Source organism: Paenibacillus motobuensis (assembly GCF_039521865.1).
GTDB lineage: Bacteria > Bacillota > Bacilli > Paenibacillales > Paenibacillaceae > Fontibacillus > Fontibacillus motobuensis.
This window is the reverse complement of the sequence record NZ_BAAACX010000009.1, coordinates 397301-627986: the sequence shown is the minus strand read 5'-3', so window position 1 is coordinate 627986 and position 230686 is coordinate 397301. Positions and strand designations below refer to the sequence as shown.

193 protein-coding genes, 2 pseudogenes, 1 CRISPR repeat array and 5 riboswitches (2 of these 201 cut by a window edge) are annotated in these 230686 nt (G+C 46.3%); of the genes and pseudogenes, 146 read left to right on the top strand and 49 right to left on the bottom strand.

Translation table 11 applies throughout. The features are described from left to right. The 5 genes from ABD014_RS13465 to ABD014_RS13445 form a co-directional block, all read left to right on the top strand. A protein-coding gene (locus ABD014_RS13465) for a CobW family GTP-binding protein (RefSeq protein ID WP_343861812.1) crosses the window boundary here: on the top strand, window positions 1-773 show its 3' portion. It extends 301 nt beyond the left edge of the window; the window shows 773 of its 1074 coding nt (coding positions 302-1074); its start codon lies beyond the left edge, outside the window; its stop codon occupies window positions 771-773. A 129-nt stretch (window positions 774-902) separates the two neighbouring features. Continuing rightward, complete coding sequence (locus ABD014_RS13460; RefSeq protein WP_343861809.1) at window positions 903-1355, top strand: hypothetical protein; 453 nt, start codon at window positions 903-905, stop codon at window positions 1353-1355. Between the two features lie 122 nt (window positions 1356-1477). Continuing rightward, complete coding sequence (locus ABD014_RS13455) at window positions 1478-1816, top strand: BC1872 family protein (protein WP_343861807.1); 339 nt, start codon at window positions 1478-1480, stop codon at window positions 1814-1816. A gap of 204 nt (window positions 1817-2020) precedes the next feature. After that, complete coding sequence (locus ABD014_RS13450) at window positions 2021-2179, top strand: hypothetical protein (RefSeq protein WP_343861805.1); 159 nt, start codon at window positions 2021-2023, stop codon at window positions 2177-2179. Between the two features lie 272 nt (window positions 2180-2451). After that, entirely contained in the window at window positions 2452-3366 is a 915-nt protein-coding gene (locus ABD014_RS13445) for a protease complex subunit PrcB family protein (protein WP_343861803.1), read from the top strand. 78 nt (window positions 3367-3444) lie between these two features. Here the strand turns inward: ABD014_RS13445 and ABD014_RS13440 are convergent, their stop codons facing one another. Next, on the bottom strand, window positions 3445-5517 hold the full coding sequence (locus ABD014_RS13440) for an ABC transporter ATP-binding protein (RefSeq protein ID WP_343862128.1): 2073 nt from the start codon (window positions 5515-5517) through the stop codon (window positions 3445-3447). Window positions 5518-5533: 16 nt separating this feature from the next. Further along, entirely contained in the window at window positions 5534-7279 is a 1746-nt protein-coding gene (locus tag ABD014_RS13435; protein WP_343861801.1) for an ABC transporter ATP-binding protein, read from the bottom strand. A 505-nt stretch (window positions 7280-7784) separates the two neighbouring features. On the opposite strand from ABD014_RS13435, the gene ABD014_RS13430 reads away from it, so the two are divergent. Beyond that, complete coding sequence (locus tag ABD014_RS13430) at window positions 7785-8084, top strand: HesB/YadR/YfhF family protein (RefSeq protein WP_343861799.1); 300 nt, start codon at window positions 7785-7787, stop codon at window positions 8082-8084. A gap of 86 nt (window positions 8085-8170) precedes the next feature. Here ABD014_RS13430 and ABD014_RS13425 read toward each other — a convergent pair whose 3' ends face one another. Further along, window positions 8171-8689, bottom strand: coding sequence for an ADP-heptose synthase (locus ABD014_RS13425; RefSeq protein WP_343861797.1), 519 nt, complete (start codon window positions 8687-8689; stop codon window positions 8171-8173). Between the two features lie 189 nt (window positions 8690-8878). Between ABD014_RS13425 and ABD014_RS13420 the strand changes: the two genes are divergently transcribed. From ABD014_RS13420 to ABD014_RS13410, 3 genes are all read left to right on the top strand, one after another. Beyond that, window positions 8879-9817, top strand: a complete 939-nt coding sequence (locus ABD014_RS13420) for a phosphotransferase family protein (RefSeq protein ID WP_343861795.1) — start codon at window positions 8879-8881, stop codon at window positions 9815-9817. A 73-nt stretch (window positions 9818-9890) separates the two neighbouring features. Further along, the gene (locus tag ABD014_RS13415) at window positions 9891-11639 is read left to right on the top strand and encodes an ABC transporter ATP-binding protein (protein ID WP_343861793.1); all 1749 of its coding nucleotides are present in this window, start codon (window positions 9891-9893) and stop codon (window positions 11637-11639) included. A gap of 62 nt (window positions 11640-11701) precedes the next feature. Then, the gene (locus ABD014_RS13410; RefSeq protein ID WP_343861791.1) at window positions 11702-12370 is read left to right on the top strand and encodes an HD domain-containing protein; all 669 of its coding nucleotides are present in this window, start codon (window positions 11702-11704) and stop codon (window positions 12368-12370) included. Between the two features lie 45 nt (window positions 12371-12415). Here ABD014_RS13410 and ABD014_RS13405 read toward each other — a convergent pair whose 3' ends face one another. Beyond that, window positions 12416-12868: a DUF441 domain-containing protein gene (locus ABD014_RS13405; RefSeq protein ID WP_343861789.1), complete on the bottom strand. Its 453-nt coding sequence runs from the start codon at window positions 12866-12868 to the stop codon at window positions 12416-12418. Window positions 12869-12958: 90 nt separating this feature from the next. Then, a complete protein-coding gene (locus ABD014_RS13400) occupies window positions 12959-13981 on the bottom strand; it encodes a YpdA family putative bacillithiol disulfide reductase (protein ID WP_343862126.1) in 1023 nt (340 codons plus the stop codon). A 212-nt stretch (window positions 13982-14193) separates the two neighbouring features. On the opposite strand from ABD014_RS13400, the gene ABD014_RS13395 reads away from it, so the two are divergent. Together ABD014_RS13395 and ABD014_RS13390 are read left to right on the top strand one after the other, a co-directional pair. Further along, window positions 14194-14670: a DUF3939 domain-containing protein gene (locus ABD014_RS13395; protein WP_343861787.1), complete on the top strand. Its 477-nt coding sequence runs from the start codon at window positions 14194-14196 to the stop codon at window positions 14668-14670. A 215-nt stretch (window positions 14671-14885) separates the two neighbouring features. After that, window positions 14886-15563, top strand: a complete 678-nt coding sequence (locus tag ABD014_RS13390) for an HAD family hydrolase (protein WP_343861785.1) — start codon at window positions 14886-14888, stop codon at window positions 15561-15563. Between the two features lie 84 nt (window positions 15564-15647). Here the strand turns inward: ABD014_RS13390 and ABD014_RS13385 are convergent, their stop codons facing one another. Further along, window positions 15648-15887: a hypothetical protein gene (locus ABD014_RS13385; protein WP_251407044.1), complete on the bottom strand. Its 240-nt coding sequence runs from the start codon at window positions 15885-15887 to the stop codon at window positions 15648-15650. A gap of 336 nt (window positions 15888-16223) precedes the next feature. Here ABD014_RS13385 and ABD014_RS13380 point away from each other — a divergent pair, with 336 nt between their 5' ends. The 6 genes from ABD014_RS13380 to ABD014_RS13355 all read left to right on the top strand — a co-directional run bounded on the left by ABD014_RS13380 (window position 16224) and on the right by ABD014_RS13355 (window position 20337). Further along, on the top strand, window positions 16224-17048 hold the full coding sequence (locus ABD014_RS13380) for a hypothetical protein (protein ID WP_343861777.1): 825 nt from the start codon (window positions 16224-16226) through the stop codon (window positions 17046-17048). A gap of 60 nt (window positions 17049-17108) precedes the next feature. Beyond that, window positions 17109-17297, top strand: a complete 189-nt coding sequence (locus tag ABD014_RS13375; RefSeq protein ID WP_343861775.1) for a hypothetical protein — start codon at window positions 17109-17111, stop codon at window positions 17295-17297. A gap of 244 nt (window positions 17298-17541) precedes the next feature. Then, window positions 17542-17928 (top strand): GntR family transcriptional regulator, encoded by a 387-nt coding sequence (locus tag ABD014_RS13370; RefSeq protein ID WP_343861773.1) that lies wholly within the window; start codon window positions 17542-17544, stop codon window positions 17926-17928. Continuing rightward, entirely contained in the window at window positions 17925-18791 is an 867-nt protein-coding gene (locus ABD014_RS13365) for an ABC transporter ATP-binding protein (protein WP_343861771.1), read from the top strand. The genes ABD014_RS13370 and ABD014_RS13365 overlap by 4 nt, the downstream gene beginning before the upstream one ends. Further along, window positions 18784-19425, top strand: a complete 642-nt coding sequence (locus ABD014_RS13360) for an ABC-2 transporter permease (RefSeq protein WP_343861769.1) — start codon at window positions 18784-18786, stop codon at window positions 19423-19425. The genes ABD014_RS13365 and ABD014_RS13360 overlap by 8 nt, the downstream gene beginning before the upstream one ends. A gap of 105 nt (window positions 19426-19530) precedes the next feature. Next, window positions 19531-20337 carry an SDR family oxidoreductase gene (locus ABD014_RS13355; RefSeq protein WP_343861767.1) on the top strand — a complete coding sequence of 269 codons (807 nt, stop codon included), beginning with the start codon at window positions 19531-19533 and terminating at the stop codon, window positions 20335-20337. A 113-nt stretch (window positions 20338-20450) separates the two neighbouring features. Here the strand turns inward: ABD014_RS13355 and gluQRS are convergent, their stop codons facing one another. Continuing rightward, window positions 20451-21413, bottom strand: coding sequence for a tRNA glutamyl-Q(34) synthetase GluQRS (gene gluQRS / locus ABD014_RS13350; RefSeq protein ID WP_343861764.1), 963 nt, complete (start codon window positions 21411-21413; stop codon window positions 20451-20453). Window positions 21414-21918: 505 nt separating this feature from the next. Here gluQRS and hrpB point away from each other — a divergent pair. Continuing rightward, window positions 21919-24483, top strand: a complete 2565-nt coding sequence (hrpB, locus tag ABD014_RS13345; protein ID WP_343861762.1) for an ATP-dependent helicase HrpB — start codon at window positions 21919-21921, stop codon at window positions 24481-24483. Window positions 24484-24941: 458 nt separating this feature from the next. Here hrpB and ABD014_RS13340 read toward each other — a convergent pair whose 3' ends face one another. Further along, on the bottom strand, window positions 24942-27107 hold the full coding sequence (locus tag ABD014_RS13340; RefSeq protein WP_343861760.1) for a YhgE/Pip family protein: 2166 nt from the start codon (window positions 27105-27107) through the stop codon (window positions 24942-24944). A gap of 468 nt (window positions 27108-27575) precedes the next feature. On the opposite strand from ABD014_RS13340, the gene ABD014_RS13335 reads away from it, so the two are divergent. The 6 genes from ABD014_RS13335 to ABD014_RS13310 all read left to right on the top strand — a co-directional run bounded on the left by ABD014_RS13335 (window position 27576) and on the right by ABD014_RS13310 (window position 33501). Beyond that, window positions 27576-28076: a PTS sugar transporter subunit IIA gene (locus ABD014_RS13335; protein WP_343861758.1), complete on the top strand. Its 501-nt coding sequence runs from the start codon at window positions 27576-27578 to the stop codon at window positions 28074-28076. Between the two features lie 28 nt (window positions 28077-28104). Next, window positions 28105-29568 carry an N-acetylglucosamine-specific PTS transporter subunit IIBC gene (gene nagE / locus ABD014_RS13330; protein ID WP_343861756.1) on the top strand — a complete coding sequence of 488 codons (1464 nt, stop codon included), beginning with the start codon at window positions 28105-28107 and terminating at the stop codon, window positions 29566-29568. Between the two features lie 195 nt (window positions 29569-29763). Continuing rightward, entirely contained in the window at window positions 29764-30933 is a 1170-nt protein-coding gene (locus ABD014_RS13325) for an FtsW/RodA/SpoVE family cell cycle protein (RefSeq protein WP_343862124.1), read from the top strand. Window positions 30934-31066: 133 nt separating this feature from the next. Beyond that, window positions 31067-31921, top strand: a complete 855-nt coding sequence (locus tag ABD014_RS13320; protein ID WP_343861754.1) for a sensor histidine kinase — start codon at window positions 31067-31069, stop codon at window positions 31919-31921. Beyond that, window positions 31896-32531, top strand: a complete 636-nt coding sequence (locus ABD014_RS13315; RefSeq protein ID WP_343861752.1) for a response regulator — start codon at window positions 31896-31898, stop codon at window positions 32529-32531. Before ABD014_RS13320 ends, ABD014_RS13315 begins: the two co-directional genes overlap by 26 nt. A gap of 412 nt (window positions 32532-32943) precedes the next feature. After that, complete coding sequence (locus tag ABD014_RS13310; RefSeq protein ID WP_343861751.1) at window positions 32944-33501, top strand: 2'-5' RNA ligase family protein; 558 nt, start codon at window positions 32944-32946, stop codon at window positions 33499-33501. A gap of 69 nt (window positions 33502-33570) precedes the next feature. On the opposite strand, the gene ABD014_RS13305 is transcribed toward ABD014_RS13310, so the two are convergent. Continuing rightward, on the bottom strand, window positions 33571-34443 hold the full coding sequence (locus tag ABD014_RS13305) for an enhanced serine sensitivity protein SseB C-terminal domain-containing protein (RefSeq protein WP_343861750.1): 873 nt from the start codon (window positions 34441-34443) through the stop codon (window positions 33571-33573). Window positions 34444-34758: 315 nt separating this feature from the next. On the opposite strand from ABD014_RS13305, the gene ABD014_RS13300 reads away from it, so the two are divergent. The 3 genes from ABD014_RS13300 (at window position 34759) to ABD014_RS13290 (ending at window position 38651) form a co-directional block, all read left to right on the top strand. After that, entirely contained in the window at window positions 34759-35121 is a 363-nt protein-coding gene (locus ABD014_RS13300; RefSeq protein WP_120461562.1) for a replication termination protein, read from the top strand. Window positions 35122-35223: 102 nt separating this feature from the next. Next, window positions 35224-35421, top strand: a riboswitch (cobalamin riboswitch). Window positions 35422-35579: 158 nt separating this feature from the next. Then, entirely contained in the window at window positions 35580-37877 is a 2298-nt protein-coding gene (gene metE, locus ABD014_RS13295; RefSeq protein WP_343861749.1) for a 5-methyltetrahydropteroyltriglutamate--homocysteine S-methyltransferase, read from the top strand. 147 nt (window positions 37878-38024) lie between these two features. After that, a complete protein-coding gene (locus ABD014_RS13290) occupies window positions 38025-38651 on the top strand; it encodes an FMN-dependent NADH-azoreductase (RefSeq protein WP_343861748.1) in 627 nt (208 codons plus the stop codon). A 153-nt stretch (window positions 38652-38804) separates the two neighbouring features. Here ABD014_RS13290 and ABD014_RS13285 read toward each other — a convergent pair whose 3' ends face one another. Then, the gene (locus tag ABD014_RS13285; protein WP_343862122.1) at window positions 38805-38939 is read right to left on the bottom strand and encodes an aspartyl-phosphate phosphatase Spo0E family protein; all 135 of its coding nucleotides are present in this window, start codon (window positions 38937-38939) and stop codon (window positions 38805-38807) included. Between the two features lie 267 nt (window positions 38940-39206). On the opposite strand from ABD014_RS13285, the gene ABD014_RS13280 reads away from it, so the two are divergent. The 13 genes from ABD014_RS13280 (at window position 39207) to ABD014_RS13220 (ending at window position 51640) form a co-directional block, all read left to right on the top strand. Further along, complete coding sequence (locus tag ABD014_RS13280) at window positions 39207-39704, top strand: metal-dependent hydrolase (RefSeq protein WP_343861747.1); 498 nt, start codon at window positions 39207-39209, stop codon at window positions 39702-39704. Between the two features lie 123 nt (window positions 39705-39827). Then, complete coding sequence (locus tag ABD014_RS13275) at window positions 39828-40541, top strand: MgtC/SapB family protein (protein ID WP_343861746.1); 714 nt, start codon at window positions 39828-39830, stop codon at window positions 40539-40541. Window positions 40542-40895: 354 nt separating this feature from the next. After that, window positions 40896-42668 (top strand): ABC transporter ATP-binding protein, encoded by a 1773-nt coding sequence (locus ABD014_RS13270; protein ID WP_343861745.1) that lies wholly within the window; start codon window positions 40896-40898, stop codon window positions 42666-42668. Between the two features lie 25 nt (window positions 42669-42693). Further along, window positions 42694-43380 (top strand): response regulator transcription factor, encoded by a 687-nt coding sequence (locus ABD014_RS13265; protein ID WP_343861744.1) that lies wholly within the window; start codon window positions 42694-42696, stop codon window positions 43378-43380. Continuing rightward, window positions 43377-44438, top strand: coding sequence for a HAMP domain-containing sensor histidine kinase (locus ABD014_RS13260; RefSeq protein ID WP_343861743.1), 1062 nt, complete (start codon window positions 43377-43379; stop codon window positions 44436-44438). The genes ABD014_RS13265 and ABD014_RS13260 overlap by 4 nt, the downstream gene beginning before the upstream one ends. 106 nt (window positions 44439-44544) lie before the next feature. Further along, entirely contained in the window at window positions 44545-45240 is a 696-nt protein-coding gene (locus tag ABD014_RS13255; RefSeq protein ID WP_343861742.1) for a response regulator transcription factor, read from the top strand. After that, entirely contained in the window at window positions 45230-46324 is a 1095-nt protein-coding gene (locus ABD014_RS13250; protein ID WP_343861741.1) for a sensor histidine kinase, read from the top strand. Before ABD014_RS13255 ends, ABD014_RS13250 begins: the two co-directional genes overlap by 11 nt. A gap of 319 nt (window positions 46325-46643) precedes the next feature. Further along, window positions 46644-47138, top strand: a complete 495-nt coding sequence (locus ABD014_RS13245; protein WP_343861740.1) for an RNA polymerase sigma factor — start codon at window positions 46644-46646, stop codon at window positions 47136-47138. 148 nt (window positions 47139-47286) lie between these two features. Beyond that, window positions 47287-48087, top strand: coding sequence for a DUF817 domain-containing protein (locus ABD014_RS13240; protein ID WP_343861738.1), 801 nt, complete (start codon window positions 47287-47289; stop codon window positions 48085-48087). A 22-nt stretch (window positions 48088-48109) separates the two neighbouring features. Further along, entirely contained in the window at window positions 48110-48508 is a 399-nt protein-coding gene (locus tag ABD014_RS13235; RefSeq protein ID WP_343861736.1) for a hypothetical protein, read from the top strand. A 31-nt stretch (window positions 48509-48539) separates the two neighbouring features. Continuing rightward, the gene (locus tag ABD014_RS13230) at window positions 48540-49430 is read left to right on the top strand and encodes a Rossmann-fold NAD(P)-binding domain-containing protein (protein WP_343861734.1); all 891 of its coding nucleotides are present in this window, start codon (window positions 48540-48542) and stop codon (window positions 49428-49430) included. Window positions 49431-49462: 32 nt separating this feature from the next. Continuing rightward, the gene (locus ABD014_RS13225) at window positions 49463-50212 is read left to right on the top strand and encodes an SDR family NAD(P)-dependent oxidoreductase (RefSeq protein WP_343861732.1); all 750 of its coding nucleotides are present in this window, start codon (window positions 49463-49465) and stop codon (window positions 50210-50212) included. Between the two features lie 153 nt (window positions 50213-50365). Next, a complete protein-coding gene (locus tag ABD014_RS13220; RefSeq protein WP_343861730.1) occupies window positions 50366-51640 on the top strand; it encodes an MFS transporter in 1275 nt (424 codons plus the stop codon). Between the two features lie 265 nt (window positions 51641-51905). On the opposite strand, the gene ABD014_RS13215 is transcribed toward ABD014_RS13220, so the two are convergent. Next, entirely contained in the window at window positions 51906-53123 is a 1218-nt protein-coding gene (locus tag ABD014_RS13215; RefSeq protein WP_343861729.1) for an MFS transporter, read from the bottom strand. A 155-nt stretch (window positions 53124-53278) separates the two neighbouring features. After that, window positions 53279-53878 (bottom strand): TetR/AcrR family transcriptional regulator, encoded by a 600-nt coding sequence (locus ABD014_RS13210; protein ID WP_343862120.1) that lies wholly within the window; start codon window positions 53876-53878, stop codon window positions 53279-53281. Between the two features lie 220 nt (window positions 53879-54098). On the opposite strand from ABD014_RS13210, the gene greA reads away from it, so the two are divergent. The 21 genes from greA (at window position 54099) to ABD014_RS13105 (ending at window position 86253) form a co-directional block, all read left to right on the top strand. Further along, the gene (gene greA / locus ABD014_RS13205; protein WP_343861727.1) at window positions 54099-54575 is read left to right on the top strand and encodes a transcription elongation factor GreA; all 477 of its coding nucleotides are present in this window, start codon (window positions 54099-54101) and stop codon (window positions 54573-54575) included. A gap of 620 nt (window positions 54576-55195) precedes the next feature. Further along, the gene (gene rsgA / locus ABD014_RS13200; RefSeq protein ID WP_343861725.1) at window positions 55196-56269 is read left to right on the top strand and encodes a ribosome small subunit-dependent GTPase A; all 1074 of its coding nucleotides are present in this window, start codon (window positions 55196-55198) and stop codon (window positions 56267-56269) included. Continuing rightward, complete coding sequence (locus ABD014_RS13195; RefSeq protein WP_343861723.1) at window positions 56266-57393, top strand: phosphotransferase family protein; 1128 nt, start codon at window positions 56266-56268, stop codon at window positions 57391-57393. The genes rsgA and ABD014_RS13195 overlap by 4 nt, the downstream gene beginning before the upstream one ends. A gap of 176 nt (window positions 57394-57569) precedes the next feature. Beyond that, window positions 57570-57833: a GreA/GreB family elongation factor gene (locus ABD014_RS13190; RefSeq protein ID WP_343861721.1), complete on the top strand. Its 264-nt coding sequence runs from the start codon at window positions 57570-57572 to the stop codon at window positions 57831-57833. 777 nt (window positions 57834-58610) lie between these two features. Beyond that, entirely contained in the window at window positions 58611-59990 is a 1380-nt protein-coding gene (locus ABD014_RS13185; protein ID WP_343861719.1) for an Ig-like domain-containing protein, read from the top strand. A 9-nt stretch (window positions 59991-59999) separates the two neighbouring features. Beyond that, window positions 60000-61808, top strand: coding sequence for an Ig-like domain-containing domain (locus ABD014_RS13180; RefSeq protein WP_343861717.1), 1809 nt, complete (start codon window positions 60000-60002; stop codon window positions 61806-61808). A 34-nt stretch (window positions 61809-61842) separates the two neighbouring features. Next, on the top strand, window positions 61843-68013 hold the full coding sequence (locus ABD014_RS13175) for an RHS repeat-associated core domain-containing protein (protein ID WP_343861715.1): 6171 nt from the start codon (window positions 61843-61845) through the stop codon (window positions 68011-68013). A 1-nt stretch (window position 68014) separates the two neighbouring features. Then, entirely contained in the window at window positions 68015-68272 is a 258-nt protein-coding gene (locus ABD014_RS13170) for an Imm32 family immunity protein (RefSeq protein WP_087434370.1), read from the top strand. Window positions 68273-68936: 664 nt separating this feature from the next. Then, window positions 68937-70061 carry a glycoside hydrolase family 88 protein gene (locus tag ABD014_RS13165; protein WP_343861709.1) on the top strand — a complete coding sequence of 375 codons (1125 nt, stop codon included), beginning with the start codon at window positions 68937-68939 and terminating at the stop codon, window positions 70059-70061. Continuing rightward, window positions 70051-72225: an alginate lyase family protein gene (locus tag ABD014_RS13160; RefSeq protein WP_343861707.1), complete on the top strand. Its 2175-nt coding sequence runs from the start codon at window positions 70051-70053 to the stop codon at window positions 72223-72225. Before ABD014_RS13165 ends, ABD014_RS13160 begins: the two co-directional genes overlap by 11 nt. 97 nt (window positions 72226-72322) lie before the next feature. Beyond that, window positions 72323-74035: a cache domain-containing sensor histidine kinase gene (locus ABD014_RS13155; RefSeq protein WP_343861705.1), complete on the top strand. Its 1713-nt coding sequence runs from the start codon at window positions 72323-72325 to the stop codon at window positions 74033-74035. After that, complete coding sequence (locus tag ABD014_RS13150) at window positions 74035-75621, top strand: response regulator transcription factor (RefSeq protein ID WP_343861703.1); 1587 nt, start codon at window positions 74035-74037, stop codon at window positions 75619-75621. The genes ABD014_RS13155 and ABD014_RS13150 overlap by 1 nt, the downstream gene beginning before the upstream one ends. A 200-nt stretch (window positions 75622-75821) precedes the next feature. Further along, entirely contained in the window at window positions 75822-76754 is a 933-nt protein-coding gene (locus tag ABD014_RS13145; RefSeq protein ID WP_343861701.1) for a carbohydrate ABC transporter permease, read from the top strand. Between the two features lie 12 nt (window positions 76755-76766). Continuing rightward, on the top strand, window positions 76767-77603 hold the full coding sequence (locus tag ABD014_RS13140) for a carbohydrate ABC transporter permease (protein ID WP_343861699.1): 837 nt from the start codon (window positions 76767-76769) through the stop codon (window positions 77601-77603). 154 nt (window positions 77604-77757) lie between these two features. After that, the gene (locus ABD014_RS13135; protein WP_343861697.1) at window positions 77758-79146 is read left to right on the top strand and encodes an ABC transporter substrate-binding protein; all 1389 of its coding nucleotides are present in this window, start codon (window positions 77758-77760) and stop codon (window positions 79144-79146) included. 160 nt (window positions 79147-79306) lie between these two features. Continuing rightward, entirely contained in the window at window positions 79307-81655 is a 2349-nt protein-coding gene (locus ABD014_RS13130) for a glycoside hydrolase family 95 protein (protein WP_343861695.1), read from the top strand. Window positions 81656-81677: 22 nt separating this feature from the next. Then, window positions 81678-82937 carry an alpha-L-fucosidase gene (locus tag ABD014_RS13125; protein ID WP_343861693.1) on the top strand — a complete coding sequence of 420 codons (1260 nt, stop codon included), beginning with the start codon at window positions 81678-81680 and terminating at the stop codon, window positions 82935-82937. Window positions 82938-83305: 368 nt separating this feature from the next. Continuing rightward, the gene (locus ABD014_RS13120; protein ID WP_343862118.1) at window positions 83306-84334 is read left to right on the top strand and encodes an InlB B-repeat-containing protein; all 1029 of its coding nucleotides are present in this window, start codon (window positions 83306-83308) and stop codon (window positions 84332-84334) included. An 88-nt stretch (window positions 84335-84422) separates the two neighbouring features. Continuing rightward, window positions 84423-84770, top strand: coding sequence for a thioredoxin family protein (locus tag ABD014_RS13115; RefSeq protein WP_343861691.1), 348 nt, complete (start codon window positions 84423-84425; stop codon window positions 84768-84770). 299 nt (window positions 84771-85069) lie between these two features. Further along, complete coding sequence (locus ABD014_RS13110; protein WP_343861689.1) at window positions 85070-85594, top strand: zinc metalloprotease; 525 nt, start codon at window positions 85070-85072, stop codon at window positions 85592-85594. Window positions 85595-85620: 26 nt separating this feature from the next. Continuing rightward, window positions 85621-86253: a hypothetical protein gene (locus tag ABD014_RS13105; protein WP_343861687.1), complete on the top strand. Its 633-nt coding sequence runs from the start codon at window positions 85621-85623 to the stop codon at window positions 86251-86253. 88 nt (window positions 86254-86341) lie between these two features. Here the strand turns inward: ABD014_RS13105 and ABD014_RS13100 are convergent, their stop codons facing one another. Continuing rightward, window positions 86342-87226 (bottom strand): M23 family metallopeptidase, encoded by an 885-nt coding sequence (locus ABD014_RS13100; RefSeq protein ID WP_343861685.1) that lies wholly within the window; start codon window positions 87224-87226, stop codon window positions 86342-86344. 160 nt (window positions 87227-87386) lie between these two features. Here ABD014_RS13100 and ABD014_RS13095 point away from each other — a divergent pair, with 160 nt between their 5' ends. Then, window positions 87387-88499, top strand: coding sequence for a GIY-YIG nuclease family protein (locus ABD014_RS13095; RefSeq protein WP_343861683.1), 1113 nt, complete (start codon window positions 87387-87389; stop codon window positions 88497-88499). On the opposite strand, the gene ABD014_RS13090 is transcribed toward ABD014_RS13095, so the two are convergent. Beyond that, window positions 88477-89304 carry an AraC family ligand binding domain-containing protein gene (locus ABD014_RS13090; protein WP_343861681.1) on the bottom strand — a complete coding sequence of 276 codons (828 nt, stop codon included), beginning with the start codon at window positions 89302-89304 and terminating at the stop codon, window positions 88477-88479. The genes ABD014_RS13095 and ABD014_RS13090 overlap by 23 nt on opposite strands. 191 nt (window positions 89305-89495) lie before the next feature. Between ABD014_RS13090 and melA the strand changes: the two genes are divergently transcribed. The 4 genes from melA to ABD014_RS13070 all read left to right on the top strand — a co-directional run bounded on the left by melA (window position 89496) and on the right by ABD014_RS13070 (window position 94515). Beyond that, a complete protein-coding gene (melA, locus tag ABD014_RS13085; protein ID WP_343861679.1) occupies window positions 89496-90794 on the top strand; it encodes an alpha-glucosidase/alpha-galactosidase in 1299 nt (432 codons plus the stop codon). A gap of 158 nt (window positions 90795-90952) precedes the next feature. After that, window positions 90953-92428 (top strand): stalk domain-containing protein, encoded by a 1476-nt coding sequence (locus tag ABD014_RS13080; protein WP_343861677.1) that lies wholly within the window; start codon window positions 90953-90955, stop codon window positions 92426-92428. Between the two features lie 152 nt (window positions 92429-92580). Then, window positions 92581-93168, top strand: coding sequence for a TetR/AcrR family transcriptional regulator (locus ABD014_RS13075; RefSeq protein WP_343861675.1), 588 nt, complete (start codon window positions 92581-92583; stop codon window positions 93166-93168). A gap of 168 nt (window positions 93169-93336) precedes the next feature. Next, window positions 93337-94515 (top strand): MFS transporter, encoded by a 1179-nt coding sequence (locus ABD014_RS13070; RefSeq protein ID WP_343861673.1) that lies wholly within the window; start codon window positions 93337-93339, stop codon window positions 94513-94515. Between the two features lie 32 nt (window positions 94516-94547). Here the strand turns inward: ABD014_RS13070 and ABD014_RS13065 are convergent, their stop codons facing one another. Further along, the gene (locus ABD014_RS13065) at window positions 94548-95333 is read right to left on the bottom strand and encodes a hypothetical protein (protein WP_343861671.1); all 786 of its coding nucleotides are present in this window, start codon (window positions 95331-95333) and stop codon (window positions 94548-94550) included. Window positions 95334-95517: 184 nt separating this feature from the next. On the opposite strand from ABD014_RS13065, the gene ABD014_RS13060 reads away from it, so the two are divergent. From ABD014_RS13060 to ABD014_RS13030, 7 genes are all read left to right on the top strand, one after another. After that, window positions 95518-96477: an AAA family ATPase gene (locus ABD014_RS13060; protein ID WP_343861669.1), complete on the top strand. Its 960-nt coding sequence runs from the start codon at window positions 95518-95520 to the stop codon at window positions 96475-96477. A gap of 41 nt (window positions 96478-96518) precedes the next feature. Then, complete coding sequence (locus ABD014_RS13055) at window positions 96519-97163, top strand: RNA ligase family protein (protein ID WP_343861667.1); 645 nt, start codon at window positions 96519-96521, stop codon at window positions 97161-97163. 357 nt (window positions 97164-97520) lie between these two features. After that, window positions 97521-98588 (top strand): suppressor of fused domain protein, encoded by a 1068-nt coding sequence (locus ABD014_RS13050; RefSeq protein ID WP_343861665.1) that lies wholly within the window; start codon window positions 97521-97523, stop codon window positions 98586-98588. Window positions 98589-98654: 66 nt separating this feature from the next. Then, window positions 98655-100331 carry a DUF6138 family protein gene (locus ABD014_RS13045; protein ID WP_343861663.1) on the top strand — a complete coding sequence of 559 codons (1677 nt, stop codon included), beginning with the start codon at window positions 98655-98657 and terminating at the stop codon, window positions 100329-100331. Between the two features lie 52 nt (window positions 100332-100383). Continuing rightward, the gene (locus tag ABD014_RS13040; RefSeq protein WP_486189884.1) at window positions 100384-100725 is read left to right on the top strand and encodes a DUF2625 family protein; all 342 of its coding nucleotides are present in this window, start codon (window positions 100384-100386) and stop codon (window positions 100723-100725) included. 119 nt (window positions 100726-100844) lie between these two features. Then, on the top strand, window positions 100845-102056 hold the full coding sequence (locus ABD014_RS13035) for a YwqG family protein (RefSeq protein ID WP_343861661.1): 1212 nt from the start codon (window positions 100845-100847) through the stop codon (window positions 102054-102056). 109 nt (window positions 102057-102165) lie between these two features. After that, a complete protein-coding gene (locus ABD014_RS13030) occupies window positions 102166-102531 on the top strand; it encodes a hypothetical protein (RefSeq protein ID WP_343861659.1) in 366 nt (121 codons plus the stop codon). Between the two features lie 77 nt (window positions 102532-102608). On the opposite strand, the gene ABD014_RS13025 is transcribed toward ABD014_RS13030, so the two are convergent. Beyond that, window positions 102609-103337, bottom strand: coding sequence for an MORN repeat-containing protein (locus tag ABD014_RS13025; protein WP_343861657.1), 729 nt, complete (start codon window positions 103335-103337; stop codon window positions 102609-102611). A gap of 440 nt (window positions 103338-103777) precedes the next feature. Between ABD014_RS13025 and ABD014_RS13020 the strand changes: the two genes are divergently transcribed. The 8 genes from ABD014_RS13020 (at window position 103778) to ABD014_RS12985 (ending at window position 116085) form a co-directional block, all read left to right on the top strand. Beyond that, entirely contained in the window at window positions 103778-104194 is a 417-nt protein-coding gene (locus ABD014_RS13020) for a hypothetical protein (RefSeq protein WP_343861655.1), read from the top strand. 15 nt (window positions 104195-104209) lie between these two features. Next, window positions 104210-109198, top strand: a complete 4989-nt coding sequence (locus ABD014_RS13015) for a DUF4132 domain-containing protein (protein WP_343861653.1) — start codon at window positions 104210-104212, stop codon at window positions 109196-109198. Between the two features lie 534 nt (window positions 109199-109732). Beyond that, complete coding sequence (locus ABD014_RS13010; RefSeq protein ID WP_343861651.1) at window positions 109733-110938, top strand: MFS transporter; 1206 nt, start codon at window positions 109733-109735, stop codon at window positions 110936-110938. 505 nt (window positions 110939-111443) lie between these two features. After that, window positions 111444-112778, top strand: a complete 1335-nt coding sequence (locus ABD014_RS13005) for an SPFH domain-containing protein (RefSeq protein WP_343861648.1) — start codon at window positions 111444-111446, stop codon at window positions 112776-112778. After that, the gene (locus ABD014_RS13000; RefSeq protein WP_343861646.1) at window positions 112778-113524 is read left to right on the top strand and encodes a hypothetical protein; all 747 of its coding nucleotides are present in this window, start codon (window positions 112778-112780) and stop codon (window positions 113522-113524) included. Before ABD014_RS13005 ends, ABD014_RS13000 begins: the two co-directional genes overlap by 1 nt. A gap of 33 nt (window positions 113525-113557) precedes the next feature. Further along, complete coding sequence (locus tag ABD014_RS12995) at window positions 113558-114184, top strand: hypothetical protein (protein ID WP_343861644.1); 627 nt, start codon at window positions 113558-113560, stop codon at window positions 114182-114184. Window positions 114185-114352: 168 nt separating this feature from the next. Continuing rightward, window positions 114353-115450 (top strand): glycosyltransferase family 2 protein, encoded by a 1098-nt coding sequence (locus tag ABD014_RS12990; protein WP_379340291.1) that lies wholly within the window; start codon window positions 114353-114355, stop codon window positions 115448-115450. A 2-nt stretch (window positions 115451-115452) separates the two neighbouring features. After that, on the top strand, window positions 115453-116085 hold the full coding sequence (locus ABD014_RS12985) for a glycerol-3-phosphate acyltransferase (protein ID WP_343861642.1): 633 nt from the start codon (window positions 115453-115455) through the stop codon (window positions 116083-116085). Window positions 116086-116104: 19 nt separating this feature from the next. On the opposite strand, the gene ABD014_RS12980 is transcribed toward ABD014_RS12985, so the two are convergent. From ABD014_RS12980 to ABD014_RS12960, 5 genes are all read right to left on the bottom strand, one after another. Further along, the gene (locus ABD014_RS12980) at window positions 116105-117067 is read right to left on the bottom strand and encodes a serine hydrolase domain-containing protein (protein WP_343861640.1); all 963 of its coding nucleotides are present in this window, start codon (window positions 117065-117067) and stop codon (window positions 116105-116107) included. Between the two features lie 123 nt (window positions 117068-117190). After that, a complete protein-coding gene (locus ABD014_RS12975; protein ID WP_343861638.1) occupies window positions 117191-118456 on the bottom strand; it encodes an alkaline phosphatase in 1266 nt (421 codons plus the stop codon). 138 nt (window positions 118457-118594) lie between these two features. Then, on the bottom strand, window positions 118595-119632 hold the full coding sequence (locus ABD014_RS12970) for an asparaginase (RefSeq protein ID WP_343861636.1): 1038 nt from the start codon (window positions 119630-119632) through the stop codon (window positions 118595-118597). A gap of 73 nt (window positions 119633-119705) precedes the next feature. Further along, window positions 119706-120611, bottom strand: a complete 906-nt coding sequence (locus ABD014_RS12965; protein WP_343861634.1) for a polysaccharide deacetylase family protein — start codon at window positions 120609-120611, stop codon at window positions 119706-119708. A 128-nt stretch (window positions 120612-120739) separates the two neighbouring features. Further along, entirely contained in the window at window positions 120740-121435 is a 696-nt protein-coding gene (locus ABD014_RS12960; protein WP_425542089.1) for a YetF domain-containing protein, read from the bottom strand. A gap of 229 nt (window positions 121436-121664) precedes the next feature. Between ABD014_RS12960 and ABD014_RS12955 the strand changes: the two genes are divergently transcribed. The 6 genes from ABD014_RS12955 (at window position 121665) to ABD014_RS12930 (ending at window position 128415) form a co-directional block, all read left to right on the top strand. Further along, window positions 121665-122900 carry an RICIN domain-containing protein gene (locus tag ABD014_RS12955; RefSeq protein WP_343861630.1) on the top strand — a complete coding sequence of 412 codons (1236 nt, stop codon included), beginning with the start codon at window positions 121665-121667 and terminating at the stop codon, window positions 122898-122900. A gap of 185 nt (window positions 122901-123085) precedes the next feature. Further along, on the top strand, window positions 123086-125413 hold the full coding sequence (locus ABD014_RS12950) for a xanthine dehydrogenase family protein molybdopterin-binding subunit (RefSeq protein WP_343861628.1): 2328 nt from the start codon (window positions 123086-123088) through the stop codon (window positions 125411-125413). Continuing rightward, window positions 125400-126230: an FAD binding domain-containing protein gene (locus ABD014_RS12945; RefSeq protein ID WP_343861626.1), complete on the top strand. Its 831-nt coding sequence runs from the start codon at window positions 125400-125402 to the stop codon at window positions 126228-126230. Before ABD014_RS12950 ends, ABD014_RS12945 begins: the two co-directional genes overlap by 14 nt. A 12-nt stretch (window positions 126231-126242) precedes the next feature. Continuing rightward, window positions 126243-126731, top strand: coding sequence for a (2Fe-2S)-binding protein (locus ABD014_RS12940; protein ID WP_343862114.1), 489 nt, complete (start codon window positions 126243-126245; stop codon window positions 126729-126731). Between the two features lie 51 nt (window positions 126732-126782). Beyond that, the gene (locus ABD014_RS12935) at window positions 126783-127784 is read left to right on the top strand and encodes an XdhC family protein (RefSeq protein WP_343861624.1); all 1002 of its coding nucleotides are present in this window, start codon (window positions 126783-126785) and stop codon (window positions 127782-127784) included. Beyond that, window positions 127774-128415: a nucleotidyltransferase family protein gene (locus ABD014_RS12930; RefSeq protein WP_343861622.1), complete on the top strand. Its 642-nt coding sequence runs from the start codon at window positions 127774-127776 to the stop codon at window positions 128413-128415. Before ABD014_RS12935 ends, ABD014_RS12930 begins: the two co-directional genes overlap by 11 nt. On the opposite strand, the gene ABD014_RS12925 is transcribed toward ABD014_RS12930, so the two are convergent. From ABD014_RS12925 to ABD014_RS12915, 3 genes are all read right to left on the bottom strand, one after another. Then, entirely contained in the window at window positions 128373-129401 is a 1029-nt protein-coding gene (locus ABD014_RS12925) for an aromatic acid exporter family protein (RefSeq protein ID WP_343861620.1), read from the bottom strand. The genes ABD014_RS12930 and ABD014_RS12925 overlap by 43 nt on opposite strands. 204 nt (window positions 129402-129605) lie before the next feature. Continuing rightward, window positions 129606-133112 (bottom strand): glycoside hydrolase family 2 TIM barrel-domain containing protein, encoded by a 3507-nt coding sequence (locus ABD014_RS12920; protein WP_343861618.1) that lies wholly within the window; start codon window positions 133110-133112, stop codon window positions 129606-129608. 41 nt (window positions 133113-133153) lie between these two features. Then, the gene (locus ABD014_RS12915) at window positions 133154-134026 is read right to left on the bottom strand and encodes an AraC family transcriptional regulator (protein ID WP_343861616.1); all 873 of its coding nucleotides are present in this window, start codon (window positions 134024-134026) and stop codon (window positions 133154-133156) included. A 300-nt stretch (window positions 134027-134326) separates the two neighbouring features. Here ABD014_RS12915 and ABD014_RS12910 point away from each other — a divergent pair, with 300 nt between their 5' ends. From ABD014_RS12910 to ABD014_RS12895, 4 genes are all read left to right on the top strand, one after another. After that, entirely contained in the window at window positions 134327-136483 is a 2157-nt protein-coding gene (locus tag ABD014_RS12910; RefSeq protein ID WP_343861614.1) for a glycoside hydrolase family 3 C-terminal domain-containing protein, read from the top strand. Window positions 136484-136566: 83 nt separating this feature from the next. Continuing rightward, window positions 136567-137520, top strand: a complete 954-nt coding sequence (locus tag ABD014_RS12905; RefSeq protein WP_343862112.1) for an ABC transporter permease — start codon at window positions 136567-136569, stop codon at window positions 137518-137520. A gap of 66 nt (window positions 137521-137586) precedes the next feature. Then, on the top strand, window positions 137587-138411 hold the full coding sequence (locus ABD014_RS12900) for a carbohydrate ABC transporter permease (protein WP_343862110.1): 825 nt from the start codon (window positions 137587-137589) through the stop codon (window positions 138409-138411). A gap of 134 nt (window positions 138412-138545) precedes the next feature. Continuing rightward, the gene (locus ABD014_RS12895) at window positions 138546-140228 is read left to right on the top strand and encodes an ABC transporter substrate-binding protein (protein WP_343861612.1); all 1683 of its coding nucleotides are present in this window, start codon (window positions 138546-138548) and stop codon (window positions 140226-140228) included. 99 nt (window positions 140229-140327) lie between these two features. On the opposite strand, the gene ABD014_RS12890 is transcribed toward ABD014_RS12895, so the two are convergent. Further along, entirely contained in the window at window positions 140328-141215 is an 888-nt protein-coding gene (locus ABD014_RS12890) for a fructose bisphosphate aldolase (RefSeq protein WP_343861610.1), read from the bottom strand. A gap of 102 nt (window positions 141216-141317) precedes the next feature. Next, window positions 141318-141914, bottom strand: coding sequence for a YjgB family protein (locus tag ABD014_RS12885; protein WP_343861608.1), 597 nt, complete (start codon window positions 141912-141914; stop codon window positions 141318-141320). Window positions 141915-142173: 259 nt separating this feature from the next. On the opposite strand from ABD014_RS12885, the gene ABD014_RS12880 reads away from it, so the two are divergent. The 4 genes from ABD014_RS12880 (at window position 142174) to ABD014_RS12865 (ending at window position 144011) form a co-directional block, all read left to right on the top strand. Further along, entirely contained in the window at window positions 142174-142716 is a 543-nt protein-coding gene (locus ABD014_RS12880; RefSeq protein WP_343861606.1) for a hypothetical protein, read from the top strand. Between the two features lie 13 nt (window positions 142717-142729). Continuing rightward, window positions 142730-142939, top strand: coding sequence for a helix-turn-helix domain-containing protein (locus ABD014_RS12875; RefSeq protein ID WP_251411356.1), 210 nt, complete (start codon window positions 142730-142732; stop codon window positions 142937-142939). A gap of 3 nt (window positions 142940-142942) precedes the next feature. Then, window positions 142943-143551, top strand: a complete 609-nt coding sequence (locus tag ABD014_RS12870; protein ID WP_343861602.1) for a CPBP family intramembrane glutamic endopeptidase — start codon at window positions 142943-142945, stop codon at window positions 143549-143551. 304 nt (window positions 143552-143855) lie between these two features. Next, window positions 143856-144011, top strand: a complete 156-nt coding sequence (locus tag ABD014_RS12865) for a hypothetical protein (RefSeq protein WP_343861600.1) — start codon at window positions 143856-143858, stop codon at window positions 144009-144011. 203 nt (window positions 144012-144214) lie between these two features. On the opposite strand, the gene ABD014_RS12860 is transcribed toward ABD014_RS12865, so the two are convergent. Continuing rightward, window positions 144215-144808: a restriction endonuclease gene (locus tag ABD014_RS12860; protein ID WP_343861597.1), complete on the bottom strand. Its 594-nt coding sequence runs from the start codon at window positions 144806-144808 to the stop codon at window positions 144215-144217. A 227-nt stretch (window positions 144809-145035) separates the two neighbouring features. Here ABD014_RS12860 and ABD014_RS12855 point away from each other — a divergent pair, with 227 nt between their 5' ends. Next, window positions 145036-145929, top strand: a complete 894-nt coding sequence (locus ABD014_RS12855; RefSeq protein WP_343861595.1) for a methyltransferase domain-containing protein — start codon at window positions 145036-145038, stop codon at window positions 145927-145929. A gap of 206 nt (window positions 145930-146135) precedes the next feature. Here ABD014_RS12855 and ABD014_RS12850 read toward each other — a convergent pair whose 3' ends face one another. Beyond that, a complete protein-coding gene (locus tag ABD014_RS12850; protein ID WP_343861593.1) occupies window positions 146136-147074 on the bottom strand; it encodes an aldo/keto reductase family protein in 939 nt (312 codons plus the stop codon). 164 nt (window positions 147075-147238) lie between these two features. Between ABD014_RS12850 and ABD014_RS12845 the strand changes: the two genes are divergently transcribed. From ABD014_RS12845 to ABD014_RS12820, 6 genes are all read left to right on the top strand, one after another. Next, window positions 147239-147595: a winged helix-turn-helix transcriptional regulator gene (locus ABD014_RS12845; RefSeq protein WP_343861590.1), complete on the top strand. Its 357-nt coding sequence runs from the start codon at window positions 147239-147241 to the stop codon at window positions 147593-147595. 53 nt (window positions 147596-147648) lie between these two features. Beyond that, on the top strand, window positions 147649-149307 hold the full coding sequence (locus ABD014_RS12840; protein WP_343861588.1) for a helix-turn-helix domain-containing protein: 1659 nt from the start codon (window positions 147649-147651) through the stop codon (window positions 149305-149307). A gap of 141 nt (window positions 149308-149448) precedes the next feature. Continuing rightward, window positions 149449-150420 carry an iron-hydroxamate ABC transporter substrate-binding protein gene (locus ABD014_RS12835; RefSeq protein ID WP_343861586.1) on the top strand — a complete coding sequence of 324 codons (972 nt, stop codon included), beginning with the start codon at window positions 149449-149451 and terminating at the stop codon, window positions 150418-150420. Window positions 150421-151012: 592 nt separating this feature from the next. Continuing rightward, window positions 151013-151843: a CRISPR direct-repeat array (repeat unit 32 nt; unit sequence GTCACTCCTTGCACAGGAGTGTGGATTGAAAG). Between the two features lie 707 nt (window positions 151844-152550). After that, window positions 152551-153072, top strand: coding sequence for a DUF6773 family protein (locus tag ABD014_RS12830; protein WP_343861584.1), 522 nt, complete (start codon window positions 152551-152553; stop codon window positions 153070-153072). Window positions 153073-153092: 20 nt separating this feature from the next. Next, window positions 153093-153287 (top strand): helix-turn-helix transcriptional regulator, encoded by a 195-nt coding sequence (locus tag ABD014_RS12825; protein ID WP_343861582.1) that lies wholly within the window; start codon window positions 153093-153095, stop codon window positions 153285-153287. A gap of 195 nt (window positions 153288-153482) precedes the next feature. Then, a complete protein-coding gene (locus ABD014_RS12820; protein ID WP_343861580.1) occupies window positions 153483-154913 on the top strand; it encodes an erythromycin esterase family protein in 1431 nt (476 codons plus the stop codon). Between the two features lie 76 nt (window positions 154914-154989). On the opposite strand, the gene ABD014_RS12815 is transcribed toward ABD014_RS12820, so the two are convergent. Continuing rightward, window positions 154990-155841, bottom strand: coding sequence for a helix-turn-helix domain-containing protein (locus ABD014_RS12815; RefSeq protein ID WP_343861578.1), 852 nt, complete (start codon window positions 155839-155841; stop codon window positions 154990-154992). Between the two features lie 402 nt (window positions 155842-156243). On the opposite strand from ABD014_RS12815, the gene ABD014_RS12810 reads away from it, so the two are divergent. From ABD014_RS12810 to ABD014_RS12790, 5 genes are all read left to right on the top strand, one after another. Beyond that, window positions 156244-161532 carry a glycosyl hydrolase family 8 gene (locus ABD014_RS12810; RefSeq protein ID WP_343861576.1) on the top strand — a complete coding sequence of 1763 codons (5289 nt, stop codon included), beginning with the start codon at window positions 156244-156246 and terminating at the stop codon, window positions 161530-161532. A 187-nt stretch (window positions 161533-161719) separates the two neighbouring features. Continuing rightward, window positions 161720-162304, top strand: coding sequence for a class I SAM-dependent methyltransferase (locus tag ABD014_RS12805; RefSeq protein ID WP_343861574.1), 585 nt, complete (start codon window positions 161720-161722; stop codon window positions 162302-162304). Further along, on the top strand, window positions 162304-162963 hold the full coding sequence (locus tag ABD014_RS12800; protein ID WP_343861572.1) for a phosphatase PAP2 family protein: 660 nt from the start codon (window positions 162304-162306) through the stop codon (window positions 162961-162963). Before ABD014_RS12805 ends, ABD014_RS12800 begins: the two co-directional genes overlap by 1 nt. A gap of 88 nt (window positions 162964-163051) precedes the next feature. Further along, the gene (locus ABD014_RS12795) at window positions 163052-163753 is read left to right on the top strand and encodes a response regulator (protein ID WP_379340312.1); all 702 of its coding nucleotides are present in this window, start codon (window positions 163052-163054) and stop codon (window positions 163751-163753) included. After that, complete coding sequence (locus ABD014_RS12790; protein WP_343861570.1) at window positions 163743-164810, top strand: HAMP domain-containing sensor histidine kinase; 1068 nt, start codon at window positions 163743-163745, stop codon at window positions 164808-164810. The genes ABD014_RS12795 and ABD014_RS12790 overlap by 11 nt, the downstream gene beginning before the upstream one ends. Before the next feature lie 371 nt (window positions 164811-165181). Here the strand turns inward: ABD014_RS12790 and ABD014_RS12785 are convergent, their stop codons facing one another. Then, window positions 165182-165982, bottom strand: a complete 801-nt coding sequence (locus tag ABD014_RS12785) for a CAP domain-containing protein (RefSeq protein ID WP_343861568.1) — start codon at window positions 165980-165982, stop codon at window positions 165182-165184. A gap of 187 nt (window positions 165983-166169) precedes the next feature. Here ABD014_RS12785 and ABD014_RS12780 point away from each other — a divergent pair, with 187 nt between their 5' ends. Next, a complete protein-coding gene (locus tag ABD014_RS12780) occupies window positions 166170-166862 on the top strand; it encodes a YjjG family noncanonical pyrimidine nucleotidase (protein WP_343861566.1) in 693 nt (230 codons plus the stop codon). Between the two features lie 156 nt (window positions 166863-167018). Here the strand turns inward: ABD014_RS12780 and ABD014_RS12775 are convergent, their stop codons facing one another. Beyond that, entirely contained in the window at window positions 167019-168524 is a 1506-nt protein-coding gene (locus ABD014_RS12775; protein WP_343861564.1) for a DEAD/DEAH box helicase, read from the bottom strand. A 249-nt stretch (window positions 168525-168773) separates the two neighbouring features. Then, window positions 168774-169964: an enoyl-ACP reductase FabV gene (fabV, locus tag ABD014_RS12770; RefSeq protein ID WP_343861562.1), complete on the bottom strand. Its 1191-nt coding sequence runs from the start codon at window positions 169962-169964 to the stop codon at window positions 168774-168776. A gap of 204 nt (window positions 169965-170168) precedes the next feature. Between fabV and ABD014_RS12765 the strand changes: the two genes are divergently transcribed. The 8 genes from ABD014_RS12765 (at window position 170169) to ABD014_RS12730 (ending at window position 182623) form a co-directional block, all read left to right on the top strand. Further along, a complete protein-coding gene (locus ABD014_RS12765; protein ID WP_343861560.1) occupies window positions 170169-171098 on the top strand; it encodes a Gfo/Idh/MocA family protein in 930 nt (309 codons plus the stop codon). Between the two features lie 346 nt (window positions 171099-171444). Then, window positions 171445-172374, top strand: a complete 930-nt coding sequence (locus ABD014_RS12760) for a hypothetical protein (RefSeq protein WP_343861558.1) — start codon at window positions 171445-171447, stop codon at window positions 172372-172374. 179 nt (window positions 172375-172553) lie between these two features. Continuing rightward, entirely contained in the window at window positions 172554-174401 is a 1848-nt protein-coding gene (locus ABD014_RS12755; protein WP_343861556.1) for a sensor histidine kinase, read from the top strand. Then, a complete protein-coding gene (locus tag ABD014_RS12750) occupies window positions 174401-175951 on the top strand; it encodes a response regulator transcription factor (RefSeq protein WP_343861554.1) in 1551 nt (516 codons plus the stop codon). Before ABD014_RS12755 ends, ABD014_RS12750 begins: the two co-directional genes overlap by 1 nt. A gap of 222 nt (window positions 175952-176173) precedes the next feature. Then, window positions 176174-177103, top strand: coding sequence for an ABC transporter permease (locus ABD014_RS12745; RefSeq protein WP_126999856.1), 930 nt, complete (start codon window positions 176174-176176; stop codon window positions 177101-177103). An 18-nt stretch (window positions 177104-177121) separates the two neighbouring features. Next, complete coding sequence (locus ABD014_RS12740; protein ID WP_343861551.1) at window positions 177122-178078, top strand: carbohydrate ABC transporter permease; 957 nt, start codon at window positions 177122-177124, stop codon at window positions 178076-178078. Window positions 178079-178216: 138 nt separating this feature from the next. Next, window positions 178217-179734 (top strand): ABC transporter substrate-binding protein, encoded by a 1518-nt coding sequence (locus ABD014_RS12735; protein WP_343861549.1) that lies wholly within the window; start codon window positions 178217-178219, stop codon window positions 179732-179734. A 108-nt stretch (window positions 179735-179842) separates the two neighbouring features. Further along, window positions 179843-182623 carry an endo-beta-N-acetylglucosaminidase gene (locus ABD014_RS12730; RefSeq protein ID WP_343861547.1) on the top strand — a complete coding sequence of 927 codons (2781 nt, stop codon included), beginning with the start codon at window positions 179843-179845 and terminating at the stop codon, window positions 182621-182623. 109 nt (window positions 182624-182732) lie between these two features. On the opposite strand, the gene ABD014_RS12725 is transcribed toward ABD014_RS12730, so the two are convergent. After that, entirely contained in the window at window positions 182733-183971 is a 1239-nt protein-coding gene (locus ABD014_RS12725; protein WP_343861545.1) for a multidrug effflux MFS transporter, read from the bottom strand. A gap of 240 nt (window positions 183972-184211) precedes the next feature. On the opposite strand from ABD014_RS12725, the gene ABD014_RS12720 reads away from it, so the two are divergent. From ABD014_RS12720 to ABD014_RS12670, 11 genes and pseudogenes are all read left to right on the top strand, one after another. Continuing rightward, window positions 184212-185141: a DUF7916 family protein gene (locus ABD014_RS12720; protein WP_343861543.1), complete on the top strand. Its 930-nt coding sequence runs from the start codon at window positions 184212-184214 to the stop codon at window positions 185139-185141. Further along, entirely contained in the window at window positions 185141-185650 is a 510-nt protein-coding gene (locus tag ABD014_RS12715) for a metallophosphoesterase family protein (RefSeq protein WP_343861541.1), read from the top strand. Before ABD014_RS12720 ends, ABD014_RS12715 begins: the two co-directional genes overlap by 1 nt. A gap of 302 nt (window positions 185651-185952) precedes the next feature. After that, entirely contained in the window at window positions 185953-186948 is a 996-nt protein-coding gene (locus ABD014_RS12710) for an ABC transporter substrate-binding protein (RefSeq protein WP_343861539.1), read from the top strand. Window positions 186949-186977: 29 nt separating this feature from the next. Beyond that, window positions 186978-187892: an ABC transporter permease gene (locus ABD014_RS12705; protein WP_343861537.1), complete on the top strand. Its 915-nt coding sequence runs from the start codon at window positions 186978-186980 to the stop codon at window positions 187890-187892. Then, window positions 187892-188689, top strand: a complete 798-nt coding sequence (locus ABD014_RS12700) for an ABC transporter ATP-binding protein (protein ID WP_343861535.1) — start codon at window positions 187892-187894, stop codon at window positions 188687-188689. The genes ABD014_RS12705 and ABD014_RS12700 overlap by 1 nt, the downstream gene beginning before the upstream one ends. A gap of 241 nt (window positions 188690-188930) precedes the next feature. Beyond that, window positions 188931-189230: an antibiotic biosynthesis monooxygenase family protein gene (locus ABD014_RS12695; protein WP_126999837.1), complete on the top strand. Its 300-nt coding sequence runs from the start codon at window positions 188931-188933 to the stop codon at window positions 189228-189230. 23 nt (window positions 189231-189253) lie between these two features. Further along, the gene (locus tag ABD014_RS12690) at window positions 189254-189730 is read left to right on the top strand and encodes a DinB family protein (protein ID WP_343861531.1); all 477 of its coding nucleotides are present in this window, start codon (window positions 189254-189256) and stop codon (window positions 189728-189730) included. A gap of 37 nt (window positions 189731-189767) precedes the next feature. Continuing rightward, window positions 189768-190274: a GNAT family N-acetyltransferase gene (locus ABD014_RS12685; protein WP_343861529.1), complete on the top strand. Its 507-nt coding sequence runs from the start codon at window positions 189768-189770 to the stop codon at window positions 190272-190274. Window positions 190275-190363: 89 nt separating this feature from the next. Continuing rightward, window positions 190364-190972 (top strand): TVP38/TMEM64 family protein, encoded by a 609-nt coding sequence (locus ABD014_RS12680; RefSeq protein ID WP_343861527.1) that lies wholly within the window; start codon window positions 190364-190366, stop codon window positions 190970-190972. Between the two features lie 56 nt (window positions 190973-191028). Further along, window positions 191029-192252 carry an MFS transporter gene (locus tag ABD014_RS12675; RefSeq protein ID WP_343861525.1) on the top strand — a complete coding sequence of 408 codons (1224 nt, stop codon included), beginning with the start codon at window positions 191029-191031 and terminating at the stop codon, window positions 192250-192252. A gap of 70 nt (window positions 192253-192322) precedes the next feature. Then, window positions 192323-192462, top strand: a pseudogene (locus ABD014_RS12670) (sigma factor); the annotation flags it as partial. Window positions 192463-192823: 361 nt separating this feature from the next. On the opposite strand, the gene ABD014_RS12665 reads toward ABD014_RS12670, so the two are convergent. Next, a complete protein-coding gene (locus tag ABD014_RS12665) occupies window positions 192824-193522 on the bottom strand; it encodes a metal-dependent hydrolase (RefSeq protein WP_343861523.1) in 699 nt (232 codons plus the stop codon). Window positions 193523-193815: 293 nt separating this feature from the next. Next, window positions 193816-194056, top strand: a riboswitch (cyclic di-AMP (ydaO/yuaA leader). Window positions 194057-194160: 104 nt separating this feature from the next. After that, window positions 194161-194358, top strand: a riboswitch (cyclic di-AMP (ydaO/yuaA leader). A 115-nt stretch (window positions 194359-194473) separates the two neighbouring features. Here ABD014_RS12665 and ABD014_RS12660 point away from each other — a divergent pair. From ABD014_RS12660 to rpoD, 6 genes and pseudogenes are all read left to right on the top strand, one after another. Continuing rightward, window positions 194474-194881 carry a hypothetical protein gene (locus ABD014_RS12660; protein ID WP_343861521.1) on the top strand — a complete coding sequence of 136 codons (408 nt, stop codon included), beginning with the start codon at window positions 194474-194476 and terminating at the stop codon, window positions 194879-194881. 49 nt (window positions 194882-194930) lie between these two features. Beyond that, window positions 194931-196610, top strand: a complete 1680-nt coding sequence (kdpA, locus tag ABD014_RS12655) for a potassium-transporting ATPase subunit KdpA (RefSeq protein WP_343861519.1) — start codon at window positions 194931-194933, stop codon at window positions 196608-196610. Between the two features lie 20 nt (window positions 196611-196630). Beyond that, entirely contained in the window at window positions 196631-198661 is a 2031-nt protein-coding gene (kdpB, locus tag ABD014_RS12650; RefSeq protein WP_343861517.1) for a potassium-transporting ATPase subunit KdpB, read from the top strand. Between the two features lie 30 nt (window positions 198662-198691). Continuing rightward, window positions 198692-199318 carry a potassium-transporting ATPase subunit KdpC gene (gene kdpC, locus ABD014_RS12645; RefSeq protein WP_343861515.1) on the top strand — a complete coding sequence of 209 codons (627 nt, stop codon included), beginning with the start codon at window positions 198692-198694 and terminating at the stop codon, window positions 199316-199318. Window positions 199319-199377: 59 nt separating this feature from the next. Next, a complete protein-coding gene (locus ABD014_RS12640) occupies window positions 199378-201687 on the top strand; it encodes a histidine kinase (protein WP_343861513.1) in 2310 nt (769 codons plus the stop codon). A 270-nt stretch (window positions 201688-201957) separates the two neighbouring features. Then, window positions 201958-202818, top strand: a pseudogene (gene rpoD, locus ABD014_RS12635) (RNA polymerase sigma factor RpoD); the annotation flags it as partial. A 111-nt stretch (window positions 202819-202929) separates the two neighbouring features. On the opposite strand, the gene ABD014_RS12630 reads toward rpoD, so the two are convergent. Continuing rightward, on the bottom strand, window positions 202930-204021 hold the full coding sequence (locus tag ABD014_RS12630; protein ID WP_343861508.1) for a chymotrypsin family serine protease: 1092 nt from the start codon (window positions 204019-204021) through the stop codon (window positions 202930-202932). A 155-nt stretch (window positions 204022-204176) separates the two neighbouring features. Further along, window positions 204177-204237, top strand: a riboswitch (Fluoride riboswitch). Between the two features lie 103 nt (window positions 204238-204340). Between ABD014_RS12630 and ABD014_RS12625 the strand changes: the two genes are divergently transcribed. Beyond that, window positions 204341-205675 (top strand): voltage-gated chloride channel family protein, encoded by a 1335-nt coding sequence (locus tag ABD014_RS12625; protein ID WP_343861506.1) that lies wholly within the window; start codon window positions 204341-204343, stop codon window positions 205673-205675. A 72-nt stretch (window positions 205676-205747) separates the two neighbouring features. On the opposite strand, the gene ABD014_RS12620 is transcribed toward ABD014_RS12625, so the two are convergent. After that, window positions 205748-206167, bottom strand: a complete 420-nt coding sequence (locus ABD014_RS12620; protein ID WP_343861504.1) for a DUF4183 domain-containing protein — start codon at window positions 206165-206167, stop codon at window positions 205748-205750. A 206-nt stretch (window positions 206168-206373) separates the two neighbouring features. Here ABD014_RS12620 and ABD014_RS12615 point away from each other — a divergent pair, with 206 nt between their 5' ends. The 5 genes from ABD014_RS12615 to ABD014_RS12595 all read left to right on the top strand — a co-directional run bounded on the left by ABD014_RS12615 (window position 206374) and on the right by ABD014_RS12595 (window position 210176). Beyond that, window positions 206374-207252 carry a DUF4183 domain-containing protein gene (locus ABD014_RS12615; RefSeq protein WP_343861502.1) on the top strand — a complete coding sequence of 293 codons (879 nt, stop codon included), beginning with the start codon at window positions 206374-206376 and terminating at the stop codon, window positions 207250-207252. Between the two features lie 222 nt (window positions 207253-207474). Then, window positions 207475-208353, top strand: a complete 879-nt coding sequence (locus ABD014_RS12610) for a radical SAM/SPASM domain-containing protein (protein WP_343861500.1) — start codon at window positions 207475-207477, stop codon at window positions 208351-208353. 45 nt (window positions 208354-208398) lie between these two features. After that, entirely contained in the window at window positions 208399-209310 is a 912-nt protein-coding gene (locus tag ABD014_RS12605; RefSeq protein ID WP_343861498.1) for a helix-turn-helix transcriptional regulator, read from the top strand. Between the two features lie 89 nt (window positions 209311-209399). Then, window positions 209400-209876: a DinB family protein gene (locus ABD014_RS12600; protein ID WP_343861496.1), complete on the top strand. Its 477-nt coding sequence runs from the start codon at window positions 209400-209402 to the stop codon at window positions 209874-209876. Window positions 209877-209909: 33 nt separating this feature from the next. Beyond that, window positions 209910-210176: a zinc ribbon domain-containing protein gene (locus tag ABD014_RS12595; protein WP_343861494.1), complete on the top strand. Its 267-nt coding sequence runs from the start codon at window positions 209910-209912 to the stop codon at window positions 210174-210176. Window positions 210177-210240: 64 nt separating this feature from the next. Here ABD014_RS12595 and ABD014_RS12590 read toward each other — a convergent pair whose 3' ends face one another. The 5 genes from ABD014_RS12590 to namA form a co-directional block, all read right to left on the bottom strand. Beyond that, window positions 210241-210891, bottom strand: a complete 651-nt coding sequence (locus tag ABD014_RS12590; RefSeq protein ID WP_343861492.1) for a type 1 glutamine amidotransferase family protein — start codon at window positions 210889-210891, stop codon at window positions 210241-210243. Window positions 210892-210965: 74 nt separating this feature from the next. Further along, window positions 210966-211928, bottom strand: a complete 963-nt coding sequence (locus tag ABD014_RS12585; protein ID WP_343861490.1) for a helix-turn-helix transcriptional regulator — start codon at window positions 211926-211928, stop codon at window positions 210966-210968. Window positions 211929-212027: 99 nt separating this feature from the next. Further along, window positions 212028-212870: a 1,4-dihydroxy-6-naphtoate synthase gene (locus ABD014_RS12580; protein ID WP_343861488.1), complete on the bottom strand. Its 843-nt coding sequence runs from the start codon at window positions 212868-212870 to the stop codon at window positions 212028-212030. Next, window positions 212867-213571: a futalosine hydrolase gene (locus tag ABD014_RS12575; RefSeq protein WP_343861486.1), complete on the bottom strand. Its 705-nt coding sequence runs from the start codon at window positions 213569-213571 to the stop codon at window positions 212867-212869. Before ABD014_RS12575 ends, ABD014_RS12580 begins: the two co-directional genes overlap by 4 nt. Window positions 213572-213582: 11 nt before the next feature. After that, complete coding sequence (gene namA, locus ABD014_RS12570; RefSeq protein ID WP_343861484.1) at window positions 213583-214596, bottom strand: NADPH dehydrogenase NamA; 1014 nt, start codon at window positions 214594-214596, stop codon at window positions 213583-213585. A 179-nt stretch (window positions 214597-214775) separates the two neighbouring features. Beyond that, window positions 214776-214883: riboswitch (guanidine-I (ykkC/yxkD leader) on the top strand. A 124-nt stretch (window positions 214884-215007) separates the two neighbouring features. On the opposite strand from namA, the gene ABD014_RS12565 reads away from it, so the two are divergent. After that, window positions 215008-215346 carry a DMT family transporter gene (locus ABD014_RS12565; protein ID WP_343861482.1) on the top strand — a complete coding sequence of 113 codons (339 nt, stop codon included), beginning with the start codon at window positions 215008-215010 and terminating at the stop codon, window positions 215344-215346. A 2-nt stretch (window positions 215347-215348) separates the two neighbouring features. Continuing rightward, window positions 215349-215663, top strand: coding sequence for a DMT family transporter (locus ABD014_RS12560; protein ID WP_343861480.1), 315 nt, complete (start codon window positions 215349-215351; stop codon window positions 215661-215663). A gap of 95 nt (window positions 215664-215758) precedes the next feature. On the opposite strand, the gene ABD014_RS12555 is transcribed toward ABD014_RS12560, so the two are convergent. From ABD014_RS12555 to ABD014_RS12545, 3 genes are read right to left on the bottom strand one after another with little or no spacing between them, the layout of a single operon-like run. Further along, window positions 215759-216487 carry a hypothetical protein gene (locus ABD014_RS12555; protein WP_343861478.1) on the bottom strand — a complete coding sequence of 243 codons (729 nt, stop codon included), beginning with the start codon at window positions 216485-216487 and terminating at the stop codon, window positions 215759-215761. Beyond that, window positions 216484-217191, bottom strand: coding sequence for a fluoroquinolone export ABC transporter permease subunit (locus ABD014_RS12550; RefSeq protein WP_343861476.1), 708 nt, complete (start codon window positions 217189-217191; stop codon window positions 216484-216486). Before ABD014_RS12550 ends, ABD014_RS12555 begins: the two co-directional genes overlap by 4 nt. Continuing rightward, on the bottom strand, window positions 217188-218042 hold the full coding sequence (locus ABD014_RS12545; RefSeq protein WP_343861474.1) for an ABC transporter ATP-binding protein: 855 nt from the start codon (window positions 218040-218042) through the stop codon (window positions 217188-217190). The genes ABD014_RS12550 and ABD014_RS12545 overlap by 4 nt, the downstream gene beginning before the upstream one ends. Window positions 218043-218249: 207 nt before the next feature. Between ABD014_RS12545 and ABD014_RS12540 the strand changes: the two genes are divergently transcribed. Then, window positions 218250-218837, top strand: coding sequence for a TetR/AcrR family transcriptional regulator (locus ABD014_RS12540; RefSeq protein ID WP_343861472.1), 588 nt, complete (start codon window positions 218250-218252; stop codon window positions 218835-218837). 84 nt (window positions 218838-218921) lie between these two features. On the opposite strand, the gene ABD014_RS12535 is transcribed toward ABD014_RS12540, so the two are convergent. Then, window positions 218922-219113, bottom strand: a complete 192-nt coding sequence (locus ABD014_RS12535; protein WP_126999782.1) for a hypothetical protein — start codon at window positions 219111-219113, stop codon at window positions 218922-218924. Next, window positions 219106-220263: a DUF4062 domain-containing protein gene (locus ABD014_RS12530; protein WP_343861467.1), complete on the bottom strand. Its 1158-nt coding sequence runs from the start codon at window positions 220261-220263 to the stop codon at window positions 219106-219108. Before ABD014_RS12530 ends, ABD014_RS12535 begins: the two co-directional genes overlap by 8 nt. Window positions 220264-220603: 340 nt before the next feature. Here ABD014_RS12530 and ABD014_RS12525 point away from each other — a divergent pair, with 340 nt between their 5' ends. Together ABD014_RS12525 and ptsG are read left to right on the top strand one after the other, a co-directional pair. Then, window positions 220604-221200, top strand: coding sequence for a nitroreductase family protein (locus ABD014_RS12525; RefSeq protein ID WP_343861465.1), 597 nt, complete (start codon window positions 220604-220606; stop codon window positions 221198-221200). A 177-nt stretch (window positions 221201-221377) separates the two neighbouring features. Beyond that, a complete protein-coding gene (gene ptsG, locus ABD014_RS12520; RefSeq protein WP_343861463.1) occupies window positions 221378-223438 on the top strand; it encodes a glucose-specific PTS transporter subunit IIBC in 2061 nt (686 codons plus the stop codon). An 83-nt stretch (window positions 223439-223521) separates the two neighbouring features. Here ptsG and ABD014_RS12515 read toward each other — a convergent pair whose 3' ends face one another. The 3 genes from ABD014_RS12515 to fadR all read right to left on the bottom strand — a co-directional run bounded on the left by ABD014_RS12515 (window position 223522) and on the right by fadR (window position 225974). Beyond that, window positions 223522-224499 carry an electron transfer flavoprotein subunit alpha/FixB family protein gene (locus ABD014_RS12515; RefSeq protein WP_343861461.1) on the bottom strand — a complete coding sequence of 326 codons (978 nt, stop codon included), beginning with the start codon at window positions 224497-224499 and terminating at the stop codon, window positions 223522-223524. 22 nt (window positions 224500-224521) lie between these two features. Next, on the bottom strand, window positions 224522-225289 hold the full coding sequence (locus ABD014_RS12510; RefSeq protein WP_343861459.1) for an electron transfer flavoprotein subunit beta/FixA family protein: 768 nt from the start codon (window positions 225287-225289) through the stop codon (window positions 224522-224524). 103 nt (window positions 225290-225392) lie between these two features. Next, window positions 225393-225974 carry a fatty acid metabolism transcriptional regulator FadR gene (fadR, locus tag ABD014_RS12505; protein ID WP_343861457.1) on the bottom strand — a complete coding sequence of 194 codons (582 nt, stop codon included), beginning with the start codon at window positions 225972-225974 and terminating at the stop codon, window positions 225393-225395. Window positions 225975-226171: 197 nt separating this feature from the next. Between fadR and ABD014_RS12500 the strand changes: the two genes are divergently transcribed. Both ABD014_RS12500 and ABD014_RS12495 read left to right on the top strand, forming a co-directional pair. Then, on the top strand, window positions 226172-228442 hold the full coding sequence (locus ABD014_RS12500) for a (Fe-S)-binding protein (protein ID WP_343862105.1): 2271 nt from the start codon (window positions 226172-226174) through the stop codon (window positions 228440-228442). Between the two features lie 86 nt (window positions 228443-228528). Beyond that, a protein-coding gene (locus tag ABD014_RS12495; protein ID WP_343861455.1) for a 3-hydroxyacyl-CoA dehydrogenase/enoyl-CoA hydratase family protein crosses the window boundary here: on the top strand, window positions 228529-230686 show its 5' portion. 242 nt of this gene lie beyond the right edge of the window; 2158 of the gene's 2400 nt are visible here — the first part of the coding sequence; its start codon is at window positions 228529-228531; its stop codon lies beyond the right edge, outside the window.

Below are 230686 nucleotides of genomic sequence, written 5' to 3'. Positions count from 1 at the left end.
CGATGGAGATTTTCGATGCGGTCTCGGAATCGTCCTTACTGTTGAAGCTGGATATCCGACCAATGATCACTGTAGTGGACGCGGCCCACTTAGCAGCATTGTATGAAGCACAGCAAGGGAAAACTTATCGTCTGATGATTGAACAAATTCGCTGTGGATCATGGCTGATTCTGAATAAAGCCGATCTTGTCTCTGCGGATGAGCTTCGTGAACTACAAGCTTTGCTACAGCGGCTCAATCCCTATGCCCAAATTGTTACAGCTGAGAAATGCGAGGTGGATATCGAGCTGCTGTTGAGCAGAAGCGAAGCTGATGCAGGCGGAGATACTCATGCTCATAGTCGTAGAGATCATAGCCAAGCAATTGAACATAGCCATAAGCAAGACGAACACGGAGACCATAGTGATCATGTCCATACACAAGATGATGAACATGATCACGAACACCATGATCACGGGTCCCATTCGGCCCACCACTCGCACGAGCATGTTACGGTCTATACGCATTATTTTACAGGTCCAGTGAACAGTGTTGATTTTGAAAAGTTTATTAAGGAGCTTCCAAGAGAGGTATATCGCGGGAAAGGTATATTGCATTTCTCTGACACTTCTAGCCGATTCATGTTCCAATACGCTTATCGGGAAGCAGACTTTATGAAGATTAATCCGCAGGGAGATGTGCCGGATGTAGCTGTTTTTATTGGCGAGCATTTTGATAAGACAGCACTTGCAGAGGGGCTTAGGAGTCTGGAGGAGCAAGCAGCCCAATCCTAAGTGGAAGTCCAGGCAGGGTGTTGAACAGATTGGCGGATCATGCATTTCCCCATTTCAGTGGCTCTGGTATAGCAGTTATAGGTGCGATACAATAAGACAATAACAGGAAATATGTGGGGGAAGGTCGCTATGAAAGAGAATTTTGTACCGGGGGATGAGAATTCCAAGGAGTTGTTCACCTACTTTGGGCTTGCGGTATATTATTCACAGGCACTGGAGCAGCAGCTGGCCAATTTGATCATGGTGATGAAGGTGTCGCAGGGAGATATGCAGAGCGCGGAGCAGTTTAACGAGAACTTTCGCAAGAAGCTAAGCAGTTCGCTCGGCCAATTGGTGAACGAAATTCAACATCATTTTTCCTTTACAGACGAAGAGTCGGCGAAGCTGAAAGCCATCTGGAAGCAGCGCAATTACATTGTGCACGATTACTTTAAGCTGAGGATTCATGAAGCGTTTGATAAGCTGGGTAGAGAGGCGATGATCACGGAGCTGCGAACATTTTGCGATGAAGCCAGGATGATGGAGATAAGACTGCAGCAATATACAGAGCAATTGTTCAACCAGATTGATCTGGAAAAATAGTTGCAACAACTTTTCGATTTCTTTGTCTGTAAAGCGCTTCTCGAGGGACATCTTTTGCGTATTATCCGCTGGTCAAACGCATAGTAGAAAGTAATAAAGGACGAGTTTGGGGAAGGAGAAGTATGGCACCTGAAGACATACTAGACTTTGAACTTGAAAAATTAAATTATGCCGTGGCCTTAGAGGTTTTTGAGTATCAGCCTGATAGGCATAGACCCGGGAGATTCTTGCGAGGCAATACGTCTTTCTGCCCGAGAGATTACAGTAGAGACGTCCATGCGGCATTCGATGTTGTAAAGGAAATGAAGAAGAAAGGTTGGCTTTTCATTTTAAATAATGAAGGGGAACGGTGGGAGGCAACATTTTATAGGGACGAAAAAAAGAGTATTAACGTTGTAGATGTTACTGCTGAAAGTGCTATATGTAAAGCTGCTCTATTAGCTGTATTAGGGGAGGAGTAGACATGAACAAAGTGGTGAGATGGACAGAGTAGGCGCTGGAGATCGAACCTAAAAGGCATAGAGCTGGGGGGATAATAAGAGTATAAGAAGCTGAAAACAGCATAGGGTGAAGCTGTTCATCACATAATACTAATGGAGTAAACCGTGGTTATCTCAATCCGTTCAGATAATGCCGATTCATACGACTTGAGGAGGTGTAATGTGATGAACAACCAGAATAATGCGAAGCATAGGTCCAAGCAAGTAAAAAAGAAATTGGGTGTTCCAAATCTTAATACGGAATTTGCGGCAGAAACAGGCGCTTCTGTAGCTGGTGCTGATGCAAAAGCCTCTAAAGGTGCATCCCAAAAGTCGAAGCAATAGACTGTTGAACTTACACTTGCCTTGATGCGACGAGAGATGGGAACCTCCCGTCTGGACTGGTGAGATTTCGGAAAACCTTGAACAATCCCATTTACCTTGATCGGTAGGTGGGATTGTTGTATATACAGGCAACTTCAGATATTTTGCGATGAGCCAGGATGATGGAGATTAGAATGCAGCAATATACAGAGCATTGTTCAACCAGCTTGATCTGGGAAAATAGTGCAACATTTGGCGACTGTGTACGTCTATTGGAGCAGAGGTGATCTATCGTGAAAAGAAAAAAATTGAATCTGGCCTTTACGATGCTTCTATCTGGATCGCTCTTGTTTGTTCCTGCAGCATCGGCATTTAATGATGTCCAGGGGGACGATGCGCGAATGATTGAATCCCTACAGGACAGAGGAGTTATCCATGGGATGGCGAAGGATAGGTTCGTTCCGCTGGGTAAGGTGACGGGGGCTCAAGGCGTTCATATGATCGTACAGGCATTGGAATTGAAGGCCAAGCCTGATAATCCGGCAAGTTCCAAAAATACGGTTAAAAGGGGACATTGGTACGATGAGTCGCTGGCGATCGCGGCGGACAATGGAATCGAATTGCCACAAGGCTTCTCGGTCAGTAAGGAGCTTACACGGGAACAATTCGCCTTCCTGCTGCAGCAAGGTATCCATGCGACCGGTGATTATCCACTCATAGCCATGCTTATTCAGATCGCGGATGCTGATGAAGTGGCGAAGAGTTATTTTAACAGTGTTCAAGCTTTGCTGCTTATGAAGATTACAGAGCTGGATGATGCGGGCAAGTTCCACCCCAAACAGTCTCTCACCCGAATAGAAGCAGCAAAATGGGTCTACAATAGTCGCGAGTTTGTAGATAATCACGGGAAAGCGGATGATCCGATGCAGGACGAAGTCACGTATAGTGTTGAAAAAGTGAATGACCAGATCAACAAAGTAATTCTACAGCGTGAGAACCAGCCGAACCCAGGATATGGGATTGCCGTTACTAAGGTGGAGTTTGGCAAGGATCAGGTAGCAACTATCTATTATGAGCTGCTCTCTCCCAAGCCGGGGCAAATGTATCCGCAGGTCATTACAACGACGAAAACGGAAACCTATATTGCAAGTTCTTACAAGATAAAGTTGGTCCCAGATCAGACGATTGAGATTAAAAGGCTAAAATAAAGAAGAGCGGGTATCGAGGGGTGAAATGTCCTCGGTACCCGCTTGTTTTCTGGTTGAACCGCCAGCAGAGCCCGGCAATTATACAGGCGCTGAGACTGATGAGGCAGTGTTCGCAGGTGCTGGTGAAGCCGGAGTATCAGCCGCCCCGTGCTGCAAGCGGTACATCTGATAATAGCGTCCGCCCTTGGCCAAAAGTTCGTCGTGAGTGCCACGTTCGACGATTTCGCCGCGATGCAGCAGCAGAATCTGGTCGGCACTGCGAATGGTCGACAGGCGGTGCGCGATAATGAAGGTCGTACGCCCGCGCTTCAGTACTTCCAGCGCCTCTTGAATGAGAGCTTCGGTCTCGGTGTCGATGTTAGCTGTAGCTTCATCGAGAATCAGAATCGCTGGATCGAAGGCTAGCGCTCGCGCGAAGGAGATTAACTGCCGTTCGCCTGCGGATAACGTACTGCCTTTCTCCACGACGGGCTCATCCAGCCCTTTAGGAAGATGGGCTAGAATGCGCGTGGCTCCGACATCTTCCAGCGCTTTCTCAATCCGCTCACGGGGGATATGCTCGTCACCGAGACTGACGTTGGAAGCAATCGTGCCGGTGAACAGATAAGGATCCTGCAGTACGATACCCATATGCTGTCTAATCCACTGCTTTGGCAGTTCCTTGATTGGCTGCCCATCGATCGTGATCGTTCCTTTCTGCGGATCGTAGAAACGGAACAGAAGGTTGATGATCGAGCTCTTGCCGGAGCCGGTATGACCAACGAGGGCAACCGTCTGTCCCTGCTTGGCCTCGAAGGATATATTTTTCAAGACATAATCACGCTTATAAGCGAAGGATACATCCTTAAATTCCACATTTCCTTTGTAACGCGGCATCGAACCGTCTGTTACCTCTTCGCCCGGTTCATCCATAAGCGCGAATACTCTTCCGGCAGATACCATGGAGGAATCCAGCGCAGCAAGCTGGTTGACCATACCTGTAATCGGCTGGAACAGCCGACCCAGGACGTCAACGAAGGCGTATAGGACACCAAGCGAGATGATGCCGGCTCCGCTAAGCTGCTCCGAACCGAAGAACCATAATACAACGGCGAAGGAGAGACTGCGAATCACGTTAACCAGGTTATGGGAGGTCAGGGCATTAAGATTAAGCATTTTGTTCTGATGCTTCATATAATCATTGTTCAGATTCTCGAACTCTTCCCTCGTCTGCTCTTCGCGGCGGAAGATACGGATGATTGACATCCCCTGGATCGATTCGTTGATGATTGCGTTGATCTCACTCAGACGAGAGCGGATGATCGTATTATATTTGGTCGCGAACTTGCGGTACAGTACAACCCAGGCCCAAATGACAGGCACGACGAACAAGCAGATCAGTCCCAGGCGGAAATCAAGCAGGAACAAAGCGACATAGACCCCAATCATATTAATGACACCAGAGAAGAAGTTGGATAATACCGCGATGAACAAGTCCTTGACCGCTTCGGTATCATTTGTAACCCGTGATACGACTTTACCAGCCGGTAAGTTATCAAAGAAGTGTACCGGAAGGCGCTGGATATGAGCATATACGTCCATGCGCAGCTTCCGGATGACTTTGTTGGCCGAAGATTGCAGCCAATAGGTCTTGCCGAATTCCATGATGATCGAGATCGCCAGGAAGACGAAATACCAGCCGATCAATTGAATAATCCCGGGAACCTCAGGCTTATAAAAGGTAAATAGCTCGGAGGAGCTTAGCTTCTGTCCCGGGTATTGCTGAATTTCTCCATTCTTATCGAGCGTCAGCATGCCGTTTTGATAGCTCCGTTTGCCCGACACATCCGTGATCGATTGCTCGACGAGGATGAAGGAGGTGCCTACTTGGAGCAAGCGTGCTTCATTTCCTTTAGCTTCTCCATCCGAGAAACGGTCGCCGCGCTTAAAGTACCGGCCATCGAATTTAACGGTCTCCGAGCCTCCTGGATTGTTCGTCTCGAAGAATGGTCGTTCAATAGCAAGCATATGATCGTCGATCATAGAGCGGGCGATGAACGGGCCGGCCAAATCGGCAGCTACACCGATCGCCAGCATAACAAGTGCAAGTATAAACGTATTTTTAGCCGTTAAGGCGTATTTAAAAAGTGATTTAGCAACATTGGTGCGCAATTCTATGGATACCTCCTTAGTCGTCCAGGCTTGATTCGACCTGTTGACGTTCGTATTGCTCAAGGTACCAGCCGCCCTCTCGCAGCAGTGTCTCATGGGTACCTTGCTCTACGATTCGTCCTTTCTCCAGCACGACGATCCAGTCAGCATGTTCAATAGCAGACAGGCGGTGGGTGGAAATGAGTGTCGTCTTGCTGGAGCGTTTGCTTCGTATGTTCTCGATGATGCGGGCTTCGGTTCGGGCATCTACCGCGGACAAGGCATCGTCCAGGATCAGGATGTCCGGGTCGGCAATAAATGCTCTGGCCAATGATACGCGCTGTTTCTGTCCGCCGGAGAGGGCCACGCCTTTCTCGCCGACCAGAGTATCCAGTCCATCGGACAAGGTTCCCAAATCCTGATCGAAAGCAGCGGTGCGTATGGCCTCCATAATCTGCTCATCCGGTGCATTCGGCAAGCCAAATTGGATGTTTTGCCGCACCGTCTTGGAGAACAGAATCTGTTCCTGAGGAACATAGCCGATCCAGCCGTGCAACTGGTTCAGGGCTATATTCTGCAGCGGTTCATCGGAAATCGTAATCTGCCCATCTCCGAGCGGATATTCATGTAGAATTTGCTTCAGCAAAGTTGATTTTCCGCTGCCTGTTCTACCGACGATCCCCAGCGTCTCGCCGCGGCGAATCGTCAGGTCAATCTGCTCAAGATTATTTACCGTAGAGGTAGGGTAGCGAAAGGTGACATTTTTAAATTGTATACGGTCAGGCGACTCCACATGCACTGGATTATCGATGTCCTGTACGTCAGGCTTGACATTCAGCGTCTCATTCACCCGATCGAGCGAAGCTCCGCCACGCTGCATAATGTTGATTAGTTCGCCGATCGCGAACATCGGCCAGATCATCATCCCTAGGTACATATTGAAGGAGACAAGATCGCCGAGGGTCAGTTCATTCTGGAACACAAGGTAGATCCCGTAGGTTAGGCCGATCGCATAACTAAGTCCAACGAACAGGCGGATAGTTGGTTCAAAATAAGCATCGACCTTAGCAACCGCCAAGTTCTTCCTGTAGACATCATTCGTAATATCTTCGAATCTTTGCTCGTCATTACGTTCCTGGACATAAGCGCGGATGACGCGTATGCCGGCAACCGACTCCAGGACCTGGTCGTTCATGTCGCCGAATGCGTCCTGGGCTAGTGTGTAACGTTCGTGAATGATCTTCCCATATATTTTCATCGCTAGCGCGATGAATGGCAGCGGGAGGATGGCTGCAAGTGTGAGCTTCCAGCTAATGAGCGTTCCCATGGCGACCAATATAGTAGTTAAATAAGCCGTGGAATCCGTCAAGGTCAACATTCCGAAGCCAACGGTCGTTGATACTGCACGCAGGTCGTTCGTCGCCCGAGCCATCAGATCGCCCGTACGACTGCGCTCAAAGAACGGAGGCGTCATCCGCAGCAGATGGTTCATGAACCGGGTACGCAACAGCCGTTCAACCAGATTGGAGCCGCCGAACAATTTGTGCATCCACACATAAGTAATCATATAGATAAATGCCAGTACACCGAGGATAAGCAATATATACTTGGTTAGCGAGCCCCAGGTAATGGAGCCAGTGACGATTTCATCAATGGCGTTGCCAAGCAGGCGCGGTGGAGCAAGCTCCACAATGCCGACGAGAATCAGGAAGGTCACTCCAATCAGGTAGCGCCTTTTTTCCCGCCCGAAGAACCAGCCTAAATTTTTTAATACAGAAAACATGTTCAGGTTTCCTCCTTACGTTCGTAATCTCATAGTTCGTGATCAAGATAGCCTTTTTAGTTTGCATCATGAAGCATCTGCAGCTGAGGAAACCATACAAAAAGGCATACCGTCAGTAGACGATATGCCTTAAGGATCTCCGCATATACCGCTAACGCTGCTTATAGATGAAGCAGCATACGGTATGACCGAATTCGATTATATCCATTGATAATGAGACAATGGGGTCCAGTTAATCTATTCGAACCTGCAGGGCTGCTTCGGTATTCAGTTGATGTTGTCCTGTATGGAACAATACAGGATTAGCATTAAAGATAGTCACCGACATTCACCCTTTCTGGTTTGGTAATAATTTCAATCGATTACTCTGACGATTTTATCACTGGTTTTACAAAGATGTCAATTTAAATTTTTTACGACTTGAGCTTGGAGTGGTTTATCAAATCTTCATTTGGCTTTGTGGACAGATTCATCTACAATAAACTTGATAGGAGGGAAAAAAGCTATGCTAAATATTACAAATGAAGCTGCTGAGTGGTTTAAACAAGAACTGGACTTACAAGAAGGACAAGCTATTCGATTTTTTCCTCGTTATAGTTCTGGCGGAGGGGTGCATCCAGGCTTCTCACTAGGGATTGAAGTCAATGTCCCGACAGTTCCCGGATTGCAGACTGAAGCTGGGGGTATCAAGTTCTACATGGAAGAGCGGGATTTATGGTATTTGGAAGGATATCATTTCAATGTAACTTATAATGCGAACGCCGGCGATATTGAGTACGAATATGAGGCAACTGATTCCAAATAACCTCTCGCTGATTGGGAATACGGATGCGAAAATACATACAAGGCCCGCTATAGGCGGGCCTTGTTAGGTCGTACTTATCGTTATGCTTACCGAAGCTTGTTAAAGAATATATTGTCTTCCATGGCAAAGTCAAAATCTCCAATATCGAACACTTGTACAGGGATCTCCGCTTCAATAATGCGGCGAATGAGCTCAAGCTGGTCTGATAGAATCGGGGCCTGTTCCCGCTCGGCGGTAAGAATAATCTCAGTCTCTATCGGATCGAGAAAGTCGCCGAATCGTTCGTTATCGACCGCGTTGACGATGGTCCATACAATATTGTCACCGAATAGGATGGACGGACTTTTGGACCAGGGATTACTTAGGGCGCGTTCGATTTTTTTGCGATTGAGCGGTTCTTCGAGATAAGTGATAAGCTCATTGATTTTATGTTTGACATGGAGATCGTCAGCAGGATCATGCATTAATGGTTCCTGACTGTTCTGGAATTCATACAGTTCCATGACGGTACTATAAGGAACGATATACTCCACAGGTGCAGACGGTATTAACAATTCACCGTAAATCGCCACCATCACGGCTTCAATGACAAATCTACGTGACATGATTCTCCTCCTAATGCGGCAACTTGTCTCCATAAGCAGTAAAGGGCTTGTTCATATGCCTGCTTATCTGTATCGCCTCTATAAGTGGGGCGCGAAGACAAGAACTTGATAATAATTAGGAGTATATCACTATTATCTGGGCAAATACAGTCTTCACATAAAAAACTCGGAAACAAAGGGGAGGATGTAATGAGTTCAACAAGTAATAACTCCGCTCTTCCGCTGTCAGAGGCCACGATGCAATGGCTGCTGCAGCAGGCGGGAACGGGTTCTGCGATCGAGCAGGTCAACGCCTTGAAGGGCGGTGTTTCATCGGCAGTGTATGGAATACAGGGCATGAAGCAAGGGAAGACATTCGAATACGTACTTCGACAATTCACGGATCGTGAATGGCTGGCACACGAGCCAGATCTTGCTGAGCATGAGGCCGAGGCCTTAATCCGGGCTTATGAAGCAAATGTTCCTTCACCGCAGTGGATTGCTGGTGATTTTGCAGGTCAGTCCTGCGAATTCCCTTCTGTACTGATGACACGGCTGGAGGGAGAGGCTATTCTGCAGCCTCAGGAGTTGCAAGGTTGGATAGAGGGACTAGCGGGGTCTTTGGCTGGACTGCATCAAGCAGATACACCTCCGATGAGATGGAACTACTTCACGTACAATAATATCACTGCGCTACAGATTCCAGATTGGACCAGTTCTCCAGAAGCCTGGGGGAAAATCATAAAGCGGGTTCAAGGGGATACCCCTATATATACACCGCGCTTCATCCATCGTGATTATCATCCGACCAACGTCCTATGGAAGAACGGAAAAGTGAGCGGAATCGTGGATTGGGTCAATTCTTGCTATGGCCCGGCAGGCATCGACACGGGGCATTGCCGTGTAAACCTCGTGCAGCTGCACGGGGTTGAGATCGCGGATGCTTTTCTCGAGGCGTATTTGAACAGTCCAGGGAGTGCGGAGGAGGTTGCAGATTGCTATTGGGATATGCTGAGTCTAACCGACTTCCTGTGTGGGCCGCCGGAGGTGTATCAGGGCTGGATTGACCTCGGCTTCACCGGTTTGAGTACACAAATCATCAAAGAGCGGATCGACGAATATGCGGAGAGCCTGGCCGCAAAGCTATAATTGCGAAGTTATAAAGGATTGATAGAGTTATAGATTTAAAGCTAGAAAGAACGACATGAGGGATGTGCACAATTTGAAGTATTGGAAGGCCTATTTTAAGTTTGTAAAGCCGTATACAAAGTGGATTATATTAACGCTGCTCATCGGGATACTGAAATTCGGGATTCCATCGTTGCTGCCTTTGGTGCAAAAATACGTAGTAGACGACATTTTGATGAACGGGGCCATGGATATCGAGCATAAAGTGTCGCAGCTGATGATTGTGCTGGCGATTACCTTCGTGCTGTTCGTCATTGTCCGCGGCCCGGTGGAATATGCCCGGCAATATTTCGCGCAATTCATCACGGCAAAAATACTATTTGACCTACGCAATAAGCTGTACGGTCATTTGCAGCGTTTATCGCTTAAATACTATCAGAATACGAAGGTGGGAGAGATTATCTCCCGCTTCATTAACGACGCAGAGCAGACGAAGAATATCGTCGAGGTCGGGATGATGAATGTCTGGCTGGATACGTTCACGCTGGTGTTTGTGCTCGGCTTTATGTTCTATTTGAATCCACTGTTGACCCTGGTCTCAATCTCCATTTTTCCACTCTATGCGATTGCGGTTAAAGTTCTCTATAAACGTCTCAAGAAATTGACCAAAGACCGTTCTGCCGCCCTGGCCGGAATTCAGGCATATCTTCATGAGCGAATTCAAGGGATCTCGGTCATTCGCAGCTTTGCGCTGGAGAAGCATGATCGTAAGCAATTCGAGGCGATCAACGGCAAATATCTGAACAAGGCCATGGCTCATAGCCGTTGGAATGCCTGGACGTTCGCTGTGATTAATACGTTGACGGATATCGCTCCGCTGCTCGTTATTGGTTACGGGGGATATCAGGTCATCCAAGGTCATTTGACGCTGGGGACCTTTGTCGCTTTCTTCGGCTATCTGGATCGTCTGTATGCGCCTCTGAAGCGGCTGATCAACTCCTCGACCATTCTGACTCAGGCTTCGGCATCCTGGGAGCGTGTGTTGGAATTGCTGGACGAGCCTTATGATATGACCGATGATCAGCATGCTATGCAATTGCCGGCGGGCAGCCATTCAGTCGCTTTTCGGAATGTATGGTTCAAATATCAAGAGCAGGGCAGTTGGGTGCTGAAAAATATTTCGCTGCAGGTGAATCCGGGACAAACGGTCGCTTTCGTCGGGATGAGCGGCGGCGGTAAATCTTCATTAGTTGGCTTGATTCCGCGTTTCTATGATATTCAGAAGGGCTCTGTAATCGTCGGCGGCAAAGATGTTCGCCAGTGGACGATGGAGAGCCTGCGAAGCAAGGTCGGCATGGTGCTGCAGGATAATTTCCTGTTCAGCGGTACAGTCCGAGATAATATTATGCTTGGGAACCCGGAGGCAGATGAGGAGGCCGTCATTTCGGCGGCGAAGGCGGCTAACGCCCATGATTTCATTATGAACCTGTCTCAGGGCTACGATACAGAAGTTGGGGAACGAGGCGTGAAGCTGTCGGGCGGCCAGAAGCAACGGATTGCCATCGCCCGCGTATTCCTGAAGGACCCGTCAATACTTATTCTGGATGAAGCGACCTCGGCGCTTGACCTGGAGTCCGAGCATTTGATTCAGCAAGCGTTGCAGCAATTGTCCAAGAGCAGAACAACCCTGATCGTGGCCCATCGCTTGTCGACGATTACTCATGCAGATCAGATTATCGTTATGAAGAACGGTACAGTCGCTGAACGGGGAACCCATGAAGAGTTGATGCAAAGAGATGGCGTCTACTCGCAACTGTACAATATACAGAATTTGAACGCTTAATTGGACTCATTGGAACTTATTCATAGCAAGGCGATTCTTCACAGTGAGAGGGGCTTGAATATATGGGAATTAAAGAGTTGACCGATCTTCAGGAACACTTGATCCAGGAAGCCGAGCAATTTGCCCATGCGGAATTGGAGCATGACCAGACCGGGCATGATTGGTGGCATATCCAGAGGGTTGTTCAAATGGCCAAGCGGCTAGCCCGGGCCGAGAAAGCGGATGAATTCATCTGCACGGTTGCAGCGTTACTCCATGATGTGGCGGACGAGAAGCTCAATGTCTCGAAGCAGGCTGGACTAGATAAGGTCAGCGACTGGCTCTCAAAGCATGACTTTAAGGGAGCCGACCAGGAGCATATTATAGAGATCATCTCGAATCTATCCTACAATGCCGGCAAGAACCCGCCGATGCATACACTGGAAGGACAAGTTGTACAGGATGCCGATCGGATCGATGCTATTGGGGCGATTGCTATTGCGAGAGCCTTCCTGTATGCAGGGGTAAAGGGTAATCCCATTCATGATCCGCAAATTCCGCCGCGAAGCGAGATGACCGCGGAGCAGTACAGGCAAGAGAAAAGCACGGGAATTAACCATTTTCATGAGAAGTTACTTAAATTGAATAGCCTGATTAATACCGAATCCGCGAAGCAAATTGCGGCAGAGAGACATTCCTACATGGAACAATATGTGGAGCGTTTCTACCGGGAATGGTCAGGGGAAGAATGATAGAACAGGCCTCTGCACTGATATGCAGAGGCCTGTTTTGCTGATTTACATTTTGCCGATCAGAAGTGAGAGAATACCCGCCGCGATGAGGGGGCCGACAGGAACGCCGCGGAAGAAGGCGACACCGAGCACGGTACCGATCAATAGTCCGGCAACAATCGTCGGCTGATTCCCCATCAGGGCGGCTCCGCGTCCGCCTAACCAGGCCACGAGCATTCCAATGCCGATCGCAAGTATCGACTTCCAATTGAAGAAGGATGACCAGAGCGTCTGCAGCGAGAGTTTACCGCTGGCGACCGGAGTCATGACACCGATCGTCAATACGATAATCCCGATCGTAAGTCCGTACTTCTCCAGCCAAGGGAACATGAACTGCATGTGCAGCACGCGAAGTAGAAGAAGTACGATCATTGCGACGGTAATCGGCATATTGCTGCTGAAAATTCCGAGTGCTGCCATCAATAGCAGTAGCAATGAAGTCATATCAATCTGATTCATAGCGAGCTCTCCTTAATAAAATGCGTGTGAATTCAAGATTAGATGTCGAGTAGCTTCATGACTTACTTCGTGATCAAAAGTGGAATGAGGCTATTCTCGCCCAAGGGAGGACAGAATATGTTCGGCGATAACCCGCCCATGTCCGCGTCCTGTCTCGATAAATACTTCATTGGCATTTTGTCCTGAAGCAATAACACCTGCGACATAGATCCCCGGGACATTCGACTCCATCGTCTCCGCATCAAACTTCGGTTTTTCCATCTCATCGGTTAGCTCCACACCGGCCTCATGAAGCAGTTTGCGGTCAGGGCGGAAGCCTGTCAGGGCAAGCACAAAATCATTCGGAAGGTGGACATGGTTATGATCGCTTAGTTCCACAACAATCTCCGCAGCCTTAATCTCAATGACTCGAGAGGATAACATCAGATTAATTCTCCCTTTGTTAACGAGACCCTCAAACAGTGGCTTCACCCAAGGCTTAATGGATGAGGACAACTCATCTCCACGGTAAACCATTGTGATCTCTGCTCCAACCCGGGACAACTCCATAGCTGCATCTACAGCAGAGTTGCTGCCTCCGATAATAGCAACCTTCATCCCCGTATACGGATGGGCTTCTTGAAAATAATGGGACACTTTATCTGTATCTTCCCCAGGAATGCCAAGCATATTAGGATGATCGAAATATCCGGTAGCGATAATGACATAACGTGTCTCATATTCCCAGACCTCGCCGCTGCGGGTGATCGAATGCACTTTAAAAGTACCATCTTGCAGCCGCTCGATCTTAGTTGCTTCTTCATAAGAAGCTATAGGGACTTCATACTGCTCGCTGACTTTGCGATAATAAGCCAGGGCTTCATGCCGGAATGGCTTCTCATTCGGGGTCGAGAAAGGCATATCGCCAATCTCCAGCAGCTCTGCTGTACTGAAAAACTGCATATGCGTTGGATAAGAGAAAATCGAATGGACAAGGCAATGCTTCTCCAGAACTAGCGTATGTAATCCGCGGCGCTGACATTCGATCGCAGCGGATAGTCCGCATGGTCCAGCTCCGATAATGATAACATCCTGCATGAGATACCTCCTAGAACGATAACAATAGTTGGCAATTCACTAAAAGAATAAACCATATCCATCCTACAGCAAAAGTTCTTTAATATCCAGACGTGCAAAAATGAATACATTTTCAAGAAAAAAATTGACAATATAGTGACAATTACCGTATAATTCGCTCAAAATATAAAATTAAGGATACACTAGAAGTGTAAACGCTTTCTGTTATTCGCATTTCTATTATAAAGCGTAAAAGGGAGGAAAGGATTATGCCTCTATTTTGGAGAAGAAAAAATAGCCGCAAGCCCCCCCTTGCCGAACCTAAGCCTGCGATCCATGTGACACTGGAGCAGGTCAAAAAGGCCGTGTTACAATTCGAAGCTGACATGCCTAAGGGTATTTCGCGGAAATCACTGCTGCTGTCTGATGGCAGCCTGGAATTATCGCGTTTGTCGAGATATTTGGGCGGAGTAAGCGATCAGAAGTTCTTTCTATCGAGGGAGACGTACGAAATATTTGAAGAAGCAGATCGGGAAATTCCATATTATCTGGATATCGTTCAGGTTGCTGTAGACGATTATATAGAGGAACGGGGAAAAATCCCTGTTCTGGGCAATTCGCAGTATAATCAGGTCGATGTCCGACTGCTAAGAGATCAGCATTATTTGAAGGAATTACCGCCTTTTCCACTGTACATCACCGACCAGGAGATGCTGCTGACCCACAGGCGCAAAGAGAGCATGTAATACAATTGGATAAATTTGAAATGAAGCGTAAGCCTGCGTGTCGGGCCTGCGCTTTTTTCGTTGTACATTTACCTATTTAGGGAATTATCGATGTTAAGATTGAGGCCAAAAGTAAAGTATGATAGGGATGCCAGGGTTGACACGTTTATTAGAATAAAGTAAGGAATACAAGTAAGATATTTAAAAAAATGCAAGAGACTTCATAGGGGGAAGACATGAGTATCAAAGCTATACTGTTTGATCTGGACAACACATTAATGGATAGAGATTGGACATTCCGGCAATTCGCCTTACAGCTTATTGAGGAGTGCCTGGTGGAGATGAGTGCGGAGGAGCGGGAACAGCTGGCAACTTATATGATCGAGAGCGACGCAGATGGATATCGCGAGAAGCAGGGATTCTTCCAGGAGTTGATCGAGAGACTTCCTTGGGTGAAACGGCCAGATCTGGACGAATTAATGAGATACTATGAATTAAACTATATGACTCATGCCAGAGCCATGAATCATGCTGTCTGGACATTGGAACAATGCAGAGTGCTTGACCTCAGACTTGGTATTATCACGAATGGCAGGAGCGAGATTCAGCATGGCAAGATCGATCTGCTTGGTTTGAGACCATTCTTTGACACGATTATCGTGTCGGAGGATATAGGCATAAAGAAACCGGACCCAAGAATTTATAGGACTGCGTTGGCACGACTGGGAACAGCGGCAGAGGAGACGATTATCGTGGGCGATCATCCGCGAAATGATATATGGGGAGCAGCAAACATAGGCATCAGAGGCGTGTGGCTTCGCCGAGCACATGGTTGGGACGCGGAGCTGCAAGGGGGCAAGCCTTGGCATGAGATTCATGAATTGAACGAGCTGATCCCGTTGATTCGCAGCTAATCTCTAATCCTGACTTAACAACGAAAGACCCGTAAGCGAATAGCTGCTTACGGGTCTTTCTATTCTAGTAAAGTAATGTCGTGATTAATAGAGCGATAGTGCCACAGTGTCAAATTCGCTCTTGCTATGCAGAATCGCTTCGGATCCTTCAATTTCGATACTAATCAATGAGTTCAAGCATTTCTTCAAGGCGTTCTTGCCGTTTTGCAATTTGTTATCGAGAGCGCTTGTCAGCAATTTTAATGTACGTTGAATGGGTTGTTTCGTCTCAGCATTAAAATATACGGGAACTTGAACATTTTGAAAGTTTATTAAGATTCTCATACCAGATCACCTCTATACAGTGGTTTCATATTACACATTGTAGGTTAGAATGCTTAAAAATACATTAATATTTCATTATTTTTCAATTAATGTTTTGTGACGCTTGTAAGACAATCATACATATTTGCTTTTATAATACTAGAAAAAAATACTAGGCACAACATTTTCAAGAAAGTTGCGTCAAATAAGTTGAACCGTCTCTGATAACATGGTAGATTGCTATATGGGAATTCTTGAGTTGCTTATAAATAGTTGCTGCAACTGAGTTTATCCGGTGTTGTGCACCTATTTCGAGGTTGAATGAAATGGAAAATGATAGAAAAAGGGGGTGTAAAAATGGACACCGTAGAATCAGACCAGCCGGGCGAATTCATCATAAGCTCTATGGAATTATATTTCATGATTAATCTATTAGGGGAGAAGGGCTTGCCGGATCGAGATACGGAAGCTTTTGTGCTTCAGTGTTGCGGATCCGATTCTGCAGAGCAAACCTGGCATGAAGGTAGAGAATTGCTGAAGAGTAGAGGATATTTCATCCCCGGAAAAGATGGAGAGCTTCGAATTTCAGCCCAACTGCTTATTATGCTCGGTCATATTTTTCTAGCCAAGAAAGCTTATTTACTGCAGTATATATTGGACGGCCGGGAGTATGAGGAGTTTCTGTATATACACGAAGATAAAATCATAAGAATCGAATGTCTCAAGATAGATGAAGGACAATATCGATTAACTTATTTGAACATAGATGATAATGAGCTTGTGCATTCATTCGGCTGCACGGAGCAGAAGCTGCAGAACCCTGGAGAGCTTCCGGCTCTTATGTTGTCCAGGAGTCAATTTGATGAGTTATTATCTGAAGCTAGACAGCTTGATATAGAGGATTTGATAGAACAGCTCTCGAATACTACAGATGAACAGGAAGCCATGATTGCTTTGGCGAGATGTATCAAATCTAATACCTCCAAAGGCTCGCTTCGTTTTTATTTATGGAATAATAATGCCTGGGAAGTTCAATACGTACAATTTATGAGTAATCATCATGTGAATTGGTTGATTCGATCAAGCGCGAAGCATGATGAGGACTGGATGATCGCAACACCTACTTCGATGGAGAATATCAAGGAGATGATTAAGGACTGGCTGGCCGAGCCTATTTCATGAATTACTTCGTCATCATACGGGGAAGTATTGAATAACCTTTTACTCGAGGGGGAGTAGATAATGAGTTCATTTAACAATAATGATGATGTTCGTGATCTTCGCGAGCGTGTGGAGCGGTTGGAAAGAGAATTCGAGCAGTATAAGAGGCAACCAACCCGGCCAAGTCATTATTTTAAATGGTTTATAACGGGCTTTCTCATTGTAACTGGGGCCATGATCCTGGTTGGAATCCTTCAGTTTTTATTGTAGTAAGATAGAAAGAAAAACCAAACAAGCTTACTCATAAGGGCTATCACCTTGGTGATGGCCTTTTTGTTGTGAACGCTGACCGTTAGAATTAGAAATTATTCTGACTCTCATTCTGGTTCAAATTCCGACGGAATTCACTTAGGGTGTATAACTTTAACTATCCGTTGCAAAATATGCGCAAATTGTATATATTGTATATATACACTAGCAACGAACATAACACTGATGGTGAAGAAGGTGAAATATGAACATTTTATTGTCCCACTCTTCGGGAGAACCCATATATTTGCAGATTGTCAGACAGATCCGCAGCGGTATTTTGCAGGGGGAGCTTGCGCCAGGGAGCGCTCTTCCGTCAATCCGTCAACTGGCCAAAGACTTGCAAATTAGTGTCATAACGACAAAGCGGGCGTATGACGAACTGGAGCAGGAAGGGCTGGTCGACTCTGTAGTGGGCAAAGGTTCATTCGTATCAGGTGGGAACCAGGAATTTATCCGTGAGCAGCAGATGAGACAATTGGAGAAGCAGATTAGAGAGCTGCTAGATGGGGCTCATCAAATTTCAGTGTCCACCGATGATCTGATCGAATGGATCAGGTTGTTAGATCAAGAGGGAGGTAAAGAGGGATGAATGCGATTGAAGTTCAGGGGATAGGCAAGAATTATAAAAATTATGAGTTGTCGGACGTTACATTTGAGGCCCCCAAGGGATATATAACCGGACTGATCGGCCCGAATGGAGCGGGGAAGAGTACGATTATTAAAATGATTATGGGGATTGTAACGCCGGATAAGGGCAGCATCCGAGTACTGGGGCAGGACACGGGGAAGGAAGATGCTGTATATAAGCAGAAGATCGGTTATATTTCCGATGAGAATATTTTTTATGATTGGCTAAGCATGGAGCAGATGAAGAAGGTTGTAGCTCCTTTTTATAAAGATTGGGATGAGCTCGCTTTCCAGAGGTATATGGATCAGTTCGAGCTTCCGATGCGCAAGAAGATTAAGGACTGCTCCAAAGGAATGAAGATGAAATATGCGATTGCGATCGCGCTGGCACACAATCCTTCGCTGCTCATCATGGACGAACCTACAGCCGGGCTTGACCCGGTGTTCCGTCGTGAATTGCTGGAGCTGTTGTCTGAATATATATTGGATGAGCAGAAGACGATTCTGTTCTCAACTCATGTAACGACTGATCTAGATCGGATTGCCGACTATGTGACGTTCTTGAATCGGGGAAGGCTTGTATTTACAGATACGAAGGATGACATTCTGGAGCGGTATGTGCTTATCAAGGGCGGCAAGGAGCTACTGGATAATGATGTGCGTCAAGCCTTTGTCGGAGTCAGAGAGACGAGCCTGGGCTTTGAAGGGTTGTCTGCGGATCGCAGCAGTGCGGTCTCCATGTTCGGTAATTCGGTAATGTATCAGCAGCCGACACTGGAGGATATTATGTATTTTACGGTAAAGGAGAGGAAGGTCCGTGCCTAATATTATCAATCTGGTCCGCAAGGATTTCATTCTACAGCGCCGTTATCTATGGATTATCGCACTTTACGTACTCGCGTTCTCTGGAATGTTCTCAACGAATAATCCGAATATGCTATATGGTCTCTTCCCGGGGATGATGCTGATTCTCGTCGTTGGTAGCGATATGCGGCTGGGCAATCAGCAGTTCCTGGTCACATTGCCGATTAAGCGCAGCATTATCGTGTTAGCCAAATATGTATCCTCAGTCTTGGCCATTTTCTTAGCGGAAGCTGTTTGCTTTGGAGTCAGCTTTGGGATAAGGCAATTCAATTCGGAGATTGTATTTAATGAATACTTTCTGTTAGCCGGAAGCTTGGCTTCGGTGCTGTTGACGATGAGTATCTATTTGCCTTTGTATTTTTGGCTTGGTATACACGGTGCGCAGTTTTTGAATATCGCCATGATGGTACTTGTCATGCTGGGCAATATCGCCATATCGAGCATTGCGAGTGACACGAATGACATTGAGCAGGTCATTTCATGGATCAATTCCCATCAGACAGGGAGTATCGCGCTTGGAATAAGCTCATTGCTGCTGATCATCGTCATATCCTATCTGATCTCCTGGTCCATCTTTAAGAGAAAGGATCTTTAATGATTAAATAGCCCCTCATTATGGGTAATCTTGTGACAGGGACTTTTGCATGAACAGACGTTATGTGTCTGTGTCGCATGATCTATAATGAGGAGCGTGTTCAATATGACAGAAAATCTTAGCAAGTCCGGAAGATTTAGTGGAAGAACAGCGCTGATCACCGGAGCGGGCTCTGGGATCGGTAGAGCGGCAGCATTGAAGCTAGCGGGGGAAGGGGCCAATGTCGCTCTCTTTGATCTTATCGATGAGCGCACCCGTAGTACGGAGCGACATATTAATGAAGTGATTGATGGCCATTCACGAGCTTTCGATGTCGATGTTGCTGATCCGGTAAGGGTCGAGCAGGCCGTGAAGGAAGTGGCGACTCATTTTGGCGGGATTGATATCGTCTTCGCAAATGCCGGGATTAATGGTGTGCTGGCGCCTGTGGAGGAATTGAGCTTTGAGGATTGGGAGAGGACGATCAGCATTAATCTGGGTGGTACATTCTTGACCGTCAAGCATACCGTACCTTATTTGAAGCAGCAAGACAGTGGAAGCATCATCATTACGAGCTCGATCAATGGTAATGACCGCTTCTCCGGCTTCGGAATGTCGGCATACAGTACAACGAAGGCGGGACAGGTTGCCTTTGCCAAGATGATGGCGCTGGAACTAGCCAAATATAAAATCCGCGTTAATGTCATCTGTCCGGGTGCCATTTCGACGAATATTGATTCGTCCACTGAAGTTCGTGAAGAACTGAAGGAGATCGTGATTCCCGTCGAGTATCCGGAGGGATCGCAGCCGCTTGCGGATGGTCCGGGTCAACCTGCTCAAGTAGCCGATTTGGTCGCTTTCCTGGCTAGTGATGAATCCTCGCATATTACAGGTGCGCGCATTGTCATCGACGGTGCGGAGTCGTTGTTGTAGTTTGCATAATAGGAACACAGGAACGGCATAGAATTTTGTGAAGCTGCTGTGCATGATTTTAGGGAATATAGGTGATATGCGCTAAACTCAATAGCCCCTGTCTCTCCCTGGGTTCAGGAGGGCAGGAGCTGACGGATGATTTGCTGTGTCAGTATAAAAGGATGGCGCGCGACCTGCTGCAGCGAGAAGCTGCTGACCAGATCGCTTGCCTGGACGGGCTCCGGCTTGCTGATGATTCCGCAGATGTAGGCGATCCAGCCGATGATCGCCTCCGGCCTCGCGCCAGCTGTGCGCAGCGCGGATATGCCGAGATCGCCATGCCGCTTGGCCAGGCGATGTCCGTCTTCGCCGAGCAGCAGCGGTGCGTGGGCGAAGGTAGGCGGGGTTAGCTCCAGCGCTTGGTAGAGCTGGAGCTGGCGCGGCGTGGAGTCGAGCAGATCGGCGCCGCGCAGAACATCGGTGATGCCCATCAAGGCATCATCGATGGTGACGGCGAGCTGGTAGGAATACATCCCGTCTGCTCGCCGTACGATGAAGTCCCCGCCACTGCCGGGCGGGAACGATTGCGGGCCAAAGATGCCATCCTCGAAGGAGGTGGCATCCTCGCCAAGAGCAAAACGCAGCGAAGGCGTCTTGCTCTTGGCTTTTTCTATGCGCTCCGCTTCGCTTAGGAAGCGGCAGGTCCCGGCGTAAGCCGTGCCCTCGGAGGCGAGGCCGTGCGGCGCGCCGGCTACAGCCAGCAGCTCGGCGCGGCTGCAATAGCACGGATAGAGGCAGTGCTTCGCCTGCAGCTTGACCAATGCTTCATGGTACAGTTCGAGTCGCTCGCTTTGCCAATAAGGGCCATAGTCGCCGCCCACCTCTGGGCCTTCATCCCAATCCAGCCCGAGCCATTTCAAGTCGGTGATAATTCTCTCTGTAATCTCCGCTCTGGAGCGCTGTATATCAATGTCTTCAATTCGCAGAATAAATTGTCCGCCAGCCGCACGGATTTGCAGCCAGGATAGCAGGGCGATTTTGGCGTTGCCAAGATGCATATCCCCTGAAGGAGTAGGCGCAAAGCGTCCTCGTCTCATCTTCCAATCACTTCCTCGTACCATAACTTTCCTAGCACATTATAACTCTTCAGGGATGGGCTGTGAACAAGAGCAGCAAATGTTGAATACATAGGCTTATGAAGTATAGGTAGTATGCTTCATGGAGGCCTATCTCTATCAGCGGTTTAGCCTCATATCTTATTTTGAAGCGACCTGCTAAGAATAAGTGCTTAATTACAACTATTTTGGCTTTATAAGCCGCTCCTTGAACATATAGTTGCATCTATGCACTTATTTGTTGAAATACACAGGGCACTGGAGAAAAAAAGAGAAAATAGCTTCATATCCGCAACTAAATTTCTCTTTTGAGCAAAAAGTTGGCGGAACAAATGTACAAATACAGTTATTTTAAAAACGGAAGGAGCTTGCGCACTGTAAGTGAATTCTATACGCTATACATGGCAGTAAATAAGGAGCCGGAGATGATGTTCTCTGGCCTGCACAAATTGATCGTATACACAAATTGAACGTACAGGAGTTATTTATGTATAATTCACAACCGATGCCAATCGATAAGGTGTTGCCAACACTAATAGAAAAATTACATGAGTATGGACGAGCCGTCCTGACAGCGGAGCCAGGGGCGGGGAAGACGACGCGAACGCCGCTGGCCCTGTTGGATGAGCCATGGCTGAATGGCCAAGGTATCATCATGCTGGAGCCCCGGCGTCTTGCTGCGCGAGCCGCGGCTGTCTATATGGCACAGCAATTAGGCGAATCCGTTGGAGAGACGATCGGCTACCGCATCCGTACGGAGAGCCGGGTGTCCGCCCGTACTAGAATTACTGTTGTAACAGAGGGAATTCTGACAAGGATGCTGCAGAATGACCCGGGTTTGACCGGAATCGGACTCATTATATTTGATGAATTTCATGAGCGGAGCTTGCATGCGGATCTTGGATTGGCGCTGGCGATGCAGAGCTGTTCCTTGCTACGCGAGGATTTACGGATTCTGGTCATGTCGGCGACACTGGATGCTGCCTCAGTGGCTGGTCTGCTTGGAGACGCCCCGGTTATTGAATGCAAGGGCAGCATGTATCCCGTGGAGACGATTTATGCGCCAACGCGGCAGAATGTACCACTGGAGACGGCGGTAGCTCGCACTGTTCTACATGCGCTAAATGCCCATTCGGGCAGTCTGCTTGTGTTTCTGCCTGGTGCAAGGGAGATCCGCCGTGTGCAAAGCGCGTTAGAGCAAGAACAGCGGTTGGGCAGCGACGTGCTGATCACCCCGCTCTATGGGGCGCTGCCACAGGAGATGCAGCAGCAGGCGATTGCCGCACCGCCTGTAGGCAAGCGCAAGATCGTATTGGCGACGTCTATCGCCGAGTCAAGTCTGACCGTGGCCGGGATCACGGTCGTCATCGACAGCGGCCTGCGGCGTACTGCGTTGTTCTCGCCGCGCACCGGCATGAGCCGGCTCACGACGATGCGCGCGGCGCGCGACTCGGCCGACCAGCGCCGCGGCCGGGCGGGCCGCCTCGCTCCCGGCGTATGCTACCGCCTCTGGAGCGAGACCGAGGGTCGGCAGCTGGCTCCGGCCACGCCGCCGGAAATGCTGGAAGCGGACCTGACGCCGCTTGCCCTTGAGCTCGCTGCCTGGGGCGCCAGCCCGGAGGAGCTGATCTGGCTGGACGAGCCGCCAGCAGCGAAGTACCGCCAAGCGACCGAGCTGCTGCGCCAGCTCGGCGCACTGGATGCGGCCGGTGCGATTACGCCGCACGGCCGTCAGATGGTCTCGCTCGGATTGCATCCGCGGCTCGCCCATATGCTGCTTCGCGCGGTCTCGCTCGGGCTCTCCCGCGCGGCCTGCCGTCTGGCCGCGCTGCTCGAAGAGCGCGACCTGTTCCGCGGGCAAGCCGCTGCCAATGACAGCGATCTGCGCACGCGCCTATCGCTAGTGATGGCAGCTGGCGAAGAAGGAAGCCCGCGTCCCGGTGCCGCTCATAGCGCCGATGTGGACCGCTACGCCTTGCAGCGATTGTTGCAGGTCAGCGGCCAATGGGAGCGGCAGCTTCATAAGATGGCCGCTGATATCCAGCCCAGTAACAAGATGGCTAGTAGAAAGGCCGATGATTGGCTGTCATTTTGCGGGCTGCTTGTCTCTTTTGCTTATCCGGACCGGATCGCCCGGAGACGCCCGGATGGAAGATACCTACTGCGTTCGGGCCGGGGAGCGGTATTCCGGAATAGACAGCTGCTCGGCGAAGAGCCGTTTGTTGCCATTGCAGAAGTTGATGACGAAGGCGCGGAGGGCCGTATTTTGCTGGCTGCTCCGCTGCCTGAGGAGCATGTATATGAGTATTATCGGGATCAGATGGAGGAGAGCGCTCATGCGGACTGGGATGAACATACTGGGGCAGTGCGAGTGCGCCGTCGTCTGACGTTAGGAGCAATACTGCTGCAGGATAAGCCTGATCCAAACCCAACTGCAGAGCGAATATCAGAAGCTTTGCTTAGCGCAGTGGCGGAGCAAATCGATACGCTCCTTCCTTGGAATGCCAAGTCAAAACAGTTGCAGGCACGAGTTGAGTTCCTGCGCCGCCTTGAGCCTACCTGGCCTGATCTAACGGATGAAGCATTGGCTCGTCACGTGCATGAATGGCTAGCGCCTTATGTGACCGGTATGCGTAAGCGTTCGGAGCTCCAGAGCCTGTCGCTATATACGATTCTGGAAAATAGGATCGGCTGGACACGAATGCAGGAGCTTCAGACTGAAGCTCCGACTCATTTGATCGTTCCAAGCGGATCCAAAATACCAGTTCAATATGAGGGTCCGCAGGCGCCATATGTCTCAGTCCGTCTGCAGGAGGTATTTGGCATGATGGAGACGCCGCGAATAGGCTACGGACGCATCCCGATTACGCTGCATCTGCTATCGCCTGCCAGCCGCCCTGTCCAGGTGACCTCGGATTTGCGCAGCTTCTGGAGCGGCACTTACTTCGAGATCAAGAAGGATCTAAAGGGCCGCTATCCGAAACATTACTGGCCGGATGATCCGTTGGAGGCTACGGCCACCCGCAAGGTGCGCCCCGATCGGAATCACTAACGAAACACCATATCGCTATTTGCGTCAAAACAGGCTTCTGAAAAATGTAACGAAACAAGGGATCGCTATTTTGTCAAAAAAGCCGTTCAAGGCCTGAATATATTGCAAATAATGATACGTAGTTTCGTTAAAATAATTACCGACGTATTTTCGAAGGAATAACGATATGTAGTTTCGTTAGGACGATTCTATGTAAAGATTGCCCCTTCTTAATAAGAAACAGCCTGTTGAATTAAGTTCAACATGCTGTTTCTTCAAAGGTATATTTCCGCCCCAATAATTGTTCGAAGATAGTCATCCTACTCATTTATATGCTGCTACATCTGACGGAGACGGCAATTTCAGTGGAAAGAACCACATAGAATATGGTTATTCCATTAGGCATAGTCCGGTACAATTCCAATCAAACAACAGAAATTTAGGAGCTTAGTTCTCGTTGGGTGAGCTGCTTCCAGGCTTCAATGGATCAAATGTCCGGATTTGGCTTTTTTGACCCATTTTGCGGAGATGCGGTTCACGAATCGCTTGAGACCCAGTCCAAGAATTAATGATAAGCCAACATAGATAAGCAGAATGCTAATGTCTCTTGTAATCAAGCCGGCAACGCTGCCTCCGACGGCCTCGCGCATCAGCCCGATTCCGTAGGTGAAGGGCAGATAAGGATAGATCGCCTGGAAGAAGGGCGGTGTTACCTGGATGGGGAATGTACCGCCCGAACCAGCTAATTGCAGGACGAGCAGAACGATTGCCATCGCTTTCCCAACATTCCCGAATACGGATACCAGCGTATAGATCATGAGCATGAACACCGCGCTGATCAAGAGCCCGAACAGTATGAATCTGAGTGGCTCCGCGGCATAGGTACCCAGAATCCAAAGATCTCCCGTCGTGACAAATAGCGATTGCAGCAATGCCAGCGTCAAGAAGGTGAAGAAGCGACCAAAATACTCGTGATAACTGCGTATTGGAACCCCATGAATGGTCTTGTCATGCACTTCGACGGTAAGCATGGAGACGAGCAGCAGGCCGCCGACCCATAATGATAGGGTGGTGAAGAAGGGGGACATCGCCGATCCATAATTCGGAATCGGGAACATCCGGGTCTCCTTCAAGATGACAGGCTCGGCAAAAAAATTGCTCTCCTTGGCATAGTTCAAACTAAGCAGATTGATGAGATCCTCTAGCGATCCTTTTTCCTCCAGGGCTGTGATGCGGTCGGTCACTTCTTTAAGCTTTCGCTCCGCCTCTGGGAGGCGTCCGCGCAAGGTTTTGGCTTCAGTTGTTGCTATAACCAATCCTTTCTTTGCGTCCTTAATAATATCGCTAACGGTGGGCAAGTCGGACAAAGCTTCTGACAGGATGTTCTTCGTATGATTAGCGTCCTTTTGCGCTTGATCGAGAGCGGCTGCCATCGCAGGGAGTATCGTGCTGTCGAAGCTGCCGATGAGCCCATCCAGACGCCCGGAAGCATCCTTGGCCAGAGCATTGAATTTTTCAAGTAAGGAACGTATGAAGTCTTTTCCTTGGTCTGCAGATGCGGAGATGTCCCTTACGATTTGCGCCATCTGTCTGAAATCCGCTGCAATTCGGTCCAGTTCAGCTATTTTTGCACTTAATCTGGGGCTAGGAGCAATCGACTGTAATCGACTTAGCAGCTTGCCAAGTGAATCAGCTCCCTTGGCAGCCGTAGATAACCCAGTCTCCAAATGCTCCGGCAGCTGCAATGGTCCCAGATCTTCAGCTACATCGAGGCCGGATAACAGATTGTTGCTCGTCTGACCAGCCAGATCGGCCAACTGCTTAAGCTGCTCTAATGTCTCTTTGGCTACTGGGCCGGCTGCTTGTACAGCGTCCTTACTGCGGGCAAGGAAATCAGAGGTTTGGCTGGCAAGGCCTTCGCCTTTTTGGGCTAGTTCGGCGACAAAGGGCAGTTCTTTTTGCACTTTAGTGACAATGGTTTGTCCTTTTTGCAAATCCGATACAGCGATATTTGCCGCTTCGTTAATCTCCGGGAAGAGCTGTACCATTTGAAAGGCGAGATGCCTGGCGTTGTTAATAAGGGGAAGCTCCTCTCTTAATTCCACCCCGATTTCATTGAAAATACGAAAAATCGTCCCGTTTGCTGTCTTCACAAAATTTTGGCTGACTTCGCTAACGATCGAGCTAGCTCCCTTGGCCGTAATTTTTGGCGCGACGGCATTAATCTTCTCATTGACATAGTATTGGATTTCCGCTTTCTCAGGGTTCGGGGTAAGAACCGTCGCAATTCGAGCTGAGAAATTAGCCGGAATGATAATGACAGCATAATACTTGCCATATTTTAAGCCCCGAATCGCCTTGTCCCTGTCGGTGAATACCCAACCAATATTATGGTTCTCATGCAGTGAGTTGACGATCTCTTTGCCTAGAGCAATGGATTGTCCGCGCATTGAAGTTCCGGTGTCTTCATTTGCAACCGCGATCTTGATCCCCGAGGTCTGACCATACGGATCCCAGGATGCACCGATATTGAACCAGGCATATAGGGAAGGGAGGAAGATTAATCCTGATATGATGATGGCGGCAGCCCAATTGGTAATAATGCCACGTAAATCCGAGCCATAAATGAATAGTATCTTTTTCACAGCAATCTCCATTTTCGTTTTTTGCTTATTATTCCGAGATGTCGGTAGAATCATCCATAGCTTGGTACTTCATTGCCGAGAAATAGAGACGCTTTCAATTTTCCTATTGACGTTACCAGAAGCTTGATTTATTATAGTCACATAACAACATACCGATTACATTTGGCGTGTTACCATTCAACTTGTGGGCATGAGCCAAGAAGAGCAGTCCTATTTCTTTAGGATTCTTTTCTTGGCTCTTTTTTGTTTGAATCTTTAGGCAGAAGAATTCTAAGTCTAGACTATGTCTAAGGAACGAATGACACCCGTTATGTAAACGGTATCAAGATAATGATGACGTGGGGAGGGAGCCGGACAAGAATAGTTCTTATGCGAATGTAAGATTATAGAAGATAAGATCGTATTTGAACGTTTAGGTCGGAATAACCATTGGTCATCTAACATACAGGATTAGGAGGAGTTTAACTCATGTTTTCTAAATGGAGAAAGAAATCAACTGAAAGCAAGCAATTAGAAATTCTAGCACCGGTTACAGGTAAGGCCGTTCCGTTAACTGAGGTTCCAGATGAGGCATTTGCAGCAGGGCATATGGGCAAGGGGATCGCGATTGAGCCAGCAGAGGGTAAATTGATCTCACCATTCGACGGCACCGTCGTACATGTGATCAAATCGAACCATGCCGTCATGCTGGAGCATGCTTCAGGGCTGCAATTTCTGTTCCACATCGGTATTAACACCGTTTCATTGAAAGGTGAGGGTTTCACTTCACATGTCAACATTGGTGACAAAGTGAAGGCTGGGCAAGTGCTGATCGAATTCGATACCGCCAAGATTGCTGGCGCGGGTTATCCAACGATCACGCCAATTATTGTTACAAACGCTGATGAAGTGACCGAGAGCTTAGAAGGACTCAGCGGACAAGTGACAGCAGGCCAAGACGTCATTTTAAAGGCGGTTATGAAGTCTTAATATCACTATTTGAAAGGATGATTGTTCAATGCTAGCTTTTCTTCAGAAGATCGGCAAGTCGTTGATGCTCCCGGTAGCAACTTTACCAGCAGCAGCAATCTTGAATCGCTTCGGCAACATTGACTACATCAATGAGTTTCACTTTGGGGAGAATGTAGGGGGATTCTTTAATACTTATATTGCTCCGTTTTTGAATGCGGGCGGTGGTACGATATTCGATAACCTCCCGTTGATTTTCGCAGTCGGGGTTGCCATCGGATTAGCTGGAGATGCCGTAGCGGCTTTGTCAGCAGTCATTGGGCAATTAATCTTACTCAAGTTGCTTGCCATTGTTCCAGGAATATTCCCTGGTATGATGCAAGCAGGAGCAGATACCAAATTGAACATGGGTGTTCTTGGAGGTATCCTGGTAGGTTGTATTTCAGCATATCTATACAATAAATACCATAAGATTAAGCTGCCGGATTGGCTAGGATTCTTTGGTGGCAAACGTTTTGTACCTATGATTACAGCTTTTACTATGATCTTTGTGGGCTTAATTTGTGGTTTGATTTGGGGGCCAGTACAAAGTGTTCTGGATACATTCGGGAACTGGGTTACGAGTCTCGGCGGAATAGGGTCCGCAATTCACATTGTTGCTAACCGTCTTCTCGTACCATTTGGACTGCATCATATTATCAACACTATCGTATGGTTCCAAATCGGTGATTTCACCAACGCTGCAGGCGATGTTATACATGGTGACTTGTACCGCTTCTTCGCTGGAGACCCAACAGCGGGTATGTTTATGACAGGGTTCTTCCCAGTTATGATGTTCGGTCTTCCAGCAGCAGCATTTGCTATCATCCATACGGCTAAACCAGAAAGACGTAAAGCGGTTGCGTCTATCTTCATGGGTGCCGCACTTGCGTCCTTCTTGACAGGTATTACTGAACCATTGGAATTTGCGTTTATGTTTGTTGCTCCTGTACTTTATGGTGTGCATGTCGTCTTGTCCGGTATCTCAGCATTTGTAACTTATGCATTTGGTATGAAGCTCGGTTTTGGATTCTCAGCCGGCTTTATAGACTATGCAATCAACTATGGACTCTCAACGAAACCATTGCTGCTGATTCCAATAGGTCTGGTTACCGCGTTGGTATACTATGTGTTGTTCCGCTTCCTAATTGTGAAGTTGAACCTGAAGACACCAGGCCGTGAAGATGATTTTGATGCAGATGAGGATGAAGAGAATACAACCTCAAGTTCTGTATCTACAGATAGCCGTTCCGCCCAAATTTTGACTCAACTTGGCGGACCTAGCAACATTAATTCGGTGGATGCGTGCATTACACGTCTACGTCTTATTGTTAAAGATGAGAAAGAAGTCAATGATGCCGGATTGAAGAAGCTTGGTGCTTCTGGTGTAATGAGACTTGGTAAAGGTGCGGTTCAGGTCGTATTCGGTCCACAATCCGAAGCGATCAAGGACGAAATTAAGAAGATGTTGTAATACGGATTTGGGTTAACCTTCGTTTACTTACAGGGCAGATCATTTGGGATCTGTCCTGTTTTTTTTGTTGATCTCCAATCCCAGATCATTCCTTCGATGGTTGAATTATGATAATATGAATTCAAGAATTTGCCGATTGTCAGCTTGGTGGGAGCAGCTTGTCCAAATCCAAAGTGAAGATGTGAAGCCATGGTTATATTAGACAGGTTAAAAAGATTTGACTTCGTCATTCTGTTTATTCTGCTGTTATTTATGGGCATTAGCATCGCCGTTCTGTATAGTGCAACCATGAACACCGCATATCAGGGATACCATATGCAAATGCTGAAATATTACTTTTTTGGTTTTTTTGTTCTAGCTGTTATCTCCTTGGTCAATTACCGAATTTTACTCAAATTGGCCCCTTATATTTACTTGCTTGGACTTGGCCTGCTGGTACTCGTAAATTTTATCGGGAACACCTATCATAACGCCACAGGCTGGATGACGATTCCGGTGGTCGGAATGAGCTTCCAACCCGCTGAATTTTTCAAGCTTCCTCTTGTGCTGTTCCTAAGTTATATACTATTTCGCAAACAGAAGCCTAAGCTGGGATTCTGGCGAGACGTGCTGCCGATGTGTCTCATTACATTCATTCCATTCGCCGCAGTTATGGTGCAGAATGATCTGGGGAACGCGCTAAGCTATCTTGTCATCCTTGGCGGTATGCTGTGGATTGGGAATATTAAATACACCCATGCCTTTCTAGCTGCAGTCTTATTAGTAGGAGCGGTCTTCGGAGGGATTGGGGCATATAAGAAACATCATGATGAGATTCAGCAATTTCTCGTCGATATCGGCCGCCAACACTGGATCAATCGGATTGACCCTTGGCTGATGCCAGAGATTGCTACGGATGATGCGGCTTATCATACGAGAAATGCCAAGATGGCGATCGCTGCCGGCGGTATGAGCGGTGAGGGCTATATGCAGGGGGAGAATGTGCAGTCCGAGCGGGTTCCTTTTACATATTCGGACTCGATATTCGTCGTGATTGCTGAAGAATTCGGCTTTGTCGGCAGTTCAGTCGTGCTGCTGTTGTATTTTGTGCTCATCCATCGCCTGATATTGATATCATTGGAATGCAAGGAACGGGCTGGCCCATATCTAATCGTAGGCATTGTGTCCATGCTCCTCTATCAAATCTTTGAGAACATCGGGATGTTCATCGGGCTGATGCCACTTACCGGAATTACGCTGCCATTTATCAGTTATGGTGGAACTTCGCTAGTGATTAATATGATTTGCATGGGTCTGGCGATCAGCATTCGCCTTTATGAAGAAGAGGAGAGGAAAGAGCATCATCATTCTACGTTGAGTTTATAATCATTAATTCAGATACCGCTCGAACATGGGGCGGTTTTATTTTGCTTGTATTTATACCCATCCTTGCATAATAGCTTATAATACTGTTGGCAGGTGGACGAACCTTATATGAAGTGGATATTGGAGGTGCAGCATGTCATACCGACAGTTAAAATGGATGATCTTGATTGTCCCGACGCTGCTGATCGGGATTTGGGAATATGTCAGACATCAATTTCTGATGCCGTATTTATCGATGGATACAGGCAATTACTTAACACCTGTTCTGCTGTTTATGATCAGTGTGACCTTGCAGTATAAATGGTTCCGCAAGCTGGAGAGCATGCAGGAGGAACTACAGAAGGAGAGGTCTCTCAAGGCGAGCTGGGAAGAGCGGGAGCAGTTAGCCAGAGAGCTGCATGATGGCATCGCGCAATCTTTGTTCCTGTTGTCTGTCAAAGTGGATCGGGCGGAGAAAAGACAGAATTCCAGCGGGGAAGCGGCGGATTTGAACGAGCTCCGGAATACGATTCAAGACGTTAATCGCTATGTCAGGCAGGCGATATCCGATCTGAAGCTGCCGCCAGATATTGATGCGGAAGGGAACCGACTTTCATTCCCGGAGCGAATTCAGCAGATTGCTGATGAGTATCAGCTGGGTCTCCATCTGGATTGGACGCTAACAGAGGAACGGTGGTCAGCCAAGGAGAAGCTGGAGCTGCTTGCCTGCATCCGGGAAGCAATCGTGAACGCTAGCAAGCATGCTGCTGTTCAGGACATATTTGTGCAGGGAAGAGAGCAAGAAGGAGCTTTTCAAGTAAGCATTATCGACCGGGGGAATGGCTTTGCAGTAGGAGAACTATCGCCGGAGCGGTACGGACTGCGGATCATTAAGCAGCGAGCCAAACAGATGGATTGGAGCTTAACCGTAGAATCTATGTCTGGAGAGACCTGTATTATGATCCAAGGAGGACAAGGAAATCATGAGAACCCGCGTATTAATCGTTGATGATCATCCCCACGCTCGCGAAGCGATTAGTGATATCCTCTCGGAGGACGAGAACTTTGAAATCATCGGATTTGCTGAGAGTGGAGAGGATGCTGTATTACAGACTGAGATGTGGATGCCAGATTTAATTCTACTGGACATTCATCTCCCAGGTCAGGACGGACTTGCGACGACGAGAGAGATCAAGCTGAAGTTTCCTTATGTAAAAATTGTGCTTGTCACCGTCTCCGATAATGTAGCTTATCTATTTGAGGCTTTGAAGCAGGGAGCGCAGGGCTATTTACTGAAAAATCTTGAGCCGGGTATTTGGCTTGAATACCTTCGCGCAGTGGCTAGTGAGGAAGCACCGATGACAAGTGAGCTGGCTTTACGTATTTTACAGGAGTTTTCATTACAGAAACCGAATCAGGCCAGTCACCATCCTCTTACGAATCGTGAACGCGAAATACTTGACTTGGTCGCCCGAGGGATGACTAACCGGGAGATTGCTAAGGCTCTCGACATTTCCGATCAGACGGTGAAGAACCATCTGAAGAACATTATGCACAAGCTGCATCTGGAGAATCGGGTACAATTGACGCGTTATGCCATGGAGCAAGGGTGGATTTAGAGCGGGTCTGTAGATTCGCCGAGTTGGATATAACATGCATAGGAACGCTAGAACAGCCCAAGAACTCTTTTTTTGTAAAGGCTATGTTAAACCTTATTGTTGATATTTGATAATTACGAACAAATGTTTCATATCACAGTCGTTTGAAGAAATGGATGGACCAAGCCAAATAATGTTGCAACCAAATACTTGCAACATTATTTGGCTTGGTTCCGTTACATAGACAGCAAGGAATACGAGAGTACGGCTTCGAACAAGAAAAATATGTTGGTCAAATCATGCCTGTTTGCAGTGACCGACACGAACGCCAAACTTCGGCTTTCTGCTTATACTTGTTAAACGGCAGGATTGCTCATGGTACCGTTGAATACTCTTCATTGCAAGGGTTATAGTTATTGAGGAGGTTATAGAGGTGTACGGAGTAGTTGCTCATTTTGACCAGGATACAGAGCTCTATATAAAGCAGGTTTGGAAAGAGTTGAGTGATAATGCAGTTTCCAAATATGCAGAAGAAGTACAAGATAGACGACCTCATATTACGATAGCAGGTTATGGCTCTGACGTAGATATCGAGAAATTCATAAGCGATTTTGACTGCTTTTATGAATCTAAAAAACAACTTTCAATCACTATGAACTCGATAGGGACCTTTTTGAACACGGGGATTTTATTCCTTGCCCCTGTTCCCTCCAAAGAATTTTTAACGTTCCATGCTAATCATCACAGTTTCTTTGAAAAATATCGAATGAATGCTGAGTCTGAATATCTTCCTAATAACTGGATACCTCACTGTACAATAGCAAACAGATTAAACGATGAGAATTTAAAAGAAGCGATGTCTTACTGCAATAAAAGAATCGAAAGAATAAGTGCTATTATCGTTGAAATATCAGTAATCAAAGCTATATACGAGAATAATAAATGTATAAAGTCACCATCTATTCATACGAAAGCTTTGGGCATTGTCTAAAATTACAATCTAACCAAAGTATCACGTCACAGTGCAACCGCCTTACTCACCAAGGCGGTTGTCTTATGCTCAATCATAGCCTTTGTAAAAAGGCTTAACATTGGACTTAAAGTAATCTTCCAATCCTGATGACCCATCCAACTGAATAAATGTGACGGGTGGGTCAGGAACGTGTACGGAATTTACCACCATTCCTGCTTTGGCTACAATCTCATTCATGTTGTCATTCACTTCAAGAGCAATGAGTGTGTGTGATTTCTCATCCATTTGTGGGTTGAAGAAATGCGCATGATAGGCGAGCTTTACTTCTTTCATATCTGCAAATAGTTTGCTTAGCGCATCAAGGAGCTCTTTGGGTTTAATGGCCGGTTGTCCGATCATAACCTCTGTCTCTTGCTGAACTTCATATTCCTGGGAAGGGCCAAAAATGGATCCATCTAAAATGGACTCTATTTCTGCTGCCGTAAATTCTTTTCCATAGCTTGAAGTCGGATTTAGAAATACATCGGCACCACGAGTTAATTGAAAGAATTCCACGGCATTCATTGAACAATAATTAACCTCCTGATCAATGGCCTCTTGTAGACGGCGTAATGAAGTAAAGATCGGTATATATAATTTCTGGTTGATTTCAATATTTAACAATTGAATCGATGAACCTTCTTTTAATACTCCTTCGTTCGTATCAGTTTCACTTCCGTATTGAATGGTGTAAATATTGGAACCCACCAGTTCCTTGTAAAAATCATATCGGGCAGAGGGATCGGTTGCTGCCGTCATTAAAATTTCCTCGAGCTTATTCTCCGGTTCAAACGTCATTATTTTTTCACTCCAATCGCGATAGGAACTATAGATGAGCTTATCTTTAATATCTCGTACCACTTTATCGTAATTTTCTTTCCACTCATCATAAGTATCAAATTCTTCTTTAACCTGTAACAATCATACTTGATTTTACTATTTTTCCAACGGGAGTATAAGCTTCCAAACTCCTAGTTCCTTATTTCACAACCGGTTATCTAGTACTAAAAGCTGAAAGTAAGGAAGGACAACAAACAATCTCTTGTGGTATAATTTCACTATGTGAAAAATTCATAATAGTAAGATCAAATTCATGCTGCTTAGTTACTTTTATCTTGATTGTTACTCTTACGACGATCTAGCAACGTTAATATCATCTGAAAAGAGTTATTAAATCAACTATTGTGAAAAATTCATATATTAGGTATACTGGAAACAAAAGGGAGGTGGCAGCCCATGGCTTTTATGATTGCCCAGCGGGCTTACATTAAGTTATACCTGATTACGAAGGTGGAGCAGCGTCGTGGATACGGTTATCAGATGCTGGAGGAAATGAAGGAGGAATTCAAGCCGTTCGGGTATGTGCCTCCGCTGAGCGAGATTTACCGGGCTTTACATGAGTTGGTGCAGGAAGGAGTTCTATATCGGACCAAGCAGCTGAAGGGAAATGATCCAAGCGTCGACTTTCAGGAGATCGTACTGTACCATTTTACGGAAGAAGGACGGGACAAGGCTAAGCTCTACAAGAAGCAGGTGAAGGCCGATCTCGATCGCTGCATTGGTATGCTGCAGAAGGCGGTTCAGGACAATTATAACTAGTTATAGTAAATTCCGATAAGACTACTGTCCCCGATACATAGTAAGATGATAACAAAGAATAAGAATTAGATTCAAAAAGGCCAGTTTTGAATTACCTATCAATTTAATATTGTGGGGATAGGTGCTCCAGTCTAATGGATTGGGAGCTTAAAAGGGAAGTCCGGTTCAATACCGGCGCGGTCCCGCCACTGTAACAGAGGAGTCCGTTGCGATTCTTGCCACTGATACAAGTCTATCGGGAAGGCAGCATGAAGACGTTGAATCTGGAGCCAGGAGACCTGCCTATTCTGACAACACTGCATTACCTACGGAAGATAGGGAGGTGTTAAAGATTACTGCCATTGTAAATCCATACAGAGGTTCTCTTTAGCATTGCTTAAAGGGGGCCTCTTTTATTTAACTGGACTGGATTTATGAACTTGTGTCTCATCAAACATTATTCATGGAGGTTGATTGAATTGAGAAAAATCGTAAGCGGTAATCTGGGCTACCCAAGAATTGGACGGAATCGGGAGTGGAAAAAAGTAATTGAGGCTTATTGGGCAGGGCAAATCGCGGAGCCTGACCTGCGGGAACGACTGACTGCGATCCGCCTGGACAATTTGCGTACGCAGCAAAGCAAAGGAATCGATGTCATTCCAGTCGGTGATTTTACCTATTATGATCATGTGCTGGATACGGCGGTGATGTTCGGATTAGTCCCGGCACGATTCGAGTATGATGGTGGTCCAGTACCACTAGACACCTATTACGCTATTGCCAGAGGAAATAAACAGGCTGCGGCCAGCGAGATGACCAAGTGGTTCAATACGAATTACCACTATATCGTACCTGAGCTTGGAGACAGAGAGCCGAAGCTGACTGTAAATTATCCGCTAGAGGCGTACCGGGAAGCGAAGCAAGCTCTGCAAATGGAAGGCAGACCCGTATTACTTGGTTTGTATACGTTCCTGAAACTGTCCAAAGGATATGGAGAGGGAGAGTTCAACGTTTGGGTCGACAAGCTGCTGCCGCTCTATATTCAGGTGCTGCGTGAGCTTGCGGCAGAAGGTGCAGCCTGGGTACAAATCGATGAACCAGCTCTCGTAATAGAGCTAACCGCAGAGGATATCCAGCAACTTAATTTGATTTATAAGACGATTGTTCAGGAAGTACCGGGAATCTCCATCATGCTGCAAACCTACTTCGCCGCAGTGTCCGGTTATCAACAGGTGATTGCTCTGCCGGTACAAGGAATTGGCTTGGATTTTGTACACGGTCTAGAGGGCAATCTTTCGGCACTGCGAGAATTTGGCTATCCGGCAGGCAAGGTGCTCGGAGCAGGAGTCATCGATGGACGCAACATTTGGCGCAGCGACCTGAAAGCGGCCAAGCAGCTGTTGGATGAGATCGTAGAGCTAGCTCCAGAGGCGGAAAAGGTTATCGTGCAGCCATCGTGCAGCTTATTGCATGTACCAGTCAGCCTGCAAGGAGAGACAGAGCTGGAACCGCTTCTGAAGGATGCACTGGCCTTTGCGGAAGAGAAACTGGATGAAGTCGCTAGTCTTAAGGAATCGTTCAGCAGCTCGTCCATCCCTGCCCTATTTGCGGAGAATGAGCAGTCCATTCAGGCATTATCTGCTGCTCCGGTCCGTAATCGTCATAATGTTCGCAGTAGGGTGGAGCAGGCGTTGCAGCAGCCCTCGGAGCGGAAGAACAAATTCGCAGTACGCAGAGTGAAGCAGGAGCAGAAATGGAAGCTGCCATTGCTTCCGACGACGACCATCGGCAGCTTCCCGCAGACGAAGGAAGTACGCTCGGCACGGCAGAAATGGCGCAAAGGCGAATGGAGCACGGAGCAATACGATCAATACATTCAATCTGAAATTGATAAATGGATCCGAATTCAGGAAGAAATCGGATTGGATGTGCTCGTACATGGAGAGTTCGAACGGACGGATATGGTTGAATTTTTCGGCGAGAAGCTGCCTGGCTTTGCTTTTACACGTGGTGGATGGGTTCAGTCCTATGGGACGCGCTGCGTGAAGCCGCCGATTATTTACGGGGATGTGGAATTCGGTCAGCCTATGACTGTAAAGGAGACACAATATGCTCAATCGCTGACACAGAAGCCGGTTAAAGGGATGCTGACCGGACCGATCACCATATTGAACTGGTCCTTCGTGCGGACGGATATCCCTCGCAAGAATGTTGCATATCAGATCGCCCTTGCCTTGCGTGAGGAAGTAGAGGCTCTGGAGAGAGCAGGGATCGAGATGATTCAGGTGGATGAGCCTGCGCTTCGAGAAGGGCTGCCCCTGAAGCGGGAGGACTGGCAGGAATATCTGGACTGGTCGGTCAATGCTTTCCGGATTTCTACAAGCTCAGTGCAAGATACGACGCAGATTCATACGCATATGTGCTACTGCGAATTCCAGGACATCATCGATTCGATCCAGGCCCTGGATGCGGATGTGATCTCGATCGAGACATCACGCAGTCATGGAGAACTGATCAGCAGCTTCGAAGAACATACTTACCCGCTCGGCATTGGTCTTGGCGTCTATGATATTCATAGTCCAAGAGTTCCTTCTAAGGAAGAGATGTTGTCTCTGATCGAACGGGCACTGGAGGTATTAGATCCACAGTTATTCTGGATTAACCCCGATTGCGGACTGAAGACAAGAGGGCAGGAGGAAACTGTCGCAGCTTTGTCACATATGGTGTCAGCGGCAGAAACCTATAGAGAGAAAGTAATTTCACGTTCTTTAATGTAAAATAATGAAGATGTGACAAAAGATACAGAAAATTTTCTAGAAACTGCAATTGACAAATCACCTTGGGTAATTTACTATGTTAACGATATCTCTAGAGAAAAAGTTAGTAGATAGGAAAATAGTAAATTCACCAGGAGGAACCATAAAATGGCTAAAGTATTATTTGTCAAAGCTAACAACCGTCCGGTTGAGCAATCCGCAACAGTGAAATTGTATGAAAGCTTCTTGCAGTCCTACAAGGAAAATCATCCCGGGGATGAAGTTTCTGAAGTGAACGTATTTGAAGCGAACCTTCCGTACTATGACAACGATATGATTAACGGAGGATACAAACTGGCTAACGGATTCGAAGCAACGCCAGAAGAAGTGAAGGCCGTAGAACTTGCGAACTCATATCTTGATCAATTCCTGAGCGCAGACAAAGTGGTATTTGCGTTCCCATTGTGGAACTTCACCATTCCTGCACAGCTTCTGACTTACTTGTTCTATTTGAACCAAGCAGGCAAGACTTTCAAATATACTCCAGAAGGCCCTGTAGGCCTTGTTGGCGGCAAGAAAGTAGCATTGTTGCACGCTCGAGGCGGTGTATATTCCGAAGGACCAATGGCTTCTTTGGAAATGTCCTTGAATTATGTAGCTAATACGCTGGCATTCTGGGGTATCAAGAACACCGAGAATGTAATCGTGGAAGGCCACAATCAATTCCCGGATCGCGCGGAAGAGATTATTCAAGACGGTATCAAACGTGCAGCTGACCTTGCAGCTCGCTTCTAATTAGTTAGTATCTGATTGCTGCGATTTGACCGAGAATAAAATTGGCTATCCCGACTAATTTACGATTAGCGGGATAGCTTTTTTTATGAGTTTAATAGAAAGTATAGCGGTGAAGTGATAAAGGAGCCGCATTAGGCGGCTCCTCTGAATCCATTACTTGTTGTTCTTGTGGTACTCGTTGAGTAATTGGTCAAGCTTCTGGCTCAGAATTACGATTTTTCGGTCGGTCAGCTTGCGAGTGGAGAGTTTATTTAATTCCAACCGAAGTTCTTCAATCCTCCGGATCAACTCCAACGTCGAACAACCCCTGAAATTAGAATATCTATGTTATACGTCCGCTGTGCACTGGCGACCGTCGTGCGGAATCCCTACTTTCGCCTGCTCCGCCCCAGACGTAAAGTGGTAAGTAATGATTTCTCTATCCGAATGGGCAGCTCCTCCTTAATAGATAAAAAATGTAAATAAAAGTCGTATCAAGGCAAAATATGAAACTATTTCGTTCATTTTTTTGCTATAATAGCCAAAGACAGCTTAGAGATACGGAGGAATTATGGAATGCTTCAGAAGACACACACCTTAGCAGGGCTGGTCGCGGCCGAATGCGTCATCATCTACTACAATCAGCCGCTTCTATCCTGGGAATCGGGAGCAGCGCTGCTGATCGGATGTCTGGTAGGACCGCTAGCGGACATTGATAAGAGAGGATCAACGATGGCCAAGATTCTGCTGCCGCTGTCATGGCTGCTGCAAATCTTGCGCGTTAAGCATCGCACTCTGACACACTCCTTGTTGTTCCTAGTGTTGTTAGGTTATTTGTTAACTCCACTGCCTGACTTCTACTATTGGACGATTATCGCCGCTTATGCCTCACATCCGCTCATTGATCTTCTAAATGATCAAGGGGTTGCTCTACTCTGGCCTTTGAACCGGAAATTCCGCTTCTTGCCGAAGCCGGTCGCAATCGATACGGGATCTTTGCAGGAGATCATTTTCAGAACGACATTAGCTGTATTGGCTATTATTTTACCGTTCGCACTATGGGACTCATTTTGAGTCTTTTTTTTATTTGTGCTTCATTATAAAATGGAGTTTACTTTAAGTTTTAGGTGAGCACATGGATATCTCTACCCGTAGGGGATAATCAATAATACACTATAAAATTGAAGGAGAAATGTTATGGTTTCAAATTGGGAAATGGTGTTTAAACTTTGCATTGCTTTATTATTCGGTTTGTTCATTGGAATCGACCGGCAGCTGAAGCAGAAGCCGCTTGGGATTAAAACCTGTATGGTCATCTGCATCTCGAGCTGTCTTGTCACCATCGTCTCGATTGAAGCCTTTCAGAAATTTGCCGGGCCGGATCATCCGAATATGGACCCGATGCGCTTGGCGGCCCAAATTGTTAGCGGGATTGGTTTCCTGGGGGCAGGTGCAATTCTGCGCCGCAGTAATGAGGGAATCTCCGGACTAACGTCCGCAGCGATGATCTGGGCGGCTTCCGGGATTGGGATTGCGATTGGTACGGGATTTTATATCGAAGCCGCGCTAGCAGTCATTTTGTTGATTCTTGCTGTTAATTTCGTCCCGTATCTCATTAAGTGGTTCGGACCTTATAAGTTGAATCAACGTGATGTATCTCTGAAGGTCGTCATGGAGGAGCATGGTAATGTCACGGATCTGATTCGGATTATTGAACGCAAAGATGACAAGACCGGCAACAAACATATTCTACAACATCGCATCCGCCGGCTTAAGATCAAAGACCTGGATGAAGGGCGTCACCGGGTAGACATGGTGATTACAGCGTCGGAGAAGGAATATACAACAGAGATTTATAACTTTGTACGAAATATTGAGCATGTAACCAGTGTCGAGGTCGAGAATTTATAACTTGAACTACTTTTTGAACAACCTCTTTTAGAAAAAGGTTTGTTTAACTTCTGTTTAAATTAGTAGGGTATTCTTCTCTTAAGAACATAAAGGGAATGTTCAAAAAGGCCCGTCGTCTAACGAAACTACAGATCGTTATTTGCTTAAAAACGGTGGCAAATAAAATCTAACGAAACACCATATCGTTATTTGGGAGAAAATAAGGTAATAAGCCGCTTATTCGCTTCAATAACGTTACCGAGTTTCGTTAGAAAGTTTCCCAGCCCAATTTGCTGGAAATAGCGATACCCTGTATCGTTAGAGGTTCAGGGCGGACCATTTGAACTACCTCTAAATAATTCAAGGAGAGGAACCATGAAAACAGATATATCCAAACCTAATTTCTCATCATTCTATCGATTAATGAAAGAGACAAAGCCGCCGATGGCTTTAATCATTGTTTCGATTTTGCTAAGCGTTGTTTCTACGCTGGTCGGTCTGGTTATACCGATGTTTACCAAAAGCCTGGTCGACGGATTCTCTCTGGAATCCATTAGCCGAATGCAGATCGTTGGTCTGGTCGCCGCCTTTATCGGGCAGACATTGGCGGCTGGCGTGTCAATCTTCCTGCTGAATTATATTGGCCAGAAAGTAGTTGCCATCATTCGCGATAAATTGTGGAAGAAGCTGCTTGCTTTGCCGGTCTCTTATTTCGATAACAACCGGACAGGGGAATCCGTCAGCCGAATGACGAATGACACGGGAGTCATTAAGACCTTCATCTCCGAGCATGTAGCCAGCTTCTTCAGCGGTATCATCTCCATTATCGGCTCCATCGCCGTACTGATCTATCTAAACTGGAAGATGACATTGATTATGTTCCTCGTGATTCCGCTGGCGGCCCTTGTGCTTGTGCCGATCGGCCGCAAGATGTATAAGGTCTCGATCAGCATGCAGGATGAGACAGCCTCCTTCACGGCGATGATCAGCCAAGTGCTGTCGGAGATCCGTCTTGTAAAAGCCTCCAATGCAGAAAGGATAGAGTATGAGAACGGAAGCAAAGGAATTCAGAATCTGCTGAAATTCGGGATCAAAGAAGGGCTGATTATGGCCTGGATCAGTCCGCTGATGAGCTTCGTCTTAATGATGCTGCTCGTGATAGTCATCGGTTATGGCGGTATGCAGGTATCTTCAGGCGTACTGACCGCCGGGGAACTAGTAGCCTTCATTCTCTATTTGATTCAGATCGTCATTCCGGTAACGCAGCTTAGCACCTTCTTCACCCAACTGCAGAAAGCCAACGGTGCGACCGAGCGGATGATGCAGACGCTGAACGAGCAGGAGGAGGATTTCCATGCCGGCCTTGAGGTGACGGATGCGAGGCTTCCAGTTAAAATTGAAAATCTGTCGTTCGGTTATAAACAGGATGAACCTATCCTTCAGGAAGTAAGCTTCCAGATGGAGCCTGGTACTGTCACGGCGGTAGTTGGTCCAAGCGGCGGAGGGAAGACCACGTTATTCCAGGTGCTTGAGCGCTATTATTTGCCGCAGAAGGGACGGGTAATGCTCGGCAACGAGCGGATCGATTCCTTCTCACTCCGTTCCTGGCGGGGGATTATCGGCTATGTGTCCCAGGAGAGCCCGATGATTGCCGGAACGATTCGCGATAACCTATGCTATGGGATTGAACGTGAAGTCAGCCTTGAAGAGCTGGATCAAGCTGCGAAAATGGCTTATGCCGATGGGTTCATCTCCGAGCTGCCGGAGGGATTTGATACGGATGTAGGCGAACGCGGAGTGAAGCTATCCGGCGGACAGCGGCAGAGAATTGCTATCGCCCGTGCATTGCTCCGTGATCCGAAGATATTGATGCTGGATGAAGCCACATCCAGTCTGGACAGCCGCTCGGAGATCGTAGTGCAGCAAGCGCTCGATAATCTGATGGCGGGAAGGACGACGATTGTCATCGCTCACCGGTTATCAACGGTTGTCGGAGCGGATCAGATTATCTTTATCGAGAAGGGAAAAGTCACCGGACGGGGTACCCATGAACAACTGCTGCAGCATCATGAAATGTATCGGGAGTTCGCGACGCAGCAACTACAGATTGCCGATGCCTCACCAGAGCTGACCCTTCAGCAACAATAAACAGATCGTAGGTGAATAGTCGATTATGGCGAAAATACTTGTTGTTGATGATGATCATCATATCCGCGAGCTGGTCAAGGTTCTGATCGAAGAGGCAGGGATCGGCGAGGTGCTGGAAGCGGCCGATGGTGTTGAAGCACTTGAAATGATGGAAGCGCGGCGGGCGGAAATGGTTATCCTAGATATCATGATGCCGAATATGGATGGTTGGGAGCTCTGCCGAGAGCTGAGAAAGATGTATGAGCTGCCGATTCTTATGCTGACCGCGAAGGGGGAGACGAGACAGATCGTCAAGGGCTTTGATCTTGGCACGGACGACTATCTCGTAAAGCCATTTGAGCCTGCCGAGCTTATCGTACGGGTAAGGGCGCTGCTCAAGCGGTATCAAGTGATTGCTTCACAGAGCGTGACGATCGGTGCACTTCATGTGGATCGTAAGACATTCCAGGTCCTGGCAGAGGGTGAGAGCCTTACGTTGCCGCCCAAGGAATTTGAGTTGCTGTTCCTGCTCGGCAGCTATCCGGGCAAGACAATTCCCAGAGAGCAATTGATCGAGGATATATGGGGCTTTGACTTCGAGGGAAATGAACGAACGGTCGATGTACATGTGAACCGGCTGCGTGAGCGATTCCCGGAACAGCGGTTCCGCTTTCGAATTGTAACGATTCGCGGTCTGGGCTACCGTTTGGAGGCATGTCAGGAAGAGCGATGAAAATACTAAAGAAAATATGGAATATCGTGAAGCATATCTTTCAATATGCTGCCGTGCTATTACTGCTTGTAGCCTGCTGGTTCGGTGCTTATTATATTACGGGCTGGGTCTATCATTATACTGGAGTGCCTTCATCTTCTTATGTCCTGCAAGCTATTAACATCATCGTAGCGTTCCATCTGTTCTTTGGTAGTATGATGCTTATGGGACTCTTCTACCGTAAGAAAGAACTCGCCAAGATGAAGAGTATTCTGGACGCCATTCGCCGGATCTCCAAAGGCGATTTCTCTGTGAAGATCGATGAACAGGCTGAGTATCGCGAATTCAAACAAATCGTAGAGAGTGTCAATGAACTGGCCGGGGAATTAGGTCGAATGGAGATGATGCGCCAGGACTTTATCTCGAATGTGTCGCATGAGATTCAATCTCCGCTGACCTCGATTCGTGGCTTCACTGAAGCGCTAAGGAATCCGCAGTTGAATGAAGGACAGCGAGGGCATTATCTGGACATCATTGAAGGCGAGAGTCGGAGGCTCTCGCAGATGAGTGATAACATGCTCAAGCTGTCCTCACTTGAATCGGACCGTTCCTCATTTGAACATAGCAGGTTCAGGCTAGACCGTCTGTTACAATCGATTGTGCTTGCTACCGAGCCGCAGTGGCTGGGTAAGCAGATAGAGATCGAGCTGGACCTTAAGGAAATCTATATCGAGGGCGTAGAGGAATTGCTGAGCCAGGTGTGGGTCAATCTCCTTAATAACAGTATTAAGTTTACACCTGCGAATGGCAGAATATGGGTGAAGCTTGCTGCGGATGAAGAGGGGGCTGAGGTCATCATTGCCGATTCTGGAGTAGGTATCTCCAAGGAGGATCTCCCTTACATCTTCGATCGCTTCTATAAAGCGGATAAATCAAGAAACCGCAATGCTGGCGGTAGTGGACTCGGCTTGTCTATCGTCCGGAAGATTGTTGATATTCATCACGGGCAGATATCTGTAGAATCGCAGCCGGAACAGGGTACACAATTTACAGTATTTATTCCAATTCAGTGGCAATAATGAAAAGCTTGTAATCCTTTTTTAACCGTTTATTTGGAATCGATGTTATTCGTCATGGTATGATAGAATCATATGTGTGACTTTAGTCGATAAAAGGATGAAACAGATGAGCAAACAAATTTTAATTGTAGATGATGATGAGAAAATAGCCAAACTGATAGAGATTTATTTATTAAATGAAGGATATCGTGTGCTCAAGGCGGATAACGGGTTGGTAGCACTGGACATCATCGGGCAGCAGGAGATTGATCTGATCGTACTCGATGTTATGATGCCGGGACTGGATGGAATCTCGGTATGTCTGAAGATCCGCGAGACTTTGACAACGCCGATTCTAATGCTGAGCGCAAAAGATGGCGATATGGATAAGATTACTGGACTAATGACGGGTGCCGACGATTATATGGTGAAGCCATTTAATCCACTGGAGCTTGTGGCTAGGGTCAAATCACTACTGCGCAGATCCTCCTATTCAGCACAGCCAGTTTCGTCCAGCACAGGTCATATTATCAAGATCGGCCCTCTGCAGGTGGACAAAGAGACGCATACCGCCAGTGTCGATGGCAGGGCAGTGAAGCTGACACCGATCGAGTTCAGCATTCTGTATCTACTGGCCAGCCATCCGGGACGGGTATTCAGCTCGGAGGAGATCTTTGAACTTATCTGGAAGGATAAATATTTCGAGAGCAGCAACTCCGTTACCGTGCATATCAGCCGCTTGCGAGATAAGCTCGAGAAGGAAATGGAATGCGAAGCGCTGATCAAGACCGTATGGGGGGTTGGCTACAAAATTGAAGGCTAGTCTTCGTTTTTTGTCCTGGTTGTTATGGACTGTAGTCACCTCGCTAGTTGCTTTGCTCCTGCTCTTTCAATTAGCCAAGCTGACTTTCTTCCTATTTCCCCATCTCACTATGCAATCAGCATTGATCTGGATCAACCGGAATATTGGATTTCCGGAAGTGTATTATCTGTCCGGTGTACCGATTCTGATGATGTTCGCTCTTTATTTCTACAGACGCAGTGTGCGGAGGCATGAGGAGAAATATTTGAAGCTGCTCATTGAGGAAGTACACCATATTGAAGAGGGCTCGGCATCACGAATTCCAGTCGAGAATGTGGGTCAACTTGGTCAGCTTGCTACAGACATTAACCGCATGATTGATCGGCTCAGAACCTCGATTGAGGAGGAACGCCGTGCAGAGCAGACCAAGAGCGAGCTGATTACGAATGTATCGCATGACCTTCGCACCCCGCTGACTTCGATTACCGGATATTTAGGACTCATCGATCAGGATCGTTATCGCGATGAGGTTGAGCTTCGATATTACGTTAATATGGCGTACGAAGAGTCGCTGAGATTAACGCAGCTTCTGCAGGATCTGTTCGAATTCACCCGACTGCAAAATATGGAGATGAAGCTGGAGAAGAGAAGAATTAATCTGACCGAGATGTTATATCAGATTACATCTCATTTCGGCTGGCAGCTGCAGGAGAATGGGATGGAGTGTCGCCTCTACCTCAAGCCGCAGCTATTCGTTCATGCAGACGGGGACAAGCTGCGGAGGGTGTACGAGAATCTTATTACGAATGCTATTCGCTATGGCAGCGGCGGGAAATATATTGATATCCGCGGTGAGATTACGGCGAACGAGGTGATCACTGAGGTGATCAATTATGGCGAGCCGATTCCGAAAGCGGATCTGCCGCATCTCTTCGATCGCTTCTATCGCGTGGAGAAATCACGGGCAACGCATACGGGCGGCTCGGGAATCGGCCTGGCAATTGCCAAGCATATCGTTGATCAGCATGAAGGTACGATTATGGCTGAAAGTAATGAACACCGCACAGTATTCCGAGTCCGCTTAAGGAAGGATGACTTGGAATAGAGAAACACCGGGTATCCAGTCTGGGTATTGATCATAGCATAGAGCAACAGGAAATTAACCATTTGGAGACCATTCCAGATGGTTTTTTTGTGCTTATCGCGTTTTTTAAGAATTAAGCAGTGAAATCTTAAGATAAACTTAAGAAAATCTTATCCGTACTGCAAGCTATGTCATTCATAATGACAATAGCAGTACTGGGTGTCCTTGGATAGCACTCAGATAAAACTCTAAATTACTATTTTTCCTACGCATGTATAGGAACGGGTAGTATGACTGCGACAATGCTCGCAGGAAATATAGAGAACTAAGGGAGAAACCTATGATGAATAGCCGAATGATGGATGTAATTTACCGTGAGTATAAAACCGATGTGTATCAATATTTGTACTATTTATGCCGGAATCATCACAGTGCCGAGGATCTGATGCAGGAGACATTCTACCGTGCCCTGACAAGGCTTGATGGGATGGAACCGAAGCGGATCAAGGCCTGGCTGCTGCGGGTGGCCCATAACGCCTACATTGATAAGATCCGTAAAGATAGCCGTTCCAATGTGTATGAGAATGAATTCTTCTATAACTTCTCCAATGAAGAGACGCCGGAGACGAAGGTGCTTACCCAGGAGGTTCGAGATGAACTATTTGACCAGTTGTCCCTACTTCCGCCGAATCAACAGCATGCGGTACTGTTGTTCGATGTACATGGATTTTCCTATTTGGAATCTGCTGAACTGATGGGGATTGGATTATCTCATTTTAAAATATTGCTGTATCGCGCCAGACAGAAGCTGCGTAAGAGCAGACAGACAGCTTAAGCACGAATTAGGGAATAGTTGATAGGACCCAAGGGAGCTGTGTGAGCAGCTCTCTTTTTGTCGCTCTTATTTTCCTGTAAAAAAATTGTTCTGCCTCTATCCTAATGTCTGTGATAAAATCTTCTATATCCGCTGACTGGAGGAAATTATGGCTTTTGTTCGCAATTTGCTGCAATTCGGGTGGCTGCAGGCATTATCTTGCATATTCCCACTGATTATTTTCGGTACGCTGGGATTAAGCAAGGTCGTACATATACCTGGCTTGCCGAGGTATGATCTGATTCTGATCATCTGCGTACTGGCGCAGATCGGGATGATTGTCTTCAAGCTGGAGACGATGGATGAACTGAAGGTAATCTGCATGTTTCATATCATAGGTCTCTGTCTGGAACTGTACAAGGTACATATGGGTTCATGGGCTTATCCTGAACAGGCATGGACGAAGATTTACGGGGTTCCGCTCTATAGCGGGTTCATGTACGCCAGTGTAGCCAGTTATATTTGTCAGGCATGGCGCAGACTTCAGCTGGAGATGGTGGGCTGGCCCAGAGGGTGGCTTACCGTGCTTATCTGTGCGGCGATCTACCTGAATTTTTTCACACATCATTTTATTGGCGATTATCGCTGGTGGCTAACCGCTCTACTATTCCTTATATTCTTCCGGACGAGAGTGCATTACACGCTTCACTCCCAGACGTACCGGATGCCGCTGATGCTGTCTTTTGTACTGATTGGCTTCTTTATCTGGATCGCGGAGAATATCTCTACCTTTCTGGGAGCCTGGAAATATCCGGATCAGGAGCACAAGTGGCAGCTCGTTCATATCGGTAAGATCAGTTCATGGTTCCTGCTGGTTGTGATTAGCATTATTATCGTAGCGCAATTGAAGCATGTCAAAACGGGCCAAACCGGGCACAAAAGTGACGGGAGTGAGGGAACTGTCAGTTAGATAAGAACGGAGGTGGTCAGTGATGAATAAGTCGAAGGGTTATTTTTACTACTTGCTATGGACCATCGGGATGCTGATCGTCGTGTATTATGGCAACCAATTCGTTGGCATGATGGAGTCGAAGAAGGGGGAGTTCCTTCGCATCGACTATAGTCTGCTGGGCAATATCATATATGCGCTCGTGTTCGGGATCTATTTGAGCTTCCTTAATGGTTTGCCGACACGCAGGAAGTTTTATAGGCCATTGTTCTTTTTCGTATTTTTGCCTAGTTTGATTCTAATGATCTATCCGGTACTGAATATTTTCTTCAAGATGCCTTATTATGCTCTGTATATAGATGCAGCCAGACAGGAGGGCCATTTCTTCTTCGGTATGCTCTGTGGGTTAACTTTGATGAAGAGTTTATTCGGCAGTCGGTAATGAAGTGAGAGCTATGATGTGGAGGTGTATTATGGGGAAAAAAGTATTGATTCTTGGAGGCTCCCGATATTTCGGAAAAAGGCTGGTTCAACTGCTAGCCAGCGAAGAGCAGCATCAGGTGACGGTCGCTACACGCGGGCTGACGAAGGTAGAGTTTGCAGGCGAGGTTCAACAAGTTGTTCTGGATCGTACAGACGTAGCTTCCTTGCGGGAAGTGGCACAGTCTGGGCCGTGGGATATTGTCTATGACAATATTTGTTACTCTCCGAATGAGGCACTGGCCGCGGTGCAAGCTTTTGAAGGCTATGTCGGTCGGTATATTGTAACCTCTTCAGAATCGGTGTACGACTACCTCGATCATACGCTGGTGGAGGCGGATTTTGATCCATATCATTATGAGCTGAAAATGGGTAACCGTGATCAGTTCGATTATGCTGAAGGGAAGCGGCTTGTCGAGACAGTCTTTATGCAAAAGGCTAAGTTTCCGGTGTGTGCGATGCGCATTCCGATTGTCCTTGGACTGGACGACTATACACGAAGGCTGCATTTCCATGTAGAGCATGTGGAGTGGGGATTGACGATTGGTGTTCCTAATCCTGAGGCGGCGATCTCATTCATCACTTCCGGTGAAGTAGCGTCCTTCATGAAATGGCTAGGTACCGCTTCGATTACAGGACCTCTAAATGGAAGCTCGGACGGGTCGGTGACGATCGGCCAAATTATAAAAATGATTGAACAGGCTACCGGTAAAAAGGCGTGCATCGTGCCAGAGACCGATGAAGAGCATATGTCTCCATTTGGCATTCCGATCTCATGGACGATGGATACAGCCAAAGCTCGGGCGGCGGGTTACACTTTCCAGTCCGTTCAGGAATGGTTACCGGAACTGATTCAGGACATTGTATCGGTACATAGGAAATGAAGCTTTATTTCACTTGAGAGGAGCGGATTCAGGTGTCGTTGCAAGGTCAAGTGGTCATCGTTACCGGAGCAGGGCAGGGAATTGGACGCGGCGTTGCTAAGACTTATGCCGAGCTTGGAGCGTCGGTTGTCGTAGCTGAGGTGAATGAAACGGCGGGAAGCAAGGTCGCTGAGGAGATCAACTCCAACGGTGGAACTAGCCTGTTCGTTCCGTGTGATGTCAGGCAGGAGGTAGATATTATCCGCTTGATGGCCGCTACTCATGAGCGCTTTGGCCGGATTGATGTACTGATCAACAATGCGGGTGTGTCTCGATTCAAAAATCTGTTTGACTTAACAGTGGAGGATTGGGACGATGTGCTGAACACAAATGTGCGCAGCTGCTTCCTCGCCTCGCGTGAAGCAGCCAAATATATGAAGGCGGGCGGACGCGGAGGTTCGATCGTCAACATCTCATCAACGCGGCATTTGATGTCGGAGCCGAATTCGGAAGCCTATGCTGCTTCCAAGGGAGCGATTGCTTCTGTCAGTCATGCTCTCGCAGTGACGCTAGGAAATGATCAGATTCGTGTCAATTGCATTAGTCCTGGCTGGATCGAGACAGGGGATTATGAAGCGCTGCGGGATATCGATCATCAACAGCATCCGGCCGGCAGGGTTGGAACTCCGGAGGATATTGCCCGGGCGTGTCTGTATTTTACAGATCCGAATAATACCTTTGTTACAGGGGCGCATATCGTGGTCGATGGGGGAATGACGCGGAAGATGATATACGAGCCTTAATAGAGGTTCCAACCTTCTCGGTGCTGAAAACGAACTTTTTGAACATGCACTGATATATATTTTTGTTAGGTTAAGGAGAATGTTATGAGACCGATTTGAGTTAAGCCATGTGCTTCTTAGATGGGAATTTTATACAACTGAATAGGAGTGAACATGGTGAAATTCAGACCGTCTTTTTATTATTTATGGGGTTCACAGACATTATCGAATACGGTTGATGTACTTTATCTGGTGGCACTAACCACCTACGTGTTGAATCAGACCGGATCGATTATTTTTGCCACACTGGTGCCTTTCTTTCGCGTTGTCGCTCAGATGCTTAGCGGGCTGTTGGCGCCGCTGCTGATTCACCGTTATCGCTTATCATTTCTGCTGACGCTAGCGCAAAGTGGACAGTTTATTCTGTTTATAGCGCTTGCTTTATATCTGTCACCATGGTTTGGCGGTGTGAATACCGTAGTCATTTATGCCCTCATTGCTGGTCTATCCTTCCTGGACGGCTGGACAAGTCCGGCGCGGAATGCACTGATCCCTAGATTAGTAGATGATTCCAGCTTGATGAAGGCGAATGGGATAATCGGAACGACAGATCAAATCGTGCAGTTTGCTGGATGGGCCATCAGCGGGGTGCTGGTTGCGGCTATGGGTTCTTATCCCGTATTAGTGGTAGTCGCAGTATGTTACTGTATAGCTGCTGCAGTTACGGTTCTGATAGAGGATCCGACAGAGGCCAAACGGAGAAACTTGTTCGATGTGCATACCACGGTGACGAAGGCGAAGGAGACGATGGGGGATGGAGCTTCATCGGATGAGAAGGCTTTATCTCGCTGGGAGGTTCTGAAGGAAGGCTGGGTTGCTCTGTGGCGGGTTCCAAGACTTCGTGCTCTTACGATGATGGATATATGCGATGCGTTGGGCGGGATGGTCTGGGTAGGCGCGTTCATCCTCGTATTTGTCCAGGATGTATTGCATCAGGATGAGAAGTGGTGGGGATATATTAATGCGAGTTATTTTGCCGGGGCTGTGATTGGCGGGTTCATCGTCGTCGCTCTGGTTAAGAAATTCGAGAAAAGAATGTTTCTCTCCATGATTGTGGGAACATTGGGCTACGGCCTGCTAACCGCCTGCTTTGCACTGAATCATTCCGCTTGGATGGCACTTGTCATTGTTCTCTTCACTGGGCCATTTACCGAGCTTGCTGGAGTGACTAGACGTACGCTCATTCAGCGCAGTGTGAATAAAGAAATGCTGCCAAAAGTGTTCTCGGCACAATCAACGCTGCTTAGCACCTTGTATGGACTGTCCCTTCTGCTGCTGAGCGGAATTGCGGAGTGGTTCGGGATAGTAAATATGTATTTGCTGGCTGCCTTGCTAAGCTTGATCACGGCTGTGATCGGCTTTGTGAATCGGAAGGCGATTCAGCTATAGAAGCAACGAAGGGGCTGTCTCATAAGTCGATTCCGACTTTGAGACGCCCCTTTTGGGTTTGAACTGATGATTTGGACATTTTTGACCGTTAGAGTTGAATCTTTGGTGAAACTTCCATGTAACGGACAATTATGTCCATTACATGGGGGAGATACAGCGGATAACTGCATTTTTTGCTTCTAACGGTCAAAAGTGTCCGTTAGAAGAGCGTAGTTGCTTTTTTCTTGCTGTAACGGTCATTTTTGACCGCTTGGTAAGTTCGATGTTATTTAGCCGCTTGCTGGGCGGGACTTTGCTGGCTGTTTCGCTTCGCTCTGAGTGAGAGCAGGAAGCACAATACGAGAACGATTGCAGCTGAGACGTAAGGATAGTTGATATTAAAATCGAACAAGAATCCGGCGACAATCGGGCCGGCAATATTGCCAAGACTTGTGTATGCCGAGTTCAGGCCAGCAACGTATCCCTGATTCTCCTCGGCCATCTTGGACATTTGTGTACCGATTGCAGGCCGCAAAATATCGATCGACAGGAACAGAATGAACGTTACGATAACAATTAACCAGTAAGTATGGACCAATAGTGTTAGTAGAACGAATGCAGCAGCTGTAATCAGACAGAATGATATGACATTGCGTTCTCCGAACTTGTTAAAAATCCAGCCGAAGATCGTTAATTGAACGACCGCCCCGGCGATGGAACCAAAGGTAATAATGAAGGCGATATCTTTGGCCGTAAAGCCAAACTTATGATCGACAAAAAGTCCAAATACGGTCTCATAGTTCGCCAGACCAAATGAAGCGACGAACACGATGATAAGAGCAATAAAATAAGGTTCTTTATAGGAGTTGAGCAATTGTTTGACTAATGACTGTCTAGGTCTAGGAGCTTCGTTGGCTGTATCCTTTGCCACCTGTGCTCGTTTTTTGGATTCCGGCAGTGCTAACAAGGTAATCGTGGCGGCGATGGCGCCGGCAATTGCGGCCGCGAAGAATGGAACGCGAATCCCGAATTCGGCGATAAATCCGCCAATGCCAGGACCGATAATAAAACCAGTCGTAATGGCTGCATTGATGAAGCCCATTCCGGTCGCCCGTTCGTCATCCGTGGTAGTATCTGCCGTATAGGCCATTACCGCAGGGAAGATCAGCGCGGCACCCAATCCACCGATCATTCTGCTTGCGAATAGAAGTGCTGGCGCATTAGCGATCCCGAAGAGAAGCTCTGAGACTGCGAATACGACCATCCCGATTACAATAATTTTCTTGCGTCCAAACATATCGGATAATCTCCCGGCATAAGGAGAGAATATGAGTTGTGTTAGTGAGAATGATGCGACCAGCAGACCGACGGTGCTGCCGCTAATATGCAGCTCGGTCATATAGGTCGGCATGATAGGGACGACGAGACCGATTCCGGTAAATACGATAAAAATATTAAGCATGAGAAGCAGTAATGCTCCTCTATTTTTAAATAAAATTGACATAATAATATCCTCCGCATGGTGTAGAATAGTTGAGGCCGTCGGTGGATACTCCGATTCCTGGAACTATACTGACCGTTCGTTTTATAAAAAATAATAAAAAAATAATGCTCCGTAATAATGTATATTTAAACCTCATTTGAAAGAACCTATAAAATTTAATGAGGGGGATTGGCAATACCGTATAAATAAATTTTGATGGCTTGCTGATACAATTGAATCGCATTTTGCAATTTCAACTGACGCGACATATGACTCAGACCGATCACAAGACTCTCCAAAATGATGGCGAGACACTCGATATTTTCCGCTTTGAATTCTCCGTTATCGATGCCCTGCTGAAGCAGATCCTGATTAAATTTAAGGTGCCCCTGCACCATCTCAATAATACGTTCTTCAACATCGCCTGGCTTCTCATCATGATTGAAGAACTCACTGGCTGCTTTGGAGAGGGGGTGATTAAGATCATCAAGCACCATCTGTTTGGCGAAGCCGTACAGCTTATCGGTGACCGTCTTATAATGAGACACATTCTCTTGCCATTTCACTTCCCATTCCTGTTCCCACTCATCCAGTAAATAGAGGAATAGACCCTCTTTGCTCTTGAAATGATAATAAATATTCCCTTTACTGCTTCCGGTCGCCTCCGAAATGTCCTCAATCGAAGTCGCCTTATAGCCTTTATTGACAAACAAAGCCCTTGCAGCATCGGCAACTCTTCGCTTCGTCTGTTCACTTTGCAATTGCTTCTTATTCAATGCAGCGCCCTTCGATTCCATTACAATCGGCTCCCTTAACTTATTAGTATAATTATTTTATACTGAACGTTCGTTCAGGATTATATCAAATTTTTAGGGGGGAGTGCAAGGGTTTTCGGTAAAAAGACTGCAAACATCAAAATTTTCTTAAGTTTATGCTCCTTTCTTCAAGGAAATAGTTTAAAATAAGGGTATGTAGGATAAATAGGAGATGTAGATAATGGCTAATGAAGAAGAAGTAATATTGACACAAGAAGGGCTCGAGAAGCTGGAAGCTGAGCTTAAGGAACTGAAGGGCCCACGGCGCAGTGAATTGGCTGCACGACTCAAATTAGCCATCAGCTATGGCGACTTGAAGGAGAACAGCGAATATCACTCCGCCAAGGAAGACCAGGCATTCATGGAGACACGTATTCTCACCTTAGAGAAAATGCTGAAGAACGCCAAAGTTGTTGATTCAGACAGCGTGGAAGAAGGAACAGTTGGTATCGGCTCGACGGTGATACTGAACGATTTGGAATTCAAAGAGAAGGTGGAGTACCAAATCGTTGGACCTACCGAATCGGATGCGTTCGAAAACAAAATTTCTTATGAGAGTCCCCTCGGTAAGGAGATTCTTGGCAAGAAAATAGGAACCATCATCAACGTCGAAGCTCCCGTAGGCATCATCAAATACGAAATTCTTGAGATTAAATAAAGAGAAGTTAGTTGAAAAGAATTGGCCCCGTGTAGACGATCGTATCGTTTATGTGGGGCTGATTTTTTTACGAGATGAATGAAAAACATGCGAATCAACAACAAAGCGACATGAGAGACCTACTTCGAAATCGAGAACGAAGGTGGCTTTTCATGTTTTATGCGACGGTTGGGGGATTGAGTTGGAGGTAAAATTTTCTTATAGTCAAATTTTCCATTGATTCCTAACAAAGGGTTATGTTTCACTAGTGTTATGCTTCATTTATAGAAGTGAATTTGTATTTCAACTTTTTCCTGCGAAAGGGGATGTTTTTTAATGACTGCTTATATGGTATTGGTGGTTTTAGCTTAACCGAATATCAGGCATAGTAAATTCCAATCTTTGATTATAGCTTGGAATGAGAGAAGACGGGAATATCACCCGCGTTTTTTGCTATGCCGTAAACAGTAACCTTTCGTGAATTACTGCTGTTAGCGGGATACGATGAAGGTCGTATCCCTTTTTGATTACAAGCCGACTTTTTGGCTTTTCGCCGCGAAACAGCAGCTTCTTAGGAGGCTGCTTGTTCGCGGTATTTTTATGCCCAAAACAACTTTAATTATTAGGAGAGAATAGGATCAATGATTGATTTAAAACAATACGGCTATATTGAAGCCGAAACGCCGCCGATCGGTTTAATACCCGGAAGGGTTACGGAACTTCAGCGAGATCAATATACCGTCATCACTGAAGAAGGAGAAGTGACGGCTGTATTGAAGGGCGCGTTCTATCACACTGCGGGGGCTCGGGAGGATTTCCCGTGCGTAGGAGATTTTGTATTGTTGCAATACAACGAAAACGGCGCTTCTCGCATTGCAAAACTGCTACCCCGTCGCTCGAAATTTTCCCGCGCTGACTTTTCGGGGCACGCAATAGGATATGCCAGAACAATAGTGGAGCAAGTCGTAGCAACCAATTTTGATTATGTATTTATCGTGTCATCCCTAAACTGGGATTTCAAGGTCAACCGCATCATGCGCTACCTGACACAGACAAGGCAGAGCGGCGGTCAGCCTGTCGTAATCTTAACAAAAGCTGATCTGGCTCCGGATTTGAACGCACCGTTAGTTGATGTACAGAAAGCCGCTCCTGATGTGCCAGTACACGCAATTTCCAGTCACACAGGGGTTGGGTTAGACGCGCTCTGCGAATATCTGCAACCCGGAAAAACCGTGGTACTCCTCGGTATGTCCGGCGTGGGGAAATCCTCGCTGCTAAACGTATTGATGAATCAGGAAGTGATGACTGTCCAGGCTATCCGCGAGGAGGACAGCCGGGGCCGGCACACAACAACACACCGCCAACTCTTCATGCTTCCTTCTGGCGCGATGGTCATTGATACGCCGGGTATGCGTGAACTTGGGCTGTTCGGTGCGGACGACGGCATCAGCGCGGGATTTAACGATGTGGAGGAATTATTCACGCAGTGCCGCTTCAATGACTGCCGCCATCAGACGGAACCGGGCTGCGCAGTTCTTGCCGCCCTTGCCGATGGATCATTGCCGTGTGAGCATTGGGAGCGTTACCTTACACAGAAACAGGAAAACAAGTTTGTGAACGATAAATCAAGTTATCTAATGGATAAACGAGCGTGTCACAAGTCGATTGCCATGCGGAATAAACAAATCAAGAAAAACGGAGGATTTAAGAAATGAGCCATTATGATTTTTCACAAGTTGAGCAGACGCAGATTGAATCCGAAAAGCTGACAATCGTGCTGAGTAAAATGCTCGGCAAGGCTATAAACCACGCCAGTTACCAGACCAAACAACTGCAAGGTGGGACAGTAGGAGATGTTCTGCTTGTCACGGGCGCTGCTGAAACTATTGACGGTGAAAAACTGTCGTATAATGTAGTGTGGAAAAGACAGGGGAAATGGGAGCGCCCCGGTGATCCAAACTCATGGCGCAGAGAGTATGATTTGTATCAAAGCAACCTCGGCGCTGCGTTCACGCCCGCTCTCCGCTGGCCGGAATGTTACCATTCGGAGCTTCGGGATGGGGATATAGGACTATGGATCGAGTATATAGACGGGGTATCAGGTAGCGACCTTACTATTGAAATGCTTGAACAAGCCGCTTTAGAGTTGGGACGGTTTCAAGGCAGTATTACAAAAAAGCACGATGATTTAAGGGGAATCTCATGTCTTGGGGATGAAGGCTTTTTAATGAGAGAGTTCAATCAATGGCATACGCAGTCATTCACATACGATTTTCTTGTGTCGGAGCCGTGCCGCATACCGGGATTTTTGAAGCAAATGCTCAAAGACGGCGACATTCAGTTGGTTGAGGGTAAATCGTTTGAATACGGCTACCTTCGTTCAAGGGGCTGCAATATACCCGAACACCTAAAACAGATGCTCATTGATATGGATAACCGTAGAGATGAAATATTCGCTGAGCTGCAAAACCTCCCTGTCGTATTGTGCCATCGGGATTTCTGGAATGAAAACATATTCTTTACCGACGGGAAAATAAGGATAATAGACTGGGATACAAGCGGTTGGGGCTTTCTTGGAGAGGACATAGCGAGCCTAATTGTAGACGGCATGGATGTTGCAAGATTTGAGGAAAACTATCGCCGGCTTGTTCCGGCATACCTGAAAGGCATTTCGGAATATATGGATATACCGCCGATGGATGAAGCGTGTATTCTGACAATGACCCTCATAAAGTTCGGATACCGCATGATGCAGGAGTATATGTTTTCGGAAGACCCCACAGAAAAGAGTTGTGCCGTGAATGCGCTTCAAAAAATCTATGAAATAAGGGGTATGTAGATGTATATAACGATTGAGCCGTTAGTAATTTCTTATGAATCCTAGAAAAAGGGAGAATAGGGATTGATAATTCAAAATATCGGGTGAATACCGCATGTAGAGAACAGACAGGGAATATCACTCCGCCAAGGAAGACCAGGCATACATGGAGACACATATTCTTCATCTTAGAGAAAGTGCTGAAGAACGCCAAAGTTGTTGATTCGGACAGCGTAGAAGAAGGCACAGTTGGCAGCGGCTCGACGGGGATATTGACGATTTGGAATTTAAAGAGAAGGTATAATACCAATCGTGGACCTACCGAGTCAGATGCGTTCGAGAACAAAATTTCTTATGAGAGTCCCCTAGGCAAGGAGATCCTCGGCAAGAAAATCGGAACTATCATCAACATCGCAAGCTCCAGTAGGTATCATCAATACGAAATTCTTGAGATTAAGTAAAGAAATATTAGTCGAATAAAAATTGGCCCCGTGTAGACGATCGTATCGCTTATGTGGGGCTGGTTTTTTTATGGTGATTCAAATTTTGGTGAATTAAAATGGCGAGTTTGGAGTTCTAATTGAATCGTTATGGCGGCGAGAAGATCCCGATTAAATGTAGGTAATTGTTGTCCTTGTGAAATTTTAACGGTCATTAGGGACGCTTATTCGCGAATAATTCAAAATCTAATGGTCACCGTCGACGCTTAATTACTGTAAACTGCCGTCCAAAGAGACTTTTTTACATCCAAGCTACAGGCATGACCGTTATAAACTCATAATAGCTAAAAACTATCTTCTAAGCTGTCAATATGTCCGTTAAATTTGAACCCAAATCAAAAGCTGCTGAGGGCCGAGTATTTCAACATTTCAAATAAACTATTGTATTATTCTACCACTGGCTAAAGACGAGAACTTTTAAGATAGTAGTGGACTTGGACCATTGTTATTATGATACAAATTCTTTGTTTATTAATGACTGAAATTATAAACCATTTCAATTATTCGACATTTAATTTCAAATTATTACCTAGAAGGAAAATTTTTCTTGATATATACTGTGCTTAAAACATATAACTCTATTTTTAGCGAAATTTCTACAAAGATTTATCATCAAAATACTCCTCTATGATCTGACTCTTTCATGATTCCTCAAAATTACTCTACGATTTCAGACATTTCTTATCGTACATCAAGCTCATAACTATAAAAAAAATTAAAAACAAGGAGATGAAGTGGTTGAACAAGCTATTCAACGGAAGGATTTTCTTGATTATTGTGATTCTCATGTTGTTTAGCAGCTCAGTACCTACATACGCGGCATTTTATCAATATGATGATGCCAACCGGTTAACAATGGTCACTTACGACAATGGTGTACAGGTTCAATACTCTTATGACAAGAATGGGAATATGCTGTCATCTAAGAAAATAGGTGTAGGAAATCTATTAAAAAATCCATCATTTGAGCTGTACACGGGCAGCAGTGGAGTGGCAAACGATTGGATCCGACTTGGTGGTGAAGCTGTAAACTCTCAGTTTAGCGTAGTAAATACACCTGTTCTATCGGGACAAAAAGCACAAAAAATTAATGCTACTGGGTTGGCCACAGGGAAAAAGACGGGAATTTATCAGGAGATTCCTGTAGAACCTTTTCAAAGCTATTCTTTGTCAGGATCCTTGCGTATTGATTCTTTAGTTCAGGCAAAAGCATCACTTTATGTAGAGTTTTATGATAAAGACGGGAAAAACATCAGCGGTAAGTTAATAGAGAAGACTGAAGTCACGAATAAATATGTAGTCTTGGAAGAACAAGGGCTTGTACCAGCTCAAGCCGTTAAAGGAGCAGTATTCGCTGTTCTCGAGGGTACCGGAAATAACGGTTCAGGTACGATTTATGTAGACGATTTATTCTTCAAGACAAATCCTGCAGGACTCCATATGCTAAATACTTCACCAGAAAATGAAGCACTCGAAGTAGATCTACAGCAGCCTATGACTATTACATTTAATAAAACAATTACAGCAGGGCCTGATTATTCTGCAATTACCTTGAAACAAGGTGAAGCAGTAGTTGTGACTGCGATAGAGATTGAGCAGCAGGTTCTAACTGTAACTCCAGTTGAAGCCTTGATGAAGCAAAGTCTATACACCTTAAGCGTACCGAAGAATGCAATTCAAGATTCAGAGGGCCGTGGATTATCAGAGGATATCGTTTTAAGCTTTATAACAAAGGATGATTCTAATCCTAATTTGTTGCAGAACGGCGGATTTGAGCAGTATACAGAGGATAATGGAGTAGGAGACTACTGGCGTGACAGAGTGAGCCAGGAAGTACAAGGAAGTTTTGAAATTGTACATGATCCGGTTCAGTCAGGGACGAACGCCCAGAAGATAAGTGCAAGCGGATTAAGTGATGGGAAATCCATTTCCATATATCAAAGTATAGATGTAATAGGAACTGAAAACTTCGAATTATCCGGTTTCATTTGTGTAGATGCATTGGAACAAGCAGCCACAGTATTGTATGTAGATTTCTATAATGAAGCAGGAGCCTATGTTGGCGGAAAGTTTATAGAACAATCTGAAGTAACCAACGGGTATGTAACTTTGCAATAGCAGGGACAGGTGCCAAGTAGTGCAGTTGAGGCGGCGATATATGTCGCACTTGAAGGTACAGGTTCTAATGGTTCTGGCACGATTTATGTGGATGATTTGTTCTTTAAGACAGCTCCGTCAAAGCTTCAGGTAATCAGCGCTTCACCGGAGGATGGAGAAGTTGAAGTGGGGCTACAGCAGCCGTTAACAATTACATTCAATAAATCGGTCACAGCCGGACCTGATTATACTGCAATTACCTTAAAGCAGGGTACAGAAGAAGTTGTGATAACAACTGAACTTAACCAGCAGGTTCTAACTGTAACTTCGGTGGAACCATTGATGAAGCAAAGTCAATATGTATTAACCATTCCGAAGGATGCCTTGCAAGATTCTAATGGCCAAGGATTATCAGAGGATATCATTTTAAGTTTTATAACAAGGGATGATTCTAATACTAATCTATTACGAAACGCTGGATTTGAACAATACACAGGAATTAATGGAGTAGGAGACTACTGGCGCAACAGAGTAAGCCAGGATGTGCAGGGAAACTTTGAAATTGTACATGATCCGGTCCAGTTGGGAACGAACGCTCAGAAGATAACTGCGAGCGGGTTAACTGATAGAACGTCCATTTCTATTTATCAAAGTATAGATGTAGTAGGAAATGAGAACTTTAAACTTTCTGGTTCAGTTCGTGTAGATGCATTGGAACAAGCGGTTATGGTGTTCTATGTGGATTTTTACAATGAAGCCGGGTCTTATATCGGCGGTAAGTTTATAGAACAAGCTGATATAACCAACGGGTACGTAACTTTGCAAGAACAGGGACAGATACCTAACAATGCAGTTGAAGCGTCTATATATGTTGCGCTTGAAGGTATAGGTTCTAACGGTTCAGGTACTATTTATGTAGATGATTTGTCTTTTGAGACAAGTCCAACTGAGCTTCAGGTTATCAGTATTTCTCCTCAGGATGGAGAAGTTGGGGTAGACTTAGAGCAGCCTGTGACAATTACATTTAATAAGTCAGTTATAGCGGGCTCAAGCTATTCTGCAATTACTTTGAAGCAGGGTGAGGAGGAAGTTGTGACAACTGTGGAAGTTGAACAACAATTATTGATAATATCCCCTCAAGTACCGCTAAGGGAGCAAACACTGTATGTCTTAACTATTCCGAAGGATGCACTACAAGATTCCGAGGGTCATGGACTATCGGAGGATATCATTTTGAGTTTTACGACGAGAGATGATTCTGCTCCTAATTTGTTGCGGAACGGTGGATTTGAGCAGTACACAGGAATTAATGATGTGGGAGATTATTGGCGCTTTAGAGTTAGTGAAGGAGTACAAGGAAGTTTTGAAATTGTAGATGAGCCAGTTCGATCAGGGACAAGGGCACAGAAGATAAGCGCGACAGGCTTAAGCGAAGGTAAAGCCATTGCTATATATCAAGATTTAGATGTCATGGGCGATGAGAACTTTGAATTATCTGCTTCGCTTCGAGTGGATGAACTGGAGCAAGCTGTTGTAGTGTTCTATGTTGATTTTTACAATGAGTCGGGGGCATACATTGAAGGAAAGTTCATAGAGCATAGTAGTACAACTAGTGACTATATTACTTTGTTTGGAAAGGATCAGATACCAAGTAATGCTGTGGGAGCAGCCGTGTATGTGTTAATTGAGGGAGTCGAAACGGATGGTTTCGGGACGATTTATATTGATGATCTTGTATTCAAAACCAATTCACCAGCGTTAAATTTGAAAAATATGAAATCAACAGTAGATAGTCTCTTCAAAGACTTTTTCATAGAAACTTCTGAAAACGAAAATTAGGGAGAATAGTTTGAATTTGAAGGGAGAATTCTGAATGAATATAAAAAAAATATTAATATTCATAAATGTACTAATAACGTTATTAATTTGTTCGTATCTCTACGAAGATAACGTCTCATCAGCAGCTAGTTCTATTGTTTTAGAACAAGGTAATAGTATACAAATAACAAACACGAACGATGAGAAAGTAGAAATAATGATTGATGGTCAAGTGGATTACGTTCTATATGATAATAATCAGAAAATTGTAAACTATAAAAAAAATAGATCTAATTTTAAAGAGGTGATTTTAAATGGTTATAAACTGCATGTCACTAATACCGGAAATCATAATGTAAATATAAAAAGTAGTAATTATAATTCAAAATATATGGCCATTGATTCAAATGATATTTCAAGTAATTTAGAATTCAAGACTTTATCTGAACCAGCACTTATTTCAACAATAATAAAACCTAATGCTGCTATTGAATTTACCTATAACAATGATATTGGAAACAGTATATTCGTGTATGGGAGCCTTCTTCATGCTTCTTACAGTAGATATGGTGCAGAGGGTAGAATCATTATTGATGATAACGAATTAATCGGGCTAAATGCTTACTCAAGAAATATAGTAAAAAACATAGGTAGTAATGATATTGAGCTTGATGCCCCAGGTATGTATGTAGATAATTTTACTCCCTATCATAATCCTGTACTCGAATATAAGTGGGTTGAACCAAACCAGAGTGTAAAAATTGAATACTCCGGAGAAGGAGAGTTGAATTTTTCAAATGATTTCTACAATGAGTGGTATAGTGAATTTGATGTTGCTTCATACCCTTTTACAAATTCTGGCAAAGTTCGGGTTGTTTCAAAGGGAACAGTTAAAGAAGTTGAAAAAGGAAGACATATTATAACAAATCGAGATGTTGGGCAATATTTATTGTGCCCTTCAGAAACTTGTGATCTTGATTATTATGAAAAACCTGCTATATCCGAAATATTCATAGAGCCCGGAGAGTCTGTAAGTTTAATCAGATATAACGATGCAGTATATTCAAATATTAGTTTACAAGACTCAAAACTAAGGGGTGCAACAGTAAATTTTTCAAAGTATGATCAGGACGGATTTCCGTTAAAATATGGAAGAAATAATACTTCTTATGATTTTGACTTTCTAAAAAGTTATTCAACGGTTATTACAAATGTAGGTAATAAAGCTTTAAGAATTGAAGTACCTTATGAGATTTACCAAATTAGTAGAACAGAGAATCCAGCATTAAGAATAATGAAGCTTGAACCGGGTCAAAGCATAATATTTAATCAACCCTATGATGATATTTATATTCTAGGTAAATATGTAATAGCTTATTATGGTCCCGATAACATTTCAAAAGGCTTTACAGTTTCAAGTAATTATCTATATAAAAATAATTTTACAAATTGGCAAGTAGTTGAAAATATTGATCAAAAAGCTTACGAAATTTATGGTGCATATAATACGTTTGATCCAATTTTATATACTTATCCGGCGCTTAAGGAAACATCGCTTTATCCCGGGGGAGTAATCGAGATAAACAACCCATATATAGAAAAATTTGATTCGATTTCCACGAATGGAAATTACGACGTTGAAGTATGGGCTTACGATAAATTTGAAGATAAATGGAAATGGCAGAAACACCCGTTAGACCTTTCGCCTACATATCGCCTTATAAGAAATGTAGGTAATACAAAGGTAGTATATAGGTGGGCTTATCATGCTAGCATAAACGGAGGAATAATCTCAAGCGGTCCAAGTAAAATCAGTGGGGTAGGAGGAAAAGAAGGGATATCTAAATTAGATCCGCTGAAAATTAATGAATGTTCGGCGGTGGCTGATCCAGTTGACACTGCGTCTGGTGCACAGGTTATTGATCGATTTTTCTTAAATACAAAATGTTCTGTTCCCATTCGATTGCACTTAAATCACAATTCATTGTTGTTGAATGAAGGACCTTTAGGCAAGGGATGGAATCATGAGTTTGAAACTAAGTTGAATTTTGTTGCTGATAACAATATCGAATTACTCTGGAATTCAAATAGGAAGAATTTATTTGTATTAAGCGGGACTCATTACGTATCTAATGATTTATCAACTATACATGATAAGCTTATAAAACATAATGACGGTACTTATACTTTGAAACGAAAAGACCAAACGATTTATTTGTTTAATAAAGAGGGAAAGCTCCTTAGCATTACTTACAGTAACGGTAATGAACTAAAAATGAAATATGGGGACAATGGTGAAATATACCAAGTTATTGACCCAATATCCGGGCAAGAATTAACTTTTTACTACAACGAAAAGGGTAAAATTAGTAAAGTTTCAGACAGTATGAATAGGGCTGTTACATTTGTCTATGATAACAACAAGAATTTGATTGAAATTTTTAATGAAAATAACGAAAAAACTTCATATACTTACACGCCACAAGGGGCTTTACTAACAGGTGTAAACGACGAAGGTGTTCAATTATTTAGTAATGAGTATGATGAACATGGTCGAGTTGTAAAGCAAACGGATGCTCAAGGGAATACTACAGTATTTAGGTATATAGAAGAGAATAACAAAGTAACTACTGTAGTAAAAAAACGCGATAATGGCGAAAGAACTCTGATTCATAATCAATTTTACCAACTAACTGAAATACAGGACGAGCTGGGGAATAAATATCATTTTACTTATGATAGTAAAGGGAACCAAATTAGTTCTATTGATCCTTTAGGAAATGAAACATTAATGGCATATGATGAGAGAGGAAACCTTACTTCTCTTACTGACGCAAATGGGTTTGTTACTAAAATGACCTATGATGATCGTAATAATTTATTAACTAAAACAGATGCGCTTGGTAATATAACCTCCTATACTTATGATGGATTAAATAACTTACTTAGTGTAACAGATCCTTTAGGCGCAGTTATTCGTTGGACCTATAACAATGAAAATTTACCAATATCTAAAACTAATGCAGCAGGTGCAATTACTACTTATTCATATATATCTGGCAGGCTGTCAAGTATAACGGATCCTTTAGGAGCTGTTACCTCTTATGAATATGATCTTGCTGGAAGACTAGTTAAAGCAACTGATCCATCAGGAAATGTTACAATTCTTGAGTATGACCCGCGTGGCAATATTATTCGACTCACTGATAAATTGGGGAATATTTATAATTTTAGTTATAATAGCTCAGGCGATTTATTGAGTACTACGGATCCATTAGGAAATGTAACTGCTTATACGTACAATGGGAATGGACTGCAAACGGCCAATACTGATTCAGCTAATCAAATGACTAAGTACGAATATGATCCAGAAGATCGATTAATCAAGGTAACGGATCCACTTTTACAATCTATTTCATATCGTTATGACCTGGCAGGTAGAATTATATCGTATACGGATGCCAAAGGTAGTACTTCTCTAATGGAGTATGATTCGAAAGGTCAACTTATAAGTACTACGAATGCAGAAGGTTACCAAATCTCATATGAATACGATCCAGTAGGTCAATTAATTCGTGAAATAGATAGTGACAATAATAAAACAGTTAGAAGCTATAATGGTATTGGTCAGTTAGTTAGTATGATGAATGCACAAGGAGATACAACTACTTATTCCTATGATGCGAATGGGAATCTTATTAGTATAACGGATCCGTTGGGAAATGTTTCGGCATTTTCTTACAACGTTATTGGTGACTTGATTAAAAAGACTGATGCGTTAGGTAAAGAAACGAATTTTGAATATGACGTAAATGGAAGATTGGTAAAAAGTATAGATGCTTCAGGTAATACCACACAATATAAATACGATCTTCAAGGGAATATGATTATGCTAACAGACCCAATGGGTCATTCATATTCTTTTGAATATGACGCAAATGGAAATCTTATATCTGCAACCGATGCAAAGGGAAAAGTAATATATACAACCCAATATGATTCTTTATCAAGACCGATTCAGGTAACAGATATTTTAGGAAATACGACAACTAAAACTTATGATTCATTAAGCCGTCTTACATCTGTACTTAATCCAAAAGGACAAAAAAACGAATATTCTTATGATGAATTGTCTCGTTTAAATCTAGTAATTGATCCTGTTAAAGGTGTAAGTAAGCAATTCTATGACGAAAATGATCAGATAACAAGTATTATCGACCCTAATGGGAATGAGCAATTCTTTAGTTACAATAAACTTGGGAATATCCTAAGTGAAACTAACTCAACTGGTTCATCTCTTCATTATAGTTACAATCAAAAAGGGTTAATAACGGGTCAAAATAACGCAAGAGGCCAAGAATCAAATATAGAATATGATTCGCTTGGAAGAATTATAAGTATTATGAATACTGAGGAACACATATTTTACTCATACGATAAAAATGGAAATTTACTTAAAATTCAGGGGAATGAGGGTGATATTCTACGTAAGTATGATGAGCTTAACCGAGTAGTATCATATACAGATGTTTATGGGAATACGGTTAAATATTCTTATGATCAAATTGGGAATTTGTCACAATTGATGTATCCAGACGGGAAAGTAGTCTCATATACTTATAATAAAAATGGGCTGATGGAAAGTGTCACAGATTGGCTTGGAAGACTAACAACATATCTGTACGATGAAAATTCTCGTCTGATTAAAACAACCCGTTCTAATGGGACAGTTGAAACAAGAGCTTACGATGATAAGGGGCAATTAATTGAAATAAAAGATATCAATTCAACTGGTGACATTATCATTTATGATAAATATGCGTATGATTCGAGTGGTCTTGTTGAGCGTGAGGATAAATCTAATTCCTTTGAGCCTAATTTATCTAATGAATTAACAATGACTTATGGCCCCGATAATAGGTTAATGACTTATAATGATGAGGAAATCTCCTATGACGCTGATGGAAATATGACAATGGGACCTCTTCAGGGCTTTATGCAAGACTTTATATATGATAGTAAAAATCGATTAACTAATACGGGTCAATTTCAATATACTTACGATTCGGCTAATCAGCGTATTGCAATATCTACTAGTGAAGAAACAACTAGGTTTGTTATCAACCCCGAATCATATTATTCTCAACTACTGATGGAGACTGACGAGAGTGGAAAAGTTAAAACCTACTATGTTTATGGTTTGGGACTTATTTCACGGGAGGATGCAAACGGAGCATATCAGACGTATCACTATGATCGTAGAGGAAGTACGGTTGCACTAACAGATGAGCAGGGGAATATAACAGATCAATATACCTACGACTCATATGGTGAATTACTGCATCGGGAGGGAGATACGAAAAATCGGTTCTTGTATAGTGGGAAGTATGGAGTTATGACGGATGATACTGGCCTATACTATATGAGAGCAAGATATTATAATCCGGATATAAAGAGATTTATAAATCGGGATGTTCTAGTAGGAGATATTTCAGATGGACAATCGTTAAATCGATACGCCTACGTCAATGGTAATCCAATTTCATATGTGGATCCCTTTGGTTTAAGTAGGGATGGAGATTCGTATGATAATTTTATAGAAAACACGGTTGTTTCCCTAGCGGAAAGCTTGTATTACGGTACGATTGGCACATTTGAAGCGATTATCAATTACGAAGATACAATAAGAGGAATCCAGAGCAGTATAGAGAACTTTAACTTAAATGATGCAACAAATTCAGTAATACAATATGTAACTAATTTTGCCTGTGGAGATAGTGAAACACAAGCAAAGATGACTGGGGAGTTATTGTCAAACTTTGTAGGTATAGGTGTAGTAAGTAAAGTTGGCAAGTTTATTCCATCCGGAAGTATCAAAAAGCTTGTAACAAAATTTATTAAAGATGAGAGCGGCTCAATTGGTCCGTTTTGGGGTAAGGGTAATGCTCTTAGTACTAGTCAGCTTGGGTTAAAAGACGGAATGAAAATGAAGACAAATGATGTTCTTGAAAATGCAGAGAAGTTTTTAGGTCAAGGATATAAAGAGATGGGGAATGGACGGTTTGTATCTGCTGACTGGACTAGAGTTGTAAGAATGGGAGATAATGATATACTTGGTAAACATGGGGGCGGACCACATATGAATTTTGAGACATTAGTTCCAAACCCTAGTAAACCGGGTAAGATGAAAGTGGACCAAAATCTGCATATTTATTTGGAGGATTAATATGGAAATCAAAATACAAATTCCAAAGTATTCAAAAGATAACGGAATCGAATTTGTTTGGGAAGATAACTTCACCATTCTAGCTGAAAAAAGTACAGATTCGATTGTAATTAAAGCTAATAAAGAAGGACTGCAATCATTGGCAAAACACCTTCTAACTCTAGCACAAAATGAAGTGCCCGTAGATACTCATTTGCATTATGATGATTTTAATTCTTTAGAAGATGGTTCGTGCGAAATAGTAATTCAAAAGATATAAAAGTTTAAATCCAGATTCTGCGAGCCTTAGAGGTTTATCCTTCTAAGGTTCTTTTTTTGTGGGGCTACCCAGTGCCGAATGAACCCATTATTCAACCAAAAACACCTATAACCGATGTAATACCCGTATGAATATTTTCCAACTCACTTGTGCGCTCATCAATGCTTGAATTTTATCCCCCAAATAACGCTATAGCGTTACAATAATACGAATCTGGAATTAGCATTAGTAGGCGATTCTCATGCTTTGCCAGGATCATTCGGACATTTTTGACCGTTAGCGCCCAAATTTTGGTACGCAGCTCTTGTAACGGACAATATTGTCCATTACAAGGGAAATGTTCAACGGAAACCTGCAATTCTTGCTCTAACAGTCATTTTTGACCGTTAGAAAAGTGCTATCGCGCATTTGAACAGAACAAGTAAACATATTAACACAATCCAGTACATAAAAAGCAAGGCCCGGTACGGGCAGTGTTATATGATAGTTTCGGAGAATAACGGGGAATTTCACGGTTTGTGGCCCCTTTTTTACAGTCACCAAAGGTCTGTTTTCTCCTAAAAGTCAAAATTGTTCACATAAGGTCAAAAATACCCCCTACTAGGAAGGCGCTGGACTTCTTATTATAGGCTTAGGACAACATGAATCGAAAGGAGCAAGAACGATGTGGAATAAGGCGATTGAAGATGCGGTAGGTAAGGTTAGGGCGAATATGGAGCGGTTCGGAACGAGATTCCCGCATATTAGTACGGACGGCGTCTATCAGTTAAATGACAATGAGGATTGGACGAACGGATTCTGGAGCGGGATGCTGTGGCTGTGCTATGAGTATACGGGAGATGAGGCGTTTCGCGAGAAGGCAAGAGAGACGGTAAAAGATTTCCGCCGCCGCTTTGATGCGAAGATCGTGCTGGATCATCATGACATCGGCTTTTTGTATTCTCTATCCTCGAAGGCACAGTGGATTATTGAGAAGGATGAAAGCGCTCGCCAATTGACACTGGAGGCAGCAGACCACCTCTTGAAGCGCTGGCGTCCAGCTGGAGGCGGCTACATCCAGGCATGGGGACGTGAGGGAGATCCGAAGGAAGCAGGACGAATTATCATTGACTGCCTGTTGAACCTGCCGCTGCTGTTCTGGGCGGAACAACAGACCGGCAATCCGAAGTATCGTGAGGTCGCGATTACGCAGGCTGAGAAGACGAGACGTTATATTGTGCGTGGAGACGATAGCTCTTATCACACCTTTTTCTTCGATCCAAGCACGGGTGAACCGATCGGCGGAGCTACACATCAGGGCTATACAAACGGTTCAACCTGGACACGTGGCCAGGCATGGGGTGTATATGGATTTGCACTTGCTTATCATTATACAGGCGATCGGTTATTCCTGGAGACTTCAAAAAGAATGGCCCGCTATTTCTTAACTCATTTGCCTGAAGATCATGTAGCTTATTGGGACTTTAATGCCCCGATAGACAAAGACACTTACCGTGACAGCTCAGCTTCCGCTATCGTAGCGGCGGGTCTGCAGGAGCTGCTGGAGCATCTGGATGAGCAGGATCCGGATCGGGAGTACTTCATGCAAGGCTTGACTGCTTCCTTGACCTCTCTGGTAGAGAATTACTCCACGATTGGAGAAGAAGCGGAAGGACTTCTGAAGCGAGGTTCTTATTATGTACGTGGCGGACTGTCGCCGGATGATTATATGATCTGGGGCGATTACTACTATCTTGAAGCCTTAATGCGTCTTGAAAAAGGAATAAAGGGGTATTGGTATGAACGTTAACGGCACGGAAGCGAGTCATCAGGACAAAGTATATTCGGTCTTTGCGCTGCTTCAACTGGAGAAGCCAGAATTAGCTGATGTAGCTGAAGCGGTAAAGCAGAATCACTATGAAGATGCCCTGCAAGCCTTGCATCGTTATTATCTGGAGCGTTATATACCAGGGAACCGATGGTCACAAGAAGAAACTGCCCAAATTACCGATTATGTGAAAGAGAACTGGGCGGATGAAGTCGCAATGGTGATGAAGACGGCGGATGAAGTCGTTAACCAGACATTCCTATTCCAGTTCCCATGGGATATGGAACGGACACAGGTTCCAGTTACGTTTGATGGCGAAATCGACTGGAACTACATTCCTGATGTCGATCCGGAATGGGCGTACATGTTGAATCGACATCGCTACTGGATCGCCCTGGGTCAGGCTTACGCCATGACCAGAGATGATAAATATGCGGCGGCGTTATGCCGCCAGCTTGAAGATTGGATCGATCACAATCCAGTGCCGAGCGAGCCTACCAGCGATACGCTCAACTGGCGTACGATTGAAGCAGGTCTGCGGGGCAGCAACTGGATCAAGGCGCTGCGTTATGTGTGGGATTCTCCGCAGTTCACGCCGGCCTTGCTGGCGAAAGTGCTGATCTCCTTATCCGAGCATGCTCGATATTTGGCGGATGCATTCACAAGTTGGAAGCGAATCAGCAACTGGGGCGTGCTGGAGACGAACGGATTGCTTCCGATTGCCTTAACTTTCCCTGAACTGAAGGGTTCCGAGCAGTGGTGTAGCCTGGCTGAAGAGCGCCTTGGAGAGACGGCACGGATTCAGGTGATGGCAGACGGAATTCATTGGGAGCAATCGCCGACCTATCATCATGAGGTGATGTGCTGCTACCTCGATTGTCTATATTTTGCCGAGCAACATGGAATTAAGCTGGATGAGGACTTCCGCGGCAAAGTACACGAGATGGCTATGGCTTCCCTGTATTGGGCTAATCCTAGTCATAGGCAGCCTATGTTCGGCGACAGCGATGATAATGATGTTCGTTCATTATTGACGTATGCAGCTACGCTGTTTAAGGATGAGACGCTACGTTTCGGCGCTAATCAGCAAATGGACTATGATAGTGCGTGGCTGCTTGGAATGGAAGCCATCCGAAGCTATGAGAGCTTGAATCCTGTGGAGCCAGCGGAAATTTCTCACGCTTTTATCCACTCGGGGCATTATGTGATGCGTTCAGGCTGGAGCGAGCAGGATTTGTATATGTACTTTCACTGCGGGCCGCAAGGCGGCGGACACGGGCATGCGGATATGCTGCATATTGACCTACACGCCTACGGCAAGGAATTTCTAACGGATCTCGGCAGATACAATTACAGTGACCATACGCCGGTTCGACAAGCGTTAAAAGAAAGCGCAGCCCACAACACGACAACGGTCGATGACATCGGATTTACGGAAATTGCGGACACTTGGATGTTCCATCGCATTGCCAGTCCTCTAGGCAGCAAATGGATCAGTCGTCCTGGCTATGACTATGTCGAAGGCAGCCATGATGGCTATCTGCATTTAGACGATCCAGTGCTGGTAAACCGGAGAATTATTTTTATCAAGCCGCATTACTGGCTACTCGTTGATCGCTTTCAAAGTAAGGGAGAGCATCAGTTCAAGCAGCATTTCCACTTTGGATCGGGTGTCATCGGATTAGGGGAAGGCTCACTAATCTGTCGCACGCAAAATGAAGGGGAAGCGAACCTGCTCATGATCCCAATTCAGAGTGAAGGGCTACATGCTGAAGTATCCGAGGGCGTCATTTCTCGTGAATATAATTTGTTGGAATCTAATCATCAAGTGACGTATTCGCGGAGCGGAAGTGGAATGACCTCAATGATGCAGCTGATCTACCCGCTGCGTCCTGGCGAGTCGGAAGCCCCGCAAGTGAGCAAAATCCCTGTGTTCCGTCACACGGGTGAACAGGTAGATGATGCACAGGCAGAGGCCTGCCGGATTGTCCATCCTGAATTAGGTACTGAGCATATCCTGGTGATTAGCCATAAGGCACCGACAGGTCACTATGACTCTTATGTCGTAGACGGCGTACAGATTTTCGGGGAGGTCGTGCTTATTACGGGTTCCGCCGACAAGAGAAAGATTACGGTCATAAATTAATGAATGCCTAAGGGATGACGAACTGATAAAATAGAGATGAGAGTTCACGTAAAAAGCGGACTTTTTGAACTACCTATAGAGAGAGGCGCGGGAGTGCATGTTCAAACTAACATACTATAGACGTATTCAGCTGTCATTCCTAGTACTTATCTTCATCCCATTGATTGTCGTCTCGACCGTCTCGTTCCTGTTAATTCGCAGTTCGATGGTCGAGAAGTTGCAGCTCAGTAATGAGAATTTCCTGAACGTAATGACCGACGAGATGAACAAGACGGTTGATGACGTCACGTTTGCATCCCATTTTATTGTAAACGATGCCAATGTACGAGCCAATTTGAAGTCTTTTGCCGATACGAAGCGGATCAATAATTACAATGATTATGTACTGTTTACACAAATTCAGGATTTATTCAACCTAATCAACACGAAGCCGCTGAACAATAATATTCGCATGTATCTCGTTAACCGTCAGCATTTTGTTATTTCTTCTGGAACGGAGAACTTGACGGGGGTGAATGCCAGTGTGACCCAGTTGATGAAGCGAGTGGATTTGAAGGAGCCTGAGAAGCTACAGTGGCTTGGTATGGCCGATAGTGGTCTTGGCAACAGAAGCTACTATATTGCCAGAGTCATCTATGACAGCCGGGAGAAGCAGTACGTGTCTGTTCTGCTCGTCTCGATTGCGGAATCCTATTTTAGCAAGCTATTAAGTCCTGTTGAGTTCGGTAAAGTCGCGTTGTTTGATTCTTCAGGCGAGTTGATTTCCGGGAATCCGGAATTGTCATTAGATAATCTAGAATCTAATAACAATGTGCGAACGTTCCGCGACATCTCTAAGTCAAGCTGGAAGCTCGTCTATGAGGCGTCGGAGAAAGAATGGTCTGGTCAGATTTCCCGTACGTTCTATACCGGACTTATCGTCGTTATTCTGCTGTTCCTGGTCTTCTTGATGACTTCCATGGTGATCGCCAAGAGGCTGCATAGTCCGATCCATAAGCTGCAGCGGGTTGTTCGTCAATTTGGTCTTGGTAATCTAGATGTGCGGCTGGATGTCAAGGGTCGGGATGATATCGCCGAACTAGGCCGTACATTGAACACAATGCTGGATCAACTGCAGCAGCTGATTCATGATATCGAACAGGAGCAGGAGCAGAAGCGGGTCATGGAATTGGAAGCGCTGTTTATGCAGATTCGCCCTCATTTTCTAATCAATACGCTCAATTCGATCAAATGCAGTCTCATATTACAGCAGGACAAGCTGCATAGTGGAATTATTGATTCCCTCATGAGTCTTCTGCGAGCTTATCTAAAAGTGAACGAACCGACCACTCTGGAAGAAGAATGCAAGCTGCTCGCTCACTATGTAGACATTATGAAGATACGCAGTGAAATCCCGCTGAAGCTTGAGATAGATCTGGAGCCTAAGACGAAGGAATTGATCGTACCTAAGCTTATCCTGCAGCCGTTGGTAGAGAATGCGATCGTGCATGGATTTGTAGATCATCCGTCGCCAACGATTAGGGTTAGCTCACGGTATGACGCAGGCGGGGTTATGATTGAGATTGAGGATAATGGAAGCGGTATAGAAGAAGAGACGTTAGGGATGCTTAACCGCAGACTCATGTTCAATGACGAAGAGGACGGTTCTTATCAGAGAGTCGGATTGATCAATGTCGTTCAGAGATTGAGATTGACCTTTGGAGAAGAAGCTACGATGACGATCAGCAACCTCCAGCAGGGAGGTACTTCGGTTTCTCTGTATTTGCCTCTGGGGATACACCATGTTTTTCTATCTGGGGGGAATGAATAATGTATAGAGTCATGCTTATCGACGATGATGTTCCCATGCTTAAAGTGCTGCAGCAGATGATCGACTGGGAAGCGAACAATCTGCAGATTGTCGGGACGACCTATTCAAGCGTGAAGGCCATGCATATGTTTGAAGAGGTTCAGCCTGATATTGTAATTACAGATATCGGCCTGCCGCAGAAGAACGGAATTGAGCTGGCCGACAGCTTTACCTCGATCAAGCCGGATGTACGGGTGATCTTCCTGACCTGTCATGAAGATTTCAATTATGCTCAGCAGGCGATTAAGCTTAAGGCGGATGACTATCTGATCAAGGATCAACTGACAGCGGAGCAACTGCAGAAGAGCTTGGAGAAATCCGTTACGATCTTGAAATCTAGAAGCGGTCTGATTCGCTGGAAGACTTCTAATTATAACAGCCAGCTATTCCGTCAGGATTTACTGAAGAGGGTCATTGACCGGGCACCGTCTGAGATGACGATGGCGTATGCTTCGCAAATCGGAGTCTCCTGGAATTATCCGTGGTTCATGCTGGGGATCGTGAATGTACAATTTGCCAACTTCGATAAGCGATATAAACAGAGTGAATATCAGCTTATTCTGTACGCGATCTACAATATTGCACTGGAGCTGTCCGAATCCTTTGAAGGAGTTACACCGATTCTGGAAAAAGACAACATCGCGATTCTGTACAATTTTCGGATGAATCTAGCTCAGAATGCCACACTGCATTTTAGCAATTTCCTGCAGCAGCTGCGTTCCAAGTGTGTGAACTATCTTAAGATTCAGCCTAGTATTGTATCGGTAACAGATAGGATGGAACTGGATTCTGTGGGGCCGGCCTATCAGCAAATATTGCAAGGTAAATTGGAGTTCTATGAAACAGACGATTACACGATTACGGATATTTCCCAGAGTGCTGCCCCGATCTTCCAGCAGGCCCCGCAAGGGTTCCTGAACAGCTGCGTGTCGCAGCTGGAGCAGGCGGTAATCAAGCAAGATCTGGACGGTATCCACAGTATTCTGCTGGAGATCGCCAGAAATGCGCGGGAATCGATGATCGAACCGAGTGATTTTGCGAAGGAGCTTTCTTTTATGCTGCGGGGTATTGAGCTGATGTTCTCTAATTTGAAGTTTGAAGAGGATCTGTTCAAATATCTAACCTTATCTCGTACACTAAGCGATTCCATGGAGCTGATTGAGCGGAAGCTCGTCCAGATTACGGAGAGCAGGGACAAGCAGGGAACAAGTGCGACTCAGGAGCCGAAGCTGCAGGTCATTCAGCAATATATTGAGCAGCATCTCGCTGACAATATCACTTCGATCGATATGGCACGTTATCTGTACTTGAATCCGAGCTATTTCTCTCGTTATTTCAAGCGGATGACCGGGCTGACTTTCACCGATTATGTGCATCAGTATAAGATGAAGCTGGCGACAAAGATGCTGAAGATGTCCAATCAGAACCTGGAATCGATGGCCATCGGCCTGGGGTATTCGGACAGAACCTACTTCTCTAAAGTATTTAAGAAATACGTAGGCACAACGCCAAGCGAATATAAAGCCAAGCATACGGCGCGCAAATAATCATATAGACTAGAATGAGCGTGGTAAATTGTTCAACAATTTGCCGCGCTTTTTTGTATTTCGAAAAGACATGTATATCATAAGTTCGGCGCTCACTAGAAGGTCAAAATCGTGCACGCTCCTGGTCATAATCACTCCTTCTAGTTGCCTACGAATATATTACTATAATGATAACTTATTAATTGTTGAGGTGATACAACGTGGAGGCAGTCAAACAACCTGTGCCGGACATCCAGAGAGAACCACGCAAGAAATTTTGGACCCCGCAACGTAAGGAAGCATTGATCGGCTGGTTATTTCTAACGCCTGAAATTATCGGCATGCTGTTCCTTAATATCTTTGCTCTTGGATTTTCCCTATATTTGAGTTTATCGAAATGGGATCTATTAACTGGAGTGAAGGGGATTGAATTTACTGGATTCGATAACTATGTGAAAATGTTTCACGATCCTTCGATAATCCAAGCCGTTAAAAACAATGTAATCTATATGATCATGACGGTACCAATTCCGATAGCAATCGCTTTGGTGCTGGCCGTGCTCATTCATAACAGCGTATTTTTCAAGGACTATTTCAAGGTAGCGTTCTTCATTCCTTATATATCATCGATTATCGCGATTGCAGCGGTATGGAGCGCGCTGTTCCACCCGTCTCTCGGGCCGATTAACCAGTTCTTGATGGATCTTGGTATTTCTAATCCGCCGAAATGGCTGGTTGATCCGAAGACTTCATTGCTAGCTATCGCAATTATCAGTTCGTGGGCGAGCTTGGGTTATACCATCATTATTTACATGGCGGGTCTGACGAATATCTCGAATGAGATCTATGAAGCAGCAGATATTGACGGGGCAGGACCTATTAGAAAATTCCTTTCTATCACTGTACCAATGCTGCGTCCAACGACTTTCTTCTTATTGATTACGATGCTGATCGGCTCATTTAAAGTGTTCGACGTCATCGCTTATCTGACTGAAGGTGGTCCGAACAACTCTTCAATGGTGCTTGTATACCGGATCTATGAGGAAGGCTTCAAATATCACAATATGGGTTACGCTTCGGCCATTTCCTGGTTGCTGTTCGCCATTATCGGTATCATTACAGCATTAACCTGGAAAATGAGAAATGAAGACTAGGGGGAGTATCAAATGCAGCTAATTAGAAAAAACATGTCAAAAACGATAATCACTGTCTTCATGGGTGCTCTGTCCGTCGTATTCCTAATACCGCTCGTCTGGATGGTATCGGCAGCATTCAAGTTTGAGAAGGATGTAATGCGCTTTCCGATCCAATGGATTCCCGAAAAGATCAATGTGGCGTATAATTTTAAGACAGTCTGGATGGGGAAAGTTCCTTTCTATGAGTTTTATCTCAACTCATTTAAGATCGCAATTATTACGACGCTGATCACACTGATCATTTCGGCTATGTCGGCTTATGCGTTGACCAAAATCAATTTCAAAGGACGGAATATCGTATTCATAGCACTATTGTCCTTTATGATTATCCCTGATCAAGCGACATTGATCCCACGCTTCCTGCTGGTTCGTTGGTTCGGGCTCTATAACACGCATGCGGCGATTATATTTATGAGCATGTTCTCGATCTACTTCACATTCCTGCTGCGGCAATTTATGATTGGCGTCAGCGATGAGATTATTGAGGCAGCAAGAATCGATGGAGCAGGTCATTTAAGAACCTTCTCATCCATTATGGTACCGCTCTGTAAACCGGTATTGGCAACAGTAGCTATTATCAAATTCATCTGGACCTGGAATGACTATCAGAATCCGCTCATTTTCTTGCTGGACAAGGATCTGTACACTATTCCACTCGGGATGACACTGTTCCGCGATGACTTCACGAACAACTATGCGATTATGATGACAGCAGCTGTATCAGCGATTATTCCTCTGCTGATCGTGTTCATCGCTCTTCAGAAACAGGTTATTAACGGGATTGCATTAGGTGGTGTAAAAGGTTGATCACAGATCAACCTCCACCAGAAAGTAAGCGCTATCGAAAAGTCAAAAATGTAATCCTATAACATCAAAATTTTGCACTTGGCCTTCAAGGCAACCGCCTATAATGAACTTGTACAAGCACTACACAAAAAACTTCAGTGCAGGGGGAAACAAGATGAAACACAAGAGTAAAAAGAGTTTTTCTATGATTCTCGGTACCGTCCTTGCTATCAGCTTGATGTTGAGCGGATGCGGAAAATCGGGTGACGGAAATGCAGCGTCAGGAGCAAACAATTCCGGTAATGCTAAATCTGACAAACAGGTTACGATCAAGTATTACAACTGGGATAACGATGCACAAGCAGCCGGAACTGATGCTATGCTAAAAGAATTCATGGATCAGAATCCGGATATCAAGGTTGAGCATGTCGTTCTTGTACCTGGTGATTCCGTTGAAATGGAAAAGAAACTCGACTTCCTGATCTCCTCTGGAGAATCGATTGACGTTGTACAATTGGCAAGCTTGGGCTCTGCTATTGAACGGTCAGGTCGCGGAGCATTCGCACCTTTGAATGAGTTCTATGAAAAGGAAGGCGTTAACCCTGATGATGAATACTGGGTTAATGCTAAGGTTGATGGTAAGTACTATGGTATGCAATATACCAAGAGCATTAACTACATTATGATGAACAAGGATGCCTTGGACGAAGCTGGCCTTGAAGTTCCTAAATACGGCTGGACTTGGGATGACTTCCGTGAATATGCGAAGAAGCTGACCAAAGGTGAAGGCGTTGACAAACGTTACGGTTCTTACTTCCATACTTGGGAGCTCTACATGAACGCTCCTGCTCAGACAATGATGAAGGATCCGTTTGTGTATGATGACGGTACGACGATCCTGTCTGACCCATCGTATAAATATTTCTTCCAATTACGTAAAGACATGGAAACGGTTGACAAGTCGGCTAAGCCTTATTCGGATATTCTCGCAGCGAAGCTGAACTACCGTACCGAGTTCTTCAACGAAGAAGCGGCTATGATCTTGACTGGTAACTTTACGATTGCTGATCCAGGTAATACAGAGCAATATCCACATAGCTTCAAGACTGCGTTTGCACCGGTACCGGTACCTCCGGCAGGAGCTGAACCTAAGGGCTATGAAGGCAAATACTTCACTAGTGGTTCGCAAATAGTAATGGGTGCTACTTCCAAGCACAAAGAAGAGTCCTATAAGCTGATGAGATTCATGACTACAGCAGATTCACCAAACAGACAAGAATTCTCCGGCTACAAGAAAGCGAACAACGAAGAAATTATGAACAAGCTGGTTGCTGGTCATGAAGACATGTATGATTTGGATTCACTCAAGTACTCTTTGTTCAGCGATGACATCAAGTTCCTTGACGCTGGTGCGAAAATGACTAAAGCTAATGCAGAAATCACGAAGGTTATCGATGATGGCTTCAGTAAATATATGCTTAGCGACGAGCCACTTGATGATGTATTGAAGTGGATGGTTGATGAAGCGACGAAGTACATCAACGAGAAGGGCTTCGTTGAATAATTCGAGCTGGATTAGATAGTTAAGATGATATTTACTGATTGACTTACAAGGGCCGTCTCAATGATCTTATGAACATGAGAGATGGCCCTTGTTATCTATTTATAAGTAGTAATTTAAGGAATATTTAGAAATAGATGGTATTGGGAGGATGACGAAATTGATGAACGAGCTTATAGAGAAACAGCCCGCTCGGATCTGGACAGAAGCATTTCCAATCGGTAACGGTAGACTTGGAGCGATGGTATTCGGCGGCGTATCCTCTGAGCGAATCGGTCTGAACGAAGATTCCATCTGGTATGGGGGGCCAAAGCAATGCGATAATCCGCAGGGCAGAGTGAATATGAACGAGATTCGAGATCTGCTCAATAGAGGCGAGGTTCAAGAGGCAGAGAGGGAGATGCTTCTTCATTTCACGAATGTTCCGCAATACTTCGGTCCTTATCAGCCGCTGGGAGATCTGCTGCTTCAGTTCGGTAACGTAAAGTCGGAAGCGGAGGATTACTACAGGAGATTGAATCTGAGTACAGGAGTCGCTTCAATAAGTTATGCAGTGGATGGAGTCCGCTATCATCGGGAAGTCTTTGCCAGTGCCGTTCATCAGGTATTCGTCGTTCGAATCACGGCATCAGAGCTGGGGGGTATAAGCTTAACCGCACGATTAAGCCGGCGTCCCTTCGATGGGGACATGCTGCGGGAGAATGCGGATACCTTAGTGATGGAGGGAATTTGTGGACCTGATGGCGTTAAGTACGCAGCGGTATTAAGCGCTCAAGTAACAGGAGGGGAGTGCCAGACATCCGGCAATTATCTGGACATCCGATCCGCTGATTCAGTAACGCTGCTGCTCACAGCACAGACCACGTTCCGGAGTGAGGATCCTCGTCAGGAAGCTCTAAGTCAGATGGAAGCGGCTAGAGCACTTACGTACAGAACATTGCTTGATTCGCATACGGCTGATCACCGCTTGTTGTTTGATCGTGTTAGCCTCGAAGTTCATTCGGTTGATCCAGCAGGAGAAGCCGAAATGATTGTAGAACCGATAGGTATTAGCCATGAATATGCAGGAAATTATCGATCTACTTCTGAACGGCTGCAGTCTTATCGGCATGGGGGCGAGGACCCACAGCTTGAAGCTCTGTTCTATCAATACGGTCGCTATTTGCTCATATCAAGCTCAAGACCAGGCAGCTTGCCTGCGAATTTGCAAGGGATCTGGAATGATAGCTTCACACCGCCTTGGGAGAGCGATTATCATCTGAACATTAACCTGCAAATGAACTATTGGATCGCTGAAACAGGTAATCTGCCAGAATGTCATGAACCGTTATTCGATTTCATCGATCGATTGGTCATTAATGGACAGAAGACAGCGGCAACCTTATATGGAGCAAGGGGCTTCACGGCCCACTCTAGCTCGAATATTTGGGCGGAGAGCGGCTTGTTCGGAGCCTGGACGCCGGCCATTTTCTGGCCGATGGGCGGTGCCTGGCTGGCGCTGCATCTATGGGAGCATTATCGGTATAATCTTTCAGAAGCATTTTTGCGCGGACGGGCTTATCCAGTGTTGAAGGAAGCGTCACTGTTCTTTCTTGATTTCCTTATTTTTGATGAGAATGGCTATTTGGTTACATCACCTTCACTCTCACCAGAAAATAGCTATGTGAACGAGAGGGGGCAGGTTGGTTCTTTATGCTCCGGCTCATCTATGGACTCGCAAATTATTTACGCGTTATTTACCGCTTGTATTGAAGCGGCGGGGATTCTAGGGCTGGATGAGGGATTGATCGAGCAATGGACTGGGGCCCGGGCAAAGCTGCCAGAGCCTAAAGTCGGCCGCCACGGTCAGATTATGGAATGGGCCGTCGACTATGAAGAGCATGAACCGGGCCATCGTCACATTTCTCATTTATTTGCCCTACATCCGGGTGAACAGATTATTCCACATAGAATGCCTGAGGTGGGAGTCGCCGCCAGAGCGACGCTGGAACGGCGACTGCAGCATGGAGGCGGACATACCGGCTGGAGCCAGGCGTGGATCGCTAACTTCTGGGCCAGACTTGGCGATGGGGATAAAGCGCATAGTAGCCTGCGTGAACTGCTAGTCAAGGCGGTGCATCCGAATCTATTCGGCGATCATCCTCCGTTCCAAATCGATGCTAATTTTGGTGGAGCTGCGGCCATCCAAGAGATGCTGCTGCAATCGCACGGCGGTGAGATTCGGCTGCTGCCGGCTCTTCCGACCGCTTGGTCAAGCGGATCAGTCACAGGCTTGCGGGCCAGAGGTGGCTTCGTCATTAATATTCGCTGGATGGATGGAGAACTGGAAGCGGCGGAGATTTATTCTACAAGCGCAAGGGACTGTACTTTGCATAGTGAAGAACGGCTCGCTATTTACGATGCTCAGCATGTTCCTGTAACGATGGCAAGCACACACTCTGGGCAAGGTTATCAATATACATTTGTTGCTGAACCTGGACAGACATATCGAGTCGTACTTAATAAACAGTAAATTTATGAAGGAGTAAATATAAATGAATAATGAATTGAAGAAGCAGGCATCGGATTATGTTATGGCTCTACCGACCCCAGAGCAACTAGCTTGGCAGGATAAGGAGCTTGGCTTGTTCTGTCATTTTGGAATGAATACATTCTGTGATCAAGAATGGGGAGAAGGCAATGATTCACCTGCTCTGTTCAATCCGAAGGAACTGGATGCACGGCAATGGGTTAGAACGGCAAAAGAGGCTGGATTCCGCTATTTCGTTCTGACAGCGAAGCATCATGACGGGTTCTGCCTCTGGCCAACCTCGACGACTGATTATTCCGTCGCTGCTAGTCCTTGGAAGAATGGACAAGGCGATGTTGTTAGAGAATGTGCGAATGCCTGCCGTGAGGAAGGGATGGGCTTCGGCATCTATGTGTCACCCTGGGACAGACACGAGCCATGCTACTCGGATCCCGAGAAATATGACGACTTCTATTGCCGTCAATTAGAGGAATTGCTTACTGGTTACGGGCCACTGGTGGAAATCTGGTTCGACGGCGCTGGCTCCGAAGGCCGTGAATATGACTGGAGGCGGATCATCGGTCTTGTCAAGCAGCACCAGCCAGGGGCGATGATCTTCAATATGGGCGCTCCGACGATACGCTGGGTTGGTAATGAGGATGGACTTGCCCCATACCCGTGCTGGAACACGGCAAAGACGGCGAAAGGAAGCATGTTCAGTGAAGCATCCTTGCAGTGGCTGCCGGAGACCCCAGATTGGGTGCCGGCGGAATGCGACGTACCGATCCGTAAGGATCACTGGTTCTGGCATCCGAATGATGAGCATTCCTTATTGTCATTAGAGCAATTGATGGATATATATTATCGTTCGGTGGGTCACGGGGCGACACTTCTGCTTAACGTCTCCCCGGACGATCGTGGGCTGCTGCCTGAGGTAGATGCCAAGCGCCTGCTGGAATTCGGAGAGGAGATCAGACGTAGATTCAGTCATTCCCTGGCTGAGATTGAGGGTTGCGGTGAGATGCTTGAATTGGAACTGAGCGAAGCTGCGTTGATTGATCATGTCGTGCTGATGGAAGATATAGAGTACGGGGAACGGGTGCGTCAATATATTCTTGAAGTCCATGCTGATGGTGAATGGAAGGAGATCGTTCATGGCAGCGCAATCGGCCACAAGAAGATCGATGCCTTGACACCGATAAATGCGGAAAAAATCCGGTTACGGCTTACGGAGTCTGTTGCTAATCCGATCATTCGTAAATTTGCTGTATATTGCTCGCAATAGGTTAGTAGTATAAGTCAAACTATAAAAAGAAACCGCTTTTGGGTTACACTACCAATTACCCAAAAGGAGCGGTTTCTTTTTATATGTGATAAACCAATAACCAGATTCCATTCGGAACGGATGACGTACTATAATTTTGACACTAACCCGGTAGAAAGACGTCTAGCCTCCGGCGCTGTTGAGCTCGTGAACGAGGAATATTGGGAAATCGACGGGCTTGAAGTGACAAACCTTGGTTCCCAATGGGAAATAAGGCGCAACGGAATTATGATTATGAATAATTACGCTAAAGACGCTTAAGGAGCGTACTCCGGAGAACTTTATGGCCAGCAAAAAAAGCCATGTATACGTGACCAATTCTTGTGTACATGATGTCAATGCCCTTCACCAGTCCTATGGCGGTGCCAAGGTGGCCTGGCGGCATTATATTTTACGGTTATATCGACGATATTCTGGCCGAGGGCAATACCGCAATCCGCTGCGACAACGAAGGAATTCGCAATACAGGTTTCCACCCGGATGGTTGGACCAAGAGCGGATATCCCGCCATTATAAAGGTGCGTTACAACATTAGTATTGATGATGGCAGTCCCCATGAAGGATCAGCGGCATACTCGCATTTGTTCTATTATGCGGTTGGCGGAAGCTCAAATGGCGCCGACTACCCGATTATTCACAACAATATATTCAAGCTTGGCGCAAACACGACGCGAATATTCGGTACAGGCAGCACAGGTTCGATCTGGAGCCATTTTTATAACAATATTTTGTACGGCAAGGATACGGTCAGTGTTTTCGACATAGGTTCAAAGAGCGTCATGACACATGGCAGTTTCGATTATAATATCATTTATCCGAAAACTCTGATCGATCGAAGCAAATTTGCTTCAGGCGTTTATGGAAATACTGGGATCAGCAAAGCGATTGTCCGCTCCGAATTTGACGTGTCTAAGCTAGCAGGCTTCAAGCTCAATTCAGCAGACCAGAATATTTCCGTAGGCGCTGGATTTCGGGCAGATCAAACTCTTGAAGGACGACGGGACCTAAGCAAAATTTTCTCTTTGACACGCGACTTCTTTGGAAATGCCATTCGGCCTGATGATGTGCTTGATATTGGTGTGCATCAAATTGGGAATGAAGGCCTGAAGGCTGTAGAGTTTAAAACGGGGCTGGGAGGAAGCTATATTCAGCATCAGGCTGTACCTGTTGGCGGTCTTGCATCCAAACCATCAACGGATCCGACGAGGAACGGATATAAATTCGACGGCTGGTATACAGACGAAAGCTATACGACAGCATGGAACTTTGAAACCTGCATCGTCTCCGATAATACAGTTCTCTACGCAAAGTGGATCTCTTCTACGGATGAGACTTCTTATGAGAATGACTTAAATTAATTCAATTGAAGTATTTAATACGGTTGATCACCCATCCGGACAAAGATCTTCACGGCTCTTAGTCCAGTAAGAGAAATAGGAGGAAATTATGAAGAAACTAGAAGAATTAGATTCATATGCGAAGGTAGAAGCCTTCATTAACGAGCATAAGCTATCCTTTCTATATGTTTCAAGACCAGACTGTAGTGTATGTCATGCGATACTACCTAAGCTGCAAACGTTATTGAACCGTTTTCCGCAAGTAGAGTTAGGACAAGTGAATGCGCTGGAAGTGGAAGAGATCGCTGGACATTTATCGATCTTCACAGCACCTACACTGCTCTTGTTCGTCGAGGGCAAGGAATATTTGAGAGAGGATCGTTTCGTCCGCTTTGCGGATTTAGAGGAGAAGCTGACCAGAATATATGAACTGTATACTTCGATTAACCCTACTTAGTATTAAGTTTCTCGTTAACCCCGTGCCTAGGCGCGGGGTTTTGTTATTAGTGTAAGTATTCCCGCTGATGTTAAACTATCGAATGGGAGGATAGATCATATTGCTATAATAGGCATAATATGGTATAAACTTTGATAGAAACAAAATTATACTAAATAAGTAAAAAAAGAGATTAATAGGTAGTTAGGAGGCGGTATTAAGGGGAGACAGGAGAGGCAGTAAGCGCAACATACTCATGCCCATCAACGTCGGTCAAAGTAACCGAGTGGTTCAAGAAAAAATTATGCGAGGTGAGAATTTTGAAAATTAGAATTATGAAATTAGCGGTCTCATCTGTCATTCTACTTCCACTATTGCTCGGCCATAGCTTTCAGGCAAATGCAGAATTAACGAATATCGGAAGCCCGAAAGCGGGAATCGATGTGAAGTATCCGGATAACCTGAATGATACATGGAAGACACCGATCTCCAATGGTATCTCCGCCTGGAATGGTACTGCAACCAAGGTTACTATCGGTTATTTGAGCTCTTCCTCGAATTCCATTACAGCTGCCCAGTACTCGGATACATGGTACGGATTGAATACACAATGGAAATCCCCTTATAAATACACCATCCAATTAAATGCCAGAACAATCGCCAGAGATGCTACGAATTTCTCCAATTTCGTCAAAGGGACCACGGTTCATGAATTTGGACATTGCTTTTTCTTGAAGGATAACCCCAATACAACGCTTGCTTCGATTATGAAGTATACCAACAATTTTAATACCGTAACGACCCCGCAACAGTATGACATTAATGACGTCAATTCGGTATATTAATTTAGAGGACTTGGAGGAGGATGGGCATGAATAAAAGTAAATGGATTCCTGTGTTCTGGGTATTCTGCCTCACCATGGCGCTGCTTGCTGGTTGCAGCTCTAATGAAGCAAAGTCTAGCGATTCCCAGACTTCTGCCAACGGAACTTCCGAAGTGGTTCCCAAGCAGGAAGTATTGATTGATGCCTCTTTTCCAAAATATAGCAGCATAGGGGAACTCGAGAATCGGGCAGACCTCATCGTTGAAGGGCGGATACTAAGTTCTACGTTCAAATTTCTGAATGTTGCTCAGAAGCCTTCCGATCCCACCGATGCGCAATTGAATCCGGGTACCGATCCCGTGGACAGTCCGCTGATCCCATACACCATTTATGATGTGGAGATTCAGAAGGTCTATAAGGGTGAGGTGACGGAGAAGGAGACTATACAAGTAAAACAGGTGGGCGGCGAGAATCAGAAGACGATCTTCAAGGTCAATGATTCGACCGAGCTTAAAATGAATGGCGATTATATTATGTTCCTGGCAACTTTTGACAACTCTCCTGCTTCTTTGCTGAACCCGATTCAAGCTTCTTATCAGCTGGTTGATAACCAGATTATCGCTAGCGACAAGAACACGATCAAGCTGAACTTTAAGGATTTGAAGCAGCTAACGGAGTGATCGTTTATGAAGCGAATATCCTGTTGAATGTAGAAGACTCATATCCAGGGCCAGCAGGCCCGAAGAATATGAGTCTTTATATTTAGCGCTACTGAAGCGGAAGGACGACAGTTCCTTTTTCAGGCATAGGCTCTGCATCGGTTCCTGCGAAATATAACGGGAGCCCCTCCGCCAATATGGGATGAGGAGTGGACAAAGGATTTTGCCGCTGATGATGAATATGCAGATGAGGCTCAGAGCTTGATCCGCTATTGCCAACCCGACCCAGGACATCGCCTGGCTTAACATGGTCCCCAATCTGAACTTTGACACTATTCTGCCGAAGATGGTTTAGTAGCAGATAAGTCCCGGTCTCATCCATTTTCAAATATACATGATTGCCTTCCATAGACAATACATCCTCCGAACCGGGCGTTATATCGGGCTCTGCGTCATATGCAGCGATGACTGTACCGGATACAGGGGCAAGTACTTCTTGATTCCAAATCCCGTAATCTTCAAAATTAGTACTGCCTGTACTATATGGCTCCATCAGTAGATCATATGCCCAGCGCTCTGACGGCCATATGACATGGGGAAGATTGGTATGTGTGGATTTGCCACCCCAGCCGACAACCGTCGGCCCGGCAAGAGGCCATGTGGCGGTAACGGCTGGTTTAGTCCTGTCGACTTGTGCGGGGTACGGCATTGGAATGATATTTAACGTGAGGAGCAGATGCAGCGCCATAATCGTACATAGTCCAAAAGTGATTATTCGACCTGCAAGCCGTCTTCCCTTAGATAGATTGATCGCGATAATGACAAGACTGATCAGCATGCCTGCGGAGCCGAGGAACGGCATAACGAGCTTTAACAGAAACCAGGCGTAAACCGACGGCAAGCCGGGCGCCCCTAGAACAATCATCCACAGCAAAAAAATGATGAAGGCTAGCAACATGTTGGTATTTCCGATTTTGCGGCTAATTTTTCTCATAGCTACCTCTATATTCAATATTGTCGATAATAACCTCTTAATCTATAACGATTGAAATAGTAGAATTACTACATAAGCATGGATTAGATGAGCGAATTGACTATAAATTGGATGATATTTTGACCTAATGAGAAGCAGGGAGATTTGGAGGAGACTAGGATTGAACACGCATGTAGCAGAACGGGTTAGAAATTTGCCCTTAACGCCGGGGGTATATCTGATGAAGGATTCCCGGGGAACGATCATTTATGTTGGCAAGGCCAAACAGTTGAAGCGGAGGGTTCAGTCGTATTTTCACAATTCGAAGTCCCATTCGCCGAAGATTGCCAAGTTGGTCGCCCATATTGCTGAGCTGGAGTATCGCAATACCGATACAGAATTTGAAGCTTTTATGCTGGAGTGCAGACTGATTCAAGAACTGAAGCCGATGTATAACAGGAAGATGAAGAATCCGCTCGCTTATACCTATGTAGCGATTCGGAATAAGGCCGGACTGCGGCGCATGGAAGTGACTGACACCCCAGGTGGCGACGGCGAGGGCATATATTTCGGCCCGTATACAGCCAGTAAACATTCGGTTCAGCGAGCCATTCAGAGTATCGAGGAGTGTTATCACATTGCTTGCAGTCAGCCGTTAGCTGAGAGGGCATGCTTAAATTATTCTCTTGGGCTATGTCTTGGAGTCTGTCTCGGCGGGAGTGCTGTGCAGGAGTATGAGCGGATCATGGATCGTATCGTGAGCTTGCTTCAAGGTTCCGGTTCAGCTCTTCTTCATGAGATGGAACAGTGCATGCAAATGGCCGCAGAGAACTTTGAGTTTGAAGCGGCTGCGAGATGGAGGGATCATATAGAATCCGTGAACTTTCTGTTAAGTAAGAGAAAAGTAATCGAATTCTCAGCGCAGAATCTCAGCACCGTCGTCTATGAGTATATTGACGATACTACGATCAAGCTTTTCCTGATTAGACAGAACCAAATTTTATTTAGTCAAAAATATGTTCTCCCTACAGATGGACAACAGAGAGTATTATTAGCAGCGGAGATCCGGCCCAAAATCCTGCAATATTTTATGATAGATTCAGACTCTGAGGAGGCCCTAGTTCAAATAAGTAGAGAAGAGATTGACCAGGCTCAGATCATATATAACTACTTACATGGAAGCGGAAGCTATCATCTCCATATTCAGCAATCCTGGCTGAGGGAGATGGAGCAGCAAGAGTTGGATGAAGCGTTGGACAGCTTCCTGCCGGCTAGTTCCCGCGAAAATATTTAGGGGATTGTCCGATGATCTTCTTGAACATCTTCGAGAAAATGAATGGGTCCGTGTAGCCGACTGAGCGCGATATGTCGCTGATGGACAATTCCGGGCTAGCTAGCAGTTCAGTCGCTCGTTTCATTCGGTATTCTACAAGGAAGCTCTGCAGGGAGCTGCCGTATTTCGCCTTGAACAGGCTGGATAAATAGGTCCGGTCCAGACCAACAAAAGCGGCGATATCCTGAATCGTAATCTTCTGGCTGTAATTGCTCTCTATAAAACCTATCGCTTGCTGGATATAAGCATCTCTGGAGGGAGAAGGCTTGGACTGTTCGGAAGAGGTCTCAGAGCAGGATATGAGCTCGGCAATTAGCCGATAAAGAATGCTCTGGTTTAACAGATCACTGCTTCGTTCGGAATGAACGGCCAGCAGATCATCGTAGAAGGATTCAAAATAAGGGTTATGAGGCGCATCATAAATGAGTTGGGACGCTTCAAGCTGAGCACGTCTCATGAATGATTTAGCGCTAAGACCGTTGAAGGCGACCCATGAATACGTCCATGGATCAAGCTCATCTGCTTCATAATGAACAATAGTTCCTGGTTCGATCAGGAAGCCTTGACCGGCGGATAGGGAATAGCTATGATTGCCGCTATGAAATACACCGCATCCGTTATGAACATGATGAAGAATATAGGTATCACGTACCCCTGGACCCCAGGAATGATTAGGCAAGCACTCCTCTTTGCCGAAGAAGATCAGGTTAAGATCCAGTCGGTCCGGCGGCATCGTGGAATTAATCGTGACATTGATTCGGGACATGCAGCAGCGTCCTTTCGTTCGTGAAATGAGTAGAAGCTATATATTACATTATAACAGGTAAAACACAGGTTTATCGCTATAAATATTATATACATATTGGATTATGACATGTGAATCATGGGTTGCTCCATGTTCCTTGCTTCTGTCTGCGCTTATACTCAAGATAGATTATGACATGGAGGCGATGATCAATGTCCAAAATAACTTTTCTAGGTGCAGGTAGTACGGTGTTTGCTAAAAATGTGCTAGGCGATGTCATGCTGACAGAAGCTCTGCAAGGCTATGAATTGGCTTTGTATGACATAGATGAGGAGCGCTTAAGCGATTCCGAGAGATTGCTGAACAGCATGAGACTGACCCTTGGAAGCAACTGCACAGTCAAGGCGTACCATGATCGGAAGGAAGCCCTTAAGGGCGCCAAATTTGTCATTAATGCCATTCAGGTTGGCGGCTATGATCCTTGTACGATTACGGATTTTGAGATTCCGAAGAAGTATGGTTTGCGTCAGACCATCGCAGATACCTTGGGAATCGGGGGGATATTCCGCAATTTGCGTACGATTCCCGTGATGCTTGATTTCGCACGGGATATGCAGGAGGTATGCCCCGATGCCTTGTTCCTGAACTATACGAATCCGATGGCGGTACTAACGAATGTGATGAATACCGTCGGCGGAATCCGTACTGTAGGGCTGTGCCACAGCGTACAGGTCTGTGTACCAGGATTGCTTGAATCATTAGGCATGGATCATGAAGGGGTTCAGTCGAAAATAGCGGGTATTAATCATATGGCTTGGCTGCTCGAAGTCACGAAGGACGGGGTAGACTTGTATCCTGAGATTAAGCGTCGGGCGGCGGAGAAGCAGAAGGAGAAGCATCATGACATGGTACGCTTTGAGCTGATGCTGCGCTTTGGCTATTATGTAACAGAGTCGTCTGAGCATAATGCCGAGTACCATCCTTACTTCATCAAGCGCAACTATCCAGAGCTGATCGAACGCTTCAATATTCCGCTTGACGAGTATCCGCGCCGCTGTATTGAACAGATCAAGGGCTGGAAGGAAATGCGTGAGAAGCTGTTCGCCAGCGAGAGCATTGAGCATGTCCGAACTCATGAGTATGCCTCTTACATTATGGAAGCGATTGAGACGAACAAGCCGTTCAAGATCGGCGGCAATGTGATGAACACCGGGTTAATTACGAACCTTCCATCCGAAGCTTGCGTGGAAGTGCCATGTCTAGTGGATGCATCCGGGATTACCCCAACTTATGTAGGAGCGCTGCCGCCGCAGTTGGCCGCCCTGAACAGAACAAATATCAACACGCAGCAGTTGACCATTGAAGCAGCCGTCACCGGACGCAAGGAGCATATTTACCATGCCGCCATGCTTGATCCGCATACGTCTGCCGAGCTGTCGATCGATGATATCGTCTCGCTCTGTGACGACCTGATTGAAGCGCACGGCAGCTGGTTGCCGGCGTTTAAATAATTTCTTTGTCTACTTATTTATGAGAGACAGTCCCCCGTTTTAATAGACGATGGGGGACTGTCTCTTTTATATGGATATTCGGCTTTTTATGTTTATGTCATCCAATATATGGTATTATGGCTTGGTAGAATATTTGATGGATTGAAGGAGGAAGTTAGATGAAGCGAAGGGATATCTTCGGAAAATGGTTCATTATAGCTTTCCTGGCCATCGGCAGCTTATGGCCGGGCGGTCATGAAGTTAAGGCGGATGCTCCGGTTCAAGTCGTTAGCGCCGCAGGCGGAGATGCATTTGGAATCGCAGCCTGGAGCGACGGCACGGTTGCCGGGTGGGGATACAATAAGTTCGGCCAGGTAGGGGACGGTACAAGCATTCATCAGTATATACCGAAGAAGATTGCTGGACTTGCGCATGTAACCCAGGTTGCTGCAGCGCAGAGTACTTCATTTGCTGTGACAGCTGAGGGGGAGGTATGGGCCTGGGGACAGGGATATTCCGAATATGTGAACGATGATCCTGTACTACCTTTTCAAAAAAGAGAACTTCCATCCAAGCTTGAAGGTCTAAGCGACGTGGCAAGCATCAGTACGAACGGTTCCGCAGGAATCGCAGTGCATAAGGATGGCACGGCTACATTGTGGCATATTTTTTATGACTCGGATTATATCAAGCAGATCAAGTATGTACCTTTAAAAGGAGTTACGGGGATAAAAGAAGTGCAGATTATGGGTTCGAAAGCACTGCTTCTGGATCAGAATGGCAAGTTGAGCTCGCTGAATATATATAATGACTTCTACGGAAGGTACCGGACTGAGAACGAGATAAAAGAACCTGAATTTCTCAAAGCGGACGTATCCCGATTTGCTATATCATGGCGAGACATCTTCCTGCTTAGTAAGGATGGAACAGTACTTCAATTGAATGAGAAGAGTCAGAAATTCACGGCAGTCAGTGGGTTAAAAGGAATTTCTGATATTCAGACAGGTTATAACCGTCTATTTGCTCTTAAGCAAGACGGTACGGTTTGGCAGTGGAACTACAACTCTGGAAGCAAGGCCAAGCCATTTCAGGTCAAAGGGTTGACTGACATTTCTGCAATTTGGGGAACGACAGGTCAGACAGGCTTTGCTCTAAATAAAAAAGGACAATTCCTGGCCTGGTCTAGCGAATATAACGCGGGACTCGCAACGGGCAGTGGAACAGAAAATAGCGGTTCAAACGGATCAGAGCTGATGATCACTCCTGTACAACAAGCCCTGTCTTGGAAGGTTAATGGAGAAGACATCAACTTCTATGCCACCTCAGGTTTGATGGATAATAAATTGTACGTACCTTATACCAGCGTGTTTGAAGCGATGGGTGTAAGTATTTCACACAAAGAAGTAAAGGCGAGTGATCCCAAGGCTGTGCCTCGTTCTAATACGGAATGGAGCTTCGCTTACGGAGATCGGAACGTTTCAATAGTTCAGGGCAAGCCGAATGAAGTATACTTCAACGGCAAGAAGTCAGGGGCCCCGGCGCAAATTATTTACATGTCCAACTCGACGCTGTTCCCACTGGAGATCATCTGTGAAGGTCTGGGTATTGATTTGAAATGGAACAAAGCGACTGGCGAGATTCTGATTCAATCTTAAGAAGACTGCGCGGTTCGGTTTCCAAATTACTTATTCAGGACAAAGGAGTCCCCTGCGATTTTCGCAGGGGATTATGCTTGAGATATATTTGACAGAACAGTACAAAATGCGTATTCTAATTACAGCTTATTCTTAAGAAAGGATGCAGGTTCATGAGCAAAAGTGGAAGACCTCGCGAATTTAAAGATACCGCTGTTATTGATGCCGCTGTGGAAGTGTTCAGGACGAACGGCTATGAAACCTGTTCAACGGATGACCTCTGCAAGCAAACTGGACTCGGCAGAGGAAGTTTATATAACGCATTTGGCAGTAAGCACGAATTGTATGAGCATGCCCTTCGGCGTTATCATGAAGTGGGTATTCAGGCGCAAATCGAAATATTGGAGCAAGAAGGCCCAGTAAAAGACTGTCTCCGCTCGTTATTGGAGTGGGAGATTCCGAAGGGTGAGGAAGCTGACAGTAGAGGCTGTCTTCTGATTAATGCGGCGGGTGAAAGGGCAAAGAATGACCCTGTCGTCGAGAAGATCTTCAAGCAACATGTAGATTTACTGGAACAAGCGATATGGAAAGCGATCCGCAGGGGCCAGGAAACGGGCGAAATTTCTAATGTGAAATCAACTGATGAGCTTGCCGGAATGTTCCTTAGCAGCTACTATGGACTTCGCGTTATCTTTCCAGCTACGATGAATTACGCTTTGGCGGAACGGATCATTGACGGAACCCTAGATACTATTTTTTAGAGAGAAAAGTACACATAATTTTTTTTGTACAATTCTGTACTGAATAATACAAAAGTGTATGATTATCTAAAAAAATGTTCACCTGATAATGATCTAATTCGAGTAAATTTTTTTTTATTTACTTTTGTACTGATTAATACAAAAAAATTGACAGGAGTTGTTGTTTGCGTGCCGTTAGTCATCTATGTACTTGGCCTCATGATATTTTCCATGACCACCTCAGAATTTATGGTCGCCGGAATGATGTCTTCATTGTCGAGGGATTTCGGAGTCTCGATTGCAGCAGTTGGATATCTTATTTCCGCCTATGCCGCCGGAATGATTATGGGGGGGCCGCTTCTTACAGTGGGATTGTATAAGGTCCCGCGTAAAAAAGCTTTTATGGTGCTTGCTATTGTTTTCTTTGCGGGCCAGACCTTGGGAGCCTTAGCACCAAACTATGAGATAATGATGGTAGCGAGGATAATTACCGGAATCGCTTCATCTGCTTGCTTTGGGGTCTCTATTGCGCTAGCTCTAACGCTTGTAAGTTCGGAGTCCGGCGGTCGTGCAGCATCCATCGTTCTTGGCGGTTTGATGGTGGCTACTGCGATCGGTCTGCCTTTTGCCATGCTATTTGATCAGTATTTTGGATGGCGCGCAAGCTTCTGGGCGGTCGCCGTTCTGGTGCTATCGTCCGCAATTCTGGCACAATGGCTCATTCCTTCATCGTCATCTGCAGAATCCGTAAATATACGGGAAGAATTCAAAGACTTCAACAACCGTCACTTATGGGCTGCTTACACGACGAGCATGCTGATTATTGGAGCTACTTTCGCGGCATTCAGTTATTTTTCTCCAATCCTGACCGATGTTGCAGGTTTTGGAGAGCAGACCGTTCCGCTTTTGCTTGGTATCTATGGGGCGGCTACTGTTCTCGGGAATATCATCACAGGAAGGTATGCCGATCGATATATGATGCCTATTTTAACTACAGGTTTGATTATGCTTGCTTCCGCATTGCTTATATTTGGCCTATTCGCTGACCACCCAGTAATCGTAGTAATCAGTGTAATCGTCATCGGGCTTGCAGGAGTGCCAATGAATCCGGCTATGGTGACCCGAGTTACACGCTCCTCCGGTGCGGGATCATTGGTTAATACGATTCATGTCTCCATAATCAACCTTGGCATAGTTGTGGGCTCATCACTCGGAGGATTCACTATCGATCAAGGTTTTGGCCTGACATCCCCTTTATGGGTTGGTGCGATCCTGGCTGTAATGGGACTTATTTCATTGCTGCCTTATCTGTTAAAGACCCGGGGAGCGGAAGTTCAGACGGGAAGCAGCAAACAGACTTGCGCGTAAATGCCGGACAACACAGCAAAAACAAGGAGCTGTCACAAAGTTTGATTGCCGACTTGGGGACTCCCCTTTTGCGTATCACAGATGTTGATATTCTCATGTTTTGAACTAATCACGCGGACATTTTTGATACAATAGGCCATTAAGCACCCGTTTCGTGATAGGGCGGCACATAGCTGGGGACTGTGACCATTAACGATTTCTGGTGTTGCCTCAGTCTGATATAGACGTTCCTGCGTCAGCAGGTTTGTCACCACTAAATGAGATTCATCGTACCAAAGCCCACGGTTTCCCGATAGGGAGAGCGTGCTGTTATGATATGTAAACGAGGTGTAACTACGAACGCTTCCATCCAAGGAAATTCCTGAAATCTGATGGCTGTCATTAATCAGAAGCTCGCCCGCTTCCAGACAATAAAACATATCATAAATCAAATGATTGCCTACCAACTCCCAAGTGAGCTGTTTTTGCCCATGCTCGTCCAAATGATAGATTTCTTCCTTTTCAAATTGGCCGACCACATATCCAGCATAGAACTGATTGGTGTCCGCAATCGCAGCCAACGGCATAGAACCGGTGTAACCAACCCCGATATAAAGGTGAAACAACGGAGTGCCTGGCGCTGCCTCGGAATTTCTATAAATGAAGCCTTTTTTTAGCTTGTTCCACATCTCTTTCTCCGCATATTTTGTCGCTTCTCCCGGGGCATCGAACACCTTCTCTCGAGGCTTGCCTCCGTTATTGGACATAACAATGCGATTCCCGTCACAGTCGATTTCCCAGGTTTTGCGGCTATTTAAATCTTGAAATATTCTTCTCATAGGATTTCTAATCCCCTTTTCATTATAGATCCGTCAAATTATACCATGAAAGTAGGACCATACAGACCATATACAGGAAAATTCAGGTGAAAAGGCCGAGTCCGATGCGTCGTTGGTCCCGTGCGTTTCGCAAAATGCTTCCTTTATACTGAAATAAGGCTGCCAGAAAGGAGGTGATATAGCGATGAGTGTGATTCATATGCTGGTCGGCATTCCGGGCAGCGGGAAAAGCCATTACGCCAAGGAATTATCCAAGCGAGAAAAAGCAGTTATAGTAGCGACTGATTCCATTCGGGAAAGGTTGTTCGGCAGCGAGTCGAAGCAGAAAAACACGTATTTGGTTTTTGATGAGGCTTTTGCAGAGATAGAGCAGGCGCTTGGAACGGGCAGAAATGTGGTCTTTGATGCCACAAATGTCAGCCGGGATCGGCGGCTCAAGTTTTTGAAACGTTTCAAAGACTTCCCGGTAAAGTGCTACGTATTTGATACTCCTTATGCGGTAGCAAAGGAAAGAATCGAGGGAAGAAAGCGACAGATCAGCGACACGGTGCTCACCAAGTTTGCCAAAAACTTCGAATTCCCTGTTTTAGGCGAAGGGTTTCAAGCTTTGCAGCTGATGCATGTTGCGGCAGAGACCGGCCTCGATCGATCCAGACTTGAGCAGTTGCTTGTGGAACAAGCGGGGCATGACGAACTGTTTGCTTATTTGGCAAGTTCGCCCCATTTCCGGGTCATGTTGGGATATGATCAAGAGAATCCGCATCATTCCAAAACCTTATCCGAGCATACTTATGCCGTTCTGGATTATATCAATGTCTTCTATGAAGGCGACAGCTTGCTGGCGATGCAGCTTACAGCATTATTCCACGACGCGGGTAAACCGTTCTGCAAGGTATGGAAAGAGACGCGCGGGTACTACTCGTATTACGGGCATGAGCATGTGTCTGCAATGATAGCCTGCCATGTGCTGAATGAGCTTGGCTATGATGATGATTTTATTCTGCATGTCGTGAATATGGTCAGCTTCCATATGGAGATTTTGCACGGCGGTGATGCTGGTGCGTCCCGAATTTATCATTTGCTTGGCGAGGATCGACTGGCGGAATTATATTTCTTTGCCGAGGCGGATTCTTTTGCTAAATGAGGATACTGTAGCATCTTGATAGAAAAGAGGTGATTCGAACTATGAAAATCAAATATCCGAAAACGATGCATCTGCCATGGTCGCGCGGGTATACCGATGACGATAAGATTTTACGAAATACCGATCATTTTGCAGGGCGAGAAGTCGTTATTACCGAAAAAATGGACGGTGAAAATACAACCATGTACCCGGATCTCATTCATGCCAGATCGCTGGACAGTAAGGACCATCCATCCCGGCATTACGTCAAAACGCTGCACGGCGGCATCAAATATCTGATTCCGGAGGGATATCGGTTATGCGGTGAGAATGTGTACGCGAAGCATTCCCTGTATTATTCGGCATTGCCAAGTTATTTCATGCTGTTCTCCGTATGGAATGAGCGCAATGTTTGCCTGTCCTGGGATGAGACGGTGGATTGGGCGGAAGGGCTTCATTTGTCGACAGTTCCTGTGCTGTACCGGGGAGTTTGGAGCGAGGAAGCGGCTAAGGTGTGTTATACTACACAGTCTCGCTGCGGCGGAGAACAAGAAGGATACGTTGTCAGGCTGGCATCCGCCTTTGCGTATGAGGATTTCAAACGGTCCGCAGCCAAATTCGTCCGCAAAAACCATGTTCAAACCGATGAACATTGGTTAAGCAAACCGGTTGAACCGAACCTGCTTGCCGAATCAGCGACGGAGTAGAAGAGAAAGGTTATGCCCCAAAGTTAGAAGAACGGCGACATTATGTAGACACGAAATAACTACAATAAACATTTTTGATTAGAAAGAGGTGTTGATCATGTAATTCCAAGTTGAAGTACTCTAAACAGGAGTTCTAACGAAACTAGATAGCGCTATTGGGGCTGGAAAGGTCATCTGAAAATTTTAACGAAACTGGGTATCGCTATTGAGCTGAATTTGGGGCGTAGAGCTTGTTTTTACCCTAAATAACGTTTTGTAGTTTCGTTAGATTCGAATTGAGCTTGTTTTTGAAGTAATAGCGATCTGTAGTTTCGTTAGAAAAACAAATGAACCCATATATACATAGGAGGCAAAGTGATGAGCGAAGAAGTAGAAGTAAATACATCCGGCTGGGATGCGATTGATCAGGAAGTAGGTAAAATCTATGGGGAGCAGGAACCGAAGCATTATGGGACGCTGGTTCCCTATTCACTGGGAGGCGAGGATCCACTTGATGGCATTAGCGCCTACAAAAGTGCGACGCCGGTGCCGCATTGGCATTGTGTCACGTACGGATTTTCGGAGCTGTATGAGAAAGAATTGGAGAATACAGAGTACAGCGGCTACGGGTTTGAACTTACTTTCCGGCTGGTGCGGAATGAAGACGAGGAAGAGCCTCCAGCATGGGCGCTCAATTTGCTGCAAAATATGGGAAGATACGTGTACGGAAGCGGCAATGTATTCCGCTCAGGTGATTATTTGGATGCCAATGGCCCGATCTGCCTCGGCGCAGATACGAAGCTCACTGCGCTCGCTTTTACACTCGACCCGGAACTGCCGGCGATTGAGACACCGAATGGTCATATAGAATTTATTCAAATGGTTGGCATTACAGCTGATGAGCTTGAAGCCATGCAGACTTGGAATACATTAGGCGTGCTTGAGGCAGGCTTGGCGCAGATTCCAGGTTATGTTACGGATTTATCGCGTGATTCTCTCTTAGAGGTTCCGGCGATTGCCGAGGCAGTTGAGCAGGGGATGGAGAAGGAAGGCTCCAATACTGGCTTTTTATTCGTGGATCAGTTGGGCTGGGAGCCAGGGAAGAGAGGATGGTTCAACAAGCAGGCGGATCGCGTGAAGCTCGGAGCGAAGCAGGCTGGAATCATTGGCAAACTTCTGCGTGGACGAATATTGAAACAAAGAAGTCTTACCCTTCTTAGTCAAGATATCCGCGTTGTATTTGAGCCAGGAGAAAATGCCGAGTTTCGTATGAATGATAAGGAAGTCAGTATCCGCTTGAATCAAGAAGCGGCTGCCGAGCTCAGCCAAAGGCTGGTACCCCTGGAGAGCGAGTTTGGACTGGCTTCCCTGCCAGGGCTTTCGTTCCAAATTATAAAGACTCATATTAAAGATCAAGAGGGCAACGTCGTCGAGACGATCGGCTGACATAAACAGGGTGAAGCAGGAGATGAAGTTCAGCCTATACGTAGGTCTATAAGGGGAGAGTTGCGTTTGAATCAATATGTCGAGGCTTTTATTGACAATGTATGGGGTCAGATTATTCCGGTCTATGAGCGGGAAAGCAAGAGAATCCAAGAGTTGGAAAATCGTAGCCGGCTTCAGGCGGGGGTGAACGATTATTTTAAAGTCTCATGGAAGAATGGACAACAAAACGGCGGCGGATACGGAACGATATATATCGATTTATACGAACCCTTTGATTGGAGTGATAGCTCTTATAAGGTGGAAGCAGGTTCTTATATTGAAGGTTTGATGGAAATGAAGGATGAAGCGCTGTTGGAGGAACTTTATTCCGCTTTGCGTGGTCAAGTGGAAGAGACTTTTCAATCCGATCGATATGGCAGCCGATTTTTCGATTACCGAATGGAACTGATTCTGGAATTGGAGCGGGGGTCTGCCGCGCTGTACCGCCAAGAGGTGCTGATCAATGAGCATAAACTTCAAGCGCTGAAGCAGGAACTGGCTTCGTTCATCCAATCCAAGGTACTGGCGGATCTGCCAGTGCGGCCGGATAAAGATGATGAATTTTTCTTTGCACGCCATTTGCTTAATCCGCATTTTTTTGCCCAGAAGTCTGACATTATAGATCCGCTAATTCAACGTCTGAATGATAAGCATCATGCGAACCGCAGCCGTCTGGAGCAGTGGTCCTATCAGTATATTTCAGCCTTAAGAGAGTGGGCGGAAAAACAGTTTTTGGAGCGGTATTTTGACCGAACTGGGAATTTTGGACATGAATGGCTGCTTAAAGAGGGAGCCAAGGCCAGCCTGCCGAATGCCGATGCAATCGAATTTTTCCTATATGCAGCGCTGCAGATTGGCCGTAAAGAGCCTGACACTCGCAGGAAATATCTTGAACTTGCCAAGCAGCTCGGATCGGAACAGGCAGCGAATTATTTGCAGCAGGGCAGCGGACGGTATGAAAGCATGCGGCATGGCAGCTTGTTCCAAGGCGAAGCGAATGATATTTTGCAGACGATCGACATCCGATTTGCGTCTGAAGAGGAAGCGGCCTACCGCGAAGCGCTGGACTATGTCATCTCGCTGTTGGAGCAAGGGTTCCCCAAAGGTTATAAGCTTACATTGCGAAGCAAAGCCAAAAACTATTTACCGGTTAAAAAGCTGGCGAAATCCCAGCAGCATCAATTTTTTGCCAATTGCCTCCAGTATCCAGGCTTGTTTCCGCATGTAGCAGAATATGCAGAAGCTGCTATGGAGGAATTCGCCTGGTACGGGGATGTAGAGCCCGGCGAGAAGTCGGCAATGCCGGGAACTTATGCGGTATTTGGACTGGGATTGTACAGCGATGCCTATTACCCGCTTGTGAAGCGGTACATGGAACTGGTGGACACGGAGCATCAATCGGTCCAGGACGGATATGCGGAGGCCTTTGTGGAAGTACATGGGCTTTCCGTGAAGTTAATGCCGGTATTGATATCCATCCTATTGGGAGGCAATGAGTCGGCAGGGGCAGTTAAAAATATCGTCATCGACAGTCCGGAACTGGCGGATGCACTTGTGCATGAGCTTGCAGCAAAGCAAGACTATCAGCGTGAATACGTTCTTTACCGGATTTTTGGCAGCCGCAGCAAGCTTGCGCAGCGTGCGAAGAAGGAAGCATCGCCGCTCAAGGACAACCTGGAGAAACTGCTGGCTTGGATGAGATAAGTAGTTCGGAAAAGCCTGACCGAAGGAATCTGGAACAAGGCGAAATAGAGGAATGCTGGTTGTAGCCTATGATGCTGCTGGCGGTTTTTTTGCCTTGAATACAGGACGATATGAAGATGCTGGACGCATCTATTATTTTGCACCGGATACGCTGGAATGGGAGTCGACCGAGCTGGCTTATTCCGGATTTATGGCTTGGCTGGGCGAGGGGGATTTGGAGCAGTTCTACCAGACCTTCCGCTGGAAAGGCTGGCAGGAGCAAGTTAGGCAGCTTGAGGCTGATCAGGTAATGAGTTATTATCCACCGCTAAGGTCGGCAGAAGGGGATGGAGAGAACAGCAGCAAAAGCCCGATCTCGGTCAAGGAAGCATGGCTCGCAGCTGTAAAACAGTAAATTACCAAAGTTACAAGGAGGAGGGAAGAGAAAGTATGACGGAAAAAGTCTCATGTCAAAGCGAAGGCTGCGCGGCTATGATATTACCGACAACAGCTGCTAAAACGGGAGGATACTGCATGCCCTGCTACCAGGAGCAAGAGCGGAGGAAGCGGGAAGCCTATATTCAACGGCATCGTAAGACGGTGAATTTGTATGAAGGGCTGAATGATCCGGTGGAAATTTTGAAAATCATGCACAGCCCCCTGCAATATGATCCGCTTATTAAATACACTCCATATCCACGCAGCAGAGAACAGGTTTACGCGTCGCTGTCTCCTGCTGAAGCGGAGAGCATGGCCGCCTATGCGTCTCACTTACTGGTATCAGGAGATGAAGATACGTGCCGTGACATTCTATCCTCCCTTGTCTGCTTCCGTAACGAATCGATCGCCGATTGCTTGCCGTTCCTTTTGGAACACGAGGTATACTATCCAGGAATTTTATATAAAGACGCTGGACCCGATGTACGGGACCGGCTCTTGGATCAAGTAGAATGGGATGACGAAAATAGGAGTTTTATTTTGCTTGTATTAGCCTGGATTGGGGACGAACAGGTCGTTCGCCGCTTTCAAGAATGGCGGATGAAGCCTCCGCAGTGGGCAGAGCAATTGTACGTCGTTCCAGAATTGTACGCTCGGGAAGCGGGCTGGGAGCTGTCGGATTCTGGGCAACGCCGCAGCCTGATTCAAGGGAGCAGCTATGCTGTTGAGAAAATGGAAGACCAGCGCGATTCCGCAGTTCAACAGGTATCCTCTGGATTTTTAAGACATGCTGCTGCGGATTGCCCGTGGTGCGGTGGGAAATTAACTAGACTGATCGATGTGGATACGTCCCATACGGCACTGGCCAGATTGAACTTGTCCTGGGAGCGGCTGCAGGTGGATACCTGTGTGATTTGTGGATGTTATGGCGTTATTTATATGGAGCTGGATAGTGACGGTGCACCAAACTGGAGCGCATATAATCAGAAGCCAGATTACTTGCCTGACATAGAATTAGAAGAATACAGCAGAGAGTATTTGCAGACCGGTCCGCAATTGACGTTATCCAGCATCCCTCGTTCTGCTTACTACGCCGCGGTATGGGAGTTGGATTCTCATTCCAAATTCGGCGGATATCCGGGTTGGGTACAAGATGCTGGTTATCCGAATTGTCCATGCTGTGGCCGGAGTATGCTTTTTATCGGACAGTTGGATTGGTCGGATTTGGAGGATTACGGTGAGGGAATTTATTATATGTTTATTTGTCCGAAGGACCGGATGACGGCGACAACGTACCAGCAAAGCTGAATCGCATCTCTATGCGAAATACAGGCGAATCGGTGCTAAGGAAAAAGATATTTATTCAAATAAAGAGTATGTTAATGAGGATCTGAATGTTCTGAATCGAACGGGTGAAATGGGGTGGCGTCGGCCTGATCCAGGAACAATCACATATGGCGAGCTGTCCATAGCAGGGTTGGGAGGGATCATTGGCAGAGCCGACAAACCCAACCGCATGGTGAAAGCTGATTATTTGGAAGCCTTGCGTCAGCTTGTCAGGCAGAGGTCTGATATTCTACTGCTTCATGAAAGTCCAGAGATCCGGGCGCAAGGACTACCTGGCAACTCGAATATTTACAAAGAGCTGGAGGGGGCTTCTGTCCTATTAGTCTGCAATGAACATATTCATTGGGAAGAGGCGCTGGCTGAACTAGACGCTGGTCCGCAGATTTTAAATGCGGATGGGCCTGTTTATATCTTCACGGCAGCAGTGCTGGATTAGGAAGATAGCAGCATATCAATCGCAATAGAAGCTGCGCTTAAATGCGCAGCTTCTATATTTGTGATCAAGTTATATTGTTAGTTCAGCGGTACTTGCTTGGACAAACGTTCGAACTCATCCATGTGAGGGTTCAGCTTCTTCTGGATCCCTTTTAAGTACTTCAATGCCTCGTCTAATTTACGTTGTTCGGATTTAGTATCTGCTGGAAAGCTAGAATAGGATTTACTGACCGAGCCGTTACGGTATTTAATGCTGAACAGTGTGCCTTTTTGCAGTGATTCTTTCAGTCCGGAGTTTGTTCCCAGGATCTCCAGCTTCTCATTTCCATTTTTGTAGGTAAAGCTGTAATCCGGGTCTGCCTGGGCGTGAATCACATCATAACCGCTTTGGAGTACCCCGTTTTTAAATGTACCTGTTTGGATTTCATTCCAGATGACCTCGCCGTCTTCCTGGGTCACTTTATGAGTCAAAGTTCCCTTGCCTTCCATTTTATCCTGCTTCCAAGTCCCGTTATAGATGACTTTATGCTTCTCGCCGTCCTGTGTATATTCATTGATATATTTACCGCTGCCTTCGCGTTTTCCATTCACAAAATCGCCCGAGTATTGCTTGCTGTCTCCCCAATGAATCGTACCGCGTCCGTTAGGTACTCCGTTTGTGACTTCGCCATAGTATTGGGCTTGCTCCGAAATTTGAACTAATTCTTTTGTCTCCGCTGCATGCGCTGTGGAAGAAGCAGGAAGCGACACAGTGGCCAAAGCAGTGCAAAGAGCTACGGACAGTGATAAAGCAATGATTTTTTTCATCGTTGAACTTCCTTTCGAATATGTAAGATATGCAGTTCGAGAAAAGAGGGAATCACCCGTAAACGAAGAAGTAAGCGAGGGTCCCAGCAACCTCATTATTTTAAACGTATCACTACTTAAGAAAGTTTCTGAAAATATTTGACGCCACATAGTTATTTTCGATTATATGTGACAACAGTTGCAAGTGAAGGCTAGGTAAATCCAACTAACCAACCTGGGCCCAAAGGATTGTTTAATGTTCCCGGGAATGATAGAAATTGATTACAGAACTTGCCAAGCTTTATACTATCTTTGAATCAGGATAACGCTTTGTTTAGGGAATTCCTGTATAGGAATAGGACGTAATGAATTTCATGCATATGAATTTTTTCGATACATATTGTTCCAGATAGGAATCGGATCGTATGTCAATGGAATATGTAAGTGAGGGGGGGATGCAGATGAAGCTGACCGTAATGGTGAAAAAGCCGGGCAAACGCAAGGAGCTTGTGGCCCAAGAGCTTGAATTACCTGGCATTCCACAAACTCTCCGAGAATTGATTACCGGGGTTGTGGAAGGTGGAGTACAGGCGTTTAAGGAACGCCAGTCCGAGAAGAATGTAATTCCCTACATAACCGAGACGCAGATCGGGGAAAGCGCAGAACAGGGTAAGGTAGGTTTCGGAACGATTTACGATGATAGGCAGGCTGACCCTGAGCAAGCGGTGAGTGCGGCATTGACTGCTTTCGCAGATGGCCTGTATCGGGTGTTTATCAATGAGACGGAAATAGAGGATTTGGATGCTCCGCTAGTCACCCGGGAAGGGGATCGTATCGTATTTATGCGCTTTACGATGCTGGCGGGAGGACTATGGTGAACATGGAGGGAGATTATGAAGGATCTGACCCAGGAAGAACAATATTGGACAGCAATCGAAGCTAGGGTCAAGGAGACCGAGGCAGGCGGGGATACGATTGTCCGGGAATTATACAAGCTCATTCGTGAGCCTTATATTAATTCAGATAGCGATGAATATATGGCACTGTATAAGGAATTGTCCAGGCTCAGCGGCACACGGCCGGATAGCTTCTATGCTCCGCTTGAGCAAACGATGCTTGCTCTCACTGACGAGAAGACGGCAGAAATTGTGAGATACATAACCTGTCATGCGGTTGAGTATCCGTATGCCAACGGGTACTATCGGAGACCTTACAGGACACAGCGGCCAGAAGTTCATTTGAACATGATTCTTGGGAAAATCAAGGAACTCTTCGCTGCAGAATCTTTGCAGTTTTCGCTACGGCATTACCTGACTAAACCGGATTACACCATCGAGCGGATTTACTGGATCAATCGAGTGATTCCAGATTTGATAGCTTATGAACTCGATCATGGTGATGGTTGGGTAGAAGAGACGCTGAGAGAGATCATTTATGGCGATAACCAGACGGCTCTCCTTAAGCCAGAAATGATCAAGGGGATTCTGATCAGTCACCGCGAGGATGTATACACGATGGTTGGAGAGTTGCTTATCGCAGCACGGCTGCAGGAAGGACTTCGCCAATCGATTGCCGAGCAGATGGATGCGGGTACGCTACAGGCGAATTTGTATTTGCTGAAAGTTATTTTGGATCACGACCTGTTCCGGTTCAGCTCGATTGTACGTGCGCTTGGTACCTGGACCGGGATGGGGCTGGAAGCAGCAAATCAACGTGTGGCAGGTCAACTGTTACAGCAGGCTTATACCTCGCTTACTGATGAGAAGCAGCGTCAAGAGTGGCTAGTTTCCGCCAATGCCAATCATGTGTACATTAGCCTCTGGGCCTCCGCTGTTCATGAGGAAGAGGTACTTCCGGAACAGATCAAGTATTTGATGGAGAACGGAGAGCACTATCAGAAGGTAGTCGCTCAATATGTACTGGCGAACAGTCAGAACCAGGCGGTGAAGTTTGAAATTGCCCGGAACAGCTTGGATGAGAATGATCCTGAACTGCTGTATTGGATATTGCAGAACTATAGCTACGATTATGAATATGAATGGCAGGTCGGGGAGGTCCAGAACCGTCTACTGAAGGTTAAGCGAACGCCTGCATTGGAAGATAAGTCGACAAGAAAGCAAGAATACGAGCGTTTCAAAGCGATTCTTCAAGCGGTTCCGGTTAAGGAGAAATCGGGCGTATCAGCAGTGCTTGATTTTGCGGGATTCCACTATTCCTCTGATCTGGTACTGCGTAAAATGTTATATTTGACCGCTTACGATATGGACTCTGAGTGGATCGCCGAGCTAATCGACATGTCTACGCAAATGAGTCCGGATCTGAGGGGCGATTTGATCAATTATTTCGCAGGTGATTCCAGTTCTGAGAAGCAGCGGGCTTTTATTTTTGCATCCCTCTCCGATAAGAGTATGACAAATCGCGAGCATGCGCTGCGCCAAGTGAAGAAGCTGACGTTGCATGTGAACGAGCTGAAGCTAGTTGAAGACTTGCTTAAGCTAAAGACAGGATCACTGCGGCAGAATGCCATCGATATCCTCCTGCATCAACCAGGGGAATTGCTGTCTTTAAGTCTAGAACGGCTGTTGTTGGCAAAAGGTGAGTTGCAGCGACTTGCCGGACTCGAGCTATTAACGGAGCTCAGAGATGATAAGGACCGCGCCGAGCAATATGAGCAGCTAAAGTCGTTGGCGAACCGCATTACGGGTCCAACGCCAAAGGAAAGACAGCTTCTTGATAAATTGAAGCAGGACAGCGGTTTTAGCGCCGAGAACGGCTTTGGTCTTTACGATCCGCGGCAGACGGAGACTTGGCTTCTAGAGCAGCGAGACGTATCTGAGGTAGACATGAAGCAAATTTTGATGATCTCGACCGAACGCGCAAGCAAGTTTCTGCAAGGATTGGATGAATTGGTACATGAGTATCGCGATACTGAATATGAGGTTGAATATTATAGCGGACATAAAGAAGCGAAGCTCATCGGAGCCGAGCTAAGGCCTTTATCGTATAAGTATCGTATGGAGGTGCTGGAATACGATCATTTTGAGGCAGAAAGTGAACTTCAGTTGTATCCACTGGCGGAAAAGTGGCAGCAATACTATGAAGAGAGCGGATTGAGTTCTCAGGAGCTGATGGGACTTCATCTCACTCTACAGATGAAAGATCTGAAGCATACAGTATATTCATTCTACAGCCATTTTTCCGATGTTTTTGACTACGATCTAATGAGGAAGACCAAGTTTTTAGAGGGAGGACGGAGACAGTTCCTGGAGCAGCTTCTCCCGCTGGAGAGTATCTTGGAAGTATTGGAAATATTGGATGATCTGCGGTATACCCAGCAGGTAATGACGTTGGTGTCTGCTTGCTTTATCGACAGCAAGAGAGGCGACACTTATGAGCTGGCGGAAGCCGCTCTGATCAAAGTGATGACGAGCGATGTGAAACAGTTGGAGAAGCAGGATCAACCGGTGTGGCTAGTGGCAGCAGATCCTTTGTATTCCATTTTGCAGAGCCGTGTCCATGATGTGGATTCATTCCGCTCTTTCTTCCGTACGGCCATTCAATATGATCTGCGGAGAGGAGAAATGGATGCTGATCGTTATTCGATTCTTCATGTGAACCAATATTTCAGAGCATTTTTGCTGGGGTTGATCGGAGAGAACGAATTGTGCAAGGAGTTGCTTGGCAGGGATGCACGTAGTCACATGCGTGAGCTGACCTCACCACGGGATACACTGGTGAATCGACATGAGCAGCTGATCGAGCTGCGTGAACGGATCGTTTCTCGTCTGCTTGATATCGAGCTTGCCCGTGGCGATTTGTCGACAGATGCTACTATGTTCACGATGTCCTTCGAGCGGATTTATGGTATGGAGCCATTGATTCGTATACTGACGAGCTTGCGCGGCGAGACGTTTGTCCGTGGATATATTTATGGTTATGGTAACCAGACAACGAAGAAGGAGTCGCTCAGCCATCTCTTGAAGATCTGTTATCCGCGTGATGGTGAGGATGAGGAGAAGCTGGGGCAGTTGCTTCAGGGGACGGGAATTACGGAGAGGCTTCTGCTGGAAGCTGCTATGTATGCACCGCAATGGATCGAAATTGTAGCCAAGTATTTGGGCTGGGAGGGACTCCGCAGCACGGCTTGGTATTTCCATGCCCATATCAATGAGAGCTTCTCAGCGGAAAAAGAGACGATTGTTGCCCATTATTCGCCGATTACTCCGCAGGAATTTAACGATGGAGCATTTGACGTCAATTGGTTTAACGAAGCATATCGCACGATAGGTGAAGAACGCTTCCGCCAGTTATATGATTGCGCAAAGTATATTTCTGCGGGCTCTAACCACCGTCGCTCGCAATTGTTTGCCGATGCGGTGCTCGGACAATTGCGTCTCGATGACATGAAGCGATCCGTCGAGGATAAGCGGAACAAAGAGCATTTACTTGCGTACAGCTTAATTCCGTTTACGTCTAAGCGGGAGCAGGATCTACGCGAGAGATATAACTTTATTCAGGAGTTCTTGAAGCAGAGCAGGGGATTTGGAGCACAGCGGCGAGCGAGCGAAGGGACGGTTGGGCAAATTGCTCTTGGCAATCTGGCACGCAGCGCAGGATACGCCGATGTGATTCGATTGACTTGGGATATGGAAGCACGCATGCTAGAGCAATTGGCTAGTCTGTTCGAACCATACGCTTTGGATGCAGATACCCATGTGAGCCTGACGGTAGACGAAGAAGGCAAAGCCGAGTTAGAAGTGACTAGCAAAGGCAAATTGCTAAAATCGGTGCCGGCGAGGTTCAAGAAGAACGGTTATATCGAGCAGCTCAAGCAAGCCAAGACGGAGTTGACGGATCAGTACCGCCGCGCGAAGCGGGAACTGGAGCGCTCTATGGCTGAACAAAGCTATTTCCGCGCTAGTGAACTGGCGGCTTTGACGGCAAGTCCGGTGTTGCGTCCGCTGGTAGCTGCCTTGGTGTTCAAAGCGGACCAACAGCTTGGATATTTCACGGCAGCAGAGGATGGAACTTTGCGGCTGGTTGAACCGGGCGGCGATGCTTGGGTGCTTGCAGACAAGGATCAGCTGACGATCGCCCACCCGCTAGATCTATATGAGAGCGGGGAATGGAGTGAGTATCAGCGTGATTTGTTCTCCCGCGGCATCCGACAGCCGTTCAAGCAGGTATTCCGCGAGCTGTATCTCGTGAACGAGGATGAACGAGCAGGCAAGGCTGGATCGCAGCGTTATGCCGGGCACCAGGTGCAGCCGAGCAAGACGGTGGCACTGCTGCGCGGACGCGGCTGGACGGTCAGCTACGAGTCGGGTCTGCAAAAGGTACATTACCGGGAAAACATTATCGTAACGGTCTATGCAATGGCGGATTGGTTCTCGCCTGTAGACACAGAGGCGCCAACGTTGGAAGAGGTGGAGTTCCTCGACCGGAAAACGTACGAACATATTCCAATAAATCAGGTTCCGCCGATCTTGTTCTCGGAGACGATGCGGGACATCGACCTTGTCGTCAGTACGGCACATGTCGGAGGTGTCGATCCGGAGGCGAGCCTGACGACGATCGAGCTGAGGAAGGTGATCGTGGAGGAATCCTTACGCCTGCTCAAGCTGGATAAGGTGATACTAGACGGTAACTTTGCCCGTATCGAAGGCGAGCTTGGGGAATACGCTGTACATCTTGGCAGTGGCATAGCTTACAAACAAGGTACTGGGGCGTTGAACATTATTCCCGTGCATTCTCAGCATCGCGGACGTCTCTTCCTGCCGTTTATGGATGAGGACCCAAGAACGGCTGAAGTACTGTCCAAGGTAGTACTGTTGGCCGAAGACAATAAAATCAAGGATCCACAAATTTTGATGCAATTATAAAAGGGGAGCTGCCGGGCTGGTGGCATGCTCTAACGCTGCAGTATAGTAACGCTAACGAAACTGTGACACGTTATTTAGGTAAAATTGAGGCCTTTTCAAATCTAACGAAACACCATATCGCTATTTGAGCAAAACTCGGGCTTAACCCCGCTTTTTTCGACTAATAACGATACCACGTTTCGTTAGATTTTTTATGTGGCCTTTTTTGGCTAAATAACGATCTGTAGTTTCGTTAGCAATTCATCTATTGACATCACCTATTCTATTTTGCTACTATGTAACACGAAATAATTTTCCTTTAAAACGGTCCAGAGAGGCTGTAAAGGGGTACTTGATGTTATAAGGTTAATAATATCTATGTATTTACATGCCCTTTTGTCCTCTGTGCCAGAAGGGCTTTTTATTATGTTTTTTGTGTGACTCTTTTAAAGGAAGTCCCGTGAGGCTTCAAAAGAGAATGGAAAAGTTTGTGTAATCCATTCCCTCAAACATCTAAAAGAGGTTTTAACAACAAGAAAGTGGAGGAGCGTCAAAATGGATTATCGTAAGAAAACAGTAGTAGCTTCAGTTGCTGGTTTAACGTTAGAAGGGATGGACATTATGTTTATTTCCTTTGCGATGACAATGATTATTTCAGAATTTAACATTGATCTCGCAACGGGTGGACTGATTTCATCCATAACGAATATGGGTATGCTGTTAGGCGGTATTATTTTCGGAGTTTTAGCTGATAAGTATGGGCGGGTAAAAGTGTTTACGTACACCGTCTTGTTGTTTGCCATTGGAACAGCTCTAACTGGACTCGCAACGAATATTGAACAAGTTTATATTTATAGATTTATCGCTGGTCTTGGCGCAGGAGGCGAATACGGAATAGGTATGGCTCTTGTTGCCGAGGCTTGGCCGAAGAATAAGCAGGGGAGAGCTTCTTCATATGTTAGTGTAGGTGCTCAGTACGGGGTTATTTTAGCAGCATTGCTCAGTGCTATTATTCTTCCAACATTGGGGTGGAGAGCTTTATTCTTTGTTGGTGTGTTGCCTGTTATTTTCGCTATTATTGTACGTAAGAATCTTGGGGAATCACCGGAATGGCTGGCAGCTCAGAAGAATAAAAAGATAAACAACAAAGGGAAGTTAGCTCAGCTTTTTGAGACGCCTAGAACGACCATGACGACAATTTCATTGATTATTATGGCAACTGTACAAATTGCAGGCTATAATGGCTTAATGATTTGGTTACCATCGATGTTGCAGAAATCTCAAGGTTTATCGGTTTCAAGCTCCGCTTTATGGACGATTAGTACAGCGGTTGGCATGATCATTGGGATGCTTGCGTTTGGCCGATTTATGGATCGATTTGGCGCAAAGCGTACTTTTGGTATATTTTTGCTTGCATCAGCATGTGCTGTGTTTTTATACTCTTACGCAACTGGAAGTATCGCCATTTTACTTGGTGGCGCGATTGTCGGCTTTTTCTCGAACGGCATGTTTGCCGGATATGGAGCTTTAATTGGTAATTTTTATCCTGTGCAAATTCGAAGTACGGCGACAAATACGATTTTTAACTTCGGTAGAGCTATAGGAGGGTTTTCACCAATCTTTGTTGGCTATATTCTTCAAAGCTATGACATGACGGTCGTAATGATCTACTTAGCTGCTTTATACTGCATTTCCTTCATTGTGATGTTAACTTTAAAAAATGGCTCAAACCAGGCTTTACAACCGATTGAAGTAGAGTAATTGAGCATTTTGAAGTTCTTATAGTAGCCCGCTAACGAAACTGTGACACGCTATTTGGGTAAATTTGAGGCCTCAAGAGTTCTAACGAAACACCATATCGCTATTTGGGCGTAAACGGGGAGTAATCCTGCTTTTTCCACAAAATAGCGATACCCAGTTTCGTTAGAATTTTGTGAGGCCTCTTTTTGGTTAAATAACGATATGTAGTTTCGTTAGAGAATGAGGAGAGTCATTTGCCATATCTGTGTTCAGCAACAGATCTAAAAAGACAAAAAAACCGCCTCGATCATCAATATCGAAGCGGCATCTACCTTATGGCCAATTTACATAATTGTAACGCGCTGTTATGAGTTTTGCAACTTTTGCTATGATATATCTCAATAGGGTGACAGATCAACTTGGCAGTGACTTTTAGATTAGTCCTTTTGTTATATAGCAGGAGGAAATAGATGGCATCTGGTAGAATACATAATTAAATAAATATATTGATAAGTGGGGAAAGAGAATGGCACTAATTGATGTAATCAAGTATGATGGCTCCCCGGACGTTCTCGTATGGAAGCATCCCGAGACAGAATTAGGGACATGGACCCAACTAATTGTGAATCAATCCCAGGAAGCGATTCTGTTCAAGGATGGCAGAGCGCTTGATTTATACGGCCCTGGTCGTCATACGTTAAGTACGGCAAACATACCGATATTGAACAATATCATCAATTTGCCGTTTGGAGGAAAATCTCCGTTTTCGGCTGAAGTTTGGTATATCAACAAGGTAAGTTCGTTGGATGTGAAGTGGGGAACGTCCAGCCCGATTCAATTACAGGATCCTAAGTATAATATTATTGTTCCTGTTAGGGCTTTTGGACAGTTGGGCATTGAAATCGAGGATTCGCGCAAATTCCTGACCAAATTGGTAGGAACACTACGCGGATTTACCCAAAATACGTTGGTCGAGTACTTCCGCGGCTTAATAGGAATGAACATTAACTCACTAATTACTTCGTACCTTGTACATAAAAAAATCAGCGTGCTGGAGATCAATGCATTTACTAGTGAAATGTCAGATCATTTCAAAAGTTCTGTAGCCTCTGCTATGGAAGAGTACGGGATTAATGTCTTAAATCTATACGTCCAGAGCGTGAATCTTCCGGAGTCGGATCCTTCTGTGAAGCGTTTGAGAGATGCGTTGGCACGCAAAGCGGAAATGGACATCCTCGGATACAATTATCAGCAGGAGCGGACCTTTGATACGTTAGAGGGAGCCGCCAAAAATGAAGGAAGCGTGCAGGCCGGAATTATGGGGACCGGACTTGGCTTTGGAATGGGAGCAGGCATTGGCGGCTCGATAGGAAATGCGATGTCCGAGCTTGCAGGAGCTATGAATACAAAAGCGACAAACAAGCAAGCCGCCTACCGTATTTGTTCGAATTGCCAGCATGCTAACGAGGAGAATTCGGCTTTTTGCAGCAGCTGTGGCCAGCCGTTAGCGGAGAATATACAGCATGCTGCGGCTAAGGAAACCGTCGCAAACTGCAACGTTTGCGGCTCTCCGATTCAGAAGGATTCCAAGTTTTGCCCGAACTGTGGTGATAAATACTTTGCATGCCCAAGATGCGGTACGGATAATCCTGAGAATAGCCTGGAATGTGTAAAATGCAAGGAACCGCTGCCTCGTCGTTGTCCAAAGTGCAGCGAATTAGTGCCGGGCAGCAGTAAATTCTGTGGTAATTGCGGTACGGAGGTTGTTCTAAGATGCAATAGCTGCGGGCATGAAGTGGGGCCAAATCAAAAATTCTGTTTGGAATGCGGGGCCGGCCTGTTGGAAGGGGGCAACGATTAGTGGCAACCCATCGGTTACCTTTAGGAAAGATCGTATTATTCGGTTTATATCTGGTATCAGTCTTTTCAACGCTAATCTCATTTTTGGCGCTATATACGGGCTTTGTGATGACGATTTCCTTCTGGATTTCACTGATCTCTGTGCTATTGGCGGAAACCGTCCTGTGGCGATATGCGGATTTTTGGTTCGGTAATGTCGATACCATTAAAAGAATGATTCCCGGATATCTGGCTCTTGGTACCATTATTGTTGCTTATTTCGTGGCAGTACTTATTTTTTCCTTTTTTACCGGATTTGCTGATTTAGCTCTACGTTGGTTCATCCTCTTGCATGTATTGACCTTTGCCACGGCGGTCATTCTTGGCGGGCTGCTTATCTTGTTCCTAAGATCAGCTATCGATCGCGAAGAAGAGACGAGCACAAACATTATCAATTTGCATGCTATTGAAATGGCGTTAAATGAATTACACGAAAAAATTCGTTCCGTAGATAGTCCGTACAGTCATGAGATTGAGTCTGTTATGATCAAGCTGATCGACAAGGTTCATTACAGCGATCCGGTTACACCACATTCACTTACATACATGGATCAATCATTGTATCATCAGATTCATTCCCTAATAGAGCAGGTAACGCTGATGTTCTCCGGCGATCAAGAGTTATCATTTGAGGTTATTCTGCAAAGCTTAAATGAATTCTCCGGTACGCTTGCCAGACGTAATAGTCAGTTACTCATATCGAAATAGTCTATTAATGATTTAGGTTTAGGAGGTTAAGCAGTGAAGAAATTCTCTGGTGTCTTGCTTATGATTTTGTCAATAGGCTTGCTGCTTTTTGGAATCGTCGGGTTTTTTGGAGGTTTAGCTGCTTCTGAAGTGGCGATTAGCATATTTGCTCTTATTCTATTAATTGTACCAGGCGTTCTGTTGTTGGTTATGAGTATCAGGATGGTTGATGCCAAGAAGCAGTCCCCGATTAATATGGCAGGCTATCCTCAAGGTAGACCGGCAAATCCTGGTAATTATAATAGGATGCCGAATGATGGACCGTATGGAATTCCTAATCCAAACCAACCGGGCCCCTCTACGCAGGGGACGGTTAATAGAGGTTTTGACCCGCTCGATGCCAGATCGGTAAATGATTATGTACAGGAGCAGATCAAACAAGCAAGCAATCAGGGGGGGAGAACGGTTACCACCAGTTATGTATATACATCATCAACGGAGAATGGCAATCCAGTTAACGCTTTTCCGGGAGGTGCTTCTTCAGTAGCAGGTGGGGCTCCTAAAGCACCTGTATCCGTCGAGTGTCCGGGATGCGGAGCCGTAGCTACGGTTCCACCGGATCGGTCGGTAAAGTGCGATTTCTGCGGTGCTGTAGTACCATATAAAGAGGCAACGACTTAGTTTTTAATATGATTGCAGACGATAAGCCATGGAGCAGCTCACTATATCTTTACAGGTGAGGGGTTCGTGGCTTATTTGTAGATACTTCTAGCATCGATAACTGTCATGTCGCGTATACATAACTAATCTTGTTCAAGCAGTAGTTCCTTTCTGATTGGGGGGATCGATTTGGTGATAGCCGTTTGTGTTGTTGTCGTCTTGGGGTGTATTTCAGGGTTTGTGCTGTTTCGAAAAAACACAGTGCCGGAAAGTACAGAAACCTATATACGAGATGAACGGATTTCCGTCATTATCCCGGCCAGAAATGAGGAAGCGAACTTGCCGCATATTCTCAGCTCCCTACTGCAACAGAGCTATCAACCGGATGAGATTATTGTTGTGGATGATGGTTCGGAGGACCGAACTCGAGAAATTGCAGTTAGTTTCGGCGTGAAGGTGGTCGATAATCCGGAGCTGCCTGTGGGGTGGACGGGGAAGACCTGGGCCGTATGGAACGGCTTCCTGCACAGTTCCGGTGAATTGATCGTTTTCCTGGATGCGGATATTCGGCTGGCTCCCCAGGCGCTTGAGAAGTTGCTTGGAATACGCCGCAAATCCGGCGGAGTTATCTCCGTCGTTCCGTATCATTATACGGAGAAATGCTACGAGCGACTAGCAATGATCACGAATGTTCTCGGCGTGTTCGCCTTCACGTCTCCTTTTGAACGCAAAAGCAAACAAACAGGGCTATACGGTTCCTGTATCATTACGAGCAGAGCGGATTATGAAGCGGTTCAGGGGCATGATGGGATCAAGTCGGAGATTTTGGACGATTTGAATTTAGGGGCAAGGTATCGGGCGGCGGGAATTCCGGTGACCAATTTCCTGGGGCATGATCTTGTCTCCTTCAGAATGTATCCGGGCGGGATCAAAAGTGAGTTACAGGGTTTTGGAAAAGGGGCTGTTCTCAGCACCGCCAATTTGGCTGCACCGACAACCGTATTGGTTGCGTTATGGCTCATCGGGCTCATCGTATCAGAGAGCTTCCTGTTTCTCTGGGGTAACGATTCGTGGCTTTTGGCTGCCCTGGCCGGCTATGTAATATATACGCTGCAAATTTTTTGCTTGATTCAGTACGTAGGGAAGTTCGGCAAGCTTATGCCGTTAATTCATATTTTATCAACATTGTTCTTTCTTGTTGTGCTGCTGTATTCCGCCTATCAGGTTGTATTTATTGGGGCTGTGTCGTGGAAAGGCAGGGCAATCCAGGTGAGGGGCAGGTCCTAGCAATGATCATCTTGTTGACCGTTACGGCCTTTCTGTCTGGCTCGCTGATGTTCTCTTATTGGCTAGGTAGGGGAGCCAGCAAAGATATACGAAGAGAAGGGGACGGTAATCCGGGCGCCTTCAATTTATGGCAAGCGGCGGGATATAGGCTCGGGCTGCTGGGCGTTGTGCTCGATTTTGCCAAAGGGTATGTTCCGTTACTCTTGATGCTGCAGTTCGGGTTAATTCAAGGCTATGAACCGGTCTATGTCGCTCCTGCTTTTATTATGGGGCATGTGTTCTCGCCATTTCTAAAATTCAAGGGTGGCAAAGCGATAGCCGTGACCTTTGGGGTGTGGAGTGCACTGACCTGGTTTGAGGGAGCTCTGGCATATGCACTCGTATTGGCTTTAATGAAGCTCTGCTTTAGATGGCTACCAAGCCGCAGGACAGATCCAAGGAACGCAGATGGTTTCCAGGTGGTTGCTGGATTTCTTATATTACCGATCTATATTGGGCTAATCCATTTTACAATGCCTTTGTTATATATCTGGGTGATTAACTTTGCTATTTTACTTTATACGAACCGGAAAGCCTGGATAGCCTTTCTCAAAAGCAGTTCTGCTGATCGAACTACGCATAGTCAGGGGCACTAGGGTGATCAGTAGGGAAGCGTTATTCGATGAACAACGGTAAGATATATTCACGAAAAATATCCAGCTGTTCCTTCTTCTTGCGATTGTCATGCGTCTGTACAACCACGGTTTCAAGGCTGGGGATGATATGGATGAATTGCCCCCCGAAGCCACGTGCATAGTAGTAATCAATCGAAGACAATGAATCCGCCCACCAGTGCCAGCCATAAAACCCACGACGCGGCGCCTCGGCAGGAAGAGCAGGCTTGACGGATCGGGCGATGAGCTCCGACGAGATGATCTGCTGATTCTCCCAGATTCCCTGCTGCAAATAGAGTTGTCCGAACTTTAACATATCAGCAGGTCGAAGCCATAATCCGAAGCCGCCGGTGTGGAAGCCTTGAGGGTCGGTCTCCCATTTATAGGACTCAATCCCGAGCGGACCGAATAGATGCTTCTCAGCAAATTCGGCAACGGACAAGCCGGTCGCTTGTACTAGAATAGCGGACAATAGCTGTGAGACTCCGGAATTATACTCCATTCTTGCCCCGGGCAGATCAGAGAGAGGTTGATTCAGCACGAAATCGATCCAATCCGGCGTCCTGGTCATTTTCGGAAAAGAATTTTGCCCGCCAAACTCTGTCCAATCAAATCCAGCAGACATCGTTAATAGATGATCAATCGTGATATCGAGCTTACGAGCATCTGAAATTTTGCCGGCGGCGGATTGCTTGTCCGTCTGGATGCCGTCAAACTTCGCCTTGACGACAAGCTCGGGAAAGTATTTCGAGATCGCAGTTTCTGGAGGAGGAACAGCCCCCTGATCCATGGCGATGCACATTAGAGCGGATACAATGCTCTTGGTGCAGGAATTGATCTTGGCGATTTGGCCTGGGATGTTCGTGTCTTTGTAATATTCGAATATAAGCTGCCCCTGCTTACTAATTAGACAGCTTCTTAGCTTCAGCTCTGCAAGGGAGGCTGGCAGTGATGCAAGATTCATGGCGCTTTCATCCTTTGATTAAAATATATGTACATATCACATTATGGCCTAAATAAGCATAAAAAACAGCCCTTAGCGTCATTCAAGTGACGAAAGGGCTGTTTGTCGTAAGTCTAATAAAAGTTATTTCTTCACTTTTAGTCCGAGAGCCTGCATCAGCTTGGTGAATACTTCTGTATTCTCGTAGATTCCAGAGAATAGTTCGGCATTTTTACCTGTTGCCGTCAATGGGATATCTACAGCAGTATGTCCGGATGTCGTCCAGTCTACAACGAAGTTATGCTTCGATTTAGCGATAGCGAAAGGTCCGTCCTCTTGAGAAATGCCATCTCCGGATTCGTCTTCACTGTCCACAGGTTCGATCGAGAAGCCGCCAGTCTCATGGTCGGCCAGTACTAATACGAGCGTATCAGGATTTTTCTTAGCGAAATCTTTAGCGACCTTAACGGCTTTATCGAGCTCTTGGCCAGATTTGATCGTCATTTTTGCATTGTTAGCGTGGGCAAATTCATCCGTGCCTTCCTCTTCGACCATCAGGAAGAACCCCTTCTTGTTGGTGGAGAGGGTATCTAGCGCTTTCTTCGTCATATCAGGCAGGGAGACGACCGGATTGTAAATATCGCCTTCGCCTTCTGGATTTTGCTGGAACATTTCCTCATTGGCGAACAAGCCGAGCAGCTTACCGCTCTTCGCTTTTTGCAGTTCCTCTTTGCTAGATACATAAGTATAACCTAATTGCTTAGCTTTATTAACAAGGTTGCCTTGAGTTCCTTTGCTCTTCTCAGAAGGATCTTCAGCTGGCTCATCCTTGAACTTACCCGGTTCTCCGGCAGGGTACCAGAAGTCTTCGCCGCCACCAAGAATTACGTCGATCTTGCTCTCGGTTATGAACTGCAGAGCGATATCGCTCTGCTTGGATCGGTCCTCCACATGTGCGCCAAAGGCAGCGCCTGTTGCGTCCGTCACTTGACTGGTCGTCACGACGCCAGTCGATTTCCCGGCTTCCTTGGCATATTCCATAATCGTCTTAACTTTCTTCTTGTCCGCATTCATGCCGATCGCGCCATTGTATGTCTTAACGCCGCTAGCATAGGCGGTTGCGGCTGCGGCAGAATCTGTTACCGGAACGGTGGAGCTTGTATGAACTAGACCAGTATAAGGCATATCATCCATTGCCAGCTTACCCTCAAGGCCAACGGTTGCTAGTCGGATAGCATTGCGCTGGGCCGTGCCCATTCCATCTCCAACGAATAGAATTACATTCTTTGTAAGCGGGGATGCGGCATCTGCACGACTTACTATTTGCGAGGAGATCGCACTGGAGACGAGAATAGCTGCAGCGGCAGCCGCAACAATGGTTTGTTTCAATTTGGTCTTATGTGGCTTCATAATTTCCCTCCTTAGTTATGTTCTACAAGTTAATAGTAGGAGACTTACGTTAAGAGAGTGTTTTCGCAATTAACAGTTTATGTAAATGAATAAAGACAGCCCAACGAATCAGGGCTGTCTTTGTGAATCATATCCAAATTAATATTCATTAAACATGGCTGCAATTTCGTGATACTCTGTCGTCTGAGTCAACGCAAGAGAGAGGAGAATCCGGGCCTTCTGTGGAACGAGACTATTGCATGGAATGGAATTGGCCGACAAGTCAATATATGCATCCTTGAGAGTAATGCCGCTGGAAATGCGCGAGCAGCGTACTACTGGGATATTGTTGTTCTTGAGTGCCCGAACCCGGTCGATCCACGGTTTGCTGTAAATGCCTCCGCCAGCGCCAGCGATGATGATCCCCTTGGAGATTGTAGCCAAATAATCTAAAATCCCAGGGTCTGCATCAACGTGGAAATAAGCGACGGAGACCGTTGGAAGTTCAGATATTTGCGAAATATCAAATTGAGCATCCGTTGTGTGCTTCTTCAGCGAGCGGGTATAGAAGAAGGCTTGATGGTCCCGCATATAACCAAGGCAGCCGAAGTCCCGTTCGTCAAAGGCATTGGCCTTGAAGGTGTTCACCTTTTGAACATCTCTGCCACTGTAGATCCCTTCAGCAAATACCACCATTACGCCTTGGCCGATCGCTTCTGGATTCGCAGCCAGTGCAACGGACTGGAACAGGTTCAGCGGGCCGTCCGCGCTAATCGCGGTAGCCGGGCGCATGGAACCGGTAATAATGACGGGTTTGTCAGTCTTGACGACAAGATTCAGGAAGTATGAAGTCTCATCAAGCGTATCCGTCCCGTGAGTGATGACAAAGCCGTGAACATCTTCTCTTTGGGCCAGATCATTGATGATGGTGGCCAAGATCAACCAGTGCGAGCCAGTAATGTCAGCGCTGCACAGATTGCTAATCTGTAAGCCGCTGCAATTCGCGATCTCATTCAAATGCGGCACACTATCCAGAAGATGTTCTATAGGCAGTGAACCTGGCTCGTAGTTCAATGTTTTATGCGCTTCTCCGCTGCCGGCAATGGTCCCGCCGGTGGCTAGAACGACAACATTTTTTAGCTCAGGATTATAACAAGGCAAAGCTTCAAACTTTACGGAATAATCAGGTATTATCATGTGCGAGTTCCTTTCCAGTTGCGATCTATTCAGTGCTGCTTAGTCAGAAAATTAACGTATATTTGCCAATAAGTCAATACGGCGACTTCTTGGATTGTTGCAGGGAGCGTAAATATTCCCATGATATTAGTTTTATGTGATTATTTTGAAGCGTGTGCTTGATTAACGGATCATTGAATAGTAGAAATTCAAGGCCTCTTTTTTCGAAGTGCGGGGTTAGAGATTGAAGCTCTCTCGTCACCTTAGCTGGGTGGGCCACAATTTGTGTAATACCTGGTTTGCAGCATTCAATCTGTTGAATCAACCTATCTCTCATCTGATCGTAATTCTCTCCGGGTTCAAGATGATAGGGGAGCGATATCAGATCATCAATTAATTCGATTCCACGACGCTTAGCAGAAAGAATCCTTTGCTCAAAAAGATTTTTTTGACTTCTACTGAAGAAAGGCTGATCTATAATCCGTAAAGGTAAATTAAAGGGTAATTCATACTTCTCGCATAGATCGAATACGATCTCAAGAAAATCACGGCCAGTCGCTAGACCCATCACTGATCCAGCGTGGCTATCCAAATGTGTAACATCGATTCCATGCGAGAGCGCCCATAATATTTGCGCTTCCAATTCCGCTTTTACCTCAGAGGGATCTGCATTCATCTCAACAAATGTAAAGTCTTTAGGAAAGAAGCCTTCATCAGTAACCAGACTACCCAGATCATACTCCTGAAATACAGGTTTCAATGAATAGTTCTCTGTACTTGTTAGTGTCAGATGTATTCCCACTTTGATCTTATGATTCATGGAACATAATTTAGGTACCTCTATTGCTGCGGTGCACGGTACCATGAGTGAAGAGGAGGTAATCGAATCGTTCTTGAACAATTCTGCTATGGCTTGATTTGTACTATGTGTTATTCCAAAGTCATCCGCGTTGATAATAATAGCTCGATCATTAGGCATAAGCTTGGGATGGCCCATCATTGTTACACCTCCATACACAAAATAAAGGGACGTTGCCTACGAATTTATCGTAAACGACGTCCCTAAAATGTAATATTGAACTTGATACCAGCATTATACACTGGAAATGGCGAAAGTAAAGAGGTTACTTAATATCTATCAAAGAATAGGGATCCATCACTCTGCACCTCAGCATAGAACACTTCTTCTGCAGAATGGATCCCTTTTTTATTTAACTCTTGCTGCAGCCAATTTTCATCGAGGTTTAATTCTTTTAAGTTCTTTTTGATTATTTTCCCATCTGAAATGATCTCGGCAGGTAAATAAGTGAAGTTTGGAGTAGGAATATTTAAGTCCCCCTTGGTTACAGGTTGTTTGAATTCCTTTCTAAGCACGCTTATTTTCCCATCGGGTTCGAGGATTGCATAGTGAACGTCCTGTATACTGAATACATCCTTCTCCCGCAGCATCATACATAAATCATCCAGGTTTAAGCGGGTCGATTTTAATGTTTCCCTCATAATTTTCCCTTGTTTAATAATAATCTTAGGTTGTCCATCCATCATAATTCGGGCTTTACTTGATTTTAAGCTTAGATAGCTTATCAGAATCGCCAGGATTGCCCACCATATTAAGCTTATTATGCCGTTAAAAAAAGGAGTATCTCTTCTAACGACAATTTCCGCTGCTATGGAGCCGATCGTAATGCCAGTAACATAATCGAAAAAGGTAAGATGTCCGATCTGCTTTTCGCCGAGGAGCCTGGCAAGAGTGAGAAGGACTAAGAAAGTGATGGTCGTCCTTAAAATCATTTCCCAAAAATTGAATTGTAAATATCCGTTCAGTTCGTCCACATCCTTCTGGCAGAAATTCTCTATAGTAAATAGATTTCTCTATTTTACCAAAAATATAAAAAATAAGTTGAAATAACATCGAGCATACCCTTATAATGGAAATGACAGAAAAGATAGCGCTATCATTTGGCACAATCCGAAACCGGTTTAGGTCCAAAGCACGCTGCGCGGGCGTGTGTAGAAGAGCAAGGCAATCTTCCAAACAAAGGAGCGATTGTGAATGTTAAGACATGGGAAAAAACTGTGTTTATTTCTGGTGTTTACTCTCCTGATTGCTTTTGTGCCTACGATGAAGACAAGTGCAGCTGATTGGAACCTGGTTTGGAGCGATGAATTTAACGGCTCATCCTTGAATTCTGCCAACTGGACGGCTGAAATTGGTACCGGCAGTGGCGGTTGGGGCAATAATGAACTGCAGTATTACACAAGCCGGCCGCAAAATTTGCAGGTAACGGGTGGTAATCTAGTTATTACTGCGCAGAAGGAATCATATGGAGGGATGAACTATACCTCTGCAAGAATCAAAACGCAAGGCTTGCAGAATTTTACGTATGGCAAGGTGGAGGCGCGAATCAAGCTTCCTTCTGGTCAAGGGTTATGGCCCGCCTTCTGGATGCTTGGCTCGAACATTACTTCGGTCGGCTGGCCGGCTTGCGGTGAGATCGACATTATGGAGCGGGTTAACAACAATCCTTATGTGAACGGAACTGTACATTGGGATGCGAACGGCTATGCAAGTTACGGAAATATATCAGGCAATCTGGATTTCTCGCAATTTCATACGTATAGCATAGAATGGGATGCCAATTACATCCGCTGGTTTGTAGATGGCAACAAGTATAACGAGATTTATATTCAGAACGGAACGGGGAATACAGAGGAATTTCAGAAACCTTTCTTCATTCTGTTGAATATGGCAGTCGGCGGCAACTGGCCTGGCAGTCCGAATAGCTCGACGCCTTTCCCGTCACAGATGCTCGTTGACTACGTGAGAGTATATCAACAGTCAAATCCCTCGAATATCATCAGCGGCGGCATCTATACACTGGCCTCCAAGGCGAGCGGCAAGGTACTCGACGTAACTGATGTCTCCCTGGCTGACGGCGCCAAAATGCAGCAATGGACGAATTATAGCGCCAGCAACCAACGTTTCAAGGTGGAGAGCACAGGGGATGGTTATTATAAACTCACGGCAGTCCATAGCGGCAAGGTACTGGATGTACCCAATTCAAGCACCTCAAGCGGCGTTCAGCTGCAGCAATGGACGGATAACGGCACGAGTGCGCAGCGGTGGAAGCTGGTTGATGTCGGCGGAGGCTATTACAAGCTAGTGTCCAAGGCTAGCGGGCTTGTTATGGATGTATCGGGGTCCTCAACTGCTGATGGAGCTGCCGTTCAACAATGGACCGATAATGGAACAGATGCGCAGAAATGGGCATTTACTAAGGTAAATTAAACACGCTGAGCAAATTAATTTATAGATGGAATTTTCGCTTAGAGCACAAATAAGGCCCGAGTCGTCAGACTCGGGCCTTTCCTGTTTCTTATAGCAATATATTTTTGATAATAAAGGACAAAAAGTACCGGATATATATAGAGGTATAAAATGCCGAAGAACTGTTCCAGCAAAAAGGAGGAGCCATGAGCGGTGTAGCGGTAGGAAAAAGCGTGCCAAGGAATGAGACTTGGGAGAAGGTTAAAGGAGTAACCAAATATGTCAATGATTCCTCCAGCCAGGGGATGTTGTATGCCAGACTAGCCGTAAGTCCGCATGCTCATGCCAGGATCATTTCGATTGATTCGTCAGAGATCTGGCACATACCTGGGGTAAAAGCAGTGATTACCGGACAGGATTTTCCAGTGTTAACTGGGTCTCCGCTAGCTGATCGGCCTCCGATTGCCATTGATAGGGTGAGATATTATGGTGAACCCGTCGCCCTTGTTGTTGCGGATCAGGAATATATAGCAGAGATGGCAGCTCTCCGGATTAAGGTGGAGTATGAACGCTTACCCGTTGTACATTCTCCTATAGAGGCCTATCAAACAAATGCCCCGATCATTCACGAACATCTCGCTGAATACAAGCGGCATGAGCAGGTTTATCCAGAACCAGGAACAAACATCGCTAACCGGACCAAAATACGTAAAGGGAATATGGAGGAAGGATGGAGGAGTAGCGATCATATCATTGAAGTCCATGTCTCGCTGCCCCAGTCTGATCACGCGGCGATGGAAATAAGGTGCAGTAAAGCGGAGATTTTGCCCGACGGCAATGTGATCATCCATTCTGCTTCGCAATCCCCCTATGTTATCCGTTTGGCAATCAGTGACGCTTTTCAAATTCCGCTTCATCAAATTATTGTCCATACCCCTCTTGTCGGAGGCAGCTTTGGCGGGAAATCCGCGATTCAACCGGAATTTCTTGCTTTACTGGCTTCCAGGGCCGTCGGTGGGAGGGCAGTCACATTAGTGAATTCCAGGGAACATGATATGATCTCCTCTCCGGTTCATATCGGGTTAGACGCTACCATCAAAATCGGCTGTACCCGTGAAGGAAAAATTACGGCTGTGGAAATTTTGCATTTGTTCGATGGCGGTGCCTATTCTGATCGGGGAGCAGTTATGAGTCGTGCAGGAGCTACTGATTGCACCGGTCCTTATCGGATCGATCATGTTCAATGTGATTCATTATGCATGTATACAAATCATCCTTATTCTACTTCATATCGAGGATTCGGCCATCCGGAATTGACGTTTGCCATCGAGAGAGCTATCGATATATTGGCCAATGAAGCGCAAATGGATCCTTTGGAGTTCCGGTACTATAATGCGATTGGGCCTGGGGATACGTCCCCGACGCAAACTCTATTAAATCGAAGCAATATAGGCGATTTGCCCATGTGTATTGCCAGGCTGAAAACATTAATCAATTGGAATGGCCCATACTCTATAGAAATTAATGACCATCTTATCAGAGCAAAGGGAGTCTGCTGCTTATGGAAAAATTCGAATACGCCCACAGACGCCGGGGCGGGTGCCGTTGTTATATATAATCCCGATGGCAGTGTCAATTTGCTCTGCGGTGCAGTGGAGATCGGTCAAGGGACGAGGACGGTGCTGACTCAACTGTTGGCCGAGCGGTTGCGTATGGATGTAAGTAGAATCCACATTTCTACGGATGTGAATACGGAAAAGGATCCACAGCATTGGAAAACCGTAGCGAGCCGCAGCACTTTTTTAGTTGGCAATGCGGTTCTGAGGGCTGCCGATGATGCTATCGAGCAGCTCAAGATCACAGCTTCAATTGTACTGGGATATCCGCCTGCCGAGTTGGAGATAGGGGGTGAAAGAGTTTATTTCCGCCATCGACCTGATATCGGAATAGGCGTGGAACGTATCGCTAGTGGTTACAGATATCCAAACGGGAATACGGTCGGAAGTCAGGTAATCGGGCGCGGAAGTTATACAATGCGTGATTTAACCGTTCTGGATTATGACACAGGTCGCGGTAAGACTGGGCCAGAATGGTTGGTAGGCGCACAGGCAGTCGAAGTGGAGTTGAATACGAACGATTATACTTACAAAATCATTCAAGCGGCATCGGTAATGGACGCCGGCAGGGTAATTAATCCGCAAATGGCTCGCAGCCAAATTACAGGTGGCATGAGTATGGGATTGAGTCTTGCAAGCCGAGAGTTTTTTCAGTTCGATCATGAAGGTAAAATATTAAATCCGCAATTTCGAACCTACAAATTAATCCGTTATGGGGAGCAACCGGAGTACTTGGTTGATATCATCGAGACACCTGATCTGGAAGCTCCATACGGGTTGCGTGGAATCGGAGAGCACGGATTGATCGGCATGCCAGCAGCATTAGCGAACAGCTTGTCGGCCGCTATCGGTCATGCTCTCAATCATCTGCCTCTGACGCCGGAAATGATCTGGAGGACCATCCATGATTCCGATTGACTTTGAATATTATCGGCCAGCCTCTATTTCTGAAGCTGTAGAATCATTTCAGTATTTGAGTAAACATAAGAAGAACCCGATGTACTATGGCGGTGGAACGGAAATTATCACTTGGGCCCGGACAAACGCCATTCACCCTGGAGCTGTCATTGACATAAAGCTCATTCCGGAGTGCAACGTCATGGATTTCGCAGGGAACACCCTGGTATTAGGATCTTGCATTACATTATCAGCTTTATCGATGGTCAATCCATTTCCGTTGCTTAGCGAATCCGCGACAGGAGTCGCAGACCAAACGGCCCGGAACAAAATTACGCTTGGAGGGAGCATTTGCGGCAGAATCCATTTTAGGGAGGCTGTTCTCCCTCTGTTATTGGCTGACAGCCGGATGGTTATAGCTGGGTCGCAGGGGATCAGGGAGGTTCCGATTCATGATGTTTTCTTGCAGCAGATGAGATTGGCGGTGGGGGAATTTATTGTACAGGTTAATACAGATCGTAAATATTTATCGTTGCCATTCATTCATTCTAAGAGACGGCAAATCGGCAATGTCGGCTATCCGCTCGTAACTCTGGCTGCGCTTAAGAAAGATAACCGGATTCGTACAGCGTTTAGCGGCGTTTGTGCATTCCCTTTCCGGTCCCTAGAAATCGAGCAAGTATTGAATGACAAGGCGCTAACCCCGACGGAAAGAGTTGATCAGGCCATCGATAAACTTCCGGCTCCGGTTCTAAATGATACGGAAGGCTCCGTTGGTTATCGGAAATTTGTGCTTAAGCAGACGATACTCGAAGCATTAAGCAAGTTAGGAGGGTGAGGCATGCCACCTATGGAATTCTTCGATTCCGCCACTTATTCTATACAATTCCAGGTTAACAGCGAATGGAGGAAAGTCAGGATCAGGGCAGCGGATACGCTCTTAGATGCTCTACGGGAAGGTTTAGGGCTAACGGGGAGCAAATCCGGCTGTGATAACGGGGATTGCGGAACTTGTACAATTTTAGTTAACGGGCTCCCTATCAAATCATGCATCATGTTGGCGGTGGAGGCGGATGGACAACAGATAACAACGATTGAAGGGTTAACTAATTCGCCGATGCTGCAGGCCTTTGCTGAAAAACAAGCCTTCCAATGCGGCTATTGTACTCCTGGATTTATCGTTAACTGTCACGGTTTATTAAATATTCTCCCCGACGCGGATGATGAGACGATCCGAATATGGCTGGAATCCAATATTTGCAGGTGCACGTCCTATGAAGAAATTCGTGAAGCGGTGAAGTCTGTTTTTTTGGCGCATAGCACTGATGGAGTCCCATGATAGGAAGCGAGTTATTAAACACCTTTATGAGAAATGAAGGAGGGTACAGACTTGGAAGATCTCCATCGTATTCTAGAAGCCATCCAGGATAACGGACAACGAAGTGTACTTGCGACGATAACTCATGTAGAAGGAAGCGCTTATCGCAAAGAAGGAGCGTTGATGCTGTTTTTTGAGGATGGTTCACAAATAGGGGTGCTAAGCGCAGGTTGCCTCGAGACGGATCTAGCGGCTCGCGTTCCGGAAATTTTGGCGGCGGGTGTTTCTTGCGGTTTTGTTTTCGACGTGCAATCATTGGAACACCTGTCCTGGGGGGAGGAGACAGGCTGCGGAGGCGTTATTCATGTTACGATGGAACCAGTAAATGGCGTGCTTTTGGAACATCTTCGTACTCTCAAGGATTGTCTGGATCAACATACAGAGGTCAAGATTATCAAAAAAATCAGCCCGGACCGATCGGTATCCGATTATGCTTTTGTGTCCGGTAAGGAGCGCTTTTTCGGAGAATGGAGGGGAGGATTCCCACAAGATTTGATGGAGTTGGCGGTGTCCGAGGGATATTTTATCCATACCTATTATCCCAAGCCGCGTTTAACGATCTTTGGAGCGGGGCCCGATGCCAGGCCTCTTGCCGCATTTGCTGCCGCTGCTGGTTTCTCCGTCACTGTCTCCGATTGGAGACCTGCATGGTGTAATCGCAGCTATTTTCCGGATGTAGATACTCTTCTTGTCGGATTTCCAGAGGAGACTGTCGATATGATTCAGTCAACATCTAATGATTACGTAGTTGTGATGACCCATAATTTCAGGAGAGATCAGCAGCTGTTACGTTTGCTCTCAGAGCGGCAGCTTTGCTATCTCGGCTTTCTTGGACCAAGGCATAGAATGGAACGATTGCTGAACGGCAATCCGGCTCCGGAAAATTTACGATCTCCCGTAGGAATCGCGATTGGCGCAGAAGGGCCAGTAGAAATCGCAGTGAGCATCCTCGCAGAGTTAATAGATACTTATCATAAGAATAGAAGGCGAACAACGGTCAGCTATGCTACATAACAGAGTCCATGGGATCTATTTAGCGGCGGGCCAAAGTTCACGGATGGAGGTAGATAAACTCAAGCTTATGCTAGGTGATATGAATTTGGGGAATTATGCCCTACGTGCAGCTGTAAATTCCCGATTGGATCATGTGTGGATCATAACGGGTGATACAGGAGCGGATTGGATCGATGACTCATTTTATGAGGAACCGATCAGGAGTAAATGGTCGGTTCTTTACTGTCCTGAAGCCAGTATGGGGCAGGCTTACTCACTCCGTTGCGGTATAGAGGCTGCAATTTCTGTGGAAACTGCAGCCGTAATGATCTTTTTGGCGGATCAACCTTTAGTCACTAGTGAAATGATCAATGAACTGCTTCAACGATATGATAAGGAATCGGCATACGATCGTAGCGTTAATTACGTGGCATCGATCTGCGATAGTCTACCAAGGCCCCCGGTAATTTTGGGGCAGCGGATGTATCCGGATCTCTTAAGATTACAAGGTGATCAAGGAGCAAGATATTTGATTCGTCAGGACATTCCAGGGATTTGCATCGAGTTCGATGACCCGGACTTATTTATGGATGTAGATACAGAAGAAGATTACAGATTTTTGTTGGCCAAGACCGGCATTTTGAAATCTTGAAGGATTTGCCCGGCATTCATATATATTGCTAGCGGATACTGGTAGTGCTGTAAGTGAGAAGGCGCATCGATTTGCAGGTCAACGGCATTTGGATTAAGGGGTGGTGCTGGGGCTTCCAGTGTCTTTTTCCACTCCGTTACTAGCAACGCTATTTTATTCAAGTGATCGGTCCAAATCCGCCTATCTTCTATAACGAAATTGCCGCTTTCAGACCACGCAGTGAATACTCGTAACATATCAGATAAGTTCGCAAACCCTGACCTGAGCTGCTCCATTTGCCTATTCAACTGGTTGAGAGCGTGGCGTTTCTTTTGAGCGAGCGGGTTGTAATTCAAGCTTTGGTTCGCCTTATCCAATTCGGTTGTTGCTTGATGAAGCTCCTGAAATAAAGTCTGTAATTGTGAGGACATCCTTTGAGCTTCACTTGATGAGCAGCCACGTTCTATCCATTGAGCAGTGTTAACTAAATGCCTGATAAAATGATCAGCGAAATGAACCATTTTTGTCTTGGCGGTATTGACGGAGTCGGGGGGGAATACCAGTGTCTGGATCAGTACTGCAACGACAGCTCCGATCACCGTATCGCGGAGGCGGTCGAACGGATAGGTCGGCATCTTGCTTTGAAAGTACATAACCAACAAAATACTAAGCGCAACCTGGACCATAATCGCATGATCCAATTTCAGATATTGAATAGCGACAGCCCCTATAAAGAGCAGCAGTCCGATGCTCCAGCCGCTTAAGCCAAGGTAAGGTGCAATGATTACAGTAAAAAGGACACCGGCAATTGTGCCAAGGACACGCTGCCAAGCAAATGTCATCGATTTGCTGACTGTCATTTGCATGGACAATATAACCGTAAGTGGAGCCAAGTAAGGATGTGAAGATCCAGCCCATTTCGCTAATTCCCATGATAAAGTTGCAGCAATAGGCATTTTCCATACAATCGCATTATTATTAATCAAAGTTATAATTTTGTTGTTCACTTGATGGTAACCTCATTTTATTTTCGATTTAGGTTGTTCAATCTACTGTTAGTACTGACCCTCGCGTAGTCGTATTGGTTTTCCCATGTAGTATGCCAACCACGGCTTGATTTATTACTAAAATTGGTATGTATCAGTACAATCTAATTTATTACGTAAATATGAAAAAGAGTGCAGGTAGCCCTACACTCTTCAGCAAATGCTTCATGACCTATGAAACTGGAACCACTTAAAATTAAATTGGCTGCCTGGGAGAAATATAAAGGTTACCGTTTGAAGGCCAGTTATACGTTCCAGTGTGAACTCCCGTTCGCAATAATCATCGGAGTAGGTGAATTCCACAATCTGCTTGCTATCACCATCTAGACCGTTGAATTGAATATGCAAGGTGTTCTTGTCGAGTGGGGAGTGTCCGCAAAGGACTAGCTTCTTGCTTCCTGCTTCCCCGAAGTCCATATCCTCGAACACCAGCGATACATTGTTGCCGATCTTCTCTATCGAATCTTCCGTTAGGGCAAAGGAATCACCATAGATGCGATTATTGTCAAGAACGCTCAGTTGTTCGAAGGCCTTCATCGGTTTCTTGAACTTGAAGCCTTTCAGATGAATTTTACGTCGCAGAAGGAAGCAGAGGGAGGTAACTCCCTTTAATCGTCTGGGTAGACGGTAGGTCTCATCCTGATAGACATTCCATATTGACTGTTTTTGATAGGTAACCGTAGTCAACAATGAAGCATTAGCCTCGCCAGGGTTACCCACCCATATCTCAATTGGGAACTCTGCATCATCGAGCGAGAAGATAGGTAGTGTAATCTCATCGGAACCGAAGCTTCCGAAGTCGATCTTGTCAAAACAGATCCGGCTTTCTCCATCTCTTCCTGTAGCAACTCCACGGTCATTGCCGTTCGTTAGATTCAGACTGGCCTCGCTATGATAGCCAGCCGATACGAACTCATATGGATTCAAATAGGCTTGACCTAGATCGGAGATATGGAATTCCATCAAGGAATAGAGGCGGATGTGATCCGCGCCATTTGTCGCCGCACAGCGGATGTAGACATCACCATCGCCTAAAGCTGTGATGACGGCTTCGTGCCCGTTCGCATCTAAGGTAGCAATATTTGCGTCTACACCGCCTGCGTTAGTAACTCTCCATTGAACCTCTTGATAAGTAGCATTACTTGGATGAATCTTAACCCTAACCGGAAGAGATCTGTTATCCTTTGATAGTTGATTCCCTTCAGAACATATAATCTCTATCTTGCGTATCGGAATTTCCGAGGACTGCAGTTCATGTGGCATAGGCGGTACCTGGGATTCCAGCTCTTCTGCATTACCATTTGTGTAACTATATAGCGAAACTTCATTACCCGTACCATTAGATGGTTGTAAGGAGGCGGCCATCAAGATAAGCTCGGCTGTATTCAGCCCCCTGGATTCAGCATGGACAATAATGGAACCAGTCTCAGCGGTACTGGCAATGATGGCAAGCAGTTTGCCGCTAAATAACCTGCGGTTCGTTCCTTTATATTGGTCATAGTCGGTACTATCGCCATTATCGAGGCCAACAAGCCTTCCGGGACCTTCAACCGTGATGTGTACACGGTTATTTGCGTTTTCCACCGGAATCCCATCTTGATCGACGGCTGATATTTCAATAAATATGAGGTCTGAGCCGTCGGCCGTCATCGTATTCTTGTCAGGCACCATGACGAGAGATGCCGCATCCCCGAAGGAGGATCTCATATCCGTTGCAATCGAATCGCCATTTTCATCGTAAGCTGCTGCCTTTAGAACCCCTTTTTGATACGGAATCTGCCACTCTCCCAAAAGCTTGTGACCATACTTATGATCAATTTCTACTGTACCTTGTGATACATCGTTAAAGAATAATTCGATCCGCGGAGCGTTCGAGCAGACGCGAACATCAATCAACTGACCTTCGGAGAAATCCCAGTACGGGAAAATATGAACCATTGGATTTACTTTATAATCCGTCCATTCCGCCTGATAGATGTAGAAGGAGTCCTTCTTAAACCCGGCCGTATCTAATTGGCCAAAATAAGAGTTCTTCGTGTGATAAGGTGTTGGCTCACCGATGTAATCGAATCCGGTCCATATGAATTGACCAGGTGAATACATGGCATCTCGGTCATCAATAATACAGCTCTCGGTGCTCTTCGCTCCCCAGCTGGTAGAACTGTTGCCTAAGGATGAGCATTGTTCATCATCGTCGGACAGTACCGACTGGGATAGTGGAAAGTGATAGATTCCTCGACTTTGTACCGTTGATGAGGTTTCGCTGCCATAAATAATCCAATCAGGATGCTCCTTATGATGGAGATCATAGTATTTCTCCCCGTAGTTATAGCCGGCAAACTTGATCAGATCGGCGCATTTCTGAGCATTTTCCCAAGGCATATAATTGGAGCCAATCGTTACAACAGCATTGGCTTTCGGATCATGCAGGAGTACTTCATCTCTGAGAAGCATCGTCAATTCCTGCCCACGCTCATCGGCATGGGTGTCATAAATCTCATTCCCAATGCTCCACATGAGCATGCTGGGATGGTTCCGATCCCGGCGAATCCAACTCGCTACATCTTTTTTCCACCATTCCGGGAAAAACCTCGCATAATCATACGTTGTTTTTTTACGCTCCCACATATCAAAAGCTTCCGAGACGATCAGTACGCCCATTTGATCGGCAAGCTCCATCAGCTCAACGGCAGGCATATTGTGAGCGGTACGGATCGCATTCACGCCCATTTCCTGCAGGAGCGAAATCTGTCGTCTCAGGGCCGCCTTATTAACGGCAGCACCTAGACACCCCAGATCATGATGCTGACAAACGCCATGAAGCTTAACATGCCGGCCATTGAGTAAGAAGCCTCTTTGGCTGTCAAATTCCATAGTTCGGAAGCCAAAGCTGTTGATTTCAGTATCGACTAGCGTATTCTCGACAAAAAGCTCGGTTTTCAGTGTATAGCAGTATGGTTGCGAGATGTCCCAGAGCATTGGATTACGGACGGAAATATAGGAGGGAATGCAAACCGTCTGTCCGTCTTTGCAAGAGACTTCAGTCTCCGTCTGGGTAACTTTCGCACCGGATTCATCCAGAATCGTATGTTGAATCATCTGCTTCTTCATAGCTGCCGAGCCAGAAATTTCGCGCAACCTCAGTTCGGTATCAATCTCTACGATCCAAGAATCACTGTCGTCTTGCTGCTTCTTCGCCGAGATATAAACACCGTAAGGAACTATATGTGTTTCGGAATAAGTTTTCAGCCATACATTCCGATAGATTCCCGCCCCTGAATACCACCGCGAGTTGGGAGATTCATGAATGACCTGGACGTATATTTCGTTGCTGCCTGTAGTTATGTAGGGAGTGATGTCTATTTCAAAAGTGGAATATCCGTATTTCCAGGTCCCAGCAAGATGACCGTTAACATAGAGGGAAGAGTTCATATAGACGCCTTCAAAACAAAGCGACATGCAGCTATTTGGTGCTAACTCGTCTATTAGTATGGTTTTGTGATACCAGCCTGCCTCACTTTCATACAAATGATGTGTGTCATAAATTAGCCAGTCATGGGGCAAGGTGACAGAGGACCAATTTATGCTGCTAGATAATACCGTCTCTATATCTGTATGAAGAGGCAGTTTGGCAAAAAACCAGTCATTGTTGAATTTAGTATTCTGACTCATTGGAGTTAAGCTCCTTTATCTAGTGTATTTTAATGAATCTATTAGCGTGGTGGATGGTTGCCCTGAAGGCACTTGTACTCGGTGGGAGTACACTTCTTATATTTTTTGAACACCCGGTTAAAAGTTGGAAGACTTCCGAAGCCTGAGCTCATGGCGATCTCCATCACAGATAAGTTTGGATCAATCAGTAGTTTCTCCGCATGCATGATTCGATGCTGGTTGAGATAGTCATAATAGGACATACCTATAAATTGCTTAAACAGGCGCATAAAGTGAAATTTGCTGAAGCCAGACAGCTTCGAAAGATCCTCAACCTGAATATCCTCAGTACAATGCTCGTTCATATAATTGCAAACCTGCAGAAGTTTATCGATATATTTGTGCTGCTTCTGGTTGCTATTATTCAGAAGGCGGTGTTCCTGATTCATGAAATTTCGTCCAAGCAGTACGAAGAGCTGAATTAATAGGGAATAAGCAGAAGCTTCTTTCAGTACTGAGTTGCTGAAATATTCATCGATTAATTGATCCAGAAGCGGTCTCAAAATGCCATGAAGATCTTCGTTCTCACTAGAAGTAACGAGTAAGCAAGGGCGAAGCAAGTGGAATGTAGAGTCAAATCCGGTCAAGTTATACAGCAGGGACCAGTCGAATTGAAGAATGATCCGTTTGCCTGATTTGGGAGCAAAAAGTTCGTGCAACTCTCCCGAAGGGATGACGAGGATATCATTGGGATGAAGCACATACTTGGTACCGTTGATTACAGCCGTATATACATTTTCGAGCGGCATAATAATTTCGGCAGCGGTGTGCCAATGGATTGGATAATCCTCTGCCTCTTGGTTTAAATAAATACGTATTCCAAAATGTTCGCGATATGAGACAGTTTCTTTGGCTCCGTTGAGAAACTCAATCATTAGCATCCCATCCTTTACTTTGGTCAGATAATTTACAAACTTAATCCAATCAAAGAGACTCCACCAACAATTGCTTAGGTGAACTTAGCGCAAATTTAGCAATATTTGAGAAGCCGAGAGCTAAATTCACGAAGAACCACAAACATAAAGTCGTTATAATATAGCCTATGAAACCGCATACATTTAATCTAATGTGAATAAATCACTAAAATTACTCTTTAGCAAGCAAATCATAACATGCAAATATTGTTTTTGCCAATTCTTTTGATTAATTTAAAAAACGGGAAAAGATGGTGTACTATGACAGAACTGGTTAATGACAGTGATAAAATTTTAGAGTTCAAGAAACGAGCGAAGCACTTGGTCTCGCAAATGACCCTTGATGAGAAGGTGCATCAAATGCTGCATGCTGCACCGGCGATCAAGCGTTTAAATGTGAAGGCCTATAACTGGTGGAATGAAGCGCTTCATGGGGTAGCAAGGGCAGGGGTTGCAACAGTCTTCCCACAGGCAATTGGACTTGCTGCTACTTTCGATGAAGATCTTCTGGAAGAAGTCGCAGATAAGATCGCAACAGAAGCTAGGGCGAAGTACAATATGCAGCAGGAATTTGATGATACGGATATTTATAAAGGACTGACGTTCTGGGCGCCTAACGTGAATATTTTCCGTGATCCACGTTGGGGGAGAGGGCATGAAACCTATGGAGAGGATCCATATCTATCCTCAAGATTAGGAGTCCGTTTTATACAAGGCCTACAGGGCCATGATGAGAATTATTTAAAGGTTGCTGCTTGCGCGAAGCATTTTGCCGTCCATTCAGGGCCCGAGGATTTGCGTCATCAATTCAATGCTGTGGTCTCCACTCAGGATTTATATGAGACCTATTTGCCGGCGTTCCAGGCTTGCGTTGAAGAAGCGAAGGTAGAGGCAGTGATGGGCGCTTACAACCGGACCAACGGTGAACCGTGCTGCGGTAGTGAGCTGCTGCTTGAGCAAATCTTGAGAGGCAAATGGCAATTTGACGGTCATGTCGTGTCGGATTGTTGGGCGATCCGGGATTTTCACGAACATCATCAAGTTACTGCTAACGCGATCGAATCAGTTGCACTGGCAGTAAACCGAGGCTGTGATCTGAATTGCGGAAGTCTGTTCGTATTCCTTCTCGATGCTGTCAAGCAAGGAGTAGTAACTGAAGCCCAGATCGATCAAGCGGTTATCCGCCTGTTCACGACAAGGATGAAGCTTGGGATGTTCGATGAACAGGAGAAAGTTCCGTTTGCGTCCATTAAGTACACTGAAGTAGATTCAACCGAGATGCAGCAATTAAACCGTAAAGCAGCGAGAGAATCGTTGGTGCTGCTGAAGAATGAGAATGGGCTGCTGCCGTTAGATAAATCGAAGCTGAAAACGATCGGTGTTATCGGTCCGAATGCAAATAATCGGCGAGCGCTGGAAGGCAATTACGAAGGAACGGCATCCCGATATATTACAATTCTTGAAGGTATACAGGACTACGTGGGGGATAGTGCCCGTGTCTTATACTCCGAGGGCTGTCATCTACATAAAGAAAAAATAAGTGGTCTGGGGTTGGAAAATGACCGGATTGCCGAAGTGAAGGGGGTTTGCAAAGAAAGCGACGTCATTATCGTCTGCTTGGGACTGGATGCCGGATTGGAAGGCGAGGAGGGCGATACCGGTAATCCGTTCGCCAGTGGAGACAAGAGGGATTTGAACTTGCCTGGACTTCAGGAGCAGGTGCTGCGAACGGCCTATGAAAGTGGTAAACCGGTCGTTCTGGTTGTATTATCTGGAAGCGCTCTCGCCATCCAATGGGCCGATGAACATTTGCCAGCTATTCTGCAGGGCTGGTACCCAGGTGCACAGGGGGGCCGTGCCATTGCTGAAGCGATCTTCGGGGAGTTCTCGCCAGAAGGGAAACTGCCGATTACGTTCTACAAGACGACAGAGGAATTGCCGGAGTTTACGGACTATTCTATGAAAAATCGGACATACCGCTACATGAAGCAAGAAGCACTGTATCCTTTCGGATACGGACTGTCCTATACGAATTTTACGATTTTAAATACGAAAATGGATCATGAACGGATTATGGAAGAAGGCGTGTCGGTAACGACTACGATCAAGAATGAAGGAAGCATGGCCGGTGGCGAAGTACTACAAGTGTATGTAAAGGCAGAGCGGGATGGAACTCCGAATGCTCAGCTTAAAGCCTTCCGCAAAGTTCATCTGCAGCCGCAGGAGAGCAAGGAATTGACACTTCACCTGCCAATCGAGGCCTTTGCTCTATACGATGAGGAAGGCAGAAGAAAGCTAGAAGCTGGAACGTATGTCGTTTATGTGGGAACTTCCGGACCGGACAGGAGAAGCTGCACTCTTACAGGTAAGAAAACAGCGGAATTTAAGCTGGTCTCAGAATTGAATATGGAAGTCTAAGAGTAAGACATAACTTCAACTTAGGTAGGGGAACCGACAATTCATGAAGGAAAGGTGAGGGTATGGCGTTCCGTAACAATGATATGAGTGTAGAGCCGCTGAGGAAAGAGGTCAAGGTCAATAAGTCAGTGGATTTAGAACCACTATGGAAGCACGTCAGAAAGGAATGGAAGCTGTATTCATTTCTGCTTATTCCGGTAATCTACTTTATTATTTTCAAGTATCTCCCGATGCTTGGCAATATTATCGCTTTTCGAAAGTACAGAGGCGGACCTAACCTATTTGGAACAGAGTGGGTCGGATTCACTTACTTCAAATTGTTTTTTAAGGATCCAAGCTTTTGGAGAGCTATTAAGAACGATCTAGTGTTAAGTATTTCGTATTTGATCTTCAGGTTTCCATTAACGCTTGCCTTTGCCTTACTGCTTAATGAGATCGTCAAGCTGAGGCTGAAGAAATTCGTTCAGACGGTATCTTATTTGCCACACTTTATTGCGACGGTTATTGTCGCGGGTATGATCAAGGAATTTGTCTCAATGAATGGTCCGATCAATTCATTGATCGAAATTTTGGGATTCGAGAAGATTCCATTCATTACTGTACCGCATTGGTTCCCTACGATCTATGTCACGTCAGGCATATGGCAAGGGCTTGGCTGGGGCACGATCTTGTATTTGGCAGCGATGACGGGAATAAATACAGAACTATATGAAGCGGCCAAAATTGATGGAGCGAACCGATTCCGCTTGGCATGGCATGTTACGATTCCTGGGATTCTCCCAACGATAATGGCGTTATTAATTTTGGATATTGGCGGGATTTTAGGTTCTAATTTCGAGAAAGTCTTACTTCTGCAAAATCCTTTAATCTATCAAACCGCAGATGTCGTCCAAACATACGTCTATCGGCTCGGAATCAAAGGCGGTAATTTTAGTTATGCTACCGCAGTAGGACTGTTCGAAGGTATTCTCGGCTTGATCTTGGTCACAACAGCGAATCAAATATCCAAGAAGACGACAAAATCAAGCTTATGGTAGAAGGAGGCGGAAGACTTGAAGACATCATTATCCTATCGCGGGTTCCAAATTTTTAATGCATTCATCATGACTTTGGTTGTCTTGGTAACTTTATATCCTTTTGTCTATTTGGTGGCCCAGTCCTTCAGTTCGGAAGCAGCTGTGTATGCAGGTAAGGTAAGCTTCTATCCGGTTGAATTCACATCCCAAACGTATAGAGTAATTTTGAGTAAACCGGATTTCTTCCGTTATTACGGTAATACCATTCTGTATTCCGTAGTAGGTACGTTGATATCGGTAGCTGCAACAGCAATCATGGCCTATCCGCTGTCCAAGGATAAGCTGCGAATGAATAAGTTCTTTATCCCATTCGTTATCTTTACGATGTACTTTGGCGGAGGGTTGATTCCCAATTATATTTTGATCGCGAAGACGCTGGCGATGCGGGATACAATCTGGGCGATCGTCATTCCAGGAGCGATTAGCGCCTTTAACGTGATTCTAATGAAGACCTTTTTTGCCAGCCTTCCCAATGAAGTGGAGGAAGCGGCCAAGGTAGACGGGCTTGATGTATTCGGTATATTCCTGAAGATTACGCTTCCGCTATCCAAGCCGATACTGGCAACGATTATGTTGTTCGTCATTGTAGGGCTTTGGAATAGTTGGTTCGGACCTTCCCTCTATTTACAGTCGAAGGATAAATGGCCTGTAGCCTTATATTTACGACAGCTTATCGAGAATGCAATCAGTCCGACTGAAGTCGGAGCGACTACAGCTGACCAACAGAGTCAAATCGCCGCTACAGTAAAGTCTGCCGCGATGGTACTGACTTCATTACCGATCATTTGCGTGTATCCGTTCGTGCAGAAGTACTTCGTACAAGGGATGATGATTGGTTCTGTAAAAGGGTAAGTGGTTTATGTTCGGAAATTATGCACACGTGAAACTCGTGCTGTAGTGATTTCTGTAATATAAAATGAAGATTCTGCTTAGGTCAGATAAATAAGGATGGGCGAATCTTCACAAAAAAATTGAGGAGGAAGGCTATGAAAAAGTTTAACAAAGCAATAGGGGTTCTCATGGTGTTAGTCTTGGCACTCAGCTTGGCCGCTTGTGGTGGTGGGAAGAACGAAGGGGCATCCGATCCAAACCCGCCAGCAACTGACAAGCCAAACAATTCTGCTGAGAACAAACCAGCAGAATCTACCCTGGATTACCAATTTGGGGAGGATCAAACCTTCCATTCCGACGAACCGGTCACCTATTCTATGATGTATAGTGACCATGAGAACTATCCTTACCAAAAGGATTGGAGACTCTGGAGCGCAATTAAAGAAAAAACGAATGTTAGCTTTGATTTGTCGCTTACGGCTAGAACTGAATATGATAATCAAAAAATGCTGATTATCAACAGTGGCGATGCTCCTTATATCATTCCTAAAACATATGATGAAACTCCATTTGTTGCTGGTGGACAAATTGTCCCTATTAGCGATTATGTACAGTACATGCCAAACTTTACGAAGGCTGTAAAAGATTGGGGTCTTGAAGCAGATTTAAAAGCTAAGCTGCAGGCAGACGGTAAGTATTATGTCCTCCCTGGTATGTGGGAAGGGGCTGGTAGCGGATATTCCTACGCTATTCGCAAAGATGTCTTTGAAGCAGCTGGAGTTGATCTAAGTCAAGAAGGAACTTGGACTTACGAGGATTTCTATGAAGCTCTGAAGAAAGTGAAAGCGTATACTGGAGCGAAATATGTAATGTCCGATATTAACAAAGGCGAATCTACCTTGAATATTGCTGCAGTAGAATACGGCGTAACAGCCGGTTGGGGTAAATCCAACGGCTTGAAGTTCGATGATGCTAAGCAAGAATTTTATTTTGCCGACGCTTCGGATGACTACAAAGCATTTGTAACGTATTTCAATAAACTAGTCAGCGAAGGACTTCTGGATCCAGAGTCCTTCACACAAGAAAATGATGTAGCCGAAGCCAAGTTCTTCAAAGGCGACAGCTACGTGCTTAATACTAACTACCAAGTAATGACTGATTATCAAACGAAAATGCAGGACCCGAACGCAGAATTATATATGATTGTTCAGCCAGGCGGTCCTAAAGGCAAGCTTCAGGTTGAAAACTCTCGTCTGGAAAACGGTGTTATGATTTCAGAGAACGCCCGTAAAGATTTAGGTGAAGAGAACTTTATTAAGCTGCTTCGTTTTGTCGATTGGCTCTGGTATTCTAATGAAGGTCAGACGCTCAGCTTGTGGGGTGTTGAAGGAGAGACTTATACTAAGGATGCGGATGGTATTATCAAACTAAATCCTGATATTACTTATAATGGTTTAAATCCTGATGCTCCGAAGAAATTGAATGCTGACTTTGGTTTCGGTGGAGGCGTATTCGCTTATGGTGGTTCTAACGATCTGAGATGGTCGAAGTTCACAGAAGGCGAGAAGGATTACTATAACAGGATCTTTAAGTACAATCAGCCACGCTCCATTGCGCCGCCAATTATGGCGTCGGCTGACCAGAGTGAGCAATTGAACATGATCTCGACACCGCTGATGGATTATATTAATACGATGACCTTGAAGTTCATTACGGGTCAAGAGCCTTTGTCTAATTGGGATAATTTCGTAAAGACTGCTGAAGCTAACGGCAGTACTAATTATACAAACATGGCTAATGAGATCTTTAATAGCACAAAGAGTGTTTTAGGCTACTAATCAATCGAATAGACCTAAAAGATGAGAACGGCCCGGTGCACCAATAGATGGTGTGCCGGGCCGTTTATTTATCGTTATATGGGATTAAACGTACTTGAATTATTGAATAGAAGCTTCGTAAATGTCCTGAACCGATTTGGCTAGCATAGCATTGAATTCCTCATCGCTCTGCTGTGCAGTCAACCCCTGGGATAGGGCGCGAGAGAAGCTGGCAATTAGTCCATGGTTATGGGCCAGCTTGTCGTTGGCCTCGGCTTGGGAATAGCCGCCGGACAGGGCAACGACTCTTACGACATGCGGATCAGACATTAAGTCGCTGTAGAAATTATTTTGCGTTGGAATAGAGAGCTTCAGCATAATCTTGTCATCAGGATCAAGCTCGGACAATTGTGCCAAGATCTCTTTCTTCAATATTTGTTCAGACAATTCCTTATCCTTACTATGGATATCCACTTCCGGTTCAATAATAGGTACTAATCCTGCCTTAATAATCTGTTTGCCGACGGCGAATTGTTGCTCGACTACCTTCTTGATTCCGTCCGGATTAGCTTCTTGAATTACAGAGCGCATCTTCGTCCCGAAGATGTTGCGTTGAACCGCCCGCTTCAGCAGCTCGTCCAGCTCAGGCATCGGTTTCATAAGTTGAACGCCGTTCTCTTGCTCTGCGAGTCCTTTATCGATCTTCAGAAAAGGTACAATACCTTTCTTCTCCCAGAGATAGTCAGCCGTGTGCATCCCGTCTATCGTACGATCCATCGTATTCTCGAACAGAATGGCACCTAGAATATGCTCTGAGCTGAAGGCAGGGCTCTTGATGATTCGTGTTCTCATCTCGTGGACTAACACGAACATTTCTTCCTCATTGGAATAGCTATCTTCCTGAACTCCGTACTGCAGAAGGGCCTTGGGCGTGCTGCCGCCGCTCTGATCCAAGGCTGCAATGAAGCCTTTCCCGGAATGAACTCTCTCAAATTGTTGGGTATTCATGAATACCTCTCCTTTCCCGGTTGTGAAATTTGGAAGTTATCTTGAACGCTTATATTATAGCACTTATTCAAAGACGAAATACAATTTGCCCATGCGTATCCGCTACTTGGCCAATAGATTGATGTGGTCTAGATCGGTGCTGCTGTTAAAAATAAATTCCAATTTATATTCGCCACGGATATAAGTGAGCTTCGTTTGCTTCGTCTTGCCATTCTTGATGGTCGTCGTGGAATTAGGGGCGAACCAATTCTTCTTCAGCATGCTCATTGTAATGCCACCGATATTCGTCTGCCGCTCTACATTGGTACCAAAATAACGGATCTCGCGGATCTTATCGGATTTATAGGAGAAGGCATAACCGGGGTGTCCCATTTCAGCACTGTAAATATCATAACCGCTGGCATTTTTGCGCTCTTCCGAAGGCTCACCGATCGCTTTAAAGACATCTTTCCGCGTGCTCTTCCCCACCGTCAGATCGCTTACAGATCCGGGGAATTGACCTTTCAACGCAGGCTTATAGAAGCTGTTCAATGCTTTGAGGGCTTGAGCAGCATCTTCACTGTTATGACTTGCCGCCGCTGCGGCATTTGCCGTATGTGCTGGAGGAACCAGGCCACCTACCATTGTAGTACCCATGCCGATAACACCTGCGATAGCGATGGAGGCCCATGCTTTTCTTGCTGAAAATTTCAAGTTCATTGGTAGATCCACTCCTTAAGCCAAGTAAGATACATGTATTTTTATGTCAATTCATAGTCTCCATCATAGTCACATTGGCGAATAATTGTGTTACTTTTCTATAAAAATGAGATTTCATTTTTGACATATGATACTTTATACAACTTCTGCTCGAATTTACGAGAAGTATTAATAAATTATCGATAAACATTAAATAATTATTGATAATCTATAATTCGCGTGTCATACTTGACTTATCATAATTAAAGGGCGTGGCTGTATGATTACGGATAAGATCCAGAGAACCAGCAGTATTCTCACTAATTGTCTTCGGGTGATATGTATCGTATTATTGGTCGCTATTACGGGCGAGCTTGCGGCAATCTTTTGGCTTGCAGCATCCTCTGGCGAGGCTGTACCTGAAGCATTAAGCTATATTATTTCCTATTCATCCTTGGCTAGTTATGCGGAAAGTCCAAGAGTGGAACTGATGGCACATTTTTTTGTAAGTATATCCAGACAGGGTATCATTGTTGCGATGTTTCTGATCGCCGGAGCGATTTTCAAAGATATTAGCAAGGAGTACACCCCTTTTATAGCCATACATACTAAACGTCTTCATGCGATCTCCATCCTGATGATAGGCTTAGCCATTGTTCCAGGAGGGGTTGAGATTATCATGATTCAGCTGGTACAACCTACTGTCAAGACGAATGTGTCGTTTGAGCTTTCTTACCTTTTTGTTGCCGTGATATTCTTCTGTCTGGCGCAAATCTTCGATTATGGCAGACTGCTTCAGCAGCAATCTGATGAAACTTTGTAAGGATGGATGCATTATGGCAATTATTTTAAGATTAGATCGTGTGATGGCTGACCGTAAAATCTCATTGAATGAGCTAGCGGACAAGGTAGGCATATCGAATGTCAATCTGTCAAATATCAAAACAGGCAAAGTGAGTGCGATTCGATTCTCAACGCTTGATGCGATTTGCAAAGTTCTCGACTGCCAGCCTGGCGACATACTAGAGTATAAGAGGGAGGATTAGAATATGACCAAGAACATATTGATATCATCCATGGCTCAGGTTATTCTCATTATTATCTTAGCGCTGGTCTGCTGGCTTATTTTTGGAAAGAAGAGACAACCCTTCCTGTCGTGGATCGGGGTCATCAAACCAGAAGTAAGCAGAAAGAGGTTATTTATCGGCCTATTTCTATCAGGGTTTATTTTGTTTTCTGCAGTGGGCTGGCTCGTTTTTGTTTATTTTACGAGTCCATCTGATGTGGCAGCTTCACAGTTTTATGGAGTGGGTATTTCAGGCATAGGCGCGGCTTTATTATATTCTTTTGTCCAGACGGGGTTATCTGAAGAAATATTATTTAGGGGTCTGATTGGAAAAAGATGTATTGCGGTATTCGGCTTTGGGGTCGGAAATTCGATTCAATCCGTATTATTCGGCTGCTTGCATGGTCTGATGTTCCTGGCGCTTGCAGGAGCGGCTAACGCTGTGATCATCACGATATTTACAGCTCTCATCGGCTGGGTAATGGGGTACATGAACGAGAAATTGTCTGGAGGATCAATATTACCAAGCTGGCTTTTACATGGTCTCGCGAATCTATTCTCGACATTAATTATGATGTTCCAGCTATTTTAAGTAGATATTGCATGAGCGGTAATCCTTTTGCACATTTAATTTGAAATTTATCAACAAGGGTATTCTGGAATTTTCAACGGAAATAAGCTATATATCGGGGTCTGACACATAATGAAATGAATCTATGATCCGGCAAGAACCTGCCGAATGCATTTTACTAAGAGCCTTGGGCAGTTAGCCCAGGGCTCTTAGTATGGGCAGCGCATCGAAATCAGGATTGAGATTGTTGCTGTTGGCTAACCCTCTTCGTATAGCATCATACAGCTTACCCGCGGCCAAGCGAAGTATTGCCCCAGGAGCGGTGTTGACCAGATGGTGGGAGGGACGGCAGCAACAGAAGGAGGAACTGGCAGGCAGCCTATTGTTGGGGAAAACAGCATTGCCCGTAGACATTGCTCGTATGATTTTTGCTGTGCTGGAGCAGGAAGCGCTCACAGGTCAGGGGATACTGGATCTATGAGAAGAACGGTAAGATCAAAGCATACTGGAATGTATATGTCGAGGCTGAATCTGGAAAAACGGATTACAGCTACACGGTGAACAACGTCAGCACCTCCGAAAAATATCAGTTCGTTATCTTACTCCTCATGCCATACGGATGAATGCTACATTGGAGTTGAGCTGTCTCTTTGCATTATCTAGGCCTGCCGGTGCAGGCAGGGATTATGTAGCCTTCTTCACCTTTGGTTTCCAGGAAGACTTCTGAACATCGGCAGGCTCCTCAATGATTGCGATCGCTTCATCATACCGGCGGCTTTTGAATAAATGTATGATATCCTCAAGATCCTCTCTGTCCAACAGCTTGACACCGTTCACAGCGGCGAGAGTACGGGAACCCTCAGTATATCGGCCTGAAGTCAGCACTAGAGCGCGATCCGCCTCGTAATAGCGCATAGAAGCGTAGATCTCTTGAACGGCACCGAGTCCAACCGGATTACTCTGCCCGTAACGCTTGGCCTGCAGTACGTTCCTTCTTCCGTCAATACCTGTGAATACCAAGTCAGCCCCAAAATCACGGCTCCCCGTCGTCTGATATACCTCATCATAGCCAAGCTCGTGGAATAAGTGGAAGAGGTATAGCTCAAATTCCGAACCGTCAGCCATAAGATCAATGTCTTTAAGCGTAATTTTACGCGGGTTGGCATCACGGCGGATGCGGCGTCGCCTGTTACTGACTAGGCGAATAACGACCAGAACAAAGAGCAGAGCGAGGATCGCGGCAGTTAATATCGTTGTTGTATTCCAAGGAATGGGCATTGCGTTTAAACCTCACTATTCGAATGTATGTTCTTATTTACTATATCAGACTGGGCTTAGTTACGGAAGACCTTGTGTCTCTTTCCGTTCTCATTGCCTGTACAAGACAAATAACTATGGGAGAATCGAAGATAGGTCATTGCAGGAGGTTAAAGACATAGACATCCGGCCCCTTTGCGGAATAACGTATAGAAGAAGAGGGTACAAGTACAAGGAGGCAGAATTGGATGAGGATTGATCTTGGCAGCAGGAGTCTAAAATTCCAGAACTGTGTTGAGACGGATCGAATCGCTTATCCGGATACAGACTTGGTGTTTGACACTAATCATAAACTACCTCTCAAAGATGATTCCGTGGAATTTGTGATGGCCTCACAATGCCTTGAATATGCATATGATCTTCAAGCCGTCATGAAGGAGTTGTATCGGGTCTGCCGGCACAAAGCGATTGTATGTATTGTCGCACCATACGCACATGTCAGTTCTCACATCGTTAATCCGGAATTCAAGCAGTTATTCAATGAACATTCCCCTCGTTATTGGACACATAGTCCGGACACGATTGTTGATCAAGATGAGTTTTCTCTATCCAGGCATGATTCATGGTCCCTACTAGATGAGGGACATGCACCCATAGATTTCAGAGTGCTGCGTATGGAGTTTTTCTATTTTCCACCTTTCCATACGGGATATGATTCTGTTGAGCTATCGTTATTAAGGAAATCACAATTGAATGTAGCCCATCAGATTATGTTCCACCTACTCGTTGTCAAGAAGCCGATTACAACTGAGGAGATGTTATTGATTCGCAACACGGAGTTCTTAGAGGAGCCGGATTTTGTGAAGGAACTGAGAGCCCCCCAGGAATCAGAACAGGATATGGATGTGGATCCACTATTCTTTATGGATCATATGTCCTCGATAACACCTAAGAACGGTATGAATCAACCGGATAAAAATGTGCCAAACACATATGTAAATCGTACATCCAGTACGCCTGTTAAAAGTCCAACGACCAAGAAGTCTGGGGCGAAGAGCCAGTCTCCACTTGCAAAAGCAGTAACAAAGTCACGGCCAAAGCGTAAGAAGAGAAAGACGATGAAGAAAAAACTGCATTCGTGATCATGATATTCCTGCAAATGATTATGTTTAATATATAACCTCGTGTAGATACAGCCAGTAAGAATATAGGGAGGAGGCACGAAAATAGCAGAGTCCGTTGTTATACTAGAAAAAGGCCGCCCCTTTAAGCAATTGGTTGCTTAGGGGCGGCCTTAAAAATTATGCCTGATCCGCTGCACTTCGTTGTGCTATTGATACTGCAAGGATTACTTCAGGATCTCTTCAATGCGGTTCAGAACGTCTTCACTTAGCTCGATACCGGATGCCTTGGCATTCTCGGTCACTTGCTCAGGACGGCTTGCACCGACAAGCGCACTCGCCACATTGCTCTGACGCAAAATCCAAGCCAGCGCAAGGTTGCCTACAGAGATGCCCAGCTCCGCTGCGATGCCTTCAAGCTGCTTCACCTTGGCGATCTTCTCTTTGGTAATGCCCTTGCGAACCCAATCCAGCTTAGCTGCACGGCTGTCTTCAGGAATGTCGGAAGCCGATGTATATTTACCAGTCAGCAGGCCTTGTGCCAGCGGCGAGAACACGACCTGACCGATACCATGACGTTCACTGAGCGGGATAATCTCTTTCTCTATATAGCGTTCGAACATATTGTAGATCGGTTGATTTACAACGATGCGATCTAGCAGGTGTTGGTCTGCTACGCCAAGCGCCTCAGCAATTTGCGAAGCCTGCCATTCACTTACGCCGACATACAGCACTTTGCCCTGACGGACAAGATCGTCGATGGCGCGAAGAGTCTCATACAGTGGCGTCTCCGGATCATGACGATGGCAATAGAAAATATCGACATAATCATGGCCGAGCCGTTTCAAACTGGCATTTGCCTGCTCGATCACATGCTTGCGGGACAAGCCGCGGTCATTCGGTCCATCGCCCATAGGCCAGAAAGCCTTGGTAGCCAGAACATAAGATTCGCGAGGATACTCTTTAAGCGCCTTCCCAACGAGTTCTTCGGCAGCGCCTCTCTCGTATACATTGGCCGTATCGAAGAAGTTAATGCCGAGATCGTAAGCAGTTTTAATAGAATTCACCGCGTTCTCGCGTTCGACATAACCGCCATATGTAAGCCAACTTCCCAAGCTGATCTCACTGACTTTCAAACCGGTTCCGCCTAATCTTCTGTATTTCATTGCAAAGGCCTCCTTTTTTAAACGCTTATTTTTAGTAAATATTCCAACACTTCTCATTCTATAGAATTTCATATACAATTTGAAGAAGTGAAATGTTTTTCACTTAATTATATCAGCTATAGATGCTATACAATATATAGTTAATATATTAGGAGGGTGAGACGATGACCACAACAAAAAACACGGCCAAAAAAGCAAGCAGCTATATTCCAAAGACACCGGAGCATATCGAGTGCAATATCGAAAAAACATTGGATGTGCTAGGGGGGAAATGGGCCTTCCTTGTTATTCGTGAGCTGTTCTGTGGTACTCTTCGATTTGGTGAGCTGCAGCGAAAAATTCCAAGTGTCAGCCCGCGGGCATTGACCAGTACATTGCGGCATTTGGAGGAGCAGGGAGTTCTGGAACGGAAAGTCTATCCGACGGTTCCTGTGACTGTAGAGTATTCGTTAACCCCGAAGGGACAAGACCTTCACGTAATCTGCCATGAGATGAAGCTGTGGGCAGCGCGCTGGACCTGAAAGATAAATCTAATCTGATGTAGTTGTATTTTTATCATAATGGAGGCCTTGGAGTGGATAAAGTTGTTCCCGAGTGGGTAGAGTCCCGCTTCCCATTATATGCTGTCAGCAGCATTAATTCGCTATATTGCACTTCGAATCTGCCGGAGCATAAGATTGTTGATGAGCTGACCGTGCTGGTTGCTATTGCGGCAGGGAAGGGGACGCTTCGCATCGATGATCAGGCGTATAAGCTGGAGGAAAGAAGTATTATTCTCCTCCCAGCGCACACTGATGCTGCTCTAGTTGCAGAGTTGCCGCACCCGCTCCATGCATACAAGCTGGCGATTCGAGGAATCGAGCAGAATTCGGGTTCGGCTGCAGTAGCTATGATGCGCAGCAGCGAGATTGCCTCCAATGCGGCTGTACATATCTATGCGGATGAACCCGGCATCGTTGCTGACATAGAAGAACTGTACACGCATCGTCTGCCCGTAAGTGAGATGCGTCATGTGCAGAATCAGATTATTTTCCATCAATTAATTCATCGGTTATTAGAGCGTCAGAATACGGAGTTGGAGAACGACGAGCAACCGTCGATGGAGCGGAGCATCGTTTATCTCGAACACCACTTTACGGAGAAAATAACGCGAGAGCAACTGGCCAAAGCGGCCGGTGTCAGCACCTCTCATTTCTCAGTTCTGTTCAAGCAGCACACAGGCTTTTCTCCGAGTGAGTATTTGTCGCGACTCCGTGTGCACCGGGCGAAGGAGCTATTGATCAACGGATCTAGTACGCTCCGGGAAATCGCACTGAAGGTAGGCTATAAGGATGAATTTTACCTTAGTCGTCGCTTTAAGCAGCATACGGGCATTTCGCCTTCCGACTTTACTAGGGGTGGAGTTCAACAGGTTGCTGTACTGCTCGCACCGTATGCCAGCCACTTGTTGCTGCTGGGACTTGCGCCGACTGTGACGATTACGGAGACTAGTGAATATGTACATACTGTAGAATTACATCCACAGATGATGAATTTCATTGATATTCGTAGTTCTGTAGAGCAGATGAAGACGGTGCTGTTAAGCAACCATGTTGAGCTGATCATTGCGGCAACGGAGCATCTTCGAGAGTATGGGCTTAACGCTGAGCAATTGCGCGTGGTTGCCCCAGTTGTTGAGATAGCCTGGATGAAGATGGGGTGGAAGGAGCATTTGCGGTTGATCGCCAGGGCAGTTCAGCGAAGCGAACGGGCAGAACAGTGGCTTGCCGAGTTCGAGCGGGAGGAGCAGTTAGCAAGGGAGCAAATCAAGAACAGCCCCGCTGGCGAAGAGATCATTTCGATCTTTGTTATCAAGCCTGAAGGAGTGTTCGTCTATGGTGCGCGTAATGTCGGTTATGTCTTCTATCGATCATTAGGCCTACAGCCACCAGCGCTTATCGAGACGGAGATTCGCAAGCATGGGGATCAATTTCACTCCATTCCCGTTGGACTATCTGAATTGGAATTATATGCGGGTTCGGGTTCGCGTATTTTGGTCATTGTGTATCCTGATGAGAAGGGGAGCACCGTCCATTCTGAGCAGATCTTTGAATCTTCCTACTGGAGCGGTCTGCCTGCCGTCAAGCAGAAGAAAGTAGATGTACTCCATGTAGATGATTGGGTGCCATACAACCCGGTATCAGTGCGTCTTCAACTTCAACGTGCGGTCGATTTATTGACTAGCTATCAATAGTGCAAGCTACTTTCCCAACAAAAAGGCATGGTTCGACGGTGGACGGCTCCATATAATAAACCTATGTAATTGAGAATGATTTTCATAATCATAGATTGAATCATTCATCACATAGTATTCATTAAAGGGGAGAGTCATCCTATGAAGAAGCTGTTTATTCCGTTTGCGCTTGTGCTGGTCCTTGCACTTAGCGCTTGTGGCGGGAAGCAGATGAACGATGCTGGTAATAAAGGGAATCAAGCGGAGACACCAGCTGCGAATGCGACGAATGGTGCGAATGAAGCAAACGGAGAATCCGGTACATTTACTTACCAATCTGAAAATGGTCCTGTCGAGGTTCCGAGGAATCCGCAGCGCGTCGTCGTGATCACAAGATTCCTAACAGGTAATGTAATGTTGCTCGGCGTACCTCTGGTCGGTGTGGATGAAATGTCTAAAGAGAACCCGAACTTCAAAGATCAATTGAAGGACGTAGAGACGGTTTCTGATGAGAGCCTGGAGAAAATTATTGAATTGAACCCGGATCTGATTATCGGGCAGTCTGATATTCAAAATATTGATAAATTGAAACAAATCGCACCAACGGTGACTTATACTTACGGCAAGCTGGATTATCTTGAGCAGGAGCTTGAAATTGGCAAGCTGTTGAACAAGGAGAAGGAAGCCCAGGCATGGGTCGATGATTTCCAAGCCCGGACGAAGAAGGCCGGCGAAGAGATCAAAGCCAAGATCGGCGAGAATGCAACTGTATCAGTCATAGAGACATTCAATAAGCAGCTCTATGTCTATGGCGATAACTTTGGCCGCGGTACAGAGATCCTCTATCAAGCGTTTGGTCTCTCCATGCCGGAGAAGGTCAAGGAAGCTACAGAGAAGGATGGTTACTTGGCCCTCTCGACGGAAGTGCTCAAGGACTACCTTGGCGACTACGTTATTTTCAGTAAAAACTCGGATGAGGACAACTCATTCCAAAACACAGACACCTATAAGAACCTCCCAGCAGTCAAGAATGGCCATGTCTACGAAGCCGACGCTAAAGCGTTCTACTTCAATGACCCGCTTAGCATGGAGTACCAGTTGGACTTCTTCATCAAGAGCTTTCTTGGGGAGTAAGTAATAGAGGGAAACTCACGTCCACCCACGTCCGAAGGGACGTGGGTTTTTCTGTTTTGGGGAGGAGATTTTCACACTGAACTAGAAGTTATTAGAGTGATGGCGACAGGTTGTCGATAGGTAATAGTAGAAGATGATTTTGTGGAGATCGTGATTTCGGCTAAGACTGTGGTGATTGAGGTGCCTTGTGGGTTAAGCGATCAAAACGGTGTAGGCGATTTTACTTACTGCAGTCTCGTTATTTGTAGGGCACTTAGAAGGTTTTTGTATTCCTAGTGACACTTGCAGCAACGGAAATATACGCTCTTATTTCCACGAATAGTTGCAATAAGAAGATAGAGAGTAAAGTCATCTATTTCCGTTACATTATCAAAATCTCCGATTAGGGCGAGATAGCAGCATTCACTTCCGTTAAAAAAATGCTGGTGCGAACCCCAAGCTCACATGAAATCCCTGGGGGATTCGCACCAGCGTAGTGACGCGGGTTCCGGGCGTTTTGCATACTTTTTTTTACAAAAATTCACATGAAAAATGGACATTCGCACTTTAGGGCCTCTCAGCCCTTGTCCCATATGGGCTGGTTGGTGGCGGAGTCACTCCTTGCACAGGAGTGTGGATTGAAAGTTGGAATTACTCTGAATTCGGTTAAGCCGTCATACGTCACTCCTTGCACAGGAGTGTGGATTGAAAGATCGCGCCAGATGGCTATTTGTACAGCAACCGGGTCACTCCTTGCACAGGAGTGTGGATTGAAAGATCAATCTGAACCAAGCAACTGGACTCCTTGCCCGTCACTCCTTGCACAGGAGTGTGGATTGAAAGCTTTCCCATCCATCCCATTTCTATAGACTTGGCAATGTCACTCCTTGCACAGGAGTGTGGATTGAAAGCTTTCCCATCCATCCCATTTCTATAGACTTGGCAATGTCACTCCTTGCACAGGAGTGTGGATTGAAAGTACACCTCCGAAATTAAAATCTCGTATAAAGGGTAGTCACTCCTTGCACAGGAGTGTGGATTGAAAGTCTTAACTTTTTACCATACATTTTATATCTCCTCGTCACTCCTTACACAGGAGTGTGGATTGAAAGAATCGCAGATGATTTAATCCTGACACTGGAGCAGTCACTCCTTGCACAGGAGTGTGGATTGAAAGCGAATGAGTTTGCGACGAACAATCCGGATGACTGCGCGTCACTCCTTGCACAGGAGTGTGGATTGAAATTTGAAACGTCTGTACGATGGAAATTGGCAGTTCCGTCACTCCTTACACAGGAGTGTGGATTGAAAGCCATCCGGTAGTAGCTGCTCGAAGCGATACGGCGTCACTCCTTACACAGGAGTGTGGATTGAAATAAACCGTGGATCGAGCCGACGGTCAGTTCAAATCGGTCACTCCTTGCACAGGAGTGTGGATTGAAAGTCTGTGCAGATTACAGGCTGGCCTAAGATGGTGTGTTACTCCTTACATAGAGAGTAATTGAAGTCGCCCCGTCATAGTGGCTAATTGATATATCGTCCGTTACTCCCTACACATATATACAAAACCCACTAACTGTTACTCTCTGCTAAAAAGAGTCATGATAGTAGCACGGTGATTACGACGGACTGGCTTTTGTTTGGAGCGTTCGCCCTCTCTACACAACTCTAACGAAACTACATATCGCTATTGCCTCACATTTCGAGGTAAATAAACTCTAACGAAACTACATATCGCTATTCGGGCTAAATTCGAGCTAAAAGTAGCCAATTGGGCTCAATAACGATACCCTGTTTCGTTAGAGTTTTTAGAAGGCTTTTTTGGTGCAAATAGCGATACCACGTTTCGTTAGAAACCGTTAGCGACGCTATCAGCGGCTGAAAACAAACGAAGCTAGCATTGCGAATATGACAAAACCCGAAAAGAGTCTTTCTTTATCTTGTTAGAAGATAGGAAGGACTCTTATTTGCATAGCTAGAGACCCATCTGTAATGAGGTTAGAGGGAAGTAGAACAATTGCCCAACGCACATATAATATGTCATTAAGAATAATATATAAAACTAAATGACATATATATATTGCAAATTGTCCGATATATCGGTATAATCAAATTCACAAAGAGGAATTTATTGTGAGGGTGGTATGGGATATGAGTTGGTTTAAGAGGAAGTCCGTGCAGGATGAGCGGATTGTGAATCTGAAGAATCAGATTGCGAAGGAAGCCTGGGTGCTGACGTTGATGATCTGCAGTATATCGGTGATTGTGAAGACGTTCTTCTTCATGGAGAAACAGTCGGTATGGGTGGAGCTTGCCATTCTAATCGTAACGAGTATCTACTCTATGATACGGAGTGTCAGGTCAGGGGTATACTCTGACGAGGTAGAGGTGCATGACCAGACGCATCGATTCTCCATGACCAAGAAGCAGCTCATGATCGGTCTTGCTTCAGGCCTATTTCTAGCTTTGTTCTTTGGATTCCGTAGTGCATATCTTTTTGCGGATGGAGATGGCGCGCTCCAAGTGAAATACTTTCTTAGTGTCTTTGCCGCTAGTCTGATCATGTATATTCCTTTCTTTGTCATTCTGACAGCGGTCAGCCATCTTGTGATGAATCAGCTGAGCAAGCGTCGTTCAGACAGGGATCTTGATGATAGCGATCTTATTGAATAGGAGCGTGAAGGACAGACACCATGAAAAATTTAAAAATGAAAATGGCCCGGGTTGAGAAGGATCTGTCCCAAGATGAGCTAGCTCAGATTGTTGGTGTATCGAGACAGACGATAGGGTTGATAGAGCTTGGCAAATATAATCCATCTCTAAGCCTTTGCGTTTCTATATGCAAAGCGCTAGGGCGCACGTTGGATGATCTCTTTTGGGAAGAGTAGGGGCTGAGCTGCTAGGAAACATCGGGATCTATTGGCGTGGCTAGCGTGAATAGCGTGAATAGTGTGACTGGGGAATAGTGGCATTAAAAGTAGCTAGCGTGACAAAAGTAGAGAATAGTGCTATTAAGAGAAACACATTGGGATGGAGAAACAGAAGGACAGAAGACATTACATAAACTTAAGGGGATGTTTCATATGATACAGGTGAATAAACGTAAGGTAGCAGGGGTTGTTGCCGCGGCTGTACTAGGCGCACAATTGTTGGTAAGCGCAGTTCCGGTGTATGCGCAAGAGGTGAACCCAATGAGCGAGGCCTTATCACAGCAGGTTGCGCGAACAACCCAGGAGACGCTGGCTGATTGGGAGGCGTGGACCAAGAATCATGCTTATCGTCTGGAGACGATCAAGCCGGTGGAAGGAAAGATCGAGCCAGGAAGCTTCAAGGATCTTGAGATGCTGAAGCCGCTTCTTCACGATAAGCGTATTGTATTTCTCGGAGAGAGCTCTCATGGCGTTGCAGAGTTTAATCTAGCCAAGACAAGATTGATTCAATATCTGCATGAAGAAATGGGCTATAATGTACTAGCTTTTGAGAGTGGACTAAGCAACGCTTCTGTTGCTTATGGGAATGCAGGCAATCAGAGTGCAGAACAGACGATGAAGGATTCGATCTTCGGCGTGTGGTGGAGCAAGGAGATTCTCCCATTGTTTAACTATCTAAAGGACACGCAGACGAGCGAGAAGCCGCTTCTATTGACAGGCTTTGATATTCAGATGCAATTTCCGCTCATGGATGGCAAATGGCTTACAGATGCGAAGCAGGCTGAACGCTTGAAGCAGGCGGAGGAGAAGCTTTCCGCTTATGCGAGAGGAACCGATCTAGAGGCGTATCAGAAAGATAAAAATCACTTGATAGGCGCCTACAATGGAGCTCTTCGTTCACTTAAGGCTAAAGGAACTGAGGAGCACATCAAAGTCTTGTATCCATCTAATCCTGCGCTCATGAAACAACTGGAGCGGAGCCTTCAGGACCGCATTCGAGTAGCCGACGAATATGTAGAGCTATCCATTAAGTCGAATCGCGGTTATGAAGAGGAAGATTATGCTGTTTACGCCGAATATCTGCTGAAGTCGATGGAATGGCGGGATCAAGCGATGCTGGATAACCTGATCTGGCTTGCGACCGAAGTGTATCCGAACGAGAAGTTCATCGTATGGGGGCATAACGATCATATTCAGAAGGCACATAGTGAAGTGATGGGAACCTATTATCCAGTGAAACAGATGGGGGAACTTCTGCCTGATGAATGGAAGAAATACAGCTATGTTCTGGGCTTGTACCCGGTGAGCGGACAGACGGCAGATAATACAGGTGCGATCCACAATGTTCTTCCATTGCAAGAGGGCTCTATCGAATCGATCGTGTCCAAAGCCAGCCAATCACCTTATACATTTATTGACCTTAAGTATCGCAATAATGAGCGTGGAAATTCATGGATGTTCGAGCCAAGGTACACCTACAGCTGGGGCATGATTCCAGAGAGTCTTGTCGCCAGGGATCAATACGATGGCCTACTGTTGATCGATGATGTTCATCCACCGCAATATATGCGCGATAAGAAATAAGCCTTGTCCGCAGCAAGCAGGCAAATTAACGAAGTAGATCGCACTCCCTATATTGGGGCGGTCTACTTTTTTAGATTCATTCACTCTGATTCATCTTCCGATACTTTAACGGCGGAATGCCAACAATGGCCTTGAATATGCGACCGAAATGAGTCTGGCTTTCGAAGCCCACGAGCTCGGCGATTTCTGAGACGGTGAGTTTGCTGCTTTTCAGCAGGGAGCAGGCTTCCCTCGCTCGGACATTGTTGACGTATTCAATAAAGGTGAAACCGGTTGATTCCTTGAAGGTACGACTTAAATGGGACAGGCTCAGGTAGAACTTTTTTGATATATCCTCTAATGCCAGGCGCTGATTATAGTTTTCATGAATATGATGAATAATTTGCGAGATTTGCCGATAGGTGCGGTTGGATTCGATAAAATAGTCGTTATGCCCGTTATCGAATTTCCGTTTAATGAAGATCAGTAGTTCCATCAGCATCAGCCTTACATAGAGCTCTGATGAAGCGGAATTCGTAGAGTTACTCGTATCTTCACGGATTATTTTATCGAATAGATCTTCTACAAAATTTTGCTCATGACCCCGTAGCTTTACTGCATTCGAGTCAGAACGGAAGTAGTCAAACAGATCAAGGTCTTCCGCTTCCGGCAACAGCGACTGAAGAGCTTCTTTTTTGAACAATAAAGTGACCCTCTCATACTCGGCCCCGTTCGAATTGATTAATCGATGCACCTCATTCATATTGATCAATAGTAGGACCCCACTGACAACCTGATAGGTCCGGTCCCCGATGAAATAATACAACTCACCAGAAATGATATACAAAATTTCATAAGCATCATGATAATGATGGGAAGGGATGCTGGAATGAATCTTTTTTTCACGGCTAATATAAAATAGTTCTGATTCGTAAAAGTTTATTTCCATTTTCCAATCCCTCCATATGTCTATAGACAGAATGCGCTTACATTGATCATAGCATGCCAGAGTCTGGTTTGAATAACCTTTACACAATTTTACTTGCCAATGATCTTGAGCTTACATTCATGGTGGATAATAAGAGATCGCAAGCGGTTCATGATTTTAGCAGAAAACGTTGAAAACCGAGGTTTTTGAGAAAATACGTAGAGAATTTTTGTGAGCGCTTACGCTATAGTAAACTCAAGATCCGGCGAATATGCGATGGCCGGCTTGCGAATGTCTGATGAAGGGGGGAGGCAGGGCATTAGAAAGGGCAAGTTTTCTTGTAGTCGCATTATTTAGAAGATTTTTCTCATCCCAAAAGTTAAAGCGCTTTAACTTTCAAGAAAGTGAGGTAATGAGCTGCTAATGAAGAACCTAGTCAAGCCAAAATGGCAACGGCCCCTATCTCTATTATTAATCTTTATGCTGTTGTTCCAGATGGCAGGGATCGTATCTGCTGACGGGCCGCTAGTAGACCATGCACAGGGAGTCGCACCGGGATATATCGTGGACAACACCGCGTTGTCAACAGGGGAAGTAACCGGAACCCAAATACTGGAATCTGTACCGAATGCGACTGATGCTGTGTATGTTGCCCAGTCTCTCGGCCGGGAGGTTATTGCGCAGTGGGTCTTTCAGAATGAAGGGGACAACGGCACATTTGTTGCTACAGACGGAAAGTATCAGTCGGCATCCATTCTGACCAATGTTGGCGGTGTATTCGAGAACTATAGTGGCAGTAAGCAGGAGATCAGCTACCAGGGTTGGGATCAGGGCAATGGCAAGAAGTACTGGCTAGTGACGATGTCTACTGCTGGGTTTGAAAATATCGCTATATCGTCTGAGCAGAACTCATCTGGTTCCGGACCTAATGATTTCAAGCTGCAGATGAGTACGGATCAAGCAACATGGACAGATGTGGAGAACGGCATCATCCAGATGAATACAAGCTCCAGCTACAACTGTCCGAACGATACCTGCAAGCTGAAGGATCTCCCGCTTGATGGCGCGGACGATAAAGAATTGCTGTACATCCGCTGGATTGTCAATTCTAACACGCCAACGAATACGGTGGATAATCCATCGGGCATCGGTGGTGGAGGCTCCAGCAGAATCCGAAATATTTACGTAACCGGCGATCCGATCACGGGGAAGACTCCGGTCATTCCTACGATTGATCTCTCATACCTCCCTAAGCATGGTGAAGAGAGCGTTGCAGCGGATGCGCCATTAACCGTCAAGTTTAATAAGAATATTTCAATCAGCAGCGAGTCGTCCGTAAGTATTATCGACGGGAATGGCATTAGGATTGAAGCGACAGTTGCAGTCGGCGGTAATACGCTGCACATTAACCATCCGGAATTCACCTATGGGGCTACATATACCGTGTCCATTCCGAGACAAGCGATCATTGCCGAAGATGGAGTCCCACTCGTTAGAGATATATCCTGGAGCTTCACGACACAGGATTCCCCACTTATTCCGAAGCTGATCAATATGACCTTTAATGCTGATCCGAAGACGGGGATCGCTTTTGCATGGTACACAGATATCATGACGGATACGAAAGTACAGGTCGTTGAAGCTTCCAGGATGACGGGGGAAGTATTTCCAGAAAAAGAGGCGATGGGGTTTACTGGTACCGGAGAAGAGATCGAGACATTTATGTCCAAGGCCGACCGCTCGACCGGACATAAAGTGAAATTCATCAGCCACAAAGCAGCTGCTAATCACTTGAAGCCGGGCACCAAGTATCGCTTCCGTGTCGGCAACGGCCAGGAATGGAGTGGAATTGGGTCCTTCACGACCGATACGGAACAGCATCAGCCTTACCGCTTCATTGTCGGGTCGGATTCGCAGGCTTCTAGTAAGGAAGATTTCGAGCCATGGGCGGATACGTTCAAGAAGGCCCGTGATTATATCGGGGATCCGAAGTTTCTGATTAATGCGGGGGATTTGGTCGATAACGGCGACCTGGAGGAACAGTGGCAGTGGATGCTCGGCGTAGCTCAGGATGAGCTGCTGAATGTGCCGTTCGTACCTGTTCTTGGTGGTCATGAGATTCAGGACTATGACGGAGACGAGACGACACCTAACAATAACTTCTACAATCATTTCAATCTGCCGCGGAAGGTGGTCGCAGCGACGCATGACGGTTCCGTCTATGCCTTCGAATATGGAGACGCGCTCTATATGGTCTACAATTCGCAATTTGACGGCAAGCTGAATGAGGATGGAACAGTGAATTGGGACGACGATCAGCATGAGCAGTTCTGGAACCAAGTGGACTGGATGAGAAATACGGTTGCCAAGTCGGATAAGAAATGGAAGTTCGTTACTTTTCATAAATCCCCTTATGCCGCTGGTGATAATTCAGCCCAGTGGGAAGGCGAGCGCATTGAATTTTATAAGAAAAATTTGATCCCGGTCTTCGATGAACTGGGCATCGATATGGTGTTCGAAGCACATGATCACATGTACATGCGGTCCTTCCAAATGTATGGCGATCAGATTATTGATCCGACCAGCCTGGATAAGGACGGGGAGGGTAATGTCATCAACCCGCAGGGCACGGTCTATCTCATGTCGAATGCCTTCGGGAATAAATTCTATTATAAAAATTATCAGTACGAGTTAGATGAGAATTGGGAACCGCAGCTCATCTATGATGAGAACGGGGATCCGATCTGGTATGATGATTATTTTGCCGCGGTTGACGAACAGCCGGAGAAGAAAATGTTTACCGATGTCTCGATTTCCGATCAGGTGATGAAATTTACGGCATATACGGCAGCGGTGGAGGATGAAGGGAAATCTGGAACCGTCGGAAATGGATTAATCGATTACGACCATTACGGGATCAAGAGGACAGATAGCAAACCGAACCAGGTGGAAGCAGCCAAGGTTACATTGAAGGGGAACAACGCGGTGCTTACCTGGACAGCTCCTGCGAACAGCAAGGAGCCCGTTAGAGGGTTCAGGATCTACGAGAAGAATGATAAAATCAAGACGTATTGGAGCAAGTATATAACGATTAAAGAGGGACAGACGGAGTACAGTTACACCGTGGAAGGCATTAATCCGGGGAAAAATTATGATTTCATCATCAAATCTGTCGGCAGAAGGGATAATTCTGCTCCGGTCGAGGTCAGCACTCTTGGAGGGCCAGTCGAGCAGGAGCCGCCTTCTGCGCCAAGCAATTTGAAAGGCACGGGAGTATCGGCGTTCCAGATTAATCTGACGTGGAATGCTTCTTCAGGCACAGTCAGCCCGTCGGGCTACCATATCTATCGCGATGGATCTCTCGCGGGAACGACGGTAGCGACATCTTATAACGATATCGGCCTTAAGCCGGACACGTCTTATCGTTATATTGTTAAGGCCTTTAACGCCGAAGGCATTGAATCGTTGGCCAGCAATGAGATCGTTGTAAAGACGAAGCAGGCTTCGGAAGGGGAGGGACCTCACAAAGCCTTCCCACAGCATACGAGTTATGTGCAAGGCTCGATCAAGCCGAATCATGTGACACAAGAGCAACTGGATCAGACAGTAGGCCGTTTGTACGACGAATGGAAGGCCAAATATTTAAAAAAGCATCCTTATCTCCAAAAATCTGATCCTGATCAATATTATGTATGGTACGCCGACGGGGATTGGTTTGAAGAGGAATACGATGAGGAGCTCGGTGTGGACTATATGGCCACCACAGTATCGGAAGCGCATGGTTACGGGATGCTGATTACTGCTCTGATGGGTGGGCATGATCCAGATGCGAAGAAGTACTTCGATGGCTTGTTCCGCTACTTCAAAGCGCATCCGAGCGAAATAAACCCGAATCTGATGGCTTGGAAGCAAGGTGATACGGGGACAGCGATCGTTGATGTCGATGGCGTCGATTCGGCAACGGATGGCGATATGGATATTGCCTATGCGTTATTGCTGGCTGACAGCCAATGGGGCAGTTCGGGAGAGATCAATTACTTGGCTGAGGCCAAAAAAGTGATCAGCGCCATTATGGACAGTGAAGTGAACCAGACCGTCTGGATGCTCAGAATTGCAGATTGGGCTACGAGTGGGAAGTGGGCTGCCGCCACACGTCCTTCCGATTTCATGCTGCAGCATATGAAGGATTACCGCAATGTAACGGGCGATAGCAAATGGGATCGGGTCGTAGATACGACATATGGAATTATTAATGATTTGTATTCTGGCTATAGTCCAGATGCTGGCTTGCTTCCTGATTTTGTATTGAAATCCGGCGGTAAGTTCGTTCCAGCAGAGCCGAACTTCCTCGAATCGGAGTACGATGGAGATTATAGCTATAATTCTTCACGTACGCCGTGGCGGATTGGCACCGATTATCTTGTAACGGGAGATCCACGGGCAAAGGACCAGCTTAGTACACTTAACCGTTGGATTCGTGGAGTGACGAACGGCGATCCTGATCAGATCCTGGCCGGTTACAAACTGGATGGTTCCAAGGCGCTTGAGGAATATGGAGATATCACATTCTCTGCTCCGCTTATGGTTAGTGCGATGATCGATTCCTCCAACCAGGAATGGCTGAATAAGCTGTGGGATCATAATGCGGCGGTGCGGACCGAAGATGACGTCTATTTTGGCAACAATCTGCGCTTGCTTAGCATGATTGTGGTATCCGGCAATTGGTGGACACCGACCATTGTCGATACCGAAGCGCCTACGGAGCCGACAATCGAAAGAGCGGAGGCGGTGTCCAGTACGGTAGTGGATTTGAAATGGACACCATCCAGCGATAACTTAGGTGTAACTGGCTACAAAGTATACCGCAATGATCAAGTCATAAGCACGACGACAAAGACAGAATATAGAGACACCGGCCTATCTGCGGGCACAACCTATAAATACTTTGTCGTTGCGTTTGATGCAGCAGGGAATCTGTCGAAGATGAGCAATATCAGATATGTTACGACGCTGCAAACGTCGGGCGGAGGCGGAAGCACTGGTGGCAGCACGGGAGGAAGCAACGACGGCGGCACGATCTCTCCGCCGAAGACAACAGTCCCGGGGTCGGGCACGGATGTAGTGCCAGAACCGGATAAGAAACCTGAGACCCCGGCACCGGCCAAGAAGCGCTTCAATGATGTAGGGGAGAAATATTTGTGGGCGAAGAACGCGATTGAAGAACTTGCTGATGCAGGTATCATTAAGGGAACGACGGAGTTCACCTTTGAGCCGAGTAAGCACATTTCGCGGGCAGACTTTATAGTATTGTTAGTTCGAGCTCTTGGACTGGAGGCCGACTTCAACGCTAACTTCACGGATGTTGCTTCAGGCGCATATTATTACGAGGCGCTCGGAATTGCGAAGCAGCTCGGAATTGCTAAGGGAATTGGCGGTAATAAGTTCGAACCGAAGGCAGTAATATCCAGGCAGGATATGATGGTGCTGACCGCAAGAGCGCTCAAGCTAGCCGGAAAAATGAATGAAGTAGGCAGCGCTGCTGATCTGAGTAAATTCACGGATAGCTCCAAGCTCGCTGAGTATGCGGTAGAGAGTGTGGCCTCACTGGCCAAGGCAGGTATTATTCTGGGTGACGGCCGTGCGATTCATCCGGTAGAGTCAGCAACTAGAGCAGAGGTTGCAGTGATGATTCATCGGATCTACACTAGGTAGTAATAGCTTATATGAACAGAACCCGAGATTTCGATCTTCGGGTTCTTTCTGTTTCTGTACGTATTCCGTACACTTGGCAGGCGATCGACCTACCTTACCGGATCTTCAGAATTAATTCAGATTTTTCCTAGCTTGATCTGAAGAAGTTTTCGCTATGATGATGAAAAATGGTGAGGGGGAGACGTTAATGACTTCAAGTGTTAGTGAATTAATTCAAGAAAAAGCGCTGTTTTTCTATAAATTTCTACGATCACCTAGACAGGTTGGTAGTGTAACACCTAGCTCTAAAATTCTGGCTAAAGCGATGGTTGGCTCGGTATCCTGGGATGAAGTCAACAGTGTGGCTGAACTCGGCGCTGGAACAGGGGCCATTACGAAGTATATTCAAACGGCGGCTAACGCAGACACTCGGGTGCTGCTATTTGAGAAGGACCCTGCTCTATACAGGGAATTAAGATTTCAATATGCCCAATACGGATGTTACAGAGATGCCTGCCGACTACAATACGTCATGGGTCAGGAGAAGCTGGAACAGCTTGATTGCGTTATCAGCGGGCTGCCCTTTTTTAACTTTTCGCAGACGGTACGGAATCATCTGCTTGATGAGATTATTGCTTCCCTCAAGGACGGGGGACTATTCATCGCTTTCCAATATTCTCGTCAAATGAAGAAGCAGCTGGCAGAGCGATTCGATATTGATGAGATCAAGTTCGTGCCTCTTAATGTTCCGCCGGCCTTCGTCTATGTATGCAGAAAAAGGGGGACACACTGATGTCATCAAATTGCTCCTCTAAATTTATGAAATATCGTCCTTTATTATGGATTCTGTTAATTCCCATATTAAACATCTTTTATATGGTCTTGAATCATGATGGGGCGCGTGTAAATAATCTGATGACGGATCTCGATGCACAGATTCCGTTTATTCCTGCGTTTATTATTCCTTATCTGTCCTGGTACCCATTTATCATGATTATGCTCATTGTTATTTTAGCGAACAGCAGCAAGACCTATTATCGGACTTTCATCGCACTATGTCTTGGACTTATAATTTCCTATATCATCTATTACTTTTACCAGACGACAGTACCTCGTCCGCCGATTACAGGGCAGGGTATTTTATATTCACTGGTGCGATTTACTTATCAAACAGATAACCCTTTTAATTGCTTCCCCAGTATCCATGTGTTGACGACTTACTTAATTTGGAGGGGAGCATTGGATTGCAATGGTTTAGCTAAACTCATGCGTTTCTTTACCAGTTTCATGCTTGTGGCTATCGTACTTTCAACCCTGTTTGTTAAACAACACTATTTATTAGATATCGCTGCGGCAATTTTTATTGCGGAAATACTCTATTTCATTGCAGGAAAATGCTTGGCGGTTAGCTTGAAATCGAGAAAACACATCAGCAGGCAGCCCAATCCATAAAATCAGAGCTTGCTGAATTCTGGATAGAATAATAAACTGACGTTGTCATCTATGATGCAGGCGGCTTGAAGTAACCCTTGGGGGGCCTATGATGAGCGTAAATATATTAGTTGTTGACGATGACCCGGAGATTCGCGATATTTTGCATATTTATCTCCGCAATGAAGGTTATCATGTAGTTCAGGCTGAAGATGGGAAGAAGGCATTGGAGCTCTTGCAGCAAGAGCAGATTCATTTGATTATTCTGGATATTATGATGCCAAATTTGGATGGCATCTCGGCTTGCCTGAAAATTAGGGAGAACTCGGGAGTACCTATTATTATGCTATCCGCAAAAGGAGAGGACCTCGACAAAATCACCGGCCTCTCCATGGGCGGGGATGATTACATGACCAAGCCATTCAATCCTCTGGAGTTAATAGCTAGAATCAAAGCACAGCTAAGGCGGCAAAATTATACCGCGGTGACTACCCAGGCAGCTGATGAGGGCGAGATTTGTATTGATGACCTTGTGATCAACAAGGATTATTATCGCGTCACAGTCAAAGGCAGAGAGGTATCCTTAACGCCGATTGAGTTCGCGATTTTGGAACTGCTCGCCAGCCATCGCGGGCAAGTGTTTAACATCGATAAGATCTATCAGAAGGTGTGGAAGGAACAGCATGCGTATTACTCCCAAAATACAGTAATGGTCCATATCCGCAACCTTCGCGAGAAGATCGAAGCCAACCCGAGAAATCCTCAATATATTAAAACGGTATGGGGAGTGGGGTATCGCATTGATAAATAAAATTTGGGTAGTCATTAGCGGGAAGAAGAGTATTCGTACCCAATTGATCTGGGCTATTTTTCTGAGCTTCATCGTCACAACATTTGTGATTTCCCTATTCCCGAATACCGTAACAAGTCTTATATTATTTATAGCTATATTTATCTTTTGCTTTATTATCCTTACTCGTCCTATCGTTAGATCCATCTGGCAAGTCGCGAACGGATTGATGGTCATTGCAAGCGGGGATTTGAATTACAGGCTTTCCGTATCGAGGCAGGATGAATTAGGGATCGTCTCCCAGAACGTAAATCATATGGCTCAGCAATTACAAGAGCAAGTAGAACGTGAACGACATTTGGAGATCTCTCGGATGGACTTAATTACAAGTGTATCTCATGATTTGAGAACTCCGTTGACTAGCATTATTGGATATCTGGATTTGCTTAAGAAGCAAGCGTTTCAGGATGACGAGGAAGAGGCACGCTATATTAACAATGCTTTCAACAAAACCCAGCAGCTCAAGCAGTTGATTGATGATCTGTTTGAGTATACACGTCTATCTCATGGCGATGTTCAGTTAAATTTTCAGGAGGTAGACTTTCATAGTCTAATTGAGCAAATGGTCTCGGAATTTGAACCGGTTGCCAGAGAACAAGGAATTACTTTAATTCAGGAGCTAAGCCCCGATCCGATCATTATGCGCATGGATGTTGAGCAAATGGTCCGGGCCATTGATAATCTGCTTATGAATGCTACGAAGTTCTCACTGCTGCCTGGTGAAGTGAAGATCAGCCTAGTTACAGGTGAGAAATATGTACAGCTATCGATCGAGAATCAAGGTCAACCGATTACTAAAGAGCAGGAAGAACTGCTATTTCAACGATTCTATAGGATGGAGCCTAAGCAGAGTGATATGTATATGCCCTCTGGCTACGGACTAGGCTTATCAATCGCCAGAAATATTGTCGAACTGCATGGTGCCCGGATTTGGCTGGATCATCAGCAAGGAAAATATCGATTCTGTATTGAAATGAAGAGGACGATGCATACAAGCGCTGAACAACAAGAGGAGTAGGTAAGAAAAATCCTAGGCACCTTCTTGGTACCTAGGATTTGCAGTATTTCTGGATTTATGTGTAGCTTAACTGTCTTTATTTGGATTCTACTAGTGCGTCTTCAAAAAGTCCGGTTTTCAGCACCGAGAAGGTTGGATAAAGCTAGGGTCTGAGGAGCGGAGCGTACGTTTTGGGTACGTGAGCACCGGAAGACCCGGCTGAATTCAAGATTCGATGTCGACTCTACTTCTTGATTCACTTCGTGTTAGATATAGAATTTATACGTTATCAGCGAGTGCTGATGAAATTCTATATCGCAAGAAAACCTACCTTTAGATCGCGGTCGCTCATCCATGAATGACTTCGATCGGTTTTCTTATCAAAAGCGGACTTAGCCGATAAATTCTTGAACCCAGTAGCCGTTATCATAAGCCACACCAATTTTCGTGAAGTTCGGGTTCATAATATTTTGACGATGGCCTTCACTATTCATCCAAGCGTTCATTACTTCAGCAGGGGTACGTTGACCTTTTGCAATATTCTCACCTGCGTAACTGTAGCTGACTCCAAATTGCTTCATCATATCGAATGGGGAGCCATAGGTTGGCGATTGATGGTCAAAATAATTGTTCTCGCGCATATCCGCTGCTTTGGCTGCAGCCACTTTAGTCAGATTATCTTGAACAGTTAGCGGCTTAAGACCAGCTTTGCTGCGTTCCTGATTGACCAGATTCACCACTTGCTGTGCGAAGGAAGCATTGTCCGTTTGACCGGATGTGCCATTGTTATTATCGCTTGGTGCAGTTGGTGTTGTAGGTGTTGTAGGTGTAGTCGGTTTTGTTGGCGTTTCGTTGTTATTGTTATTAGATGAGTCCGATCCTGTCGATGGCTTTTGGTCTGGGTTGCTTGGTTTCTCGCTCGGAGCTGTTGGTTTTTGAATCTCCGGCAGGTTAGACAGATCAAGATTAGGAATCTGGGATAGCAGAGATTTCAAATCGTCCAAGTTACCATTCCAGTTCAATTGCGCCCATTTTTGCTGAACCTTTTGGACCTGCTGTGTTGGTTGATTGCAATCTATATTAGAAGCAGAGGCTGCTTCCGCTTTTCCTCCTTGTGGCAAGACTACTCCAGCAGCGATAACAGCTACCGCCATACTTCCTGTTAATAGAGTTTTCAGATTCTTATTGGTCATATTCTTAATTCCCTCCAAGTTATCGTATTGTGTTCGCGATGGAATTCAAAAATGACATCCCGGTTACAATATTGTAACTTTTCGCAATTTCATTCTAACATGTCTGGAAGGAGAATAGGGCAGGTAAGTTATGGATGGGCGATTCTCCCTTAATTTTGATATATTACTACCAAGAGGTGTATAGATCATGAACAATTACAAACATATTATTTTTGACTTGGATGATACGATTCTTGATTTTCAAGATTCAGAGGAAAAGGCATTAAAACAAATTATTACGCAATTTAAATTACCTTATAACGAACAAACTATTGCATGTTATAAGCGCATTAATAATGGATTGTGGCATCAAATAGAGGAAGGCCTGATCTCTCGGGATGAGGTGCTGACAACGCGTTTTTCACTTTTTTTGGAGGAGTTCTCTATTAATGAAAATGGCGTAAAGGTTGAAGCAATGTACCGTGAATATTTAAACGAAGGACATAAGACCATTGCTCAAGCAGAGGAATTGCTCAGTGCTCTAAGCAAGCTAGATTGTAAGTTATATGTTGGAACAAACGGTGTAGGAAAGACCCAAAGAAAAAGATTAGAAGATGCCAAGCTGCAAGGATATTTTGAACAACTATTTATTTCCGAAGAGATTGGTTATGAAAAACCGAGCCCTCACTTCTTTAACTATATTTTCAATGCTTTGCAGACAAGCCGGAAAGAAGAATTTCTAATGATAGGTGATCGGTTAACATCGGATATTCAGGGAGCCAATAACGTTGGAATAGATAGTGTATGGTTTAATCCTAAGGGGAGCATGCCTGAACCAGATTTACCTAAAAGCACATATACGGTATCTAGTTTAATGCAAATCATAGATATATTTGGCTGAACCATGAAGGGGCTAACCTAGCTATTTGAGAATAGCAGGCTAGCCCCTTTTTATGTTCAAAAAGAAACCGTTCCACTCGTTGATGGAGGATTACTTGACCATCTACAATTGGAACGGTTATTTATAGAGTATCAGTTGTTGTTCATGGTGCAGCTTCTAACGTCTGCCTCTGCCGCCACGATTGCCGCCTGACGGATTCGGGCGGCCGTTACCTTGCCTGTTGCCTTGTCCGCTATTGCGTCCGTCATTCCCGCGACGTCCTTGTCGTCCCGAGTCCTGACGTTCGCCACGGCTAGCGCGTCCCGACTCCCGGCCTCCAGGACTCGAACTACGGCTGCTGCGCGAATAGTCGCGCTCGCTTGATCGTCCTGCGCGTCCGGCGTTGGAGCCGCGCTCATCTCTCGATTGTCCTCGTTTTGCACTGCGTCCAGTACCATATTCACCCGTACTGGCATTTCTGCCGGAACGTGCGCTATCGGCACCGTTGTTTCTTTTGCGAGAATCTCTAGCAGTCGTAGTCGCGGAGCCTTCAATACGTCTCAGTCCTGATTCGCTTAGCTGCTGCTTTGGTATAGTCATCTTAATGCCACGTTCGATCGCTTCCAAGGCTCCACGGTCATGGGCCGTTACAAATGTGATCGCCACCCCGGTATTTCCGGCACGACCTGTCCGTCCGATGCGGTGGATGTAATATTCGGCATCGGCAGGTATGTCATAGTTGAATACATGTGTCACGCCTTCAATATCAAGTCCACGAGCAGCCATGTCGGTAGCGACCAGTATTTGCAGCTTCGCTTCCCGGAATTTCTTCATGACCTGTTCACGCTTCGCCTGCGACAAATCGCCATGCAGCTCGTCTGTAGCGTAGCCTTGCTCCTGCAGCTCCTGATTCAATTTGCTGGCACGCCGTTTGGTACGGCAGAAGACGACTGCAAGATAAGGATGCTGTTGTTCGATAAGGGTACAGAGATCCTTGAATTTAGAGCGATCTGTGACTTGGACAGCCATTTGCGAAATTTCCGTGAGCGTTATCTGTTGGGTCGGAATTTTCACTTCCTCTGGCTTCTGCATGTAAGCCTGTGCCAGCTGTCGAACCTGGTGTGGCATCGTCGCAGAGAAGAGCAGAGTCTGACGGCGTACAGGGGTTTGCTCCACAATATTCTGGACCTCGGGAAGAAAGCCCATATGCAGCATTTGATCCGCTTCGTCAAGGACGAGCATTTTCAATTTGCCGAAATGGATCGAGCCACGCCGCAGATGATCCAGCAAGCGGCCAGGAGTAGCGACAACGATATGGATTGCGCCCTCAAGCTTGCGCAGCTGGCGTTCTACATCTTGGCCGCCGTAAGCGGCAAGTACACGTGCCCCAATTACAGATGCGAGCTTCTTCAGCTCGCTAGTAATTTGAATGGCAAGCTCTCGGGTAGGGGTTAGAATCAGCCCCTGAACCTCTGGATTGTTCACATTGATACACTCAAGCATTGGCAGGATGAATGCCAGGGTCTTGCCTGTGCCGGTCTGCGCCTCGCCAATAATATCATGTCCGGCTTGTATATAAGGGATCGCTTCCGCTTGGATCGGAGTTGGTGTTGTAATCCCCAGTTCTTGCAATTGCTGTACCAGCTCGGCACGAATGCCCAGCTTCTGGAATGATTTCGTCATGTAATTTGTTAAGCTCCTTATTATAAATTGCGTCTAATACCTTTAGCTATTGTAACATGAGCGGCGTGTGATACAAGAGCAGCAGGGTAGCTGCTTTGAATATTGTGCGGCAAATCCGCCGATCTAATTATAACGGAAATGTATGGAGCCTCCGTAATAAAAATAATAGAACTAAAGGGCGGAAAGAATAAATCAAGCATCCATACCTTTAGTTCTATTTTGTGTACATTGTCTGATTATATTATACGTCTACTTCACATTAGGAACAGTAACGGATGGATCAACATCTGCCTCATAGTCGATACCATCTACCTCGAAGCCGAATAGCTGGAAGAATTCCTTGCGGTAGCCGGAGAGATCGGATAGATCGAAAATGTTGTCAGTACTCATTAGATCCCATAGCTTCGCAACCTCTTCTTGTACATCCTCACGCATTTCCCAATCATCAATGCGTATACGTCCTTTTTCATCAATAGGAACGATATCCGGGCCATATAACCGCTCGGAGAACAACCGATACATCTGTTCAATCGTTCCTTCGTGAATTCCTTTCTCCTTCATCACTTTATATAAGGCGGACATGTAGAGGGGCACAACCGGAATTGCAGAACTGGATTGAGTCACGAGCGCCTTGCTGACGATGACATAAGCATGCCCTCCGATATTGTTCAGGCGCTGATCCAATTCATGGGCCGTACGTTCAAGATCATCCTTCGCTTGTCCAATCGTACCGTCACGGTAGATGGGCTGAGTGATCTCCGAGCCAATATAAGAGAAGGCGATCGTAACGACATCGTCAGCGAGGACTCCGGCTTCCGCCAGTGTGTCAATCCACAGTTTCCAATCGTCACCGCCCATGACAGCGACTGTATCATTGATTTCTTGCTCTGTTGCAGGTTCCAATGTCACTGAGCTGATTTCGCCTGTGTGGAAGTTGACCGTCTTGTTCGTATACGATTGACCGATGGGCTTCAACGTAGAGTTGAAGGTTTCGCCAGTTCGTGGATCTGTGCGACGTGCCGTTGCAACACTGTAAATGACCATGTCAACTTTGCCCAGCTTCTCGGCAATGACGTTGGCCGTCTTAGCTTTGATCTCATCTGTGAAGGCATCGCCTGTCACACTGTAAGATTTCAGGCCAGCTGCTTCAGCGGCCTGTTCGAAGGCAGCGGAATTGTACCAGCCTGCGGAAGCGGTCCGCGTAGCTGTTGCCCCACTTGGGCGGTACACACCGATAGTGTTCGCCCCGGCTCCAAAAGCTGCGACCACGCGCGAAGCCAGGCCATAACCTGTAGAAGCTCCAATGACGAGTACATTTTTCGGTCCATGTATGGTAGGTTGCTTGGAGACATAATCAATTTGCTGTTGTACCTGCTTGGCACATCCAACTGGATGTGCGGTCGTACAGATGAATCCGCGAGTCCTAGGTTTAATAATCATGAAATAGTGTCTTTCCTTTCATTTTAAATCTTATAATTTAAAATTACTTTAATCTATACTATTGTACCCGTATATTTCAAAATGAAAAAGGCCTGCCGTAAAACTTGCTGGTTTCTGCGAAGGAGACTCATGCTTTGATTTCTATAAAAACCTAGAATATAGTGGAGACATAGAATAGGAGAACCTATGAGGGAGGAAATAAAAATGCGGGTTGGCATTATTGGACTTGGCGATATCGCCAGAAAGGCGTATTTGCCGGTATTGACGGATCGAGAAGATATCGAACTGGTACTGTGCACGAGAAATGCCCAGACTTTGGAGCTTCTGCAGGCTAAATATCGGATCGCCGAGACGGCGGGAAGTGTGGAGCAGTTAATCACGGCCGGAATCCAGGCGGCTTTCATACATACAGCGACAGAATCGCATACCCAGATCGCTGAACAATTGATCACTCACGGAATTCATGTATTTGTGGATAAGCCTATTTCTTATCACTATGCGGAATGCGGGAGAATTGCCAAGCTGGCGGAGAAGAATCAAGTGCTACTCATGGTAGGCTTCAACCGCCGATACGCGCCAATGGTCGCTTCTTTAAAAAGCGAAGCAGATCCACGAATGGTCATACTGCAGAAGAATCGTATTGCTTTGCCTGACGTGGCACGGCGGTTTATTTTTGACGACTTCATCCATGTGGTTGATACGCTGCGTTATTTGGCTCCAGGTGAAGTGAAGCAGGTGAAGGTCTCACCTTATATTTTTGAAGGACAACTCTATCATATTACGCTACAGCTAGAAGGTGATGGGTTTACATGTATCGGAGTGATGAACCGCGACTCTGGTGTAAATGAAGAAGTACTTGAGGTGATGAATCCCGGTAATAAATGGGTCGTTGATGGCTTGAATACTACCGTTCATTTGGCTAATGGTGAGGAGAAGTTTCTAAAATTCAAGGATTGGGATCCCGTTTTGTACCGGAGAGGATTTGTCGACATGACAGACCACTTCCTAAGTTGTGTTCGCGAGGGGAAGCAGCCTCAAATTTCGATCAGCGATGCGCTGGAGAGTCATCGGATTTGTGAGTTGGCAGTACAGGAGGTAGAAAGGCTAGGGGCTTTAACCTGGGAATCCAGATAAGATACTTGATGTATGAAACCAATTTGGATTCTATACGTTATAACAATCAAGAATCAAAATATACCATCTACTGGTTATGAGAGGACACCATGATTTGGCCAGTTCACTGACGGCTCGTTGGGTATTCTATTTCATCTGTTCGGTGTACTTACTGATTGTGTATCCATTTGCATTGAATATAGATGTTTTTAGTGCTTTATTGGTGGGATTGGTTGCTACTCTAATCAGCATAATTATGCTTATTCTTTCGTTCCGTTCGGTCGGACGAGAGCTATCCAACCCTCTGGAGCTGGAAGTTTGATCGTTTATATGACCAGGAACCAATATTCAGAAAGCAGGGATGCGGATGTTTGAGGATTTGAATGAACGGCTTGCTGCGGTGAAGGAAAAGGCACGCGGGATGGAGAAGTGGGAGGCAAGACTTCATCAGCTGCAGGAAGAGCTTGTCGAGCTGGAGCGTACCAGGGATCAATCGCGCAGAAGGCTGGCTGCTGAGGAGAAGGATGTTGAACGCTTAAGCGGTGCGTCGTTATCCGCCTTCATCTACTCTATCCTCGGCAAGAAGCTGGAGAAGCTTGACGAGGAGCAGCGTGAAGCGCTGGAGGCAAAGATTAAGTATGAGCATGCCGAACGAGCGGTTCAGGATGTGCAGCAGCAGATCGATCAAGTACAGCAGCGGATTCAGGAGGTTCGCAATTCGAAAGCGGACTATGAGCATTTATTTCAAGAGAAGGAACGACGGATTCTTGATAGTAACCCAGAGCTGAGGGAGCTTGCGGATCGTCTCGCTGAACTGATGGTACAGAATAAAGAACTGCAAGAAGCTTTGGATGCGGGAATAAGTGTACAGCAAGATTTGGGACTGGCGGAAGAAAGTCTGAATTCGGCCAGGAACTGGGGCACTTATGATATGCTGGGTGGAGGTATGTTCTCGACGCATATCAAGCACAGCCGCATTGATGAGGCGATGGAGCATGTGTATAGGGCGGAGAATAATTTGCAGCGATTTAGTAAGGAATTGCGCGATGTAGGCGATACCTTATCTGTAGATATGAAGATCGACGGATTTCTCACCTTCACCGACTATTTCTTTGACAATTTGATCACGGACTGGTTTGTTCAAGGGCGGATCAAGGAGATAATGAATCAGGTTATCACCAAGGCATCCCAAATGGATGAACTCATGGATCACTTGTCTAGATCAAAGCGTCAAGCCGAACAACAATTAGAAGTATTGCACCGGCAATATGTACAGATGGTTGAGACATATCACTAGTGGCCCATGGTGGAATAGAGACTGCGAACGTATGAAGTAGATACGTCTGCGGTCTCTTTTTTATAAAATGGCTAACCATTTACAGAAGTAAGCTCCACAAAAAATCAGTTTGCCCGATTTGAAGAACCAATGTTACACTGTAACGCGGACAGTATATCAATGAACAGGAGTGTTCCTTCGTGTCAAAGATTCGCAGATTTTATCTCAATCATCTGAAGCGGAAAATGTTCAATAAGATTATTCTGTTGTATTCGGCGGTCATGATGGTGCTGTTCGTTACGGCAGCGGTACTGGTGTATCAGTATCAGCTGCAGCGGATTATCCGCGAGGAGACGGATGCCAATATGAAGACGGCTCAGGTTCTCAGCATATATCTTAACAGGCAGTATGAGAATATTCAGAATACGATTCAGCAGATATACGGGGATGCAACCCTTAGCGATGATCTAGTCTATTTCCTCAATAATCCCTATGAGAACTACCTGGGCTACCGTCTGAATCAATTTACGAAGACGAATGAGCAGCGGCTGCGATCCTACAGTACCTTAGTCAAAAATTATATGGAGCAGGAGCCTGGGGCAAAGAGGGTGTCTATCTACAGCTACCCGCGAAAATTCGGCATGAACTTCGAAAGAGAGAAGCAACAGCTACAATATGAAAGCGGTTCCGATGAGTCATGGAACAACTGGCTGGTGACGCGCCGAGCCTACACTTGGGATACGGTGAGCAATAGTCCGGAAGCCGATAGTACTGCAAAATCATCTTCTGCCCAGATGTACTCGTATGCGCGTGAGCTTCAAGATCCATGGACGCTAGACAGAATTGGCATGCTGGTCGTTGATTTTGACAGCAAGCAGCTTGCGAATTGGTTAAGCAGTCGGGTACCTGCTACCCATGGACAGATGCTGGTCATGACTTCACAAGGCAAGGTTCTATACGATTCAACGGGGGAATATGTTGGACAGGACTATCCTTATCGCTATGAATTGAACACGGCAGGCAAATGGATCGACTTGGATGAACCCTCCAAGATAAATGTGCTCGATACCGGGAATGCCGGGCTGACCGTCATTGGTATCGTGTCCAAATCGACGATTGAAGCAAGCACAGGCAGCCTACGCAATACACTGATACTCATTACATTATTGTTCTTTGTTGCCAGCTTCGTGCTGACTTCTACCGTGATGAGGAAATATTCCAAGAAGATCCGCAGAATCATCGTGTCCATGAGTCGCATCGGTGAAGGAGACTTATCAACGCGAATCCAAATGCCGGGCGAAGATGAGCTGCAACAAATTTCACAAAGATTCAATGATATGTGTGAGAGGCTGGAGCAATATATTGATAAAATGTACACCTCCGAGATTAAACAGAAGCATGCTGAGCTAGTGGCTCTGCAATCTCAGATTAACCCCCATTTTCTCTACAATACGCTTGAGTCGATTCGAATGAAGGCCTACTCAGAGGGAGCCCGCGATGTCGGCAAGATGGTGTACAGTCTCTCCGTCATGTTCAAAGGCATGGTGAAGAAGGACACGGTTATTACAATCAAGGAAGAGATTGAGATGTGTTCAATCTACCTTGATCTGCTGCAAATCCGCTATGAGGGTCGGATAGAAGTGGCTATCGAGGTAGAACCCGCTATAAGTGGTTGCAGTATCATTAAATTGCTTGTGCAGCCGATTGTTGAGAATTATATCGTGCATGGATTCCGATCTCTTGATGATGACAATCAGGTGAGGATCTTTGCAATGCAGGAAGGGGAGAGGGTTGTAATTACTGTACGGGACAACGGAATGGGTATTCCGGCTGGGCGCATGCAGGAGATCGACAAGATGCTGTCCGGGTCTTCTCAACTGTCCTCCAATCTCATGGAGAAGAGCAATCCTTCGATCGGACTGATCAATGTGCATGATAGAATCCGGATGAACTATGGAGAGGAATACGGTCTGAGCGTGTCCAGTGAGCCTGGAAAAGGTACGGAGGTTCGAATGGAAATACCGATGCTGAAAGAAGGGATACTATAATGAAAAAGGTATTTTTTGTAGATGATGAACCATTGATTGCTCAAGGTCTCAGCTCGATTACGGACTGGCAGCAGTACGGCATTGAAATAGCCGGATCTGCGAATGATGGAGAGACCGCCTTGCAACGAATTAAGGAAGAGCCGGTCGATCTATTAATTACGGACATTATGATGCCCCGTATGAACGGACTGGAGCTGATCCGCAGGGTGAAGCAGATTCATCCGCGCACGCGCTTTATAGTCTTGAGTGGCTATGAGGAATTCGAGTACGTAAAAGTGGGAATTACGCTCGGAATTGAGAATTACATATTGAAGCCAATTAATATTGATGAATTGGAATCGACAATCAGACATATTCGCGGAGATTGGGAGCGGGAAGAGCTTAATCTGTTCCGTTATGAAGAAGATTGGAGAGTGCTGCGCAGCAATATTCTGCAGCGCTGGGTTCTGGGCGAGATCGAAGGTCAGGAGTTCAAGCATCGTGCCGAACTGCTGGGAATTCCGCTGGATTATAAATATATTCAGGCTTTAGTGTTCCGCGTCATCTCGGAAGAGAAGCCGATCTCCCGGTTGTATCGTCTGCACGGATTGAGCGAGGAATGCGGCGTTATCGCGCGGGAAGCTATCGATAAAGAGGATGAGGTGATCTGCTTCCCGGATGCGGACGAAGACCTGGTGATGCTCTATGTCTCTGATCATCCCGAGCATCATCAGACCATATTGGAGAACGCTCCAGCCACGGCGAGGAGAATCTCTGAGATGACCGGACTGCCGGTATGGGCGGTAAGCAGCGCTGTCAGCAGCGATTTCTATGGTGTTCAAGATAGTTACAAGCAGGCCAAGCGGGTGTTCCAGCAATGTCTCATCTCGAGTCAGGACAGAACAGTATATATGAACGGACTGCTAACGAAGGTGGAAGAGTCTCGTCCAGTAATATGGGATCAGGAAAAGTATGTAAGACTACTGATCGATGGGAAGCAAGAGCCCGTTATCGAATTCATCGAGTCGATGCTCCTCGGACAATTCGAGAATGATATCATCCCAAGAAGCGAGTGTATGAACATGGCGATTCAGCTCATGCTGAGTGCGAAGGATATGGAGGATCGCCCCGATTACAGCGAGGTGTTCGCAGCCCTTGCCAGAATGAACACGATTCAGGGACTGATTCGGCATATTATTTCGGTTGTACAGCGAAGCTTGGGCAACCGGGATACGGTTCAGCAAGAGTATAGTGGACATGTAGCTATGCTGCTCGAGCAGGTGAAGGAGCACTATGCCGAGGAATTATCGCTCAAAACGTTGAGTCAGAAGCTGGATATGCATCCGAACTATTTAGGCCAGTTGTTCCAGCAGGAGGTGGGCCTCAGCTTCTCCGATTATGTGAACCAATATCGGATTGAGAAAGCGACGCAATTGTTAATTCATACGGATCAGAAGACAGCGGAGATTGCAGTTAGTGTGGGCTATACCGATACGTCTTATTTCTATCGGCAATTCAAGAAATATGCGGGTGTTTCTCCGACAGAACTAAGGCATATGTACACGAAGTAAATATCATTGCAATGCGCTGAGGACCGTCCGTGTATGCGGGCGGTTCTTTAATTTTGTACATATTTCTTTAATTTGTACATATGATTCGAGCATTTTTCAACTTGTTGCAGGTAGCGCTTTCTTGGGAAAATAGAAGCAGTTAGAAGATGCTAGATTCCATATTCCATCCAAGCGGGCTTTTCAGGCACCAGAGGATGACAGCAGTAAAGGGGGGAGAGAATCATGGCAGCATTTTTAAAGAAAGTGATTAGAAACAGGGCTTTGCTGATCATGATTTTGCCAGGGACAATTTGGTTTTTAATTTTTGCTTACTTGCCTATGTTCGGTACGGTTCTTGCATTCAAGGATTTCCGAATTAGCCGCGATGGCTTCTTTGCCAGCGTGATTAACAGTGAGTGGGTCGGGTTCAAAAATTTCGAGTATCTGTTTTCAACCAATGACGCTTACATCATTACCAGGAACACGATTTTGTACAATCTGTTCTTCATATTCTTGGGGCTTATCATCGCAGTGGCCTTTGCGATTATGCTGAATGAATTGGTGAACAAGAAGATGGCGAAGGTGTATCAGACAGGGATGTTCCTGCCGCACTTTCTATCCTGGGTCATTATCAGTTATTTCGCCTTTACCTTCCTGAGCATGGATAAGGGGACGCTGAACCACATTATTACACTCTTCGGTGGAGACAAAATAAGCTGGTATTCCGAACCGAAATATTGGCCGTTCATCCTTGTACTTGTCGGGATCTGGAAAGGGGTCGGCTATAACAGCGTTGTCTATCTCGCTTCTCTTACAGGGATTGATAAATCCTATTATGAAGCTGCGGTAATTGATGGGGCGACGAAGTGGAAGCAAATTCGTTACATAACGATACCTCTGCTTAAACCGTTAATGATTATTTTGACGATTCTGGCAATCGGCGGAATTTTCCGTTCAGACTTTGGTCTATTCTATCAATTGCCTAAGGATTCGGGCGCGCTGTATCCAGTGACCAACGTTATCGATACCTTCGTATATCGCGGCTTGATTAATATGGGTGATATCGGGATGAGTACGGCAGCCGGTCTGTATCAATCACTCGTTGGATTGGTGCTGATCTTGCTCGCTAACTACATCGTCAGAAAAATCGAAAGAGATCATGCGATCTTCTAATTTAACGGAGGTGCTATTATGCCACAAGCTACGACACAGCCCGCCGGACAGTTAGAAGCGGGGAGAAGAAAGAAGAAGCGCGATTATAACTCCATATCGCCTTTCTGGAATGCAATATTTAATGTCATCATTGGATTGTTTACATTCTCTTGCATCTTTCCGTTCATCTACGTCATTATCATATCGTTTACGGACGAACAGACACTGGCGCTTAATGGATTTAGCTTGTTTCCAAGCAAATTAAGCACACAGGCTTACGAATATATTTTCAAATCGGGCAGCGAGCTGCTTGGATCATTCGGGGTAACGCTGCTCGTCACTGTGTTAGGTACCTTGCTTAGCTTAACGCTAGTTACGACCTACGCTTATGCGCTATCAAGAAGAAGCTTTGAATTCCGTGGATTTTTCAGCTTCCTGGCGTTTTTCACGATGTTATTCTCAGGCGGTATGGTTCCAGGCTACATCGTAATGACACAGTTCCTGCACTTGCAGAACACGATCTGGGCTCTGATCTTCCCATTATCGATGAACGCATTCTTCATCATTGTCATGCGGACGTTCTTCCAGACTACGATTCCAGAGGAAATTATTGAATCTGCGAAAATCGATGGGGCTGGAGAGTTTCTGACCTTTGCCAGAATCGTATTACCGGTATCGCTACCAGGGATTGCAACAATCGGTCTGTTCAGCTCACTCGGATATTGGAATGACTGGTTCAACGCGCTGTTGTACTTCAATAGCCCGAAGGTTACGCCGCCGATGCAGTTCTTGTTGATGAAAATTGAGAAGAATATGGACTTTCTGATTCAGAATGCGCAAAATATCGGTTCTTCGGTAGATTTCGCTGCGACGATGCCGCAAGAGACTGTAAGGATGGCGATGGTTGTTCTCGCTACCACTCCAATCGTTCTAGCTTATCCGTTCTTCCAGCGTTATTTCGTACAAGGCTTGACGGTAGGCTCCGTAAAGGGTTAAACATCTAATCATGGTTGTCACCGCACTAACCATTTAGCTTCAGGAATGGGCCGGACATTCGTCCGGCCGGTTATCCGGGCGAATTGTTAAGCGGTTTCAATAAATGCAATTACAAAATTTAGTTCAGGGGGAAAGAAAATGACCAAGAAAAAGTTATCATTGTTGTCACTAGCGCTGGTTATGCTGCTGTCTGTAGTACTTGCCGGATGCGGAGACAAGAAGGAGAACAAAGCATCATCCGGCAAGGAACAGAATGCCGTACAGAATGACGGCACTATCGATGTTTCTAAGCTGGACCCGGTAACCTTGAAGCTGTATTTGATCGGACCTAACCAGAAGGATCTGCCTAAGGTACAGGAAGAGATCAATAAATATGTAACTGAGAAGATCAATGCGAAAGTGGATATTACGATGATTGATTGGGGCGACTATAGCCAGCGCATGCAGGTTATTACCAGCTCCGGTGAAGATTACGATATCGCATTTACAAGCTCCTGGGCATTTGATTATCTGCCAAACGCTGCTAAAGGTGCATTTATGCCATTGAATGATCTGCTTGATCAATATGGCAAAGGAATCAAGGAAGTACTTGATCCTCGCTTCCTAGAAGGTACGAAAGTAAATGGCGTTAACTATGGTGTTCCTGCCAACAAGGAATTGGCTCAACAATGGGTATGGCGCTTCAACAAGAAATATGTTGATAAGTACAATCTCGATATTTCCAACGTGACGACTCTTGAGGATCTTGAGCCATTGCTGAAGACCATCAAAGAGAACGAGTCTGCGGACATTACTCCGCTAGCAGTACCTAAGGGCTTTAAGCCATACTTGCCGGTAGATTTCCTGCTTGGCGACGAAATTCCGATCGGTATGTATCTGGATTCGAAGGATTTCAAATTCACAAACCTGCTGGAAACACCTGAATTGAAAGCTAATTTGAATACGATGCGCAACTACTACAAAGCCGGCTATGTACGCGAGGATGTAGCTACTCTGGACGGCATCGATAATATGAAGACAGGCAAATGGCTGGTAGACCGTGAGATTATCCAACCATACGCAGAACTTGGCTGGTCGAGAAGCGCTGGTTATGACATCATCTCCAGACCAATGCATACTCCAGTAATCTACACTAGCTCTGCTGCTGGTTCCATGCTCGCGATTTCCTCTTACTCGAAAAATCCTGAGCGTTCGATGATGTTCCTGAACTTGCTTAACACAGATGCTTATCTGCGTAACTTGATTCAATACGGTATTGAAGATGTGCACTATAAGAAGTTGGAAGATCCGTACATTGAAGACCTTCCTGCAATGCAAGAGAGCTATGCTATGCCAGGCTTTGCACTGGGCAATATGTTCCTGACTTATCTGCATGATGGTGAACCGAAGGATAAATGGGATGCATTTGAGAAATTCAACTCCTCGGCGATCGTAGCACCAACCTTTGGCTTCAACTTCGATACGGCACCTGTTAAGACAGAAGTGGCTTCGGTAACGAACGTAGCTAAGGAATTCATTCCTTCGCTGTACACGGGCTCCGTAGATCCGGACGAATACTTGCCGAAGGCCATCCAGAAGTTCAAGGATGCCGGTATTGATAAAGTTATCGCTGAAGCTCAAAAGCAATTCGATGCTTGGAAAGCTGAGCAAAAATAATGGACTCATAGGGTTATAAATTAGAGAAACGGTTGAGAGATTAACCGTTTCTCTCTTTCTAAATAGTTCTGCTTCAATAGATTTTAATCAGACAAAGGAGGCAATTTAATGAAACGAGCAAAAGATAATTACTTGATGAGATCGAAGAGGAAGCATCAGATTGCCATGATGGCAGGGAGTGCAGTGCTTGCCATGACCTTGTTCGGCTTCAGTGGCCAGGCCCAAGCTGCGCAGCCTCATTCCTCCTATTGGTATCCGAATACACTCTTGGAATGGTCCGCGGCGAAGGATAAAGATGCGCCATTTAATCGGGGTACAGTGGAGTTGAAGGAAGGACGCTTCCAGGGCTTGAAGACCAATGCTGCCTCTAAAGTTCAGCCAAAAGTGATAGCGCTTTCCTCGATGTATCCAAGCACGAGCGGCGCTCCATCACAAGGGTCTGAGAACTTCCATTCATATACGTTCAGCTTCTGGCAATATATCGACAAGCTGGTCATGTGGGGCGGATCAGCAGGTGAGGGCCTGATCGTGCCGCCGAGCGCCGATGTCATTGATGCGGCTCATAAGAACGGTGTGCCAGTACTGGGTACAGTATTCCTTCCGCAGACAGAACATGGCGGTAAGATTGACTGGATGAAGGATCTACTGCACCAGCGCCAGGATGGAACCTTCCCGGTAGCTGATAAGCTGATTGAAGTAGCCAACTATTATGGCTTTGACGGTTGGTTCATTAACCAAGAGACCCAAGGAGCCAACAAAGAAGATGCAGCGAAGATGCAGCAGTTCCTTAAGTACATGCAGCAGATCAAGGGGCCTAAGATGGAGGTCGTCTGGTATGATTCCATGATCGACGAAGGGCAGATTAAATGGCAGGGCGCTCTAACTGATAAGAATAAGATGTTCTTCCAGGATGACAAGACTCGTGTCTCCGACCAGATGTTCCTGGATTTCCGCTGGCAGTACAAGGACGAAGTGAACGGCAAGTACGACTATGTGACGCCTTATCTGAATTCGCCGCAAAAAGCGGCCGATCTTGGCCGCAGCCCGTATGATCTGTTCGCCGGCATTGATGTGGAAGCGAACGGATACAATGGGGAGTATAATTGGCCGGTTCTCTTCCCGGATGGCAAAGAGGCGACCACTTCTCTTGGCATCTATCGTCCGGACTGGACATTTAACAGCTCGAAGACGCAAGAGGAATACATGGAGAAGGAAGAGATCTTCTGGGTTGGCCACAATAAAAATCCGCAAGATACCGGATCAGCCGAGGGGGACAATCCGTACTCCTGGAGAGGCATTGCGCATGATATTGTCGATAAGAGCGTGATTGATGGCTCGGAATTTATCACCCATTTCAATACCGGCAACGGACATTTGTATGCGCTTAACGGCAAGGTGATGCGCGAGAAGGATTGGAGCAACCGCAGTCTACAGGATATTCTACCGACTTGGCGCTGGATCGCCGAGACGAAGGATGGCGCTACTCCGCTCGCTCCGAGCTTTGACTTCAGCACAGCTTATAATGGAGGCAGTTCTTTGAAGCTGGAAGGTGATCTGTCACCTGCAAATCCGACACATCTGAAGCTGTATAAGGCGAATATGCCAGTTGAAGCAACAACGGAATTGTCGGTGATCTATCAATCGAATTCAGAGGCTGGCAAGGTGAAGATCGGCGTTGCTTTCTCAGATGCTCCGGATAAGTATACTTTCTTCGAACCAAAGAAATGGACGCAGGCCGGGGATAGTCAGAACTGGCTGCAAGGTCAGGTGCGTCTGAATCAATATAAGGGACGGACGATCGTAGGCTTGTCACTAGAATTTGAGAGCGAGACCGTGATTAAGGATTATCAAGCGAATATCGGCCAGTTGGCTGTTACAAATGTGAATGATAAGGCCAAGACGCCAAAGGAGGTTTCAGATCTCAAAGTAACGGAAAATGATTTCCGTGATGGTATCTATGGCGACGCTAGATTGTCATGGAGTGCTCCCAAGAACCAGGAGGATGTGCTGTACTACCAAGTTTATCGCGTGAAGCCGGATGGCAAATATGAACTGATGGGGCTGACTGGAAATACGGTATACTATGTACCGGAAATGAGACGGCTAGAGAAGGAAGCGGAGACGAAGCTGGTTGTCGTTCCGATGAATCGTCACTATGAAGCTGGCAAGCCAGCTGGGGTAGCTTTTGAGTGGCCGGCCTATCCGAAGCCTGTGGCCGCATTTGAAGCGGATCAGACTCTAATCGCTCCTGGAGATAGCGTGAAATTTACGGACAAATCATCTGAAGTTACGGAGAGCTGGAATTGGAGCTTCCCGGGTGGCGAACCTTCCTCCAGTACGGAACAAAATCCGGTAGTTACTTATTTAGAGGAAGGAACTTATGAGGTTACGCTCACAGCCAAGAATAGTGAAGGCGAAGATGTGGTCAGTCGTCAAATGATTACGGTAATGAAGGAAGCGGCTGGCGGTGTTGCGGATCTTGCCCTGAACCAGAAGGCGACTGCATCCAGCTTCGTTAATGAGAAGGAAGCACCACAGTTTGCTGTGGATGGCGATGACCGTACGAAATGGTGTGCAGTCGGCGATGCGCCGCATACGCTGACCATTGATCTCGGCAGTGAGCATAAGGTCAGCGAATTCGTCATTAAGCATGCCGAAGCAGGTGGCGAGCCAGCAGCCTTCAATACGAGAGTCTTCAAAATTCAGCTTAGCCTGGATGGGGAGAACTGGACAGATGCCGTAGATGTCAATGACAATACGAAAGGAGTCAGTAAGCATGCGATCGCGCTGACTTCGGCCCGCTATGCCAAGCTGATCGTTGAGAAGCCGACACAGGGCGGAGATACGGCAGCACGAATCTACGGATTCGAGGTTAAGGGATTAAAATAATATAAAAAAAGACAGCATCTCCACTGCAGAAGATCGATCTGGATCGTCTGTGGGAGATGCTGTCTTTTGCTGTACATGAAGCAGGGTTTATAAGATGGTATGATTTTTGTTACTTCAGATTATAATTATTTCTCTGTACGATGAGAAGATAACAGATGACTGCACCGATATCAGCCGCAGCGATGACGATTCCCATCGGCAGAGCGTTCATGTCTCCGCCAAGACCGACCAGCGGTGCTACAGCGGCACCAAGAATATAAGGTAGCAGACCGAGTAAGGCGGATGCACTACCTGCTGATTCGCCTTGATCCTGCATTGCCAGGGTGAAGCTGGCGGTTCCGACAATCCCGACACAGGAGACGACGAAGAACAGTGGAATCAGGATCGAAGCCAAGCCCCCATGAAGTATAATTGCGATTAGCAGGGCAACGGATGATATCGCAGCCAGGACTAGCCCGAAGCGCAGCAGTCTAGTCTCTTTAAAGCGATTTACCAGGCGTCCGGTGAGTTGACTCGCGATAATGATACCGGCCCCGTTCATCGCAAAGATCAAACTGTAGGTCTGTTCCGATACGCTATAAATATTTTGCAGAACGAAGGAAGAGCCAGATATATAAGCGAACATTGCAGCTGTAATTAATCCTTGTGACAAGCAATATCCGATAAATAAGCGATCCATGAGCAGCTTGCGGAAGGTGCGAAGTGTAACCCCTAATCCGCCAGATTGACGTTTCTCCTTCGGCAATGTTTCTGGCAGGCCAAGTAGAACCGACAGCATCATAATAACGCCGATGAGGGACAATACGACGAATACGCCGCGCCAGGAGACGTAGGCCAACAGCTGACCGCCGAAGATTGGCGCCAGGATTGGTGCTGCCCCGTTCACTAGCATAAGCATCGAGAAGAACTTGGTCAGTTCAGTACCGGAGTACATATCACGCACGACGGCACGGGATAGCACGATGCCAGCTGAACCGGACAGACCTTGAATGAAGCGAAGTACATTCAGCAATCCTGCGGTTGGAGCGAATACGCAGAGTAAAGAGCTGATTGCGTACATCGTCAGCGAGATGATTAGCGGCATCCGTCTGCCGCGCATATCGCTCAATGGACCCACGATGAGCTGCCCAATCGCCAGACCAAGCAGGCAAGAGGTAAGGCTGAGCTGTGCCATCGAAGCGGTCGTATTTAGATCTTTCGCCAGGGATGGTAATGCTGGCAAATACATATCTAAGGAGAATGGGCCGAAGGCTGATAAACAGCCCAGAATCAACACCGCTTGCAGACGGCGCGATCGAGTTTGAGGTTGTTGTGTTGAGACAGATGGTCCATCTGCTGTAAGACTCATAATAATTTCTTCCTTTCCATTATTGGACCCACGAACGGGCCGTAATCTTGATTTTTTTCAGCATTTTAACATTATACTACAGGGTTGAAGGCAGGGGAGAAGTTTTTCTGGTCCGTTAGGAATTCATTTACTTAAGGTGTTATACTTCATGATAGGATGGTTTATAGTGTTATCAAGCGTATTAGAGCGAACTGAAGTAATAGGCTTGATGTTGGTAATTACTCAAAATGAGGTGAGCCAATGAAGAGGATATTAGATTGCCGGGCGTCAGACTTTCGCAGTATGGAACGAGAACAGTTGAAGGGAGCGATCCTTGCCGCCGAAGGGAGAACAGTCATCGCAGAGACGGTGTCCATCTCTCAACCGATGCTGCCAGAGATCAGTAATGCTGAGCTGGCCAAAGCCTTCGGCGCAGATATGATTCTGCTCAATGTGTTCGATGTATTCAACCCTGTAGTTCGCGGACTGGCCCCGCTTGATGTGTTCCACCCTACCGGTGGGGAGCAGCAGATCCAGAATCCGATCGCCGAAGTGAAGCGGTTAACAGGGCTGCCGGTCGGGATTAATCTGGAGCCCGTGGATGATTCTGCGGAAGCGCTCGAACAGTTGAATCAATTGCCCGAGGGACGCAGGGCGACAGCTGCAAGTCTAGTGAAGGCCAAGGAATTAGGGGCTGACTTCGTATGCCTGACAGGCAATCCGAAGACAGGGGTTACCAATGAGCAGATTACACAGGCGATCCGCCTTGCGAATGAGCATTTTGGCGGACTAATTATCGCCGGGAAAATGCATGGTGCAGGAACACGCGGCAAAGTGATCGACCGGGAAGCGGCACTTGCCTTTACGGAGGCAGGAGCAGATGTTATTCTTCTGCCAGCCCCGGGCACAGTCCCGGGACTGCGCGAGGAGGAACTTGCTGCGATCATCACTGAGGTGAAGGAGAAAGGAGCACTTGCTCTGGCCGCGATCGGTACGAGTCAGGAGGGTGCCGATACGGAGACGGTCAAGGCGATTGCATTAAGTGCAAAAAGGGCGGGAGCTGATGTGCTTCATATCGGTGATGCTGGATACACCGGAATTGCAATTCCGGACAATATTATGGCTCTGTCCATCGCGATACGAGGTCGCAGACATACGTATATTCGTATGGCGGCTTCGCCGCTGCGCTAATGATGAAGATCGGAGTTGTATCGGATACCCATATGCCGAAGAGAGCATCAGTACTGCCGCCTGCGCTGGTCTCTCAATTCCGCAATGTGGATCTGATTATCCATTTAGGAGACTGGACCAGTATGGAGGTCTACAGGCAGTTGTCTGCACTTGCTCCGGTTGAAGGGGTGGCCGGCAATAATGATCCTGAAGAGATTATCCAGCGGTTTGGCTATCACAAGATAATTCAGCTTGGTTCCCATAAGGTTGGACTTACTCACGGATTTCTGCCCGAAGGCCGCGGAAATGCACGGGAAAAGGCGATGAAGATCTTTCAGGGGCAGGAGGCTGATGCCATTTTGTTCGGCCATTCTCATAAGCCCTTATTAAAGAGGGAGAACGGGCTGCTTCTGTTTAATCCCGGTTCTCCTACAGACAAACGGCGTGAACCGAAGTATTCTTTCGGCTTGCTGCAGATTTCAGGTGAGATGATCAAGGCGAAGCATATTTATATGGAGCGGAAGCAATAAATGTGAGAAAATGGCAGAAAATAGAGCGGAGCTAATAAGAAGAAGTTAACATGAGGCAGGTCAGAATTCTGGCCTGTCTCTTGTTTTCTGTGCCCCAATGATGCAAATTCAACCAAATAGTAGATTTTGGATTGACTAGAAATTGACCGCCATTTAATATGAGAATAATATAATCTTCCGGAAACGTGGGAAAGATCACATTTTTGCGCTTTGACACTTTTATGAATAGAAGCGTTAACCGGAGTTCGCATCGATCAAGTGAACCATTAATGTAGTAAATTAATTGAGGGGGTATTTTGAAAATGAGGAAGAAATTAGGTCTATTATTAGTCATCTCGATCATGCTGGTAGCTGTAGTTGGCTGTGGAAGTTCGGGCTCTGGGAAGCAGTACAAGATTGCGATCTCACAAATCGTGGAGCATCCGTCGCTGGATGCGACTCGTGAAGGCTTTCTAGCAGCCCTGAAGGACGCGGGGATTGTAGAAGGAGAAAATCTGAAGCTGGACTACAACAATGCGCAAGGTGACCCAAATAACAATATGACGATTGCTCAGAAAATAGCTGGTGAGAAATACGACCTGGTTCTAGGCATCGCTACACTTCCAGCACAGGCGCTGGCTAGTCAGGTGAAGAATTCGCCAGTCATGTTCGCAGCAGTTACGGATCCGCTCGATGCTAAATTGATAGACAATCTGGAGAAGCCGGGCGGCAATGTATCGGGCGCTTCTGATACGAACCCCGAGGCTATTGCTCAGTTGATGGACTTTATCGCCGGTAATTTCCCTGATGTGAAGACCGTGGGCGTTGTGCTCAACCAAGGCGAGCCCAATGCTGTGGTCATGACTAATTTGGCAGAAAAGGCACTGGAGAAGCACGGAATTAAAATCGTAAAAGCTTCAGTTACGAATACCTCGGAAGTGAAGCAGGCTGCGGAATCCTTGGTAGGTAGAGCCGATGCAATCTATATTACGCTCGATAACACGGTGGTAGAGGCAGTTAGCACGGTTATTCAAGTAGCTAATGACAATGATATCCCATTCTTTTCTAGCGACCGTGATTCCGTTGAGAAGGGTGCATTTGCAACCGTAGGCTTCAAATATTATGATCATGGCTATCAAGCAGGTCAAATGGCGCTGCAAGTTCTCAAGGAGGGCAAGAAAATCGGTGATTTGAAGGTTACAGTGCCGGAGAAGCTCGATCTTATTCTTAATCTGAAAGCTGCGGAAGAACAAGGGATCACCGTTACGGATGCAATGAAGGAGCAGGTTAAGGATAAGGAGACCAATATTCTCGAATAGGTGTTCCATAATTAGGAGGTAGTATCATCATGATGAACTCATTACTCGGAGCCCTAGAATCCGGATTGCTGTATGCATTGATGGCGCTTGGCGTATACATCACCTTTCGTATCTTGGACTTTCCAGACTTAACGGTGGACGGAAGCTTTACAACCGGCGGAGCCATAGCAGCCATAATGATTACGAATGGTGTATCCCCCTGGGTGTCCACAATTTGCGCCTTTGGCGGCGGACTCTTAGCCGGTATGATTACAGGGCTTATTCATACCAAGGGTCGTATAAATGGCCTCTTATCCGGAATTCTGATGATGATCGCATTATATTCCATTAACATGCGGATTATGGGGAAGCCGAATGTCGGACTACTCGGTGAGAAGACGATATTCAGCTCCATATCACCGCTATTGCTGATGCCTTTTGTAGTCATCGCTATTAAGCTTCTGCTCGATCTGTTCTTCCGTACTGAGCTTGGGCTCGCGCTACGAGCGACCGGAGATAATCAGCGGATGATCAGAAGCTTCGGCACGAATACCGACAATACGATTATTTTGGGACTTAGCTTATCCAATGGACTTGTTGCATTGTCTGGTGCATTAATTGCCCAGCAATCGCAATTTGCCGATATCTCCGCTGGAATCGGAATGATTGTGATCGGGCTGGCCTCCGTCATCATCGGAGAAGCGATATTCGGAGCCCGTAATGTGTTCTTTGCCACACTGGCCGTCGTACTTGGTTCCATTGTCTATCGTCTGGTTGTCGCTCTAGCGCTACGGATTGAGTGGCTGGAGCAGACCGATCTGAAGGTGATCACGGCATTGATCGTCATCATCGCCTTGGTTCTACCGACGGTACGCAGATCATGGAAGCAGAAGGCACTCGCTCGCAAGCGCTCGTTGGAACTTGTCTCCGACGCTGAACAGAGAAGTATGGGAGGTGGACTATAATGCTGCGGATTACACATTTATCCAAGCTATTCCATCCAGGTTCCGTCGATGAGAAGATCGCGCTAATTAACGTGAATCTGCAGCTGAAGCCAGGGGATTTCGTGACCGTGATCGGCAGTAACGGTGCTGGCAAATCAACGTTGATGAACATGATCTCGGGTACGCTAAAGCCGGATTCCGGTACGGTTCATATTGACGGCACTGATATTTCGGAGTTGTCCGAACATAAGCGCAGCCGTTGGGTCGGCCGCGTCTTCCAGGACCCGATGGCTGGGACCGCTCCACATATGACAATCGAGGAGAATCTGGCGATGGCATACTCGCGCGGCAAGCGTCGTGGGCTGTCGATCGGTATTAACTCCGAGCGAAGAGAGCTATTCAAAGAACAGCTTCGCAAGCTTGGCATCGGTCTAGAGAATCGACTGCGCGCCAAGGTAGGAACGCTGTCCGGTGGTGAACGTCAAGCGCTCAGTCTGCTTATGGCTACATTTACTGAGCCGCAGATCCTGCTGCTTGACGAGCATACCGCGGCATTGGATCCAGCGCGGGCAGAACTGGTGACCCAGCTCACACAGAAGATCGTTAGGGAGCTTAAGCTCACCACCTTGATGGTCACGCACAACATGGAACAGGCGATTCGCCTTGGCAATCGGCTAATTATGATGGATGGGGGTCGCATCATCCTCGATATTCACGAGCAGGAGAAGCAGCAACTGACGATCGAGGGCCTGCTCGGAGAGTTCGAACAGATTAGCGGTCATAAGCTGAGCGATGATCGGGTCGTACTCGGCTCCTAGAAGTTAGGGCAATCCATACTCCTGTGCAAGGGAAAGAGTAGATATATTATAAGGACCTTCAGTTCCGCTATTGAAGCGGGTCTACGGGTCCTTTTCCCTTTCTAGATATAGAATTAATATGCGAACCAACTGCTCTTGAATGAACTGGTTAGTGATTTTCTATAATAGGGCAATTGGAAAAATCCGATTCATTATGCCAGGACGCCATGCTATAATCAGGAAAACGGAGGGGATGGTGACGATGATACTTGAAGTAGCCCATCTGCAGGTGAAACCGGGCACGATTAACGATTTTGAGAGCAGCTTCCGGCAGGCATCGAAGATCATTTCTCAAATGCGTGGATATTTGGGACATGAGCTACATAAATGCGTAGAGACCGAAAATAAGTACATTTTACTCGTTAAGTGGCGTTCGATTACCGATCATGAGGTTGGGTTCAGACAATCTCCTCAATACGAAGAATGGAAGGAATTACTGCACCATTACTATGACCCCTTTCCATTGGTTGAGCACTATGTTCAGATTAAATTAGAGATGTGAAGACATCGATGGAGGTAATGAGCATGAGTTCGAATGAAGTCATTTTTGATCAGATTGAATTTATAAGAAGGCAAACTCTAAAAATGGTACAGGGATTAACAGAGGAAGAAGTGCGGACAATCCCTGAAGGATTCCGCAATCATATCCTGTGGAATCTGGGGCATATTGCCTTCGTACAGGACCGCTTTGCCTTTCTTCTGGCAGGACTTCCATCGGGACTTCCGGAACAATATCCGAAATGGTTCGCTAACGGTACATCGCCGCTGGAATGGACGGGTCAAGGGCCTGATTTCACGGAGGTGTGTCGAATCGCAGGCGAGCAGCCGTTAGAGATCAGAAAACTATTGACTGGGCGCTTGAATGAACCTACGATACAGCCTTTCACGACTAGCTCAGGCTTCACGATGGATCGCATCGGATCTTTGCTGAGCTTCAGTCTGTACCACGAAGGGATGCACTTCGGTATCATTAAACAGTTCAAGAAGACGATACAAGGTTGATTACAGCAAGACTTGCAGAACTAGGAGACGAACTCAGATGCATGAACAATATGCAATTGAAGATGCGGTCCTTGAAGACCTGGACCGTATTGTAGAAATTTATAATGAGACGATTGCTGGACGGATGGTCACAGCTGATTTGGAGCCGATCACTGTAGCTAGCCGTCTATCATGGTTTGAAGAACATGCCCCAGACTTTAGACCGCTATGGGTGCTCAAGGATGGGGGAAGAATCGTCGCATGGCTTAGCTTCCAATCTTTCTATGGTCGTCCAGCTTATCTGGCGACAGCGGAGATCAGCGTCTATATTTCAGCAGAATGTCGCGGTAAGGGCCTAGGCAGTTTGCTGCTTAAGCGGGCGATCGATTTCTGTCCGCAAATTTCGGTTAATACGCTGCTTGGTTTTGTATTTGCTCATAACCAGCCGAGCCTCTCCCTGTTAGGGAAGTTTAGGTTCGAGCAGTGGGCTTACCTGCCGCGTGTTGCCAACATGGATGGGATCGAGCGTGATCTTGTTATTTTAGGAAGAAGAATTGAACACTAATCGAGCTTTGGGCCATAAGAGAATTCTCACCGTAGAGTAATATTATTACGCTTCTTGGCCCGAAGAGTCGAGAATGGAGAAGAAATCGCTTGAATGAATGGATAGAACAATGGACGAGTTGGCTGATTGATGCCACACAGCTAGGCGGTTTTTCTATACTAATCATTACGATTCCGCTGGCGCTTCTACAAGGAACGATCGGCATATTCCCGTTTGCGACTATCGTCATGCTGCATATCTCCGTGTTGGGGATCGCGGATGGACTTATCGCCAGCTGGATTGCCGGAACGGCAGCCGGGATGATCATATATTTACTATGCGGCTATTTATTCGCTGACTGGTTCAACCGCAAATGGCTGCATAAGCTGCAAAAATATGAGAAATGGCAAAGAGGCCTGGAACGGTATGGTGTATGGGCAGTAATATTTCTGCGTACCCTGCCGATTATGCCTAACAATTTGATCTCGTTCATGTCGGCTATATCTAATATGAAGCTATCATCGTATACATGGTCAAATATGGTCGGCAATCTGTCCGGGATATGGTTGTATGGAATATTAAGCGCATCGGTCGTATTTCCAGATTCAGATCTTCGCAAGCTAATATTCAGTTATATTATTTTTCTGGTCGCCCTTACCGTCATCTTCTGGTTCAGAAACCGGAATATGATTAAGCGTGACCGCAGCATGACGGCATAACCGCATGTAAAATATAAATATAAATTAGAGATATGAGTGGAGAATGGGGTGGCACAATGAGTGCAACGAATATAGCGGCGAAGCCGAAGACGAGGAAGCTGCTATTTAGCGCCGGCTTCAGTTGGATGTTCGACGCGATGGATGTTGGGATTATATCGTTTATCGCCGCTGCTTTGGCGGCGGACTGGGGACTGACCCCGCAGCAAACAGGCTTGTTTACAAGTATTAACTCGATCGGAATGGTGTTCGGAGCCGCTTTGGCTGGTCTAATGGCCGACAAATTCGGCCGTAAAGCCGTTCTGCTCTGGACACTGGTCATCTTCGCTGTGGCGAGCGGTTTGTCCGCCGCTGCTACTGGATTTGCCATACTGTGCGTGCTTCGCTTTATTGCGGGCTTTGGGCTTGGCGGCGAGTTGCCCGTAGCATCCACATTGGTCTCGGAATCTGTTCCAGCCAAGGATCGGGGGCGGGCTGTAGTTCTGCTTGAGAGCTTCTGGGCCATCGGCTGGATTCTGTCAGCGCTGATCGCATATTTTGTAATCCCGGATTACGGATGGCGGACGGCTTTTGTCATTAGTGGTTTACCGGTCGTGTACGCCCTATATTTACGTCGATCCATTGAGGACCCACCGCGGTTTGTCGCGCAATCTGATACAATGAGACAGAGATTTTCAGTAAGAGAGAAGCTGCAATCTGTATGGTCAGCTCCTCATCGACGCTCGACGATCATGCTCTGGATCCTATGGTTTACTGTAGTCTTCTCGTATTATGGAATGTTCCTGTGGCTGCCTTCGGTCATGGTCCTGAAGGGCTTCAGTCTCGTCAAGAGCTTTGAATACGTGTTGATTATGACACTGGCTCAATTGCCGGGTTATTTCACAGCTGCCTACTTCATAGAGAAGTTCGGTCGGAAATTCGTATTAGTCTTGTACCTGGTACTTACTGCTGCAAGCGCGGCCTGGTTCGGGAGCGCTACGACGGAAGGGATGCTGATTGCCTCGGGAATCTGCTTGTCCTTCTTTAACTTGGGGGCGTGGGGAGGCATGTATGCCTATACGCCTGAGCTGTATCCGACGAAGGTCCGATCGACAGGTGTTGGCTTCGCTGCTTCCTTCGGCCGGGTTGGCGGGGTGATCGCTCCGTTCCTGGTTGGCTGGCTCGTAGCCCGAGAAGTACCGATCAGCTCGATCTTCTGGCTGTTCTTCGTCACCGTACTGATCGGCGCGATTGCCGTCCTCTGGCTGGGCACCGAGACAAAAGGGAAGGAACTTTTGGACTAGCTTTGGATTAGCAAGTACCTCTGTGCCTGTCTGTTCAAGGGAGCGCTAATGAAAAATTGAGCTGGCATAAAGGGGAGAACAAGGTGATGCAGAAGCGAAACGCCGATTGCGGAAGCGAATCCACGTCTTGTTGTAAGTATCGCACGACGTTATGTCGGCCGGTGTATGGTATTTCTCGATTTGATCCAGGAAGGCAACATGGGCCTGATTGCGTGATTCTGCTATTTTGGAGATTCTAACGAAACGTGGTATCGTTATTGGCTCCAATTTTGGCCGCTGAGATTTTTAACAAAACTGGGTATCGCTATTGAATACGAATCATACCTTTTTGCCAGGATTTCGCCCAAATAACGATATGGTGTTTCGTTAAAAATAATTTCCCGCTTTTTTGGAGCAAATAACGATCTGTAGTTTCGTTAGAAATAAAAATAGCAAATAGCTGCTGATAAGCAGCTATTTTTGTTTGGGCCAGCTTTGGGTGGTCGGTGCGGGCGGTTATGAGCCGGATGCTCTAGCAACTGAGCTAATGGAATAAATAGAGCGGTCGATGAAGTTAGACGAGATAGGCCAATTAACGCTCCAACTGCGCTTTATCGAGGCTTTCGCCTGGCAGAAGGGCATGGCCGGATATGCCAAGCTTTTGCAATTGGTGGGCGAATTGTGTTCCGTCCTGTTTGATGATGCCAAATGTATCGTAGTGAACCGGGACCACGTGCTTGGCGCCGATCCATTCGGCGGCGAGCAGAGCGTCTTCCGGTCCCATGGTGAAGAAATCTCCGATCGGGATAAAAGCGAGATCGATCTTATGCTTGCTTCCGATGAGCTTTATATCGCTGAATAGTGCGGTATCGCCACAATGATATACCGTGAAACCGTTGATATTGAGTACAATGCCTGCGGCAACCCCCAGGTAGACATTCGTTCCGTTCACTTCAACGGAAGAACTGTGGAGAGCCGGAGTGAAGGTCAGCTTGCCGAACGGGAAGTTGTACGAACCTCCCAGGTTCATTCCTGTCGCCTTAAGCCCTTTCTGCTCAAAGAAGCCCGCCAGTTCAACGATAGCTACGATGGAGGCTCCAGTTCTTCTGGCGATCACCTCAGCATCCCCGATATGATCCGAGTGCCCATGGGTAAGTAGGATATAATCGACATCGATATCTTCAGCCACAGCAGCTGCTTTAGGATTACCGGTCAAGAACGGGTCAATGATCAAACGGCAATCGCCAGTATCTAAATATACGCATGAATGTCCGAGATACGTTATTTTCATAAATATCGCTCCTTTTGGCAAAATGATGAACTAACTCTATTATAGCGAAGGAGAGACATGAGTAAAATTTTATCGCGTTGGCAGCTGCGATTTCAACAGTTTCCCCGGCAGGATCCTTATAAAAGAATTTAAAATCAAGAGTAGAAATGAGCTATAGCGAAAATTAGAGAGAGCCATATCAATGTAAGCGGTATATTTTCATATTCCTTTAAATTAATCGCTTTTTTTGCCGGGAAGTTGGCTTTACAGTCAAACCTTGCAGCGGTATGATTCAATCCATAATCAATATTATCCAATTCCGATCGCTTAATCTCTGGGATGTTCCAGAGAACGGAGGAACCAACAAGAGCTTGCTGTGTGATGATCAACGCAGCTTGCTCATCGTCTGAATGGCCAGGGCTGGTGTGAGAGCCAACACAGGCCCATTCGGACAGGGGTGAATCCTGAGAAAGAGACCATGGACTCTTCTCAGGTAGGGCGACTCTCACCGCCCGAATCCGTCAGCTAACTTCGTCAGCGTGGGTATGAGAGAGGAAAGGTGACTGCGCGCCGCAACGAATTCGGCCACAGAGGACCGTTTGCCTCTGTGGTTTTTTATGCTCTTTTTTGAAAAATGAACTGAAATACAATACAACATCAATCAAAATTCGCTGAATGCTGTCGTGGATATGACAGCAGCGGGGGAACCAACGGTACTGAGTGATGCCCGATCTGCGGGCTTCTAAACCTTAGTTCCATGGGGTGAATCGCTTGGAGGATAAACGTATTTTCCAAGGTAGGGCGACTTCCGCGCCCGAATCCGTCAGCTAACCTCGTAAGCGTCTAGGAAGAGGCAACCACCAAGGTCGGGTAGTGGGTCTAAGACCACTCATTAAGCCGCGGGAAAGGTTACTATCTTTCCTGCGGCTTCTTTTGTGTTGTCCTCTGCAAATTCAAGGAGGGTGTTCTCAAGTGGAGGAAGAGTTTGTTCTAGTAGCAGCACCGAATCCGGTTGGACTGAAGTTTATTTTGCTGCTGATGGCGGCGAAGCGTAATTTCGCGGTCATGGTGAACAACAAGAAGGAGGAAGAAGTCCTTCATAAACTGGGCGTAAGACATGTACTGCGTATCAAGACGGATGACGAGCAGAGCTGGATCGTCCCGCCGTTTCCGATCGGACGCTGTTATATTTTTGAACTGAGTATGACATTAACCTGTCGCTATTTGCAAATCTGTCGGAGATGGACGCGTGATCAGATTTTCATTATTACTCCGAATAGAAATCCGCGCATGATTTACAAAGGGCTAGGAGCTTCTTATGTCATCCATTCCGTAAGCGGAGAGGTTGGATTTCTGCTTGCAGCAAAGCTTGAGCGATAAGCCAGAGCTTAAAAACAATAAGTAGGATTCCAGATGGGGTGAGTGTATTATGGATTATTTACAAATGTTCATTGTGATCGGCGTAATATTGCTGCTGGTGAAGCCGGTCGGTACTTATATATATCATGTTTTCTCTAATGTACCTAATCGTAGTGATCGCATTTTCGGAGCAATGGAGCGGTTTATTTTCAACATAGCCGGCTATAGGCGGCGCGAAGCGATGGATTGGAAGAAATATGTGATCAGCTTGCTGGCAACGAATGTGGTGTTGATGACAATCAGTTTTCTGCTTCTCAGCCTGCAGCAGTGGTTCCCATGGAATCCCGAAGGAAGCGGCAGCATGGAGCCGACGCTGGCATTCAATACGGTAATTAGCTTCATGACCAACACGAATCTGCAGCATTATAGCGGGGAGACAGGGCTTAGCTATTTCTCGCAAATGGCTGTAATCACAATGATGATGTTCACATCAGCTGCTACAGGTCTATGCGCCGCCATCGCTTTTATCCGCGGAATTACAGGAAGAGGCCAACGGCTGGGGAATTTCTTTGAGGATTTTGTGAAGGCGATTGTCCGTATTCTTCTGCCTGCTTCTCTGATCGTGACGCTGCTACTGGTCGCGCTTCAGGTTCCGCAGACCTTGCGGCCTACCACGGCAGTGAACACGCTGGAAGGGATTGTACAGCGAATCTCGCTTGGACCGGTGGCCTCGCTGGAATCCATTAAGCATTTGGGCACGAACGGTGGTGGATTCTTTGGAGCAAATTCATCCCATCCGTTCGAGAACCCAAGCGGGTTGACGAATGCAATTGAGATGTGGTCCATGTGGGTGATCAGCGCGTCATTACCTTATACATTCGGTTTATTCGCGCGCAATAAGAAGCAGGGTTGGGTTATTTTCTCGGCGATGATGGTCTTGTTCCTTGCATTTCTGTCTTTGGTCTATTTCAGCGAGAAGGCCGGGAACCCGCTCTTCCATACGCTTGGGATAGACGTCGCGCAAGGAAATATGGAGGGCAAAGAGGTTCGTTTCGGGGTTACGGGCTCGGCACTTTTTACGGCGATTACCACCGCTGCGACTACGGGGAGCGTCAATAATATGCATGATTCGCTTACTCCGCTCGGCGGCTTGGCAGCTTTATCCCAGATGATGTTGAACGTCGTCTTCGGTGGGAAGGGCGTCGGACTTATGAACATGGTGATGTACGCCATACTCGGTGTGTTTATTTGTGGATTAATGGTCGGCAGAACGCCGGAATTCCTCAGCAAGAAGATTGAAGCCAGGGAGATGAGGCTGATCGCAATTGCGATTCTTATCCATCCCTTAATTGTGCTTGCACCAACGGCGATCAGTACTATGACTGGGTTAGGGTATGGCGCAGTTACGAATCCGGGGTATCATGGACTGTCGCAAATGCTGTATGAATATGCATCCTCTGCGGCAAATAACGGCTCCGGTTTCGAGGGTCTCGCGGATAATACGGCGTTCTGGAACATCATGACCGGATTGGTCATGCTCCTGGGCCGCTACGTCTCTATGATTGCCTTGTTAGCTGCTGCAGGGTCCTTAATGCAGAAAGAACCCGTCATGGAGACCATCGGCACGCTGCGGACAGACAATAAATTATTTGCTGGAATTCTCGTCGGAACGGTATTGCTTATCGGAGCTCTTACTTTTCTGCCGGTTCTTGCCGCAGGTCCTGTTGCTGAGTATTTGACGCTAAAATAATTCAAAGAGGTGTGCTAAACATGAGCACTAGGCATAAATCGATGTTATCCAGAAACATGATGCGAGGAGCCGTACTGGACAGCTTTAAGAAGCTGAATCCGATATGGATGATCAAGAATCCGGTTATGTTCGTCGTAGAAATCGGAGCTTTCCTCGTACTCCTACAAATCTTGTTCCCTGGATTGCTTGGGGAAGATCACATTACGGGAGTCAACGTGGCCATCTTCTTGATCCTGTTAATTACGATATGGTTCGCGAATTTTGCTGAAGCTCTTGCGGAAGGAAGAGGGAAGGCCCAGGCGGACAGCTTGAAGAAGACGAAGCAGCAAGTTATGGCTAACCAATTAATAGGCGGCAGTACGAGAAGCGTACCTTCCTCCGAGCTGTGCAAAGGCGATGTTGTTGTTGTATCGCAAGGGGAGATGATCCCGGCAGACGGTGAAATTATCGAGGGGCTGGCCTCGGTGGATGAATCTGCGATCACGGGGGAATCGGCTCCGGTTATTAAAGAAGCTGGCGGCGACTTCAGTTCAGTTACAGGCGGAACTCTGGTCGTTAGCGACAGGATTGTTATTCGTGTTACGAGCGATCCTGGACAGTCATTTATCGACCGGATGATTTCATTAGTTGAAGGTGCCGAACGTCAGAAGACACCGAATGAGATTGCTTTAGGAACTTTGCTTACCGTATTAACAGTTATTTTCCTGATTGTGGTCATTACCTTAAAGCCGATAGCCGATTATTTGGATATTCATCTGGAGATCACCGTGCTAGTATCGCTGCTTGTCTGCCTAATTCCGACGACAATCGGGGGGCTGTTGTCCGCGATCGGGATTGCTGGAATGGACCGGGTGACTCAATACAATGTACTGGCGATGTCCGGTAAGGCCGTTGAAGCTGCCGGAGATGTCAATACAATGATCCTCGATAAGACAGGTACGATTACATTTGGCAACCGAATGGCAGCTGAATTTCTCCCCGTTGGTAGTCGGGCTGAAGACGAGCTTGCCCATTGGGCTGCGGTCTCTTCGGGGTTCGATGAGACGCCTGAAGGACGCTCTGTAATTGAATTGCTTCGGAGACAAGGGCTTGAATATGATGAAACTTTGGCGGCTAACGGAGAGATCATCGAGTTCAGAGCCGAGACGCGTATGAGCGGTGTCGATCTGCAGGATGGTAGGAGAGTACGCAAGGGTGCTGTTGATGCGATCAAGAAATGGGTCAGCAGCCGAGGCGGACAAATTCCCGGCGACCTGGAGGCAGTTACCAATCAAGTGGCTTCTGCGGGAGGAACTCCGCTGGCGGTTGCTGTTGATGAAGTGATCTATGGCATTATTCATCTCAAGGACACTGTTAAACCAGGCATGAAAGAACGATTCGAGCAGCTGCGTAAAATGGGGATTCGAACGATTATGTGCACGGGTGATAATCCACTGACTGCAGCTACGATTGCAAGAGAAGCTGGGGTGGATGATTATATCGCCGAATGCAAGCCAGAGGATAAGATTGATGTCATCCGTCGTGAGCAGGCACAAGGGAAGTTAGTTGCGATGACTGGTGACGGGACGAATGATGCTCCCGCATTAGCTCAAGCGGATGTAGGCCTGGCGATGAACAGTGGGACGGTATCCGCCAAGGAAGCGGCGAATATGGTGGATCTCGATTCAGATCCCTCCAAGCTGATTGAGGTTGTAGGGATCGGCAAGCAGCTCTTGATGACTCGCGGAGCGTTAACTACGTTTAGTATTGCAAATGATATCGCCAAATATTTTGCAATTATACCCGCGATGTTCATGCTGGCAATCCCGGAGATGGGCGCACTTAACATTATGAAGCTTGGTTCGCCGCTCTCGGCCATCCTGTCCGCCTTAATCTTCAATGCGGTAATTATTCCGCTCTTAATCCCAATTGCTATGCGTGGAGTCAAGTATCGGCCAATGAGCTCGCAGCGTCTGCTAAGCAGAAATTTGCTGATCTTTGGTTTGGGTGGTGTTGTAGCCCCGTTCAGCGGAATTAAACTGATTGACTTGTTCGTACATTTATGGATCTAATTCATGTGCTTAGAAAGGAAGTAATCAAGTATGGCTGTTACTAAATCTGGTAAGCAATCGTGGTTGTCTGCTTCGGGCTCGGCCTTATGGGCCGCTCTCCGCTTCAGTATCATTTTTATCGTTCTCTGCGGAATTATTTATCCTTTGGCAAGTACAGGTCTGGCCCAAATACTATTCCCATGGCAGGCGAACGGAAGTTTAGTTAAGGATAGCCAGGGGGATGTCGTTGGTTCTGAGTTGATTGGTCAGTCCTTCATGGATCCGAAGCTGTTCCATGGGCGAATATCCAGTATCGATTACAATGGAGCAGGCTCTGGATCTAGCAATTATGCGCCTTCCAACCCGAAGCTAACGCAACGGATGGAGTCTTCGCTGGAAGTATGGAAGAAGGACAATCCAGATGTGCCGTTAAGCAAGCTTCCCATCGATTTAATGACGAATTCGGGTTCTGGACTTGACCCTCATATTACGCCGCAAGCGGCGGAATCACAGATTCCGCGAATCAGCAAGTTGACAGGTATTTCGGTGGATAAACTGGAATTGTTGGTTCAGGATGCAACTAGCGGACGGGATCTAGGTCTCTTCGGTCAACCGAGAGTAAATGTGCTGCGGCTTAATATGGAGCTGCAGGAGCAAATCGCAAGAGGTAATTCTTAGTTTAATTCAATCTGGTTAACTTGTTCTGGCGGAATAATGGGCGGGGGGTGAAAATGCCAATGACCTATCGAAGGAAGACGCCTGAAGAAATATTGCAATATATGGAACGAATGCGGCGTGGCAAACTTAAGGTTCTGATTGGCGCGACTAGTGGCGCGGGCAAAACTTATCATATGCTACGTGAGGGGCAGCTTCTAAAATCGAAGGGAATCGATGTGATTGCTTGTGCGGTCACAACTTCTCAGCGACAAGAGACGATGGAGCAGCTGAATGGAATCGAACGATTGCTGAGTATTCACTGGATGAAGGAGGGAGTAGAGAAGAAAGATCTTCCTCTGGAACAAATCTTGCAGCGCAATCCGGAAGTGGTGCTCGTTGACAATCTGGCTCACCGCAATCGGGAAGGGGCGCGCTTCGCAACTCGTCTCGAAGATATCTCATTTCTGCTGGAACAAGGGATCAGTGTTATAACGACAATCAATGTATACGAATTGTCCGGAGCAGACATCATCGCCAGGCATTATACAGGAATTCGCGCAGAGAATACCGTACCGCCGGAAACCCTGGATATGGCCGATGAGGTCAGATTAATCGATGTATCACCTGAGACTTTGCTGAAGCGGATTGAAGACGGATTGCTTGGTCATAGGGTTCATCCAGCTATTTGCCGTAGGGACAATGTAGCTGTACTTCGAGAGCTATCTCTTAGGTTGATGGCCAATGGGGTAAGCGATATGCTGGATAAGCATCGCATGTCAGAAGGTCTTGTCGGTCCTTCAGGAACCGCGGAGCGAATTCTAGTGTCCGTCCAATATCATTGGAACGGCTCAATCTATATCAGACGTGGGCAGCAGATCGCCAAGCGGTTGAATGGAGAGCTTATTGTCGTCGTATATATGAAGCCGGGCGTGAAGCTGACGCCGGAGCAGAGGGCCTTCAAGAGCTCGATTCAGCAATTATGCGATAAGATCGATGCTGAGTTCATCGAACTACCTTTACAAGGACGAAGGAGACTAGCAGGCCAGCTTGCCGAACTGGCGCTGGAACGTAAAGTTACACGGATCGTAATGGGACACTCCAAAATGAGCACATGGCAGGAATTAAGAAAAGGCTCGGTTATTAAAGGCTTGCTGCGCAAGCTGCGAAGTACGGATTTATTCCTGATGGCTGATCGCGCCGAGAGCGAGGGCGAGCGAATCATGGCCATGCGTCCTACCAAGCTCAATCATGATATGGGCCCTTCGTTTCGCCGGGCAAGCTTGGAGGAAGCCAACCAGCAGACAAAGAATCTTCATAAGGGATCGCTGAAGGTATATATCGGGGCCGCTCCAGGCGTAGGTAAAACCTATACCATGCTGCGGGAAGGTAATCATCTTAAGACAAAAGGGATTGACATTATCCTTGGATTGCTCGAGACTCACGGCAGACAGGAAACACAGGAGCAGGTTGGAGCGCTGGAGTTGATTCCGCGGAGAAAATGGCAGTATCGACAGACTGAATTGGAAGAGATGGATACAGATGCGATCTTGCATCGTAATCCAGAGGTTGTTCTGATCGATGAATTGGCACACTCCAATGTTCCAGGAAGCAGGTTCAAGAAGCGGTATGAGGATATACAGCTAATTCTCGAAGCGGGCATTTCCGTTATTACGACGGTCAATGTGCAGCATCTTGAGAGTCTAAATGATGCAGTAGAACGTTTGACCGGAATACGGGTTCAGGAACGGGTTCCCGATGCGCTTCTACAAATGGCAGATGAGGTTGAACTGATTGATGTAACTCCGCAGATGCTACAGCAGCGGCTGCGTGAAGGGAAGATTTACGCCCCGGCGAAGGTGGAGCAATCGCTGAACTCCTTCTTCAAGATGGGGAATTTGATTGCACTAAGAGAATTGGCACTTCGTGAACTGGCCGACGACGTGGATGAACGCTTGGAGTCATGGGAGAGAAGAACATCTTTGCGGGGACCGTGGCGTAAGACAGAGTTCATCTTTGTATGTATTACTCATAGCGCAGGAGCTGAACGAATCATCCGTCGCGGCTTCAGGCTTGCCTATCGACTTAAAGCGGGATGGCATGTCGCCTATGTGGGAAATAATAATATAAGAAATGATTCTCCAGAGCTAGTGAAGATCAGAAACTTAACTCAGCAATTAGGCGGCCAGTTTGAGTTGTTACAGATGAGGCAGCATAAGGAGACAACAGCGGCGTTGCTGGCTAGGGCGGAGGAATTGGGCGCATCACAGATTATTATCGGGCAAGCGAAGCCGAAGAAGCTCCGTTTGCTAGCTAGTGAAGCACTATTTATGCGTCTGCTTCGCAGTTCTGCAATGCGGGATGTGCTCATAGTCTCAAGAGAAGAATATTAGCCCGAAAAACATAAAAACGCAGATCCATAAGGATCTGCGTATCTGTTTATAAATCAGACTTGTAATTATTAAAAAACTATGTTAAAATGACGGATAGCCAAAACACAGGCGTTTTCAATGCAATATTTAAACTTATATTAGCATAAACGCACTAAATTGTCAAATAGGCACACTGCTGGTAGAAATATTGAAAGCGGGAGTTATTTGTTTTTTATTTTTAGGGTGGGGGTCTGACTGATGGCAGAGGATTTAAAACATACTGAATCATACTTGACAGATGACCTATCGTTACCTCCTGGGGTTAAAATCGATGATCCGGTCAGAATGTATCTTAAAGAAATTGGACGCGTTCCTCTGTTGTCGGCTGAAGAAGAAATTGAGCTGGCACAAAGGGTAGAACAAGGTGATGAAGAAGCGAAACGCCGTTTGGCGGAAGCGAATCTGCGTCTTGTTGTAAGTATCGCACGACGCTATGTCGGCCGGGGTATGGTATTTCTCGATTTGATCCAGGAAGGCAACATGGGCCTGATCAAGGCGGTAGAGAAATTTGATTATTCCAAAGGGTTTAAATTCAGTACGTATGCAACATGGTGGATACGTCAGGCTATCACGAGAGCGATTGCCGACCAAGCCCGGACGATCCGTATCCCGGTGCATATGGTTGAGACGATTAATAAGCTGATCCGTGTATCGAGACAATTGCTTCAGGAAATTGGACGCGAACCAACGCCGGAGGAGATTGCAGCTGAGATGGAGATTTCACCGGAGAAGGTCCGCGAGATTATGAAGATTGCCCAAGAGCCGGTCTCTCTCGAGACGCCAATCGGTGAGGAGAATGACTCCAATCTGGGCGATTTCATTGAGGATCATGAAGCGCTGGCACCAGCGGATGCAGCCGCCTTCGAACTGCTGCGTGAGCAGCTCGAAGAAGTGCTGGATACACTTACAGAGCGTGAAGAGAATGTGCTTCGACTGCGCTTCGGGATGGACGATGGTCGCTCCCGTACGCTGGAGGAAGTGGGCAAGGAATTCGGCGTTACGCGGGAACGAATTCGTCAGATTGAAGCCAAAGCACTGCGCAAGCTAAGACATCCAAGCCGCAGCAAACGCTTGAAGGATTTCATGGAATAACCACATCATCTAATTATTATATCTATGAGCAGGACCTGACTATTCGTCAGGTCCTGTTTACTATTTATCTGAAGTTCTCATTCACGGGCCAACGCTTGTTATCCCATGAGGTTATTTCGACTTGTTATGTGAATTGCATGTACGGCAGGAGATTGACTTTAGAGTCTTGACGGATAATGGATGTGTATATACATAGCGTTTTTGTTTACCGCGGTTCGGTAAGGATAGAGCATGTTTACCGCTTTTTGCTACTCTTGCACCGAACACCTTCATAAACCAGTCAATCGGGTATGAGATGGAGAGAAGGCCATTATCAGAACCAGCGAAATTGACCGCTGCGGCTTTATTGCCTTTCTTCGTCAGCCAAACGGAGCCAGAGTCTCCAGGTAAAGAGACCGGACCCTTCCCACGTATGATACTCTGATTCTTGAAGTTGATCGTACCCAGATTCCCATAATCGCCGTAATTCACCTGGATATCCGTATGGATAGATTCCACTGTACCTGTAACAACCCCGCTTGTTCTGCCCACCTTCTTAAACTTATCGCCTACTTTGTAGCTTGTGATATATCCGGGAACGTTCCCATATACGGCGTATTTCGGCTTCACCAGACTTCTCCTGAGCGGGCGAGAGATGGCAGCATCTATATAATTATTTTTTTTCTTGTGCAGCTTGACATATTTGCTCATGTAACCGACAAGATCCTTCTTGGTCGATCCGCCATCGGCGCCGCCGGGCTGAATCGTCGCTGAAGTACGACTCGAATTGTTGTCAACGAGGACATGGTTATTACTAAGGATATATCGATTTGAGCCCTGAGGATCAGTACTTACAATCAGTCCGGCGGTGCCTGATTCATCGGCCCTGCCGATACTGTATCCAGCGATCACCGGACGTATGCGCCTCATAAACTTACCGCTGTCAGCATTCTTTTTGAAGCCTTTGGAACGAACGACCCGTACAGGAACGCCGGATATCTTCTTGGCAATATTCGTCGAAGGATGCCGGGTGTGCGAGGTTTTTCGCTTACGGGGACTAGCGGTTGTTGCCGATGCCGGAGTAGCATAGACGATGACGGCTGCACCCTTGCCCGGCTTGCCCGGTTCCTTCAAGCCGACGCCAATCCCGTGGATTCCCCGCTTCTTAAGCATGGTTCTAGCGATGCGCTGTTTCAATAAGTACGCTTTACGAAAACTGGTCAATTGGCATTCACCTTTCTCTGCGCTTTTTGTTCCATTCTATGCAGAGGGCATGGCATCTGCCTGCCCAAGCTTAAGTGACTTGTCATTGGCATCCTGGATCAGAAATTGGATTGACGCAGCTCTGCTAATGTAATATAATTTCACATAGTGAATTGATTAATATAGGCGATGGAGTTCGCCATAACCGCCGTGAAGGCTAATGACTCCTACCAGGTGTGGATATCCTGGTAGGAGTCTGTTTTTTTTCAGTGATTGGAGGAACAGATCATATAGCCTTTCACGCGGCAGCAACAATAGGTCAGAGAAGAGGAATTATGTGATGAACGAACAAAATGGGGAGAAGAGGGAACGCCTACTGTACGGTTTCCCGCATATTGCTTATTTGGGCTCTTTTTTGAAATGGCTTGTTCTCGGTGGGATTGTTGGAATTCTCGCCGGGAGTGCTTCGGCCTTATTCTTGCATAGTCTGGATTACGTGACGCAGCAGCGTCTATCCCATCCTTGGCTGTTATTCCTGTTACCTGTTGGCGGAGCGCTGGTCAGCTATATGTATATGAAGTTCGGCGGGAGTAGTTCAAGAGGGAATAACTTAATTCTGGAAGGTATCCAGAATGGAGGAGAGACCATTCCACTAAGAATGGCCCCACTAGTCCTGTTCGGAACGTTGATTACGCATTTATTCGGCGGCTCGGCCGGACGTGAGGGAACGGCAGTGCAGATGGGAGGAAGCTTGGCTGAGTGGTTCGGTAAAATGATTAAAATCGATGCGCTGGATCGTCGGATCTTACTCATGTGCGGAATTAGCGGCGGCTTTGGTTCGGTGTTCGGAACACCGCTTGCCGGAACGGTCTTTGGTCTTGAAGTTATTGCGATTGGATTGATGAGTTATAGCGCGCTTATTCCGTGCTTTGCAGCCAGCTTCATTGGAGATATAGTAGCGACTCATGTATGGGGCGTACACCATACGAGCTATTCCGTTGATTTGATTCCAGCATTGTCTGTTGCGGTATTGTTGAAAGTCCTGCTGGCTTCAGTCATCTTCGGCTTGGCGGGTCTCTGCTTCAGCGAACTCACTCATTTTCTTAAGAGGACTTTCTCCAGGCTGTTTAAGAATCCAATATTGAAATCTGCCGTTGGTGGTGTAATAGTCATTGCGCTTGTATATATCGTCGGCAGCCGTGATTATTTGGGGTTGGGTATACCTTTGATCACCTCTTCGATGACGGAAGGAGTTTCTCCATTCGCTTTCTTATGGAAGCTTCTATTCACTTCAATTACTCTTGGCACCGGATTTCAGGGAGGAGAGGTAACGCCTTTATTCGTTATTGGTTCGACCCTTGGGCATTCCCTGGCAGGTCTCCTGCATATATACGGCCCATTCCTGGCTGCGCTTGGTTTTATCGCAGTCTTCTCTGGTGCAACGAGTACACCCATAGCCTGCTTCATTATGGGGATTGAAATTTTTGGCTCCGAAGGGGCGTTATATATGTTCATTGCTTGTATCGTAAGCTACGTCTTCTCGGGACATACGGGAATATATTCTTCTCAACAAATCGGCATGTCCAAGAGCGGACTACTGCGGGTTGATACTGGCTCCTCGCTTGAGGATTGGAAGAAGACGAAGAAAAAAGCAAGACAATCGAGCAATAATTAACATTAAAACGCAAGGAAGTATAGAAGGCTACTCAATATATGACTAGCCTCCTGTTTGGTGCATGTGATTGGTTCAGGAAGTAATTGTGATGACTGGTGCGGAAATATCGGGTGGGGTTGATAGGGCCGATGATACGTTGGCGAAGCTGACGATCTCCAGTTGGATTGGCGTGCCAGCGGAAAGATCCGGAGTTGTTGCATTCAATACAAGATCAGTTGTTGACAGTATAGACAATGATTGCTGTTGCAGAACCCCGTTAATGTACACGTTGAAATAGTCATTAGCTGTTAGTGCTGGCAGTGCTGTGATAGTAGCATCCGCGTCGTCTACGAAGCTTCCGGCTGGAATTGTAGTATTCGTAGGTCCTAACATGCCTGCGGTCAGTGTGGCAAAGTATCGGGTTGTATCAGGGTTTAACGTCGTTGTTACTGTACCGCCGCTGGCAACGGGTGCACTTGCAGTAGCTGTAAATACCGGTTTAATAACGGGCATGGATTCTCACTCCTTATTAATATATCACTAGATCGAGAGATTCTCGATTCATAATATATAATGATTTTTTTATAGAATGGCGACGGCGTTTCTACATATGGATTATTTTCAAACATCTGCCCGAATTAGGTAATCTGTCCATTTCTTCGCCACGGATTCAACATAAGATAACATAGTCAAGAATCAGGGATCGAGGAGGTGGATTGATGCTTTTACGCAGTCTTAACAGACGAAGAGCAAAGCAGAGCAGACATTCATATGCATTCAGACTGGGAAATATGAGGCATCATGTGAAATTAGCTAAATGGCGCAAAAGAAAGAGACATCTCAATAAAACGCATCACTTCGAGAGGAATAGACGACGTTGGAAGATATCTCATGGGGAAGTAGTCCAACTTCCACATTGTGCTCCACCACCTAATAAACCGCCGCATCTTCCCCCGGATAGTCACGCAGGATTGAACGATCCGCCTGGCGTAAGAATGCCAGGTTCACGAGGTCCGGAAGATAAGCAGGGACTACAGGGATTACAAGGATTAGAAGGACTTCAAGGCCCTCAAGGACCGCAAGGTCCGCCAGGGCCACAAGGTCCGCCAGGGCCACAAGGGACACCCGGACCCATGGGGCCAGGAGGGAATCAAGGTCCGCGGGGGGAACAAGGCATGCCCGGACCAGCGGGAATCCAAGGATTGCGGGGATTCTCCGGTCCCCCAGGGGAACAAGGTCCGCCGGGACCTCCTGGACCTGTGGGACCACAAGGACCTCCCGGACCAGCGGGTGGCAGTAATTTAAGCGTCATCGTACTGGCCTTCCGCTATTTCTATTTTCCTGACTCAGATTTGCAATCTTCTGTTGTCATACCTGTAGAACAATTCCATAATGATGATGGAAATAATGCAACTCAGTTTCTTGGTCCGGATCCTAGTAATTACTCGAATTTGTATATTAACGGAATTTTACAGGAAGGACAAATATATGAGGTCATCACCGATTCATTAATACTTGAGCTGGGGGATGATACCGTATTTGCCGGTACGCCGATTATCCTTGAACAAGTAAAAATCAGCATGCAAAGCAGCGGATAATGAGGACGGACCGCAACGTCAGGACGGAAGAAGCTTATGTATGGGGAATCCGGCATGGCGCGGCGGTCCGTGGATGAATGAACAGTCAGTTATTACTGTGGAATTACCGTGACTTTTAGGACAGATCAGTTAGAATAGGAAGTAGATTGGACAAAATTATGAGGATGGATCTGATAGATCATCGCTAGCAAGTGCTTGAGGATTGGAGAAGAGAGAACGCATATGAAGAAATTCAAGAAATTTTATATTGAGACGACGAGCATTTGCAATTTGGCCTGTAGTTTCTGCCCGCCAACGGAGAGACAAGCCCGTTTTATTAAAGTGGAGGATTTCAGCAAAATTCTGGATGATATTAAGCCACATACAGATTACATATATTTTCATGTTAAAGGCGAACCGCTGCTTCATCCCAAAATCGATCAATTGCTTGATCTAAGCTATGACAAAGGCTTTAAAGTGAATATAACAACAAATGGGACGTTAATTCATAAGGCAGCTCCGAAGCTGCTCGGCAAGCCTGCGCTAAGGCAAATGAATTTCTCCCTGCACAGCTTCGATGGACATGCCGGTTCGGAGAATCGCGAAGGCTATTTGCGAGAAATCTTCACCTTCGTGCGCGAAGCAACGGCACTATCGGATTTGATCGTATCCTTCCGACTCTGGAATCTAACGAGAGATAATGTCGAGAACCATATACGCAGCCGCAATAGAGCTACCCTTGGCTTGATCGAAGAGGAGTTCGGACTTGATTATCGGATTGAGGAGAAGGTTGTTCCTGGAAGCGGTGTTAAAATTGCCGAACGGATTTATTTAAATCAGGATGTGGAGTTCGACTGGCCTGATCTGAAGGCGGAAGAGGACGATGGACGTGGATTCTGTCATGCGCTGCGCAATCAGGCGGGAATTTTAGTCGATGGTACAGTGATCCCTTGTTGCCTGGATGGAGAGGGAGTTATTAACTTGGGCAATGTGTACGATAGGCCGTTCTCTGAGATTATTGAGGGCGAGAGAGCAAATCGCTTGTACGAAGGATTCTCACGCAGGGAAGCCGTCGAGGAGCTATGCCGTAAATGCGGATATCGCCGTAGATTCGGGAAGTAAGGGGAATTAAGAGAATGTATCGCTAGAAGCGATGCAGGAGGAATCATGTCAAAAATTACGCGTTTGTTTGAAATTGTTTATATTTTACTGGATAAGCAGACGGTCACTGCAAAGGAGCTTGCCGATCATTTCGAGGTGTCGCCACGAACGATCTATCGGGATCTCGACATTCTTAGCGAGGCTAACATCCCGATCTACACGAACAAAGGAAAGGGCGGCGGAATCAGTCTGCTCGAGAGCTATGTTCTGAACAAATCATTGCTATCCGAGCAGGAGCAGAGGGACATCCTCTCCGTCCTTCAGGGAATGAAAGCAACTCATTATCCTGAAGTAAATCGGATTCTCACGAAAATGAGCGGTATGTTCGGGTTCCAGCAAGCGAACTGGATTGAGGTTGATTTTACTCACTGGGGCGATGAGAAGCAGGAGCGTTTCCAGCTCATTAAGACGGCTATATTGGAGCGACATCGGCTTTCCTTCGACTATTATGGTACAAGCTCATATGAGAAAACAGCACGGGCGGTGGAGCCGATACAGCTCTGGTTCAAAGGGAGGACCTGGTATTTGAGGGCGTATTGCCTGGACAGACAAGCGATGCGTGTGTTCAAGCTGTCAAGGATGAAGGACCTGATTGTCCTTGAAGAGAACTGTACCCGAAGTCATCCGGATGCCGTCCAAGAGGAGCAAGAACAGACAGGCTGGGCAGCCCAGACGATGGTTACATTTAAACTGAAAATAAACGGCGCGTTATTGTACCGAATTTATGATGAGTTCGAAGAGGAGCAAGTTGCTCGCTGTGAGGATGGAAGTTTCATTGTGACAGCGTCTTATCCGGAGGATGACTGGGTGTATGGCTATATCCTATCTTTTGGCGATATGGCTGAGGTGCTAGAGCCCGCACATATCCGTGAAATTATTAAAAGTAAATTGAAAAATATGATCGGAAGGTACACTTAATATGACATAAAGGTGTCAGTTAATCGCTTATATAATGAAGATGGGTCCAACGATATGACAGTTAATGATTAGTAGGGAGGAGGGGAAGAGTGGCGAAGACAAGTACGGAAATGGTCGAGGAGTACAACGGGTTTATCCCTTTCGTGGCTTCGCTCTGCGACCTGGAGGATAAATATTGGGACAATCCGATCGCTGAGGGAAAATGGACGGTGAAGGACATGGTATGTCATATCATGCTCTGGGATAAGTATTTCTATGAGGAAGCTATTGAGAAGATTAAGCTGGGAGAACCCTTGACTGTGAAGCATCAGGATTTCAACCAATTCAATGCTCAAGCGATCCAATATGCGAAATCCAGGACGAAGCGGGAAATCTATGATCAATTCGTAGAGTACCGCTCGAAGATTATCCGTGCTATTTCCGGTTTGCAGGAAGAGGAGTATTTGCGAAATTATGTGGACGGAGATGGTAAGAGGTTTAGCATCCACAGCTATTTGCGCGGATTTATTCCTCATGATAAGAAGCATAAGAAGCAAATACAAAGCTTTATCAAAGTAATGGATTGAGTCAAGCTGAAAATTTGAATGGAGGAATTTGAGATGAATGAAATGAAGCTATGCCAGAGCTGTGCTATGCCGATGAACCAGCCTGAAGCTGAGTATGGGACGGAAGCGGATGGATCGATCAGCGAGGACTATTGTCATTATTGCTATAAAGAGGGAAGCTTCACCGCCAATGTGACAATGGATGAAATGATCGAGATTTGTGTTCCTCATATGGTGTCGGATGAGCCGGGAGGCATGAGTGAGGAGACAGCACGTTCTATGATGCAGGGTCTGCTTCCTACGCTGAAGCGCTGGAAGTAAGACTGTGATAAATAAGAAGCTGTAGCTAAAGCCGTTATTAACGTCTAGCTACAGCTTTTATTATTCATTTCTTTTCGTTTGACTCATTAGTAATCGAATCCATTAACTGAAAAAAATACTCAGCTTCATGCGTTTTATTAAGGTTATACCATGCATGGAGTGTCTCTGGTGCAAATACATCTAAAACTTTTAGAACCTCCATAGCAAACTCCAGAGGAGCTACTCCTGATGAAGTAACCAGATTATTGTCAGATACCGCTGGCCCCGGTTCATACCAATTCTCCCCTTTATAAGCAGGACAGACCATTTTTAAATACTCCAGGTTATTGCTTGTATGCTTTCTTGAGTTCAGGTATCCGCTATTGGCGAGCCCCTCAGTTGCCCCACAAATTGCAGCGACAACAGTACCGATATCCATAGCCTCGCCAATTTTTTTTAAGATAGGTTGATGGATTTTTTCTCCCCAAGTATTCCCACCAGGTAAAATGATAAGATCTTTACACTCTAGAAGACAATCAACAAGGGGGATATCCGGTTTTATTTTCAGTCCGCCCATTGTAGTAATGCTATCTTTAGTAGCACCAACTGTAACTACTTTTAAGGGGGCTAAATCTCTTCTGAAGAATCTTCCTGAGTTTAGTTCGGCAATTAAATATCCATATTCCCAATCTGACATTGTATCAAATACATAAAGATAAGCATTGTTTGCTGGCATCCATAACACTCCTGTCATCATTCATTGAGCTTATTATAAAACAACTTCCCTGACAGCTAGCGTCAGGGAAGTCATCAGACTTGATGAAATTCAATGAACTCTGAAAGAACTTCAACGAGCCTTTGTTTAAGACTGATTGGCTCAATAATTTGAATAGATTTGCCGTATGGTAAAAGCAAATAGGGGACGTGCGTATGTATTATGTCTCTTTCCAGCAGGAATACTGCTTGATTCGAGGTCTGCTCCTGTAAATAATTCCCTAAAAACCAGTGTTTGCAGACATTATGTAACGTGTTTTGATTTCCGGTGATAACCAGAGGGATAATGTCTTCTTTATCGTCTATGGACGGAAGGAGGTTCTTCAGAAAAAAGTCATGGGCCGAAAAATGCTCCGGGCTGTTAAACTTATTTTCAGTTAGCAGGAGATGTTCAATTCGCTCTACTCTAAAGCTGCGAATATCATTCCGGAGATGGCAAAATCCGATCACGTACCATTTATGATTCCAATAAATATTTTTGTATGGATCAATCAATCTATAACTTGATTCATTCTCGCTGCATTTATAATATTGAATTTCCACAGAGTATTCTTCAGTTATAGCCTTCTCCAGGAGCTTCAAGTAAGATTCCGTCGAGCGCAAATTTATTCGGCCTATTACATTTAGACTGGTTACTTGTTGGTTTAGTCTTGTTTCCTGCTCTCGGTTAGAATATTTGCTCAGCTTCGAAATAGCCCTATTTAATGCTTCTCCTCCGTAATATCCGGCTTCTTCTGCAAAAATAGCAGCATGAAAAAGGGATGTCTTCTCTTCTACATCGAAAAAAAGAGGGGCCTCCATGAAATCATTTAATAAAGTATATCCACCATGATGTCCTGTATCCGATATAATAGGCACGCCGCTTGTTGAAAGAGTGTCTATATAACGGTATACAGTTCTTATATTCATCTCTAACTTTTCGGAAATTTGTTTTGCAGTAATTTTTTCACCTGATTGGAGCATCCATAGAATAGCTAGTAGATTGTCGATTTTAGGCATATTATGGCCGCCTTTCGTTGCCGTTCTTAATAAAATGAAATAGTAAAGGCAGCCATGGTAGGAAGATTCATAAGTCAGGCTGCCTTTTTATTCAGATTCCTATACTCTCAATGCCGCAGGATCGAAGGCCGGAACCAGACCTTCATCGGCTGCACGGTTCAGCAGTGCTGATATCGCAGCATAGCCGTCATCGCCCAGATCCGCTGAGTATTTGTTCACATAGAGATTAATATGTGCTTGCGTAACCTCAGGGGACATCTCTTGGGCATGGCTGAGCACATAATCTGCTGATGCTTCTGGATGAGCCCAGGCATATTCCACAGATTGTTTGATCCAGTTGCTGATAGAAGCAAGATCGAGCGAACGATCGGCAATGATCGCACCTAATGGAATCGGCAAGCCCGTGTCTTCTTCCCACCAGTTGCCAAGATCGGCCATCAGCTGCAAACCATAGTTTTTATAAGTAAAACGCGCTTCGTGAATGACCAGTCCGGCATCGATGGAGCCATCCTGGACCGCAGGCATGATCTTATCAAAAGGCATGACGATAATCTCGCCAACGCCTCCCGGTACATGTTGTGCAGCCCAAAGCCGGAACAGCAGATATGCTGTCGAGCGTTCGCTAGGTACAGCAACGCGTCGGCCAGAGAGGGAAGCAGGATCGCCGAGTTGCTCGGAATCCCCCTTGGTCAATACAAGCGGTCCACAGCCGCGTCCAAGCGCCCCTCCACACGGAAGCAGGGCGTATTTGTCCAGTACCCATGGCAGGGCGGCAAACGATATCTTCATAATGTCTCCGCTATTCCCGTCAGCCGCCCATCCGTTCGTTCGATCGATATCGGCATAGGTCACTTCAAATTCAGGAGTTCCCGGGATCAAGCCATGGACTAGGGCATGGAATATAAAAGTATCATTAGGACAGGGTGAAAATGCAATTCTCATCGTTGTAATACCTCCGCTAAATTATAGCAGGCCTGTTCAAGCGCTTGCAGAGCGTCGCCAATTCGCCATAGCTCACGATTACGCGGGCCAATAGCATTGGATATCGTCCGGATCTCCATGACGGGGATGTTCAGGCGGTGGGCAGCAAATGCCGCACCATAGCCTTCCATCGCTTCTGCCACAGCTCCGGGAATTCTTCGCTTCAGCTCATCGGCAGTTTCTCGAGTTCCGGTCACAGTGGAAAGGGTTAGAATAGGCCCGCTGCAGACGGCCCACCCGGCACTTTGGATCGACTTCGTCAACTCTTCAGTGAGAGCAGAAGCCACCGGAATGCTTGACGAACCGAAGCCAAGCTTGTCCACACTGGAGAAGCCATCCCCAGTCTCGGCTCCCAAATCGGCAGCAATGATGCTATCAGCGATAGCGATCGAACCGATCTCGGCGCGATCTGTGAAGCCGCCGCCGATGCCGGCGCTAATGACGAGATCATATTTCGGATTGGCGGCCAGATAGGCGGCGGTCTCCGCAGCCGCTGATATGGGGCCGACCCCGCATAACTGCACATCAAACTTTGCTTGTTCTGTAGAACCTTGCCCGCTCGCAGCCTTGGCAATGCCACGCAGTACGGCCTCACGCTCGGCCTCTACTGCGGTCATAATTAGGATATTTCTGTAGTTAAGCGCTGTCTGAGTTCTATCCATATCGTTCATCATTAGAACGCGCGATCATACTGCTTCGGAGGCTGAAACTCAGCACCTAGCTCTTTGGCTGCATGCAAGGTCCAGTATGGGTCCTTCAGCAGTTCACGTCCAAGGAAGACCAGATCGGCTCTGCCGTTGCCGATAATCTCCTCTGCGTGCTGGGGGCTTGTAATAAGACCTACCGCGCCGGTTGAGATCTCGGCTTGATGACGAATCTGTTCGGACAGATGCACCTGATAGCCAGGGAAAATGTCTATATGAGCGGGGACAAGGGCACCTGAGCTGCAATCGATCAGATCAACGCCTTGTTCCTTCATTTTGTGTACGTAATAGATGTAGTCCTCAAGATGATTGCCGCCTTCAGCATATTCCTCGGCGGAGATGCGCACGAATAGAGGACCGTCCCATTCCTGCTTGATAGCCTCGATCACTTCCCCGAGCAGGCGATAGCGGTTGTCGGCACTTCCGCCGTATTCATCTTTGCGATGATTGGAGAGCGGCGACAGGAACTCGTTCAGCAAATAACCGTGAGCTGCATGAATTTCAATGACATCGAATCCAGCTTCTTTAGCGCGGCGAGCCGCATCCCGGAATTTTTGCACGATACCCTGAATCTCTTCAAGATCGGCGGCCTTTGGCATCTTCATTGCAGCGAACGGAATCGCCGACGGAGCCAGAATTGTCTCTTCAAGATCGGCCTTGCGGCCTGCATGGGCAAGCTGGATACCGGCTTTGGCCCCGTTCTGCTGCATCAGCGATACAAGTCTTTGCAGCCCTTCGATGTGCTCATTATCCCAAATGCCAAGGTCTCTATAGGAGATCCGGCCTTCAGGCGATACAGCGGTAGCTTCGACAATAATCAGGCCTACGCCGCCAACTGCACGGGTCGGATAGTGGACGAGATGCCAATCAGATACCTTGCCGTCCTTATTGGGTGAAGAGTACATGCACATAGGGGACATCACGACCCGGTTTCTGAATGTCGTATTCTTGATCGTAAAAGTGGAAAACAGCTTTCTGTCCATATTTGTCTACACTCCTTTTTTATATATCTATTTGATTGTAAATAATAACAATATTCCGCAATTATTATGTTAAATCATTGGGGAGCAGGTTACAAGCGGGGGCATTTCCGAATACATCGATCTCCTTGATTGGCTTAGCATAGTTGACCCGAGCTTTAGATTCCCTTATGATAGGGTTACATTTTGTTTTCTAGGGTTCCGCAGCCTGGTTTGGCGCTGGACTGGTCCGAGAGAGAACGCACAGACACAAGAGTCTGTGGACACGGAGGGATAAAAGCCCGGGAGGATATCAGAGAGGATATCTTCTCCGGCTTTTTTTGTCTTTACGAGGTTCGGAGAAGAGAGGGGCAGTGGGATTGAATCCTTCAAGACCGTATCCATCTGGACATCGTTAGGGAGAGGAGTGAGGAAATGAGTCGCAACTGGTCATTAGTATTTATTGCTGGATTGCTTGAGATTAGCTGGGTCATCGGACTGAAGCATGCAGGAACCACTCTGGAATGGATGGGGACTGCGTTCTCGATCGTGTTCAGTATGTATCTGTTGATTCTGTCGACGAAGAAGCTGCCGGTAGGAACGGCGTATGCGGTATTTACAGGCATCGGAACTGCGGGTACCGTACTGACGGAGATGCTGATCTTCAATGAACAGGTCAAGCTGGCGAAAATTTTATTGATTCTGCTGCTGTTAGCCGGCGTAGTGGGTCTGAAAATGATTACGAAAGAGCATGGAGTGAAGGAGGAGGGATAAGCATGGCTTGGATCTTGCTCGTGTTGGCCGGATTCGGGGAGGTGCTGGGAGTGGCCGGAATCAATAAGCTGAACCAGCGTAAGGACATCGTATCCTTTTCCCTTTTGTTCGGCGGTTTTATTCTTAGCTTTGTGTTGCTATCTATTGCAATGGAGTCGATCTCCATGGGGACTGCTTACGCGATCTGGACCGGAATTGGTACGGTGGGCAGCGCGGTTGTCGGAATGATCCTCTATGGGGAATCCAGAGAATGGAAAAGGATACTGTTCATCGCCATGGTTCTGTCCGCAGCCGTCGGGTTGAAGCTGATCGCTTAACCGGCTAAGTAATAATAAGTGACGCCCCCCTAACGGCAGTCATTTTGACATTGGGGGGCGTATTTAGGGAAATAACACGCATAAATCCGATTAGGTTAATCCTGTCTCCGCAGAAATTTACGAAGCATCACATACACGGCCAGCAGATGAACGCTTAATCCAATCAAAGTGAGCAGCAGCGCCCTCCATGGGCCTTCTTCATACCCGCGGTGCAGTACCTCGTAAATCCAAAATGGGGGAAAGATGCCCAGTCCATATTTTAAAGGAGAGTGTATAAACCATGCTGCTGCTGGAATGGCCACGATCAGACTCGCTCCTTTGGATAGAGCAAGACCCTCTACTTTATTAGCTGCAAAAGCAACCAAGAACAATGCAATGATAGGCGCTTCAAACGCTGCCATCGGTAGCAGGTACAATACCTGTGTTGTTGTCACTGACTCCGGTGCCGCTAACAAGAGCAGGATCGTATCATAAGTGATCGAAAGGACAACCGCTGTAGCGAGTCGGCAAATCAGATAGCCACTTCGGGATAGCGGCGTCACCGCATAATATTGGATCAAATGATCATCCCGCTCATCCAGCATCATAAATCCGCACATACAGCCAAGAATCAAGCTAACCAGCAGAAGAGACACTCCAGTAATGAGACCATAATAATCGGATAAGTCAAACTGGAAGTACATTGTGAGTACATCATTTGCAGCTGGCACTCCAAATTTCACAGCAAAGATGAGCAGCAGTGGGGCAAGAAGATAGAAGAACAGCATGGCGTCCCGGCCAACGAGCCGCATATCACTTCGGAGCAGACGTAGTGCAGGAATCATGATCCATCACCTCCCATCCGCAGCATAATAAACTTCCGGAAAGAATACCGCGTCCAGAGGAAAGCAAGACCGCCCCAACTGGCAAGCAGCAGAATCGCATATAAGATTTGCAACCATGGTAGGGGCTCGAATGCCGAACGGAGCAGCATGAACGAACCTTGAGTCGGCAATATATAATAAATGGGCGTAGACCAGATATTAAGGAAATCCAGAATTGGAAGCATAAATACGAACGTCACTAAAGTAGATAGAAAAAAGAAACCATTTATTGAGCGGCAGCGAAAGGCGACTCCCATGCCAGTCAGCGTGAAGAATACAGACGTCAGGAACACTCCTGTCATAAACAGCAGCGAATTCGTACCAAATCCGAACTGGCTGACATGAATCAAATAACTGCTGATCATGGATAACAGAGTAAGGGATAGCGTCTTTGACATCATGTACTCCTCAGGTTTATAAGGTGTCACAAATAACGTGTTATGAATATCCTGACCTTTCTCCAGTAGCACCAAGCCACCGATAAAGAAAAAGCCAAGCATGCTTGGATCGGTAAACGTCAGCAAAACATCGGCCATTTCACGGGAGGAGGCAGGCAAAAGTCGCAATAACACGATGTAGAATAGGCTGATCACCAGGTAAGCGTAATAAAATCCGTGTCTATGCTGCAGTTTAATATCATATGCGATGGCGCCTGCCATTCTCATTCCAGATTCCTCCCCGTCACCTTGATAAAAATGTCCTCAAGCGTTGCTTCTTCCGTATGAATCGTTTCTATCTCTTCCCGCAGCAATAGTCCCGTGAACTCTGGATTAGTCCCGATACCACTTAATGCGAAGTGTTCTTGTTTTACTTGCTTATCTTTTCTGTATTCCACCCGGACGCGCCTTTTACCGTGCTGCACTTTTAATTCACGTGGGGTGTCAATGAGAACGATGCGTCCGTCGACTATAAAAGCGATTCGATCGCAAATTTCTTCTGCCGTATGCATATTGTGCGTTGTAATCAGTATCGTTTTTCCATCGGCTTTCATTTGTAGAATGATCTCCTTGACTAACCGGGCATTAACCGGGTCCAGTCCAGAGGTAGGCTCATCCAGAAACAAAATATCAGGTTGATTCAGCAACGCACGACATAGGTTAAGCCTCATCTTCATTCCTTTGGAGAAATTCTCAACCTTTGTATGGCTGTATTTCGCGAGCCCAACCCTTTCTAGCAGTTCCTCAGGTTTGCTTGTTGGTCCTTTATATAGAGAACGAAACAGACGGAGATTCTCCAATGCGGTAAATCGACCATAAAAATTAGGAAACTCAAAGGCTACACCAATTCGCTCGTAATAATCAGGTTTAGCATCACAGACATTTCTCCCCAACACGGTGACTTGCCCTTCGTATTGCTTCAGGATGCCGATGAGGATTTTCTGAGCCGTGCTTTTGCCGGCACCTGAGGGACCCAGGAAGCCAAAAATTTCACCCTTTGGAATAGAAAAATAAAGTCCATGAAGAACCTGCTCCTTGCTCCCGGGATACCTATATTTCAAATCATGTACTTCGATCATAAATCCCTGCAGCTCCTTTTTATAAAATTGTGTAGTATCGTTCAGATCCGTTCGCGCGTTATTACTCGTTTTCAATAATGAATTATAATTCACTTTTAAAATACGCTGATCCATTTATAAAGTCAAGATAATTTCATCGCCCTCTAGCCGTCGTTGACAACTCAGTTCGGTCATCCTATATTTAAAAGCGAATGGAGGTTCACGCTTATGCAGGTTTTAAAAGATGAGCTGCGGCATGCTATGCTGAAGGCTGCTCAAAATATGTTCCTGGATTCCGGTTATGAGAAGACATCCATGAAGGATATCGCAGCTAAAGTGGGGGTGTCGGTAGGCAACTTGTATCGTTATTTTTCCAATAAAGAAGCTTTGCTGGAGGCCGTCACGATGCCGGCGTACGAACGGCTGCTTGAGCTAATGGAGAAAAGTGAGGACATCTCGGCGGACCGTATGCCGATCATCTTGGATCAGTTGGAGAGCTTGCTAGCGGAGTTCCTGCGCGAATATCGGCAGAATTTGCTGATTTTACTGTACGAGAGTAAGGGAACACGGCAAGAGAATATTAGAAATGAATTCTTTGATCGCTTTGTAGGTCATGTCGAGATGCATTTTGCGGATCATAATCAAAAGACGGCAACTATGAAGCAACTTAACTCAGATGCGGCGCGGCCGCTAGCGATTGCGTTCCTGGAAGGATATTTTGAGATCATTCGCCTCTATAGCGATGAAGAGCAGATCGTACAAGCTGCCCGAGAATACGTAACCATATGGTTCTCAGGACTACAGATCTTGCTATAGTTAAAAAAGGCCTGAGCCGGTATAAAAACCAGCCTCAGGCCTTACTCATCAACTTTAATCAGGGAAGCAGGGATGCAATTCAGTTCATGCCCGTTTGGTTGCTTGGGCGAACCGATCCTTGATTTGTTTACTATTACGTTTCACAGCAATTCGCTGTTCTTCTAATATTTGCGATGAATTTTTCTTAGGAGGGGCAAATAATAATGCTTCCTTGGGTTGAATTCCAATCGCTTTGCTTACCCGTCCATTCTTGGATACGAACACACCGCTACCCACGCTGCATCCCTCCTAGACTTAGTTTAATGAATTCGATAATAACAGGATTTTTACTTATTATAGCATGGTTTACACTTTCTTTATAGCGGATAAACTTCCTATAATCCCAATCTGGTTCAGCCGGATAATGTAAAGTGATGACATAAGGTCCGGAACGGATACAATAGTAGAACATATTCTTAGCTGCGGTGAAGAAGACCTGTTCACGCTGATCACCCATTTGGTAAGTCAGAACGGCGTAGGAGCTCTTATTGTCCAGCTTATAGTACGGGGGACCTTGTGCCTTTCCACACTTGGCGACTAGATGGAGTTGATCTTCCTGGCTCACATACAGGGTTATCGCGGAGCAATCTCCATAGCTTCCGACACTCTCCGTCATATATTTCCCATAGCCATGTTCAATCATACCACCACAGGCCCGATCCTTAATCAGACTCAGAAATTTCTCCGCATCGCGAAAACCGCTGATCTGCATTTGCGGTATTAGACCAGCAATCAGATCAAAAGCCTCGTCCAACTGCTCCAGCCGGTTGCCGCTAAGCTGAATGGATTCCTCAAGCGGAAGCAGGAGGGAGCCTCTGCGAAGCAGATCGCTAAAATAGCTCTTCCAGTCGATGGGTACTCCCAGGGATAAATCATCTACATACACATTGCGCAAAATCATGTCGTAGAGGAAATACCATACATAGGGATCGATATGCGCTGGAACTTGCTTGTGTTTTCGCAGTGCATCCATCATATGAAGCGGGGAAGGGAAGCGTTCCTCTTTACTAATATATTGATCGATATATTGGTCGAGCAGCGGTTTGACGGTACTGAAGAAGATCCGCTTGACCTCGACATCAGCAAACACCAGGATGGTAATTTCCTGTTCCTGCGCTTTGATGAATTCCAGGTGAGTGATCGTTCTTTCCGCCGCCTTATCATAGGTGCCGGCTTTGCTGCTGATGAACAACAGATAAATATCGCATTGCTCGACAGCTTGCAGACAGAGCGTAACGGGATCAGCGCTGGCTAGCCACGGTCCGATATTCTCCTCCCACATCATCGGCTCATGGCCAAGGGCGTGAAGCTCCTGATACACGCTTTTGCGGAGCGGCTTCAGCCCGTCCTCGTTCACAGAACTTATGAAGATTTTCGTTCTCGCCAAGGTATGTAACACTCCTATAAACGTTTTTTCCAGTATAACCCATGTAGGCTTGGATGGATATATATCGTTGGTCATGCTTATTTACCGTTTAGACACTAAATTCATGACTGTAGATTGCGAGAGGGCAATGTAACGACTAGATTCGCTTACTTTTTGAATGTAGATAACTTTTTTTATAAAAATACTTGCAATAGGCAGATCACTTGTGTAATATATAAATATAAGTTACTAAATTATAGTTAGTATCAAACTTTTGTTTTAGAGAGAGGCCTAAAATTGCTGAATGGTTCACAATTTTAAGGCCAAAATAAGATGAAAATGGATAGGAGACTGAATAATAATGAGTCAATTTATCGATTTGTTGAAGAACAGACGTAGTGTGTATGGAATTAGCAAGGAGACTGTCATCTCTGATGAGAAGATCGAAGAAATCGTAAAGGAAGCGGTTCTTCATACTCCTTCAGCTTTCAACTCGCAATCTTCCCGTGTATTGCTCGTGCTGAATGAGCAGCATGACAAGCTGTGGAATATTACGGAAGATACTTTGAAGAAGGTTGTTCCTGCTGAGAACTTCGGACCTACCGCTGAGAAGATGGCCGGATTCCGCGCTGGTTATGGTACAGTGCTGTTCTTCGAAGATCAAGCTGTAGTTGAAGGCTTGCAACAACAATTCGAACTTTACAAGGACAATTTCCCGGTATGGTCTAACCAATCCAATGGTATGCTGCAATTGGTTGTCTGGACTGCACTTGCGAATGAAGGATTTGGTGCAACGCTTCAACACTACAACCCATTGATTGACGATGCCGTGAAGGCTGAATGGAATATTCCGGCTTCATGGAAATTGATTGGTCAAATGCCATTCGGTAAACCAACTGTACAACCCGGTGAGAAGCAATTCGCTCCAGCTGAAGATCGTATGAAAGTAGCCAAATAAGTTTAAAGCTTAAGACCAAAAATGTTCGAAAAAGCATGAGTTTATAAAAGGTTTTGATTGTATTGTCCATTTGCGGGGTAATCTACCTCTATACGATGACATGCATGATAAGGACTTTTATTAGCTTATGCTTTTTTTGCTGTAATTTTAAACAATTTTGCATTTAGGAGGATGTAAATGTTCAAGCGTTTATTTGGTATCTTGCAGAGAGTCGGTAAAGCGTTGATGCTACCGGTCGCGCTGCTTCCTGCCGCAGGGTTGCTGCTCGGCATCGGTAACATGTTGATTAGTCCAGAGTTTCTAAGTCTCGTTCCAGCTCTAGATAACAGCGTTATCCATGCGGTGGCCACTGTTATGATGAATGCGGGGCAGATTGTGTTCACGAATCTGGCCTTGCTGTTCGCCGTCGGTGTTGCTGTCGGTTTGTCCGGCGGGGAGGGTGTAGCTGGACTGGCCGCAATCATTGGTTATCTCGTTATGAACGTAACTATGGGTACGGTCATCGGTGTAACAACGGCGATGGTCGGTACTGATCCGGCTTACGCCAATGTGCTGGGCATTCCAACATTGGCTACCGGCGTGTTTGGTGGGATTATTGTTGGTATATTAGCCTCTACGATGTACAGCCGTTTCTATAAGATCGAGCTTCCATCCTATCTCGGCTTTTTTGCTGGAAAACGATTCGTTCCGATCATGACGGCAGCAACCTCAGTGCTGCTCGGTTTGCTAATGGTAGTTATTTGGCCGCCAATTCAGAATGGATTAAACTCCGCTTCCTACTTCATGCTGGAACAAAATCGTACCTTGTCCGCATTGATTTTTGGTATCGTGGAACGTGCGCTGATTCCATTTGGTTTGCATCATATTTTCTATTCCCCATTCTGGTTCGAATTTGGCGAATACGTCAATAAAGCCGGACAGTTGATTCGTGGGGACCAGCAAATTTTCATGGCGCAGCTGAGAGATGGGGTGCCGTTTACGGCAGGTACCTTTATGACCGGTAAATTCCCGTTCATGATGTTTGGACTACCCGCTGCGGCGCTGGCGATCTACCACGAAGCCCGTCCTGAGAACAAAAAATACGTGGCCGGGATTATGGGTTCAGCCGCGCTAACATCGTTCCTGACAGGGATTACGGAACCGCTCGAATTCTCCTTCCTGTTCGTCGCTCCCATCCTGTTCGCTGTGCATACGATTTTCGCAGGGTTGTCCTTTATGACGATGCATCTGCTTGGTGTCAAAATCGGGATGACCTTTTCGGGAGGCTTGATCGACTACCTCATCTTTGGGGTAATCCCAAATCGGACCCCATGGTGGTATGTTATCATCGTCGGCTTGATTCTTGCGGTCATTTACTACTTCGGATTTCGCTTCGTTATCCGCAAATTCAATCTTAAAACACCAGGCCGGGAAGATCCAGACAATATAGAAGAAGGGGAGGAGGAAGGCAAAAGCGTTCGGCAGGATGATCTGCCGCACAATATATTGTCCGCGCTTGGTGGCGGGGAAAACATCGCTCACCTCGATGCCTGTATTACCCGTTTGCGGGTAGAAGTGAAGGACAAAGGCAATGTGAGCAAGGACCGGCTCAAGAAACTGGGCGCCTCCGGCGTGCTTGAAGTCGGGAACAATATTCAGGCGATCTTCGGGACGCGTTCCGATACGATAAAAACGCAAATCGCCGATATAATAAGCGGCAAAGCCCCGCAAGCGACTGAGAAGACTGAAGTCGTGAAGCCGGCCGTAGTAGAACAGCAGGCGGCTCTTGACGGAGATGCGATCATCAACGAAGATATTGTGATGCCGGCAAATGGTGAACTGATGGATATTTCCAACGTTCCTGACCCGGTATTCGCAGAAAGAATGACAGGTGACGGTTTTGCGGTTTTGCCGCATGAAGGTTTGATCTCTTCCCCTGTTTACGGAAAAGTATTCAACGTATTCCCGAGTAAGCATGCTATCGGCATCATGTCAGACGGCGGCAAGGAAGTGCTTGTACACATCGGAGTAAATACCGTGAAGCTGAAGGGCCAGGGCTTCAACGTTCTTGTTAAGGAAGGTGATTTGGTAGCTGCTGGACAACCCATCATGGAAGTGGATTTGTCTTATGTGAAGGAGCATGCGCCTTCGATCATTTCTCCGATCGTCTTCTCCAATCTACCGGAAGGAGCAGCAGTGAAACTAAATAAAACTGGCGTACTGCCAAGTGGTGAAGGAAGTATAGTGACGATTAAGTGAATATAAATATAACCCCAATACCTCGATGGTGCTGGGGTTCACATTTTTATTCCACATTATCAGGATTATTCGTTATCACAACATTAACTCGGGTCACATAATAATTTTCTAAATTCCTCTGTTAATAAAGGTACGACCTCGAATAGATCGCCGACGATTCCATAATCTGCGACTTTGAAAATCGGTGCCTCCGGGTCCTTGTTAATCGCTATAATGATGCGGGATTGACTCATTCCAGCCAAATGCTGAATCGCTCCGCTAATACCGCAGGCGATATATATTTCAGGTGTCACCACTTTACCTGTCTGGCCAATCTGCAGCGAGTAGTCGCAGTAGCCGGCATCACAAGCGCCACGTGAAGCGCCGACAGCACCCTGTAGTACCTCGGCCAGTTCCTCGAGAGGCTGAAAGCCAGCTTTGCTCTTAACTCCACGGCCACCAGATACGACGACTTTGGCTTCCGTAAGGTCGATTCTGCCAGCGGATTTGCTAACAACATCTTTAATTACACTGCGAAGCGAAGTTGATGGAGTATAGGATAATTCGGTGATCGAAGAAGACGTGCTAGCAGGTTGAGCAGGTGCAATATTGTTGGGGCGAATCGTGATGACTTGAGGTGAACTGCTGAATTGTCTGTTCTCGAATGCTTTCCCGGCATAGAGAGGGCGGGTATAGGTGATGGCATCGCCGTTTTCGGAGATAGCAGTAACATCGGAGATTTGTCCTGCGCTTAAGTGGGCGGCAATCTGTGGTGCAAGATCTCGTCCAATGGCGGTATGGCCAAAGATTACGGCGTGAGGCTGTATCGGGTCCAACGCTTGGGTTAGTGCAGCGAAATAAGTCTCCGCCTGATATGCCGCCAAATCGGGATGATCGATCAGAATGACTTCTGCGTAAAGTGCCAGCTCGTCAGCAGCTTCTTTGAGTTGATGACCAAGCAGCAGAGCGATCCGTTTATCCTCCTTATGACTGGCCAGGGCGGCGGCATGAATCGCCTCAAGACTGACCTGGCGCAGTCGGTCGCCCTTGGTCTCGGCTACGATGACATAGGTGTTCCCCATAGGAAATTCCTCCTTCATTCTATTAAATGACTTTGTCCTCGTTCCTAAGCAGGTGAACTAACTCTACGGTCTGTTCTTGAATGGTTCCTAGCAATATGCGGCCGCTCTTGCGTTCGGCGGGCAGGGAGAGGGCGGTACGTACTGTTTTCGGGGCAATTTCTGCTTCTATCCCATGAAGCTGCTTCGGCTCTAGGGTGAGGAAAGGCTTCTTCTTCGCCTTCATAATCCCAGGCAGGGAAGGGTAACGCGGTTCATTTAGGCCTTGCTGAGCGGTGAAAAGGGCAGGCAGACGAATTTCAATTGTCTCGGTATCGCCTTCCGCATCGCGGGTAACTGTCGCTTGATTAGATGTAATTTGTAGATGGGTAATCGCGGAGGCATGGGGGATATCAAGCAATCTGGCCAGTCGAACCGCCGTCTGGCTGGCGCCGTTGTCGACCGAGAAATAGCCGCCGAGAATGACATCAAAGGCTTGATCCCGGAAGTAGGCGGCCAGAAGAGAGGAGATCGTGAATTCATCACTCTCGGAATCGTCATTCTGGATTAGAATAGCTTCATCTGCACCCATGGCCAGCGCTGTCCTTAGTGCTTCGGCGACCCTGGCTGGACCAACAGATACTACGGTAACTGAACCGCCAAGCTGTTCCTTCTGACGCAGGGCCTCTTCAACCGCATACTCATCATAAGGATTAATAATAAACTTGACGCCATCTTCGGCAATTTTGCCGTCTTGTATACTGATTTTCTCCTCGGTGTCAAAGGTTTGTTTCAGGATTACGAAAATGTTCATTAATCATACTCCTTTCAAATCTTTTTTAGAGGTAGTTCAAAGGTGCTGAAAACTGGCCTTATTGAACATAAATAGGGAATATCCGTAGTTCAGATTTTCAGACCTACTTCAACCCACGGATGAAGAAATCCACGGTGTTTGCTACTTGTGCCGTCAGGGAGTATTTCTGACCCGAGATCAGCCATGAGGTAACGACCTCATCCATAGCTCCGAAGATTAACTGACGCGTTAATCTCGTGTCCAGATTCCTGCGGAAGCTCCCGTCAGCAACGCCCTTTATCAGAATATGCTCGATTAATTGAATATAGGGCTTCACAGCCTGACCAATCGCTTTGCGCAGCTCAAGCGAGCTTTGGCGCAGTTCGATTTGAGTCACATAGGCCAGATGAATATTCTCCTCAAGAAGGGAGAAGTGGATATCGCATATTTTGTACAAAGCTTCCTCGGCGCTGTCTTCCTCGGAGATGTTATTTTTGAACGATTCCACAAGGCTGCCCAAGCGATTCTGGAACAGGGAAATGAGGATATCTTCCTTGTTTTTGAAATATAGATATATTGTACCGTCTGCTACTCCAGCTTCTTTGGCAATTCTGGCTACCTGTGATCCATGGAATCCATTCTCGGCAATCACCTTCTCAGCGGCATCCAAAATCATTTCAAATTTTTCTTGTTTTCTACTTGTCATCCTGACACCTCAATGTTAAAATTTGAATCGAATGAATGAACACTCATTCATTTTTTTTCTTCATCTTAGGTGAAAGCGCTTTTGTTGTCAAGATGAATCTTTGAGAATGACTTCGATCGGTTTTCTTCTCAAAAGCGGACTTTTTGATCAACTTCAAACTTCTAAAAGGAGGGGCGGGTGAAGTAAACGTGTGGCAAATGCTGCAATGGATTATGTTCCTGCTGGTAACGGGCTATGCCATTTATTTATTTTATAAGGCGGTATACCATCGTTATCTGTACTTGAGCCTAGGGCGTCCTGTAGAGTTTCGAGCAAGAAGCAGGCTCTCCTGGAACAACTGGAGCGAATTTCTGAGCCAGGTATTCGGACAGCGGAAACTGCTAAAGGACTGGCGCAGCGGGATCATGCATATCGTGATTTTCTACGGATTCATTATTTTGCAGTTTGGTGCTATCGATTTGATTGTCAAAGGATTGACCAGAGGGGGCCATCTGCCGCTACCTGGTTACCAACTATTCGGGCTCAGCCAGGAAGTGACGGTTCTGCTTATTCTGATCGCCATCGGTTATGCGGCTTACCGCAGATATGGTGAGCGATTGCCGCGCTTGAAGAAAGGCTGGAAACCAAGCCTTGTTCTCATCTTGATATCATCCATTATGTTGACGGTTCTACTCTCATTAAGCCTGGAGCGTATTTGGTTCCAATTAGACCCATCTCTCTATGCACCAGTATCCTCACTTATATCTCTAGCACTCCAATCTTTATCCACCTCTGCTGCTGAAGTGTTCTTCTATCTCTTCTGGTGGCTGCATCTTCTCATCTTGTTAATTTTTCTAGTGTATATTCCGCAATCGAAGCACTTTCATCTCATTACAGCACCGATTAATATTTGGCTGCGCCGTACGGAACCGCCTGGTCGCCTGACCAGCATCGATCTGGAGGACGAGGAAGCGGAGAGCTTTGGGGCCGGAGCAATCACGGACTTTACGCGCAAGCAGATGCTCGACTTCTACGCCTGTGTAGAATGCGGGCGCTGCACGAATGTATGCCCAGCCTCTAATACGGGCAAACCGCTGTCACCCATGCACCTGATAACGAAGCTGCGTGATTATCTGACTGATGTCGGTACCGAGCAGACCGGTAAATCGCCATGGCAGCCGTCCTATGCCTTCGCATCCTCACGAACAGCTACACATCAGTTAAGTGAGCTGAAAAATTCAGCAGTAGCCTGGATGGATTCAAGTCTGCCGCCGGAGAGCGGCGAGTCCGGAGCCATGCTGCATGAGGTATCGGCGGGAAGTGAAGAAGCGGTAAATAAGTTAGCCGTTTTGCAACCTCCGCTACCGATTACGGATATTCGCCCAACATTGGATTGGCAGTCTGCAGTCTGGGGAGTCCAGGATCGGAGCGATTCGGGGGCTGCTGGTTTAGCAAGCGCCGCTGAGCTGGAGCTGATCGGGGATGTGATGACAGAGGAGGAAATCTGGTCCTGCACAACCTGCCGGAATTGTGAGGATCAATGTCCGGTCGGCAATGAGCATGTCGATAAGATTATCGATCTGCGCCGTCACCTTGTACTGATGCAGGGCAGTATTCCGCAGGAAGGCCAGCGTGCGCTGCAAAATATCGAGCGCCAGGGCAACCCGTGGGGAATTAGCCGGAATGAACGGTTCAATTGGACTTTTGAGCTGGAGGGGCTTTCTGTACCAACGGTACGTGACAATCCACAATTTGAATATTTGTTCTTTGTCGGCTCAATGGGATCTTACGATCTACGCAGCCGTAAAATTTCCCGTTCCTTCGCTCGACTCATGCTGGAGGCAGGCATCAACTTCGCTGTTCTCGGCAACGAAGAGAAGAATTCCGGCGATACGCCAAGGCGAATGGGCAATGAGTTCCTGTTCCAGCAGCTGTGCCAGGAGAACATCGCGTTGTTCCAGCAGTATAGGGTACGTAAGATTGTGACGGCGGATCCACATGCTTTTAACACTTTTAAAAATGAATATCCCGAATTCGGACTTGAGGACGTTGAGGTCATTCACCATACCCAATTGCTGGAACGACTCATTAAAGAAGGGAAGCTGTCTCTTCACCATGAGGTGCGGGAAAGAATAACTTACCACGATTCCTGTTACTTGGGACGTTATAACGGTATTTATGATGCGCCCAGGGAAATCCTTCGCCGAGTTCCTGGGATAGAGCTGACGGAGATGAAGCGCTCGCGTGAGAATGCGATGTGCTGCGGAGCCGGCGGCGGTCTGATGTGGATGGAGGAGACGGGCGGCAAGCAAATTAATTTAGCTCGGACGGAGCAGGCCCTTGAGGTATCTCCAACGATGATCGGCAGTGGATGCCCGTATTGTCTCACGATGCTGGAGGACGGAGTCAAAATGAAGGAGCTTGACGTGAGGACGAAGGATATCGCGGAGATTGTGGAGCTGTCGGTATTTGGCGAGGCCTTGGCCTAACGGATCAGACTTACCTTGCGCTAGCGGATATAAAAGATAGTTGAAACGCATTAAAAGTGAATTTCATGGGTTGGAGGTAGGTGTAGATGAATAGATCGATTTCCAAAGCCGTAGTTATCGGTTCGGGTATTATGGGTTCCGGGATTGCGGCGCAGCTTGCCAATGCAGGGATTGCCTGTTCGCTGCTCGATATCGTTCCTGCGGAAATGACGGAAGCGGAGAAGGCCAAGGGATATTCACTCACGGACCCGGTGGTGAGGAACCGCTTCGCTGCAGCAGCTATAGCCGGTCTGGTCAAAAGAAAGCCAGCACCGCTATATGATGAAGCATTCGCGGCCCGCATCCGTCCGGGCAATCTGGAAGACCACCTGCATTGGATTCAAGATGCGGATTGGGTCATCGAGGTAGTAGTGGAAAATCTGGCGGTAAAGCGAGAGCTTCTGGCCAAGATTGAGCAGCATTGGAAGCCAGGCGTTCTGGTTAGCACCAATACATCAGGGATTTCGATTGAGGCAATGAGCGAGAGCAGATCCTTGGAGTTCCGTCAGCATTTCATGGGAACGCATTTTTTTAACCCTCCGCGTTATATGAAGCTGCTAGAGATTATTCCCGGACAGCATACAGAGCCCGCACATGTTGACCGCCTGCGCGAAGTTGCGGAGCGTGCTCTGGGCAAGACGGTGGTGATTGCTAAAGATACGCCTAATTTTATTGCTAATCGCATTGGTACGTACGGATTGCTTGTTACACTGCGGGAGATGCTGCAGCGAGGATACACCGTTGAGGAGGTCGATGCTGTAACGGGTCCGGCCATGGGACGGCCGAAGAGTGCGACCTTCCGTACACTCGATCTGGTCGGCCTCGATACCTTCCTCCATGTGGCGGACAATGTGCGGGAGAATGTGCAGGATGAAGCAGAGATCGAAGTGTTCACCGTGCCAGAGCCGCTACAGGAGATGGTGGGGCAGGGCTGGCTCGGCGAGAAATCGGGCCAGGGCTTCTATCGCAAGCTCAAAGAACAGGGCAAGAGCCAGATACTTGCTCTGAACTTGAAGAGCCTCACATATGAGCCGCAAGCGAAACCCTCCTCCGGATCGCTGCAAGCAGCAAAGGCTGCCAAAGGTGCCAAAGCGAAGTTAAAAGCGCTGCTCAGCGGAGGAGATCGTTATTCCGATCTGGCCTGGAATGTGTTGAAGCCTGTACTGCTCTATTCCGCAGCCAAGCTCGGTGAGATCGCGGACAACATCCGCGAGATCGACGAAGCGATGAAATGGGGCTTCAATTGGGAGATGGGGCCGTTCGAGACATGGGACGCCATTGGCTTGGTTCCGTCCGTGAGAAGAATGGAAGCCGAGGGTCTTCAGATTCCAGCGTGGGTCAGCGAATGGATCGCAGCAGGCAACACATCGTTCTATAAAAGAGAGGAAGGCCAGTTGTTCCATGTGCTGAGCGGTAAGTTCAAAGCTGTTGAGCAACCGCCGGAGATCATCTCGCTGCGCGATTTGAAGGAGCAGAAGCGGGTGCTTCGAAGCAACACTGGCGCGAGCTTGCTTGATCTGGGCGACGGTGTGGCCTGTCTGGAGTTCCATTCCCCGAACAATGCGATCGGCGAGGATATTCTCAGCATGATCACGCAGAGCCAGGAAGAGATCCGAAAGCGTGGTTATGCCGGACTGGTCATTGCCAATCAAGGGCGCAACTTCTGCGTCGGCGCCAATCTGATGCTTCTGCTGATGGAAGCGGAGGATGAGGAATGGGATGAGGTCGATGACATTATAGCGTTGTTCCAGAACACGATGTATCAATTGAAATATTTTGAGAAGCCAGTCGTCGCCGCGCCGCACCGGATGACCCTTGGCGGAGGAGTTGAGGTATGCCTGCCTGCAGACCAGGTGATCGCCGCGGCGGAGACATACTATGGCCTGGTCGAGGCAGGCGTTGGCCTGATTCCAGCCGGTGGCGGCTGCAAGGAGCTGACGCTGCGGGCGAGTCTGCAGGCTCATTTGCCAGAGGCGGATCTGCAGCCGTATATCAATCGACTGTTCGAGATTATCGGCATGGCGAAGGTGTCAACCAGCGGACATGATGCGAAGCGTCTCGGCTATCTGAGAGCGAGCGACCGGGTGGTGATTAACCCGGACTATGCGATTTATGAAGCGAAGCAGGCGGTGCTGCGCCTGGCCGGCTCCGGTTATGAGCCGATTCAGGAGAGCAAGCTGCGTGTTGTTGGCGCCGAAGGCAAAG

Excerpts from the sequence above, each read along its gene's own strand:
- ABD014_RS12970 (WP_343861636.1), bottom strand. The coding sequence starts at position 119,632 with ATGATAATACCTGATTATTCCGTAAAGTTTGAAGCTTTGCCTTGTTAT.
- ABD014_RS12765 (WP_343861560.1), top strand. The coding sequence starts at position 170,169 with ATGCGGGTTGGCATTATTGGACTTGGCGATATCGCCAGAAAGGCGTAT.
- ABD014_RS13275 (WP_343861746.1), top strand. The coding sequence starts at position 39,828 with ATGGTTTCAAATTGGGAAATGGTGTTTAAACTTTGCATTGCTTTATTA.
- ABD014_RS13035 (WP_343861661.1), top strand. The coding sequence starts at position 100,845 with ATGCCCTGCTACCAGGAGCAAGAGCGGAGGAAGCGGGAAGCCTATATT.
- ABD014_RS12850 (WP_343861593.1), bottom strand. The coding sequence starts at position 147,074 with ATGAAATACAGAAGATTAGGCGGAACCGGTTTGAAAGTCAGTGAGATC.
- ABD014_RS12880 (WP_343861606.1), top strand. The coding sequence starts at position 142,174 with ATGATTACGGATAAGATCCAGAGAACCAGCAGTATTCTCACTAATTGT.
- ABD014_RS13410 (WP_343861791.1), top strand. The coding sequence starts at position 11,702 with ATGGGAATTAAAGAGTTGACCGATCTTCAGGAACACTTGATCCAGGAA.
- ABD014_RS13005 (WP_343861648.1), top strand. The coding sequence starts at position 111,444 with ATGGCACTAATTGATGTAATCAAGTATGATGGCTCCCCGGACGTTCTC.
- ABD014_RS13010 (WP_343861651.1), top strand. The coding sequence starts at position 109,733 with ATGGATTATCGTAAGAAAACAGTAGTAGCTTCAGTTGCTGGTTTAACG.
- rsgA (WP_343861725.1), top strand. The coding sequence starts at position 55,196 with ATGATTGATTTAAAACAATACGGCTATATTGAAGCCGAAACGCCGCCG.
- ABD014_RS12795 (WP_379340312.1), top strand. The coding sequence starts at position 163,052 with ATGATGAGCGTAAATATATTAGTTGTTGACGATGACCCGGAGATTCGC.
- kdpB (WP_343861517.1), top strand. The coding sequence starts at position 196,631 with ATGAGCACTAGGCATAAATCGATGTTATCCAGAAACATGATGCGAGGA.
- ABD014_RS12805 (WP_343861574.1), top strand. The coding sequence starts at position 161,720 with ATGACTTCAAGTGTTAGTGAATTAATTCAAGAAAAAGCGCTGTTTTTC.
- ABD014_RS13150 (WP_343861703.1), top strand. The coding sequence starts at position 74,035 with ATGTATAGAGTCATGCTTATCGACGATGATGTTCCCATGCTTAAAGTG.
- ABD014_RS12870 (WP_343861602.1), top strand. The coding sequence starts at position 142,943 with ATGACCAAGAACATATTGATATCATCCATGGCTCAGGTTATTCTCATT.
- ABD014_RS13270 (WP_343861745.1), top strand. The coding sequence starts at position 40,896 with ATGAAAACAGATATATCCAAACCTAATTTCTCATCATTCTATCGATTA.
- ABD014_RS12890 (WP_343861610.1), bottom strand. The coding sequence starts at position 141,215 with ATGAATACCCAACAATTTGAGAGAGTTCATTCCGGGAAAGGCTTCATT.
- ABD014_RS13020 (WP_343861655.1), top strand. The coding sequence starts at position 103,778 with ATGAAGCTGACCGTAATGGTGAAAAAGCCGGGCAAACGCAAGGAGCTT.
- ABD014_RS13265 (WP_343861744.1), top strand. The coding sequence starts at position 42,694 with ATGGCGAAAATACTTGTTGTTGATGATGATCATCATATCCGCGAGCTG.
- ABD014_RS13460 (WP_343861809.1), top strand. The coding sequence starts at position 903 with ATGAAAGAGAATTTTGTACCGGGGGATGAGAATTCCAAGGAGTTGTTC.
- ABD014_RS12740 (WP_343861551.1), top strand. The coding sequence starts at position 177,122 with ATGCCACAAGCTACGACACAGCCCGCCGGACAGTTAGAAGCGGGGAGA.
- kdpC (WP_343861515.1), top strand. The coding sequence starts at position 198,692 with ATGGCTGTTACTAAATCTGGTAAGCAATCGTGGTTGTCTGCTTCGGGC.
- ABD014_RS12665 (WP_343861523.1), bottom strand. The coding sequence starts at position 193,522 with ATGAAAATAACGTATCTCGGACATTCATGCGTATATTTAGATACTGGC.
- ABD014_RS12695 (WP_126999837.1), top strand. The coding sequence starts at position 188,931 with ATGATACTTGAAGTAGCCCATCTGCAGGTGAAACCGGGCACGATTAAC.
- ABD014_RS13385 (WP_251407044.1), bottom strand. The coding sequence starts at position 15,887 with ATGAGAATCTTAATAAACTTTCAAAATGTTCAAGTTCCCGTATATTTT.
- ABD014_RS13380 (WP_343861777.1), top strand. The coding sequence starts at position 16,224 with ATGGACACCGTAGAATCAGACCAGCCGGGCGAATTCATCATAAGCTCT.
- ABD014_RS12710 (WP_343861539.1), top strand. The coding sequence starts at position 185,953 with ATGAGGAAGAAATTAGGTCTATTATTAGTCATCTCGATCATGCTGGTA.
- ABD014_RS13390 (WP_343861785.1), top strand. The coding sequence starts at position 14,886 with ATGAGTATCAAAGCTATACTGTTTGATCTGGACAACACATTAATGGAT.
- ABD014_RS12750 (WP_343861554.1), top strand. The coding sequence starts at position 174,401 with ATGAAAAAGGTATTTTTTGTAGATGATGAACCATTGATTGCTCAAGGT.
- ABD014_RS12675 (WP_343861525.1), top strand. The coding sequence starts at position 191,029 with ATGAGTGCAACGAATATAGCGGCGAAGCCGAAGACGAGGAAGCTGCTA.
- ABD014_RS13335 (WP_343861758.1), top strand. The coding sequence starts at position 27,576 with ATGTTTTCTAAATGGAGAAAGAAATCAACTGAAAGCAAGCAATTAGAA.
- ABD014_RS12705 (WP_343861537.1), top strand. The coding sequence starts at position 186,978 with ATGATGAACTCATTACTCGGAGCCCTAGAATCCGGATTGCTGTATGCA.
- greA (WP_343861727.1), top strand. The coding sequence starts at position 54,099 with ATGGCTAATGAAGAAGAAGTAATATTGACACAAGAAGGGCTCGAGAAG.
- ABD014_RS12780 (WP_343861566.1), top strand. The coding sequence starts at position 166,170 with ATGAACAATTACAAACATATTATTTTTGACTTGGATGATACGATTCTT.
- ABD014_RS12720 (WP_343861543.1), top strand. The coding sequence starts at position 184,212 with ATGAAGAGGATATTAGATTGCCGGGCGTCAGACTTTCGCAGTATGGAA.
- ABD014_RS12545 (WP_343861474.1), bottom strand. The coding sequence starts at position 218,042 with ATGATCGAAGTACATGATTTGAAATATAGGTATCCCGGGAGCAAGGAG.
- ABD014_RS13405 (WP_343861789.1), bottom strand. The coding sequence starts at position 12,868 with ATGAATCAGATTGATATGACTTCATTGCTACTGCTATTGATGGCAGCA.
- ABD014_RS12500 (WP_343862105.1), top strand. The coding sequence starts at position 226,172 with ATGCTGCAATGGATTATGTTCCTGCTGGTAACGGGCTATGCCATTTAT.
- ABD014_RS12835 (WP_343861586.1), top strand. The coding sequence starts at position 149,449 with ATGAAGAAGCTGTTTATTCCGTTTGCGCTTGTGCTGGTCCTTGCACTT.
- ABD014_RS13075 (WP_343861675.1), top strand. The coding sequence starts at position 92,581 with ATGAGCAAAAGTGGAAGACCTCGCGAATTTAAAGATACCGCTGTTATT.
- ABD014_RS12955 (WP_343861630.1), top strand. The coding sequence starts at position 121,665 with ATGTTAAGACATGGGAAAAAACTGTGTTTATTTCTGGTGTTTACTCTC.
- ABD014_RS13160 (WP_343861707.1), top strand. The coding sequence starts at position 70,051 with ATGAACGTTAACGGCACGGAAGCGAGTCATCAGGACAAAGTATATTCG.
- ABD014_RS12585 (WP_343861490.1), bottom strand. The coding sequence starts at position 211,928 with ATGCCTAAAATCGACAATCTACTAGCTATTCTATGGATGCTCCAATCA.
- ABD014_RS13220 (WP_343861730.1), top strand. The coding sequence starts at position 50,366 with ATGGTGAAATTCAGACCGTCTTTTTATTATTTATGGGGTTCACAGACA.
- ABD014_RS13290 (WP_343861748.1), top strand. The coding sequence starts at position 38,025 with ATGGCTAAAGTATTATTTGTCAAAGCTAACAACCGTCCGGTTGAGCAA.
- ABD014_RS12975 (WP_343861638.1), bottom strand. The coding sequence starts at position 118,456 with ATGAAGCCACATAAGACCAAATTGAAACAAACCATTGTTGCGGCTGCC.
- ABD014_RS12980 (WP_343861640.1), bottom strand. The coding sequence starts at position 117,067 with ATGAATCTTGCATCACTGCCAGCCTCCCTTGCAGAGCTGAAGCTAAGA.
- ABD014_RS12815 (WP_343861578.1), bottom strand. The coding sequence starts at position 155,841 with ATGGAAATAAACTTTTACGAATCAGAACTATTTTATATTAGCCGTGAA.
- ABD014_RS12690 (WP_343861531.1), top strand. The coding sequence starts at position 189,254 with ATGAGTTCGAATGAAGTCATTTTTGATCAGATTGAATTTATAAGAAGG.
- ABD014_RS13315 (WP_343861752.1), top strand. The coding sequence starts at position 31,896 with ATGAGAACCCGCGTATTAATCGTTGATGATCATCCCCACGCTCGCGAA.
- ABD014_RS12510 (WP_343861459.1), bottom strand. The coding sequence starts at position 225,289 with ATGAACATTTTCGTAATCCTGAAACAAACCTTTGACACCGAGGAGAAA.
- gluQRS (WP_343861764.1), bottom strand. The coding sequence starts at position 21,413 with ATGAGACGAGGACGCTTTGCGCCTACTCCTTCAGGGGATATGCATCTT.
- ABD014_RS12915 (WP_343861616.1), bottom strand. The coding sequence starts at position 134,026 with ATGATTGAGTTTCTCAACGGAGCCAAAGAAACTGTCTCATATCGCGAA.
- fadR (WP_343861457.1), bottom strand. The coding sequence starts at position 225,974 with ATGACAAGTAGAAAACAAGAAAAATTTGAAATGATTTTGGATGCCGCT.
- ABD014_RS13355 (WP_343861767.1), top strand. The coding sequence starts at position 19,531 with ATGACAGAAAATCTTAGCAAGTCCGGAAGATTTAGTGGAAGAACAGCG.
- ABD014_RS13170 (WP_087434370.1), top strand. The coding sequence starts at position 68,015 with ATGGAAATCAAAATACAAATTCCAAAGTATTCAAAAGATAACGGAATC.
- ABD014_RS13040 (WP_486189884.1), top strand. The coding sequence starts at position 100,384 with ATGCTGGTTGTAGCCTATGATGCTGCTGGCGGTTTTTTTGCCTTGAAT.
- ABD014_RS12825 (WP_343861582.1), top strand. The coding sequence starts at position 153,093 with ATGAAAAATTTAAAAATGAAAATGGCCCGGGTTGAGAAGGATCTGTCC.
- ABD014_RS13320 (WP_343861754.1), top strand. The coding sequence starts at position 31,067 with ATGTCATACCGACAGTTAAAATGGATGATCTTGATTGTCCCGACGCTG.
- ABD014_RS12900 (WP_343862110.1), top strand. The coding sequence starts at position 137,587 with ATGACTTTGGTTGTCTTGGTAACTTTATATCCTTTTGTCTATTTGGTG.
- ABD014_RS12940 (WP_343862114.1), top strand. The coding sequence starts at position 126,243 with ATGGAATTCTTCGATTCCGCCACTTATTCTATACAATTCCAGGTTAAC.
- ABD014_RS13280 (WP_343861747.1), top strand. The coding sequence starts at position 39,207 with ATGCTTCAGAAGACACACACCTTAGCAGGGCTGGTCGCGGCCGAATGC.
- ABD014_RS13260 (WP_343861743.1), top strand. The coding sequence starts at position 43,377 with ATGAAAATACTAAAGAAAATATGGAATATCGTGAAGCATATCTTTCAA.
- ABD014_RS13140 (WP_343861699.1), top strand. The coding sequence starts at position 76,767 with ATGCAGCTAATTAGAAAAAACATGTCAAAAACGATAATCACTGTCTTC.
- ABD014_RS12525 (WP_343861465.1), top strand. The coding sequence starts at position 220,604 with ATGAGTCAATTTATCGATTTGTTGAAGAACAGACGTAGTGTGTATGGA.
- ABD014_RS13175 (WP_343861715.1), top strand. The coding sequence starts at position 61,843 with ATGAATATAAAAAAAATATTAATATTCATAAATGTACTAATAACGTTA.
- ABD014_RS12845 (WP_343861590.1), top strand. The coding sequence starts at position 147,239 with ATGACCACAACAAAAAACACGGCCAAAAAAGCAAGCAGCTATATTCCA.
- ABD014_RS13055 (WP_343861667.1), top strand. The coding sequence starts at position 96,519 with ATGAAAATCAAATATCCGAAAACGATGCATCTGCCATGGTCGCGCGGG.
- ABD014_RS13050 (WP_343861665.1), top strand. The coding sequence starts at position 97,521 with ATGAGCGAAGAAGTAGAAGTAAATACATCCGGCTGGGATGCGATTGAT.
- ABD014_RS13025 (WP_343861657.1), bottom strand. The coding sequence starts at position 103,337 with ATGAAAAAAATCATTGCTTTATCACTGTCCGTAGCTCTTTGCACTGCT.
- ABD014_RS13435 (WP_343861801.1), bottom strand. The coding sequence starts at position 7,279 with ATGTTTTCTGTATTAAAAAATTTAGGCTGGTTCTTCGGGCGGGAAAAA.
- ABD014_RS13080 (WP_343861677.1), top strand. The coding sequence starts at position 90,953 with ATGAAGCGAAGGGATATCTTCGGAAAATGGTTCATTATAGCTTTCCTG.
- ABD014_RS12800 (WP_343861572.1), top strand. The coding sequence starts at position 162,304 with ATGTCATCAAATTGCTCCTCTAAATTTATGAAATATCGTCCTTTATTA.
- ABD014_RS13105 (WP_343861687.1), top strand. The coding sequence starts at position 85,621 with ATGAATAAAAGTAAATGGATTCCTGTGTTCTGGGTATTCTGCCTCACC.
- melA (WP_343861679.1), top strand. The coding sequence starts at position 89,496 with ATGTCCAAAATAACTTTTCTAGGTGCAGGTAGTACGGTGTTTGCTAAA.
- ABD014_RS12640 (WP_343861513.1), top strand. The coding sequence starts at position 199,378 with ATGACCTATCGAAGGAAGACGCCTGAAGAAATATTGCAATATATGGAA.
- ABD014_RS13230 (WP_343861734.1), top strand. The coding sequence starts at position 48,540 with ATGGGGAAAAAAGTATTGATTCTTGGAGGCTCCCGATATTTCGGAAAA.
- ABD014_RS13395 (WP_343861787.1), top strand. The coding sequence starts at position 14,194 with ATGCCTCTATTTTGGAGAAGAAAAAATAGCCGCAAGCCCCCCCTTGCC.
- ABD014_RS12965 (WP_343861634.1), bottom strand. The coding sequence starts at position 120,611 with ATGATGGGCCATCCCAAGCTTATGCCTAATGATCGAGCTATTATTATC.
- ABD014_RS13240 (WP_343861738.1), top strand. The coding sequence starts at position 47,287 with ATGGCTTTTGTTCGCAATTTGCTGCAATTCGGGTGGCTGCAGGCATTA.
- ptsG (WP_343861463.1), top strand. The coding sequence starts at position 221,378 with ATGTTCAAGCGTTTATTTGGTATCTTGCAGAGAGTCGGTAAAGCGTTG.
- ABD014_RS12550 (WP_343861476.1), bottom strand. The coding sequence starts at position 217,191 with ATGAGAATGGCAGGCGCCATCGCATATGATATTAAACTGCAGCATAGA.
- ABD014_RS12860 (WP_343861597.1), bottom strand. The coding sequence starts at position 144,808 with ATGCCCATTCCTTGGAATACAACAACGATATTAACTGCCGCGATCCTC.
- ABD014_RS12565 (WP_343861482.1), top strand. The coding sequence starts at position 215,008 with ATGAGTCGCAACTGGTCATTAGTATTTATTGCTGGATTGCTTGAGATT.
- ABD014_RS13100 (WP_343861685.1), bottom strand. The coding sequence starts at position 87,226 with ATGAGAAAAATTAGCCGCAAAATCGGAAATACCAACATGTTGCTAGCC.
- ABD014_RS13255 (WP_343861742.1), top strand. The coding sequence starts at position 44,545 with ATGAGCAAACAAATTTTAATTGTAGATGATGATGAGAAAATAGCCAAA.
- ABD014_RS12625 (WP_343861506.1), top strand. The coding sequence starts at position 204,341 with ATGAACGAACAAAATGGGGAGAAGAGGGAACGCCTACTGTACGGTTTC.
- ABD014_RS12885 (WP_343861608.1), bottom strand. The coding sequence starts at position 141,914 with ATGAACTTGAAATTTTCAGCAAGAAAAGCATGGGCCTCCATCGCTATC.
- ABD014_RS12950 (WP_343861628.1), top strand. The coding sequence starts at position 123,086 with ATGAGCGGTGTAGCGGTAGGAAAAAGCGTGCCAAGGAATGAGACTTGG.
- ABD014_RS13195 (WP_343861723.1), top strand. The coding sequence starts at position 56,266 with ATGAGCCATTATGATTTTTCACAAGTTGAGCAGACGCAGATTGAATCC.
- ABD014_RS13235 (WP_343861736.1), top strand. The coding sequence starts at position 48,110 with ATGAATAAGTCGAAGGGTTATTTTTACTACTTGCTATGGACCATCGGG.
- ABD014_RS13155 (WP_343861705.1), top strand. The coding sequence starts at position 72,323 with ATGTTCAAACTAACATACTATAGACGTATTCAGCTGTCATTCCTAGTA.
- ABD014_RS12700 (WP_343861535.1), top strand. The coding sequence starts at position 187,892 with ATGCTGCGGATTACACATTTATCCAAGCTATTCCATCCAGGTTCCGTC.
- namA (WP_343861484.1), bottom strand. The coding sequence starts at position 214,596 with ATGGACAGAAAGCTGTTTTCCACTTTTACGATCAAGAATACGACATTC.
- ABD014_RS12555 (WP_343861478.1), bottom strand. The coding sequence starts at position 216,487 with ATGATTCCTGCACTACGTCTGCTCCGAAGTGATATGCGGCTCGTTGGC.
- ABD014_RS13130 (WP_343861695.1), top strand. The coding sequence starts at position 79,307 with ATGAACGAGCTTATAGAGAAACAGCCCGCTCGGATCTGGACAGAAGCA.
- ABD014_RS13125 (WP_343861693.1), top strand. The coding sequence starts at position 81,678 with ATGAATAATGAATTGAAGAAGCAGGCATCGGATTATGTTATGGCTCTA.
- ABD014_RS13090 (WP_343861681.1), bottom strand. The coding sequence starts at position 89,304 with ATGTCCCGAATCAATGTCACGATTAATTCCACGATGCCGCCGGACCGA.
- ABD014_RS12985 (WP_343861642.1), top strand. The coding sequence starts at position 115,453 with ATGATCATCTTGTTGACCGTTACGGCCTTTCTGTCTGGCTCGCTGATG.
- ABD014_RS12615 (WP_343861502.1), top strand. The coding sequence starts at position 206,374 with ATGCTTTTACGCAGTCTTAACAGACGAAGAGCAAAGCAGAGCAGACAT.
- kdpA (WP_343861519.1), top strand. The coding sequence starts at position 194,931 with ATGGATTATTTACAAATGTTCATTGTGATCGGCGTAATATTGCTGCTG.
- ABD014_RS13165 (WP_343861709.1), top strand. The coding sequence starts at position 68,937 with ATGTGGAATAAGGCGATTGAAGATGCGGTAGGTAAGGTTAGGGCGAAT.
- ABD014_RS12725 (WP_343861545.1), bottom strand. The coding sequence starts at position 183,971 with ATGAGTCTTACAGCAGATGGACCATCTGTCTCAACACAACAACCTCAA.
- ABD014_RS12540 (WP_343861472.1), top strand. The coding sequence starts at position 218,250 with ATGCAGGTTTTAAAAGATGAGCTGCGGCATGCTATGCTGAAGGCTGCT.
- ABD014_RS13365 (WP_343861771.1), top strand. The coding sequence starts at position 17,925 with ATGAATGCGATTGAAGTTCAGGGGATAGGCAAGAATTATAAAAATTAT.
- ABD014_RS13030 (WP_343861659.1), top strand. The coding sequence starts at position 102,166 with ATGGGGTGGCGTCGGCCTGATCCAGGAACAATCACATATGGCGAGCTG.
- ABD014_RS12930 (WP_343861622.1), top strand. The coding sequence starts at position 127,774 with ATGCTACATAACAGAGTCCATGGGATCTATTTAGCGGCGGGCCAAAGT.
- ABD014_RS12855 (WP_343861595.1), top strand. The coding sequence starts at position 145,036 with ATGAGGATTGATCTTGGCAGCAGGAGTCTAAAATTCCAGAACTGTGTT.
- ABD014_RS12515 (WP_343861461.1), bottom strand. The coding sequence starts at position 224,499 with ATGGGGAACACCTATGTCATCGTAGCCGAGACCAAGGGCGACCGACTG.
- ABD014_RS12895 (WP_343861612.1), top strand. The coding sequence starts at position 138,546 with ATGAAAAAGTTTAACAAAGCAATAGGGGTTCTCATGGTGTTAGTCTTG.
- ABD014_RS12730 (WP_343861547.1), top strand. The coding sequence starts at position 179,843 with ATGAAACGAGCAAAAGATAATTACTTGATGAGATCGAAGAGGAAGCAT.
- ABD014_RS12910 (WP_343861614.1), top strand. The coding sequence starts at position 134,327 with ATGACAGAACTGGTTAATGACAGTGATAAAATTTTAGAGTTCAAGAAA.
- ABD014_RS13120 (WP_343862118.1), top strand. The coding sequence starts at position 83,306 with ATGATGTCAATGCCCTTCACCAGTCCTATGGCGGTGCCAAGGTGGCCT.
- fabV (WP_343861562.1), bottom strand. The coding sequence starts at position 169,964 with ATGATTATTAAACCTAGGACTCGCGGATTCATCTGTACGACCGCACAT.
- nagE (WP_343861756.1), top strand. The coding sequence starts at position 28,105 with ATGCTAGCTTTTCTTCAGAAGATCGGCAAGTCGTTGATGCTCCCGGTA.
- ABD014_RS12560 (WP_343861480.1), top strand. The coding sequence starts at position 215,349 with ATGGCTTGGATCTTGCTCGTGTTGGCCGGATTCGGGGAGGTGCTGGGA.
- ABD014_RS13300 (WP_120461562.1), top strand. The coding sequence starts at position 34,759 with ATGGCTTTTATGATTGCCCAGCGGGCTTACATTAAGTTATACCTGATT.
- ABD014_RS12785 (WP_343861568.1), bottom strand. The coding sequence starts at position 165,982 with ATGACCAATAAGAATCTGAAAACTCTATTAACAGGAAGTATGGCGGTA.
- ABD014_RS12810 (WP_343861576.1), top strand. The coding sequence starts at position 156,244 with ATGAAGAACCTAGTCAAGCCAAAATGGCAACGGCCCCTATCTCTATTA.
- ABD014_RS12905 (WP_343862112.1), top strand. The coding sequence starts at position 136,567 with ATGAGTGTAGAGCCGCTGAGGAAAGAGGTCAAGGTCAATAAGTCAGTG.
- ABD014_RS12760 (WP_343861558.1), top strand. The coding sequence starts at position 171,445 with ATGTTTGAGGATTTGAATGAACGGCTTGCTGCGGTGAAGGAAAAGGCA.
- ABD014_RS13060 (WP_343861669.1), top strand. The coding sequence starts at position 95,518 with ATGAGTGTGATTCATATGCTGGTCGGCATTCCGGGCAGCGGGAAAAGC.
- ABD014_RS12775 (WP_343861564.1), bottom strand. The coding sequence starts at position 168,524 with ATGACGAAATCATTCCAGAAGCTGGGCATTCGTGCCGAGCTGGTACAG.
- ABD014_RS12595 (WP_343861494.1), top strand. The coding sequence starts at position 209,910 with ATGAATGAAATGAAGCTATGCCAGAGCTGTGCTATGCCGATGAACCAG.
- ABD014_RS13135 (WP_343861697.1), top strand. The coding sequence starts at position 77,758 with ATGAAACACAAGAGTAAAAAGAGTTTTTCTATGATTCTCGGTACCGTC.
- ABD014_RS13065 (WP_343861671.1), bottom strand. The coding sequence starts at position 95,333 with ATGAGAAGAATATTTCAAGATTTAAATAGCCGCAAAACCTGGGAAATC.
- ABD014_RS13215 (WP_343861729.1), bottom strand. The coding sequence starts at position 53,123 with ATGTCAATTTTATTTAAAAATAGAGGAGCATTACTGCTTCTCATGCTT.
- ABD014_RS12830 (WP_343861584.1), top strand. The coding sequence starts at position 152,551 with ATGAGTTGGTTTAAGAGGAAGTCCGTGCAGGATGAGCGGATTGTGAAT.
- ABD014_RS12580 (WP_343861488.1), bottom strand. The coding sequence starts at position 212,870 with ATGAGAATTGCATTTTCACCCTGTCCTAATGATACTTTTATATTCCAT.
- ABD014_RS12575 (WP_343861486.1), bottom strand. The coding sequence starts at position 213,571 with ATGGATAGAACTCAGACAGCGCTTAACTACAGAAATATCCTAATTATG.
- ABD014_RS12875 (WP_251411356.1), top strand. The coding sequence starts at position 142,730 with ATGGCAATTATTTTAAGATTAGATCGTGTGATGGCTGACCGTAAAATC.
- ABD014_RS12685 (WP_343861529.1), top strand. The coding sequence starts at position 189,768 with ATGCATGAACAATATGCAATTGAAGATGCGGTCCTTGAAGACCTGGAC.
- ABD014_RS13015 (WP_343861653.1), top strand. The coding sequence starts at position 104,210 with ATGAAGGATCTGACCCAGGAAGAACAATATTGGACAGCAATCGAAGCT.
- ABD014_RS13420 (WP_343861795.1), top strand. The coding sequence starts at position 8,879 with ATGAGTTCAACAAGTAATAACTCCGCTCTTCCGCTGTCAGAGGCCACG.
- ABD014_RS13450 (WP_343861805.1), top strand. The coding sequence starts at position 2,021 with ATGAACAACCAGAATAATGCGAAGCATAGGTCCAAGCAAGTAAAAAAG.
- ABD014_RS12735 (WP_343861549.1), top strand. The coding sequence starts at position 178,217 with ATGACCAAGAAAAAGTTATCATTGTTGTCACTAGCGCTGGTTATGCTG.
- ABD014_RS12920 (WP_343861618.1), bottom strand. The coding sequence starts at position 133,112 with ATGAGTCAGAATACTAAATTCAACAATGACTGGTTTTTTGCCAAACTG.
- ABD014_RS12605 (WP_343861498.1), top strand. The coding sequence starts at position 208,399 with ATGTCAAAAATTACGCGTTTGTTTGAAATTGTTTATATTTTACTGGAT.
- ABD014_RS12945 (WP_343861626.1), top strand. The coding sequence starts at position 125,400 with ATGATTCCGATTGACTTTGAATATTATCGGCCAGCCTCTATTTCTGAA.
- ABD014_RS13375 (WP_343861775.1), top strand. The coding sequence starts at position 17,109 with ATGAGTTCATTTAACAATAATGATGATGTTCGTGATCTTCGCGAGCGT.
- ABD014_RS13115 (WP_343861691.1), top strand. The coding sequence starts at position 84,423 with ATGAAGAAACTAGAAGAATTAGATTCATATGCGAAGGTAGAAGCCTTC.
- ABD014_RS13455 (WP_343861807.1), top strand. The coding sequence starts at position 1,478 with ATGGCACCTGAAGACATACTAGACTTTGAACTTGAAAAATTAAATTAT.
- ABD014_RS12590 (WP_343861492.1), bottom strand. The coding sequence starts at position 210,891 with ATGCCAGCAAACAATGCTTATCTTTATGTATTTGATACAATGTCAGAT.
- ABD014_RS13425 (WP_343861797.1), bottom strand. The coding sequence starts at position 8,689 with ATGTCACGTAGATTTGTCATTGAAGCCGTGATGGTGGCGATTTACGGT.
- ABD014_RS12820 (WP_343861580.1), top strand. The coding sequence starts at position 153,483 with ATGATACAGGTGAATAAACGTAAGGTAGCAGGGGTTGTTGCCGCGGCT.
- ABD014_RS13245 (WP_343861740.1), top strand. The coding sequence starts at position 46,644 with ATGATGAATAGCCGAATGATGGATGTAATTTACCGTGAGTATAAAACC.
- ABD014_RS13430 (WP_343861799.1), top strand. The coding sequence starts at position 7,785 with ATGCTAAATATTACAAATGAAGCTGCTGAGTGGTTTAAACAAGAACTG.
- ABD014_RS12715 (WP_343861541.1), top strand. The coding sequence starts at position 185,141 with ATGATGAAGATCGGAGTTGTATCGGATACCCATATGCCGAAGAGAGCA.
- hrpB (WP_343861762.1), top strand. The coding sequence starts at position 21,919 with ATGTATAATTCACAACCGATGCCAATCGATAAGGTGTTGCCAACACTA.
- ABD014_RS12610 (WP_343861500.1), top strand. The coding sequence starts at position 207,475 with ATGAAGAAATTCAAGAAATTTTATATTGAGACGACGAGCATTTGCAAT.
- ABD014_RS12745 (WP_126999856.1), top strand. The coding sequence starts at position 176,174 with ATGGCAGCATTTTTAAAGAAAGTGATTAGAAACAGGGCTTTGCTGATC.
- ABD014_RS13370 (WP_343861773.1), top strand. The coding sequence starts at position 17,542 with ATGAACATTTTATTGTCCCACTCTTCGGGAGAACCCATATATTTGCAG.
- ABD014_RS12620 (WP_343861504.1), bottom strand. The coding sequence starts at position 206,167 with ATGCCCGTTATTAAACCGGTATTTACAGCTACTGCAAGTGCACCCGTT.